Annotated in this window: 193 protein-coding genes, 2 tRNA genes, 2 rRNA genes, 1 other RNA gene and 9 pseudogenes (1 of these 207 cut by a window edge); 116 read left to right on the forward strand and 91 right to left on the reverse strand. The window is 66.1% G+C overall.

Going from position 1 to position 228,438, the window contains the following annotated elements; translation table 11 throughout:
* The 4 genes from F1640_RS17205 to F1640_RS17220 form a co-directional block, all read left to right on the forward strand.
* Positions 1-1,796, forward strand: a 23S ribosomal RNA gene (locus F1640_RS17205); it begins 997 nt to the left of the window's first position.
* A gap of 139 nt (positions 1,797-1,935) precedes the next feature.
* Positions 1,936-2,050, forward strand: a 5S ribosomal RNA gene (gene rrf / locus F1640_RS17210).
* 84 nt (positions 2,051-2,134) lie between these two features.
* Positions 2,135-2,211 (forward strand) — tRNA-Met (locus tag F1640_RS17215).
* A 265-nt stretch (positions 2,212-2,476) separates the two neighbouring features.
* Positions 2,477-2,773 (forward strand): HU family DNA-binding protein, encoded by a 297-nt coding sequence (locus F1640_RS17220; RefSeq protein ID WP_223806555.1) that lies wholly within the window; start codon positions 2,477-2,479, stop codon positions 2,771-2,773.
* A gap of 87 nt (positions 2,774-2,860) precedes the next feature.
* Here the strand turns inward: F1640_RS17220 and F1640_RS17225 are convergent, their stop codons facing one another.
* Genes F1640_RS17225 through cyoA form a run of 7 tightly spaced genes read right to left on the reverse strand, consistent with a single transcriptional unit; the run spans position 2,861 to position 9,579 of the window.
* Positions 2,861-3,409: a response regulator transcription factor gene (locus F1640_RS17225; protein ID WP_124808751.1), complete on the reverse strand. Its 549-nt coding sequence runs from the start codon at positions 3,407-3,409 to the stop codon at positions 2,861-2,863.
* The gene (locus F1640_RS17230) at positions 3,409-4,704 is read right to left on the reverse strand and encodes an ATP-binding protein (RefSeq protein WP_233497632.1); all 1,296 of its coding nucleotides are present in this window, start codon (positions 4,702-4,704) and stop codon (positions 3,409-3,411) included. The genes F1640_RS17225 and F1640_RS17230 overlap by 1 nt, the downstream gene beginning before the upstream one ends.
* The gene (locus F1640_RS17235; protein ID WP_206694706.1) at positions 4,701-5,408 is read right to left on the reverse strand and encodes an SURF1 family protein; all 708 of its coding nucleotides are present in this window, start codon (positions 5,406-5,408) and stop codon (positions 4,701-4,703) included. Before F1640_RS17235 ends, F1640_RS17230 begins: the two co-directional genes overlap by 4 nt.
* Positions 5,405-5,779, reverse strand: coding sequence for a cytochrome o ubiquinol oxidase subunit IV (cyoD, locus tag F1640_RS17240; protein ID WP_124808752.1), 375 nt, complete (start codon positions 5,777-5,779; stop codon positions 5,405-5,407). The genes F1640_RS17235 and cyoD overlap by 4 nt, the downstream gene beginning before the upstream one ends.
* The gene (gene cyoC / locus F1640_RS17245; RefSeq protein ID WP_124808753.1) at positions 5,776-6,402 is read right to left on the reverse strand and encodes a cytochrome o ubiquinol oxidase subunit III; all 627 of its coding nucleotides are present in this window, start codon (positions 6,400-6,402) and stop codon (positions 5,776-5,778) included. The genes cyoD and cyoC overlap by 4 nt, the downstream gene beginning before the upstream one ends.
* Positions 6,399-8,411, reverse strand: coding sequence for a cytochrome o ubiquinol oxidase subunit I (gene cyoB, locus F1640_RS17250; protein ID WP_194920291.1), 2,013 nt, complete (start codon positions 8,409-8,411; stop codon positions 6,399-6,401). Before cyoB ends, cyoC begins: the two co-directional genes overlap by 4 nt.
* 16 nt (positions 8,412-8,427) lie before the next feature.
* Positions 8,428-9,579 (reverse strand): ubiquinol oxidase subunit II, encoded by a 1,152-nt coding sequence (gene cyoA, locus F1640_RS17255; protein WP_194920292.1) that lies wholly within the window; start codon positions 9,577-9,579, stop codon positions 8,428-8,430.
* A gap of 152 nt (positions 9,580-9,731) precedes the next feature.
* Between cyoA and F1640_RS17260 the strand changes: the two genes are divergently transcribed.
* From F1640_RS17260 to ffs, 4 genes are all read left to right on the forward strand, one after another.
* The gene (locus F1640_RS17260) at positions 9,732-11,048 is read left to right on the forward strand and encodes an MFS transporter (RefSeq protein WP_194920294.1); all 1,317 of its coding nucleotides are present in this window, start codon (positions 9,732-9,734) and stop codon (positions 11,046-11,048) included.
* 44 nt (positions 11,049-11,092) lie between these two features.
* Complete coding sequence (hrpB, locus tag F1640_RS17265) at positions 11,093-13,564, forward strand: ATP-dependent helicase HrpB (RefSeq protein WP_194920296.1); 2,472 nt, start codon at positions 11,093-11,095, stop codon at positions 13,562-13,564.
* Between the two features lie 93 nt (positions 13,565-13,657).
* The gene (locus F1640_RS17270) at positions 13,658-13,936 is read left to right on the forward strand and encodes an ETC complex I subunit (protein ID WP_125955130.1); all 279 of its coding nucleotides are present in this window, start codon (positions 13,658-13,660) and stop codon (positions 13,934-13,936) included.
* A gap of 57 nt (positions 13,937-13,993) precedes the next feature.
* Positions 13,994-14,088: signal recognition particle sRNA small type (gene ffs / locus F1640_RS17275), an RNA gene on the forward strand.
* Between the two features lie 8 nt (positions 14,089-14,096).
* Here the strand turns inward: ffs and F1640_RS17280 are convergent.
* Positions 14,097-14,588 (reverse strand): DUF4188 domain-containing protein, encoded by a 492-nt coding sequence (locus tag F1640_RS17280; protein WP_194920298.1) that lies wholly within the window; start codon positions 14,586-14,588, stop codon positions 14,097-14,099.
* Between the two features lie 188 nt (positions 14,589-14,776).
* Between F1640_RS17280 and F1640_RS17285 the strand changes: the two genes are divergently transcribed.
* A complete protein-coding gene (locus tag F1640_RS17285; protein WP_255530600.1) occupies positions 14,777-16,501 on the forward strand; it encodes a DNA polymerase III subunit gamma/tau in 1,725 nt (574 codons plus the stop codon).
* Entirely contained in the window at positions 16,498-16,833 is a 336-nt protein-coding gene (locus tag F1640_RS17290; protein ID WP_194920300.1) for a YbaB/EbfC family nucleoid-associated protein, read from the forward strand. Before F1640_RS17285 ends, F1640_RS17290 begins: the two co-directional genes overlap by 4 nt.
* 94 nt (positions 16,834-16,927) lie before the next feature.
* On the opposite strand, the gene hutU is transcribed toward F1640_RS17290, so the two are convergent.
* Genes hutU through hutI form a run of 4 tightly spaced genes read right to left on the reverse strand, consistent with a single transcriptional unit; the run spans position 16,928 to position 22,135 of the window.
* Positions 16,928-18,586, reverse strand: coding sequence for a urocanate hydratase (gene hutU / locus F1640_RS17295; protein WP_194920302.1), 1,659 nt, complete (start codon positions 18,584-18,586; stop codon positions 16,928-16,930).
* Positions 18,583-19,404: an N-formylglutamate deformylase gene (gene hutG, locus F1640_RS17300; RefSeq protein ID WP_194920321.1), complete on the reverse strand. Its 822-nt coding sequence runs from the start codon at positions 19,402-19,404 to the stop codon at positions 18,583-18,585. The genes hutU and hutG overlap by 4 nt, the downstream gene beginning before the upstream one ends.
* A complete protein-coding gene (hutH, locus tag F1640_RS17305; RefSeq protein ID WP_194920323.1) occupies positions 19,401-20,933 on the reverse strand; it encodes a histidine ammonia-lyase in 1,533 nt (510 codons plus the stop codon). The genes hutG and hutH overlap by 4 nt, the downstream gene beginning before the upstream one ends.
* Positions 20,930-22,135, reverse strand: a complete 1,206-nt coding sequence (hutI, locus tag F1640_RS17310; protein WP_194920324.1) for an imidazolonepropionase — start codon at positions 22,133-22,135, stop codon at positions 20,930-20,932. Before hutI ends, hutH begins: the two co-directional genes overlap by 4 nt.
* Positions 22,136-22,237: 102 nt before the next feature.
* Between hutI and F1640_RS17315 the strand changes: the two genes are divergently transcribed.
* From F1640_RS17315 to F1640_RS17330, 4 genes are all read left to right on the forward strand, one after another.
* Positions 22,238-23,602 (forward strand): formimidoylglutamate deiminase, encoded by a 1,365-nt coding sequence (locus F1640_RS17315; RefSeq protein ID WP_206694883.1) that lies wholly within the window; start codon positions 22,238-22,240, stop codon positions 23,600-23,602.
* A complete protein-coding gene (gene hutC, locus F1640_RS17320) occupies positions 23,599-24,336 on the forward strand; it encodes a histidine utilization repressor (protein ID WP_194920326.1) in 738 nt (245 codons plus the stop codon). The genes F1640_RS17315 and hutC overlap by 4 nt, the downstream gene beginning before the upstream one ends.
* Before the next feature lie 98 nt (positions 24,337-24,434).
* Positions 24,435-24,626, forward strand: coding sequence for a hypothetical protein (locus F1640_RS17325; protein WP_124808766.1), 192 nt, complete (start codon positions 24,435-24,437; stop codon positions 24,624-24,626).
* 75 nt (positions 24,627-24,701) lie between these two features.
* Positions 24,702-26,306: a fatty acid--CoA ligase gene (locus tag F1640_RS17330; protein ID WP_194920328.1), complete on the forward strand. Its 1,605-nt coding sequence runs from the start codon at positions 24,702-24,704 to the stop codon at positions 26,304-26,306.
* Between the two features lie 49 nt (positions 26,307-26,355).
* On the opposite strand, the gene F1640_RS17335 is transcribed toward F1640_RS17330, so the two are convergent.
* A complete protein-coding gene (locus F1640_RS17335) occupies positions 26,356-27,414 on the reverse strand; it encodes a 3-keto-5-aminohexanoate cleavage protein (protein ID WP_194920330.1) in 1,059 nt (352 codons plus the stop codon).
* A 27-nt stretch (positions 27,415-27,441) separates the two neighbouring features.
* Positions 27,442-27,816 (reverse strand): carboxymuconolactone decarboxylase family protein, encoded by a 375-nt coding sequence (locus F1640_RS17340; protein ID WP_206694707.1) that lies wholly within the window; start codon positions 27,814-27,816, stop codon positions 27,442-27,444.
* A gap of 83 nt (positions 27,817-27,899) precedes the next feature.
* Between F1640_RS17340 and F1640_RS17345 the strand changes: the two genes are divergently transcribed.
* The 3 genes from F1640_RS17345 (at position 27,900) to F1640_RS17355 (ending at position 32,037) form a co-directional block, all read left to right on the forward strand.
* Positions 27,900-28,901, forward strand: a complete 1,002-nt coding sequence (locus F1640_RS17345) for an AraC family transcriptional regulator (RefSeq protein WP_124808769.1) — start codon at positions 27,900-27,902, stop codon at positions 28,899-28,901.
* Between the two features lie 78 nt (positions 28,902-28,979).
* Positions 28,980-30,218 carry a CaiB/BaiF CoA-transferase family protein gene (locus F1640_RS17350; RefSeq protein WP_194920332.1) on the forward strand — a complete coding sequence of 413 codons (1,239 nt, stop codon included), beginning with the start codon at positions 28,980-28,982 and terminating at the stop codon, positions 30,216-30,218.
* A gap of 73 nt (positions 30,219-30,291) precedes the next feature.
* On the forward strand, positions 30,292-32,037 hold the full coding sequence (locus F1640_RS17355; protein ID WP_194920337.1) for a diguanylate cyclase: 1,746 nt from the start codon (positions 30,292-30,294) through the stop codon (positions 32,035-32,037).
* A 19-nt stretch (positions 32,038-32,056) separates the two neighbouring features.
* Here F1640_RS17355 and F1640_RS17360 read toward each other — a convergent pair whose 3' ends face one another.
* A complete protein-coding gene (locus F1640_RS17360) occupies positions 32,057-33,244 on the reverse strand; it encodes a serine hydrolase (RefSeq protein WP_194920338.1) in 1,188 nt (395 codons plus the stop codon).
* Between the two features lie 114 nt (positions 33,245-33,358).
* Positions 33,359-34,267 (reverse strand): LysR substrate-binding domain-containing protein, encoded by a 909-nt coding sequence (locus F1640_RS17365; RefSeq protein WP_194920339.1) that lies wholly within the window; start codon positions 34,265-34,267, stop codon positions 33,359-33,361.
* 227 nt (positions 34,268-34,494) lie between these two features.
* Between F1640_RS17365 and F1640_RS17370 the strand changes: the two genes are divergently transcribed.
* The 5 genes from F1640_RS17370 (at position 34,495) to F1640_RS17390 (ending at position 42,860) form a co-directional block, all read left to right on the forward strand.
* Entirely contained in the window at positions 34,495-37,689 is a 3,195-nt protein-coding gene (locus F1640_RS17370; RefSeq protein WP_194920340.1) for an efflux RND transporter permease subunit, read from the forward strand.
* On the forward strand, positions 37,682-38,887 hold the full coding sequence (locus tag F1640_RS17375) for an efflux RND transporter periplasmic adaptor subunit (RefSeq protein WP_194920341.1): 1,206 nt from the start codon (positions 37,682-37,684) through the stop codon (positions 38,885-38,887). Before F1640_RS17370 ends, F1640_RS17375 begins: the two co-directional genes overlap by 8 nt.
* Entirely contained in the window at positions 38,887-40,284 is a 1,398-nt protein-coding gene (locus tag F1640_RS17380) for an efflux transporter outer membrane subunit (protein WP_194920343.1), read from the forward strand. Before F1640_RS17375 ends, F1640_RS17380 begins: the two co-directional genes overlap by 1 nt.
* A gap of 102 nt (positions 40,285-40,386) precedes the next feature.
* On the forward strand, positions 40,387-42,096 hold the full coding sequence (locus tag F1640_RS17385; RefSeq protein WP_194920346.1) for a sulfatase-like hydrolase/transferase: 1,710 nt from the start codon (positions 40,387-40,389) through the stop codon (positions 42,094-42,096).
* Between the two features lie 71 nt (positions 42,097-42,167).
* A complete protein-coding gene (locus F1640_RS17390; protein WP_194920348.1) occupies positions 42,168-42,860 on the forward strand; it encodes a Crp/Fnr family transcriptional regulator in 693 nt (230 codons plus the stop codon).
* 7 nt (positions 42,861-42,867) lie between these two features.
* Here F1640_RS17390 and F1640_RS17395 read toward each other — a convergent pair whose 3' ends face one another.
* From F1640_RS17395 to F1640_RS17415, 5 genes are all read right to left on the reverse strand, one after another.
* Positions 42,868-44,748, reverse strand: a complete 1,881-nt coding sequence (locus F1640_RS17395; RefSeq protein WP_194920350.1) for an ABC-F family ATP-binding cassette domain-containing protein — start codon at positions 44,746-44,748, stop codon at positions 42,868-42,870.
* A gap of 69 nt (positions 44,749-44,817) precedes the next feature.
* A complete protein-coding gene (locus F1640_RS17400) occupies positions 44,818-45,684 on the reverse strand; it encodes a helix-turn-helix domain-containing protein (RefSeq protein WP_194920351.1) in 867 nt (288 codons plus the stop codon).
* A gap of 11 nt (positions 45,685-45,695) precedes the next feature.
* Positions 45,696-46,940, reverse strand: coding sequence for a cytochrome P450 (locus F1640_RS17405; RefSeq protein ID WP_194920354.1), 1,245 nt, complete (start codon positions 46,938-46,940; stop codon positions 45,696-45,698).
* Complete coding sequence (locus F1640_RS17410; protein ID WP_194920356.1) at positions 46,940-49,174, reverse strand: TonB-dependent receptor; 2,235 nt, start codon at positions 49,172-49,174, stop codon at positions 46,940-46,942. The genes F1640_RS17405 and F1640_RS17410 overlap by 1 nt, the downstream gene beginning before the upstream one ends.
* A 146-nt stretch (positions 49,175-49,320) precedes the next feature.
* Positions 49,321-50,340, reverse strand: a complete 1,020-nt coding sequence (locus F1640_RS17415) for an AraC family transcriptional regulator ligand-binding domain-containing protein (protein WP_125955152.1) — start codon at positions 50,338-50,340, stop codon at positions 49,321-49,323.
* A gap of 121 nt (positions 50,341-50,461) precedes the next feature.
* Here F1640_RS17415 and F1640_RS17420 point away from each other — a divergent pair, with 121 nt between their 5' ends.
* From F1640_RS17420 to F1640_RS17445, 6 genes are all read left to right on the forward strand, one after another.
* Positions 50,462-52,822: a TonB-dependent receptor gene (locus F1640_RS17420; RefSeq protein WP_194920358.1), complete on the forward strand. Its 2,361-nt coding sequence runs from the start codon at positions 50,462-50,464 to the stop codon at positions 52,820-52,822.
* An 88-nt stretch (positions 52,823-52,910) separates the two neighbouring features.
* Positions 52,911-53,648: an SDR family NAD(P)-dependent oxidoreductase gene (locus tag F1640_RS17425; protein ID WP_194920360.1), complete on the forward strand. Its 738-nt coding sequence runs from the start codon at positions 52,911-52,913 to the stop codon at positions 53,646-53,648.
* 21 nt (positions 53,649-53,669) lie between these two features.
* The gene (locus F1640_RS17430; RefSeq protein WP_194920362.1) at positions 53,670-54,896 is read left to right on the forward strand and encodes an acyl-CoA dehydrogenase family protein; all 1,227 of its coding nucleotides are present in this window, start codon (positions 53,670-53,672) and stop codon (positions 54,894-54,896) included.
* 18 nt (positions 54,897-54,914) lie between these two features.
* The gene (locus F1640_RS17435; protein WP_194920363.1) at positions 54,915-55,955 is read left to right on the forward strand and encodes an alcohol dehydrogenase family protein; all 1,041 of its coding nucleotides are present in this window, start codon (positions 54,915-54,917) and stop codon (positions 55,953-55,955) included.
* 191 nt (positions 55,956-56,146) lie between these two features.
* Positions 56,147-57,259 (forward strand): NAD(P)-dependent alcohol dehydrogenase, encoded by a 1,113-nt coding sequence (locus F1640_RS17440; RefSeq protein WP_194920364.1) that lies wholly within the window; start codon positions 56,147-56,149, stop codon positions 57,257-57,259.
* Positions 57,260-57,302: 43 nt separating this feature from the next.
* Positions 57,303-58,736, forward strand: coding sequence for an aldehyde dehydrogenase family protein (locus tag F1640_RS17445; protein WP_194920365.1), 1,434 nt, complete (start codon positions 57,303-57,305; stop codon positions 58,734-58,736).
* Positions 58,737-58,796: 60 nt separating this feature from the next.
* Here F1640_RS17445 and F1640_RS17450 read toward each other — a convergent pair whose 3' ends face one another.
* A complete protein-coding gene (locus F1640_RS17450; protein WP_194920367.1) occupies positions 58,797-60,335 on the reverse strand; it encodes an acetyl-CoA acetyltransferase in 1,539 nt (512 codons plus the stop codon).
* 171 nt (positions 60,336-60,506) lie between these two features.
* Here F1640_RS17450 and F1640_RS17455 point away from each other — a divergent pair, with 171 nt between their 5' ends.
* The gene (locus F1640_RS17455; RefSeq protein WP_309229294.1) at positions 60,507-61,457 is read left to right on the forward strand and encodes a rhodanese-related sulfurtransferase; all 951 of its coding nucleotides are present in this window, start codon (positions 60,507-60,509) and stop codon (positions 61,455-61,457) included.
* Positions 61,454-62,518 (forward strand): AI-2E family transporter, encoded by a 1,065-nt coding sequence (locus tag F1640_RS17460; RefSeq protein ID WP_194920369.1) that lies wholly within the window; start codon positions 61,454-61,456, stop codon positions 62,516-62,518. Before F1640_RS17455 ends, F1640_RS17460 begins: the two co-directional genes overlap by 4 nt.
* 9 nt (positions 62,519-62,527) lie before the next feature.
* Here F1640_RS17460 and F1640_RS17465 read toward each other — a convergent pair whose 3' ends face one another.
* The gene (locus F1640_RS17465) at positions 62,528-63,283 is read right to left on the reverse strand and encodes a TSUP family transporter (RefSeq protein WP_194920370.1); all 756 of its coding nucleotides are present in this window, start codon (positions 63,281-63,283) and stop codon (positions 62,528-62,530) included.
* 92 nt (positions 63,284-63,375) lie between these two features.
* Between F1640_RS17465 and tgt the strand changes: the two genes are divergently transcribed.
* Positions 63,376-64,494, forward strand: coding sequence for a tRNA guanosine(34) transglycosylase Tgt (gene tgt, locus F1640_RS17470; protein ID WP_194920371.1), 1,119 nt, complete (start codon positions 63,376-63,378; stop codon positions 64,492-64,494).
* 93 nt (positions 64,495-64,587) lie between these two features.
* Complete coding sequence (locus F1640_RS17475) at positions 64,588-66,579, forward strand: S9 family peptidase (RefSeq protein WP_194920374.1); 1,992 nt, start codon at positions 64,588-64,590, stop codon at positions 66,577-66,579.
* Positions 66,580-66,592: 13 nt separating this feature from the next.
* On the opposite strand, the gene F1640_RS17480 is transcribed toward F1640_RS17475, so the two are convergent.
* Positions 66,593-66,790, reverse strand: a complete 198-nt coding sequence (locus tag F1640_RS17480) for a hypothetical protein (protein ID WP_124808795.1) — start codon at positions 66,788-66,790, stop codon at positions 66,593-66,595.
* Between the two features lie 183 nt (positions 66,791-66,973).
* Positions 66,974-67,585, reverse strand: a complete 612-nt coding sequence (gene rpsD, locus F1640_RS17485; RefSeq protein ID WP_124808796.1) for a 30S ribosomal protein S4 — start codon at positions 67,583-67,585, stop codon at positions 66,974-66,976.
* A gap of 278 nt (positions 67,586-67,863) precedes the next feature.
* On the opposite strand from rpsD, the gene F1640_RS17490 reads away from it, so the two are divergent.
* Positions 67,864-68,151, forward strand: a complete 288-nt coding sequence (locus tag F1640_RS17490; RefSeq protein WP_194920376.1) for a chorismate mutase — start codon at positions 67,864-67,866, stop codon at positions 68,149-68,151.
* Between the two features lie 18 nt (positions 68,152-68,169).
* Here the strand turns inward: F1640_RS17490 and F1640_RS17495 are convergent, their stop codons facing one another.
* The 10 genes from F1640_RS17495 to F1640_RS17540 all read right to left on the reverse strand — a co-directional run bounded on the left by F1640_RS17495 (position 68,170) and on the right by F1640_RS17540 (position 78,951).
* Positions 68,170-68,925, reverse strand: coding sequence for an RNA methyltransferase (locus F1640_RS17495; protein WP_194920378.1), 756 nt, complete (start codon positions 68,923-68,925; stop codon positions 68,170-68,172).
* Complete coding sequence (nrdR, locus tag F1640_RS17500; RefSeq protein WP_124808799.1) at positions 68,922-69,383, reverse strand: transcriptional regulator NrdR; 462 nt, start codon at positions 69,381-69,383, stop codon at positions 68,922-68,924. The genes F1640_RS17495 and nrdR overlap by 4 nt, the downstream gene beginning before the upstream one ends.
* Positions 69,384-69,386: 3 nt before the next feature.
* A complete protein-coding gene (locus tag F1640_RS17505) occupies positions 69,387-69,596 on the reverse strand; it encodes a hypothetical protein (RefSeq protein ID WP_125955165.1) in 210 nt (69 codons plus the stop codon).
* A gap of 4 nt (positions 69,597-69,600) precedes the next feature.
* On the reverse strand, positions 69,601-70,914 hold the full coding sequence (gene glyA / locus F1640_RS17510; protein WP_194920380.1) for a serine hydroxymethyltransferase: 1,314 nt from the start codon (positions 70,912-70,914) through the stop codon (positions 69,601-69,603).
* A gap of 15 nt (positions 70,915-70,929) precedes the next feature.
* Positions 70,930-71,367, reverse strand: a complete 438-nt coding sequence (gene rpiB / locus F1640_RS17515; protein WP_124808802.1) for a ribose 5-phosphate isomerase B — start codon at positions 71,365-71,367, stop codon at positions 70,930-70,932.
* Positions 71,368-71,527: 160 nt separating this feature from the next.
* Positions 71,528-73,852 carry a TonB-dependent receptor gene (locus F1640_RS17520; RefSeq protein WP_194920382.1) on the reverse strand — a complete coding sequence of 775 codons (2,325 nt, stop codon included), beginning with the start codon at positions 73,850-73,852 and terminating at the stop codon, positions 71,528-71,530.
* A 225-nt stretch (positions 73,853-74,077) separates the two neighbouring features.
* Entirely contained in the window at positions 74,078-76,081 is a 2,004-nt protein-coding gene (gene rpoD, locus F1640_RS17525) for an RNA polymerase sigma factor RpoD (RefSeq protein ID WP_124808804.1), read from the reverse strand.
* Positions 76,082-76,126: 45 nt separating this feature from the next.
* Complete coding sequence (gene dnaG, locus F1640_RS17530; RefSeq protein WP_194920383.1) at positions 76,127-78,001, reverse strand: DNA primase; 1,875 nt, start codon at positions 77,999-78,001, stop codon at positions 76,127-76,129.
* Positions 77,998-78,378, reverse strand: a complete 381-nt coding sequence (locus F1640_RS17535) for a GIY-YIG nuclease family protein (protein ID WP_194920385.1) — start codon at positions 78,376-78,378, stop codon at positions 77,998-78,000. Before F1640_RS17535 ends, dnaG begins: the two co-directional genes overlap by 4 nt.
* A 117-nt stretch (positions 78,379-78,495) precedes the next feature.
* The gene (locus tag F1640_RS17540) at positions 78,496-78,951 is read right to left on the reverse strand and encodes a GatB/YqeY domain-containing protein (protein WP_124808806.1); all 456 of its coding nucleotides are present in this window, start codon (positions 78,949-78,951) and stop codon (positions 78,496-78,498) included.
* A gap of 162 nt (positions 78,952-79,113) precedes the next feature.
* On the opposite strand from F1640_RS17540, the gene carA reads away from it, so the two are divergent.
* The 4 genes from carA (at position 79,114) to greA (ending at position 84,754) form a co-directional block, all read left to right on the forward strand.
* Positions 79,114-80,283: a glutamine-hydrolyzing carbamoyl-phosphate synthase small subunit gene (gene carA / locus F1640_RS17545; protein ID WP_194920387.1), complete on the forward strand. Its 1,170-nt coding sequence runs from the start codon at positions 79,114-79,116 to the stop codon at positions 80,281-80,283.
* A complete protein-coding gene (locus F1640_RS17550; protein WP_194920388.1) occupies positions 80,280-80,813 on the forward strand; it encodes a hypothetical protein in 534 nt (177 codons plus the stop codon). Before carA ends, F1640_RS17550 begins: the two co-directional genes overlap by 4 nt.
* Before the next feature lies 1 nt (position 80,814).
* Positions 80,815-84,138, forward strand: a complete 3,324-nt coding sequence (gene carB / locus F1640_RS17555) for a carbamoyl-phosphate synthase large subunit (RefSeq protein ID WP_194920390.1) — start codon at positions 80,815-80,817, stop codon at positions 84,136-84,138.
* Between the two features lie 139 nt (positions 84,139-84,277).
* Positions 84,278-84,754: a transcription elongation factor GreA gene (gene greA / locus F1640_RS17560; RefSeq protein ID WP_124808810.1), complete on the forward strand. Its 477-nt coding sequence runs from the start codon at positions 84,278-84,280 to the stop codon at positions 84,752-84,754.
* 113 nt (positions 84,755-84,867) lie between these two features.
* Here greA and F1640_RS17565 read toward each other — a convergent pair whose 3' ends face one another.
* The 6 genes from F1640_RS17565 to F1640_RS25405 form a co-directional block, all read right to left on the reverse strand.
* Positions 84,868-85,089 carry a DUF4170 domain-containing protein gene (locus F1640_RS17565; RefSeq protein ID WP_124808811.1) on the reverse strand — a complete coding sequence of 74 codons (222 nt, stop codon included), beginning with the start codon at positions 85,087-85,089 and terminating at the stop codon, positions 84,868-84,870.
* A gap of 97 nt (positions 85,090-85,186) precedes the next feature.
* Complete coding sequence (locus F1640_RS17570) at positions 85,187-85,678, reverse strand: hypothetical protein (RefSeq protein ID WP_194920392.1); 492 nt, start codon at positions 85,676-85,678, stop codon at positions 85,187-85,189.
* A gap of 1 nt (position 85,679) precedes the next feature.
* Positions 85,680-85,982: a hypothetical protein gene (locus tag F1640_RS17575; protein ID WP_194920394.1), complete on the reverse strand. Its 303-nt coding sequence runs from the start codon at positions 85,980-85,982 to the stop codon at positions 85,680-85,682.
* Positions 85,979-86,371 carry a phage holin family protein gene (locus F1640_RS17580; protein WP_194920395.1) on the reverse strand — a complete coding sequence of 131 codons (393 nt, stop codon included), beginning with the start codon at positions 86,369-86,371 and terminating at the stop codon, positions 85,979-85,981. The genes F1640_RS17575 and F1640_RS17580 overlap by 4 nt, the downstream gene beginning before the upstream one ends.
* A gap of 30 nt (positions 86,372-86,401) precedes the next feature.
* Positions 86,402-86,971 carry a hypothetical protein gene (locus tag F1640_RS17585; protein ID WP_223806550.1) on the reverse strand — a complete coding sequence of 190 codons (570 nt, stop codon included), beginning with the start codon at positions 86,969-86,971 and terminating at the stop codon, positions 86,402-86,404.
* A gap of 89 nt (positions 86,972-87,060) precedes the next feature.
* Positions 87,061-87,195, reverse strand: a complete 135-nt coding sequence (locus F1640_RS25405) for a hypothetical protein (protein ID WP_255420449.1) — start codon at positions 87,193-87,195, stop codon at positions 87,061-87,063.
* Between F1640_RS25405 and eno the strand changes: the two genes are divergently transcribed.
* From eno to F1640_RS17600, 3 genes are all read left to right on the forward strand, one after another.
* Positions 87,182-88,468 (forward strand): phosphopyruvate hydratase, encoded by a 1,287-nt coding sequence (gene eno, locus F1640_RS17590; protein WP_124808816.1) that lies wholly within the window; start codon positions 87,182-87,184, stop codon positions 88,466-88,468. The two genes, F1640_RS25405 and eno, sit on opposite strands and share 14 nt — an antisense overlap.
* Before the next feature lie 184 nt (positions 88,469-88,652).
* Positions 88,653-89,747 (forward strand): phosphotransferase, encoded by a 1,095-nt coding sequence (locus F1640_RS17595; RefSeq protein ID WP_194920397.1) that lies wholly within the window; start codon positions 88,653-88,655, stop codon positions 89,745-89,747.
* A complete protein-coding gene (locus F1640_RS17600; protein ID WP_194920399.1) occupies positions 89,741-90,823 on the forward strand; it encodes a hypothetical protein in 1,083 nt (360 codons plus the stop codon). Before F1640_RS17595 ends, F1640_RS17600 begins: the two co-directional genes overlap by 7 nt.
* A 37-nt stretch (positions 90,824-90,860) precedes the next feature.
* Here F1640_RS17600 and F1640_RS17605 read toward each other — a convergent pair whose 3' ends face one another.
* From F1640_RS17605 to ribB, 3 genes and pseudogenes are all read right to left on the reverse strand, one after another.
* Positions 90,861-91,790, reverse strand: a complete 930-nt coding sequence (locus F1640_RS17605; RefSeq protein ID WP_194920402.1) for an aldo/keto reductase — start codon at positions 91,788-91,790, stop codon at positions 90,861-90,863.
* Positions 91,787-92,206, reverse strand: coding sequence for a 6,7-dimethyl-8-ribityllumazine synthase (ribH, locus tag F1640_RS17610; RefSeq protein WP_124808820.1), 420 nt, complete (start codon positions 92,204-92,206; stop codon positions 91,787-91,789). Before ribH ends, F1640_RS17605 begins: the two co-directional genes overlap by 4 nt.
* Positions 92,207-92,212: 6 nt before the next feature.
* Positions 92,213-93,477, reverse strand: a pseudogene (gene ribB, locus F1640_RS17615) (3,4-dihydroxy-2-butanone-4-phosphate synthase).
* Between the two features lie 229 nt (positions 93,478-93,706).
* Here ribB and F1640_RS17620 point away from each other — a divergent pair.
* The 7 genes from F1640_RS17620 (at position 93,707) to F1640_RS25415 (ending at position 100,034) form a co-directional block, all read left to right on the forward strand.
* Entirely contained in the window at positions 93,707-96,637 is a 2,931-nt protein-coding gene (locus F1640_RS17620; protein ID WP_194920403.1) for a TonB-dependent receptor, read from the forward strand.
* Positions 96,638-96,800: 163 nt separating this feature from the next.
* Positions 96,801-97,184: a hypothetical protein gene (locus tag F1640_RS17625; RefSeq protein ID WP_194920405.1), complete on the forward strand. Its 384-nt coding sequence runs from the start codon at positions 96,801-96,803 to the stop codon at positions 97,182-97,184.
* A 72-nt stretch (positions 97,185-97,256) separates the two neighbouring features.
* A complete protein-coding gene (locus F1640_RS17630; protein WP_194920407.1) occupies positions 97,257-97,757 on the forward strand; it encodes a DUF2244 domain-containing protein in 501 nt (166 codons plus the stop codon).
* A complete protein-coding gene (locus tag F1640_RS17635) occupies positions 97,754-97,969 on the forward strand; it encodes a hypothetical protein (protein WP_194920409.1) in 216 nt (71 codons plus the stop codon). Before F1640_RS17630 ends, F1640_RS17635 begins: the two co-directional genes overlap by 4 nt.
* On the forward strand, positions 97,956-98,615 hold the full coding sequence (locus tag F1640_RS17640; protein ID WP_194920412.1) for an SCO family protein: 660 nt from the start codon (positions 97,956-97,958) through the stop codon (positions 98,613-98,615). Before F1640_RS17635 ends, F1640_RS17640 begins: the two co-directional genes overlap by 14 nt.
* Before the next feature lie 31 nt (positions 98,616-98,646).
* Positions 98,647-99,162: a PepSY domain-containing protein gene (locus tag F1640_RS25410; protein WP_255530400.1), complete on the forward strand. Its 516-nt coding sequence runs from the start codon at positions 98,647-98,649 to the stop codon at positions 99,160-99,162.
* Positions 99,132-100,034: a PepSY domain-containing protein gene (locus F1640_RS25415; protein WP_309229296.1), complete on the forward strand. Its 903-nt coding sequence runs from the start codon at positions 99,132-99,134 to the stop codon at positions 100,032-100,034. Before F1640_RS25410 ends, F1640_RS25415 begins: the two co-directional genes overlap by 31 nt.
* On the opposite strand, the gene F1640_RS17650 is transcribed toward F1640_RS25415, so the two are convergent.
* Positions 100,031-102,196, reverse strand: a complete 2,166-nt coding sequence (locus tag F1640_RS17650; RefSeq protein WP_194920420.1) for a penicillin acylase family protein — start codon at positions 102,194-102,196, stop codon at positions 100,031-100,033. The two genes, F1640_RS25415 and F1640_RS17650, sit on opposite strands and share 4 nt — an antisense overlap.
* A 93-nt stretch (positions 102,197-102,289) precedes the next feature.
* Positions 102,290-105,808 (reverse strand): bifunctional proline dehydrogenase/L-glutamate gamma-semialdehyde dehydrogenase PutA, encoded by a 3,519-nt coding sequence (gene putA / locus F1640_RS17655; protein WP_194920422.1) that lies wholly within the window; start codon positions 105,806-105,808, stop codon positions 102,290-102,292.
* Between the two features lie 117 nt (positions 105,809-105,925).
* Between putA and F1640_RS17660 the strand changes: the two genes are divergently transcribed.
* Positions 105,926-106,408: an Lrp/AsnC family transcriptional regulator gene (locus F1640_RS17660; protein WP_124808830.1), complete on the forward strand. Its 483-nt coding sequence runs from the start codon at positions 105,926-105,928 to the stop codon at positions 106,406-106,408.
* On the opposite strand, the gene F1640_RS17665 is transcribed toward F1640_RS17660, so the two are convergent.
* Both F1640_RS17665 and F1640_RS17670 read right to left on the reverse strand, forming a co-directional pair.
* On the reverse strand, positions 106,380-107,759 hold the full coding sequence (locus F1640_RS17665; RefSeq protein WP_194920424.1) for a sensor histidine kinase: 1,380 nt from the start codon (positions 107,757-107,759) through the stop codon (positions 106,380-106,382). The genes F1640_RS17660 and F1640_RS17665 overlap by 29 nt on opposite strands.
* On the reverse strand, positions 107,756-108,412 hold the full coding sequence (locus tag F1640_RS17670; protein ID WP_194920426.1) for a response regulator transcription factor: 657 nt from the start codon (positions 108,410-108,412) through the stop codon (positions 107,756-107,758). Before F1640_RS17670 ends, F1640_RS17665 begins: the two co-directional genes overlap by 4 nt.
* 106 nt (positions 108,413-108,518) lie before the next feature.
* Between F1640_RS17670 and F1640_RS17675 the strand changes: the two genes are divergently transcribed.
* The 3 genes from F1640_RS17675 to F1640_RS17685 are packed head-to-tail and all read left to right on the forward strand — an operon-like array spanning position 108,519 to position 114,013.
* Positions 108,519-109,625: an efflux RND transporter periplasmic adaptor subunit gene (locus F1640_RS17675; protein WP_206694708.1), complete on the forward strand. Its 1,107-nt coding sequence runs from the start codon at positions 108,519-108,521 to the stop codon at positions 109,623-109,625.
* A gap of 4 nt (positions 109,626-109,629) precedes the next feature.
* Positions 109,630-112,770, forward strand: a complete 3,141-nt coding sequence (locus F1640_RS17680) for an efflux RND transporter permease subunit (RefSeq protein ID WP_194920429.1) — start codon at positions 109,630-109,632, stop codon at positions 112,768-112,770.
* Positions 112,763-114,013, forward strand: a complete 1,251-nt coding sequence (locus tag F1640_RS17685; RefSeq protein ID WP_194920432.1) for a TolC family protein — start codon at positions 112,763-112,765, stop codon at positions 114,011-114,013. Before F1640_RS17680 ends, F1640_RS17685 begins: the two co-directional genes overlap by 8 nt.
* 176 nt (positions 114,014-114,189) lie before the next feature.
* On the opposite strand, the gene F1640_RS17690 is transcribed toward F1640_RS17685, so the two are convergent.
* From F1640_RS17690 to F1640_RS17705, 4 genes are all read right to left on the reverse strand, one after another.
* Positions 114,190-114,912: a cytochrome b/b6 domain-containing protein gene (locus F1640_RS17690; RefSeq protein WP_194920434.1), complete on the reverse strand. Its 723-nt coding sequence runs from the start codon at positions 114,910-114,912 to the stop codon at positions 114,190-114,192.
* Complete coding sequence (locus tag F1640_RS17695) at positions 114,912-115,370, reverse strand: cytochrome c (RefSeq protein WP_124808837.1); 459 nt, start codon at positions 115,368-115,370, stop codon at positions 114,912-114,914. The genes F1640_RS17690 and F1640_RS17695 overlap by 1 nt, the downstream gene beginning before the upstream one ends.
* A 118-nt stretch (positions 115,371-115,488) precedes the next feature.
* Complete coding sequence (gene folD, locus F1640_RS17700; protein ID WP_194920436.1) at positions 115,489-116,361, reverse strand: bifunctional methylenetetrahydrofolate dehydrogenase/methenyltetrahydrofolate cyclohydrolase FolD; 873 nt, start codon at positions 116,359-116,361, stop codon at positions 115,489-115,491.
* Between the two features lie 416 nt (positions 116,362-116,777).
* Positions 116,778-118,415: an NAD(P)/FAD-dependent oxidoreductase gene (locus tag F1640_RS17705; RefSeq protein ID WP_194920438.1), complete on the reverse strand. Its 1,638-nt coding sequence runs from the start codon at positions 118,413-118,415 to the stop codon at positions 116,778-116,780.
* Between the two features lie 107 nt (positions 118,416-118,522).
* Between F1640_RS17705 and modA the strand changes: the two genes are divergently transcribed.
* From modA to F1640_RS17720, 3 genes are read left to right on the forward strand one after another with little or no spacing between them, the layout of a single operon-like run.
* Positions 118,523-119,284, forward strand: a complete 762-nt coding sequence (gene modA, locus F1640_RS17710; protein WP_194920440.1) for a molybdate ABC transporter substrate-binding protein — start codon at positions 118,523-118,525, stop codon at positions 119,282-119,284.
* An 8-nt stretch (positions 119,285-119,292) separates the two neighbouring features.
* The gene (gene modB / locus F1640_RS17715; RefSeq protein ID WP_194920441.1) at positions 119,293-119,988 is read left to right on the forward strand and encodes a molybdate ABC transporter permease subunit; all 696 of its coding nucleotides are present in this window, start codon (positions 119,293-119,295) and stop codon (positions 119,986-119,988) included.
* The gene (locus tag F1640_RS17720) at positions 119,978-120,658 is read left to right on the forward strand and encodes an ATP-binding cassette domain-containing protein (protein ID WP_194920443.1); all 681 of its coding nucleotides are present in this window, start codon (positions 119,978-119,980) and stop codon (positions 120,656-120,658) included. The genes modB and F1640_RS17720 overlap by 11 nt, the downstream gene beginning before the upstream one ends.
* On the opposite strand, the gene F1640_RS17725 is transcribed toward F1640_RS17720, so the two are convergent.
* The 3 genes from F1640_RS17725 to F1640_RS17735 all read right to left on the reverse strand — a co-directional run bounded on the left by F1640_RS17725 (position 120,655) and on the right by F1640_RS17735 (position 124,762).
* A complete protein-coding gene (locus F1640_RS17725; protein ID WP_255530401.1) occupies positions 120,655-120,969 on the reverse strand; it encodes a PilZ domain-containing protein in 315 nt (104 codons plus the stop codon). The genes F1640_RS17720 and F1640_RS17725 overlap by 4 nt on opposite strands.
* 131 nt (positions 120,970-121,100) lie before the next feature.
* Positions 121,101-122,594, reverse strand: coding sequence for a Ppx/GppA family phosphatase (locus F1640_RS17730; protein WP_194920447.1), 1,494 nt, complete (start codon positions 122,592-122,594; stop codon positions 121,101-121,103).
* An 11-nt stretch (positions 122,595-122,605) separates the two neighbouring features.
* Entirely contained in the window at positions 122,606-124,762 is a 2,157-nt protein-coding gene (locus F1640_RS17735; protein WP_309229297.1) for an RNA degradosome polyphosphate kinase, read from the reverse strand.
* A 426-nt stretch (positions 124,763-125,188) separates the two neighbouring features.
* On the opposite strand from F1640_RS17735, the gene F1640_RS17740 reads away from it, so the two are divergent.
* The 6 genes from F1640_RS17740 to F1640_RS17765 all read left to right on the forward strand — a co-directional run bounded on the left by F1640_RS17740 (position 125,189) and on the right by F1640_RS17765 (position 131,732).
* Positions 125,189-126,211: a sulfate ABC transporter substrate-binding protein gene (locus F1640_RS17740; RefSeq protein WP_292964132.1), complete on the forward strand. Its 1,023-nt coding sequence runs from the start codon at positions 125,189-125,191 to the stop codon at positions 126,209-126,211.
* 39 nt (positions 126,212-126,250) lie between these two features.
* Entirely contained in the window at positions 126,251-127,102 is an 852-nt protein-coding gene (gene cysT, locus F1640_RS17745) for a sulfate ABC transporter permease subunit CysT (protein ID WP_124808846.1), read from the forward strand.
* Positions 127,099-127,941 (forward strand): sulfate ABC transporter permease subunit CysW, encoded by an 843-nt coding sequence (gene cysW / locus F1640_RS17750; protein WP_194920450.1) that lies wholly within the window; start codon positions 127,099-127,101, stop codon positions 127,939-127,941. Before cysT ends, cysW begins: the two co-directional genes overlap by 4 nt.
* Positions 127,938-128,939, forward strand: coding sequence for a sulfate/molybdate ABC transporter ATP-binding protein (locus tag F1640_RS17755; RefSeq protein ID WP_223806553.1), 1,002 nt, complete (start codon positions 127,938-127,940; stop codon positions 128,937-128,939). The genes cysW and F1640_RS17755 overlap by 4 nt, the downstream gene beginning before the upstream one ends.
* On the forward strand, positions 128,936-129,112 hold the full coding sequence (locus F1640_RS17760; protein WP_194920452.1) for a YezD family protein: 177 nt from the start codon (positions 128,936-128,938) through the stop codon (positions 129,110-129,112). The genes F1640_RS17755 and F1640_RS17760 overlap by 4 nt, the downstream gene beginning before the upstream one ends.
* A gap of 121 nt (positions 129,113-129,233) precedes the next feature.
* Positions 129,234-131,732: a TonB-dependent receptor gene (locus tag F1640_RS17765; RefSeq protein WP_194920454.1), complete on the forward strand. Its 2,499-nt coding sequence runs from the start codon at positions 129,234-129,236 to the stop codon at positions 131,730-131,732.
* A gap of 59 nt (positions 131,733-131,791) precedes the next feature.
* Here the strand turns inward: F1640_RS17765 and F1640_RS17770 are convergent, their stop codons facing one another.
* Entirely contained in the window at positions 131,792-132,625 is an 834-nt protein-coding gene (locus F1640_RS17770; protein WP_194920456.1) for a TIGR00266 family protein, read from the reverse strand.
* A 77-nt stretch (positions 132,626-132,702) separates the two neighbouring features.
* Positions 132,703-134,730, reverse strand: a complete 2,028-nt coding sequence (locus F1640_RS17775) for a bifunctional diguanylate cyclase/phosphodiesterase (RefSeq protein WP_194920458.1) — start codon at positions 134,728-134,730, stop codon at positions 132,703-132,705.
* Between the two features lie 233 nt (positions 134,731-134,963).
* Here F1640_RS17775 and F1640_RS17780 point away from each other — a divergent pair, with 233 nt between their 5' ends.
* Entirely contained in the window at positions 134,964-135,602 is a 639-nt protein-coding gene (locus tag F1640_RS17780) for a TetR/AcrR family transcriptional regulator (RefSeq protein WP_194920460.1), read from the forward strand.
* 8 nt (positions 135,603-135,610) lie between these two features.
* Here F1640_RS17780 and F1640_RS17785 read toward each other — a convergent pair whose 3' ends face one another.
* The 7 genes and pseudogenes from F1640_RS17785 to F1640_RS25425 form a co-directional block, all read right to left on the reverse strand.
* The gene (locus tag F1640_RS17785) at positions 135,611-136,249 is read right to left on the reverse strand and encodes a TetR/AcrR family transcriptional regulator (protein ID WP_125955459.1); all 639 of its coding nucleotides are present in this window, start codon (positions 136,247-136,249) and stop codon (positions 135,611-135,613) included.
* A 64-nt stretch (positions 136,250-136,313) separates the two neighbouring features.
* A complete protein-coding gene (locus F1640_RS17790; RefSeq protein ID WP_194920462.1) occupies positions 136,314-136,496 on the reverse strand; it encodes a hypothetical protein in 183 nt (60 codons plus the stop codon).
* Between the two features lie 231 nt (positions 136,497-136,727).
* Positions 136,728-137,117: pseudogene (locus F1640_RS26065) on the reverse strand (hypothetical protein); the annotation flags it as partial.
* Positions 137,011-138,042 (reverse strand): annotated as a pseudogene (locus F1640_RS17795) (efflux transporter outer membrane subunit); the annotation flags it as partial. The pseudogenes F1640_RS26065 and F1640_RS17795, both read right to left, overlap by 107 nt.
* Positions 138,042-139,635, reverse strand: a pseudogene (locus tag F1640_RS17800) (MDR family MFS transporter). The pseudogenes F1640_RS17795 and F1640_RS17800, both read right to left, overlap by 1 nt.
* Positions 139,632-140,072, reverse strand: coding sequence for an HlyD family efflux transporter periplasmic adaptor subunit (locus tag F1640_RS25420; protein WP_255530605.1), 441 nt, complete (start codon positions 140,070-140,072; stop codon positions 139,632-139,634). Before F1640_RS25420 ends, F1640_RS17800 begins: the two are co-directional and overlap by 4 nt.
* Before the next feature lie 427 nt (positions 140,073-140,499).
* A pseudogene (locus F1640_RS25425) lies at positions 140,500-140,823 on the reverse strand (biotin/lipoyl-binding protein); the annotation flags it as partial.
* A gap of 294 nt (positions 140,824-141,117) precedes the next feature.
* On the opposite strand from F1640_RS25425, the pseudogene F1640_RS26070 reads away from it, so the two are divergent.
* From F1640_RS26070 to F1640_RS17855, 12 genes and pseudogenes are all read left to right on the forward strand, one after another.
* Positions 141,118-141,288: pseudogene (locus F1640_RS26070) on the forward strand (DUF2239 family protein); the annotation flags it as partial.
* Positions 141,230-141,664, forward strand: a pseudogene (locus F1640_RS26075) (DUF2239 family protein); the annotation flags it as partial. The pseudogenes F1640_RS26070 and F1640_RS26075, both read left to right, overlap by 59 nt.
* Complete coding sequence (locus F1640_RS25430; protein WP_255530606.1) at positions 141,603-141,845, forward strand: DUF2239 family protein; 243 nt, start codon at positions 141,603-141,605, stop codon at positions 141,843-141,845. The pseudogene F1640_RS26075 and the gene F1640_RS25430, both read left to right, overlap by 62 nt.
* A gap of 199 nt (positions 141,846-142,044) precedes the next feature.
* Positions 142,045-142,326 carry a hypothetical protein gene (locus tag F1640_RS24885; RefSeq protein WP_206694710.1) on the forward strand — a complete coding sequence of 94 codons (282 nt, stop codon included), beginning with the start codon at positions 142,045-142,047 and terminating at the stop codon, positions 142,324-142,326.
* Between the two features lie 81 nt (positions 142,327-142,407).
* Positions 142,408-142,969, forward strand: a pseudogene (gene ahpC / locus F1640_RS17820) (alkyl hydroperoxide reductase subunit C).
* 250 nt (positions 142,970-143,219) lie between these two features.
* Positions 143,220-144,777: pseudogene (gene ahpF / locus F1640_RS17825) on the forward strand (alkyl hydroperoxide reductase subunit F).
* Between the two features lie 225 nt (positions 144,778-145,002).
* A complete protein-coding gene (locus tag F1640_RS17830) occupies positions 145,003-146,472 on the forward strand; it encodes an ATP-binding protein (RefSeq protein WP_194920466.1) in 1,470 nt (489 codons plus the stop codon).
* A gap of 226 nt (positions 146,473-146,698) precedes the next feature.
* Complete coding sequence (locus tag F1640_RS17835) at positions 146,699-147,160, forward strand: MarR family winged helix-turn-helix transcriptional regulator (RefSeq protein WP_194920467.1); 462 nt, start codon at positions 146,699-146,701, stop codon at positions 147,158-147,160.
* A 147-nt stretch (positions 147,161-147,307) separates the two neighbouring features.
* Positions 147,308-147,697 (forward strand): cytochrome c family protein, encoded by a 390-nt coding sequence (locus F1640_RS17840; RefSeq protein WP_194920469.1) that lies wholly within the window; start codon positions 147,308-147,310, stop codon positions 147,695-147,697.
* 148 nt (positions 147,698-147,845) lie between these two features.
* Positions 147,846-151,469 carry a hydantoinase B/oxoprolinase family protein gene (locus tag F1640_RS17845; protein WP_194920471.1) on the forward strand — a complete coding sequence of 1,208 codons (3,624 nt, stop codon included), beginning with the start codon at positions 147,846-147,848 and terminating at the stop codon, positions 151,467-151,469.
* A 56-nt stretch (positions 151,470-151,525) separates the two neighbouring features.
* Positions 151,526-151,960 (forward strand): Rrf2 family transcriptional regulator, encoded by a 435-nt coding sequence (locus tag F1640_RS17850; protein ID WP_124809758.1) that lies wholly within the window; start codon positions 151,526-151,528, stop codon positions 151,958-151,960.
* An 84-nt stretch (positions 151,961-152,044) separates the two neighbouring features.
* Positions 152,045-152,854, forward strand: a complete 810-nt coding sequence (locus tag F1640_RS17855) for an outer membrane protein assembly factor BamD (RefSeq protein ID WP_124809759.1) — start codon at positions 152,045-152,047, stop codon at positions 152,852-152,854.
* 39 nt (positions 152,855-152,893) lie between these two features.
* Here the strand turns inward: F1640_RS17855 and F1640_RS17860 are convergent, their stop codons facing one another.
* The 3 genes from F1640_RS17860 to F1640_RS17870 form a co-directional block, all read right to left on the reverse strand.
* Entirely contained in the window at positions 152,894-153,700 is an 807-nt protein-coding gene (locus F1640_RS17860; RefSeq protein ID WP_194920473.1) for an enoyl-CoA hydratase/isomerase family protein, read from the reverse strand.
* 101 nt (positions 153,701-153,801) lie between these two features.
* Entirely contained in the window at positions 153,802-154,863 is a 1,062-nt protein-coding gene (locus F1640_RS17865) for a glycosyltransferase family 1 protein (RefSeq protein WP_194920476.1), read from the reverse strand.
* Complete coding sequence (locus F1640_RS17870) at positions 154,860-155,780, reverse strand: UDP-2,3-diacylglucosamine diphosphatase (RefSeq protein ID WP_255530404.1); 921 nt, start codon at positions 155,778-155,780, stop codon at positions 154,860-154,862. The genes F1640_RS17865 and F1640_RS17870 overlap by 4 nt, the downstream gene beginning before the upstream one ends.
* Positions 155,781-155,921: 141 nt before the next feature.
* On the opposite strand from F1640_RS17870, the gene recN reads away from it, so the two are divergent.
* The 6 genes from recN to F1640_RS17900 are packed head-to-tail and all read left to right on the forward strand — an operon-like array spanning position 155,922 to position 161,970.
* The gene (gene recN / locus F1640_RS17875; protein ID WP_194920478.1) at positions 155,922-157,628 is read left to right on the forward strand and encodes a DNA repair protein RecN; all 1,707 of its coding nucleotides are present in this window, start codon (positions 155,922-155,924) and stop codon (positions 157,626-157,628) included.
* Complete coding sequence (locus F1640_RS17880; RefSeq protein WP_194920480.1) at positions 157,628-158,032, forward strand: putative quinol monooxygenase; 405 nt, start codon at positions 157,628-157,630, stop codon at positions 158,030-158,032. The genes recN and F1640_RS17880 overlap by 1 nt, the downstream gene beginning before the upstream one ends.
* Positions 158,029-158,712 carry a GNAT family N-acetyltransferase gene (locus F1640_RS17885; protein WP_194920482.1) on the forward strand — a complete coding sequence of 228 codons (684 nt, stop codon included), beginning with the start codon at positions 158,029-158,031 and terminating at the stop codon, positions 158,710-158,712. The genes F1640_RS17880 and F1640_RS17885 overlap by 4 nt, the downstream gene beginning before the upstream one ends.
* On the forward strand, positions 158,709-160,847 hold the full coding sequence (gene ligA, locus F1640_RS17890) for an NAD-dependent DNA ligase LigA (protein WP_194920484.1): 2,139 nt from the start codon (positions 158,709-158,711) through the stop codon (positions 160,845-160,847). Before F1640_RS17885 ends, ligA begins: the two co-directional genes overlap by 4 nt.
* Before the next feature lie 5 nt (positions 160,848-160,852).
* Positions 160,853-161,479: a LysE family translocator gene (locus tag F1640_RS17895; RefSeq protein ID WP_194920486.1), complete on the forward strand. Its 627-nt coding sequence runs from the start codon at positions 160,853-160,855 to the stop codon at positions 161,477-161,479.
* Entirely contained in the window at positions 161,476-161,970 is a 495-nt protein-coding gene (locus F1640_RS17900) for a CinA family protein (RefSeq protein WP_194920488.1), read from the forward strand. Before F1640_RS17895 ends, F1640_RS17900 begins: the two co-directional genes overlap by 4 nt.
* A 1-nt stretch (position 161,971) precedes the next feature.
* Here the strand turns inward: F1640_RS17900 and F1640_RS17905 are convergent, their stop codons facing one another.
* From F1640_RS17905 to F1640_RS17915, 3 genes are read right to left on the reverse strand one after another with little or no spacing between them, the layout of a single operon-like run.
* Complete coding sequence (locus F1640_RS17905) at positions 161,972-162,928, reverse strand: 50S ribosomal protein L11 methyltransferase (RefSeq protein WP_194920490.1); 957 nt, start codon at positions 162,926-162,928, stop codon at positions 161,972-161,974.
* Positions 162,925-163,830, reverse strand: a complete 906-nt coding sequence (gene bla, locus F1640_RS17910; RefSeq protein WP_194920492.1) for a subclass B3 metallo-beta-lactamase — start codon at positions 163,828-163,830, stop codon at positions 162,925-162,927. Before bla ends, F1640_RS17905 begins: the two co-directional genes overlap by 4 nt.
* Positions 163,820-164,533: an SDR family NAD(P)-dependent oxidoreductase gene (locus tag F1640_RS17915; RefSeq protein ID WP_194920493.1), complete on the reverse strand. Its 714-nt coding sequence runs from the start codon at positions 164,531-164,533 to the stop codon at positions 163,820-163,822. Before F1640_RS17915 ends, bla begins: the two co-directional genes overlap by 11 nt.
* Positions 164,534-164,696: 163 nt before the next feature.
* Here F1640_RS17915 and sdhC point away from each other — a divergent pair, with 163 nt between their 5' ends.
* From sdhC to sdhA, 3 genes are read left to right on the forward strand one after another with little or no spacing between them, the layout of a single operon-like run.
* On the forward strand, positions 164,697-165,122 hold the full coding sequence (gene sdhC / locus F1640_RS17920; protein ID WP_124809770.1) for a succinate dehydrogenase, cytochrome b556 subunit: 426 nt from the start codon (positions 164,697-164,699) through the stop codon (positions 165,120-165,122).
* Between the two features lie 35 nt (positions 165,123-165,157).
* Positions 165,158-165,541 carry a succinate dehydrogenase, hydrophobic membrane anchor protein gene (gene sdhD, locus F1640_RS17925; RefSeq protein WP_124809771.1) on the forward strand — a complete coding sequence of 128 codons (384 nt, stop codon included), beginning with the start codon at positions 165,158-165,160 and terminating at the stop codon, positions 165,539-165,541.
* A gap of 3 nt (positions 165,542-165,544) precedes the next feature.
* Positions 165,545-167,368 carry a succinate dehydrogenase flavoprotein subunit gene (gene sdhA, locus F1640_RS17930; RefSeq protein WP_124809772.1) on the forward strand — a complete coding sequence of 608 codons (1,824 nt, stop codon included), beginning with the start codon at positions 165,545-165,547 and terminating at the stop codon, positions 167,366-167,368.
* Between the two features lie 74 nt (positions 167,369-167,442).
* Here the strand turns inward: sdhA and F1640_RS17935 are convergent, their stop codons facing one another.
* Together F1640_RS17935 and F1640_RS17940 are read right to left on the reverse strand one after the other, a co-directional pair.
* Positions 167,443-168,102 (reverse strand): hypothetical protein, encoded by a 660-nt coding sequence (locus tag F1640_RS17935; RefSeq protein ID WP_190287264.1) that lies wholly within the window; start codon positions 168,100-168,102, stop codon positions 167,443-167,445.
* A 59-nt stretch (positions 168,103-168,161) separates the two neighbouring features.
* Complete coding sequence (locus F1640_RS17940; protein ID WP_194920495.1) at positions 168,162-169,055, reverse strand: neutral zinc metallopeptidase; 894 nt, start codon at positions 169,053-169,055, stop codon at positions 168,162-168,164.
* A 181-nt stretch (positions 169,056-169,236) separates the two neighbouring features.
* Between F1640_RS17940 and F1640_RS17945 the strand changes: the two genes are divergently transcribed.
* The 4 genes from F1640_RS17945 (at position 169,237) to F1640_RS17960 (ending at position 174,054) form a co-directional block, all read left to right on the forward strand.
* Positions 169,237-170,784, forward strand: a complete 1,548-nt coding sequence (locus tag F1640_RS17945; protein WP_194920498.1) for a M28 family metallopeptidase — start codon at positions 169,237-169,239, stop codon at positions 170,782-170,784.
* 65 nt (positions 170,785-170,849) lie between these two features.
* Positions 170,850-172,307: an IMP dehydrogenase gene (guaB, locus tag F1640_RS17950; protein WP_124809775.1), complete on the forward strand. Its 1,458-nt coding sequence runs from the start codon at positions 170,850-170,852 to the stop codon at positions 172,305-172,307.
* A complete protein-coding gene (locus F1640_RS17955) occupies positions 172,304-173,485 on the forward strand; it encodes an RsmB/NOP family class I SAM-dependent RNA methyltransferase (protein WP_194920500.1) in 1,182 nt (393 codons plus the stop codon). Before guaB ends, F1640_RS17955 begins: the two co-directional genes overlap by 4 nt.
* Positions 173,486-173,547: 62 nt before the next feature.
* The gene (locus tag F1640_RS17960) at positions 173,548-174,054 is read left to right on the forward strand and encodes a tetratricopeptide repeat protein (protein WP_223806657.1); all 507 of its coding nucleotides are present in this window, start codon (positions 173,548-173,550) and stop codon (positions 174,052-174,054) included.
* A gap of 18 nt (positions 174,055-174,072) precedes the next feature.
* Here the strand turns inward: F1640_RS17960 and F1640_RS17965 are convergent, their stop codons facing one another.
* Both F1640_RS17965 and F1640_RS17970 read right to left on the reverse strand, forming a co-directional pair.
* Complete coding sequence (locus tag F1640_RS17965) at positions 174,073-174,558, reverse strand: RNA pyrophosphohydrolase (RefSeq protein ID WP_124809778.1); 486 nt, start codon at positions 174,556-174,558, stop codon at positions 174,073-174,075.
* On the reverse strand, positions 174,555-175,523 hold the full coding sequence (locus tag F1640_RS17970; protein WP_194920501.1) for an alpha/beta hydrolase: 969 nt from the start codon (positions 175,521-175,523) through the stop codon (positions 174,555-174,557). Before F1640_RS17970 ends, F1640_RS17965 begins: the two co-directional genes overlap by 4 nt.
* 240 nt (positions 175,524-175,763) lie before the next feature.
* On the opposite strand from F1640_RS17970, the gene F1640_RS17975 reads away from it, so the two are divergent.
* The 5 genes from F1640_RS17975 (at position 175,764) to F1640_RS17995 (ending at position 182,419) form a co-directional block, all read left to right on the forward strand.
* The gene (locus F1640_RS17975; protein WP_194920502.1) at positions 175,764-177,650 is read left to right on the forward strand and encodes a 2-oxoacid:acceptor oxidoreductase subunit alpha; all 1,887 of its coding nucleotides are present in this window, start codon (positions 175,764-175,766) and stop codon (positions 177,648-177,650) included.
* Complete coding sequence (locus F1640_RS17980) at positions 177,647-178,663, forward strand: 2-oxoacid:ferredoxin oxidoreductase subunit beta (RefSeq protein WP_194920503.1); 1,017 nt, start codon at positions 177,647-177,649, stop codon at positions 178,661-178,663. The genes F1640_RS17975 and F1640_RS17980 overlap by 4 nt, the downstream gene beginning before the upstream one ends.
* 28 nt (positions 178,664-178,691) lie before the next feature.
* Positions 178,692-179,651: a metal-dependent hydrolase gene (locus F1640_RS17985; RefSeq protein WP_194920504.1), complete on the forward strand. Its 960-nt coding sequence runs from the start codon at positions 178,692-178,694 to the stop codon at positions 179,649-179,651.
* Between the two features lie 80 nt (positions 179,652-179,731).
* Positions 179,732-181,102, forward strand: coding sequence for a deoxyribodipyrimidine photo-lyase (locus tag F1640_RS17990; protein WP_194920505.1), 1,371 nt, complete (start codon positions 179,732-179,734; stop codon positions 181,100-181,102).
* Between the two features lie 57 nt (positions 181,103-181,159).
* The gene (locus tag F1640_RS17995; protein ID WP_194920506.1) at positions 181,160-182,419 is read left to right on the forward strand and encodes a cyclopropane-fatty-acyl-phospholipid synthase family protein; all 1,260 of its coding nucleotides are present in this window, start codon (positions 181,160-181,162) and stop codon (positions 182,417-182,419) included.
* A gap of 4 nt (positions 182,420-182,423) precedes the next feature.
* On the opposite strand, the gene F1640_RS18000 is transcribed toward F1640_RS17995, so the two are convergent.
* Both F1640_RS18000 and purF read right to left on the reverse strand, forming a co-directional pair.
* The gene (locus F1640_RS18000; protein ID WP_194920507.1) at positions 182,424-183,143 is read right to left on the reverse strand and encodes an SDR family NAD(P)-dependent oxidoreductase; all 720 of its coding nucleotides are present in this window, start codon (positions 183,141-183,143) and stop codon (positions 182,424-182,426) included.
* A complete protein-coding gene (purF, locus tag F1640_RS18005) occupies positions 183,144-184,628 on the reverse strand; it encodes an amidophosphoribosyltransferase (protein WP_124809786.1) in 1,485 nt (494 codons plus the stop codon).
* A 203-nt stretch (positions 184,629-184,831) separates the two neighbouring features.
* Here purF and F1640_RS18010 point away from each other — a divergent pair, with 203 nt between their 5' ends.
* Both F1640_RS18010 and F1640_RS18015 read left to right on the forward strand, forming a co-directional pair.
* Entirely contained in the window at positions 184,832-185,986 is a 1,155-nt protein-coding gene (locus F1640_RS18010) for a PAS domain S-box protein (protein WP_194920509.1), read from the forward strand.
* Entirely contained in the window at positions 185,932-186,582 is a 651-nt protein-coding gene (locus F1640_RS18015; protein ID WP_190287265.1) for a GGDEF domain-containing protein, read from the forward strand. The genes F1640_RS18010 and F1640_RS18015 overlap by 55 nt, the downstream gene beginning before the upstream one ends.
* 12 nt (positions 186,583-186,594) lie before the next feature.
* On the opposite strand, the gene F1640_RS18020 is transcribed toward F1640_RS18015, so the two are convergent.
* Positions 186,595-188,355: a HAMP domain-containing methyl-accepting chemotaxis protein gene (locus F1640_RS18020; RefSeq protein ID WP_194920511.1), complete on the reverse strand. Its 1,761-nt coding sequence runs from the start codon at positions 188,353-188,355 to the stop codon at positions 186,595-186,597.
* 202 nt (positions 188,356-188,557) lie between these two features.
* Here F1640_RS18020 and F1640_RS18025 point away from each other — a divergent pair, with 202 nt between their 5' ends.
* The 5 genes from F1640_RS18025 to F1640_RS18045 all read left to right on the forward strand — a co-directional run bounded on the left by F1640_RS18025 (position 188,558) and on the right by F1640_RS18045 (position 191,625).
* Positions 188,558-189,799, forward strand: coding sequence for a lipoprotein-releasing ABC transporter permease subunit (locus tag F1640_RS18025; protein WP_125955226.1), 1,242 nt, complete (start codon positions 188,558-188,560; stop codon positions 189,797-189,799).
* A gap of 7 nt (positions 189,800-189,806) precedes the next feature.
* Positions 189,807-190,496, forward strand: coding sequence for an ABC transporter ATP-binding protein (locus tag F1640_RS18030; protein ID WP_124809791.1), 690 nt, complete (start codon positions 189,807-189,809; stop codon positions 190,494-190,496).
* Between the two features lie 94 nt (positions 190,497-190,590).
* Positions 190,591-190,857, forward strand: coding sequence for a hypothetical protein (locus F1640_RS18035; RefSeq protein WP_124809792.1), 267 nt, complete (start codon positions 190,591-190,593; stop codon positions 190,855-190,857).
* A gap of 46 nt (positions 190,858-190,903) precedes the next feature.
* Positions 190,904-191,140 carry a hypothetical protein gene (locus F1640_RS18040; RefSeq protein ID WP_223806658.1) on the forward strand — a complete coding sequence of 79 codons (237 nt, stop codon included), beginning with the start codon at positions 190,904-190,906 and terminating at the stop codon, positions 191,138-191,140.
* Positions 191,137-191,625, forward strand: a complete 489-nt coding sequence (locus tag F1640_RS18045) for a glutathione peroxidase (RefSeq protein WP_125955228.1) — start codon at positions 191,137-191,139, stop codon at positions 191,623-191,625. Before F1640_RS18040 ends, F1640_RS18045 begins: the two co-directional genes overlap by 4 nt.
* A gap of 153 nt (positions 191,626-191,778) precedes the next feature.
* Here the strand turns inward: F1640_RS18045 and F1640_RS18050 are convergent, their stop codons facing one another.
* A complete protein-coding gene (locus F1640_RS18050; protein ID WP_194920512.1) occupies positions 191,779-192,951 on the reverse strand; it encodes a Yip1 family protein in 1,173 nt (390 codons plus the stop codon).
* A gap of 186 nt (positions 192,952-193,137) precedes the next feature.
* Here F1640_RS18050 and dnaE point away from each other — a divergent pair, with 186 nt between their 5' ends.
* From dnaE to F1640_RS18075, 5 genes are read left to right on the forward strand one after another with little or no spacing between them, the layout of a single operon-like run.
* The gene (gene dnaE / locus F1640_RS18055; RefSeq protein ID WP_194920513.1) at positions 193,138-196,728 is read left to right on the forward strand and encodes a DNA polymerase III subunit alpha; all 3,591 of its coding nucleotides are present in this window, start codon (positions 193,138-193,140) and stop codon (positions 196,726-196,728) included.
* Between the two features lie 21 nt (positions 196,729-196,749).
* On the forward strand, positions 196,750-198,354 hold the full coding sequence (locus F1640_RS18060; protein ID WP_255530406.1) for a long-chain fatty acid--CoA ligase: 1,605 nt from the start codon (positions 196,750-196,752) through the stop codon (positions 198,352-198,354).
* A gap of 3 nt (positions 198,355-198,357) precedes the next feature.
* Complete coding sequence (locus F1640_RS18065; RefSeq protein ID WP_194920514.1) at positions 198,358-198,771, forward strand: DUF1330 domain-containing protein; 414 nt, start codon at positions 198,358-198,360, stop codon at positions 198,769-198,771.
* A 4-nt stretch (positions 198,772-198,775) separates the two neighbouring features.
* On the forward strand, positions 198,776-199,096 hold the full coding sequence (locus F1640_RS18070; RefSeq protein WP_194920515.1) for a YbjQ family protein: 321 nt from the start codon (positions 198,776-198,778) through the stop codon (positions 199,094-199,096).
* Positions 199,093-199,383: a hypothetical protein gene (locus F1640_RS18075; protein ID WP_194920516.1), complete on the forward strand. Its 291-nt coding sequence runs from the start codon at positions 199,093-199,095 to the stop codon at positions 199,381-199,383. The genes F1640_RS18070 and F1640_RS18075 overlap by 4 nt, the downstream gene beginning before the upstream one ends.
* 165 nt (positions 199,384-199,548) lie before the next feature.
* Here F1640_RS18075 and F1640_RS18080 read toward each other — a convergent pair whose 3' ends face one another.
* The 4 genes from F1640_RS18080 to F1640_RS18095 all read right to left on the reverse strand — a co-directional run bounded on the left by F1640_RS18080 (position 199,549) and on the right by F1640_RS18095 (position 203,777).
* Positions 199,549-200,628: a PA0069 family radical SAM protein gene (locus F1640_RS18080; RefSeq protein WP_194920517.1), complete on the reverse strand. Its 1,080-nt coding sequence runs from the start codon at positions 200,626-200,628 to the stop codon at positions 199,549-199,551.
* Positions 200,629-200,692: 64 nt separating this feature from the next.
* Positions 200,693-201,220: a molybdenum cofactor biosynthesis protein B gene (gene moaB, locus F1640_RS18085; protein ID WP_124809800.1), complete on the reverse strand. Its 528-nt coding sequence runs from the start codon at positions 201,218-201,220 to the stop codon at positions 200,693-200,695.
* Complete coding sequence (locus F1640_RS18090) at positions 201,210-202,931, reverse strand: lytic transglycosylase domain-containing protein (protein ID WP_124809829.1); 1,722 nt, start codon at positions 202,929-202,931, stop codon at positions 201,210-201,212. Before F1640_RS18090 ends, moaB begins: the two co-directional genes overlap by 11 nt.
* A gap of 66 nt (positions 202,932-202,997) precedes the next feature.
* Positions 202,998-203,777, reverse strand: a complete 780-nt coding sequence (locus F1640_RS18095; RefSeq protein WP_124809801.1) for a uracil-DNA glycosylase family protein — start codon at positions 203,775-203,777, stop codon at positions 202,998-203,000.
* 110 nt (positions 203,778-203,887) lie between these two features.
* On the opposite strand from F1640_RS18095, the gene F1640_RS18100 reads away from it, so the two are divergent.
* The 6 genes from F1640_RS18100 to F1640_RS18125 all read left to right on the forward strand — a co-directional run bounded on the left by F1640_RS18100 (position 203,888) and on the right by F1640_RS18125 (position 211,804).
* The gene (locus tag F1640_RS18100; RefSeq protein ID WP_124809802.1) at positions 203,888-205,537 is read left to right on the forward strand and encodes an electron transfer flavoprotein-ubiquinone oxidoreductase; all 1,650 of its coding nucleotides are present in this window, start codon (positions 203,888-203,890) and stop codon (positions 205,535-205,537) included.
* 76 nt (positions 205,538-205,613) lie between these two features.
* Positions 205,614-206,450, forward strand: a complete 837-nt coding sequence (locus tag F1640_RS18105) for a 4-(cytidine 5'-diphospho)-2-C-methyl-D-erythritol kinase (protein WP_124809803.1) — start codon at positions 205,614-205,616, stop codon at positions 206,448-206,450.
* Positions 206,447-207,169 (forward strand): N-formylglutamate amidohydrolase, encoded by a 723-nt coding sequence (locus F1640_RS18110; protein ID WP_194920518.1) that lies wholly within the window; start codon positions 206,447-206,449, stop codon positions 207,167-207,169. Before F1640_RS18105 ends, F1640_RS18110 begins: the two co-directional genes overlap by 4 nt.
* A 121-nt stretch (positions 207,170-207,290) precedes the next feature.
* Positions 207,291-209,156, forward strand: coding sequence for a dihydroxy-acid dehydratase (ilvD, locus tag F1640_RS18115; RefSeq protein ID WP_124809805.1), 1,866 nt, complete (start codon positions 207,291-207,293; stop codon positions 209,154-209,156).
* A gap of 36 nt (positions 209,157-209,192) precedes the next feature.
* Positions 209,193-210,602: an NAD(P)H-hydrate dehydratase gene (locus F1640_RS18120; RefSeq protein WP_194920520.1), complete on the forward strand. Its 1,410-nt coding sequence runs from the start codon at positions 209,193-209,195 to the stop codon at positions 210,600-210,602.
* Positions 210,599-211,804, forward strand: a complete 1,206-nt coding sequence (locus F1640_RS18125; RefSeq protein ID WP_194920521.1) for a class I SAM-dependent RNA methyltransferase — start codon at positions 210,599-210,601, stop codon at positions 211,802-211,804. The genes F1640_RS18120 and F1640_RS18125 overlap by 4 nt, the downstream gene beginning before the upstream one ends.
* Positions 211,805-211,808: 4 nt before the next feature.
* Here F1640_RS18125 and F1640_RS18130 read toward each other — a convergent pair whose 3' ends face one another.
* The 5 genes from F1640_RS18130 to F1640_RS18150 all read right to left on the reverse strand — a co-directional run bounded on the left by F1640_RS18130 (position 211,809) and on the right by F1640_RS18150 (position 215,736).
* On the reverse strand, positions 211,809-212,237 hold the full coding sequence (locus F1640_RS18130; protein ID WP_124809808.1) for an MAPEG family protein: 429 nt from the start codon (positions 212,235-212,237) through the stop codon (positions 211,809-211,811).
* Between the two features lie 31 nt (positions 212,238-212,268).
* Positions 212,269-212,697, reverse strand: a complete 429-nt coding sequence (locus F1640_RS18135) for an MAPEG family protein (protein ID WP_124809809.1) — start codon at positions 212,695-212,697, stop codon at positions 212,269-212,271.
* Between the two features lie 79 nt (positions 212,698-212,776).
* A complete protein-coding gene (locus F1640_RS18140) occupies positions 212,777-213,442 on the reverse strand; it encodes a class I SAM-dependent methyltransferase (protein WP_194920523.1) in 666 nt (221 codons plus the stop codon).
* The gene (locus F1640_RS18145; RefSeq protein ID WP_124809811.1) at positions 213,439-214,656 is read right to left on the reverse strand and encodes a DUF3419 family protein; all 1,218 of its coding nucleotides are present in this window, start codon (positions 214,654-214,656) and stop codon (positions 213,439-213,441) included. Before F1640_RS18145 ends, F1640_RS18140 begins: the two co-directional genes overlap by 4 nt.
* Positions 214,657-214,734: 78 nt before the next feature.
* Positions 214,735-215,736, reverse strand: a complete 1,002-nt coding sequence (locus tag F1640_RS18150; RefSeq protein ID WP_194920525.1) for a threonine/serine dehydratase — start codon at positions 215,734-215,736, stop codon at positions 214,735-214,737.
* 75 nt (positions 215,737-215,811) lie between these two features.
* On the opposite strand from F1640_RS18150, the gene F1640_RS18155 reads away from it, so the two are divergent.
* The 5 genes from F1640_RS18155 (at position 215,812) to F1640_RS18175 (ending at position 221,265) form a co-directional block, all read left to right on the forward strand.
* Positions 215,812-217,023 carry a saccharopine dehydrogenase family protein gene (locus tag F1640_RS18155; protein ID WP_125955244.1) on the forward strand — a complete coding sequence of 404 codons (1,212 nt, stop codon included), beginning with the start codon at positions 215,812-215,814 and terminating at the stop codon, positions 217,021-217,023.
* A complete protein-coding gene (locus F1640_RS18160) occupies positions 217,023-217,385 on the forward strand; it encodes a hypothetical protein (RefSeq protein WP_194920527.1) in 363 nt (120 codons plus the stop codon). The genes F1640_RS18155 and F1640_RS18160 overlap by 1 nt, the downstream gene beginning before the upstream one ends.
* Before the next feature lie 10 nt (positions 217,386-217,395).
* Complete coding sequence (locus F1640_RS18165) at positions 217,396-218,589, forward strand: carboxynorspermidine decarboxylase (protein WP_194920529.1); 1,194 nt, start codon at positions 217,396-217,398, stop codon at positions 218,587-218,589.
* Between the two features lie 70 nt (positions 218,590-218,659).
* A complete protein-coding gene (locus F1640_RS18170; RefSeq protein WP_194920530.1) occupies positions 218,660-219,886 on the forward strand; it encodes a serine hydrolase in 1,227 nt (408 codons plus the stop codon).
* A gap of 173 nt (positions 219,887-220,059) precedes the next feature.
* A complete protein-coding gene (locus tag F1640_RS18175; RefSeq protein ID WP_194920532.1) occupies positions 220,060-221,265 on the forward strand; it encodes a type III PLP-dependent enzyme in 1,206 nt (401 codons plus the stop codon).
* A gap of 168 nt (positions 221,266-221,433) precedes the next feature.
* Here F1640_RS18175 and F1640_RS18180 read toward each other — a convergent pair whose 3' ends face one another.
* The 3 genes from F1640_RS18180 to F1640_RS18190 form a co-directional block, all read right to left on the reverse strand.
* Positions 221,434-224,346: a TonB-dependent siderophore receptor gene (locus F1640_RS18180; RefSeq protein ID WP_124809818.1), complete on the reverse strand. Its 2,913-nt coding sequence runs from the start codon at positions 224,344-224,346 to the stop codon at positions 221,434-221,436.
* Positions 224,347-224,541: 195 nt separating this feature from the next.
* Positions 224,542-225,681, reverse strand: coding sequence for a diguanylate cyclase (locus F1640_RS18185; protein WP_223806660.1), 1,140 nt, complete (start codon positions 225,679-225,681; stop codon positions 224,542-224,544).
* A gap of 137 nt (positions 225,682-225,818) precedes the next feature.
* Positions 225,819-226,520, reverse strand: a complete 702-nt coding sequence (locus F1640_RS18190; protein WP_124809820.1) for a GcrA family cell cycle regulator — start codon at positions 226,518-226,520, stop codon at positions 225,819-225,821.
* A 158-nt stretch (positions 226,521-226,678) separates the two neighbouring features.
* Between F1640_RS18190 and F1640_RS18195 the strand changes: the two genes are divergently transcribed.
* The gene (locus F1640_RS18195) at positions 226,679-227,548 is read left to right on the forward strand and encodes an ABC transporter permease (RefSeq protein ID WP_124809821.1); all 870 of its coding nucleotides are present in this window, start codon (positions 226,679-226,681) and stop codon (positions 227,546-227,548) included.
* Between the two features lie 58 nt (positions 227,549-227,606).
* Here F1640_RS18195 and hspQ read toward each other — a convergent pair whose 3' ends face one another.
* Positions 227,607-227,993, reverse strand: coding sequence for a heat shock protein HspQ (gene hspQ / locus F1640_RS18200; RefSeq protein WP_124809830.1), 387 nt, complete (start codon positions 227,991-227,993; stop codon positions 227,607-227,609).
* Positions 227,994-228,156: 163 nt separating this feature from the next.
* Here hspQ and F1640_RS18205 point away from each other — a divergent pair.
* A tRNA-Ser gene (locus F1640_RS18205) sits at positions 228,157-228,246 on the forward strand.
* Positions 228,247-228,438 lie beyond the last annotated feature (192 nt).

Consider the following 228,438-nt stretch of genomic DNA (forward strand, 5'->3'; position numbering starts at 1 on the left):
CGTCAAAAGGGAAACAGCCCTAACCTACAGCTAAGGTCCCCAAGTCACGTCTAAGTGGGAAAGCATGTGGGAATCCCAAAACAACCAGGAGGTTGGCTTAGAAGCAGCCATCCTTTAAAGAAAGCGTAACAGCTCACTGGTCTAAATAAGGGTTCCTGCGGCGAAGATGTAACGGGGCTCAAGACGTGCACCGAAGCTTAGGGTTTGGACTTCGGTCCAAACGGTAGCGGAGCGTTCCGTAAGCCTGTGAAGCGGTCTGGTAATGGGCCGTGGAGGTATCGGAAGTGCGAATGCTGACATGAGTAGCGACAAAGAGGGTGAGATGCCCTCTCGCCGAAAGACCAAGGGTTCCTGCTTAAAGCTAATCTGAGCAGGGTGAGCCGGCCCCTAAGACGAGCCCGAAGGGGGTAGTCGATGGGAACCACGTTAATATTCGTGGGCCTGGTGGTGTGTGACGGATCGCGTGTGTTGTCTGACCTTATCGGATTGGTCAGGCTTCGAAGCGGTTCCAGGAAATAGCCCCACCGTATAGACCGTACCCGAAACCGACACAGGTGGTCTGGTAGAGTATACCAAGGCGCTTGAGAGAAGTATCCTGAAGGAACTCGGCAAATTGCCTCCGTACCTTCGGAAGAAGGAGGCCCCACATATGCGCAAGCATTTGTGGGGGGCACAGGCCAGGGGGTAGCGACTGTTTAGCAAAAACACAGGACTCTGCTAAGTCGGCTTCAAGACGACGTATAGGGTCTGACGCCTGCCCGGTGCCGGAAGGTTAAGAGGAGGAGTGCAAGCTCCGAATTGAAGCCCCGGTAAACGGCGGCCGTAACTATAACGGTCCTAAGGTAGCGAAATTCCTTGTCGGGTAAGTTCCGACCTGCACGAATGGCGTAACGACTTCCCCACTGTCTCCAGGATATGCTCAGCGAAATTGAATTCTCCGTGAAGATGCGGAGTACCCGCGGTTAGACGGAAAGACCCCGTGCACCTTTACTGCAGCTTCAGAGTGGCATTAGGAAAGAATTGTGTAGCATAGGTGGGAGGCTTTGAAGCACTGGCGCCAGCCGGTGTGGAGCCATAGGTGAAATACCACCCTGTTGTTTTCTGATGTCTAACCCAGGACCGTTAGCCGGTTCGGGGACCCTCTGTGGCGGGTAGTTTGACTGGGGCGGTCGCCTCCTAAAGAGTAACGGAGGCGCGCGATGGTAGGCTCAGGCCGGTTGGAAACCGGCTGTTAGAGTGCAATGGCATAAGCCTGCCTGACTGCGAGATTGACGAATCGAGCAGAGACGAAAGTCGGTCATAGTGATCCGGTGGTCCCTCGTGGAAGGGCCATCGCTCAACGGATAAAAGGTACGCCGGGGATAACAGGCTGATGATTCCCAAGAGCTCATATCGACGGAATCGTTTGGCACCTCGATGTCGGCTCATCACATCCTGGGGCTGGAGCAGGTCCCAAGGGTTTGGCTGTTCGCCAATTAAAGTGGTACGTGAGCTGGGTTCAGAACGTCGCGAGACAGTTTGGTCCCTATCTGCCGTGGGCGTCGATACTTGAGAGGAGTTGCCCCTAGTACGAGAGGACCGGGGTGAACATGCCTCTGGTGTACCTGTCATTCCGCCAGGAGTGCAGCAGGGTAGCTATGCATGGACGGGATAACCGCTGAAAGCATCTAAGCGGGAAGCCTCCCTCAAGATAAGGTATCTTCGAGTCGTGATAGACCATCACGTTGATAGGCCGGGTGTGGAAGTGCGGTAACGCATGAAGCTAACCGGTCCTAATAACTCTGTTCATGCTTGAGAATCCCGCCATCAATGACAGGCCTGCCCTTGCAGGTCCCGTCCAACGATGACGGACGATACCAGCCAACTTAACAACATCGCAAAATCCATCCCAAAAAGATGGATCCAATGCATCGATACAATCCGTCGGCTCCATTGCCTGGTGGCCATAGCGTCTGTGAACCACCCGATCCCTTCTCGAACTCGGCCGTGAAACCAGTCCGCGCCAATGGTACTAACGCTCAAGCGTTGGAAGAGTAGGTCGTCGCCAGGCATTGAAGCCGACGGATTATAACAACATAAAAACCCATTCATGATGACTAAAGGTGCCTGCCGCTATCGGTACGTGCCAAGGTGACGCGGGGTGGAGCAGCCCGGTAGCTCGTCAGGCTCATAACCTGAAGGTCGTAGGTTCAAATCCTACCCCCGCAACCATTGATCGGACGTATTCCAGCCTCGCCTTGTGCGGGGCTTTTTTGCGTTCGGCTGCCCGCACGGTGTTGGCAAAGGTGGCGTTTCCGCGCGTGATGACGCTTGCGTAAATGCGGATTTCACGACACAACGCGCGCTCCGGAAGCGCCGGAGGCACCATCGTTTTGCCAAAAACGCCCTATTTTCGGCTCTTTCAGGCGGAAAACAGTGGATAGCTTGGTTGGAACGATGGATTAGTGAGGCTTTGTCGCGTTAGCCGGTCCATCCCATTACCAATGAAAGCAAGACCATGAACAGCAATGATCTGGCCGATGTCCTCGTCGCGAGCCACGGCCTTACCAAGGCCGACGCGCGCAAGGCCGTGGACGGCGTTTTCGCTGCCATCGCCGATGCCGCCGGCAAGGGCGACGAAGTTTCCCTGAACGGCTTCGGCAAGTTCAAGGTGAAGAACACCCCCGCGCGTGAAGGCCGCAACCCCTCGACGGGCGCGACCATCCAGATCGCGGCGTCGAACAAGCTGACCTTCTCTCCGGCGAAGGCCGTGAAGGACAAGCTCAACGGCTGAGCCGTTGCAGCCGGCGCCTTGCCAGTGGCAGGGCGCCGGTCTTCGCTTTCCGCCAGGCGCACGCATCGACGGGGCCTTCTGGGCTCCCTAGCGCAACTGGCGTTTTTCGAGCTTCCGTGCCAGCGTTCGGCGATGCATGCCAAGGCGGCGCGCGGCTTCCGAAATATTGAAATCGCATTCCGCTAGCGTGGCGTGAATGTATTCCCATTCCACCGTCTTGATCGAGCTCTTGCGGCCTTCAAGCGGGGTGTCGGGATCACCATCGGCCTTGTGGAAGGCCTCCTCGATATCGTCGGTATTGGCGGGCTTCGCCAGATAGTGCGAAGCGCCGAGCTTGATCGCTTCGACAGCCGTGGCAATGCTGGCGAAACCGGTAAGGACGACGATGCGCGTATCGGCATCGCGCTGGTGAAGCATTTGCACGCAGCCCAGACCGGATGCGGTGCCCAGCTTGAGGTCGACGACGGCGTAGTCGAAGCGCGTGGCGGCAAGCAGGACTTCAAGATCTTCCGGCGAGGCGGCATGGCTGACGGTGTAGCCACGGCGCTCCAGCGATCGCTGCAAGGTCCGCGCGAAAGCGGGATCATCCTCGACGATCACCAGAGAGTGCCGCGATGGCGCGGTATCGTCCTGCATCAGCGCGCCCCTTTTCCGGAAAAGATCAAGGCTTCGAGCGGAATGCTGATGCGCACCAGCGCGCCGCCGTCATTGGGATTGCCGACTTCCACCCGGCCGCCGAGCTTGCGGATCACGTTCACCACGAGAAACAGGCCCAGTCCACCGCCGGCGCGGCCCTTGGTGGAGGAATAGGGTTTGCCGAAAGCTTCGAGCATTTCCTCCGCGAAGCCCGGTCCGTTGTCGCGCACTTCGATGACCAGATCCCGAAGGGGCGTTCGCGCGTGGATGGTGACGCGCGCGGGGGAAACTTCGAGCGCGTTGTCGATCACGTTGCCGATAACCTGGCGCAAGGCAGGATCGGAGACGATGGCGACGTCCTGCGAGACTTCGTTACGAAATTGCACGGCACCGGCGCTGCGATCACGCCAATCGGCGGCGATTTCATCGAGAAACGCGCCGAGCCGGATGACCGATGGGCTTTCGCCCCGCGCTTCGCCGGCGGACATCAGGATGCCCGAGACGATCGTCTTGCAGCGCTTCAACTCGGTCTGCATTTCATCCACTTCGCCGGACAGTTCAGGCGTGGCCTTGACCACGGGGTGGTGCGCCCAGTCCCCCAGGATCACCGACATCGTGGACATTGGCGTGCCCAGTTCGTGCGCCGCACCCGAAGCAAGCAGACCCATGCGGACGATGTGATGTTCCTCGGCCGCCTGCTGGCGCAGCGTGGCGAGTGCGGCATCGCTCTGCCGGCGGTTGCGGTCCATGCGGATTACGAAGAACACCAGCAGCGCGGCGATGAGAAGGAAGCAGAGGAGGCTGCCGAGCAGATAGAGGCGCAAGGGTTCCGCGGCGTATTGCGGTGGCAGCGCAAGCGGACGGTACAGGAACGTCAGCAGCGCCACGCCCAGCGCGGCGATCGCGGCGACGATCCAACTCCAGTCGGGCGGCAGCAGGATCGCGCCGATCACGATCTGCAGCAGGAACAGGAAGGTGAACGGATTGGTCGTCCCGCCGCTGAAATAGAGCTGCCACCCCAGTGCCGCGACATCCAGCATCAGCGCGCCGAGCAGTTCCATGTAGCTGTACCCTTCGCGCTCCCGCCCCATCACCGAGGTGGCAAGATTCACGAAGCCGAGGAGGACCGGCACGGTTATCAGCTGCGGTAACGGCAGGTTCACGCCCATCGCCGCCGCAGCAATCCAGATCGTCAGCAATTGTCCCGCCACAGCCATCCAGCGCAACTGGACGAGCAGCGCCATGTTGCGCGCGCTGGCGGGCGGATAGGAGAGCTGGGCGAGGCTTCTGGTCATGATTGCCTGCGCCATACCACGATTGCCCCGGCGGCGCACAGCGCGGCGAGGGCGAACCAGGTCAGGGCATAGGCAAGGTGGTTATTGGGGAACGTCAGCACGGTGAGCCCGGCGACGGGTGTTTCTGAAGCGCGGGGGCTTTCCAACTGCGCGTCGATAAACAGCCGTGGGTCGATGGTCACGCCGCGCCTGGCGGCAATCGCGGCGACATCGCGCGAATACCAGCGATCATCACCGGGCCGGTTGGCGCGCAGGAAGGCGCCGCCGGGTTCGGTCAGGCGGAGCAGGCCGGTGACGGTGACGCGGCCGGAGGGCGTCGCGCGGCGCACCGGATCAACCCGGGAACCGCTCGGGACGAAGCCGCGATTGACGAGGACGGGCGGACCGCGATCGGGCTGGAGCGGCACGAGCACCCAGTAGCCGCTGCCGAGAATTGATGTGCCCGTGACGAGTGTTACGCCTTGTGCGTCATATGTGCCGCTCATGGTGAGGCGGCGGTATTCGAGCGGCTTGAGCGTGCCTTGCGGAAGCACCGCCACCGGGATCGGCGTGGCATGCGTGGCCTGTTCAACGTGCGCGATCAGGGCTTCCTTCCACGCCAGCCGGTGGACCTGCCACACGCCCAGCGCGATGAAGGCGGGCACAAGGAGAAGAAGGGCGAGCGCGAGCCAGTTGAACCCGCGCCGCGCCGCCCTGGTGTTCAAGGCGCTTGTTCCATGCCCTGCATGGTGCCCTGGGGCATCATGTTGTGGTTGAGGTGATACATCACCCACAGCGATCCGCTGAGCACGATTACCACCAGCACCACCGTGAACAGCAGCGCCAGAAGGTTCCAGCCGCCTTCCGCCTTGGCATTCATGTGCAGGAAGAAGATCATGTGGACCACGATCTGCACCGCGGCGAAGCCGGTGATGACCAGCGCTGTGGTGCCCTTGTCGGCAATGGCGCCGCTCATCACCAGCCAGAACGGAACGGCGGTGAGAATGACGGAAAGACCGAAGCCCCAGACGTAATCGCGCAGCGAACCGTGGCCCTCGTCATGCCCGTGCCCATGAACATCGTGTGCAGCGCTCATCGCAGCATTCCCATCAGATAGACGAACGTGAAGACGCCGATCCAGACGACGTCGAGAAAGTGCCAGAACAGGCTGAGGCACATCAGGCGGCGCTTGTTGGCGGCGATCAGACCGCGCTGGCCGACCTGCACCATCAGCACCGTCAGCCAGACCAGGCCGAACGTAACGTGCAGGCCATGCGTGCCGACCAGCGTGAAGAACGAGGACAGGAAGGCGCTGCGCTGTGGCGTCGCCCCTTCGTGGATCAGGTGCGAGAACTCGTAAAGCTCGATCCCCAGGAAGGCCGCGCCAAACAGGCCGGTGATCAGCAGCCAGAGCTGCGTCTGCCCTTTCTGCCCGCGCTGCATCGCCAGCATCGCGAACCCGTAGGTAATCGACGAGAACAGCAGCATCGAGGTGTTGAGCGCGACCAGTGGCAGGTCGAACAGGTCTTTCGGCCCCGGCCCCGCCGCGAGGTTGCCGCCCAGCACGCCGAAGGCGGCGAACAGCATCGCGAAGATGAGGCAGTCGCTCATCAGGTAGATCCAGAAGCCCAGCATGGTGCTGCCGCCTTCGGGATGATCGTGCTCGTGCAGGTCGTAGTAGCGGCCCGTCAGGGTCGCCGGGGAAACGGACTGGCTCATGCTGCGGCTCCCTCAAGCGCGGCAAGCTGCCGGGTGCGGGTGGCTTCGGTTTCCGTCACGGTTTCGGCGGGAATGTGGAAGTCGCGCCGGTAGTTGAAGGTATGCGCGATGGCGGTGATCAGCAGCGCGCCGAAGCTTGCCACGGCCAGCCACCAGATATGCCAGATCAGGGCGAAGCCGCAGACCGCGCTGATTCCGGCCAGGATCACGCCCGCGCCCGTGTTCTTGGGCATGTGGATCGGGCGGAAGCCTTCGACCGGACGGGCCACGCCCGCGCGCTTCATGTCCTCCCACGCGTCCAGATCATGCACGATCGGGGTGAAGGCGAAGTTGTAGGCGGGCGGCGGCGAGCTCGTCGACCATTCCAGCGTGCGCGCGTTCCAGGGATCGCCGGTTTCGTCGCGCAGTTCGTCGCGCCGCAGGATCGAGACGGTGTACTGGATCAGCATGGCCACGATGCCCAGCGCGATAAGGAAGGCGCCCGCCGCGGCGATCTGGAACCAGATCTGCAGCGAGGGATCGTCGAACACCCGCATCCGGCGCGTCACGCCCATCAGGCCCATGACGTAGAGCGGGGTAAAGGCCATCCAGAAGCCGACGACCCAGCACCAGAAGCTGACCTTGCCCCAGAACGGCTCCAGACGGAAACCGAACGCCTTGGGCCACCAGTAGTTGATCGCCGCGAACACGCCGAACACCACGCCGCCGATGATCACGTTGTGGAAGTGCGCGATCAGGAACAGCGAGTTGTGCAGCACGAAGTCCGCCGGCGGCACCGCCAGCATCACCCCGGTCATGCCGCCGATCACGAACGTTAGCATGAACGCCATCGTCCACATCATCGGCAGGTCGAAGCGGATGCGCGCGCGGTACATCGTGAACAGCCAGTTGAACATCTTCGCCCCGGTGGGAATCGAGATCACCATCGTGGTGATGCCGAAGAAGCTGTTCACGCTCGCGCCCGAACCCATCGTGAAGAAGTGATGCAGCCACACGAGGTAGGACAGGATGGTGATGACGACGGTGGCATAGACCATCGACGAATAGCCGAAGAGCCGCTTGCCCGAGAACGTGGAGGTGATTTCGGAGAAGACGCCGAAGATCGGCAGGATCAGGATATAGACTTCCGGGTGGCCCCAGATCCAGATCAGGTTCACGTACATCATCGGGCTGCCGCCGAAATCGTTCGTGAAGAAGTTGGTGCCGACATAGCGATCGAGGCTGAGCAGCACGAGCACGGCGGTCAGCACCGGGAAGGACGCCACGATCAGCACGTTGGTGCACAGCGAGGTCCAGGTGAACACCGGCATCCGCATCATCGTCATGCCGGGCGCGCGCATCTTCACGATCGTGGCGATCAGGTTGATCCCCGACAGGGTGGTGCCCACGCCCGCGATCTGCAGCGACCAGATGTAGTAATCGACGCCGACGTTGGGGCTGTAGGCAAGGCCGGAGAGCGGCGGATAGGCGAGCCACCCGGTCTGTGCGAATTCCCCGACGAACAGCGAGGCCATCACCAGCGCAGCGCCGCTGGTGGTCATCCAGAAGCTGAAGTTGTTGAGGAACGGGAACGAGACGTCGCGCGCGCCGATCTGCAGCGGCACAACGTAGTTCATCAGCCCGGTCACGAACGGCATGGCCACAAAGAAGATCATGATCACGCCGTGCGCGGTGAAGATCTGATCGTAGTGGTGCGCGTTGAGATAGCCTTCCGATCCGTTGAACGCGATCGCCTGCTGGATGCGCATCATCAGCGCGTCGGCAAAGCCGCGCAGGAACATGACGAGGCCCAGCACCATGTACATGATGCCGATCTTCTTGTGATCCACGCTGGTGAACCACTCTTTCCAGAGATAGCCCCACAGGCGGAAATAGGTGAGCGCGGCTAGCAGCGCGACGCCGCCCAGCGCGACGACCGCGAACGTGGCGAGCACGATCGGCTCGGTCGGGATCGCATCGGGGCCGAGGCGCCCGAGCAGGAACGACCAGTGTGGTTCGGCAGGTGTCATGGATCAGTGTCCGCGATCAGGAAACGGGGGAGGACGCCGGAGCGGCGAGGGAGAGGGTGCGGCTGGCCGGCTGTTGGGGCGGTGCCTCCTTCAGCGGTCCCTTGCCGGCGCAATAGGCATTCGCGTTGACGAACAGTCGCGCGCCGCTGGGCTGGCGACCGGGAAGCACGGGCACCACCTGTTCGCGACCGAACTTGTCGTAGGTCAGCGCGGCAAGGTTGAACTGCCCGGCGCGGCCGGTGCCGCCTTCGGCGTCGATCGCCATCATCTGGTTCACGCACATCTTGCCAGGGCGGACGCAGAGGTTGACGGCTGCGTCGAACAGCGCCGGATCGACGTTGGCGAAGTGGCGGACCGGTTCTTTCTCGCTCGGCTGTTCGAGCTTCAGGTAGGCCGTGCGGTCCAGCGCGTCGGCACCCTTGCGGATGCCAGCGGCCCAGACGTCGAAATCGCCCGCGGATACGCCGCGCGTCACGAAACGCATCTTGGAGAAGCCGGCGCCGCTGTATTGCGCGGAAAAGCCCTGGAACGCGCCCGTCCGGTTGAGCACGGCATGGAGCTTCGATTCCATGCCTGGCATGGCATAGATCTGGCCGGCGAGTGCGGGCACGTAGAACGAGTTCATCACCGACGACGCGGTCAGGCGGAATTGCACCGGGCGATCCACCGGCAGGACCAGATCGTTGACGGTCGCGATCTTCTGTTCCGGGTAGATGAACAGCCACTTCCAGTCGAGCGCGACGACTTGCACTTCCAGCGGCTTCGTACCGGCCGGAAGCGGCCGGGCGGCGTCTATGCGCGACAGCGGACGGTAGGGATCGAGCGTATGAGTCGTGACCCAGGTGATCGACCCCAGTGCGATGATGATCATCAGCGGCGCCGACCAGATCACCAGTTCCAGCTTGGTGGAATGGTGCCATTCGGGCGCATAGGTCGCCGCGGTGTTGGATGAACGGTAACGCCAGGCGAAGGCGACCGTCAGCACCATGACCGGCACGATGATCAGCAGCATCAGCGCCGTGGCGACGATCACCAGATGCGCCTGCTGTTGCGCGATATCGCCCGAGGGATTGAGAACGACCCAGTCGCAGCCGGAGAGGAGGGCAGCAAGCGGGAGGACGACGGCACCGCGCGCGAGGCGCCAGAGGGACGGGGGGATCGCTGGCATGGCGCGCGGACTAGGCGCGTCGGATGGTGCGTTCGATTGGACAATTTGTCCCACCCGCGCCTTGACGCGGATCAATGACAGTGAAACCTTGTGCTCAACGGTCGGAACAGACCGGGGTGAAGCCCGCAACGGGCACGAACGAGGTGCCTGACATGACTGCAGTTCCCTTCGATAACGGCATGGCGGGGCAAGGCCCGCGCGGGCATGCCGGTCACGCCGTTTCGCCGGGCGACATCGCCATCGGCGTGATCATCGGTCGCACGTCCGAATTCTTCGATTTCTTCGTCTATGCGATCGCTTCGGTGCTGGTGTTCCCGAAGGTCTTTTTCCCCTTCGCTCCCCCGCTTCAGGCGATGCTGTGGTCGTTCTCGCTGTTTGCGCTGGCCTTTCTGGCCCGTCCGGTGGGGTCGGTGGCGTTCATGGCCGTCGACCGCATGCTGGGGCGCGAGGCGAAGCTGACGATCGCGCTGTTCCTGCTGGGCGGATCGACCGCCGCGATTGCCTTCCTGCCCGGCTATGAGACACTGGGCGCGCGGGCGATCTGGCTGCTGGCGCTGTTCCGGCTGGGGCAGGGCTTCGCGCTGGGGGGCACCTGGGATGGCCTGGCCTCGCTACTGGCGCTCAACGCGCCCGAGAACCGGCGCGGCTGGTATGCGATGATCCCGCAACTTGGCGCGCCGCTGGGCTTGATCGTGGCGAGCCTGCTGTTCGCGTTCTTCACCGCATCGCTGTCCACCGCCGATTTCCTTGAATGGGGCTGGCGCTATCCGTTCTTCGTCGCCTTCGCGATCAACGTCGTCGCCCTGTTCGCGCGGCTGCGCATGGTGGCGACGCCCGAGTTCCGGCGGCTTTACGAATCGCGCGATCTTCAGGCCGCGCCGGTGCTGGAGACAGTCTCGCGCGAATGGCGGACGGTCGCGATCGGGGTGTTCGCCCCGCTGGCGAGCTTCGCGCTGTTTCACATGGTCACCGTGTTTCCGCTGTCGTGGGTACTGCTGTTCACGCCCGAACAGCCGACCAGCTTCCTGCTGATCGAAGCCGGTGCGGCGGCGATCGGGGTGCTGGCGATCATCGCGTCGGGCCGGCTGGCCGACCGCATCGGCCGCCGCCGCCTGCTGGTGGTCTCGGCTGCGGCGATCGCCGTGTTCAGCGGGTTCGCGCCGCAATTGCTGGGGCTGGGTGAGGGCGGCGAGATCGCCTTCATGGTGCTGGGCTTCATCCTGCTGGGACTGGCTTTCGGGCAATCGTCGGGCGCGGTCTCGTCCAACTTCGCCACGCGCCATCGCTATACCGGTTCGGCGCTGACGAGCGATCTGGCGTGGCTGTTCGGCGCGGGGTTTGCGCCGCTGGTGGCGTTGTGGCTGGCCGCGCAGGGCGGGCTGCTCGCTTCGGGCGCTTATCTGCTGTCGGGCGCGCTGGCGACGCTGGTGGCGCTGTGGCTCAATGCGGAACTGGCGAGCCGCCATTGACGTACCCGGTTCCCTGGGCCGCGATTGCCGCCTAGGGAACCGGCGTGACCGACCTGCCGATCCACGCCGTCCTGCCAGATCTGCTTGCCGCCTTGCGCGCGCAGCCGTCCGCCGTGCTGATCGCGCCGCCGGGCGCGGGCAAGACCACCTCCGTCGCCCCCGCGCTGCTTGGTGAGCCGTGGTGCGATGGCACGGTGATCCTGCTCTCGCCCCGCCGCGTGGCGGCGCGTGCAGCTGCCGAGCGCATGGCGGAACTGATGGGCGAGCAGCCGGGCGAGACGGTGGGGTATCTGACCCGCCTGGACAGCAAACGCTCGGCCCGGACCCGCATCCTCGTCATGACCGAGGCGATCTTCGTGGCGACGATCCTTGGAGATCCCGACCTGAAGGGGGTTTCCGCCGTGCTGTTCGACGAAGCGCACGAGCGCCATCTCGATAGCGATCTGGGGCTGGCGCTGGCGATCGAATCGCAGGCGGTGTTGCGGGAAGACCTGCGCCTGATCGTCATGTCCGCCACCATCGACGGCACGCGCTTTGCCGGCCTGTTGGGCGATGCGCCCGTGATCGAGAGCGAAGGGAAGGCGTTCCCGCTGGCTATCCGCTGGCTGGGCGCGCGGCCGGACCTGCGGCTGGAACAGGCCATGGCCTCCGCCATCGGCGAGGCATGGCGCAGCGAACAGGGGGATGTCCTGGCCTTCCTGCCCGGCGTGCGCGACATCGAGCGCACCGCCGATCTGCTCGCGGATCGCCTGCCGCAAGCGCTCGTGCTGCCGCTGCACGGGCAGGTGGAGCCGGCGGGGCAGCGCACCGCGATCCGGCGCGATGCCGGCGGACGCCGCAGGATCGTGCTCGCCACCGCCATCGCCGAAACCAGCCTGACGCTGGACGGGGTTTCGGTGGTGGTCGATGCCGGCCTTTCGCGCCGGGCCGAGTTCGACAAGACCGCCGGTGTCACGCGGCTGGTGACTCACCGTGCCAGCCAGGCTGCCGCGGCGCAGCGTGCGGGCCGCGCGGCGCGGCAGGGGCCGGGCGTGGCCTATCGCTTGTGGGAAGAAGCCGCCCACGCCGGCCGGCCGGCCTTCGATCCGCCCGAAATCCTCACCTCCGATCTGGCACCGCTGGCGCTCACGCTGGCGCAATGGGGCGCGGGTGATCCGGCCGGCATGGCCTGGATCGATCCCCCGCCGGTGCCGGCGATGGCCGCCGCGCAGGCGCAGTTGCGAGCGCTGGGCGCACTCGATGCCGACAACCGGATCACCACGCACGGCCGCGCCTTGGCGAAGCTGCCAATGGAGCCGGCGCTGGCCCATATGCTCGTCTTTGCCGCCAGGCGCGGCGCGGCGCGGGAGGCGGCGCGGCTGGCGCTGCTGTTGCAGGAGCGCGGCCTTGGCGGAAAGGGCGAGGATCTGGCGCGACGGCTCGATCGCTGGAACGGCGAACGCGGCGGCCGGGCGGAGGCATCGCGCAAACTGGCGGCGCGTTGGGCGGAGATGGCGGAGCGCGTCTCTTCGTCCACCGGCTCCGAATCTGCCGATGGACGCGGGCAAGCTCCGCCCCCGGGCGTGCTTCTCGCGGAAGCCTTCCCCGATCGCATCGCCCGCCGCCGGTCCGCCAGCGGAGAGGAATGGCTGTCCTCCGGCGGGCGCGGCTATCGGCTCGATCCCGCATCGCCGCTCGCTACCGCCGAATGGCTGGTGATCGGCGATGCGCAGGGCGAGGCCAAAGGCGCGCGGATCATGGCCGCGCTGGCGTTGGACGAGGCAGACATCACCCGCTGGCTGCCGCACCGGCTGGAAGCGCGCCACGCCCTGACGTGGAACGAGGCCGAGGCCCGCGTCGAGGCGCGGCTGGAGCGCCGGCTCGGCGCGATCGTGTTGGCGCGGGTGCCTGATCCTTCGCCCGATCCGGATGCGGTGGCCGCGCTCCTGCTCGATCAGGTGCGGCGTTCGGGGCTCGCCTTGCTGCCGCTGGGGGGAGGGGCCAGGGCGCTGCTCGAACGCGCGCGCCATGCCGGGCTTACGGCGCTCTCGGAAGCGGCCTTGCTGGACGGGCTGGACGAATGGCTCGGGCCGTTGCTGGCGGGAAGGCGGGATTTTTCCATCCCCGCCGGCAAGCTGCACGATGCGTTGGCAAACCGGCTGGACTGGAATGAGCGGCAGACACTCGACCGGCTGGCTCCGGCGGAGTACCGCTCGCCAGCCGGAACCAGCCACGCCATCGATTACGCGCACGAGGGCGGCCCGACCGTGGAACTGCGAGTGCAGGCGCTGTTCGGGCTGGACCGGCATCCCGTGATCGGCCAGCCGGCAAGGCCGCTGCTGCTGAGCCTGACCTCGCCCGCCGGACGGCCGATCCAGACGACGGCCGATCTGCCCGCGTTCTGGCGCGGAAGCTGGCGCGATGTGGTGAAGGACATGAAAGGCCGTTATCCCCGGCACCGCTGGCCCGACGAGCCGTGGGCCGAAGACCCGAGTCTCAAGACCAAGAACGCGTTCGAGGCTTCGCGGCGATCCTGATGATGGCCCGATCCTGCGTTCGCAGCCACCTTTGGCGGGGTGCGCGGAAAGTCTCTCTTGATTCCGGCAACGATTCGACCGAAAGCGCAGCCCATGCCTGCACGCATCTATCAGCGCCCGAAAAACGCCATGCAGTCCGGCAAGGCCCGGACCGCCGACTGGCTTCTCGAATTTGAACCGGCCGAGGCCAAGCGGCCCGATCCGCTGATGGGCTGGACCGGCTCCGGCGATACGCAGCAGCAGGTGGTGCTGCGCTTCGGTTCGGAAGTGGAAGCGAAGGCCTATGCCGATCGCTACGGCATCGAGGCGCACGTCACGCCGACCCCGCCGCGCAAGCTGAAGCTGCAGAGCTACGCCGACAATTTCCGCTGATCCGCGCCGTCCGGTCGCAAGGCTGGACAAACGGCTGCCTTGTCTCCATATGCCCCACCGGGAGTCGGGTGGACGTTAGCGTTCGCCAACCTGGTCAGGTCCGGAAGGAAGCAGCCACAACGGATAGCGGCGGGTCGCCCGGCTCCTTCCATCGCACATTTCAGTCGTCCGATACCGCCGCGTTCAGGCGCGAGCGCGCTTCGTTGCGCGATCCCGTGGCGGGAATCGTGCCAGCTACCTTGCCCAGCCCGAACGGCGGCATGTTGGCATAGACCGTTTCATGACCGCCTGCCGGAACGACGTAGGTTTCATGGAAAATGCCCACCGTGCCATCAGCGCCGACGGCCTTGTTGAAGGCGGTCCAGGCCGGCCAATGCGCCCGATCGCGATCACGCGCATAGGCCTCCAGACTGTCGAAATCGCGCCAGTACTGCAGCAGCATGACCGTGCGCGGGCCGCGCAGAAGGTATTCGGCGCCCAGGAAGCCACTGTCCGGATTCGCGGAAAGCTCGGCCAGCATGGGCCGCATCGCGCGGATCACCGGCAACCATTTCCCGAAGCGCCAGAAGCGGTTGATGCGCATGCCGATGGCGAACACGACCAGCGGGCCGGCGTGGTTGGCGGTGAAGCGGCCGGGTTGAATGGCGTTCATGCGCGATTGGTTTCATGGTGAAACTGACGTGTCAATTCGCTGCATTCTGATGTGGTGCAAATCGACATTCCGCGCGGCAGCGCCTACCTAGGGTCATCATGGTCGATTCAACCGACATCTTCGGCAACGATACGCCGACCGAACGCGATCCGGATATGCCCGAGGACGCGCTCGGTCTTGGCCTGGACATGCCGCCGCAGCCGAAGCCCGCGCCGCCTTCGACAACGGGCGGCGATGTGCAGCCCTATCGCGTGCTGGCGCGCAAGTACCGGTCGCAGACCTTCGCCGAACTGATCGGGCAGGACGCGATGGTGCAGACGCTGGCCAACGCGATCAAGCGCGGCCGGCTGGCCCATGCCTTCCTGATGACCGGCGTGCGCGGGGTGGGCAAGACGTCCACCGCGCGCCTTATCGCCAAGGCGCTCAACTGCATCGGGCCGGACGGCCAGGGCGGGCCGACGATCGACCCCTGCGGCCAGTGCGAGCCTTGCGTGGCCATCGCCGAAGGGCGGCACATCGACGTGATCGAGATGGACGCCGCCAGCCATACCGGCGTGGACGACGTGCGCGAGATCATCGAGGCGGTGCGCTATGCCGCCGTTTCGGCGCGCTACAAGATCTATATCATCGACGAAGTTCACATGCTCTCGCGCAACGCGTTCAACGCGCTGCTCAAGACGCTGGAGGAGCCGCCGGCGCATGTGAAGTTCCTGTTCGCCACGACCGAGGTGGACAAGCTGCCCGTAACCGTGCTGTCGCGCTGCCAGCGGTTCGATCTCAAGCGTATTCCCGCGCCGCTGCTGGCCAGCCATTTCGCCATGATCTGCGGCAAGGAAGGCGTCGAGGCCGAGGACGAGGCGCTGGCGATGATCGCCACGGCGGCTGAGGGTTCGGTGCGCGACGGGTTGTCGATCCTCGATCAGGCGATCAGCCACGCGGATCTTGCGGGCGGCGGCGAGGCGACCGTCGTCACCGCCGAGCAGGTTCGCGAGATGCTGGGCCTTGCCGACAAGACCATGCAGCGCCGCCTGTTCGCCGCCGTGCTGGGGGGCGACGGCGGCGCGCTGCTGGAGGAAGTGGCGCAGCAATACGCGCTGGGCATCGAGCCGATTGCGATGATGCGCGCGCAAATGGACATCGTTCACAAGGTGACGGTGGCGCAGATCGGCGGTTCGGGTTCCGACACCCGATCGCCCGAGGAGCGCGCCGCGATCGAGGGTTGGGCCAAGGACCTGGCGGCGGGGCAGCTCCATCGGCTGTGGCAACTGCTGCTCAAGGGTTACGAGGAAGTGAAGACCGCGCCGGACCCGCTGGTGGCGGCGCAGATGGCGCTGCTGCGCGTGCTTCATGCGGCCGACATGCCCGATCCGGGATCGCTGGTGAAGAAGCTGGAGGACATCGCCTCACGCCCGGTGGTGATGGCGGCCGCGCCGGCTGGCGAAAACGGCGATGGAAGCGGCGGCGGTTCCCCGGCCATGCATGTTCCCGCACCGGTGCCCGTGGCGCTGGACTGGGCGGAACTGGTCGAGCAAGTGGAGCATCACGCGCCGCTGGTCGGATCGTCGATGCGGCTGTCCGTGCGGGTGATCGAGTTGCGCGCAGGGTATCTGCGTTATCAGTTGGCGCCGGGGCTGCCGGGCGATCCTTCGGCCGACATCCGCAAGGCGCTGCAGCACGCGACCGGCGAGCCATGGCAGGTGGAGCGCGACGACGCCATTTCCAGCGGCGAGGCGCAGCCCAGCCTTGAGGAAACCAAAACGGCTCATCAGCAGCAGGCCCATCAGGCCATGCTGGAAGACCCGTTGGTCAAGGCCGCGTTCGCCGCGTTTCCTGACGCGAAGATCATCGATGAAGACAGCTCGAGAGAGCATCAGGCACGGCCTTGGGGCCAGAGTCGGAGCAGACACGCATGAAGTCCATGGAAGAAATGATTCAGGCCGCGCAGCAGGCGGCGCAGACCATCCAGAAGCAGATGGAAGATGCGCAGTCCAAGCTGGACGCGATCGAGGTGGAAGGCGCGGCCGGTGGCGGGCTGGTCAGGATCAAGGCGTCGGCCAAGGGCCGCGTGATCGGCGTATCGCTCGATGAAAGCCTGCTTGTTCCTTCGGAGAAGGGCATTCTCGAAGACCTGATCGCAGCCGCATTCAACGATGCGCGCGGCAAGGCGGATGCCGCCGCGGCGGAGGAAATGCAGAAAGTGCAGATGGCAGCGGGTATCCCGCCGGGCTTCAAGCTGCCGTTCTGATTTCGCGTGCCACACGGTTGGCGCGTGCCGAACACAGAAAAGCCTCCCGATGCCCTGCACCGGGAGGCTTTTCTGCAACTTCAGCGGCTGGCGATCAGCCGAGGATACCGGGCAGATCCAGCCCCTTTTCGCGCGCGCAATCCAGCGCGATGTCATAGCCTGCATCGGCATGGCGCATCACGCCCGTCGCCGGATCATTCCACAGCACCCGTTCGAGGCGGCGGGCCGCCGCATCGGTGCCGTCGGCCACGATCACCATGCCCGAATGCTGGGAAAAGCCCATGCCCACGCCGCCGCCGTGGTGCAGCGATACCCAGGTCGCGCCGCTGGCGGTGTTGAGCAGGGCGTTGAGCAGCGGCCAGTCCGATACCGCATCCGATCCATCGCGCATGGCTTCGGTTTCGCGGTTGGGGCTGGCGACCGATCCGGAATCGAGATGATCGCGGCCGATTACCACCGGCGCCTTGAGTTCGCCCTTCGCGACCATCTCGTTGAAGGCCAGGCCCAGCCTGTGCCGGTCGCCGAGGCCGACCCAGCAGATGCGCGCCGGTAGGCCCTGGAAGTGGATGCGTTCGCGCGCCATGTCGAGCCAGCGGTGCAGGTGTGCGTTGTCGGGCAGAAGTTCCTTCACCTTGGCGTCGGTCTTGTAGATGTCCTCCGGATCGCCGGAAAGCGCCGCCCAGCGGAACGGACCGATGCCCCGGCAGAACAGCGGCCGGATGTAGGCGGGCACGAAGCCGGGGAAATCGAAGGCGTTGTCCACGCCTTCGTCCTTGGCCATCTGGCGGATGTTGTTGCCATAGTCGGTGGTCGGAACGCCCGCCGCCTGGAAGGCGAGCATGGCGCGGACGTGGGTGGCCATCGATGCCTTGGCCGCGCGGGCCACGGCGGCGGGATCGCGCTCGCGCTCGCTGAACCAGCCTTCCAGCGTCCAGCCGGCGGGCAGGTAGCCGTTGACCGGATCGTGCGCGCTCGTCTGGTCGGTCAGCAGGTGGGGGCGCACGCCGCGTTCGTACAGCAGCGGCAGCAGTTCGGCGGCGTTGCCGAGCAGGCCGACCGAGGTGGGCGTCTTTGCCGTGGTGACGATCGCCAGCGCCTCGTCCAGATTGTCCGTCGCCTTGTCGAGATAGCCGGTGCGCAGGCGCATATCGATGCGGCTCGGCTGGCATTCGATGGCGAGGCACGAGGCGCCCGCCATCACCGCCGCCAGCGGCTGCGCCCCGCCCATTCCGCCCAGGCCGGCGGTCAGCAGCCACTTGCCCGAAAGATCGCCGCCGTAGTGCTGGCGGCCCATTTCCACGAACGTCTCGTAGGTGCCCTGCACGATGCCCTGCGTGCCGATGTAGATCCACGATCCGGCGGTCATCTGGCCGTACATGGCCAGGCCGCGCTGATCCAGTTCGTGGAAATGTTCCCACGTCGCCCAATGGGGCACGAGGTTGGAATTGGCGATCAGCACGCGCGGGGCATCGGCATGGGTGCGGAACACGCCGACCGGCTTGCCCGACTGGACCAGCAGCGTTTCATCGTCGCCCAGCCGCTTCAGCGTCTCGACGATCCGGTCATAGCTTTCCCAGTCGCGCGCGGCGCGGCCGATGCCGCCATAGACGACGAGTTCCTCCGGCCGTTCGGCCACATCGGGATGCAGGTTGTTCATCAGCATCCGCAGCGGGGCTTCGGTCAGCCAGCTTCGCGCGGAAAGTTCGGTGCCTGTGGCCGGGCGGATGACGCGGCTGTTGTCGATACGGGTCATGATTGTCCTCTCGCGAAATCGAGACATGCTTCGAGCATCGTGGTGAGCACCGAACGCAGCGCTTCGGCGCGTTCGGGCCGGTAGGGGGATGGCCAGTTGGCGTGATCCAGCGGCCCGGCGGGATCGTCCATGTAGCCCCGGCAGGCGAGTTCCATCTGCACGGCATGGATGCCGTCGGCGGGGCGGCCATAGTACCGCGTGGTCCAGCCGCCCTTGAAGCGGCCGTTGACGACGTGGTCGAACGGGGATGCGGCGGCGATGCCGGCGGTCGTTTCCGCCAGCGAGGGATCACAGGCCGCGTTGTCGAACGTGCCGATGTTGAACTGGGGCAGCGTGCCATCGAACAGGCGCGGCACGACCGAGCGGATCGCATGCGCGTCATACAGCACGACCCGTGTGTGGACCTGCCGGAGACGCGCGATCTCGGTGGTTATCGCCGCGTGATAGGGGGCGAAATAGCATTCGCGCCGCCGGGCGATCTCCGCCGCGTCCGGTTCTGCGCCGGGAACGTAGAGCGGTTCGCCGTCGAACGTATCGACCGGGCAGAGCGCGGTGGTCGCCTTGCCGGGATAGAGCGACGCGCCCGAGGGATCGCGATTCACGTCGATCACGCTGCGCGAAATCGTGGTGCGGATCGTGGTCGCGCCCAGCGTGGTGGCGAAATCGTAGAGCCGGTCGATCCACCAGTCGGCATCCTTGCGCGCCAGCCACGGCGAACGGAACGCGGGCGCGACATCGTCCGGAATGTCCGTTCCGGTGTGGGGGAAGGCCACGACCAGCGGCGCATCGCCCCGGTGGATATGGAGCCAGCCGCTCATGCGACGCCGGGCAGGTCCGCGCCCGTCGCGGTGGTGAGCGCGCCCGAACGGACAAGGGCATTGGCCGCTTCCATGTCGGGATGGAAATGGCGGTCGTCGTCCAGATGCGGCACGTGCGCGCGGATCAGGGCGCGGGCGGCTTCCAGCGCTGCGCTTGATGCCAGCGGGGCATGAAAATCGCACCCTTGCGCCGCGGCCAGCGCCTCGATCCCGATCACGGCGCTGGCGTTGCGCGCCATGCCCATCAGGCGGCGCGCGCCGTGCGCGGCCATCGAGACATGGTCTTCCTGGTTGGCCGAGGTGGGTATGGAATCGACGCTGGCGGGATAGGCGCGCTGCTTGTTCTCGCTGACCAGGGCGGCGGCGGTGACTTGCGGGATCATGAAGCCGGAATTGAGACCGGGCCGGGGCGTGAGGAACGCGGGCAGCCCGGACAGCGCGGGATCGACCAGCATGGCGATGCGCCGTTCGGCCAGCGAGCCGATCTCGCAGATCGCCAGCGCGATCATGTCCGCGGCGAAGGCGACCGGTTCGGCGTGGAAATTGCCGCCCGAAAGCGCATCGTCGGTCTCGGGGAAGATCAGCGGGTTGTCGGTGACGCCGTTGGCCTCGATCGCCAGCGTCGACGCGGCCTGCCGCAGCACGTCGAGCGCCGCGCCCATCACCTGCGGCTGGCAGCGCAGGCAATAGGGGTCCTGCACGCGGGGATCGCCGGTGAGGTGCGAGGCGCGGATCGCGGAGCCGGCCATCAGTCCGCGCAGGGCATCGCCCACCGCGATCTGGCCGGGCTGGCGGCGCAGCAGGTGGATGCGCGGATCGAATGGTGCGTCCGATCCTCTGGCGGCCTCGGTCGACAGCGCGCCGGTGACAAGCGCGGCCTGAAACAGCGTTTCCGCCGCGAACAGCCCGGCCAGCGCGTTGGCGGTCGAGAACTGCGTGCCATTGAGCAGGGCCAGCCCTTCCTTGGGGCCGAGCACGGCGGGTTCCAGCCCGGCTTTCGCCAGCGCGGCGGCGGCGCTCATCCGTTCGCCCGCGAAGAATGCCTCGCCCACCCCGATCATCGCGGCGGCCATGTGCGACAAGGGGGCGAGATCGCCCGATGCGCCGACCGAGCCTTGCGCGGGCACGACCGGGGTTACACCGCGCAAGAGCATGGCTTCGAGCAGCGCCACCGTCGCCGGGGTGATCCCCGACGCGCCTTGCGCCAGGCTGCCCAGCTTCAGCGCCATCATCAGGCGCACGACCGCGATGGGCGACGGTTCGCCGGTGCCGGCGGCATGGCTCAGCACGATATTGCGCTGAAGCGTGGCGAGATCGGCCGTGTCGATGCGCACGCTCGCCAGCTTTCCGAAGCCGGTGTTGATGCCATAAACCGGTTCGCCCCGGTCGAGAATGCGCTCGACCGCCGCCGCCCCCGCCGTGATCGCCGGGCGGGACGATGGCGCGAGAGATACCGGTGCGCCGGCGTGGACGCGCTTCCAGTCGGCCAGCGATACCGAGCCGGGGGTAAGGACGAGTGCGGGGTTCATTTCCCTCTCCAGATGCGGGCATGGAGCGGGTTGAAGCCCATGCGATAGACAAGTTCGGCCGGGCTTTCGACGTCCCAGATGGCGAGGTCGCACCAGTGCCCGGGCTCCAGCGTGCCGGTCTCGTGGCCAAGGCCCAGTGCCCTCGCGGCGTTGCGGGTCACGGCCGTCAGGCATTCCTCCACCGTCAGGCGGAACAGCGTGGCGGCCATGTTCATCGTCAGCAGCAGCGAGGTGAGCGGCGAGGTGCCGGGGTTGCAGTCGGTGGCGATGGCGATGGGCACGCCGGCGGCGCGGAGCTGGTCGATCGGCGGCAGGTGCGTCTCGCGCAGGAAATAGAACGCACCGGGCAGCAGCACCGCCACGGTGCCGGCCTGCTTCATCGCCGCGATGCCGTCCGCGTCCAGTTGTTCGAGGTGATCGGCCGAGAGCGCGCCGTGGCGGGCTGCCAGCGCCGCGCCGCCAAGGTTCGACAACTGTTCGGCATGGAGCTTGACCGGCAGGCCCAGTTCCCGCGCGCGGGCGAATACCCGTTCGATCTGGGCGAGTGAAAAGGCGATGCCTTCGCAGAACCCATCGACCGCGTCGGCCAGCCCGGCAGCGGCCACGGCCGGCAGCATCCGGTCGCAGACGAGGTCGATATAGCCATCGGCATCGCCGTCGAATTCCGGCGGCACGGCGTGCGCGCCCAGGAAGGTTGTGCGGATCGTGACCGGGCGTTCGCGGCCCAGCGCGCGGGCGGCCCGCAACAGGCGGGCCTCGCTCTCGGGCGAAAGGCCGTAGCCCGACTTGATCTCCACCGTCGTCGCACCTTCCGCGATCAGCGCGTCGAGCCGGGGCAGGGCGCTGGCCACCAGGTCGGCCTCGCTCGATGCGCGCGTAGCGCGCATGGTGGAACGGATGCCGCCGCCGGCGCGCGCGATGTCCTCGTAACTGGCGCCGGCCAGTTTCATCTCGAACTCGCCGGCGCGGTTGCCGCCGTGGACGAGGTGGGTGTGGCAGTCGATCAGCCCGGGCGTGATCCAGCGTCCGGCGCAATCGATCGTGCGCGTGGCTTCGAAAGCGGGGGCGCTGCTCGCCGCGCCCGCGAACACGATGCGGCCTTCGTCCGCCGCGATCACTCCGTCATCGACCACGCCCAGTCCGGGCATGTGCGGGGCCAGCGTGCAGAGCCGGGCGTTTTGCCAGATCGTGTCGCAGCGCATCGCATTTCCCGTGAGTCGTTGTTCTTGGCAGCGCCTTCAATAATGTATAGACAAAATGAGCGCAAGGCGGAGTCGGCCATGGTGGACAGCATGATCGGAATGATGGAGGGGGCGACGGTCTGGCATCTGGAGCAGGCGCTGCTGCCGGATGGCTGGGCGCGCGACGTGCGGATCGGGGTCGTGTCGGGGAAGATCGCTTCCATCGCAGCGGGGCAGCCAGTGCGGGCCGGAGACGTGCGGATCGGCATCGGCGTTCCGGCCATCGGCAATCTGCACAGCCACGCGTTCCAGCGCGCCATGGCCGGGCTCACCGAAATCGGCGGGCACGAAGGCGACAGCTTCTGGAGCTGGCGCGATCTGATGTACCGCTTCGTCGGCGCGATCGGCCCCGATGCGATGGAGGCGATTGCGGCGCGCGCCTATATGGACATGCTGGAAGCGGGCTTCTGCCGGGTTGGCGAGTTCCATTACCTGCACAACGATCCCGAAGGGGGCGCCTATGCCGATCCCGGTGAAATGGCCGTGCGTCTTGCCGCCGCTGCTGCCGGCACCGGTATCGGACTGACGCTGCTGCCTGTGTTCTATGCGCACGGCGGTTTCGGTGGGCTGCGGGCCGGCGCGGCGCAGCGCCGTTTCCTTCAGAGCCCGGACAGCTTCGCCCGGCTGATGGCGGCAAGCCGCGCCTCGCTGGACGGTCTTCCCGATGCGGTGGTCGGCATCGCGCCGCACAGCCTGCGCGCGGTGACACCCGATGAACTGGCGGAAATCCTGCCGCTGGCGGAGGATGGACCGGTCCATATCCATATCGCCGAACAGATGCGCGAGGTGGAGGATTGCCTGGCGTGGAGCGGTGCGCGGCCGGTGCGCTGGCTGCTGGACCATGCCCCGGTCGATCGCCGCTGGTGTCTTGTCCATGCCACGCATGTCGATGCCGGCGAGCTGGCGGACATGGCTCGGTCTGGCGCGGTCGCGGGGCTGTGCCCGATCACGGAAGCGAATCTGGGCGACGGCATTTTCCCGGCGCGCGCGTTCGTCGATGCCGGCGGCACCTTCGGGGTGGGATCGGATTCCAACGTCCGCATTGATCTGGGCGAGGAACTGCGGCTGCTGGAATATGGCCAGCGCCTCGTCGCGCGGGCGCGCAATGTGTTGGGCGAGCCGGGTCTTTCTACTGGACGAAGCCTGTGGCAGCGCGCGGTCGCGGGCGGTGCCCAGGCGCTGGGCGTGCCCGGCGGCCTTGCGGTCGGCGCGTCGGCCGATCTGGTCGTACTGCGCGACGATGGCGATCTTGCCTTGGCGCGCAGCGGCGATGCCATGCTCGATACGTTCGTTTTTGCTGGCGGCCGGCGCGACATCGCCGATGTCTGGCGCGCGGGCGATCGCGTCGTGATCGATGGACGCCATCGCGATCATGCGGCTATCGAGGCGCGGTATCGGCGGGTGGTGAAAGGGCTGCTGGAGGCATGACGCGGGGAAAGGGTGCGGAAACGCTGTCGCTGAGCCAGCGCATCCGCGCCGATATCGAGGAAAAGATCATGTCCGGCGCGTGGCGGCCGGGCGATCGCATCCCCGTGGAGCACGAACTGGCCGCGCAATATGGCTGCGCGCGCATGACCGTGACGCGCGCTACCGAAGCGCTGGCCGAAGCGGGCCTGATCGTGCGGCGCAAGCGCGCGGGATCGTTCGTGGCGCAACCCCGCATCGAATCCGCCGTGCTGGGCATTCCAGACATTCCGGCGACGATCGCCGAGCGCGGCAAGGCCTACGGTCTGCGTTTGCTGTCCGCGCGGCGACGTGTGGCGGCGGCGGGGGTCGAGGAAGATCGCTTTGGCGGCAGCGGCGATGTGCTGGAAATCGATTGTCTCCATCTGGCGGATGGCATTCCGTTCGCATTCGAACACCGGCTGATCAGTCTGGCCGTCGTTCCTGCCGCGGCGGAAGCGGATTTCAGCAGGACCCCGCCGGGCACCTGGCTGCTGGCGCATGTGCCGTGGACCGAGGCGGAGCACCGCATCGGTGCGCGAGCCGCCGATGCGCGTGCCGCCGAACTGCTGAACATTGCCAAGGGCGCGCCCTGCCTGATGCTGGAGCGCCGGACATGGCGCGGCGATGCGCACGTCACCTGGGTAAGGCAGCTGTTTGCGGCCGACGCATTCGATCTGGTGGCGCGCTTCACGCCGAAAGGCGATGCAGCCGGATAACGCGGGGCTGACCGTGATGGCGGCCGTGGCTACGGAACGTGCTTGGTGTCTCGCGCGGATCGCGCCATCATGGGGCCACGAATCCATGGAGAGGATGCGTGTTTCTAGATCTGGACAACTATTGGCCGCCGCAGGAGCCGATCAGGCCAGGGCCTGAACGCCGGCCGACGCTGAGCAAGCGGCGCGAAAGGGTATTGCTGGGCGTGGTGGGGGTGAACCTGCTGTTCGTGCTGGCGGCGCCCATAGCCGGGGTGACATTCATCGATGTCGTGCTCGCGCTTTTCAAATGAAGGACGTGGGTGCCTGAACGCACGCGGCAAGGCACGAAAGCCCCGCGAAATGCGGAGGCAGGGAGAGAACGGGATATGGCGCAGGCAGAGGCCCTGACGACGGCAGCATCGACGGCAGCATCGACGGCGGAACGGACCGCCGCGCTTTTCACCTTCGACGAATTCATTGCGTTCTGGGCGGAAGACAGGCCGGACCGCGCCGCGCTCGACGGCCCCGATGGCGTCGTCACCTACCGCGAACTGGATGAGGTGACGCGCCGCATCGTCAGCGGCCTGTTCGATATGGGGCTGGTGTCGGGCGATCGCATTGCATGGTTCGGCAAGAACAGCGCGTTGTATTTTTCGTTGTTCTTCGCGGTGGCGCGGGCGGGCATCGTGATGGTCCCGGTCGGCTGGCGGCTCGCCGCGCCGGAGGCGGCGTGGATCGTGCAAAACGCGCAGACGAAGGCCGTATTTCTGGGCGATGGCTTCGATGCGATGCGCGATACCTTCGCGGCCGTGGAGGGCGTCGCGCGGTGCATCACCGCCGGTGAAGCGCGCGCATGGATCGCCGCGGCGGAACCCCGTCCCTTCCAGCCGGCCGGGCTTCATGATGCGGTCCTGCAACTCTACACCTCGGGCACGACAGGCAATCCCAAGGGCGCGGTGCTGTCCAACCACAACCTGTTCGGGTTGCGCAAGCAATCGCGCGGGCAGGAGCTTCCGCACAACGTGCTGGCCGAGGACGAGGCCATTCTCGTTGCCATGCCTTGCGCGCATATCGGCGGGACCGGGCTTGGCGTCATGGCGCTGGCTGCAGGCCTTCCCGCGATCATACTGGCGGAATTCGAGCCGCGCGCGGTGTTCGATGCGGTGGAACAGAAGGGCGTGACGCGCTTCTTCATCGTGCCGGCGGCTTTGCAGATGCTGCTCAATCACCCCGATTGCGCCAGCGTGGACTACAGCCGGTTGCGCTACATCATCTATGGCGCCTCGCCGATCCCGCTGGAGCTTCTGCGGCAGTGCATCGCGATGTTCGATGCGCAGTTCATCCAGGCCTATGGCATGACGGAGACCACCGGCACGATCTGCATGTTGCCGCCGGAGGATCATTCGGTGGACGGCAACCAGCGGATGCGATCGGCCGGCAAGCCGCTGCCGGGCGTGGAGGTGCGCGTGGTGGATGGCGAAGGCCGGGAAGTGCCGCAGGGCAGCATCGGCGAAATCCAGACCCGCTCATCGAACAACATGCTGGGCTACTGGAACCTGCCCGACGCGACGCGGTCGGCGGTCAGCGAGGACGGCTGGATCGCGACCGGCGACGCCGGCTACATCGACGCCGACGGCTATGTCTACATGCACGATCGCATCAAGGACATGATCATCTCGGGCGGCGAGAACGTCTATCCCGCGCAGGTCGAAAGCGCGATCTACGGGCACCCCGATGTGCTGGAAGTGGCGGTGATCGGCGTGCCCGACGAAACCTGGGGCGAAGCGGTGAAGGCGGTCTGCGCGCCCAAGCCGGGGCACGCGATCGATCCGGCGAGCGTGATCGCGTGGGCGCGAGAACGGCTGGCCGGCTTCAAGGTGCCCAAGAGCGTGGATGTGATCGCCGCACTACCGCGCAATCCATCTGGCAAGATCCTGCGCCGCCAGTTGCGCGAACCCTACTGGCAGGGGCGGGAGCGGCAGGTCAACTGACGACGCTTGCCGGGCGCCCTTCGACGCCCGGCAAGGCCCCCTCCAGCTCTCAGGCGTATTCCCACATCGGGTTGCCGCGCTGCCCCGTCCGGCGGTTCGGCGGCATGCCGAGCTTGCGCAGCGTTTCGTCGGCCGACTGGTACCAGTTGCCGATCTGGTAGATCCGCTTGGCGTCCGCCCCACCGGCTACATCGCGCCCGATTTCCTCGGAAATGCGCACCATCTGTTCGATCTGCTGCACCGAGGTCATCCGTTCGCCCTTGCGGCGCCAGATGTTGTCCTCGATCCCCACGCGGACATGGAGGCCCAGCGCGATCGCGATCGTGTTGAACGGGATCACGTTGCGCATGATCGATTCGATCGTCAGCACCGCGCCATCGGGCACGCGGCGGGCGAATTCGATCAGGTCGGCCGGGTGCGTGCCCGATGCACCGCCGCCGATGGCCACGTAGTTCAGGATCAGCGGCCCCATGTATTCGCCCTTGCGGATCAGCCGCTCCACGGTTTCGAACTGGGCGATGTGCGCCAGCATGAAATGCGGCTGGATCTGCGCGTCACGCAGGCGCTTGAGGTGCTCCAGATAGAACTTCGGCCCGGATTCGAGGTACATGTCGCGATAGGCGAGGGCATAGGCCGGGTTTTCCAGGATCGTGCCGTCGACATCGCCGTCCATCATCAGTTCGGTAATGTTCATCTGCGTGGTGTTGATCGCGATCGTCACCTGATCGGGCTTGGGCGAAAGGTCCGCGAGCATGTGGCGCGTATCGTCGCTCAGCCACTTGGCTTCGGCGCCTTCGCCTTCGGGCGCGAAGGAGATCGATCCGCCCACCTGGATCAGCATGTCGGGACAGGCGGTGCGGATGCGGTCGACCATCTCGTTGAACATCGAGATACGCTTCGATCCCTGGCCGTCGGCCTCGCGGCAATGGAGGTGCAGCACCGAGGCGCCGGCGTTGTAGCAGTCCACCGCCTTTTGCACCTGTTCCTGCATCGAGACGGGGATGTCTTCGGGAAAATCGCCCGGCAACCATTGCGGGCCATAGGGCGCGACCTGAATGACCAGCTTTTCCTGGTTTTCGGGCAGCAGGCTATCGTCGAGAAAATGCATGTCGGGCCTCCTTGAGCTGCGGCTGGCTTACGCGGTGACTGGCGCGAGGCGGCGCGCCTTCATTTCATCGGCAAGCATCGGGGCGCCCAGCGCCACCGAATGAATGCCCAGCACGGCCACGCATTGCCGCACGGCCATGATTTCCTCGGGCGAGGCGCCCAGATCGAGCGCCTTGGCGATGTGGCGGCGAACGCCCGGCGCGTACATGTGGGTGCAGGATGCATCCACCGCGATGGCGATCAGTTCGTAGGTCTTGGGATCGAGCACGCCCCTGGTGATCGGGTGCGTGCCCATCGCCATGAAGCGTTCGACCCATTCCGCATCGATGGCGGCGGCCTCGTCCCAGGCGGCATTCCATTGCCCCTGCGCGCGCATGGCGTCGCAAACCGGTGTCTGGCTCATCGCTCTCTCCCTCGTTCGTCGTTGTTCGGAATAGGCGGGACGGGGTGTTCAATCTTTCTGATTTGCGCTATAATATTTTCAATATGAGCCATATCGCCCGCCTGACCGTTCGCGCCGCGGCCGTTACCGGCATGACCGCGCTTTGCCGCAGTTATGGCGTGGATGCGGGGCGCGTGTTGCGTGCGGCGGGATTGCCGGCGGACATTGAGGCGCAGCCGGACCGGCGGGTGCCGGTAACAGCCGTGAACGAAGCGCTGGAGCGGGCTGCCGTGGCCTGCGGGCGCGATGATTTCGGGCTGCGCCTCTCCGAACTGCGCGGCTTTTCCAATCTCGGCCCGATCGGCCTGATCGCACGCGACGAACCCAGCGTGGGATCGGCGCTGGCCGCTATCGAGGCTTATTTGCCCCTGCATAACGATGCCTTGGCCGTAACGCGCGAACTCTTCGGCGATGTCGTCGTCCTGCGCTCCGCCATCCTCGTGCCCGGCCCGAAAGTGCAGGCGCGCGATATTGCCGTCGCGATGCAGCATCGCATTCTCAAGCAGCTTGCCGGACCCGCGTGGGAGGCGGAAGAGGTATGCCTGACCCGTTCACCGCCCGCCGATGTGTCCCGCTTCCGGCGCGTGCTGGGCCCGCACGTCCGCTTCAATGCCGAATTCGATGGCATCGTCGTCCGGTCCGATCTGCTGGAGCGGCCCAATCCCATGGCGGAGGAAGGACTGCGCTCCTACGCCAGCCGGCTTTTGCGGATCGGCGATCCGGGGCAACCCGAAGCGATGGCCGACCGGGTCCGCCGCGTCCTGTCCTTGCTCCTTTCGAGCGGCCGTTGCACGGCGGAGCATGTCGCCGCGCAACTGGGCGTGTCGCGACGGACGCTGACGCGCGCTCTGGAGATGGAAGGAACCCGTTTTCTTGCGCTGCTGGACGAAGCGCGGATCGACGTGGCGCGGCGGCAACTGGAGGCGAAGGCGCGAAGCCTTGCCGAGATCGCAGACCTCCTGGGCTTTTCCAGCGCATCGGCGTTCAGCACCTGGTTCCGGCATCATCATGGCATCACCCCGCGCGATTGGCGCAACCGGGCATGAATGGTTGCGCCAATGCGGCTTGAGTTTTGCCGTCGCGATCCCTAGCCCGATCCGGCAACGGGACAAGGAAGTCGGGGCGTGGAGGCAGGCAAGCAGCACAGAGCGCTCGAAGGTGTCCGGGTACTCGATCTCTCCCGCGTGCTGGCCGGCCCCTGGTCCACGCAGATTCTGGCGGATCTGGGCGCGGACGTGCTCAAGGTCGAACTGCCCGGGAAGGGAGACGATACCCGTAGCTGGGGACCTCCCTTCCTGAAGCTGCCGGACGGTTCCGACGATCCACGCGAAAGCGCCTATTATCTCTGCGCCAACCGCAACAAGCGTTCGGCCGCGATCAACCTGGCCCATCCCGATGGCGCGGCGCTGATCCGGCGGCTGGCCGAGCGGGCGGACATCATGGTGGAGAACTTCAAGGTCGGCGGCCTGGCCAAGTATGGCCTCGATTACGACAGCATGCGCGCGATCAATCCCCGCCTTGTCTATTGCTCGATCACGGGCTTCGGCCAGACCGGCCCTTACGCCGATCGGCCGGGTTATGATTTCGTGGCGCAGGGCATGGGCGGTTTCATGTCGATCACCGGCGAGGAACACGGCGGACCGCTGCGCGCCGGCGTGGCCATGGCCGACATTTCCACGGGCATGTACGCCACCGTTTCCATGCTGGCCGCGCTGCGCCATGCCGAACGGACGGGCGAGGGCCAGCATATCGATATCTCGCTGCTCGATACGCAGATCGCCACGCTGGCCAACCAGGCGTCGAACTGGCTTGTCGGCGGCGTTAATCCCGGAAGGATGGGCAACCGCCACCCTACGGTCGTGCCCTACAAGACCTTCCGCGTGAAGGATGGTGAGATCATCATCGCGGTGGGCAACGACGGCCAGTTCCGCAGTTTCTGCGTGGAGATGGGTCGGCCCGAACTGGCGGACGATCCCCGCTTCGTCACCGGGTCGCAGCGGTTGATCAACCGCGACGCGATCGAGGGCATCTTCCAGGAAATCGTGGCCGATCTGGAAGGCGGACCGCTGGTGGAACGGCTGGTGGCCATCAACGTGCCGGCGGGACCGGTGAACACCATCCGCGATATCTTTGCCGATCCGTTCATCGCCGCGCGCAAGACGGTGCACCGGTTCGTGCGCGAGGACGGCGTGGAGATCCCCGCCGTGGCCTTTCCGGCCAAGCTGTCCGCAACGCCGGCCGACTATCGCCATCGCCCGCCGCGCATCGGTGAAAACACGCGTGAATTGCTGCACGAATGGCTGGTGCTGGACGATGCGGAACTTGCCGCACTCGAAGCGGGTGGCGCGGTGGTGCAGCGATGATCCAGCCGTCGCCGCGTCCGGACGGCGGCGCGGCAGTAAGAATTTGATGATGAAGATATGCCAATAGCGAACCATGAAGGATTCGCCTGGCGGATGGGGGATGTGGTTGCGGCGCGCCTTGCTGGCGCTTGCCGCAGTGTTCGCCATTGGTTTTGGATCTGCCGTACAGGCCGCGCACTGGCCGTTGCCACACTCCCTTTGCCACGCCGTCAGCGTGATGGCGCAATCGCCCCGTGCCGCGCCGCGTTCTCCCCATTCCTGCAACGGTACGCCAACCGGCTATCAACGCGGAACGCTGTGGCTGCGGGTCGATCTGGACACGATTCCGATCCCGCGAAACGATCTGGTTCTCAGCATCCACAACACCCGGTTCGACGCCTTGTCGGTGGGCTTTGTCTATGCCGATGGCGTAACCGCATGGCAGGGCGTGCACGGCGGCGATTTCGGCACGCACTGGCGCCCCGGCGCGCAGATTGCGTTCGCGGCGCCTGATCGCGAAGCGCCGTTGCGCACGATCGTGCTGAAATTCGACCGCCTGACCAGCTACGATCTGCTGCGGATGCGGCTGGCGACGCAAGGCGATGGTGCGCTGGAAGTGGTGGCGCTGGCCGCCTGTGTGGGCGCCGCGCTGATGCTGCTGTTCATCGCGGCCCTGTACAATATCTCGCTGTCTTTCGCGGTGCGCCGGCAATTCCCGGCCTGGCAGGCCGCGTGGGCGGGTTGCATGGTGATCTGGGGGGCCGTCTGGTCGCAGCTCAACCTGTTCGTGCTGCCCGGCATGGCCGGTAGCTTTTCCGCACAGCTTTGTACCGGGCTATCGTGCCTCGCGGTGATGCTGGCGACCTTCGGCGCGATCACCGCGCTCGACCGCCGGGAGATACCCGTTGCCCTGCGGATCGCGACGCTGGCGCTGGGCATCGGCATAGGCGCGCTGGGCGTGCCCTTGAGCTTCATGCGGGCGGGGCCGCTGGAATTCTGGGCCTCTGTGCTTGGTATGCTGGTGCTTGCGGATCTTACGGCGATCACGGTCAGCCTGACCATCGCATGGCGGCGCGGCAACGCGCTGGCGCGCGATTTCGCCGCTGCCTGGGCAGTGCCGATGATCACGCTGGGGGTGACGCAGTTCCTGCCGACGGACCGGCTGTTCTGGGGCGGGGGATCGCAGATGCTGGTCCTGCTGGCGGCGACCTGGCAGACGATCTGGGTTTCCGTTTCGGCGACGCGCCGTCTGGGCCGTCTGCGTGTAGAGCGCGATCATGCCTTGCAGGCCGAAGCGATAGCGCACGATCTGGCCCGTCGCGATCCCCTGACCGGCCTCCGCAACCGGCGCGGCTTTACGGAGGCGATCGAACCGATGGTATCGGGTGCGGCCGCCGGTGACAGCCCCTTCGCGCTGCTGCTGATCGACGTCGATCGCTTCAAGGTGGTCAACGATACGCACGGGCACGATGCCGGCGATCAGGTGCTGTGCATCATCGCGCGGCAACTGGAACGGTGGGAGGGCGCGCTGTGCCTGCCGGCCCGCTTCGGGGGCGAGGAGTTCGCCCTGGCAATCAGCGGACTGCATGCGTTCGCCGCGACCCAGTTCGCCGAAAGCCTGCGCGAGGATATTGCCGCGGCCGACTATGGCGCGGTTATCGGCGCGGGGCGCATCACCGTGAGCATCGGCCTCGCCACCGCGACCGAGGATGCGGATTTCCAGATTCTTTACCGGCAGGCAGACCGGTCGCTGTACGAGGCCAAGCGGCGGGGCCGCGATTGCGTGGTTGCCAGCGGTCCGCGGCCGGACGATGATCTTGCAGTGGACTTGGTAGCCTGACCCCGGCAGACGCTGTGGCTCAGTTCCCTGCGTCGATCCGTGTCTGGATCTGCTTGTAGAAGGCTTCGCGTGCTGCTGGCTCCGGTCCCTTGCTCGCGCGCGTCCAGTCGGCGTTTGACGCGATCACCAGCTTCCGCTTCGGATCGATGAAAATGCCCTGCCCGAAAATGCCCTGCGCGGCGACCGAGCCATCGTCGTAGGTCCACCACTGGAAGCCATAGCCTTTGCCCGGGTGGCCGATATCCTTCTGCTTGGTTGTCGCCTGCGCGAACCAGTCGGTGGGCACGATCTGCCGGTCGCCCGCCTTGCCGTTGGCCAGCACGAACAGCCCGAACCGCGCGAAATCGCGCGTGGCGGCCTGGAGGCAACAACCGGCGATTTCATGCCCCGTCTTGCCCTTTAGCCATGTCGCCTCGGCTTCCATGCCGGCGGGCTGCCAGACCTTTTCCTGCAGGTACTGCGCCAGCGGCTTCTTCACCGCCGACGAAACCAGCACGCCGATCAGGTTCGTCTCGCCCGTGTTGTAGTGCCACACTTCGCCAGGTGGGTGCGCGCGCGGCAGCTTGCGCATGTAGCTGACGGTGGCGTCGACACCGGGATCGGGCTTCGCGGTGTTGAAACGCGCGACATCCGAATTGGGGTCTTCGTAGTCCTCGTTCCAGCGCACGCCGGAACTCATCGTCAGCAACTGGCGGATGCTGACGTCGTCGTAGGCGGAGCCGCGCAGGTCGGGAATGTACTGGCTGACCTTGTCTTCCAGACTTCGGATCGCGCCGTCCTGAATCGCCGCGCCGACCAGCGTCGAGGTAAACGACTTCGCGACCGAGAAGCTGGTCCATCGCCCTTGCGCGTCGAAACCCAGCCCGTAGCGTTCGAACCGGACCTTGCCATCCTGCAGGATCACGATCCCCGCTTCGCGCTGTTTGGCGAGATAGTCATCGATCCCTGGAATCGTCAGCGGTTTCCCTTCGGGCAGGGCCAGCGGATGCGGCGATGGCGCGATCTCGTTGGCCTGCGCCAGCAACGGCAGGCGGTCCATTGCCCGGAACGCGGCATCGCGCTGGCTTTCGGACCACATCAGCACATCGGCATTGGTCGGCATCGCGGCAAGGATGCCGCGCGTTTCCTTGTCGAGACTGGCGTACCAGCCGCCGCCCGCCGCCAATGCCGCGATCGCAATGCCCAGCGCGATGGTTCTCTTGCGCATGCTTTCATCCTCCCGTTCGTTGCCCGGCCGGTTTCTCCGTGCCGTTGTGCTGTTCGGCGGTCAGCATAGCCATTCACCCGGTAGGCGAAAGGGGTTGATGTGTCGTTCCGGACGTCAGGCTGCGGCGTCCTCAACCGCGTTGGAGCGCTGGACAAGCTCCACGAAATTGCGTGCCGTTGGAGACAGCTGGGCATGATGGACCAGCCATAGCCGTGTCTCGAGCGGCGGGGAAAACTGGCGGTAGACCAGATTGTCCACGTGGAGGCGGACCAACGATTCGGCGAGGATCGTGGCGCCGAAGCCCGCTGCTACCAGGCCAAGCAGGGTGGCCAGCCCGTTCGCTTCGTGCGCCACCCTGGGCTGAACGGCGGCTTGCTCGCACAACCAGAAGAAATGTTCGTTGAACCCTGCTCCGGCCGCCGCGCTGTAAAGCACCAGCGGCTCGTCGCGCAGGTCGGCGATGGCGGGATCGAGATCACGTGTGGCGAGCGGGTGATCCTCGCGCAGGGCCAGCACCATGCTTTCCTCTATCAGGCAGGTCGCGGTCAGATCGGACGAGAGCAAGGGCTTCCCGAACCCGCGGATAATCGCCACCTCGATCTCGTTTTGCGCCAGCGCGTCGAGTTGTTCGTCGCGGCCCAGTTCCTCCAGCTTCAGCTCCACTTCCGGGTGCGCCTGCCGGAAGTGGTACAGCGCCTGCGAGATTTTCGGGACGAACGGCGCGGAGGCGGTAAACCCCAGCGCCAGGCGCCCGATTTCCCCCCTCTGCGCGCGCCGGGCGGTGTGCGCGGCATAGTCCGCCTGCTGCAAGGCCAGCCTCGCTTCGGGCGCGAACAGTTCGCCCGCGCGGGTCAGCCGCACGCGCCGGCTGGTCCGGTCGAACAGCCGCACGCCCAGTTCATCCTCCAGCGCGCGGATCTGCTGGCTCAGGGGAGGTTGCGAAATGCCGAGCCGCGCGGCGGCGCGGCCGAAATGCATTTCATCAGCCACGCACAGGAAATAGCGAAGGTGCCTGAGATCCATCAGTTTGTGTTGCTCTGCATATCAATCATGCCGTATTATATATTAGACGCAACATGACGGAAAGCGCATGGAGCGGCACCACCGCCGCCACGTTCCAGTTGGCGGTCTCTTGCTGTCGCGGAAGCCTTGGGGTCGGGCTTCGGTCGCAGGCGGCAATCAGGTGCATCCGGGGAGAGGAAGCGTGAACGGACTTTTCCGCGATGTGCGGAGAAGGCGTGGAGTCGTGAATGTTCAATATCGTCAAGATCGCGTTGCACCGTCCCCTGACCTTCATCGTGATGGCGATCCTGATCGCCATCGGTGGCGTGCTGGCGGCGCTGCGCACTCCGGTCGATATCTTTCCGGACATCCGCATCCCGGTGATCGCCGTGGCGTGGCAATATTCCGGCCTGCCGCCCGACGATATGGCGGCGCGCATCATCACCCCTTACGAACGCACGCTGACCACCACCGTCAACGATATCGAGCACATCGAAAGCCAGTCCTTCCAGGGCATTGGCATCGTGAAGATCTATTTCCAGCCGGGCGCGGACATCCGCACGGCGACCGCGCAGGTCACCTCGATCTCGCAATCGGTGCTCAAGCAGATGCCGCCGGGCATCACCCCGCCGCTGATCCTGAACTACAACGCTTCCACCGTGCCGATCATCCAGCTTGCCATGTCGGGCAAGGGCTTGTCCGAACAGCAACTGTTCGATCTTGGCCAGAACCAGATCCGCCCGCAGCTGGTGACGGTTCCGGGCCTTGCCATGCCCTATCCTTCGGGCGGCAAGCAGCGCCAGATCCAGATCGACCTCAATCCGCTGGCGCTCCAGTCCAAGGGCCTTTCGGCGCAGGACGTGGGCAACGCGATCGCGGCGCAGAACCAGATCAACCCCGCCGGCTTCGTCAAGATCGGGCCGACGCAGTACAGCGTGCGCCTGAACAACGCGCCGGATTCGGTCGCCGCGCTGAACGACTTGCCGGTCAAGGTGGTCAACGGGGCCACCATCACCATGCGCGATGTGGCTTTCGTGCGCGATGGCAGCGCGCCGCAGCAGAACGTGGTGCATGTCGATGGCCGCCGGTCCGTGCTGCTCACCGTGCTCAAGAACGGCGCGACCTCGACGCTGGCCATCATCGATGGCGTGAAGACCACTTTGCCCAAGATCGCCGCCGGGCTGCCCGATGCCCTGCGCATCGTGCCGGTGGGCGACCAATCGCTGTTCGTGAAGGCGGCGGTCAGCGGGGTGATTCACGAAGGCGCCATCGCGGCGGCGCTGACCTCGCTGATGATCCTGCTGTTCCTTGGCTCGTGGCGGTCCACCGTCATCATCGCGTTGTCGATCCCGCTCGCCATCCTTGCCGCGGTCGCGGCGCTGGCGGCGTTTGGTCAGACGATGAACGTGATGACGCTGGGCGGGTTGGCGCTCGCGGTCGGCATCCTCGTCGACGATGCGACGGTGACGATCGAGAACATCAACTGGCACCTGGAACAGGGCAAGGGCGTGATGGAGGCGATCCTCGACGGCGCCGCCCAGATCGTGACGCCGGCGTTCGTTTCGCTGCTGTGCATCTGTATCGTGTTCGTGCCGATGTTCTTCCTGCCGGGCGTGGCAGGCTTCCTTTTCGTCCCGATGGCGCTGTCGGTGGTCTTCGCCATGATCGCCTCGTTCATTCTGTCGCGTACGCTGGTGCCGACGATGGCGATGTACCTGCTGAAGCCGCATCAGCCGGAGAGCGAGAACCACCACCTTGCCGGCGCGCCGCGATCGCGCAATCCGCTGGTCCGCTTCCAGCGCGGGTTCGAACGGCGCTTCGAGGCAATCCGTGATAGCTATCTCGGCCTGCTGAATCGCGCCCTGGAGGCAAGAAAGCCCTTCATTGTCGGCTTTCTCGCCGTGGTGGTGCTCTCGTTCGGGCTGCTGCCATTCCTGGGCAGCAATTTCTTCCCCAGCGTCGATTCCGGCCAGATCGCGATGCATGTCCGCGTGCCGGTGGGCGCGCGGATCGAGGATACGGCGGCGCGCTTCGACCGGATCGGAACCGCGATCCGTCAGATCATCCCGGCGGATCAGCTGGGATCGCTGACCGACAACATCGGCCTGCCGGTCAGCTCGATCAACACGGTGTACAACAACAGCGGCACCATCGGCCCGCAGGACGGCGATATCCTGATTGCGCTGAAGGAAGGGCACGAGCCGACCGATCGCGTGGTATCGCGCCTGCGCTCCGAACTGGCGCGCCGCTTTCCGGGCACGACCTTCGCCTTCCTGCCCGCGGATATCACCAGCCAGATCCTGAACTTTGGCGCGCCAGCCCCGATCGATGTGCAGATCACGGGCAGGAACGTGCAGGCATCGCGGGTCTATGCCCAGAAGCTGCTGGCGCGGATGAAGCTGATCCCCGGCCTTGCCGATGCGCGTATCCAGCAACCGGCCAATGCGCCGCAGCTCAACGTGGACGTCAGTCGCGCCCGTATCGGGCAATATGGCCTGACGGAGCGCGACGTGACCAACAGTCTCGCCGCTTCGCTGGCGGGAACCTCGCAGACGGCGCCGGTGTTCTTCGTGAATCCCGAAAATGGCGTGCAATACCCGGTCGTGGCGCAGGCGCCGGAATACCTGCTGGATTCCGTCAGCGCCCTTTCGAACGTGCCGGTCTCCGGCGCGGCCGGCAGCGCGATCCAGCCGCTTGGCGGTCTGGCTGGCGTTTCGCGCGGGAACACCGTTCCCGTGATCTCGCACTATAACATCCAGCCCGCGCTCGACATCTACGGCACGACCGAAGGGCGCGACCTGGGCGCGGTTTCGGGTGACATCCAGGCGGCCATCAAGGCGCTGGAAAAGGAGCAGCCCAAGGGCGTGAACGTGACGATCCGTGGCCAGTTCGCCACGATGAACACGGCGTTTTCGGGCCTGGGCTTCGGTTTGATCGGCGCGGTGGTGCTGATCTACCTGCTGATCGTCGTCAACTTCCAGAGCTGGGTCGATCCCTTCGTCATCATCACCGCGCTGCCGGCGGCGCTGGCCGGGATCGTGTGGATGCTGTTCGGCACCGGCACCACCTTGTCCGTGCCAGCCCTGACCGGTGCGATCATGTGCATGGGCGTTGCCACTGCGAACTCGATCCTTGTCGTCAGCTTCGCGCGCGAGAAACTGGCGGAGTTCGGCGATGCCAGACGGGCCGCGCTGGAAGCCGGTCTCGTCCGCTTCCGCCCGGTGCTGATGACGGCGCTGGCCATGATCATCGGCATGGCGCCGATGGCGCTGGGCCTCGGCGAGGGCGGCGAACAGAATGCCCCGCTCGGCCGCGCCGTGATTGGCGGCCTCGTCTGCGCCACCATCGCCACGCTGTTCTTCGTTCCCGTTGTTTTCAGCTTCGCCCACCGCAAGCGGAAGGTCGAAGCCACGTCCCCGGAGCTGCAACCCAGCCATGCATGACACGACTTCGCATACCGAACAGGAAATCCAGCCTTCCATCTCGTCCGGTCCGGACAGCCGCGGGTTGAAGCGCGCCGGGATGGGCGCTGTGGTGGTGGCGCTGGCCGTGGTGGCCGTGGGCGTGGGCGTGCGCATCCATGCCACGGGCACGTTGCGCCAGACCGCGGCCGAGGCGGCGATCCCCGCCGTCAGCGTGGTCGTGCCCAAGGCCGATGCCGATGGCGCGCCGCTGGTGCTGCCAGGCAACGTGCAGGCGTTCAACAGCGCGGCGATCTATGCGCGGACCAACGGCTATGTGCGGCAATGGCTGGCGGACATCGGCGATCGCGTGCGCGCGGGGCAGGTGCTGGCCGTGCTCGATGCGCCCGAAGTCGATCAGCAGTTCGCCGCCGCGCGCGCCGATTACCAGACGGCGCTGGCCAACCAGCGGCTGGCCGCCACCACGTCCGCGCGCTGGCACGCGATGCTGGCGCAGGATGCCGTTTCGCGGCAGTCGGCTGACGAGAAGGCCGGCGATCTTGCCGCGCGCACGGCGGTATCGAACGCGGCGTTGGCCAATGTGAAGCGCTTGCAGGCGCTGCAGGGCTTCACCCGGCTTTCGGCGCCGTTCGCCGGCACCGTCACCAGCCGATCGGCCCAGGTGGGCGCGCTGGTGGTGGCGGGCAACGCCTCCTCGCAGCCGCTGTTCACGGTGTCGGACACGCATCGGATGCGCATCTATGTGAAAGTGCCGCAAAACTATTCCGCCGATATCGCGCCCGGCATGGCGGCGGATCTGAGCCTGCCGGAATATCCCGGCCGCACGTTCCATGCGGTGCTGACGCGCAGCGCCGGTGCCGTGGACGCGCAGTCCGGGTCCGTGCTGGTGGAATTGCAGGCGGACAATCCCGATGGCGCCCTGAAGCCGGGTGCCTTCGCACAAGTCAGCTTCAAGGTCGGCGGTGGTGGAGGCAACGCGGTGTCGGTGCCGGGCAGCGCGATCCTCTACAGCAACAAGGGGCCGAGCGTGGTTGTCGTCGGGCAGGACAACCGCGTGACCGTCCGTCCGGTGACAATCGCGCGGGACGAAGGCGCCACGGTGCTGCTCTCGTCCGGCGTCGCGCGGGGGGAACGCCTGGTCGATACCCCGCCCGATGCGATCCAGACCGGCGACCGTGTGCACGTGCAGGCTTCCGAAAGCGGAAAGGCCGGCAAGTAATGCGCGCGGGCAAGGTGGCTTACGCCGCGCTGCTGCCGGCATTGCTGGCGGGCTGTTCGATGACGCCCGCCTACCATCCGCCCAGCGTGGCGGTCCCGGATGCCTTCAAGGAAGTGAAGGGGTGGGCGGCGGCAACGCCGATGGACGGCGCGGCGCGCGGGACATGGTGGAAGGGTTTCAACGACCCGGTGCTCGACGATCTGGAAGACCGCGCCGAAAAGGCCAGCCCGACGCTCGCCGCCGCGCTAGCCCGCTACGATCAGGCGCAGGCCGTGGTCAAAGGCGAGCGGGCCTCGCTGGTGCCAGAGATTGATGCCAGCGGCAGCTTCGCGCGAACACGCGTGTCCGCCGACCGCCCGCTGTCCAATGGCCGCGCGCAAACCTACAACAACGCCATTGTTGGTGGCGGGTTGAGCTACGAAGTGGACCTGTGGGGCCGTATCCGCGCCTCGGTTTCCGCCGCGCGCGCGGAAGCGCAGGCGAGCGACGAGGACGTGATCTCGGCCCGGCTCAGCCTCCAGACTTCGGTGGCGGACGCTTATGCCCGGTTGCGGGGGCTGGATGCGGAAGCCGAACTGCTGCGGCAGACGGTGGCGGCGTTCGAGCGGGCCTATGACCTGACGCGGACACGCCACGATGGCGGCATTGCCTCGGGCATCGACGTCAGCCGCGCCCTGACCGTGCTGGGCAATGCGCGTGCGCAAATAGCCGCCGTGGCCAGCCAGCGCGCGGCGACCGAGCACGAGATCGCCGCGCTGGTGGGGGCGGTCGCCTCGGACTTTTCCATTGCGCCACGCGCGCAACCGTTGCTGCCGCTGGCGCTGGCCACCGGGGTTCCCTCCGAGCTGCTCCAGCGCCGGCCCGACATCGCGGCGGCGGAGCGGCGTATGGCTGCCGCCAATTCGCGGATCGGCGTGGCGCGGGCCGCGTTCTTCCCCACGGTTACGCTTGGCCTTTCCGGCGGTTTCCAGACCACGGACGGTTCGTTGCTGATCGCGCCCAACACGTTCTGGGGGCTGGGGCCGATCGCGGCCGCGCTGGCGGTGTTCGACGGCGGGCGCCGCGCGGCCAAGGTGCGGCTGACCCGGGCGCAGTATACCGAACAGGCCGAAAAGTACCGCCAGACCGTGCTCATGGCGTTTCGCCAGACCGAGGACGCGCTTGCGGCCGGGCGGCTGCTCGGCCAGCAGGTGGTGGACCAGAAGACGGCGGCCGATGCGGCGGTGCGCAGCAGCACGCTGGCGCTGGCGAGCTACCGGGATGGCGGCGCGGACTATCTGGAAGTGGTGACGGCGCAGACGCAGGCGCTGGATGCCCAGCGTGCGCTGCTCAACGTGGAAACGCAGCAGATGCGTGCCAGCGTCGCGCTCGTGAACGCGCTCGGCGGCGCGTATTGATGGATTTGCCGGGCGGCGTTCAAATGTAACCTTCGTGACAATCCGGATCTCTCGGTCTGCTATGGTGTGGATGGGAGATCACGGAAGCAGGCGGAGGTTCTGATGGGCAGGAAGCGGACCGGCAGGTTCTGGCGGTGCGCCGCCATTGCGCTGGCAGTGGCCACGGGCGGCCATGCCGCATGGGCGCAAAGCGTGCCGGTGGGCGGCGGAGTCGTGCAGGGACCGGGCACGCCCGGCCCGATCAAGCGCGGCAAGGCGCCCGGCTATGACTTCCAGGACCAGTACATCGGGATTCCCGGCAAATCCGTTGCCGACAACATGGAACCGATGATCGATCATCCGGACCAGACCGCGGAAGTCGGAAAGAAGCTGGCCGATCTCCAGCGCAAGACCGGAAAGAAGCCCAACATCATCGTGTTCCTGATGGATGACGTGGGCTGGATGGACTTCGGCTTCAACGGCGGCGGCGTGACGCTGGGCGCGCCGACGCCCGATGTCGACAAGGTGGCGGCGCAAGGGCTGGTGCTCACCTCCGCCTATTCGCAGCCAAGCTGCTCGCCCTCGCGCGCGACGATTCTCACCGGGCAATTGCCGATCCATCATGGCCTGCTGCGGCCGCCGATGTATGGCGAGACCGGCGGGTTGAACGGCAAGCCGACGATCGCCTCGATGCTCTCGGCACAGGGCTATGTCACCCAGGCCATCGGCAAGTGGCACGTGGGTGAAAACGAAGGGTCGCAGCCGCAGAATGCCGGTTTCGACGATTTCCGTGGCTTCCTTTCGGTGTCCGACATGTACACCGAATGGCGCGATCCCAATTTCAATCCGGAAGTGGCGCTCAGCCCCACGCGCAGCCGGCTGATCGAGGAAGCGCCGTTCAACAAGTACGACGTTCACGCCGCGAAGGGCGGCAAGATCGAGAACGTGGGCCTTATCACGGTGGACTACAGCCGCGATCTGGACCAGCGCTGGGCCAATTACGCCGTCGATTTCCTCAAGCGGCAGAAGGGCGGAAGCAAGCCGTTCTTCCTCTACTACGGCACGCGCGGCTGCCATTTCGACAACTATCCGAACGCTTTCTACGCCGGCCGTTCGCCCGCGCGAAACGACTACACCGACTGCCTCGTCGAAATGAACGACATCTTCGCGCGGCTCTACAAGACGCTGGAAGAGACGGGCGAGATCGACAACACGATGATCGTGTTCACGTCGGACAACGGGCCGGAACAGGAAATCGATCCCCACGGCCGCACGCCGTTCCGCGGTGGCAAGGGATCGACCTGGGAAGGCGGAGTCCGCGTGCCGACCTTCGTGTACTGGAAGGGCATGATCGGGCCGCGCAAGTCCGACGGCCTGTTCGATTTCGCGGACATCCTGCCCACCAGCCTGAGCCTTGCCGGCGTGAAGGGGGCCGCGATCGGCGAGAAGATGGGGTCGGGCAACTATCTCGACGGGGTTGACCAGACCTCGTTCCTGCTCGCCGACAACGGCGCCTCGAACCGGCGCAGCATCCTGTATTTCTGGAACACCCAGTTCGCCGCGGTGCGAATGGACGAGTTCAAGTTCACCATGCTGACGCAGGACCCCTATGCGATGACGCCCAACGGCAACCACGGCGGGTTCACCGGCACGGTCAGCCAGACGGCGGGCGGCACCATGTTCAACCTCTACGCCAATCCGCAGGAGGATAATTCGGTGGCGATCCGGCACTTGCCGATCGCCATTCCGGTCGGCGCGGAAATCGCGCGCTACCAGCAGGTACTGCGCAAGTACCCGCCCAAGGTGCAGATCGGTTTCACCACCGGGAAGTAGGCGGGACGGGGAGCGATCGCCGTTGCCTGGGGCGATGACAGGCGTACCCTGACGTCTTAGGCTGCGCGGCCATGGGCGAAGACGATTTTGCGATGGCGGCCGCCGCGCTCGACCGGTGCGGCCGGCTCGATGGACATGGCGGCGACCTGCGCCGCCGCCTGCTGGCCCACGGCACGTTGCGGGTGCTGCCTGCGGGCCGTTGGGCCTATGCCGAAGGGGATGACGACAGCGGCATTCTCGTTGTCGTGCGCGGCGCGTTGCAGATCTATGCGCAGGCGCCGGGGGACCGGGACGTGCTGATCGGCCAGATCGGCCACGGCAATGCCATCGGCCAGACGGCGCGCTTCGGCGGCGGCCCCCGGCTCGTCACCGCGATCAGCACGGCGGCCAGTCTGGTTCTCCAGGTGACCGACGCCGCACTGGCGGCCATCGCACGCGATGAACCCCTGATCTGGCAGGCCATCGCCAGCCTCAACTATGCGCAACTGCGGATGATGGTGCAATTGCTGGCCGAAACCACCGCCTTGCCACCCCGGCAGCGGCTGGCGGCGCGGCTGGCGCGCTTCGCCTCCGACGCGCGCACCGGGGCGGAGCTGCTTCTCAGCCAGCAGGCGCTGGGCGAGATGGTCGGCCTCAGCCGCAAGACCGTGAACGCCTGCCTTGCCGATCTGGAGCAACGCGGGCTGGTGCGCCGCCGGTACGGCGCGATCGAGGTTCCCGATGCGGCGGCGCTGCAGGCGCACGCCTTTGCCATGGAAGCCTAGGTACGCCTCAGCCTCCAGCCTGCGCCACTTCCAGCGCCTCGCTGGCGTCCAGCCATGCGGCTTCTGCCTCTTCCAGTTCGTCGGCAACGGTGGCGCGGCGGCGGGACAGTTCGCCCATGTTGAGCTGGGCAAGGTCGTTCGGCGCGGAAGCCGGATCGATCAGCGCGGCATCGAACGCCGAAAGCTGCTTCTGCAGCCGGCCCATCCGCGTTTCCGCCTCGCTGACCTGCTTCTTCAGCGCGCGCATGTCCTCGCGCCATTGCGCGCCGGCCTTGCGTTGGGGCTTGGCGCCCTTGGCCTCGCTGGACTGCGCTTCGCGCGGCTGGTTCCGGCCCAGGATGAAGTCGATGTAGTCTTCCATCGACCCGGCGTATTCGGTCGCCGTGCCGCCATCGACCAGCACCAGCCGGTCCGCCGTCAGTTCCACCATATGCCGGTCGTGGCTGATGAGGATGACCGCGCCGTCATAGGCGTTGAGCGCCTGCACCAGCGCCTCGCGGGCATCGACGTCGAGGTGGTTGGTCGGCTCGTCGAGGATGAGCAGGTGCGGCGCATCGCGCGTGACGAGCGCCAGCGCCAGTCGCGCGCGTTCGCCGCCCGAAAGCGTGCCGACTTGCGCCGTGGCGGTATTGCCCGAGAACCCGAACCGCCCGAGCTGCCCGCGCACGGCGGCGGGCGTCTTGCCGTCCATCGCCCGCGTCATGAGTTCGAGCGGGGTGGAGGCGCTGGCCAGTTCCTCCACCTGATACTGCGTGAAATAGCCGATCTGCGTCTTGCCCGAGAGGCGCATCACGCCATCCATCGCCTCGAGCTGGCCGGCCAGCAGGCGCGCCAGCGTGGTCTTGCCATTGCCGTTGCGGCCGAGCAGCGCGATGCGGTCGTCCGGATCGATGCGCAGGTTGAGCCGTGCAAGCACCGGTGCGCCGGGGGCATAGCCGACCGCCGCCTTGTCCAGCGTGATCAGCGGCGGGCGCAACTCGTCGGGGCTGGGGAAGTCGAAGCGCATCGTCGGGTCTTCGATCAGCGCGGTGATCGGCTGCATCCGGGCCAGCATCTTGGCGCGCGATTGCGCCTGCTTGGCGGTGGAGGCGCGGGCGCTGTTGCGGGCGACATAGTCCTGCAGCTTGGCGCGTTGCGCGTCCTGCGCGGCGCGCGCGGCGGCGAGTTGCGCGGCACGTTCGGCGCGCTGGCGTTCGAAGCTGTCATAGCCGCCGGGGTAAAGCGTGATCTTGCCCCCCTGCAGGTGCAGGATGGTATCGACCACGTTGTTCAGCAGGTCGCGCTCGTGGCTGATGACGATCAGCGTGCCGGGATAGGACTTGAGGAAGTTTTCCAGCCACAGCGTCGCTTCAAGGTCGAGGTGGTTCGAGGGTTCGTCCAGCAGCAGCAGGTCCGGTGCGGAGAACAGCAGTGCGGCGAGCGCGACGCGCATCTTCCAGCCGCCCGAAAAGCTGTCGAGCGGCTGGGCCTGCATCTCTTCGTCGAAGCCCAGCCCGATCAGGATGCGCGCGGCGCGTGACGGGGCGCTGTAGGCGTCGATCGCCAGCAGCCGGTCGTGAACGTCGCCAAGCCGGTCGGGATCGGTGCAGGTCTCCGCTTCGGCGAGAAGCTGCTCGCGCTCCTTGTCGGCCGCCAGCACGGTTTCGAACGGCGTTGCGGTGCCGGCCGGCGCTTCCTGCGCGATATAACCCAGCCGCGCGCGGCGGGGCATGTCGATCGCGCCATCGTCGGGCTCGATTTCCCCGATGATCGCTTTCATCAGCGTCGATTTACCCGCGCCGTTGCGGCCGATCAGGCCGACCTTGCCGCCGGTGGGAAGCGAGGCGGAGGCGCGGTCGAGAATGGTGCGGCCGCCCAGCCGCACGGTGATATCGTTGATCGTCAACATGCCGCGCGCCTAGCAGGCCCGGCGCGAAAGCCCAACGGCCTATCTCGGCCGGCTATCCTGGTTGGCGCGTCAATGCAGCTTTAACTGCCGCCAGGCGGTCGGCGGCTGGCCGGCGAAGCTGCGGAAGGCGCGGGTGAAGTGGCTCTGGCTGCCGAAGCCGAGCGCTTCCGAAATCTGCGCGACCGTCAGTTCGGTGCTGGAGAGCATTTCCTGCGCGCGCTCCAGCCGGGCCTTCATCACGTACTGGTGCGGGCTGAGGCCGGTGGCGCGCTTGAACACCCGGCAGAAATGCGATGGCGTGAGGCCCACTTCGGCGGCGAGCGATTCCACCGTGTGTTCCTCCTCCGGGTGGGTCAGCACCGCGTTCATGACGTGATGGATGCGATAGGCGGAGAAGTCGGAGGTTGGAAAGGCCGTGGCGTTGGCGTCCGCCGGGCCGCGCAGCATGTGGGCCTTCAGCGCATCGACCAGCGTGGAGACATAGACGTTCCGCTCCGGCGTTTCCGGCGCATAGAGTTCCGCCAGCACTTGCCGCGTCAGCGCCACGCCCAGCGGGTCGGAAAAGGCGAAGCGCATCCGGTCGAACTGGTCGCGCGCAGGCACGACGCGAAGCTGGTCTTCCGCGATGGACAGGGTCACGACGTCCAACTCGCCATCGACGAGCCATCCGGTCGGGCGGCCCGAAGGAATGATCGTGGCGCAACCGGGGATCGAGCTTGCCTCGCTCCAGCCATCGCGGTCCCAGGTCTTGACGCGGGGCTTGCCGGCGATGTGGACCACGAACGTGGGGCTGGGCAGGGCGGGAAGTTCATAGCTGCCGACGAACTGGCGCCAGCGCGAAAGCTGCCAGCCTTTCTCGCCACCGCCCAGCTGGATGTCCGCGCCGCGCCCCAGCACGTCGGAGATGATCTGCTCGTTGGTCCAGCTTTCCGCCATTCGACTGCCTCTCACGCCGGCCGCAATATGACGTCGAGGTTCTTGAGCCCGTTGAGGAAATTCGAGCGGAACCGGCGCGGCGACCGTATAACCTCGAAAGACATAACCCGATCCGCGAGAATGTCGAACGCCACGCGCAACTGCATTTCGGCTAGGCGCGATCCGACGCAGACGTGCTGGCCCGATCCGAAGCCCAGGTGCGGGTTCTTCGCTCGCGTGATGTCGAACCGGTCCGGCGCATCGAACACCGTCTCGTCGCGGTTGCCTGAAACGTACCACAGCACGACCTTGTCGCCCTTGGTGATTTTCTGGCCGCCCAGCTCTGTATCCGCCATGGCTGTGCGGCGCATGTGGAGGACGGGCGAGGCATGGCGGACCATTTCCGGCGTGGCGGTCTTCAGCAGTCCGCGGTCGCGCCGCAGCATGGCCCACTGATCGGGGCTTTCGGCAAAGCGCTGTACGGTGTGTGACAGCGAATTGCGCGTGGTCTCGTTGGCGCCGACGAGTACGAGGATCAGGTTGCCGACGAAATCCCGGAAGGTGATCTTCTCCCCCCGGATTTCCACGTTGGCCAGCAGCGATGCGATGTCGTGCGAAGGCGCTGCCCGCCGCGCTTCGAACAGTTGGGTGGCGAAGGCGAAGAAATCGGCAAGCGTTGCCGCCATGGCTTCGGGGCTCTGGCGGAAATCGGGATCGTCCTCGCCCACGAAGGCGTTGGTCCAGTCATAGAGCTTGGGCCAGAGATCGGGCGACAGGCCCAGCAGTTCGCACAGCGTCAGCAGGGGGAGAGGAGCGGACAGCAGCGGCACGAGGTCCACTTCCTCGCCCAGCGGGATCGCCGCGACGAGGTGCTCCACCCGCGTGCGGATGCGCGCCTCGATATCGCCGAGCCGTGCTGGCGAGACCGCAGGCATGATGTGCTTGCGGTACTGGGTGTGGACCGGTGGATCGCGCGAGATGAAGGGGATGCCGATCGCGCTATCGCCCGCGCCCGTCAGCCCAACCTCGTTCTCGTTGAAAATGCGGTGGCCTCCGTTTTCGTAGGCGCTGGAGAACAGGGCGGGGTTGCGCGATACCTCCACGATGTCGGCATGGCGCAGCACCGCCCAGAAGCCCGCACCATCGCTTTCCGGGTTCCAGTAAACCGGATCTTCGCGCCGCAGCTGGGCAAGGGCGTCCCACGGCACGCCCTGTTCGAATAGCCGAGCGTCCTTCAGATCAAGGGCGCCGGAAGCGATGGCGCGGGCCTCGGCCATCAGAACGCGACCCTGACCGAGCCGCCGAACGTGCGCGGCGTGGAAGGCACGAGGAAGTTGTAGGGGAAGTCCGCCCCGCGCAAGTCCAGGCCGTAGGCATAGGTCTGGCGGTCAAACAGGTTGTTGGCGAAGGCCTTGAAGGTGAAGCGCCCGGTCTGGAACGCGGCGCTGACATTCACCTTGGCGTAGGCGCCCTGTTGCAGTTCGGCATTGTTCTGCGTGGTGCCGGTGGCGTTGATCGCGTTGAACGGCGAGAAATACTGCCGGCTGAAATAGGCTACGGTGGGGGAAAGCGTCAGCTTGCCGGTGGCGTTGTCCATCAGCGTGGCGTCGATGCCGGCCTGGAACGTCCATTCCGGGGCGAAGGGCAGGTTGTTGCCGTCCAGCGTCGTGCCCTGCAACGTCAATTGCTTGTAGCGGGCGTGGAGGTAGCCGGCGGAGGCGCTGAGCTTGAACATGCGCGAAAGGCGCGCGCTGGCCTCCAGTTCGGCGCCATAGACTTCCGACTTGGGCGCGTTGACGAGGAACGAGACCGGGCCGGGCCGCGTGTCCTGCACCTGCTGGTTGGTATAGTCGTAGTAGAACGCCGACCCAGTCAGCGTCAGGATGCCGCCGTAGCGGCCCTTGAAGCCCACTTCATAGGCGTTGACCCGCTCCGGCGCGATATAGGTGATCCCGGCCGAGGAGGTGTAGCCGCCACCGTTGAACGCGCCCGAACGATAGCCTCTGTTGTAGCTGGCATAGAGCAGCGTGCCGCCCGGCAGTTCGTAGCTCAGCGCCACGCGGCCGGTCAGCGCGCGGTTGCGCCCGTCGATGGCGTAGCGTGCCGTCGGATCATAGGCGCAGGTGCCCGCCACGCCGGCGCAGGGCACGGTCGTCGCCAGCGGCGTCTGCGCGCCGCCGATATCGCCGGCAAAGAGATAGGCATAGCCATCGCGATAAGTCGCGCGGTCCCAGGTGTAGCGCGCGCCAAGCGTCAGGGTCAGCCGGTCGGCCAGCTTGGAATCGCCTTGGGCGAACAACGCGGTGGACGATCGGCGCTGGCGATAGTGCTGGAAGAAGCCGCCGTTGACTCCCGGCCCCAGCGCGCTGCCGATGTTGAAGGTGTTGTCGGTGACGACCGTGTCCCAGCCATAAAAGCCGCCCGCGACGAGGCTCAGCTTGTCGTTGCTGTAGTTCAGTCGCAGCTCCTCGCTGAACTGGTTGTACGAAGAGCGCCAGTTGATGTCGAGGATGTCCACCGGCGCGCCGTCGGCCGCCTGCTGGAGGTTCTGCTTGCCCGCATCGCGCGAGGTAATCGAGGTCAGCGTGAGGGCATCCGAGATGTGGTAGGCCACGTTGGCGGAGATGCCGTAGGCTTCGGTGCGGTTCAGGCCGAGCCGGTTCTCGTTGGTCTCGAAGAAGCCGAGGCCGGCACGCGCCGGCAGGAAGCCCTGAACGGCTGCCTGCGAGCCACGATCGCGCCCGCCATAGATCTTGATCTTCACGTCCAGCGGTCCGTCTCCGGGACGGAAGCGCAGCGTGGCGCGGCCCTGCAAGGTATCCTGCGAATTGCCGTCGCGTCCGCCGGGGAACACGTTGCGGATCTGCCCGTCGCCCTTGATGTAGTTGGCGGCAAGGCGCAGGCCCAGTTCGTTCTCGACCATCGTGGTTTCGACGGCGGCCTGGGCTGTCCAGGTGTTGAAGTTGCCATAGCCGACCTCGGCATAGCCTTCGTTGTCGTGCAGCCCGGGCGCGCGGGTGATGAAGTTGATCGCGCCGCCAGTGGTGTTGCGGCCGAACAGCGTGCCCTGCGGCCCGCGCAGCACTTCCACGCGATCAAGATCGAACAGGCCCATGCCGTGCGCGGTGCGGTTGGCGAGATAGACGTCATCGAGATAGACGCCGACGGGTGAGGCCTGGTTGGAGTTGTATTCGTTGGCCACGCTGATGCCGCGCAGGCTGAAATTCGGCTGCGTCGAGCCATAGGGGCTGCTGATCTGCAGGTTGGGCACCGCCGATTGCAGCGCGGCGGAATTGGTGATTCCCTTCGATGCCAGGCTGTCGCCGCCGATGGCGGAAATGGCGATCGGGACTTCGAGCACCGATTGTTCGCGCCGCTGGGCCGTCACCACGATCACGTCCTGCGCGGCGGCGTTGTCGCTGGCGCTGTCTCCAGCCGTTTGCGCAAGGGCGATGGTCGGAAGCCAGGAGGCGCCACCCAGCAACAGGGCGGTGGCGAGGGCGGTGCGCATTCGGATTTCTCCCATGACATTCGCAGCCGGCTGGCCCGGCCTGCATCTGAAGAAACCCTATATCTTCGGGAGAGCGCTTTGCCGTTTCACAGGGTTGCGCCGGGATTTGACAATTCTTGCTGGTGTGAGAGCCGGTTTTGCCGGGGTCACAGCTGGGCGCGGATCGCCTTGCCGCGCAGGATCAGGGCGCGGGCGCCGCTGTCCATGTGCCGGCGCAGGAACCGGCTGGCGGCGCTGGCCTCGCCATAGCCCAGGCGGTGAGCGAGTTCCGACAGGTTAGGTTTTGCCTCAAGCGCGAAATATTCCCGCGCAACGCGCAGGCGTACATTGGTAAGAACATCGCCGAAGGTCATCTCGTGTGCCGCCAGCCGGCGTTGCAGGCTGCGCCCGCCAAGTCGCAGCAGCGCGGCGGTGCGCTCCAGCGTGGCCTGTCCGCCCGCCAGATGCGCGGCGACAAGTTCTTCCACCTGCCGCACGAAATCGCGCACGCTGGGGCGCATGGTCGCGGCGAGCTGGCGTTCGAGATAAGCGAGCAGGTGCGCGTTGCCGTTGGGATTGGTGCGTTTCATCTCCTCGCGGCGGATGACGACGGCGGAACGGTCGGCGCCGAAAGTGGTGGGGCAGCGAAAGAAGGTGCGATGGAGGTTGAGGTTGCGCGGCGGCGGATGGTCGAACTCGACGCGCAAGGGGCTCCAGTCGGCCCCCAGCACGAGCCGCAGGATGCGAACCTGCAAGCTGAGCGTGGCCTCTACGAACTGGCTGCCGCCGAAACGGGTGGGAATGGTGACGAACTGGACGAGCGCGATTTCGTCCTCGGTTTCGATGGAGCGGACGCCCAGCGCATCGCTTTCCAGATGCAGAAAGCGGTTCGAAACGCGGATCGTTTCCCCCACCGTCGGGCAGTGGCCCCAAAGCAGGCTCAGCGGGCCGTAGCCGTTCAGGTTGCACCAGGATGCGAAGGCCACGCCGATTTCCGGGCGGTTCGCCATGATCGCGCAGATCTGCATGATATCGACCATGGCGTGTGCGGGCACCGTTTCCCGCGTCGCACTCGATTGCACGATCGACCAAAGTTCGCGGTCGAGAATATCTTCCAGCGGTATGCCGGTAAGCCGCGCATACCGGACGAATTGCTGCATGGACGATGGATGCGCGACCGGCGTCATAAACTCTCCTGTCGCTATTGGTCATGATCGTGGCGTGATATGTCAAGATTTAATCGCAGGATTGAAGCAGACTCCATCCGTCTGATCCGGCGTAGAGCGGATAGTGAGAGAGGTAGTAAGCATGAAGGCAGTATTCCTTGCCGGCGTTGCCGGCATGGTCGTTTCGTCGGTTGTAGCAACGCCCGTGATCGCTCAGGAAAGCACGGCGGATAATCAGGGCGCCGGGCTCCAGGAAATCGTCGTCACCGCGCAGCGTCGCGCCGAAAATCTCCAGAACGTGCCGATCGCGATCACGGCGGCCAGCGGCGAAGCGCTGGCAACCGCCCGCGTCGAGAACATCTCCAACATCCAGGCGGTCAGCCCGTCGATCACGTTCCGCGCCACCAACATTTCCAGCTCCACGGCCAACGTCATCATTCGCGGCCTGGGCACCACGGGCAACAGCCGCAGCTTCGAAGGCTCGGTCGGCGTGTTCATCGATGGCGTGTACCGCACCCGCGCCGCCGCCGCGCTGCAGAGCTTCCTCGATATCGACAACCTGCAGGTGCTGCGCGGTCCGCAGGGCACACTGTTCGGCAAGAACACCACCGCCGGCGCCTTGCTGCTTTCGTCGGCCAAGCCTTCGACCGACCGCATGGAGGGCCTGTTTGACGCCAGCTATGGCAACTACAACACCTTCACCGTGCGCGCGGCAGGCAACGTGCCGATCAGCGATCACGCGGCGTTCCGCATCGCGGGCGTGGTCTCGCACCGCGATGGGTTCTACACGAACCCCACCAATGGCGAGCACCTGAACGGCGATTCCACGCAGGCTATCAAGGCGCAATTGCGGATCGAGCCGACGCCGGACCTCACCATCCGCCTGATCGGTGATTATTCGCACGGCGGCGGCAACTGCTGCTATGCGACTTCGGACTTCAAGAACGGCCCGACGCAGCCGCTGGTCGACCTGCTGACCACGCTGAACGGCGGCAAGGTGCCTTCGCGCAAGCTGTCCGACTTTCAGCAGACGCTGAATGGCAATGGCCGCCAGACGATCACCGATTACGGTGGCACGCTGCAGATCGAGGCCGGCCTTGGCGGCGGCACGCTGAAGTCGGTAACCGCGATCCGCAAGTTCAAGCTCGACCAGCGCGACATGGACCCGGATTTCTCGGGCGCGGATATCTTCCGCTACTACGAAAACTTCGACAGCCGCTTCATCTCGCAGGAACTGACCTACAACACGAAGATCAGCGCGCTGAACGCCGATGCCGTGTTCGGCGGCTTCGTCTCGGATGAAAAGCTGAAGATGGGCCGCACGCTGCCCTGGGCTTCGCAAGGGCAGGCCTACTGGAACGCGGTGCTGGGCGCTTCGGGCATTCCGGCCGGCACGGTGAACGCATCCGTCGGCCCGTGGGCGGTGGAAGCGATGTCGGGCAAGGCGCGTTCCTACGCCGGTTTCGCGCATCTCGATTTCGCGCTCGGCTCGAAGGTCAACATCATCGCCGGCGTGCGCTATTCGGTCGAAAAGAAGCAGGGCGCGTTCCGCAATGCGTTCTTCTCGCCGTTCCCGAACACCGTGTTCACGGTTCTCGGCCTTGGGCCGAGCCCGGCCTATGACAAGACCCGGACCGACAAGGCGGTCAGCGGCACGCTGGGCATCCAGTACCGTCCGGTCGACGATGTCATGCTCTATGCCACGTACAACCGCGGCTTCAAGGCGGGCGGCGTGAACATCGACGCGAACGCGGCGGGCACGCTGTTCAACAACCCGACCGTGTTCAACGCGCTTCCGCCGCAGCTTCAGGGCCTGATCCGCCTGATCAGCCCGACATCGACCGTGTCGACGCCGCTCGATCCCACCTACAAGCCGGAAAAGGTCAACGCCTATGAAGTGGGCGCCAAGTTCCAGTACCTGAACCGGCGCGCGCGGACCAACATCGCGCTGTTCTACTACGACCTCTCCGATCTCCAGATCGCGCAGTTCGTGGGGCTGCGCTTCACCGTGCTCAACGCGAAGTCGGCCAAGGACTATGGCGTCGAAATCGAGAACCTGTTCCAGCTTTCGAACAGCCTGACGCTGGGCATCGACGGCACCTGGATCCCGCACGCCAAGTACGCGAAGGATGCCTCGATCGATCCGGTCCTGTCGGATTCGCGGTTCCGCTTCGCGCCGAAGCTTTCGGCCAACGTCGCGCTCAATCTCGATCAGCCGCTGAGCGACAACCTGAACCTGACGGGGCGTGTGCAGTACCAGTACACCAGCCGCCAGCTCATCAGCACCGCGTCGCGTTCGGAACAGGGGCCGGTCAGCCTGGTCAACGCCAACCTGGGCTTCAAGATTCCGAAGTGGAACCTGCTGGTCGAAGGGTGGGTGCAGAACCTGTTCAACCGGACCTACTTCACCCAGTCGTTCCCGACGCCGCTCCAGACCGGTGACGAGAACGGCTATCTCGGCGCGCCACGTACCTACGGCCTGCGCTTGCGCGCCACGTTCTGACGCGTGATACCCGATCGGCGGGGTGCGGGACGGGATCGTCCGGCGCCCCGCTGACGGGAAGAGAGGGCCGGCAAAAGGAGAGGCAAGGATGCCCACAGATACCGACTTTTCCGGCAAGACCGTGCTGGTCGTCGGCGGTTCCAGCGGCATTGGCAACGGCATCGCCCAGGCGTTCCGCGCCCGTGGCGGGAAAGTCCACGTCTGGGGCACGCGGGCATCGGCGGACGAGTACGATCCGGGTGATGGGTCGGACCTGACGGGCCTGGGCTATTCCTGCGTCGACGTGGGCGATCCCGACGCCATCGATGCGGCGGCGTTGCCGTTCCCCTCGCTCGACGTCCTGATCCTCTGCCAGGGGACAGTCGTCTACAAGCGCGGCGAATTCGAGCGCGCCGGCTGGGACAGGGTGATGGCGGTCAATCTCGACAGCCTGATGCATTGCGCGCGCAAGTTCCGGCCGCAACTGGCCGAGAGTCGCGGCGCGGTCGTGATCGTCAGCTCGATTTCGGGGTTGAAGGCCAATATCGGCAATCCGGCCTATGCCGCGTCCAAGGCGGGCGCGATCAGCCTGACCAAGTCGCTGGGGCAGGCGTTCGCGGCGGACGGCATCCGCGTGAACGGGTTGGCGCCGGGGCTGGTCGATACCAAGCTGACCAAGGTGACCACCGCGCATCCGCAGCGGCTCGAAGGGGCGCTGGTCGCCATTCCGCAGCGCCGCATGGGCACGCCCGAAGACATGGCCGGCGCGGCGATCTTCCTCGCGTCGCCGCTGGCATCCTACGTCACCGGCCACACGCTGGTGGTGGATGGCGGCCTGTCCCTCTGAAACAGCCGGGAGCATCCCCTCATGCAGTTTGACCATACCGACAAGGTGAAGGGGCTGATCGCCCGGCTCGAAGGCTTCATGGACGAGCACGTCTATCCGAACGAAAAGACCTATGCCGATTTCGTCCACGATCAGGCGAACCTCTGGCAGGAATGGCCGGGGATGGAGGCGCTGAAGGTCCGCGCCCGCGATGCCGGGCTGTGGAACCTGTTCCTGCCGCACGAATACGGCGCGTTCTCGCCGGGACTCACCAATCTGGAATACGCGCCGCTGGCCGAGATCATGGGGCGCGTGCCCTGGGCCAGCCAGGTGTTCAACTGCTCCGCGCCCGATACCGGCAACATGGAAGTGCTGGCCAAGTTCGGCAGCGCGGCGCAGCAGGAGCGCTGGCTCAAGCCGCTGCTCGATGGCGAAATCCGTTCGGCCTATGTGATGACCGAGCCCCAGGTCGCCTCCTCCGACGCCACCAATCTGGAACTGTCGATCCGGCCCGAGGGCGACGAATACGTCATCAACGGCCGCAAGTGGTGGATTTCCAACGCGATGCACCCGCGGTGCGACATCTTCATCGTGATGGGCAAGACCGATTTCGATGCGCCGCGCCATGCGCAGCATTCGCAGATCCTGGTGCCCCGCGATACGCCGGGCATCACGGTGGTGCGGCACCTGACGGTGTTCGGTTCGCACAATTCGCCGGGTGGCGAGGTGGAACTGCGCTTCGACAACGTGCGCGTGCCGAAGGAGAACCTGATTCTGGGCGAAGGGCGCGGGTTCGAGATCGCGCAGGGCCGGCTGGGGCCGGGGCGCATCCACCATTGCATGCGCTCGATCGGTCAGGCGCAGCGCGCGCTGGAATACATGGCGCGCCGGGCGGACAGCCGGATCGCGTTCGGCCGCAAGCTGGCTGACCAGAGCAGCATTCGTCAGGACGTGGCACGCAGCTTCTGCGAGATCGAGATGGCCCGCCTGCTGACGCTGAAGGCGGCCGACGCCATGGACCGCCATGGCAACAAGGTGGCGCGCGACCTGATCGCGGCGATCAAGGTTATCGCGCCGCAGATGGCGCAGACCGTGGCCGATCGCGCGATCCAGGTCCACGGCGGCATGGGGGTGAGCGATGACACCCCGGTCGCCCACTTCTTCACGCTCAACCGCTATGTGCGGATCACTGACGGGCCGGAGGAAGTCCACATGTCGCAGCTCGGCAAGCTCAAGATTGCGGAATACGTCGCTGCCAACGCGCGCTGAACCGGGGAGGGCAAGGGCATGAAGGCGCTGCGATACCATGGCGCGCGGGACATTCGGCACGAGCCGATGGACGATCCGGTGCTCGAATCCGATCGCGATGCGATCATCCGCATGGACGCGTGCTCGATCTGCGGCAGCGATCTGCACATCTACCACGGACACGGCTTTTCCGAGGATATCGGCTTCTGCGTGGGGCACGAGGCCGTGGGCGAGGTGGTCGAGGTGGGGCGCGCCGTTTCGCGCGTGAAAGTGGGTGACAAGGTCATGGTGCCGGCGGCGGTGGGCTGCGGCGCGTGCCGGTCATGCCTTGCCGGCAACGTCCTGAACTGCGAATCCGGCCTGGGATCGTGCTACGGCCTTTCCGCGCGGCTGCAGGGCGTGCAGGCCGAAGCGTTCCGCGTGCCGGCGGCGGACATGAACGCGGTGCCCATTCCCGAAGGCGTGAGCGGCGATCAGGCGCTGATGATGACCGACGCGCTGGCGACCGCCTGGTTCGGCGCGCGCAACGCCGATATCCGCCCGGGCAGCGCCGTGGCCGTCATCGGCCTTGGCCCGATCGGCCTGATGGCGGTGGACAGCGCCTTCGTGATGGGCGCGCATGTGGTCTATGCGATCGATCCGATTGCCGAACGGCGCGCGCTGGCCGCCGAAGCGGGGGCGATCGCGCTGCATCCCGATGCCGCGCTGGAAACGATCCGTGAGGCCACGAAGGGGCGCAAGCTGGATTGCGTGGTGGAGGTGGTCGGGTCGGACGCCACGGTCGATCTGGCGCTGCGGCTGGTGGCGCGCCGGGGCACGGTTTCGGTGATCGGCGTCCAGCAATCGCGGCGCTATGCCTTTCCGCTGGAGCGCGCGTTTGCCGCCGGGCTGACTTTCCGCATCGGCACCTGCTCCGTGCCCGAGGAACTCCCTGCGCTGTTTCCGCTGGTGCAATCCGGGCGACTGCGGCCGGAGCGCTACATCAGCCACCGGATGCCGCTATCGCAAGGGTCGGAAGCCTATCGTCTGTTCGACAGCCGGGAAGCCGGCGCGCTCAAGATGGTTCTTGCGCCCGATTGACCTAACGGGGAGACAAACGGGTTGGACGAAATTAACTGATCGATTAAATTGGTCCGATGGATTGCATGGCATGCTGCCATTTTTCGCAATTCTTGCTGCGCCGGTTGTTGGGGCCAGCCCATGCGTTCACCGAAGCGGATTGCCGGAACTTCAGGAAATGAACGGCGCGGAAAGATGATGAGGAGAGCCTGATGACTGTCTGTACCGCCGCCGTTGCGCGGGCCGCCCATGCGGATTTCACGCTCGAACAGGTCACGGTCGAAGGGCCGCGCGCGGGCGAGGTGCTGGTGCGGATCGCCGGTGTCGGCCTGTGCCACACCGATCTTGTCTTCCGCGACCAGTTCGATGCGTTCGCCAAGCCTGCCGTGCTGGGCCATGAAGGCGCCGGCGTGATCGAGGCCGTGGGGGATGGCGTCGAGGGCCTTGCCGTGGGCGACCGCGTGGTGCTTGGCTTTTCAAGCTGCGGTACTTGCGCCCGCTGCGCCGAGGACTTGCCCAGCTATTGCGTGCAGTTCGTGCCGATGAACTATGCCGGGATGCGGCTGGACGATGGTTCCACCGCCTATGCCGGCGTGGATGGCGCGCGCGTATCCTCGCACTTCTTCGGCCAGTCCTCGTTCGCGACGCTGGCGGTCACGCGCGCGCGCAACGTGGTGAAAGTCGGCGATACTGCCCTGCCGCTGGAACTGCTGGGGCCGCTGGGCTGCGGCTTCCAGACCGGCGCGGGCGCGGTGATGCGGTCGATGGCCTGCCCCGCCGGTTCGTCGCTGATCGTGTTCGGCGGCGGACCCGTGGGGCTGGCCGCGGTGATGGCCGGGCGGATACAGGGCTGCTCCACGATCATCCTGGTCGAACCGATCGCCGCGCGGCGCGCCATCGGGCTGGAATTCGGCGCGACGCATGTGATCGATCCGGCCGCCGGCGATCTGGCGGCAGCCATCCGCGCGATCCTGCCGCTGGGCGTGGACTATGCGCTCGATACGTCGGGCAATGTCGGCGTGATCGAGACGGGACTTGCCAACCTTGCCCCGCACGGGATGATCGGCTTGGTCGGCGTGCCCAAGGACATGACCGCCGCGATCAGCGTGAACATCGCTGCGCTGATGACACCGGGCCTGCGCATCATCGGCATCATCGAAGGCGACAGCACGCCGCAGGATTTCATTCCGGAACTGCTGGCGCATCACGCTGCCGGCAATTTCCCGTTCGATCGCCTGATCCAGACTTTCCCGCTGGCGGAAATCAACGAAGCCATTGCGGCGCAGGCGCGCGGGGAATGCATCAAGGTGGTTCTCGTTCCCTGATTGCCGGGCCGCTCCCGCACAGACCCCAGTGAAAGGCACAGCCATGGAATTCAACGGTACTTACAGGATGCTGATCGGCGGCGAATTCGTTGCTGGCGGCGCCACGTTCGATGTGATCAATCCCGCGACCGAGGAAGCGATCGCCAGCGCGCCGGATGCGACGCAGGCCGATCTCGACGCGGCCGTGGTGGCGGCGCGCAAGGCATTTCCGGGCTGGGCCGGAACCCCGATCGAGGAGCGCAAGGCGAAGCTCAACGCGCTGGGCGATGCGATCTTCGCCAACCTCGATGGCTTCACGCGCCTGCTGACCAGCGAACAGGGCAAGCCGCACCACGAGGCGCAGGGCGAATGCATGGGCGCGGGGTACTGGCTCAAGGCCTTTACCGCGCTGGACCTGCCCGAAACGGTGAACGAGGATTCCGACGAGCGGATCAGCATCACGCGGCACGTGCCGCTGGGCGTTGTCGGCGCGATCGCGCCGTGGAACTTCCCCATGATCCTGGCGATGTTCAAGGTCGCGCCGGCGCTGCTTGCGGGCAATACGATGGTGCTGAAGCCATCACCGTTCACGCCGCTGAGCACGCTGAAGTTTGCGGAACTGGCGGCGGAAATCCTGCCGGCCGGCGTGCTCAACGTGATTACCGGCGGTGACAGCCTGGGGCCGTGGATGACCGCGCATCCGGGCTTCGACAAGATCAGCTTCACCGGATCGACCCAGACGGGCCGCCGCGTGATGGCCTCCGCTGCGCCCACGCTGAAGCGCGTGACGCTGGAACTCGGCGGAAACGATGCCGCCATCGTCATGCCCGATGTGGACGTGGAGAAGATCGCCGAACAACTGTTCTGGGCGGCCTTCACCAACAACGGCCAGATCTGCATCGCCACCAAGCGGATGTACATCCACAAGGACATCTACGAACCGCTGCGCGATGCCATCGTGGCCTATGCCAAGACGGTGAAAGTGGGCGATGGGTCGGAGCAGGGCACGCAGATCGGCCCGATCAACAACAGCCAGCAATACGCGCGCGTGCTGGAACTGATCCAGGATGCCAGGGACAAGGGCTATACCTTCCTGACGGGCGGAGAGAAGGCCGAGGTTCCGGGCTATTTCGTGCCGATCACGATCCTCGACAATCCGCCCGAAGACAGCCGCATCGTGCAGGAAGAACAGTTCGGCCCGGTCCTGCCGCTGATCCGGTTCGACGATTACGACGATGTGATCGCGCGCGCCAACGCATCGGACTACGGCCTTGGCGGATCGGTCTGGGGCAGCGACGAGGACAAGGCGTTCGAACTGGCCCAGCGTATCCAGTCGGGCACGGTCTGGGTCAACGAAACGCAGCACCTTTCGCCGCTGGCGGCATTCGGCGGCATGAAGCAGTCGGGCGTGGGCGTGGAAGGCGGGCTGGAAGGGCTGCTGGAATACACCGCCACGCAAACGCTGGTGCGCCGCAAGAAGGCCGCTTTCGTTTCCTGAGCCAATATCGGCAATTCCGGAAGGCCGGCCCGCTCCCTGTGAAGCGCGCCGGCCTTTTGCCTATTCCGCGAAAACGAACGTGTTGGCCTTTTCGCCGGCCGTCAGTGTGACCCTGGCCCCCAGCGGGTCGGTTTCCGCCATGCGCGCCAGCGTGGCGGCGTCGGCCGGGTTGGCGATGAAGCGCGTGCCGTCCGCCAAAGCGCCGATGGCGATTGCATGCGTGGGCACGCCCTTGGTGTGGACCACGGTATAGGTTCCGATCGTGCCCGTTCCCTGCGCCTGCGCGGTGATCGCGGGTTTGGGCACGGCATCGAGCCGCGCCTGGATGCTCTCCTTTTCGCAGCCGGGCCACGCGCGCGGTTCGCCCGAGAGCACCATGGCGCCGTATTTCGACTGGAAGCCGCCGTTCGCGCCCACGAAGCCGAAGCTCCCGGCTTCCCGCCGCAGCCGTTCGGCCATGCTGGCGATGGCGTGCATCGAATAGTTGTTTCCGGCGCCGCCGAAGTACGGAAGGCCGCCCGTCACCGTCAGGCCGCGTGGATCGTCTCCCGACAGGCCCAGTCCCTCGATCGCGGCGGTGAAGACCGGGATCGGAAAGCAGCTGTAGAAATCGAAGGTGGCCATGTCGGCGGCGGTCTTGCCGGCGCTGGCGAAGGCCGAAGCGATGGCGGCATCGGCGGCGGGATAGCGGTCGAGGGCCGGCCGGTCGAGAAGCTCGCGTTCCACCGCTAGCGCCGCGCCATGGACGAAGATCCAGCGGTCTTCCGGGATACCCGCCGCGCGCGCCGCGCCGGCCGCCATCAGCAGCACAGCCGCTCCCTGGTTGACCTGATCGCGCGCGACCAGCTTCAAGGTATAGGGATCGGCGACGATACGGTTGCGTTCGCCGGGCGTGGCGATCTGTTCCGCCGTCATCGGCGCGGATGCGGAGCAACTCCACGGGTTGGCGGCGGCGACCTGCGTGAACGGCGCGAACAGCCGCCCCATTTCCCGCGCATAGTCCTCCCGCGACAGGCCCAGCCGCGCGCGCCGCGCGTTTTCGAGCAGCGCATAGGCGATCGGCGCTCCGCGCACGCCGTGGCGCGCCGCGATGGCCGAGAGCATCCCTTCATAGCCGAGGCCCCGGTCGTCGATCGTGCCTTCGTCGTGTTCCGCCCAGTCGCGCGTTTCGCCCCGTCCACTGAGGTGGCGCGTGGTCGAGATCGCTTCCGCGCCGAAGGCGATGGCGGCTTCGGTTTCTCCGGCGAGAATGCGATCGCCCAGTTCCATGACCATCGACACTGGCGTGTCACCGCCCACCTTGCCAAGGATCGCATGGTCTGGCGTGACGCCAAGACGGCGGGCGACGGCAAGCGGGAACTTGTCGGGCTTTCCGAACGGGGAGGGCGCTGCGCCCGAATCCTCGAACGTTCGCACCGCGCCCACCACACGCAATTGCGGACGCACCAGCGCCGCCGCGCCGCTGTCCGCCAGCGCCGCTTCGGCCGCCGCCGCAGCGAGATCGGCGGCGGACAGCGCGCGATAATCGCCCGCCTCGATCCGGTCGACGACCTGACCTACGCCAACGATCACCGGTGTCCTGTCGGGTATGGTGCTCATGTCCTCTCCTCGTGCCATCCGGGCGGTGGCTTTGCGGTACCGGACCGGAGCGAAGCGGCGCGGTCAAGAGGTGGTGAGTGGGGCCGGCCAAGTTTTCTGTTCCGGCCATGCCGCGCAGGCTATATGCGCCGCTGGAAACCCGCCGAACCGGCGGACGGACGGATCATTCCTGTGACCAACGCATCATCCCCTTGGCGTGTCGCCGCGCTCTATCAGTTCGCACCGTTCCTCGATCCGGAAGCGATCCGCGCGCCGCTGGCGCGGTTGTGCTGCGGTCTGGACGTGAAGGGCACGCTGCTGGTCGCGCGCGAGGGGATCAACGGCACGATCGCGGGAACGGAGCAGGCAATCGATGCCGTGCTGGCGCACATCCGAGCGCTGCCGGGATGCGCCGGTCTGGACGTGAAATTCTCCGAAGCCTCGGACATGCCGTTCTACCGCATGAAAGTGCGGCTGAAGCGCGAGATCGTGACGATGGGCGAGCCGGACATCGATCCGCTGGCAAGCGTCGGCCATTATGTGTCGCCCGAAGATTGGAATGCGCTGATTTCCGATCCGGGGACGATCGTGATCGATACCCGCAACGATTACGAGGTCGCCGTTGGCACGTTCGAGCGCGCGATCGATCCACGCACGCAGTCGTTCCGCGAATTTCCCGCGTGGTTCCGCGCCGAACGCGCGCGCCTGCTGGGCCAGGGCAAGCCCCCGAAAGTGGCGATGTTCTGCACCGGCGGCATCCGCTGCGAAAAATCGACCGCTTTCCTCAAGGCGGAAGGCGTGGACGAGGTCTATCACCTCAAGGGTGGCATCCTGAAATATCTGGAAACCGTGCCCGAAGCGGAAAGCCTGTGGCGCGGCGAATGCTTCGTGTTCGATGAACGGGTGACCGTGGGGCACGGTCTGGTCCAGGGCTCCTACGAACTGTGCCGCGCGTGCCGCCGCCCGATTGGCGCGGCGGACCGGGCTTCGCCGCTGTTCGAGGAAGGCGTCAGCTGCGCCGCGTGCCACGGCGAACGGACCGAGGCGCAGCGCGAGAGCTATCGCGAACGGCATCGGCAGGAACAACTGGCGACACGGCGCGGCTACCGCCACGTCGGCGCGGTGATGGAGGAGCAGGCATGACGCGCCGGGGAACCGAAGCGCGCCGTGCGCGGCTGGTGCTGGTGGCGCTGCTGGTGGCGCTGGCGCTGTGGATCGTGCGCGAATTCCTGCCGGCGCTGGCCTGGGCGGTGATCATCGCGGTGGCGATCGATCCGCTCTATCTGCGTTTGCGCGGGCGCTGGAATGGCCGGATCGCGCGCGTGCTGCTGCCGGCGGCGATCACGCTGGCGGTGGCGCTGGTGGTGCTGGTGCCGCTGCTGTTCGCGATCGGGCAGGCGCTGGCAGAGGCGCGGCAGATCGGGCAGGGCTTCGAATGGGCGAGGAACAACGGCATCGCCCCGCCGGCCTGGCTGGACGGCACGGCGCCGTTCGCGCGGTCGTGGTGGCAAGCCCACCTCGCCGATCCCCATGCGCCGGGATTCGTGCTCGGCCGGATGCTGGACGTCGATGTGGTCATGCATGGCCGGCTCATCGGCAGCAACCTGATGCACCGCGCGGTGGTGTTCGCCTTCACGCTGATGACGCTGTTCTTCCTGTTGCGCGACCGGGATACGATCGTCGAACAGTGCCTTCGCGCCAGCGATCGCGTGTTCGGCCCGGCCGGGGAACGGATCGGGCGGCAGGCGATCAATTCGGTGCGGGCCACGATCGACGGGCTGGTCCTTGTCGGGATAGGCGAAGGCGCGGTCATGACGATCGTCTATTCCGTGCTCGGAACGCCCCACCCGATCATGCTCGGCACCCTGACGGCGGTTGCGGCCACGATCCCGTTCGGTGCGGCGGTGATGTTCGCCGTGGCTGCCGCCTTGCAGATCGCGATGGGATCGCCGGTCAATGCCGGCATCATCGTGGTCAGCGGGCTGATCGTGCTGGCGGTGGCAGACCACCTCATCCGCCCCGCGATCATCGGGGGAGCCACCCGCCTGCCGTTCCTGTGGGTGCTGATCGGCATTCTGGGCGGCGCGGCCACCTTCGGCATCCTCGGCCTGTTCGTGGGGCCGGCGACGATGGCGGTGCTGGTCATGCTGTGGCGGGATTTTGCCGACGGTGCCGGGCAGGGCGGCGAGGCGCCGTCCGAATAGCCGGCGCGCCTATCGCGCGAACCAGCCCCACACCAGCCGCGCTGTCAGCGCCAGGCTTACTGTCACCAGCAGCGGCCGGATCAGCCGTGCACCCAGCCGCGTCGCCCAGTGCGAGCCCAGCCATGCCCCGGTCATCGCGCCCGCGCCCATGCACAGGCCCAGCAGCCACAGCACTTGCCCGCCGGACGCGAAGACCACGATGCTGGCGACGTTGCTGGTCAGGTTGAACAGCTTGGTCAGCCCCGTCGCCCGCGTCAGGCCAAGCCCGCGCAGGCCGACCAGCGTGGTCGTGTAGAACTGGCCCGCGCCGGGGCCGAAAAAGCCGTCGTAGAAGCCTACCGCGCCTGCCGCCGGCAGATAGCCGCGCTCCGAAAGCCGCGCCGTGCTGTCGTGATCGTCCATGCGCGGCGAAAACACGGTATAGAGCGCGATCCCCATCAGCAGCAACGGCACCACCAGTCGCAGTACATCGGCATCGAACCGCTGGATCACCAGCGCTCCGGCCAGCGCGCCCGCGAAGATCGCCACCACCGCGGGAAGGTTGGGGCGTATCGCGAACAGCCCGGCGCGGTGATAGCGCAGCGTCGCCATCGCGGTGCCGCAGGCGGATTGCACCTTGTTGGTGCCCAGCACCACGTGCGGCGGCAGGCCGGTGTAGATCAGCGCCGGCATCATGATCAGCCCCCCGCCACCGGCGATGGCATCGACGAAGCCCGTCAGCACGGCAACGGCGGTCAGCGCGGGATAGAGCCACGGTTCGATCATTTGCGCGCCATGGCGTTTCGCCGTAAGGGCCGCAATCCTCTTTCCACGTCTTGCGCCGGGCATCGCCCGCATTTCAGGCCGACCGCTTCGTCATGACCCGTTTTTCGTTCTCGATCCACGCCACCAGCGGCAAGGCGCGCACCGGCGTCATCACCATGAAGCGCGGGGAAATCCGCACCCCGGCGTTCATGCCCGTGGGCACGGCGGCAACCGTCAAGGCGATGAAGGTGGAAGACGTGCGCGCCACGGGTGCGGACATCATCCTGGGCAATACCTATCATCTGATGCTGCGCCCCGGCGCGGAGCGCATGGCGCGGCTGGGGGGGCTGCACAAATTCATGGGCTGGGACCGCCCGATCCTGACCGACAGCGGCGGCTATCAGGTCATGAGCCTGTCGGACCTGCGCAAGATCACCGAGGAAGGCGTCACGTTCGCCAGCCATCTCGACGGATCGCGGCACATGCTCTCGCCCGAACGCTCGATGGAGATCCAGCGCCTGCTGGGGTCCGACATCGTCATGGCCTTCGACGAATGCCCGCGCGCCGATCAGCCGCGCGATGTGATCGCCCGTTCGATGGCGATGTCGATGCGCTGGGCCAGGCGCAGCCGCGAAGGCTTCGACAGCGGCGGCGAACACGCCGAAAATGCCGCGCTGTTCGGTATCCAGCAGGGTGCGCTCGATGAAGGCCTGCGCCGGGAAAGCGCCGACGCCTTGCGCGACATCGGCTTCGATGGCTACGCGATCGGCGGGCTGGCCGTGGGCGAGGGGCAGGAGGCGATGTTCGCCACGCTCGATTTCGCGCCCGACCAGTTGCCGCAGGATCGCCCGCGCTACCTGATGGGGGTGGGTAAGCCCGACGACCTCGTCGGCGCCGTCGAACGCGGCGTGGACATGTTTGATTGCGTGCTGCCGACGCGATCGGGCCGCAACGGGCAGGCGTTCACCTGGAACGGCCCGCTCAACCTGCGCAACGCCCGCTTCGCCGAAGACACCGGCCCGCTGGACGAACGCTGCACCTGCCCCGTCTGCGCGAAGTACAGCCGCGCCTATCTCCATCACCTGCACAAGTCCGGCGAAATGCTGGGCGCGATGCTGGTGACGGAGCACAACCTCTCGTTCTACCAGCAGCTGATGGCGGGGATGCGGGCGGCTATCGCGGAAGGGACTTTTGCCACGTTCGCAGCGGACTTCCGGCGGAACTATCTTTGAAATTAAACATCCAATTTCGCAGTAAGAGCCTGAACCATTTGAAGTTTCAGTGGGTGTTTGCCATCCTGATCCCGTCAACATGGGGAGAGGGGCATGAATAGTCGACTGGCGGGATGGGCGCAGGCTTTGATTGCCACTTTAGTGCCTCTGTCCGCCCCTCATGCGCAGTCCCTGGAAGAACTGGCGGCAAGGTTCGGGGCCCGCGAAGGTGTCATGTCGATGTCGCTCGCGCCTGATGGCGCCCATGCGGCGATCATTACACCCGGCCCTTCGGGCCAGTTGGTCATGGTCATAGATCTTATAGCAGGCGGTGCGCCGAAGCCGATTTTGCGCAGCAGTCAAGCGAGCGAGCAGTTCAGCAGGTGCTTGTGGCCAACGGCAAGCAGGCTGGTCTGTTACGTTTCCATCACCACGAAGCTCACAGACGCGCTTGCACGATACTCCCGCACCATCGCAGTCGATAGTGACGGAAGCAATTTGAAGGTGGTGACCGAGCGGACAAGCAACCGTGCTCTTGGCATAACCTGGAATGGCGGATCGATCATCGATTGGACCGGAGACAAACCGGGCTGGGTGATGATGACGCGCCAGTTCGTGCCGGAAACCGATATAGGCACTCGTATTGCCCAGCGGTATGAGGGTCTTGGCGTGGAATCCGTGGACGTGAATTCGCTGGTGCGGCGGATTGTCGAAGTGCCAAAGTCTGGCTCCGTCGAATATATTACCGACGGGATCGGGCATGTGCGTATCTTGGGGACAGAGGTCAGTGCTTCTGGCCCTTACTCCTCCGGGACTATCGATTATTCCTACCGCAAGGCCGGCGATAGGACATGGTATCCTTTGGGGCGGGTCGATCAGGGGGACGCGGGTCTGGGCAAGGGGTTCAATCCCCTGACTGTCGATCCGGTTCAGGATGTGGTCTATGGTTTTGACGCCGGCCCTTCCGGACGTCAGGCGCTGTATCGCATCAAGCTCGATGGAAGCGGCAAGAAGGAGCTAGTGCTCGGTCGCGATGACGTGGATGTGGACGAACTGATTGTGATCGGTCGTCAACGGCGCGTTGTGGGGGTGGGTTACGCAACGGACAAGCGGCGGGCTGAGTATTTCGATCCGGCCCTGAAAACGCTGGCGGCGGCTTTGGGCAAAGCGCTGCCAGGCAAGCCGCAGGTCGATTTCGTGAGTGCCAGCGAAGACGAAAGCAAGCTGCTTCTGTTTGCCGGCAGCGATGTTGATCCGGGGCAGTACTATTTGTTCGACAAGGGTACGCACAAGCTGGAATCATTGCTTCCGGCTCGCGGCCAGCTTGAAGGCAGGAAGCTGGCGGAAATGAAGCCAGTCACTTTTCCGGCATCGGATGGAACGATGATCCCGGGGTACTTGACGATACCTCCGGGCAGTGACGGCAGAAATCTTCCGGCCATCGTCATGCCGCATGGCGGCCCCAGTTCGCGAGACGAATGGGGATTTGACTGGCTGGTGCAGTTTTTCGCCGTGCGCGGATTTGCAGTGCTGCAACCCAATTACAGGGGGTCCAGCGGCTATGGCGCAGACTGGTACCAGAAAAACGGATTCCAGTCCTGGCGCACCGCGATCGGTGACATAGACGATGCGGGCAAGTGGCTGGTCAGCCAGGGGGTGGCGGCGCCGGGCAAACTGGCGATTGTGGGATGGTCTTATGGAGGATACGCGGCGCTTCAGTCCGGCGTTGCCGAACCGGGGCTGTACAAGGCGATTGTCGCCATAGCGCCGGTGACGGATCTTGAGCGGCTGCGGCGGGATCACGTCGATTATACGGACTACAAGATCGTGGACAGGTTCATTGGCCATGGCGAGCATGTGGCTTCTGGTTCCCCAGCGCAGAATGCCGCAACCATTTCCGCCCCTGTTCTGCTGTTTCACGGATCGTGGGATATCAACGTCAATGTCGGCCATTCGCGACTAATGGCCGACAAGCTTCGAGATGCCGGGAAGACTGTCGAATATATCGAGTTTCCGGATCTTGATCACCAGCTGGACGATGCCGCGGCGCGCACGAAAATATTGTCCATGAGCGACGCCTTCATCCGCAAGATGCTTAACCGCTAGTCGCCCGGCCTCGTCACGCCGCGATGTCGGCCGTTTCATCCGGCGTGTCGAACGGACGCGTTTCGAGACGGGTGCCGGGGTACTGGTAGAATTCGCCGCTGCGATCCTCGAAAAATCCGGCACCGATCGCGCAGGCCTGTTGCTGCGCGGTCAGCAGGTCGGGGTACCATTTTCCGCATCGGTGCGGGGTGACGAAACGAAACATCGGCATGCCCGGCCAATGGCCGAAGCGCGTTTCAGTTCCGTGATCGAGATCAATCCGGCGCGATCTTGCGACCGGCCGATCTTGCGGGGCGACGAATAGCGCTGATGAAATGTAACGATATGATTTAGAAACAAAAAAGGCGGGGTTGAGCCCCGCCTTTCGTGCTTTTTCGTGCCGAAGCCGGACCGATCAGCGCGAGTAGAACTCGACGACCAGGTTCGGTTCCATCTTCACCGGATAGGGCACTTCATCAAGCGTCGGAACGCGGGTGAAGGTCACCTTGTCGCCTTCGGCAGCGACGTAGTCGGGCACTTCGCGTTCGGGCAGCGCCTGCGCTTCGGCGATCAGCGCCATTTCCTTGGCCTTCTTGCCAAGGCTGACGACGTCACCGGGGCGCACGCGGCGCGAGGCGATGTTGCACTTCACGCCGTTGACGTAGATGTGGCCGTGCGAAACGACCTGGCGGGCCGAGAAGATCGTCGGCGCGAACTTGGCGCGATAGACGACCATGTCGAGGCGCTGTTCGAGCAGGCCGATCAGGTTCTGACCGGTATCGCCCTTCATCTTGGCGGCTTCCTGGTAGGTGCGCTTGAACTGCTTCTCGGTCACGTCGCCGTAGTAGCCCTTGAGCTTCTGCTTGGCGCGGAGCTGGATGCCGAAGTCCGACACCTTGCTCTTGCGGCGCTGGCCGTGCTGGCCGGGGCCATAGCTGCGGCGGTTGACCGAGCTCTTGGGACGGCCCCAGATGTTCTCGCCAAGACGGCGGTCAATTTTGTACTTCGATGCCTTGCGCTTCGACATGGCGCAGGTGCCTCCAACTTGCTTGCGCGGATGACCATCATCCGTGCTTCAGACCCGGTACGCACCATTCCGTCAGTTACGGAACGCGGCCACCGCTTCACCGGGGTGCGGGGCCAATCGGACTGGACCGCCGGAAGCGAGCTTCAGCGGAGTCCATGTGAACGGGCGCTAAGAACAGGGCTTTAGTGGTTTGTCAAGGGCAGGTGCCATAGACAGAGCTGGAATTTTGGGTTCAGATGGAATTGATGAGCGAGGGGCCGCCCAATCCTGAGGACTTTGTGACGCTGGACGACGTGTTCAGCGGCATTGATCTTGTCGATCGCCAACTCATCGACCTTCTGTCCCGGCGCTTTGCCTTGGTGCGCGCCGCGGCGAAACTCAACGTCGGGCGTTTCAATCTGGATGACGAAGAACGGCGCAGGGCGGTCCTTTCGGCGATTCGCCGCCGCGCGTTCGAGCAGGGCGTGCCGGTGGGGCTGGTCGGCGATTTCTGGGATCGGCTGTTTGACGCTTCGGTCGCGTTCGAGCGCCAGGCGCGCGAACGGTTGCGCGCCGGCAACGAATAGATCCGGGTCCGATACCGCTCAGTCCTTTGGCTCCGGCGTGCGCCGCAGCGCTGAAAGCACGCCGCGCAGGGTGCGGATCTCGAGATGGTTCCAGCCGGGCTTGGTCAGCATGGTGCGCAGCGTGCGCCGCGTGGCCGCCGCCCGGCTTGGCGGCTCGAAATAGCCGCGCGGCTCCAGCATCTCGGTCAGTTGCGCGAACATGCCCTCGAATTCGTCCTGCGGGGCGGGCGGAAGCAGTTCCTCGACCGTCGGCTGGATGAGCGCCGTGTCGTCATCGCTCGCCGGGATATGTTTGGACCATTCGTAGGCGCACAGGATCACAGCCTGGGCCAGATTGAGCGAGCCGAACTCCGGGTTGATCGGTACGGTCAGGATCGCGCGGGCCAGCGCCACGTCGTCGGTTTCCAGCCCGGAGCGCTCCGGCCCGAACACGATGGCGCTGCGGCCCGGCGCGGTCGTGATCGCGCGGGCGGCTTGCTCCGGCGTCACCACGGGCTTGGTTACGCCGCGCTTGCGCACGGTGGTGGCATAGACGTGGGCACAGTCGGCCACGGCGTCGGCCAGTGTCTCGAACACCCGCGCCTGTTCCAGCACGATATCCGCGCCCGAGGCCGCCGGGCCGGCCGACGGGTTGGGCCAGCCATCGCGCGGCGAGACCAGCCGCATCTCGGTCAGCCCGAAATTGAGCATGGCGCGCGCGGCCTTGCCGATATTCTCGCCAAGCTGCGGACGGACCAGAACGATGACCGGGGGAAGGGCGGCGGGCTGCGTCAATGCGCGCCCACTTCGCGCACGGTGCTGGCGAATTCCTCGAAATCGCGGGCCTCGGTGAAGTCGCGATAGACGCTGGCGAAGCGGATGTAGGAGACGCTGTCGATCTGGCGCAGCCCATCCATCACCATTTCCCCGATCGCCTTGGAGGGCACTTCGGTGTCGCCCATCGTCTCGATCTGGCGCTGGATGCTCGAAACCAGCCGATCGAGCCGTTCCTGCGGCACGCCCCGCTTGCGGCAGGCGAGGGAAACGGACTGCTCGATCTTGGCGCGGTCGAACGGTTCGCGCCGGTCGCCCGATTTTACCACCATGATTTCGCGCAACTGCACACGCTCGAACGTGGTGAAGCGGGCGCCGCAGCTTTCGCACTGGCGCCGCCGGCGGATCGAGGTGTTGTCCTCGCTCGGCCGGCTGTCCTTCACCTGGCTGTTGTCATGCGCGCAGAACGGGCAACGCATCGGTCAGCGCTTGATCCGTTGCCAGAACGCGATGCCCGCGCCGATGGCGAGGCCGGCGGGCAGGGTGATCACCGGCAGCAGCGCGCCCGCGACGGCGCCGATCCCGGCGCCGATCAGCACGGGCTTGGTCGAAGGATGGCCCATCCCCTGCTTCGCCATGGCGGTGATCTCGTCCCGGGCTCGGCCGACGAGATCTTCGTCGCGGTCGCTCATGGCCTTACAACTCCGGATAGATCGGGAAGCGATCGCACAGTTCGGCCACGCGATCGCGCACGCGCTGTTCGATCTGCCCGTCGCCTGCATCGCCGTTGCGCGCCATGCCATCGACCACTTCGGCGATGAGCTGCCCGATCGTGCGGAATTCGGCCACGCCGAAGCCGCGCGTGGTGCCGGCGGGCGTGCCAAGGCGGATGCCCGAGGTGACGAAGGGCGAGCGCTTGTCGAACGGGATACCGTTCTTGTTGCAGGTCAACCAGGCGCGATCGAGGCCCTTTTCCGCCGCCTTGCCGGTCACGTCCTTCGCCGTCAGATCGACCAGCATAAGGTGGTTGTCGGTGCCGCCCGAAACGATGGCGAGGCCCTGTTCCTGCAACGACGAGGCGAGCGCGCGCGCGTTCGCCACGATCTGCGCGGCATAGGCTCGGAATTCGGGGCGCAGCGCCTCGCCGAAGGCAACCGCCTTGGCCGCGATCACATGGACGAGCGGGCCGCCCTGCATGCCAGGGAACACCGCCATGTTGATCTTCTTGGCGATGTCCTCGTCATTGGTGAGCACCACGCCCGAACGCGGGCCGCGCAGCGACTTGTGCGTGGTGGTGGTGACGACGTGCGCGTGCGGGAAGGGCGAGGGATGCGCGCCGCCGGCAACAAGGCCGGAGAAGTGCGACATGTCGACCAGCAGCCACGCGCCCACTTCATCGGCGATCTCGCGGAAGCGCGGGAAATCCCACACGCGCGAATAGGCGGTGCCGCCCGCGATGATCAGCTTCGGCTTGTGTTCGCGGGCAAGGCGGGCAACCTCGTCCATGTCGATCAGGTGATCGTCCTCGCGCACGCCATATGGGATCGGCTTGAACCACTTGCCGCTCATGTTGACGGGCGATCCGTGGGTCAGGTGGCCGCCCGAATTGAGGTCCAGCCCCATGAAGCTGTCGCCCGGTTCCAGCAGGGCGAGAAACACGGCCTGGTTCATCTGGCTGCCCGAATTGGGCTGCACGTTGGCGAACTGGCAGCCGAACAGCTTCTTCGCGCGTTCGATGGCCAGTGTTTCGACCACGTCGGCATATTCGCAGCCGCCATAATAGCGCTTGCCCGGATAGCCTTCGGCGTACTTGTTGGTGAACACCGAACCCGTGGCTTCGAGCACCGCCAGCGAGGTAATGTTCTCGCTGGCGATCAGCTCGATCTTGGTCTGCTGGCGCTTCAGTTCGCCCCGGATCGCGGCGTAGACTTCGGCATCGGCGCTTTCGAGGTGTTCGGTGAAGAAACCCGAGGAGCGGATTTCCGAAGTCGCGGTGGCGGCATTGGTCATCTGGTCGTCTCCTCTTCAGACCTGGGGATGGGAAAGCTTGTCGACGCGGCCAGCATGGCGGCCGCCGCCGAATTCGGTGGACAGGAACGCATCGAGGCAGGCCTTGGCCATGTCGACGCCGGTCAGGCGCGCGCCCATGGCGATGCAGTTGGCATCGTTGTGTTCGCGTGCCAGCGCGGCGGACAGCGGCTCGGAAACCAGCGCGCAGCGGCAGGCGGGATTGCGGTTCACCGCGATCGAGATGCCGATGCCCGAACCGCACAGCGCCACGCCGAACGCGGCGGTGCCATCGGCGACCACCGAGGCCAGCTTGTAGCCATAGTCGGGGTAATCGACGCGATCGGCCGTTTCCGGGCCAAGATCGGCGACTTCGTGGCCCAGACCGATCAGATATTCGCGCAGTTCCGCCTTGAGGTCGAACGCGGCGTGATCGGAAGCAATCGCTATGCGCATGGGATTTTGCGTTTCCGGCTGTCCTTGGAGGGGATTCTGCGCCCCCTTAGGCGCATTGCGCCAACGATGCCAGATCAAACGCCGTACAATGCCCTATTGTCCGTATTTGCGGGGCGCCCCTGGGGCGCCCCGCCTTGCATTGCATCGTATCAGGAGCGGATCAGTTGAACGACCCGCTCAGCGTCACGCCGAACACGCGCGGATCGTTGTAGATGCCGGCACGGTAGTTCGAGGTGTCGATAACGCCGACAAGGTTGCGCTTGTCGGTGAGGTTGCGGGCGAAGAAGGCCAGCTCATAGCGCTCGAAAGCCAGACCCGCCTTGAGGCCGAGTTCGAAGTTGCCGTTCGAGGTGTACTCCACCGTCTTGTAGGGCACGTACATCGTATAGCCCTGCAGGTTGAAGTCCGCGCCCACGAACGCGCGGAGCTTCTCGTTCAGCGGCAGGTCGTAGCGGCCGCTTACGTTGAGGTTGAAGTCAGGCGCGTTGGGCAGCGGGTTGCCGTTGATCTGGGCGAAGTAGTTGTTGCCCACGCGTACGGTCGGGTTGAGCACCGTTTCCGAAAGCACGCCACCGGCCGCGCCGGCCTGCGCATAGACCGACTTGTCCTTGATCTCGGTGTGCAGCAGGCTGAAGCCGATGTTGAACTTCAGGTTGCGGGCCGGCCGCAGCCCCAGTTCCGCTTCCATGCCATAGCCGACAGCCTTGTCGGCATTGAACAGCACGCCGTTGCCGTTGCTGTCGTTGCCGTTCAACTGGATGTCCGAAACCGTGTAGTAGAAGCCGGTCAGATTGAACGTCAGCGCGTTATCGAGCCAAGCGCTTTTCACGCCCGCTTCCCAGGACGTGTTCTTTTCCGATTGCGCCGTGGAGAAGGGCGAGTTGAACACGGCAGAACGGCCCTGAATGGTCGGACCACGGAAGCCGCGCGCGACACGGGCGAACAGGCTGAGATCCGGCGTGGCGCGATAAAGCAGGCTCAGGTCGAAGCTGGGCTGCGTGTCGGAAAGGCGCACCTTGCGCGCCGCGGTTGCCGGGAACGTCACCACGCCAGCCGCGGTATCGGCGGTCTTCAGCAGTTCGGTGGTCTTGGTGTCGTTCGTCACGCGCACGCCGCCGGTCACGCGCAGCTTCTCGGTCAGGTCGTAGCTAGCCTGGCCGAACAGGCCCCAGCTGGTGTTGACGTTGTGCAGAAGAACCCAGTTGTTCGGGTTGGGCGTGGTGCCCAGCGCATTGCTGGTCAGGAAGTACGCGCGCTGATCGAACTCGGTCATGTCGCGCGAATCGAAGTAGATGCCCCCGATCTGCCACTTGAACCGGCCGCTATCCGGGCTGGCGAGGCGCAGTTCCTGCGACCACTGGTCCAGCCCGCGCAGCACCCCGCGCGACTGGCCGCAACCGGCCGCGCAATAGTTCGGGGCGGTGCCGCCGAAATCGGCCGCGGCGCCGCCGTCGGTGTCGCCACGGCTATAGCCATGGGCGTTTTCATAGGCGGTGATCGACGTCAGCGTGATGCCGCCGAAATCGTAGATCGCCTTCAGCGATGCGCCCTTGGTCTTGTAGGCCTGCGGGTTGTTCTGCGCTTCGTCATAGGAAACCTTCGTCAGGTCCAGCGTATCCGGCACGGCGCGCACGCCCTGCTTGATGGAGCCGCGATAGAAGATCGACGCGGTGCCATCGTAGTCGCGATAGTGACCGGACAGGCGCAGGGTCAGCGCGTCCGAAGGCTTGGCCTCGATCTGCAGGCGCACGTCGCGCTCGTTGAAGCCGCCCATCACATTCTTGCCTGGGACGGTGCCATCGTCGCTGGGGCCGGTGTAGGTGTTGCTGATCCAGTTGTCGCGATGCTGGTAAAGGCCGGACAGGCGGAAGCTCAGCGTGCCGCTGCTGTTGAGCGGGCCACCGACGCCGGCATCGATGTTGACGCTGTTGCGGCTGCCCCAGCTTGCCGACCCCTGGCCGCGCCAGGTAGCGGACGGCTGCACCGTATCGAACTTGACGATGCCGGCGGTGGTGTTGCGGCCGAACAGCGATCCTTGCGGACCGCGCAGCACTTCCACCTGATCGATGTCGAAGGCCGGCGTGGACTTGAGCACGACATGCTCGGCCACCACGTCGTCCTGGATGATCGACACCGGCTGCGACGCGCCCAGATAGAAGTCGATGTTGCCAAGGCCACGGATGTAGAACCGCGGAAAGATGCGGCCCGTGGTCGATTCAACGTTGAGGCTGGGGACGCGGCCCGCCAGCGAAAGCAGGGTGTCGGCACCGCCGGCCTGGATGTCGTGCAACGTTTCGGGCTTCATGACGGCAACGGAGACCGGCACGCTCAGGATGTTCTCCTGGCGGCGTTGTGCCGTGACGACGATCGTGTCGGACGATTCCGCCGCTTCGGCGTCAGCCGCCTGGGCCTGTGCCATGGCGGGAGCCACGGGCAGCAGGGCGGTTCCCGCGAGAAGCGCGGAGGCTAAAGATGCGATACGCATTGATTGATTCCCTCATGAGGTGGGATGACGGTCCCTTGCCGACGGCTGCTGCGGTTAAACCCGTCATATTTCAACCTTGTTTCGGCGGGGCCGGTATCGCCTGAAACGAATCGGGCCGGGGTGTCGCATGGGGGCAACAACCCCTGAGAACCCCATCCCCCAAAATGCGAAAGGGCGCCCCGACGGATCGGGACGCCCTTTTCGGCTTTGCCGGGATGCCGGCCGTTACTGATCCAGGAACGAGCGCATCTTCCTCGAACGGCTCGGGTGCTTCAGCTTCCTCAGCGCCTTTGCCTCGATCTGGCGGATGCGTTCGCGCGTCACCGAGAACTGCTGGCCCACTTCCTCCAGCGTGTGATCGGTGTTCATGCCGATGCCGAAGCGCATGCGCAGCACGCGCTCCTCGCGCGGGGTCAGGCTGGCCAGCACGCGGGTGACGGTTTCCTTGAGGTTCGACTGGATCGCGGCGTCCACCGGGATGATCGCGTTCTTGTCCTCGATGAAATCGCCCAGGTGGCTGTCTTCCTCGTCGCCGATCGGCGTTTCGAGGGAGATCGGCTCCTTGGCGATCTTCATCACCTTGCGCACCTTCTCCAGCGGCATGGAGAGGCGTTCGGCCATTTCCTCGGGCGTGGGCTCGCGGCCCTGCTCGTGCAGGAACTGGCGGCTGGTGCGCACCAGCTTGTTGATCGTCTCGATCATGTGGACCGGGATACGGATGGTGCGCGCCTGATCCGCGATCGAGCGCGTGATCGCCTGCCGGATCCACCAGGTCGCGTAAGTCGAGAACTTGTAGCCGCGCCGGTATTCGAACTTGTCGACCGCCTTCATCAGGCCGATGTTCCCTTCCTGGATCAGGTCGAGGAACTGCAGCCCGCGGTTGGTGTACTTCTTGGCGATCGAGATCACGAGGCGGAGGTTGGCTTCCACCATTTCCTTCTTGGCGATGCGCGCTTCGCGCTCGCCCTTCTGGACCATGTTCACGATACGGCGGAATTCGCCCAGCGACATGCCGGTGGCGGCCGCGATGTCGGCGATCTCGGCGCGGATGCGCTCCACCGCCGAACCTTCGTTGGCGGCAAACGCGGCCCACTTCTTGTCGCGGCCGGCCAGCGATTGCAGCCAGCCGTCGTCGAGTTCGCGGCCGACGTAGTTATCGAGGAAGTCCTTGCGCGAAACCTTGTGGCGTTCGGCCAGGCGCAGCATCTGCCCGCCCAGCGCCGTCAGGCGGCGGTTGAACGCATAGAGGTTGTCGACCAGGTATTCGATCTTGCTGGCGTGGAACTGCACGCTTTCGACCTGCGCGGTCAGATCCTCGCGCAGCTTCTGGTACTGCGATTCCTTCGCCGCCGGAAAATCGTTGCCGATCGCCAGCACGTCGAGCCGTTCGGCCTGGATCTTCTCGAAGCGGCGGAACAGGTCGGTGATCTCGGCGAAGCGCTCAAGCGCGGCCGGCTTTAGCTGCGCTTCCATCTGGGCGAGGCTGAGGGTGTTGTCCTCTTCCTCTTCCTCCACCGGACGCGCGCGGCGTTCGCGCAGTTCGTCGTCCTCGTCGCCGTCGGCCGGTTCTTCTTCCTCGACTTCGTCCTCGTCCTTGAACGAGGGGCCGGCCGTGGCTTCGCTGATTTCGCCGTCGGCTTCCTCGCCGTCCTCGGAGAGGTTTTCGGGCTGCGGTTCCTTGGACAGCATCGCGTCGAGATCGAGAATCTCGCGCAGCTGCATTTCGCCCGCGTTCAGCGCTTCGGACCACTGGATGATCGCATGGAAGGTGATCGGGCTTTCGCACAGGCCCATGATCATGGTGTCGCGGCCGGCTTCGATGCGCTTGGCGATGGCGATTTCGCCTTCGCGGCTGAGCAGTTCCACCGCGCCCATTTCGCGCAGGTACATGCGCACCGGATCGTCGGTACGCTCGACGGTTTCCTTGCGCTTGATGATGTCGGGCCGGTCCTCGACCGGATCGACGTCTTCCACGTCTTCCTGCTGGTTGTCTTCCGGATCGACCGCGTCCTCGTCGCTTTCGACGATATTGACGCCCATTTCCGAAATCGCGGCCATGATGTCCTCGATCTGCTCGGAAGACATCTGGTCCTGAGGCAGCGCCTCGTTCAGCTCGTCGTAAGTGATGATGCCACGGCGCTTGGCGCGCGCGATGAGCTTCTTGATGGAAGCGTCATTCAGGTCGATCAGCGGCGCATCGCCGCTATCGGTCTTGTCGTTGGATGCCATTGAACCCCGATACCACTTTGTTCGAGCTGCCGTTGCGTCTTACAATTATAACGAAGCACGAACGCGACCCATTTGCCCCAACCGGGCAAACAAGGCCAGCCTTCGTTCGCGCAAACGTTCTTTTTCCGCTTCGGTTTCGGGGGTAAGTTCGGCCTGATAGCGCCGATTGGCCTCTTCCAGCGCCGATTCCACCTCTGGAAGCTCCACCAGAAGCGCAATCGCGTCGGCCAATTCCCCGGCGCTGCCTTCCCGCTTCGCGAGAAAGCCGAATCGAATCTCACCAAAATCCGTTGCGGTCGGCGTGCGCAGACGCCGCTGGTGCAATATGGCCCGGATATGTTCGCTTTCAAGAGCGGCGCCCGATGGGCCGGCCGAATCGGCCAGCACCAGCAAGGCATCGAGCGTGGCCGCCATGTCCGCTTCCGCCGGATGCAGCCGCGCGAGGCTTTCGGCATGGGGCGCGATCAGGTCCGGCTGTTCGACCAGCCCCGCGATCACTGCGGCAATGAGCCGGTCGCGCGTGCCCACCCGCTGTTGCAGGCGGTTCGCCTGTTCGGCGGGCAAGGGCGGCGGCGCGGGTTTCCACGGCTGCCCTTTGCCGCGCGGCGCGGGGCCGCCGCCCTGGCGGGGCTGGAACGGCGCGCGTTCCTTGCGGGCGAAGGCGAGTTCGCCGAACCGCTCGTTGAGATCGCGGCGGTAGAGCGCCTTGATGTCCGGGTGCTGAATGGTGTCGCAATGCGCCATCAGCCGCGCCTTGAGCCCGGCCTTGTCCTCCGGTGTCGCCAGCGGCAGGGCATCGCGCTCGGCGGCCCACAGCACGTCGATCAGGCTGCGCGCCTCGCCCAGCAGGGTCTCCATCGCCTGCGGCCCGTCGCGCTTCACCACATCGTCCGGGTCCATGCCGCCGGGCAGGGTGACGATGCGCAGGCTGTGGCCGGGGCGGAGCAGCGGCAGGGCGCGGGTGATCGCCCGCATCGCCGCGCGCTGCCCCGCGGCATCGCCATCGAAGCACAGCGTCGGGCATTCGACCACGCGCCACAGGCGTTCTATCTGGTGTTCCGTCAGCGCGGTGCCCAGCGGCGCGACCGCCTCGGCGATCCCCGCCGCCGCCAGCGCCACCACGTCCATGTAGCCTTCGACGACGACGATCCGCCCGGCATTGCGCGCGGCCGGCGCGGCGCGGTGCAGGTTGTAAACCGTCCGCCCCTTGTCGAACAGCGGCGTGTCGGGCGAATTCAGGTACTTTGGGGCATCTGTTTTTTCGGCGCTGAGGATGCGCCCGCCAAACGCGATCACCCGCCCGCGCGGATCGAGGATCGGCAGCATCAGCCGGCCGCGGAAACGGTCATAGGGATCGCGGCCTTCCACCACGATGCGCAGGCCCGCCTCGATCAGCATGGCATCGGGAAAGGCGGAAAGCGCCTCCTTCAGCGCGGTGCGGCTGTCGGGCGCAAAGCCGAAGCCGAAATCGCGCACGATCCGCTCGGGGAATCCGCGCGAGGCCAGATAGCGCCGCGCGTCCGCGCCACGCTCCTCGTGCAGGCTGCGCGCGAAGAAATCCTGCGCCGCCGCCATCACGTCGTGCAGCGATTTCTGCTGCTCCGCGCGCTGCGCCATGCGCGGATCGGGCGCGGGCACTTCCATGCCGGCCTCGACCGCCAGTTCCTTCACCGCATCCATGAAGGGCAGGCCCTGGTGGTCGGTCATCCAGCGGATCACGTCCCCGTGCGCGCCGCAGCCGAAGCAGTGGTAGAAGCCCTTTTCGTCGTTGATCGTGAAGCTGGGCGTCTTTTCGTTATGGAACGGACAGCACGCCTTGAACTCCCGCCCCGCCTTCTGCACGCGCACCGTCCGCCCGATCACGCCTGAAAGCGAAATGCGGGAGCGCAGTTCGTCCAGCCATTGCGGGGACAGGCTCATGGTCGAGCTTCATCGCGCGGGTTGGAGATGGTGTCGAGCCTCCAACCGTTTATGCCGGCCCTGTCCCCGTTCGTGTCGAGCGAAGTCGAGACACGTTCGCGCGGCGGCCGGGCAAGGAAGGAAAGCCGCTGCCAATCGCTCGCCATCAGCGCTTCCTTCTTGGCACGCGACCATTTCCCCACTTGCAGTTCACAGCTCAACGCCTCGTACCGTGTCGGAAATTCCGCGCACCATACGAGCGTGACCGGCCTGCGCTTCGAGGTGAAGCTGCAGTAACCGCCATGGGCGTGTTCACCCATCCGCCGTTCCAGATCGTCGGTATGGCCTGTGTAGTACTTCCCGTCGGCGCAGCGCAGGATGTAGGTCCAGAAGGCCATGGGATGAAACTCGCTGCGGTGTGTCTCGACTTCGCTAGACACGAACGGGAGGGCGGGATGGAGCCTACCTCAAAAGCGGTGCGTGTGAAGCAACGTTGAGCAAACGTCGCGCTTGCATCACCCCGCCAGCGCTGCCTTCACCAGCCCGCTGGCCTTGCCCATGTCGAGCTGGCTGCCGTGCTTCGCCTTGAGCGCGGCCACCACCTTGCCCATGTCCTTCATGCCGGCCGCGCCGGTTTCGGCGATGATCGCGGCGATCGCTGCCTTCGCGTCATCGTCGCTCAACTGCGCGGGGAGGAATTCCTCGATCACCACGAGTTCGGCCTTCTCCACCTCGGCCAGTTCCTGCCGGCCACCCTGTTCGTAGAGCGTGATCGATTCGCGGCGCTGCTTGGCCATCTTCTGCAGCACGTCGACCACGATCACGTCGTCGTCGGGAACGGTGGCGGCGGTGCGCAGTTCGATGTCCTTGTCCTTCAGCTTGGCAAGGATGAGGCGGACGGCGGCCAGGCGGGCCTTGTCGCCCGCCTTCATGGCAGAAACCTGCGCGGCCTTGATCGAGTCGCGGATCATGATGTCTGTACGTTTCCTGTGGATGGTCGCCGCAAGCCGGCGGAAGAAACGCATGTAGGATAAACTTTCTCAATCCGCTAGGTTGACGGTGCGTCGTGGCAGGTCTAGCGGGCGAGCCTTAGCGACATCGTCAGAACCCTTACCAACGGAGCGCCCCACATCATGGCCGACCCCGCACTTTCGCACGCGCCTCAACCAGAAGGTGCGACGGGAGTCCTCGTGCTTGCGGATGGATCGGTCGCGTGGGGACGAGGCTTTGGCGCGGTCGGCTCGGCCGTGGGAGAGGTGTGCTTCAACACCGCGATGACCGGCTATCAGGAAGTGATGACCGATCCGTCCTATGCGGCGCAGATCGTCACCTTCACGTTCCCGCACATCGGCAATGTCGGCACCAATGCCGAGGACATGGAAAGCCATGACGTGCCCGGCGCGGTGGGCTGCGTGGTGCGCGAGGACGTGACCGCACCCGCCAGCTTCCGCGCGCAGGGCACGTTCCCCGCGTGGATGGAAAAGCACGGCAAGATCGGCCTTGCCGGGGTCGACACCCGCGCGCTGACCCGCCGCATCCGCCTGTCCGGCGCGCCCAACGCGGTGATCGCGCACGATCCCAAGGGGCAGTTCGATATCGACGCGCTGCTGGAAAAGGCGCGCAACTGGCCGGGGCTTGAAGGCATGGACCTTGCCCGCATCGTCACGCGCGACGGGCAGGAGGAATGGCAGGGTTCGGTCTGGCGGCTGGGGCAGGGCTATGGCCGGTCCCCGCACGACAAGCGCCCGCACGTCGTCGCCATGGACTTCGGCGCGAAGGACAACATCTTCCGCAATCTGGTGAAGGCCGGGGCGGGGGTGACGGTGGTGCCGGCGGAAACCTCGCTGGAAACGATCCTGTCGCTCAACCCTGATGGCGTGTTCCTCTCGAATGGCCCCGGCGATCCGGCGGCGACCGGCGCCTATGCCGTGCCGGTGATCCAGGCGCTGCTGGAGCGCGACGTGCCGATCTTCGGCATCTGCCTTGGCCACCAGATGCTGGGCCTGGCCGCCGGCGCGAAGACGGTGAAGATGCACCAGGGCCACCGCGGCGCCAACCATCCGGTCAAGCGGCTGGAACAGGGCGTGGTGGAGATCACCAGCATGAACCACGGCTTCGCGGTGGACAACGCCAGCCTGCCGGAGAACGTGATCGAAACCCACGTTTCGCTGTTCGACGGATCGAACTGCGGCATCGCGATTGCGGGCAAGAAGGCGTTCGGCGTGCAGTACCACCCGGAAGCCTCGCCGGGGCCTCAGGACAGTTTCTATCTGTTCGAGAAGTTCGTGGGGATGCTGGGATGATGCTCCGCTCGACCATCATGCTTGGTCTAGCGACATTAACGGGCGGTTGTGACAGCCGCGTTGAGCAACCGCGCTTGGAGCCAATTTTCGCAGCACAAGCTGCAGACGCCCGGAATGCGGCTAACCAGGTTGTTGGCGCGAATGGACAGGCGTTGATAATTTGTGGCCAATCAAATGGCCTTGGCCTGTTTACGCTCGATTGGAAGTCTGGGTTTACTTCTGATGGGATGAAGGACGGGCGGTTGATATTTCTGATTCGAGATGATGGTCGTGCAGATATTTATTTTCGAGATGCGATGAGGGGGTACTTATCTTCTTTGGAAGAAGGTGCCGATGTCCAGCGCATTTCATTTCCGGACCGAAAAATAGAGAGTTGGATCGTCTCCTATCCTTCGAATGGTGTTGTTGAGACCCACAATATTACAACAGCTCCAAGCGATGGGCTTGTTGATCTTTGGACCTCCAACAAACCAGATTCACTCATCGGCGCCAGCGCTAAGCTGTTCCGCTCTAGCTGTATAAGAGCCTAAAATGCCCAAACGCACTGACATCTCCTCGATCCTGATCATCGGCGCCGGGCCGATCATCATCGGCCAGGCTTGCGAGTTCGATTATTCGGGCACGCAGGCGGTGAAGGCGCTCAAGGAAGAGGGCTATCGCATCGTCCTGGTCAACTCAAACCCGGCCACGATCATGACCGATCCCGAGATGGCGGACGCGACTTATGTCGAGCCGATCACGCCGGCGATCGTCGCCAAGATCATCGAGAAGGAGCGCCCCGACGCGATCCTGCCGACGATGGGCGGGCAGACCGCGCTGAACACCGCGCTGGCGCTGGCGCAGGACGGCACGCTCGAAAAGTTCGGCGTGACCATGATCGGCGCCAATGCCGAAGCGATCGACAAGGCCGAGGATCGCCAGAAGTTCCGCGATGCGATGGACAAGATCGGCCTCGAATCCGCGCGTTCCGGCGTGGCGCACACGGTGGACGAGGCGCTGGCGGTGCTGGAGACGACCGGGCTGCCCTCGATCATCCGCCCCAGCTTCACGCTGGGCGGCACCGGCGGCGGGATTGCCTACAACCGGGAAGAGTTCGTCAAGATCGTGCGCGGAGGCCTTGAGGCCAGCCCGACTACCGAGGTGCTGATCGAGGAATCGCTGCTCGGCTGGAAAGAGTACGAGATGGAAGTCGTCCGCGACCGGAACGACAACGCCATCATCATCTGCTCGATCGAGAACGTCGATCCGATGGGCGTCCACACCGGGGATTCGATCACCGTCGCCCCGGCGCTGACGCTGACCGACAAGGAATACCAGATCATGCGCAACGCATCGATCGCGGTGCTCCGCGAAATCGGCGTGGAAACAGGTGGTTCGAACGTTCAGTTCGCGGTCAACCCGAAGGATGGCCGCCTGATCGTGATCGAGATGAACCCGCGCGTGTCGCGGTCCTCGGCGCTGGCGTCCAAGGCCACCGGCTTCCCCATCGCCAAGGTCGCGGCCAAGCTGGCGGTGGGCTATACGCTGGACGAGATCGTCAACGACATCACCGGCGCGACGCCGGCCTCGTTCGAACCGACGATCGACTACGTCGTCACCAAGATCCCGCGCTTCGCGTTCGAGAAGTTCAAGGGCGCCGAACCGCTGCTTGGCACCGCGATGAAGTCCGTGGGCGAAGTGATGGCGATTGGCCGCAACTTCAAGGAATCGCTGCAAAAGGCGCTGCGCGGGCTGGAAACCGGGCTGGACGGCTTCAACCGCGTGGTCGCGCTGGAGGGCGCGGACCGCGACGAGATCAACGCGGTCCTTTCGCGCGCCACGCCCGAACGCCTGCTCGCGGTCGGCCAGGCCTTCCGCGAAGGCTTCTCAGTGGAGGATATCCACGCCGTCACCAAGTACGAGCCGTGGTTCCTGCGCCACATCGAGGAAATCATCGCCGAGGAAAAGGCGATCCTGGAAAATGGCCTGCCGGTCGACGCGGCGGGGCTGCGGCGGCTGAAGGCCATGGGCTTTTCGGACAAGCGCCTCGCCACCCTGGCGGTGCGGTCGGTCCATGTCGCGGGCGGCATGGCGGAAACCCAGGCCAAGCGTTCGGGCCTGCTGCACGATGCGCTGCGCGCCATGGCGGGGGCCACCAGCGAGGACGAGGTGCGCAAGCTGCGCCACCGGCTGGGCGTGCGCCCGGTGTTCAAGCGCATCGATAGCTGCGCGGCCGAGTTCGAGGCGGTGACTCCCTATATGTATTCGACCTACGAAGGCGGCCTGTTCGGCGAGCCGGAGAACGAGGCCGCGCCTTCGGACCGGCGGAAGATCGTGATCCTCGGCGGCGGCCCGAACCGCATCGGGCAGGGCATCGAGTTCGATTACTGCTGCTGCCACGCCTGCTTCGCGCTGGAAGATGCCGGGTTCGAGACCATCATGGTCAACTGCAACCCGGAAACCGTCTCCACCGACTACGATACCTCCGACCGCCTCTATTTCGAGCCGCTGACGGCCGAGGACGTGCTGGAGATTCTCGAAGTCGAAAAGGCGAACGGCGAGCTTGTCGGCGTGATCGTGCAGTTCGGCGGGCAGACCCCGCTGAAGCTGGCGCAGGCGCTGGAAGACGCCGGGATCCCCATCCTCGGCACGTCGCCCGATGCGATCGACCTTGCCGAAGACCGCGAGCGCTTTGCCGCGCTGGTCGAGAAGCTGGGCCTCAAACAGCCCGCCAACGGCCTAGCCCGCAGCCGCGACGAGGCGGTCGCGGTGGCGGCGCGCATCGGTTATCCGGTGCTGATGCGTCCGTCCTACGTGCTGGGCGGCCGCGCCATGGAAATCGTGGACAGCCAGGCACAGCTTGATGACTACATCGCCACCGCCGTGCAGGTTTCGGGCGACAGCCCGGTGCTGATCGACCAGTACCTGCGCGATGCGATCGAATGCGACGTCGATGCGCTGGCCGATGGCGACGAGGTGACCGTTGCCGGCGTGATGCAGCACATCGAGGAGGCCGGCATCCATTCGGGCGACAGCGCCTGTACGCTGCCGCCTTACAGCCTGCCCGATGACGTCGTGCAGGAAATGGAGCGCCAGGCAGTGCTGCTGGCCAAGGCGCTGGGCGTGCGCGGGCTGATGAACATCCAGTTCGCGGTGAAGGATGGCGAGGTTTACCTGATCGAGGTGAACCCGCGCGCCAGCCGCACGGTGCCGTTCGTGGCCAAGGCGATCGGCCAGCCCATCGCCAAGTTCGCGGCGCGGATCATGGCGGGCGAGACGCTGGCCGATCTGCCGGCGATCCGGCGCGAGGTCGATCACATGGCGGTGAAGGAAGCGGTGTTCCCCTTCGCCCGCTTCCCCGGCGTCGATCCGGTGCTGTCGCCCGAGATGAAGTCCACGGGCGAAGTGATGGGAATCGATGCGAATTTCCCGGTCGCTTTCGCCAAGGCGCAATTGGGCGCGGGCGTCAGCCTGCCGCGCGGCGGCACGCTGTTCGTCTCGGTCAAGGATAGCGACAAGGCCATCGTCCTGCCGGCGGTAAAGAAGCTGTCGGGGCTGGGCTTCCACATCGTCGCCACCGGCGGCACGGCGCGTTACCTCGCCGATGCGGGGGTCTCGGTCGAACGGATCAACAAGGTTGCCGAAGGCCGTCCGCACATCGTGGACCGGATCATCGATGGCGACATCGCGTTGATTTTCAACACGACCGAGGGTTGGCAGAGCCACAAGGATTCGCAATCGATCCGTGGCTCGGCGCTGTCGGGCAAGGTGCCCTATTTCACCACGGCCGCCGCATCGGTCGCCGCCGCCGCGGCAATCGAGGCGCTGCAAAGCGCCGACCTTGCGGTTCGTCCGTTGCAGGATTATTATAGCTGAGCTTCCACGTGTTCCCCAGCATCGCGGCGGTGAAAGCCCGGACGGTCGATTGATACGGCTTCCGGTTGGGGACGGTTATCCCTGGTTGCCGTAGCGTTCGCGCCGCGGCGGGCGGGGAGCGAAAGGAAAGAGAAGACGGATGGCAAGTGTGGAAAAGCTGCCGATGCTGGCCGAAGGCTATGAAAAGCTGACTGCCGAGCTGAAAGCGCTGCGCGAGGAGCGGCCGAAGATCGTTGACGCGATCGAGGAAGCGCGCGCCCACGGCGATCTTTCCGAAAACGCCGAATATCATGCCGCCAAGGAGCGGCAGGGCCAGGTCGAAGCCTCCATCGCCGATCTGGAAGACAAGATCAGCCGCGCGCAGATCATCGATCCGACCAGCCTTTCGGGCGATCGCATCGTGTTCGGCGCTACGGTGACGCTGCTCGATGATGCCGACAAGCCCGTGCGTTATCAGATCGTGGGGCAGGCCGAAGCGGACGCCAAGGTGGGCCGCATCAGCTACAATTCGCCGCTGGGCCGCGCGTTGATCGGCCGCAAGGTAGAGGACGAGGTCGAGGTGACGGTGCCGTCGGGCGACAAGTTCTACGTCGTCGAAAAGATCGAATTCATCTGAGCTTCGAAGTGTAACAGCCTGTTTGAAACCCGACATCCCAGCTTTCGCTGGGATGTCGGGCGGACCATACAAAAAGCCCCGGATCGCTCCGGGGCTTTTTTGTTTGCCTGAGGTCAGGCCTTGGGCAGTTCCGGTTCGAGTAGCCGGTGCAAGTGAACGATTACATAGCGCATTTCCGCATCATCCACGGTGCGTTGCGCGGCAGCGCGCCAGGCTTCTTCGGCGCTGTGATAGTCGGGGAACACCCCCACGACGTCGATCTTGTTGAGGTCGACGAATTCGAGGCCCTGGGGGTCCTTGACCCGCCCGCCCATAACGAGGTGCAGCTTCTGCATGGCAGCCTTTTCCATTGGGGAGGAAACGTGCGTGCCACTGACAAAATGATGCGCGAATGGCAAGTGCGACAAATGGCTTATTCGCGCCCTTGTTGGGTTATTTGCGCAATCTGGTCGCAATTTCGATAAGGCGGCGCAGCGCGGTTTCCCCCGCCTCGCGCGCGGACGATACCGCGACCTCGGTCAGGTCGACCGCGCGCTTGCGGGCTTCCTCGCCACCTTCGGCGATCTTGCCGCCCATGGTGCCGCCGATGTCTTCCAGCTTGGCCACGCCGTCGCGCCCCGCGTCGGCCGCGCGCGAGGCATAGGCCGACGCGATTTCGGCGCCCAGCGCGGCGAGCGCCACGGCGCGCTTGCCCAGGCGCGAATCCACGACTTCCCGCGCCGCCGAACGGCGCTTGGGCCAAGCGCGGGCGACCAGAGCACCAAGAAGAATGCCGCCCGCCAGCATGGCAACAGGATGTTCGTCGACGAGCGTCTTCACGGTCTTCGCCGGGCCGGAAGCGGCCACCCGCGCCTTGGCCGCTTCCACTTTTTCGCGAACGGCCGCGTTGGGATCGTGTTCACCGGTCTTGGTTTCGTCGCTCACATCATTCTCCTTGGGCAATGGCCAGCCAGCGCCCGGCGATCCGGGACAGGGGCGCGCGCAACAGCCAACCCGCAACGGCCGCGACCGTCAGGCCCAGCACGACCTTGTTTTCGCTGGCAATATCGCGGGCCATGTCGATGGTTTCAACGATTTCGCCGGCGGCATGTTCCCGGATGCGACGGCCGATCGGTTTCTCCGCCAGCCCCTCGCGCAGGGCGGCAACGTCGCCGCGCACCAGTCGCCAGGCGTCCTCACGCAACTGGCGCGCCTCTTCGAGAATGGCGGAATCCCGGTGCTCGCTCATGTATCCGTGCCCTTGCCTAGCAAGGCCGCGCGCGCCTTGCGGAAACGCCCCACGGCCGTGGCGAAGCACGCCGCGGCAAGTCCGCCGAGCCCCAGCCCGACAACCGCGAGCGCCCCCCACGGCGTCAGAAGCGGGGTAAGCGCCAGCAGCAGCCCGACCACCAGCGCCACCAACGTGAAGAAGGCGAAGGCCAGTGCCAGCAGCAACAGCGCGACAATGCCTTTCGCGCGGCCCCAGCCATAGGTGGCGCGCGCTCGGGCATAGGCCAGTTCCGCCTCGAACAGCGTCTGGCCATCATCAATCAGGGCGCGCAGGGTTCCGGTCAGCGAGGCATCGGCCTCGCCAGCCGGAACCTCGGTGCCGGATTCGGGCGGGGATGGGGGCGACATACGTCGTTCAGGCGGTGCGCGTCTCTGCCCTTACGCGTCCCCGTCGCCAGACCCGCGCACCAGCCGCGCCAGCAGGAAGCCGGCGACGGCAGCGATGCCGATCGCGGTGGCAGGGCTTTTGCGAACGAATTCCTTCACATCGTTGCCGAGTTCGGAAACGTCCTTCGATTCGAGCTTGGCCGCGGTTTCCTGGATGCTGCGCGCGGCGGAACGGGCATAATCGCCATACTGCACGCCCAGCTTTTCGTCGATCGTGCCAGCGGTATCGGAAATGGTCTTGCCCAGCACCGTCAAGGCGTCGCTTGCCTTGCTCTTGCCATCGGTGGCGAGCGAGATCGCCTTTTCCTTGGCTTGCCCGGCATAGAGCTTCGCGTCCTCGCTCCAGTCGCCGGCCTTTTCGGTCACGGTCGCCTTGTAGGCGGCTCCGCGCTCGATCGCCTCGCCCTTCAGCTTTTCAGCGCTGGCCTTGGCGTCTTCAACCGCCTTGCTGAAGCGTGACTTGCCGGTTTCCGCAGCGGCGGCCGCTTCTTCAACGGCTTCGGTCACGGTTTCCGCGACGTCGGCGGCGGCGGTGGTGCCCTTGGCGGTGGATTTGGCCATTTTCCTGTCTTCCTTCGAACTGTGAGGCCCGGCCGGCCCGGTGACAACGACTAGCGCATCCTGGACCATTGGGCAAAGCGCCTGCGAATTCACGACGGGGTGTCCCGCTGCAATGCACCAACGCGGGTTGCGCCCGCCGGTTCCAGCCGATAGGAGCCGGCGCCAAAGGCGATGTCCAGCATCTTTTCGCCCATTTTCAGGGAGTCTGCCATGACCGCGATCATTGACATCCACGCCCGCGAGATTCTCGACAGCCGCGGTAATCCCACCGTAGAGGTCGATGTGCTGCTTGAAGACGGCAGCTTCGGCCGCGCGGCGGTTCCCTCGGGCGCTTCGACCGGCGCGCACGAAGCGGTCGAACTGCGCGATGGCGACAAGGGGCGCTATCTCGGCAAGGGCGTGACCAAGGCGGTGACCGCCGTCAACAGCGAGATTTCCGAAGCGCTGATCGGGCTTGACGCCGAAGACCAGCGCGACATCGACCTGGCGATGATCGCGCTCGATGGCACCGAGAACAAGGCGCGGATCGGCGCCAACGCCATTCTGGGTACCAGCCTGGCCGTGGCCAAGGCCGCTGCCGACGCGCGCGGCCTGCCGCTCTATTCCTACGTCGGCGGCGTTTCGGCGCATGTCCTGCCCGTGCCGATGATGAACATCATCAACGGCGGCGAACATGCCGACAATCCGATCGATTTCCAGGAATTCATGATCATGCCGGTTGGCGCGCCGACGCTGGCCGAAGCCGTGCGCTGGGGCGCGGAAGTGTTCCACACGCTGAAGAAGGGTCTGCACGAAAAGGGCCTGGCGACGGCGGTGGGCGACGAAGGCGGTTTCGCGCCCAACCTGGCCAGCACCCGCGACGCGCTCGATTTCGTGATGGCCTCGATCGAAAAGGCGGGGTTCAAGCCTGGCGAGGACATGGCGCTGGCGCTCGACTGCGCTTCCACCGAGTTCTTCCGCAACGGCAAGTACGAGATCAGCGGCGAAGGCCTCTCGCTCTCGCCCGAAGCCTTCTCGGATTATCTCGCGGCACTTTGCGATGCCTATCCGATCCGCTCGATCGAGGATGGCATGAGCGAGGACGATTTCGAAGGCTGGGCCGCGCTCACCGCGAAAGTCGGCAAGCGCGTCCAGCTGGTTGGCGACGACCTTTTCGTGACCAACCCGAAGCGCCTTGAAATGGGCATCGGCAAGGGGCTGGCCAATTCGCTGCTGGTCAAGGTCAACCAGATCGGCACGCTGACCGAAACGCTGGAGGCCGTCTCGATCGCGCAGCGCAACGGCTACACCGCCGTGATGTCGCACCGTTCGGGTGAAACCGAGGACGCCACGATCGCGGACCTTGCGGTTGCCACCAACTGCGGCCAGATCAAGACGGGGTCGCTGGCGCGGTCGGACCGGCTGGCCAAGTACAACCAGCTCATCCGCATCGAGGAAGAACTGGGCGCTTCGGCGAAGTACGCGGGCAAGGGCGCGTTTGGCCGGCTCTCGGCCTGATCCGGTCCTTCCGGGGCGAACCGGCTGACGGTTCAGGCAAAAGGCCGGGGCGCAGGCGCGCTCCGGCCTTTTGCTTTTGCCGGTGGGCCATTTTGCTGGCGGGCCATCGCCTGTTAATCGATCGCTTAAATTCCGCTTCACAACCGCTCTTCTCTCTGCCAGCTTGGCGGCGGGAGAGAAGAGCATGGTCGATTTTCCGAGGAAGCCCGCCGAAGTCGATGCGGGATGGCTGGAGGCGCGCCTGCGGGAAAGCGGCGCGCTGGGCGATGCGCGAGTCACCGGCCTTTCGTGGGTGCCGATCGGCACCGGCCAGGTCGGCGATACCGCGCGTTTCACCCTGACGTATGACCGGGAAGGCGCGGGGCCGGCCACGGTGGCGGGCAAGTTTGCCTCCGCTGACGAAACCAGCCGCGGCACGGCTGCAACGTTGCAGCTCTATACCAAGGAAGTGACGTTCTACCGCGAGGTGGCGGGGTTGCTAGATGCGAGAGTTCCTCGCACGTTCGCGGCGCAAGTGGATGAGAACGGGCGGGAATTTGTCCTTCTGTTCGAGGATCTGGCGCCCGAGCGTGGCGGCAACCAGTTGCTCGGCTGCAGTATCGACGACGCGCGCGCCGCCATTCGCCAGGCGGCGGCGATCCACGCCCCCAGCCGGAACCACCCCGCCATTCTGGGCCAGCCCTGCTTCCAGCCCAATCCGGCGCTGACCGGACAGATGGCCGCGCTCTATCCGCAGGCCCATGCCGTGTTCCGGGAACGCTACGATGGGCAACTGGCACCCGAACTGATGCGGGTGTGCGATGAACTCAATGCCCTGATCGGCGGCTGGTTCGGCCGCGTGCTGCCCGATCCGGGGCTCGTCCACGGCGATTTCCGGCTCGACAACATGCTGTTCGGCGTGGGCAACGGCGCCGAACCGATTGCGATCGTGGACTGGCAGACGACCGGGATCGGCTGCGGACTGACCGACGTGGGCTATTTCATGGGGTGCGGCATCGGCAGCGCCTTGCGCCGCCCGCACGAGGACGAACTGCTCGACCTCTATTGCGCCGAGATGAGCCGGCGTGGCGTGCCCACCGCGCGCGAGGCGATCTGGACGCGCTATCGTCTGGGCGCGCTCCACGGCGTGTCCACGGCGGTGTTCAGCGCCGCGTTCGTGGTGCGGACCCCGCGCGGCGACGAGAATTTCCTGTCGATGGCAACCGGCGCCTGCGAACTGGCGCTCGACCACGACAGCATCGGCGCACTGCGCCACTTCCTGGAGACCGGAACATGCTGACTAAGGGCGATGACTTTCCGCTGCACCAGACGCCCGAGCCCGTCGCCTATGCGGGCACGGACCGGAATTTCTACGATCGCTATTTCTTCAACGGTTATGCGCCGGACGGTTCAGGCTTCTTTGCGGTGGCCTTTGGCATCTATCCGCACTTGAACGTGGCGGATGCCCATTTTTCCTATATCCGCAACGGCATCCAGCACTGTCTTCACGCGTCACGCGAACTGAATATGGAGCGGTTCGACCTGACGGTCGGGCCGATCTCGATCGAGGTGGTCGAGCCACTGCGCAAGCTGGTGGTGCGCGTCAACGGTGAGGGGATCGCCGCCGAACTGGCCTTCACCGGCCGTGCCTTTCCCATCGAGGAGCCGCGCTTCACGTTCCGCATCGGGCCACGCGCGTTCATGGATTACACACGGCTGACGCAGAACGGGCATTACGAGGGCTGGGTGGAAGTGGACGGCGTGCGTGAGGCGCTGCACCCGCAGACGGCCGGCACGCGCGACCGCAGCTGGGGCGTGCGTCCGGTGGGCAGCAGCGATACGCAGCCGTTTGGGCACGGCGTGGTTCCGTCGTTCTTCTGGCAATGGACGCCGATCAACCTGCCCGATCGCAGCCTGTTCTACCATATCAACGCGGATATGCACGGCGCGCCGTGGAACACGCGGGCGGTGATCGCGCCGGATGGTGCTGGCGCGCACGATCACTACGAAACGCCTTCGGCAACCCTGGTATCCCCGCTGGCGGCGGGCTCTCGCTGGCCGGCTTCGGGCAAGCTGGACATCGCCACGCCGGACGGGCCGCTGACGGTGTCGTTCGAGCCGCTGGTAAGGTTCCAGATGCGCGGAATCGGCTACACTTCGCCCAAGTGGGGCCACGGGTTGTATCACGGGCCACTGGAGGTCGAGCGCGAGGACATCGGCCTTGATGCCTGCGATCCCGCCCGGCCGGACAACTTCCACGTCCAGATCGTGTCCAGAGTGACGACCAGCGCCGGCGAGGAAGGCGTGGGCGTGTTCGAGCAGCTTGTCCTTGGTCCATACGCCCCGATGGGCCTGCAAGGCATGGACGTGGCCTGAAGCCGGCAAGGGGCCTCGTAGGCCCCTTGCAGCGGTCTCAGTCGAGCGCCTTCGTCAGCGCGGCAACCTGCGCCGCGCTCAGTTCCAATTCCATCGCCTCGACCAGATCGTCGACCTGATCGGCGGTGGTGGCGCTGGCGATCGGCGCGGCAATGCCAGGCTGGCTCAGCAGCCATGCCAGCGCGACCTGGCCCAGCGTGGCTTCGGTCTCGGTGGCGATGCGGTCCATCACCGGCAGCAGCCGCTTGCCCGGCTCGGCATACTTGCGCAGGCCTTCGCCACGCGGATAGCGCGCGAAATCGGCGTCCTTGCGGTACTTGCCCGTCAGGAAGCCGCTGGCAAGGCCGAAGAACGGCAGCATCGCCACGTAATTCTGGACGCAGAACGCCTGCAGTTCGGGCGGATAGGCATCGCGTTCGAGCAGGTTGTACTGGTTCTGCAGCACGCCATAGGCCGGCGCGCCGGCCGCTTCCGCCGCCTTCTGCGCCGAAGCCAGCCGGTCGAGCGAGAAGTTGGAAGCACCCACTTCGCGGATCAGCTTCCGGTCGAACAGCGCCTTGAACCCTTCGGCCACTTCGGCCTGCGGGGTCTGCTCCTCGTCACGGTGCGCGTAATAGAGGTCGATGTAGTCGGTACGCAGGCGTTCGAGCGAGGCCTGGCAGCGTTCGAGCAGGCGCGCCGGGGCGAGGCCGCCCGGCTCGCCGGCCATGTTGGTCTTGGTGGCGATGCGCATGTGCTTGCGTACGCCGCGCGATTCCAGCCATTCGCCGATGACGGTCTCGCTTTCCCCGCCCTTGTGGCCGGGAACCCAGACCGAATAGCCTTCGGCCGTATCGATCATCCGGCCGCCGTTTTCGTAGAAGGCGTCCAGCACTTCGAAGCTGCGGTCGCGATCGATCGTCCAGCCGAAGACGTTGCCGCCGAGGACGAGCGGGATGCCGGACAGCGAGGGGTGTTTGCCGCTCATGCGAAGCGCTCCTTCAGCGCGAGCAGGGCAAGCGCGGCCTTGGCGGCCTCGCCACCCTTGTCCTTCTGCGCGGGATCGGCGCGAACGATCGCCTGCGCTTCGTTCTCGACGGTAAGGATGCCGTTGCCGATGGCGATGCCGTCCATGGTCAGCGCCATGATGCCGCGCGCGCTTTCGCCGGCGACGATCTCGAAGTGGTAGGTTTCGCCCCGGATCACCACGCCGATGGCGACGAAGCCGTCATAGTCTCCGCTCTGGTCGGCCAGCGCGATCGCGCCGGGGATTTCCAGCGCGCCGGGAACGGTAATGACTTCCGCCTTGTGGCCGGCCGCCTTGAGCGCCGCCTTGGCGCCCGCGATCAGCATGTCGTTGAGGTGGTCGTAGAAACGGGCTTCGACAATCAGAAACTTGGCCATGGCCGATTACTCCTCGGGGATCGGCCGTTCGCCGACGATATTGAGGCCATAGCCTTCGATGGCCACGACGTTGCGGTGGGCGTTCGATAGCAGCGTCATGTCGTGTACGCCAAGATCGGCCAGGATCTGCGCCCCGATGCCGTAGCTGCGCAGGTCCATGTCCGGTCCGCCGCCGCCACCGCGCGCCGGATCGGCTTCGGGTGGATTGAACAGCAGCACGATCACGCCGCCGCCGGCCTTGCCCATTTCCACCATCGCGCGCTGGAGCGTGCGCTTGCGCGGGCCGGGCTGGCCCAGCAGGTCGTGGAAGGCGGAGAAGGTGTGGACGCGGGTCAGGGTCGGTTCGCCGGGGATGACCTGCCCCTTCTGGAGCACGAGGCTTTCGGTGCCATCGACCTTGTTGCGATAGGTGAGCAGGCGCCAGTCACCGCCATAGTCCGACGTGAAAGGCACTTCGGCCACCTTGGTGACAAGGTGATCGTGCCGGCGGCGGTATTCGATCAGGTCGCGGATCGTGCCGATCTTGAGGCCGTGGCGGCGGGCGAAAGGCACGAGATCGTCCATGCGCGCCATGGTGCCATCATCGCGCATGATCTCGCAGATCACGCCCGAGGGATTGAGGCCGGCAAGGCGCGAGATGTCGACCGCCGCTTCGGTATGGCCGGCGCGCACCAGCACGCCGCCGTCGCGCGCGATCAGCGGGAAAACGTGACCGGGGGTGACGATGTCGTCGCGGGTCTTGCCGGCGTCGATGGCCACCGCAACGGTGCGGGCGCGGTCGCCGGCGGAAATGCCGGTGGTCACGCCTTCGCGCGCTTCGATCGAGACGGTGAAGGCGGTTTCATGGCGCGTGCCGTTGTTGCGGCTCATCAGTTCCAGGCCGAGCTGTTCGCAGCGCGCGCGGGTGAGCGTGAGGCAGATCAGGCCGCGTCCGTGCGTGGCCATGAAATTGATGGCATCCGGCGTAGCCATCTGCGCGGGATGACCAGATCGCCCTCGTTCTCGCGATCCTCGTCATCGACCAGGATGAACATCCGGCCATTGCGCGCTTCCTCGATGATCTCCTCGATGGGAACGAGCGCAGGCGCATCGTCGCTCTCGCTGAGGACGCGCTCAAGCTTCGCAAGTGTGTCTGCCGTGGGGTTCCAGTTCGGCTGAGTCACGTCGCGCAGGGTGTTGGCGTGGAGGCCAGCGGCACGCGCGAGGCCGGAGCGGGACATGCCGCCATCGACGATGAGTCGGCGGATGCGTTCGATGAGGTCAGTAGACATGATTCGGGTATTTCACATTGTAGTGTGCAGTGCAAGCGGGGAATGTGACATCGTAATATCGCGAAAATTTCAGTTAACTGTGTCATTAAAATCACGCGCCGAATGGGTTGCCGCTACGGCAAGGCGCGAATGCGAATTGGCCATTGACAAGGAATCCCGCTCGTTATGTCCTGTGTTCCGGGGTAGCCCACATCAACGAGGGGCACCGCTGGAGAGAGAGGTCTGAGCTATGAGGGGCAAGCTTTCCCTGCTTGTTGGCGTATGCGCGTCGGCAGTTGCAACTCCCGCCTTCGCACAGTCTGCTGGTGGATCGGCAGATACCGAAGAAATCATCGTCACAGCGCAGCGTCAGTCGGAACGCCTGCAGGACGTTCCGATCGCGGTGAGCGCGTTTACGCCAGAGGCGCTGGACAAGCAGCAGATCAAGAACACCAGCGATCTGCAATTGTCGCTGCCCAACATCACCTTCACCAAGACGAACTTCACGTCGTCCAGCTTTACGATCCGCGGCATCGGCGACCTTTGCGTGGGCGTGACGTGCGACCAGGCCACCGCCATCCACCTCAATGACTCGCCGCTTTTCCAGACCCGTCTCTTCGAAGGCGAATTCTACGATCTTGCGCAGATCCAGGTTCTGCGCGGCCCGCAAGGCACGCTGTTCGGTCGCAACGCCACCTCGGGCGTGGTCGATCTGATCACAGCCAAGCCCGATCTCAGCAAGTTCGGCGCGTCGGGCGAAGCGGAATACGGCAACTACAACTCGATCAAGGTGAAGGGGATGCTGAATGCGCCCCTGACGGATACGCTCGGCGTCCGCCTTGCCGGGTTCTACCTCAACCGCGACGGCTACACGCTGAATCTCGCCAACGGCAAGCATTACGACGACCGCAATATGTATGGCCTGCGCGCATCGGTGCGCTGGGAACCGACGTCCGGGACGACGATCGACCTGATGGCGCAGTATTTCCGCGAAAAAGACCATCGCATGCGCATCCAGAAGCAGCTGTGCCAGCGCGATCCCACCGGCATCATCGGCTGCCTCAACGCCACGCAGGGCTATGGCGTCACCAACGGCAACAGCACGCTGGCTTCGGTCCTGACGTCCAAGCAGTTCTTCGCGATCCGCGGTCTGCCCACCGCCTTCGCGCTGGGCGATCTCTATGGCCCCGATAGCTATTCGGGCGTGGTCAATCCGGCCGATCCGCGCGTGATCAACACGGATACCGATCCGAACTACTTCACCGACGAATGGATCGTGGTGGGCTCTCTGGATCAGGATCTCGGCAAGGGCCTCAGCCTGAAGCTGACCGGGAACTTCGAAAGCGTCCGGGTCGATTCGAGCCAGGACTACACGAACTCGATCCAGAGCCGCGCGCTGATCCAGCCGACGCTGAACACGTTGGCGGCGGCCGCCTCCGGCGCGTTGGGCGCCGGCCTTGCCACCTATCTCAAGCCGGTGGCCGACGCGCTGATGCCGAACGGCCCGACCGGCGTGATCTGCACCTCGCTGCCGGAAGAGACGGGGACGGGCGTTTACGGCGGGCACAAGTCCTGCGCCATGTCGCCGCAGGACTTCGACCGTTCGGTCCAGTACAACAAGAGCTGGTCGGCGGAAGCGATCCTCAGCTCGAAGTGGGACGGCAAGTTCAACTTCCTGCTGGGCGGCATCTACAGCAAGCTGACGATGTCCGAAAACAGCTACTACGTGAACTCGTTCGGGCTGGACTATTTTGCCGGCGTGGGCGGTGCGTTCACGGCGCTGGGTTCGGCTCTGCCACCCGCCTATCTGGCGACGCCGTTCTACCGGAACAATTCGGACTACCTGAAGGTTTCGAGCTACGGCATCTTCGGCGAAGCGTACTACAAGTTCGATGACCGCATCAAACTGACGCTCGGCCTGCGCTACAACCACGATCAGAAGGACATCATCGCCCGCACGACGGTGTTCAACTGGCTCGTGCCGAACGGTTCGACCAACGCTTACACGTCGCCCTATTTCGGGTCGTATGACGCGGACGCCAATCTGCCGGGCAACCAGCCCTTCCAGGTTCGCAATGCCAAGTTCAACGAACTGACCGGGCGCGCGGTTCTGGACTTCCAGATCACGCCGGACAACCTGATCTATCTGTCCTACTCCCGCGGCTACAAGTCGGGCGGCATCAATCCGCCGCTGTCGCCGATCTTTGCGGTGCCGGAAACGTTTTCTCCGGAATTCGTCAACGCCTTCGAAATCGGATCGAAGAACCAGTTCGGCAAGCTGACGCTGAACCTCACCGGCTTCTACTACAAGTACAAGGATCTCCAGCTTTCGCGCATCGTCGCCCGCACGTCGGTCAACGATAACGTGAGCGCGAATATCTGGGGCCTGGAAGCCGAAGCGATCCTGCGGCCGACGCCGGGGCTGTCGGTGAACATCTCCGCCAGCTATCTCAATACGAAGGTTTCGGAAGACAAATACCTTGCCAACCCGCGTGACTTTGGCGGCGGCCGTTCCGATGCGGTCATCATCAAGGACATCACCAACGTGGCGAACTGCGCCGTCGGGGCCAACACCGCCGGGAATACCGCCGGGGTCAACGCCTTCGTCAACACGGTCAACACCCTTATCAACGCGGGCAGCATTCCCGGCGTTGCAGCGGGTGCCGGCTTGCGGCCAACGACCTCGTTCGGCGCGGGCAGCGGCATTGCCTCGACCGGTGCCTACAGCATCTGCGCGGCGTTGCAGGCGGTTGCTGCAACCAACGGTGCCGCGTTCGATCCGAAGGGCATCACCGTCTATACCTCGGGTATTCCGGTCAACATCAAGGGCAACAAGCTGCCCGGTGCGCCGGACTACAAGGTTGCGGCGGGCGTGCAGTACGAGATTCCGGCCGGCCGTCTTTCGATTACGCCGCGTTTCGACATCGTGCTGACGGGCACCTCGACCGGCAACATCTTCAACGGTGCCGTCAACCGGATCCCGAGCTACACCCAGATCAACGCGCAGGTGCAGATCGATGGTCCGGATCGCCGCTGGTTCATTCGCGGCTTCGTCCAGAATCTGGGCAACTCGAACCCGATCACGGGTCTGTACGTGACGGACCAGTCCTCGGGGAACTTCACCAACATCTTCACGCTTGAACCGCGCCGTTATGGCGTGGCGGCCGGTTTCCGCTTCTGATCGGGGAGGAAAGCGGAAAGGTGGAAGGCGTCGGGAGGCATGCTCCCGGCGCCTTTTCCTTTGGGTGGGACAATTTGTCCTGCCTCCTGCCCGTCGGCTTGGGGCGTGACAGGACGGGCGGGGCGCGGTAAGCGAGCGGGCAATGGGGGAACTGCGCGCCTTCTTGATCGGACATCGCCGCCTGGCGGCGATCGTCGTAGCGTTCGCGCTGCTGATGAAGGCGCTGTTGCCCGCTGGCTACATGGTGGGGCCGGCGCAGGGGCAGAAAATCCTGACTCTCCTCGTCTGTGCCGATGCTTCGGGCGATCATCTCGCTCGTCAGGTTCCCCTGCCGGCTTCCGGCCAGAAGGATGGCAATTCGCCATCGCACGATGTCTGCCCGTTCGCCGGACATGCCTTCGCGGCGCTGGGCGGGGCGGACCCTATCCAGATCGCGCTGGCGATCCTGTTCGTGCTCGCGCTGGGGTTCGCCCCCGCGCCGTTGCCGCGCCTTGCGCGTGCCCGCCACGTCTTGCCGCCGCCCTGCGGCCCTCCGGTCCGCGCCTGACAGCCTGAATCGTCCTGTCGGATCGGCCGGGCGGCGCGGATAATGCGCCCCCGGCATGCCGGAGTACCCCTGATGTATGAAATACTCGACCGTCCGCGTGGACGGTCTGGCGTGTGCGATAACGGCGCGATTGTCGTCCGCATGCGCGAAAATCGCTCGGCGCTCTCCCATGAGGCGCGCTCCGCCTTTGCCGCGCTGGCGTTCCTGTTGCTGATCCTGTCGATCGTGCCCGTTGTCCATGGGTATTGGCTGGTCCCCGCCTTCTCGCTGGCCGCCGTCGCCGCGCTGACGTTCGCGCTGGAGCGGCACCACAAGCAGGCGGCGCCGGCGGAAACGCTGGAAGTCGGCCCCGGTCGCCTACGTCATGCCGACAGCCATGGCCGGGTGACGGAATGCGAAGGCCCGTGGCTTTCGTTCCGGGTTGAAGCGCCAACGCCGTCGGCCCTGCGCCTGCTGGTGCGGACCGCGGCCGATGTGATCGAGATCGGCCGCTGCCTGAGCCTCGACGAACGGCGCGCGGTGGCGCCTGTCATCGCGGCGGCGCTGGGCGCGGCAACGGAGAGCAGGCCGTGAGCGGCCTTTTCACGCTCTCGCCCGCGCGCGCCGCGCACTTGCGTCGCATTCGCCGCCGGACATGGGCCGCCGTGGCCCTGTGCTTTGCAGCGCGTGGACTGGCCGCTGTGCCGGGGCTGCTGCTGCCGGGCATGGCATCGGCGCTGGACGAAGCGGGCGCTGTCTGCGTTTCGCCCGATTGCAGCCGGAAAACAGCGCATGACCGTTCCTGATCCTGACGATGCCGCTCCGCCAGCTGGCGACCGAAGCCTGCGCTGGCTGGCGGTCCTGCTGGTGTCGATCGGCCTTCTGGGTCTGGCGCTGGTGGCGTTCGGCGGCGGCAAGGGAGGACAGCCGGAGAACGCGGGAGGGCAGGATGTTGGCGAACAGCGGGCGGACATCGGCGGCCCGTTCACGCTGATCGCGCCTGACGGATCGCCCTTTCCCAGCACCAAGCTGGCGGGCAAACCCTTTGCCATCTTCTTCGGGTTCACCCGCTGCCCGGATGTCTGCCCGACCAGCCTGGCGCGGATGGCCCGGTTGCGCAAGCAACTGGGGACGGACGGCGGCCGGTTCGAGATCGTGTTCGTTTCGGTCGATCCCGGGCATGACACGCCGGCGGACGTGGGCCGCTATGCCGCGATGTTCGGCACGCCGATCCACGGCCTGACCGGAACCGACGCGCAATTGGCCGCGATCGAGAAGGCCTATGGCGTCTATGTCCAGAAGGTGCCGCAGCCGGGTGGCGATTACATGATCGACCATACCGCCGCGATCTACCTGATGGATGCCGCAGGCCGGTTTGCCGACACGATCAATTTCCAGGAACCCGAAGCGGAATCGCTGGGCAAGCTCAAGCGGCTGGTCGAACGAAGCTGATCCGGACCGCCAACCTCCACGGATTTCTCCCATGAATCAGAGATTCGCCCTCTACCGCACGATCTGGCGCTGGCATTTCTATGCCGGCCTGTTCGCGGTGCCGATGGTCCTGGTGCTTGCGCTGTCGGGATCGCTCTATCTGTTCAAGCCGCAGATCGAGCGGTGGGAAGAACGGGCTTTCCGCTCCCTGCCTGTTGCGGAAACCGTTTCGCCCGACGCGCAGGGTGAAGCCGCGCTGTCCGCCTTCCCGGGCGCGCGGCTTCATTCCTATCGCCTGCCCGAACGCGAAGGCGATGCCGCGCTGGTCCATATCGCCCTGCCGGGAGGGAAAGGGATGCGCGACGTGTTCGTTTCCCCGCAGGGCAAGGTGCTGGGCAGCCTTGACCCGGACAAGCGGATCATCGCGATCGATCGCGCGGTGCACGGGCAGCTGCTGCTGGGCAAGCGCGGAAGCTGGATCGTCGAGCTGGCGGCGAGCTGGGGCATCGTGATGATCCTGACCGGGCTTTACCTGTGGTGGCCGCGTGGACGGGGGCGGCGGGCGTGATCTACCCGCGCCTGACACGCGGGCCGCAGGCCTTCTGGCGCGATCTTCATGCGGTGACGGGGTTCTGGGTCTCGGGATTGGCGCTGGTGCTGCTGGTAACCGGGCTGCCGTGGGCCTCGGTCTGGGGTAGTGCGTTCAAGGCGGTGCGCACGGAGATGGGCTGGGTCAAGGGCAAGCAGGACTGGACGATCGGCGGGCGCGCCGCCGATGCCGACGATCACGCCGGGCACGATCATGCCGCGATGATGGCGGGGGCCGGGTCCATGCACGCCATGCCGGGCATGGCGCATGATCATGCCGGCGGGCCGACGCCGGTTTCGCTGACCGAGATCGTGGCGGAAGCCAGATCGCGTCACATGGCCTGGCCGGTGATCGTGATGCCACCGGGCGCGCCGGGGGCGTTCGGCGCCAAGCCCTCATTGGCGTGGATCGTGAAGGCGGACACGCAGAACCGTTTGCTGGGTGAAACCTACACGTTCGATGCGCGCACCGGCGCGCAGCGTTCGCACGAGACCTTTGCCGACAAGCACCCGATCGATCGCGTCGTGGGCTATGGCATTTCCTGGCACGAAGGCGCGCTGTTCGGCTGGGTGAACCAGTTGATCGGGGTGATGACCGCGCTGATGCTGGTGACGCTTGCGGTGAGTGGCTTCGTACTGTGGTTGCGGCGCAAGCCCGGCGGCGCGCTGGGCGCGCCACCGCTGCCGGCGGTGCCTGCGCGCAAGCGGGGCATGGCCGCGATCGCGCTGATGCTGGCCGCCTTCCTGCCGCTGCTGGCGCTGTCGATGGCGGCCATGCTGGTGATCGAGCGGCTGGTGCTGGTGCGGATCGCGCCCGCCGCGCGCTGGCTGGGTCTGGTGCGGACGGTTTAACGCCGCACCAGTTCCTCCTTTGACGTAACGTGGCCGGCCAGGTCTTCCGGATAGAAGTACACCGGCCGCAACTCGCCCGAAACGTAGCGGCTCACCTGATCGGCGAAGTGAGGCGAGGTGGGGTGGCCGCTTTCGCCCCCGGTGCTGACGGCCTTGGCCTTCACGCGCGGCCCGAATTCCACCACGGCGACGAAGCTGTTGCCGCGCGTGCCGTAATAGCGCTTCGTACCCGGATAGCGCTGCGCGCCGAACGCGGCGAGCGAGCCCCATTGCGCCGACGTGAAAGGCACGGGCGTGCTGGGCTTCGCGTCATCGAACGTCTGGCGGATTGCCCCATCGTTGCGCTGGTAGCGGTTGATTTGGCCCCAGGGCACGCGCCAATCGCCGAAATCGGCCTTGAGCCGGGCGGTCGCTTCGTCCAGCGCGGCAAGGCGCTGGGCATCGGTGGCGTGATCGGCCATCCAGTCCCACACCGTGATGCCCGAACGCTTGGCCTCGTCCGCGCCCTTGGCCCAGAGCGCTTCGCCCCAGAACACGGCAAGGCTGGTCGCCGTGGAATCGAGCGCCCAGCGCTGGTCCCAGCCGCGCAGCAGCGCCACCGGTTCCGCGCGCGCCGGGTCGGGGGCCTTGTCATGCGCGGCGATCAGGCCGGGCAGCAGGCGCGTGAAGGCGGGCAGCCACGGATCGTAGGCGGCGGCGATCAGGCGATCGGGCGTGAAATCGGAGCGGGCCGACAGCACCTTTTCGGCATGGGCGCCGCGCGGGTTCTCGCCCACCTGATCCATGTAGCGGGGAAAGGCCTTCGCCTTCGGGCTGTCCGCCCCGGCAGCGGTCCACGGCCAGTTGTTGACGTTGAACGCCCAGCCGTTCTTCGGGTTCACCACTTGCGGCAGATCGGACAGCGCGTGCAGCCCCTTCCAGTCGGTTGCCGGATCGCTGCCGTCGACCGGCTTGCGGTAATCGAAGCGGTCGTCGCGCACCGGCACGAACTGCGGGTGGAGGTAGGCGATCTCGCCCTTGTCGTCGGCGAACAGCGTGTTGTTGGAGGAATTGGCCTTGCGCTCGGCCACTTGCAGGAAGCCCGCCAGATCGCGCGCCTTGGTGCGCAGGAAGCTCTGTTCCAACGCGGGCACGGGCTTGTTCATCAGCGCGAAGGCGATCCACTTGCCGTCCGCTTCGCGCACGATCGGGCCGTGGTGCGTGGCATAAGTGGTGAAGGTGCGCGTGGCCATGGCGCCATCGGGTTTGCGGTAGGCGAGCGTGACCGGCTTCACCGTCACTTTGCGCAAGGCGCCGCCGTACCCGTAATAGAGATCGCCATCGGGCGAAGGCGCGATCGTTTCGGCGAACTCGTCCACGTTGTCGATACCGCTGGAGGTATGCATCCAGCCGGCGTGCGGGTTGAAGCCCTGGTAGACGAAGAACTGCCCCCAGGTGGACGCGCCATAGACGTTCAAGCCTTCGCTGCTGGTCACCTGCTGTTCGGAGCGGAAGAAGAAGCTGGTGTGCGGATTGATCAGCAGCAGCGCGTGCCCGTCCTGCGTGTGCGACGGCGCGATCACCATGCCGTTGGAACCCTGCGGCTCGCGGAACTGCGTGCCGCGTTCCAGCGCGGTCATGGCGATGGCGCGCTTTTCGTAGAACGCCTGCAACTGGCTCAGCGGCACGCTTTCGATATCGCCGCCGATGCTGCCTTCGGTGAAACTGAGCGCCATCCACGGTTCGAACCGGGTCAGCACGCGCGGCTTCACCTCCGGGTGATCGGCCAGGAAGGCGTTGAGGCCGGCGGCCCAGGCGTCCATCAGCGCCTTCAGCCACGGCGAACTGGCGGCGTAATCGGCCTTCAGCACCTCGGGGTCGATGAACAGGCGCTGGCGCAGGTCCGACCACAGCGCACCTTCGCCCTCGGCCTCGGCCAGCCGGCCCAGGTTGGTGAGGTAGTTGACCTCGATCCGGTTGAAGTCGTCCTCGGCCTGCGCATAGATCATGCCATAGACGGCATCTGCGTCGGTCTGGCCGGTGATGTGGGCGATGCCCCAGTCGTCGCGCTGGACCACCACGTTGCGCGGCGCATCGGCGGCGCGGGCGTGCGGTGACCATGCGCCGAACAGGGCCAGTGCTGCCGCAGAACCGAAATACGCCCGGCCGATGGAGTGCCGCATCTTGTCTTGTTCCTCTGGTGCCGTGAAGCCGGATGGCTTCGTCGCACGCGCCGGGCCATACGCCAAGCGTGGATTCCGGTCAGGCCAGCGCCATCAGGCCAGCGTCATCAAACTGGCGTTTCCTCCGGCCGCGGTGGTGTTGATCGACACGGACTGTTCGCCCACCAGCATCGCCGGTGCATAGCCGCCGGTGGCGCACGACGCTTCGGCGGTGACGATCGGGCCGGGCAGCGTGGCAAGCGCCTTTTGCACGGCTGCGACGAAGGCGCCGTCTCCGTGGACCAGCGCGCGGGCGAACGGCCCTGCCTGCCGCCAGTCCGCCGGTGCCAGCACCCGCTCTGCCAGCGCGGAGGGCAGGGATGGCAGCAATGCGGAATCGGCGATGACGGCCGTGTTGCCGTGCGCGGTCGCGGCCTCGACCTGTGCGGCCAGGGCGGCGCCGTCCTGCGCGAACAGGATCACGCGCCCGGCGGGGCCGGTGCGGTAGAGGTTGTGTTCGCCCACCGGACCGGGCAGCACGACCTCCGCATCCACCGGGAACGGCAGCGCGGGGCGCGGCTGGACAAGGCGCTGGAGATAGAGCGGCCCGCCCGCCTTCGGTCCGGTGCCCGAAAGCCCGTGTCCGCCGAAGGGCTGCACCCCCACCACCGCGCCGATTACGTTGCGGTTGACGTAGATGTTGCCGACATGGATGCGGCTGGTGACGCGCGCGATCGTATCGTCGAGCCGGGTGTGGAGGCCGAAGGTCAGTCCAAAGCCCCAGGCGTTGATCGCATCGACCAGCGCGTCGATGTCCTGCCGGCGATAACGGATCACGTGCAGCACCGGGCCGAAGACTTCCTGTTCCAGATCGGACAGGGCCTCGAGTTCGATAATCGTCGGCGCGACGAACGTGCCGGCCCCGGTTCCGTCGGGCAGCGGCAGGCGCTCGACCTTGCGCCCGCGCGCGCGCATCGCGTCGACGTGCGCCTCGATCCGCGCCTGTGCTTCGGCGGTAATGACCGGGCCGATGTCCGCCGCCAGCCGGTCGGTGCGGCCGATGCGCAGCTCCGCCAGCGCGCCCTTAAGCATGGCGAGCACCCGGTCGGCCACGTCTTCCTGCAGGCACAGCACGCGCAGCGCGGAGCAGCGCTGCCCCGCGCTGTCGAAGGCCGAGGCGATGACATCGGCCACAACCTGTTCGGCCAGCGCCGAGGAATCGACGATCATCGCGTTCTGCCCGCCGGTCTCCGCGATCAGCGGGATAGGGCGGCCAGTGGCGGAAAGGCGGGTGGAAAGCTGCTTCTGGATCAGGCGGCCGACGTCGGTGGAGCCGGTGAACATCACCCCCGCCGTCTCCGGCGCGCCGACCAGCGCCGCACCGATCGCGCCATCGCCGGGCACGAACTGGAGCACGTCGGCCGGCACGCCCGCGGCGTGCAGCAGGCGCACGGCTTCGGCCGCGATCAGCGGGGTTTCCTCGGCGGGTTTGGCCAGCACGGGATTGCCGGCGACGAGCGCGGCGGCGACCTGCCCGGTGAAGATCGCCAGGGGGAAGTTCCACGGGCTGATGCACACGACCGGCCCCAGCGGCGTGCTGCCGGCAAGGTCGCTGCGCGCGCGGACCGCGTAGTAGCGCAGGAAATCGACAGCCTCGCGTACTTCGGCCACGGCGTTGGGCACGGACTTGCCCGCTTCGCGCACGATCAGGGCGAGCAGATCGGGCATCGCCGCTTCCAGCGCATCGGCCCCACGCTCCAGACACGTCGCGCGCGCGTTGATCGGCGTGGAAGCCCAGGTGGCGGCCGCGCCGGCGGCGATGCGGACCGCTTCGCGCGCGGCTTCGGCGGTCACATCCGCCACGGTGCCGACGGTGTCGTCGTGCTCGGCGGGATTGCGTACCGGCCGCGCCGGAAGCGTGGCGAGGCGCGGGGAGGGCGCGGCGTGGACCGGCTCGCGGCTGGCGGCGGCGAAACGTTCGGCCAGATCGGCCAGCACGGCCTCGCTGGACAGGTCCACGCCCCGGCTGTTGCGCCGGCCGGGATAGAGCGCGCCGGGCAGCGCGATGTTCGGGTGCGGCGCGCCGGGAATCGGCATGGCGCGGACCTGCTCCACCGGATCGGCGATGATCTCCTCCACCGGCACGGCCTCGTTGGCGATGCGGTTGACGAACGAGGAGTTCGCCCCGTTTTCGAGCAGGCGCCGGACAAGGTAGGCCAGCAGCGTCTCATGCGTGCCCACCGGGGCATAGATGCGGCAGGGGCGGTCCAGCTTGTCCGCGCCGACGACTTCCTCGTACAGCGGTTCGCCCATGCCGTGCAGGCACTGGAACTCGTAAGCCCCGGAGGCGAAGTCCGGCCCGGCCATGGCGTAGATCGTCGCCAGCGTGTGCGCGTTGTGCGTGGCGAACTGCGGGAACACCGCGTCCGGGGCGTCCAGCAGGCGGCGCGCGCAGGCGATATAGGCGACATCGGTGTGGACCTTGCGGGTATAGACCGGGAAATCGGCCAACCCGTCCACTTGCGCCCGTTTGATCTCGGCGTCCCAGTAGGCGCCCTTGACCAGCCGCACCATGATTCGCCGGCCAGACCGGCGCGCCAGCGCGACGATCCAGTCGATCACATGGGGGCAGCGCTTGCCATAGCCCTGCACCACGAAGCCAAGACCGTTCCAGCCGGCAAGATCGGGATCGAGCGCCAGGCTTTCCAGCAGGTCGAGCGAGAGTTCGAGCCGGTCGGCTTCCTCGGCGTCGATGTTGAGGCCGATGTCGAACCGCTTGGCGAGTTCGCACAGGCCCTTCACGCGCGGCAGGAGTTCGGACATCACGCGATCCGCCTGCGCGCGGGCATAGCGCGGATGGAGCGCGGAGAGCTTGATCGAGATGCCTGGGCCGTCCACGATGCCGCGCCCGGCCGATGCCCGGCCGATGGCGCGGATCGCGTTCTCGTAATCGGCCAGGTAGCGCGCCGCGTCGTCCGCCGTCATCGCGGCCTCGCCCAGCATGTCGTAGCTGTAGCGGAAGCCTTTCGCCTCCAGTTCGCGCGCGCGCTCCAGCGCTTCCTCGATGGTGCGGCCGGTGACGAACTGTTCGCCCATCATCCGCATGGCCAGATCGACGCCGCGCCGGATGATCGGTTCGCCGGCGCGGGCGATGAGGCGGGTCAGCGCGTTGCCGAGGTTGCGGTCGTCGACGCTGGCGGTGAGCTTGCCCGTAACCACCAGCCCCCAGGTGGCGGCGTTGACGAACAGCGATCGGTTGCCACCGATATGGGCGCGCCAGTCGCCACCGGCGATCTTGTCGCGGATCAGGGCGTCGCGCGTGGCGTCGTCGGGAATGCGCAGCAGGGCTTCGGCAAGGCACATCAGCGCCACGCCTTCCTGCGTGGAGAGCGCGAATTCCTGCACGAGCTGGTCCACGCCGCTGCCCTTGGGGCGGGCGCGTAGCGCTTCGACCAAGCGGCGGGCCAGCGTGGACGCTTCGGCGCGGGCCGCGTCTGGCAGCGTCGCCTGGGGCAGCAGCGCGGCAATGCAGTCCTGCTCGGGCCGCCGATAGGCGGCGGTGATCGCCTGGCGCAGCGCATCCTGTTCGCGGATGGGGGGAGCGAAATCGGCGAAGGGCGGGCGCGTGGTCATGGGGTGAACCTCTGGAACGGGATGCCACGATCCTATCAGAAGCGGGAAAAGCAATCTGGCTTATTTGGCGCGTTTGAGATAGGGAGTTTGAGAAAAATGGGGATAGAAAAGGGCAATATGCCTCAAGAAAACGATATTGAAAGGCATCTTGACCAGTTCGACAAGCGCATTCTCGACGTGTTGGGGCGCGAGGGGCGGTTGCCCGTGACCGAGCTGGCGGAGCGTGTGGGGCTCTCGAAGACGCCGTGCCAGGTCCGCCTGAAACGGCTGGTTGATGACGGCGTCATCACCGGCTTTCGCGCGGTGATCGACCCTGCGCGGCTGGGGCTGGATCACATCGCCTTTACCGAAGTGAAGCTGTCGGACACGCGCGAGCAGGCGCTGGCCGAGTTTAACCGCGGGGTGAAGGCGATCGCGGAAGTGGAGGAATGCCACATGATCGCCGGCAATTTCGACTACCTGCTGAAAGTCCGCACCGCCAACATCGCCCGGTTCCGCGCCGTGCTGGGCGAGAAGATTTCCCGCCTGCCGCATGTTTCGCACACGTCCACGTTCGTGGTGATGGAAGCGGTCAAGGATCTGTCGGGCCGCGCGCCCTGAGCTGAACGATAAGGCCGTGCGCGGGCGATGGCCGGTTTTCCAGCGTCAGCGACAGGCCATAGGCGGTCGCGATGTCGTGCGCGATGGCAAGGCCCAGGCCCGATCCGGGCTTGCCGGGATCGAAGCGGCTGCCAATTTCGAAAGCGCGGGCGATGTCGCCGACGGCAAGGCCGGGGCCATCGTCGATCACGCGGACGCTGCCGTCCTCGCCAATCACCAGTTGCACCCGGCTTTCGGACCACTTGCCCGCGTTGTCGATGAGGTTGGAAAGCAGTTCGGACAGGTCCACCGGATCGACCGGCCACGCCGCCTCCGGTCCGGCGTGGTTGACGAGATCGAAGCGCTTGTCCGGGTGCAGCCGGCGCATGGCCGAGAGGATCGGCGCCAGCACGTCGGACAGGCGGCTGATCGCGCCCGGCGCGCCCGATCCGGCGGCGGAGCGGGCGCGGGCGAGCTGGTATTCGATCTGCTGCGCCATCAGCCGGGTCTGTTCCAGCAGTACCGCGGCGGAGGCGGAGGTGCCGCCATCCTGCGCCAGCCGTTCGGCCTCGTCGGTGATGACCGCCAGCGGCGTGCGCAGCGCGTGGGCGAGGTTGCCGGCCTGCACCCGCGCGCGATCGACGATTGCGGTGTTGTGGGCGATATAGGCGTTGAGGTCGTCCACCAGCGGCGCGATCTCCACCGGGTAGTGTCCGTCCAGCCGCGCGGTGGTGCCGGCGCGCAGGCGCGAGGTGGCCTGCGCCAGCCGGTCGAGCGGGCGGAAGCCGAACACCACGATGAACAGCCCCGTCGCCACCAGCGCCACGGCCAGCGCCAGCAGCCACAGCGTCAGTTCGCGCGTGAACCGGGCGATGGTTTCGTCGAGCAGGCGCTGGTCGGTGGCGATCACGAAGTGGATGTCTCGCCCGCTGGGGCTTTTGCGGATCAGACCATAGGTGATGGCGGGGCCGGTCGGCCCGTTGTCGAGCCGGTGGACGATGACCGGGCCATGGGCGACGTCCTCGTCCAGCGCGCCGCGCGTCATCGAGGCGGAGCGCAGGATCATGCCCCGGTCCACGCTGACTTGCCAGTAGAAGCCCGAAAGCGGCACCAGATAGCGCGGATCGGACAGCGGGCGGGTGAGTTCGATGTGTTCGCCGGGGCCGATCTTCACCAAGCCGGCCAGCTCGCGGACGTGGACGTCCAGTTCCTCGTGGTACTGTTCCTCGATGTGCTTGGTGAAGACGCGCGTGGCCGAGAACCAGATGCCGCCGATACCGAGGCCGACCCACACGAGGATGGCCAGCAACACGCGCGCGCGCAGGCTGTTCAGCAGCCCGCGCGGGTCGGGGAGGGGGGCGTGGTGGGTCATCGTTCGAACCTGTAGCCCAGCCCGCGCAGCGTGGTGATGCGGTCGCGACCGATCTTGCGGCGCAGGCGCGAGACCAGCACTTCCACCGCGTTCAATTCCCGCTGGCTGTCGAGATCGTAGAGATGCTCGATGATATCGCCCTGCGAGAGCACCTGCCCGGCGCGGCGCAGGAACAGTTGCAGCAGGCGGAACTCCTGCTTGCTCAGCACCAGCGGCTCGCCATCGCGCAGCGCGGTGCGGCTGACCGGATCGAGCCGGATGCCGGCTTCCTCCAGCCAGGGATCGTGCTTGCCCGCGTGGCGGCGGAACAGCGCGTTCAGCCGGGCCAGCAGTTCCTCGAAACGGACCGGCTTGACCACGAAATCGTCGGCGCCGGCGTTCAGCCCTTCCACTTTGTCCTGCCAGCTTCCGCGCGCGGTCAGGATCAGGATCGGGCATTCGACGCGGCGCGCACGCCAGAAGCGCAGCAGGTCCATGCCGGTGCCGTCTGGCAGGCCCAGATCGAGGATCACCGCCGCCATCTTGTCCATGTCGGGCCAGTCTTCGCCTTCTGCGCGGTTGCGCGCGAGATCGACGGCAAAGCCTGCGCCGCGCAGGCGGTCGGACAGGCGGCGCGCCAGTTGTTCGTCATCCTCGACCAGCAGCAGCCGCATCGTTGTTGTCCTTCTCCTCCGCCGATCGGTGAGCAATCGCGAAAAAGCTGTCAGTATTCTCCCAAACTGACAAGCTCCTGTCAGGTTCGTGGCTATTGCCCCTGATATGGACAAGCGGATTCTTGCAGGCGGCGTGGCTGCCGTCGTTCTCGCCGGCGGTGCTTTCTGGTGGAGTGCCAGTCGTGCGCCGGCTCCCGAAGCAACGGAAAGCGCGACGGAAAAAGCCGGCGCGCAGGCGCTGACAGCGGCGCAGATCGAGCGCCTTGGCATCCAGGTGAAGCCAGCGGAAGACGCCGGCGCGCTGCCGATCGGTTCGGTGCCCGCGCAAGTCAATCTGCCGCCCGAAGCGCGCGTGGCGGTGACCACGCCTTTCGCCGGAACCGCGGTACAGGTTCTGGTGATCCAGGGACAGGCGGTTGCGAAGGGGCAGGCGCTGGCCGTGGTGCGCGCGGCGGAGCCGGTGCAGTTCGGCGCCGAACTTGCGCGATCCGAAGCCGATCTGGCGCTGACACGGGCCAACGCCAACCGGCTTTCGCAACTCGCGCGCGAGGGCGTCGTTGCCGGCGTCCGCGCCGACGAGGCCAGCGCCGCGCTTCAGCGCAGCGAGGCAAGCGTGCGCGAGAACCGGCGCCTGCTGGCGCTGGCCGGCGCGGGGCGCGATGGCACGGTCACGTTGCGCGCGCCCATTGCGGGACGCGTGGCGACGGCGACGGTCGAAACCGGTGCAGCCGTCGGCGGCGGCGCGGCGCCTTTCGTGATCGAAAACACCTCGGCGCTGCGGCTGGACCTGCAATTGCCCGAACGGATGGCGCGGCAGGTGCAGCCGGGCATGGCAGTGCAGGTGCCGCTGGAGGGCGGCGCCACCGTCACCGGCAAGATACTTTCGGTCGGCGCCTCGCTCGATCCGGTCACGCGCTCGATTGCGGCGAAGGCCACCCTTTCGGCCTCTGACGGGCTGGTGCCCGGCAAAGGCGTCACCGCGGTGATTGGCGGCGCATCCGGCGCCAGCGGCGTGGCGGTGCCGGTCAGCGCGGTCACCCGGATCGACGGACAGGATTACGTCTTCGTGCGCAAGGGCAATGCCTTCGAGCGGCGCAAGGTGGCCGTCGCCATCGAAACCGGCGGGCGGGCGGTGCTGTCCGGCGGAATCCGGGTCGGGGAACAGGTGGCGACGACGGGCGTGACCGAACTCAAGTCGCTGGCGGGGCAGTAAGGCGATGCTGCGGAGGCTGGTCGAAAAAGCGCTGTCGCTGCGCCTCGTGATGATCGGGCTGGCGCTGGTGCTGGCCGGCGCGGGGGCGTGGTCGTTCGTCAACCTGCCGATCGATGCGTTTCCGGACATCAGTTCCACGCAGGTCAAGATCATCCTGAAGGCGCCAGGCATGACGCCCGAGGAAGTCGAAAGCCGGGTGATCGCGCCGATCGAGATGGAGATGCTGGGCATCCCCGACCAGAACGTGCTGCGCTCGGTCGCCAAGTACGCGATTGCGGACATCACGATCGACTTCAAGGACGGCACCGATATCTACTGGGCGCGGAACCAGGTGGCGGAGCGCCTGAACGGGGCGATGGGCGACCTGCCCAATACGGTGACTGGCGGCCTCGCGCCGATTTCCACCCCGTTATCCGACATGTACATGTTCACGCTGGAAGGGCCGCAAAGCCTTGCCGAAAAGCGGCGGGCACTCGACTGGATCATCCGTCCCGCGCTGCGCACGGTGCCCGGCGTGGCCGATGTCAATTCGCTGGGCGGCCATGCCGAAACGTTCGAGGTTTCGCCCAATCCGGCAGCGATGGCGGCGGCGGGGCTGACCGTTTCCGACCTCACTACCGCGATCGAGGGCGGCAACCGCAACGATGGCGCGGGGCGTCTGGTCACTGGCGAGGAAGCGCTGATCGTGCGCTCCACCGGTGCGATCCGCACGCTGGACGACCTTTCCTCCGTGGTCGTGCGCTCCTCGCCCGCCGGCATCGTGCGCGTGGGCGATCTCGCCACGGTGCGGATCGGCAGCCTGACCCGTTACGGCGCGGTGACGCGCGACGGCAAGGGCGAAGCGGTGGAAGGCCTCGTCATCGGCCTGAAGGGCGCGGATGCTTCGAAAGTGGTGCAGGGGGTCAAGGCACGCCTGACCGAGATTGCGCCCAGCCTGCCCAAGGGCATGTCCGTATCGGTGTTCTATGACCGGTCCGAACTGATCGGGCACGCCGTTGGCACGGTCGAGGAAGCGTTGCTCGAAGCGACCGTGCTGGTGATCGTGCTTTTGCTGCTGTTCCTGGGGGATGCGCGCGCCTCGGTCATCGTTGCGCTGGCGCTGCCGATGGCGGCGCTGCTCACGTTCATCTGCATGCGGGCGATCGGCCTCACCGCCAACCTGATGAGCCTGGGCGGCCTCGCCATCGCCGTGGGAATGCTGATCGACGGCGCGGTGGTGGTGGTGGAGAATGTGGTCGAGCGCCTTTCGGACGAGAGACATGCGAAATCGGGCAAGCTCTACAACGTCCTGGTGGCCTCGGCCGAAGTGGCGACTCCGGTCGCTTCGGGCATGGCGATCATCGCGCTGGTGTTCCTGCCGCTGCTGACGCTGGAAGGGCTGGAGGGCAAGCTGTTCGCCCCCGTGGCGCTCACGATTGTGCTGGCGCTGCTGTCGGCGCTTGTGCTGTCGCTGACGCTCGTGCCGGTGCTGGCCTATTACGTGCTGAAAGTGCGGCTGGGCCATCACGAACCATGGCTGATGCGCCAGCTGGGGCCGCGCTATGCCGCGCTGCTCAAGGGCGCGTTTGCGCGCAAGCGGCTGGTGTTCTCGATCGCGGGCGTCTCGCTGCTGCTGACGGGCGTGGCCTATTCGGCGACAGGAAAGACTTTCCTGCCGACGATGGATGAAGGCTCGGTGATCGTGCAGCTTACCAAGGTGCCGAGCATCTCGCTGCCGCACAGCCTTGACGACGACATGAAGGTGCAACGGGCCATCCGGGCGAAAGTGCCGGAAGTGACCGAAGTGATCGCCCGCACCGGTTCCGACGAACTGGGCCTCGATCCGATGGGCCTCAACGAGACCGACAGTTTTCTCAAACTCAAGCCGCGCAGCGAATGGCGCGTCAACGACAAGGACTGGCTGGTCGAGGAAATTCGCAAGGTCATGGAAGACCTGCCGGGTATCCAGCCGACGTTCACCCAGCCGATCGAGATGCGCATCTCCGAAATGCTGACCGGCGCGCGCGGGGATCTGGCAATCAAGCTGTTCGGGCCTGACATCGCCGAGCTTTCGCGCCTGGCCGGGCAGATCCAGCAACGCCTCCAGACCATCCCCGGCACGAGCGAGGCGGTGACCGTGGCGAACGACAAGGTGGACTACCTCCAGTTCGACATCGACCGTGCGGCGGCCGGGCGCGTCGGCATGCCGGTCAACGACCTGCAGGACGCGATGCGCGCGCAGGTGGAAGGCGTGCGCGCGGGCGTGGTGGCCGAAGGCGTGCGGCGCGTGCCGATCGTGGTGCGCGGCGATAGCGGCGCGCAGGACGCGGGCGTGCAGTCCTTCGCCGACCAGCTTTACCGTTCGCCGTCGGGCCAGCTGGTGCGCGCGAGCGACGTGGCGAAAGTCTCGCGCGTGGAAGGGCCGGTCAAGCTGGAGCACGAGAACGGATCGCGCTTCGCGATGATCCAGGCCTTCGTTTCCGGCCGCGACCTTGTGGGCTACGTGGACGAGGCCAAGGCCGACATCGCGCGCAACGTGAAGCTGCCGGCAGGATACCGGATCGTCTGGGGCGGGCAATTCGAGAACCAGCAACGCGCCTCGGCCCGCCTGGCGCTGGTGCTGCCGATCTCGCTGGCGATGATCTTCGTGGTGCTTTACGCCACGCTGCGCTCAGTGCGGGCCTCCCTGCTGATCCTCGTCAACATTCCCTTCGCGATGGTCGGCGGGATGATCTCGCTGGCGATGTCGGGGCAGTATCTCTCCGTGCCCGCCTCGGTTGGCTTCATCGCGCTGCTGGGCATCGCTGTGCTGAACGGGCTCGTCATGGTGAGCTATTTCCGCCAGTTGCGCGAAGGCGGTATGCCCCTGGCCGACGCGGTGCGGCGCGGCGCGGCGCGGCGGCTGCGACCGGTGCTGATGACCGCCACGATCGCCGCCTTCGGCCTTGTCCCGCTGCTGTTCGCGACGGGGCCGGGATCGGAAATCCAGAAGCCACTGGCGATTGTGGTGATCGGCGGGCTGATCTCGTCCACGCTGCTCACGCTGGTGCTGCTGCCGATCCTCTACGAACGCTTCGGGGAATCGCGGGCCGAACGGGAGGCGGGAGATCGCGTTGTCGATCCCGGATCCGGGGCCGTGGAAGAAGGGGAGGCGTCCCATGCGTAAGCATGCGCTGCTCGCGCTTCCCGCGCTTCTGGCGGCCCTGCCGGCGCTGGCGGCGGACCCGGGCCTGCCCGATACCGAGGCCGTGCGGGCCGCGCTCGACGCGCATCCCAGCGTGCAGGCGGCGGACGCGCGGGTTGATGCCGCGCGCGCCGAAGCCGGAGCATTGCGGCGGGGCACGCAGGAGTTCAATCTCTATACCAGCTACATGAGCCGCACGGTCGACCGGGAAGGGCGCTACAACGAGTTCGACGCGCAATTGACCCGCCCGGTGCGCCTGCCCGGCAAGGGGCGGCTCGACCGGCAGATCGGCGACCTGGGGATCGAGGCCGCGCACAACATGGCCGAGGACGCGCGGCATCAGGCAGCGCTGGTGCTGGCACAGGAATGGTGGGACTGGCTGGGCGCGGCGGAGGAAGCCAAAGTCGACCGGCAGGCGGTCAGCAATCTGGAAGCCACGCTCAAGGCCGTGCAGCGGCGCGTGGCGTTGCGCGATGCCGCGCAGCTGGACGCCGATCAGGCCGCTGCCGCGCTGGGAACGGCAAAAGTCGCCGCCGCGCAGTCGGCGGGGCGGGCGCAACTCGCCCGCGTGCGGCTGGCAACCCATTTTGCCTCGTTGCCCTTGCCGGTGGAGGCGCCCGAAGTGCCACGGCCGGTCATGCCGGGCGAGAGCCTGGAAAGTTACGGCGCGCGGATGTTCGTGCGCAGCCACGAAATCGCGGCGGCGGAGGCGGAACTGCACAAGCGCGAAGCCATGGCCGAGCGCGTCCGCCAGGACCGGTTGGCCGATCCCAGCGTGGGCGTGCGCCTGTTCTCCGAACGCGGCGGCATGGAAAAGGGCGCCGGCGTGATCTTCTCCATGCCGATCGGCGGCGGGCACCGCACCGCGCTGGCCGATCAGGCCGATGCGCAGGCGAACGCGGCGCGCGCCGACGCGCTGGCCGCGCGCATGGCGGTACAGGAGACGGCCAGCGGCGATATCGCCGAGGTACGCTTCCGGTACGAAAGCTGGCAACGCGCGCGCGAAGCGCTGGATGCGCAGGTGGCGGCGCTGGTGAAGCTGCGGCGTGGCCAGGCAGCGGGCGAGATCGATCTTTCCGATGTGCTGTTCGGCGAGCGACAGGTGCAGGACGCGTTCCGCGCCGAGGCCGCCGCACGCACCGAGGCAATGCGGATGCTCACGCGCATCCGCATCGACAGCCACGAACTGTGGATCGGCGATGCGGAGGATGCGGCGAAGCAATAGCGCTGAGGGGCATTCGGCGACGCTGGAAATCCCACCCCCAATCCCTCCCGCAGGCGGGAGGGGAGCGAGACTTGCGTCGCCGCAGGCAGCCTTAGCCGCTTCGGGGTGGGCGCTGCCTTTGCAAGCGAAGCGACAATTGCCAAAAAAGGGCGGGAAACGACCCGCCCCTTCTCGCCTTACATGTAGGATTCTTCCGCCGAGGGCGGCGGTGCTTGCCACGCCTGCTTCGCCTGCTCGAGCGAGAACGGCGCGCCCAGCGCGACCCAGCCGGCGAACGCGGCAGCGAGTATCACGCTGACGATCAAACGCCACGCCGGAGCGAACGTGGGGTGTTCGACGGCTTGCGTGAAAGCCTTGTGCCCGGACAGCATCGGGTGGACCAGATTGTCGCGCTTCACGAACAGGTAGAACAGGACAGCGGCGACGTGAAGGGCCACGAACAGCAGCAGGATATTGAACACGACCTCGTGCGCTTCGCCTGCCGCATCGCCCGTATCGTAGGAAACGAAATGGTTGAGCGGGCCAGAAGCGACCGCATCGCTATCCTGCGCGATCAGGCCCAGGCCCACTTGCAGCGCCAGCAGGCCCAGCAGGACCAGCACGCTCCAGCCGCCCAGCGGATTGTGTCCGACGATGGTCGGCGCCTTGCCTTCGCGCGATGCCCTGAGATAGGCGAGGACGGCGCCCGGCCCCTTCACAAAGCTGCCGAAGCGAGCGGTCGATCCGCCGAGGAAGCCCCACAGCACGCGGAACACCACCAGCCCCAGCATGACGAGGCCGATGGTCTTGTGCAGATCGATCTTGCCGTTTTCACCGGTCCACCAGAGCGCGCCGAACAGCGCGACGACACTCCAGTGGAACAGGCGAACCGGCGCGTCCCAGAGCCGGACCTTGCCCATCAGTGGCGTTCGCGGAAGTTGTCGTGGCAGCCCTTGCACGCGCCGCCGACCGCCGGGAAGGCGGTACGGATGCGGTTAAGATCGCCGCTGGTAGCCGCCGCCCGAAGATCGCCGGCCTTCGTCACGAGATTACGCGTAGCGCCCTGGAAATCGGCCGGGCGCTGCCAGATGGCGGCGAGCGCTTCGGTCTTCACGCCCGATTCCGGGCCGGAGCCGCGCGGGAACCCGTGGCCGACGTGGCCGGCCGCCTGGTTCAGCGACTGCGCGCTGGCGCGGATCACGCCAAGGTCGGGCGCGGGCTTCTTCAGCTCCTCCCCGATAGCCTTCATCGCGCGGCCCAACTGCTTGAAGTTCGCCTGGCGCGCGGCGACCGTTTCGGCTGGCGTCGCGGCGATCGCGGAAACCACGGTTCCCGAAGCGGCCAGCGCGGCGAGGGCGAGAACGATGTGCTTTTTCATCCGTGAAGGCTCCTTGGAAATTCCATCCGGGCATAGCGCAAAAACCGGGGCTTGCGACAGGGGATTTGTCGCAAACCGTATCCGTTCTCCCACCCTTTTCAGGGCGCTTTCCTTCGTGTCAGGCGTTGCTCGATCCGCTGGCGATCCGCGCGGCGCGCACGGTGTTGGCCAGCAGGCAAGCGATGGTCATCGGGCCGACGCCGCCGGGCACCGGCGTTACCGCGCGCGCATGTTCCAGTTCGTGCGTGGCGCAATCGCCGACGATCTTCGAGGAGCCGTCATGATCGGTGACCCGGGTGATGCCCACGTCGATCACCACCGCACCGGGCTTGACCCAATAGCCGCGCACCAGTTGCGGCGCGCCGGCGGCGGCGACGATGATATCGGCCTTGCGCGCCACGTCGGGCAGGTCGCGCGTTTCGATGTGGGTGACGGTAACAGTCGCCTCACGTTCGAGCAGCAGCATCGATACCGGCTTGCCGACGATGTTCGACTTGCCGATCACCACGGCGTTGAGGCCGCGGTAATCGTCGATCACGCTGTCGAGCAGCATCATGATGCCGAGCGGGGTGCAAGGCACCAGCCCGCCGGTGCCGGTCGAAAGGCGGCCGACGTTGACGGGGTGGAACCCGTCGACGTCCTTGAGCGGGCTGATCCGGTCGAGCACGCGCGCGGCATCGATGCCCGTGGGCAGCGGCAGCTGGACGAGAATGCCATGCACGGCCGGATCCGCGTTGAGCTGGTCGATCAGCGCGTGGAGTTCGCCTTCCGCCGTCGTTGCCGGCATGCGGTGTTCGAACGAGACGATCCCGGCCTTGCGGCACTGGGCGATCTTGCGGCCGACATAGACCTCGCTGGCGGGATCGTTACCGACCAGCACCACAGCAAGGCCGGGCGGCGTACCGGTTTCCGCCACGATCTGCCGGACTTCGTCCGCTGTGCGCTCGGTCAGCGCGCGCGCCATGGCTTTGCCATCGATGATCTGGGCCATCTTTCATCTCCCCCTGCGTACCGGAACCGTGTGCCGGAATTTCGTCCGGACCGGAGCTGGCGGCTAGCATAAATTGTATGTGTTGCATACAAAATTTGCGCGATGTCCGTACCGGCGAGCCACAGACAAAAAAGGGGCCGGCCAGTTGCCCGGTCGGCCCTTGAAAGTTTGGGAGAGGATGCCTGAAAGGCCCGCTCCATATGGGTTGGTTACGAATTGTGTGCAAGTGCGAAATAAAAATACCTTAATGCATTTTTTGCAACTGTAAAACGCGTCCTCGTGCATAATATTTATAAAAATCAACATATTATGCTATGGAAACGAGCTTGCGGCTGCCGCCGAACCTGATCCTTGACCGTAAAATCCTGCCTGAAGTGTCTCGCTAGCGAGACGGATTTTGCGAAAGCGAACGACGCTCAGGCCGCCGCCGCGCTTTGCCCCGTCATGTCGAGCGCCAGCGCTTCGGCCACGCGGATGCCGTCCACCGCCGCCGAGAGAATGCCGCCCGCGTAGCCAGCGCCTTCACCTGCGGGATAGAGGCCGCGCGTGTTTACGCTCTGGAAGTCGGCCCCGCGCCGGATGCGGATGGGGGAGGAGGTGCGCGTTTCCACTCCGGTCAGCACCACGTCGGGGTGATCGTATCCGGGAACCTGCCGGCCAAACGCGGGCAGCGCCTCGCGGATCGATTCGATCACGAAATCGGGCAGGCATTGCGAAAGATCGGTCAGGTGAACGCCGGGCTGGTAGGACGGCGTGACCTCCCCGAACGTGGTGGAGGGCCGGCCGGCCAGGAAATCGCCCAGCTTCTGCCCCGGCGCCTTATAGTTCGAACCGCCGGCGACATAGGCCAGCGATTCCCAGTGGCGTTGATAGGCGATGCCCGCCAGCGGGCCGCCGGGATAATCGCGATCCGGGCTGATATCGACAACGATGCCCGAATTGGCGTTGAATTCGGCGCGCGAATACTGGCTCATGCCGTTGGTGACGACCCGCCCTTCCTCGCTCGTCGCGGCGACGACGCGTCCGCCGGGGCACATGCAGAAGCTGTAGACCGTGCGGCCGTTGGAACACTGGTGCGAGATCGAATAGGCGGCCGCGCCCAGGATCGGGTTACCGGCACCGGAACCATAGCGGGCCTTGTCGATCCAGCTTTGCGGATGTTCGATCCGCACGCCGATCGCGAAAGGCTTGGCTTCCACGTACACGCCGCAATCGTGCAGGACATGGAACGTATCGCGCGCGCTGTGGCCAACCGCGAGCACGACATGGCTGGCCGGCAGGAACTCGCCATTGCTGAGGTGCAGGCCCCTCAAGGAGCGGGTGCCGTCGGCGGCGGTCTCGATCTCGAAATCCTCTACGCGGGTCTGGAAGCGGTATTCGCCGCCCAGCGCCTCGATCGTTTCGCGGATGCTCATGACCATGGTGACGAGCCGAAACGTGCCGATATGCGGGTGCGCCTCGGTCAGGATGTCGTCTGGCGCGCCCGCCTTGACGAATTCGACCAGCACCTTGCGGCCCAGGTGGCGCGGGTCCTTGATCCGGCTGTAGAGCTTGCCGTCGGAGAACGTGCCCGCGCCGCCTTCGCCGAACTGGACGTTCGATTCCGGCGTCAGCACGCTGCGGCGCCACAGACCCCAGGTATCTTTGGTCCGTTCGCGCACCGCCTTGCCGCGCTCGATGATGATCGGGCGGAACCCCATCTGCGCCAGGATCAGGGCCGCCAGCAGCCCGCAAGGGCCGGCGCCGATGACCACCGGGCGCGGGCTTGCGGAAGGGAGGGGCGCCGTGGTGACGAAGCGGTAGGCGGTATCGGGCGTGGGGCGGACGTGCGGGTCGCCGGCGAGGCGCGCGAGCACGGCGGCTTCGTCGGCCAGTGTCACGTCGATCGCATAGACCAGCTTGATCGCGCTCTTGCGCCGCGCGTCATTGCCACGCCGGGCAATGGTGTAGCGCACGAGGTCGGAGGGCGTGATGCCCAGCCGTTCGACGATCGCGGCTTCCAGCGCTTCGGGCGTGTGGTCGAGCGGCAGCTTGAGTTCGGTAATGCGCAGCATGGCTCCGTCCCTAGTCGTCCGCGTGGCGCAGGGAAAGCCGGCAAACTTTTTCGCGTGACCGGGCGGTGCCGAGGCTATATCCGGAAGAATATAGAAATGGGTGGTTGATGCCGAGACTGCTTTCCGCGTTCCTTGTCCTTCTTTTGGCGTTGACCGGCGTTCCGGCATTTGCCGGGCCTCCGGTCGTGCTGGCGGCGGCGAGCTTGCAGGAATCGCTGAACGCCGCCGCCGATGCCTGGGCGCGCAAGGGGCATGAGCGCCCGGTGATCTCGTTTGCGGGATCGTCAGCGCTTGCCCGGCAGATCGAGGCGGGCGCGCCGGCCGACCTGTTCATTTCCGCCGACGAGGAATGGATGGACCATGTTTCCGCGCGCGGACTGGTGCGCAAGGGCACGCGGGCGACGTTCCTTACCAACCGGCTGGTGCTGGTCTCGCCACCCGCCAGCCGCGCCGCGTTGGTGATCGGACCGCGCTTTCCGCTGGCGCGGGCGCTGGGCAGCGCCGGGCGGCTGGCCATGGCCGATCCCGATGCCGTGCCGGCGGGGCGCTATGGCCGGGAGGCGCTGACCCGGCTGGGTGTGTGGCCAAGCGTGCAGGCGCGCGTGGCCAGGGCCGAAAACGTGCGCGCCGCCATGGCGCTGGTGGAACGCGGCGCGGCGCCGCTGGGTGTGGTCTATGCCACCGATGCGCGTGCCAGCACCGGGGTGCGCATTGCCGGCTGGTTCCCCGCGAACAGCCATACGCCGATTGCCTACCCGATCGCGCAATTGAACGGTTCGCGCGCGCCCGATGCTGCCGGGTTCGAACGCTTCCTGCTGTCGCGCGAAGGCAAGGCGATCTTCGCGCGGTTCGGTTTCGGCACGCGGTAAGGCACTTCATGCTGTCGGCGGAAGAATGGGAGATCGTGCTGCTGTCGCTGAAAGTCAGCGTGGCGGGTGTCGGGCTCATGCTGCCGCTGGCGTTCGCGCTTGCCTGGCTGCTGGCCCGCGTGCGGTTTCCGGGCAAGGTGCTGGTCGATGCGCTGATCCACCTGCCGCTGGTGGTGCCGCCGGTGGTGACGGGCTGGCTGCTGCTGATCGCCTTTGGCGGGAATGGTCCGATCGGAAGCTGGCTGGATCGCGCGTTCGGCATCACGTTGATGTTCCGCTGGACCGGCGCGGCGCTGGCGGCCGCGATCATGGCGCTGCCGCTGATGGTGCGGGCGATGCGGCTCTCGCTGGAAGCGGTCGACACGCGGCTGGAAAACGCGGCGCGCACGCTTGGTGCGGGGCCGTGGCGCGCGTTCCTGACGATCACTTTTCCGCTATCGCTGCCGGGTATTCTGGCCGGTGCCGTGCTTGGCTTCGCGCGGTCGATCGGCGAGTTCGGCGCGACGATCACGTTCGTGTCCAACATCCCTGGCGAAACGCGCACGCTGCCGCTGGCGATTTATTCGGCGCTGCAGATGCCCGATGGCGATGCGATGGTGGCACGGCTGGCGGGCATATCCGTGGCGCTCTCGCTGGTGGCGCTGGTCGCGTCCGAACTGCTGGCGCGGCGTTTCGGTGCGCGCGGAGGCGGGCATGTCCTTTAACGGGCCTCCCGGCGATGCCCCTGCGTTCGATGTGGACGCGTTCGATGTGGACGCGTTCGATGTGGACGTGGCGATCCGGCGCGGGAACCGGCTGATCGAGGCGCGTTTCACCAGCACAGCCGGATTGACGGCCTTGTTCGGACCATCCGGAGCCGGCAAGACCACCGTGCTGGATGCACTCGCCGGATTGCTGCGGCCCGAACGCGGGCATTTCACGATCGCGGGCAAGACGCTGTTCGATGCCGGGCAGGGCATCGATCTTCCGCCCGAACAGCGCGCTTGCGGGTACGTTTTCCAGCAAGCGCGCCTGTTTCCGCATCGGCGCGTGCGCGATAATCTGCTCTACGGCGAACGGCTGGCGCCGGCCGACCGGCGGTTCATGACGCTGCAGGAGGCGAGCGCCTTTCTGGGTATCGGCCATCTGCTCGATCGCTGGCCGCGCACGCTGTCCGGGGGCGAGGCGCAGCGCGTGGCCATCGGACGGGCGCTGTTGGCCGGTCCGCGCTTCCTGTTGCTGGATGAGCCGCTGGCTTCGCTCGATGCCGAGCGCCGGGACGAGATCATGCAGGTGATCGAACGGCTGCGCGACGAATTGCGGCTGCCGATCCTCTATGTCAGCCACGAGCGTACCGAAATAGACCGGCTGGCCGGCAATGTGGTTCGGCTCTAGGCGATACCGCTTTCAACCAGAGCTTTCAGCACAGCCGGATGAAGCGGGGCGGCAAGCCTGCATCCCGCCAGCGAATCGTTGACCCAGACGACCCGGGCCATGCACGGCGCCAGACCGGGCAAGGTCAGCCACAGCTTGTCGCCCGGGCGCAAGCGCTCCACCGAGGAAAGCCGCGCGCCATCGCAAGACAGGTCAAGCACGATGCCAGGCAAGCGCTGCGTGAAGCGGCGGTATTGCACCGACAGCCGCGTTTCGAGACGGTTTGCCAGGCGCATCTCGCGGCGCCGATGGAGCGATAGGGGGTTACTCATGGGCATATCCCAAAGCCGGCAAAGCATATTGTCGGCTTACCCATTTGATCCAAAAAGGTTTTGTTCATACGAACGCGAAAGGTGAACGAGTCCTTATCGGCGTTCTATTCATCGCGATCGGGCGGAGCGTATCAACGCACGTCCTGTTTGAGGCCAAGATGCGCAGCCAGCACCTTGAGATCGCGTGACACACCTTCGTTGACGAGTTCGGCAAGGCCCGGGGCGACGGAGAGTACCAGGGTATCTCCCTCCACGGTCAGCGTGCTGGCGCTTAGGCCCTGCGGCATGGCGTACGTGAAGCGGCGACACAGGCGCGTGGCAAGGCCCCAGGCCTGCGCCTCGCGCAGCGCTGCCGGCGACAGCAGCGCGGTAAGCGTGGGGGGCAGTTCCATCTTGCCGGCATTGGCGATGATCGCCGCGGCCAGCATCGCGCGTTCCTGCGCCGTGATACCGATCCAGCGCTTGCGCAACGCCCAGTCGCGCGCATGGTCCGCGCGCAGATTGGGTTCGATCCGGGCCGAGGCGAGACTCAGCATGGTGGCGGCAAGGCGGAGCTGTTCGTGCCGACCGCTGCTGCCGGCCGGGCGAGCGCTGGCCGTCCATCCGGCGACCATCGTGCCCGTGCTGGGCGATATGCCCTGATCGTTGATGAAGGCCGAGACGCCAGCCACGAGCGGGTCCTGGGTTCGTACCGCTGTCGGCATGGCTTCCCACAGCACGCCTTCGCGCAGGCCCCACGATGAAAACACCAGCCGCGCGGGTTCCAGCTTTCGCACCAGCACGGCCAGCAGCGCCGCGGTATCGGGCAGGCCGGTAAGCCGTGATCCGGAAACGCCCGCGATGGGAACCGGGCTCAACCCTTTGCGCCGGGCGAGGGTGCGCGCGAATTTCAGCGCGGCTGCGGCGGGAAGCTCGAACCCGTGGGGGTCGTCGATCGGCCATTCGCTGCGGACCATGGCATAGCGCGCGAACGCGCGGAGCGATCCCCCGACGAGGTAAAGCGTGGTGCCGGGCGTGGCGCGCCATTCCGCCCTGTCGAGCGCGTTGCCGATGCGTTTGGCGAACGCCCGGTCACCGTCGGCGCGCAAGGCGGGCAGCCGCAGCGTGCCGAGCGGCATGCTGACGCCGTGCGTGCAGCTACCGCCATCGACATCGACCAGTTCAAGGCTGCCGCCGCCGAGATCGCCGACCACGCCGTGCGCGTCGGGGAACGCGCCGGTAACGCCATGCGCGCTGGTCACCGCTTCTTCTTCGCCCGAAAGCAGGCGGGGAGCAAAGCCGATCGCGCGGACTTCATCCAGAAAAGCAGCGCCGTTGCGGGCGTCCCGCACCGCGGCCGTGGCGACCACGTCGACCGTGCGGACGCCGATCAGGTCCAGCAGCGCGCGATAGCGCCGCAGCGAGACGAGCGCGGCGGTGGAGGCCTTTTCGGAGAGCAGCCCGTTTTCAGCCACGCCCTTGCCCAGGCGAGCGGCCACCTTTTCGTTGTGCAGGATTTCCGGCGCGCGTTGCGGGCCGCCGTAGATCACCAGCCGGACGGTGTTCGATCCGATGTCGATGATCGCGCGCGACGGGCTGCGCGGTCCTGCCCGCTGGCTCTGTCCGGACCTGTCCCTGCTGGCCATCGTGAAATGCGTCAGCCCCGGCTGGCGCCGCCGCGCCGCAACGCGAGCTTGGGCACCTTGCGGCCCTTGGTCAGCGCCGCACCGCGACCGGAGAGGGAGGGGTTGGTCATGAAATAGCGATGCAGGTTAAAGGGAGAGGGGCCACGATCCATCCGGTGGTAGCTTCCATCCGGTTCCAGTTTCCAGCTCTGCTCCGTATCCAGCAGGTTGGCAAGCATGACCTGATCGAGCACCTGATCGTGCACCGTGCTGTTGCGGATCGGCACCAGCACTTCCACGCGCCGATCAAGGTTGCGGCTCATCCCGTCGGCCGAGGAGATGAATACGCGTGCGCGCTTGTTGGGCAGGCGCGCGGCGTTGCCGAAGGCCCAGATCCGGCTGTGTTCGAGGAAGCGGCCGATGATGGACTTGACGTAGATCCGCTCCGATAGGCCGGGAACGCCGGGGCGCAGGCAGCAGATGCCGCGCACGACCAGGCTGATCTCGACGCCGGCCTGGCTGGCGGCATAGAGGCGGTCGATCAGCTTTTCGTCGGTGAGGGAATTGAGCTTTGCCCAGATCGTCGCGTGCTTGCCGGCGCGCGCGAAGGCGATTTCGCGATCGATGTGATCGTACAGCGTGTTGCGCAGCCCGATCGGGGCTATCGCGAGCATTTCGGTGCCCTTCGGCTCGACATAGCCGGTGATGAAGTTGAACAGCCGACCCGCGTCGCGCCCGAACTTGGGGTCGGCGGTGAAGAACGAAAGATCGGTGTAGATCCGCGCGGTGACGGGGTGATAATTGCCCGTCCCGAAGTGGCAGTAGGTGCGGTAGCCATCCCCTTCGCGGCGCACGACCAGCGAGACCTTGGCGTGGGTTTTCCAGTCGACGAAGCCGTAGATGACCTGCACGCCCGCGCGCTCGAGCTGCGAGGCCCACATCAGGTTCTGTTCCTCGTCGAAACGCGCCTTCAGTTCGACGACGGCGGTGACCGACTTGCCCGCTTCGGCTGCCGCGATCAGCGCCGCGATCACGGCGGATTGCTTGCCCGCGCGATAGAGCGTCTGCTTGATCGCCACCACATCGGGATCGGACGCCGCCTGGTGGAGGAAATCGATCACCACCTCGAAGCTTTCGTAGGGGTGGTGGATCACGATGTCCTTCTCGCGGATCGCCGCAAAGCAATCGCCATCGTGTTCGAGAATGCGTTCGGGATAGCGCGGGCTGTAGGGTTCGAATTTCAGGTCCGGCCGGGCTTCGTCGACCACGGCGGAAAGGCCGTTGATGCCGATCACCCCGCGCGACTTGAGAACGAGCGCGTGGTCCAGCCGCAATTGCTGGCGCAGCAGCTGCTCCGCCGCCGGATCGAAATCGTCCTGCAGGTGCAGCATGATCACCTTGCCGCGCCGGCGCCGCTGGATCGCGGTGCGGAAGTAGCGGACGAGATCCTCGGCATCTTCCTCCACTTCGATGTCGCTATCGCGCAGCACGCGGAACACACCATGGCCCTGGATGCGGAAGCCCGGGAACAGGTGCATGGCGTGGCGGCGCACCAGTTCCTCGATCGCGATCCACGCGGCTTCTTCGCCGGGCAGGCGCACGAAGCGGGGCAGGGCGGGTGGAATCAGGATCATCTCGTTGACGTCGGCCCCGTCGGCGATGCGCGTCAACGTGAAGAGAATGCCGGTGCCCTGGTTGGCGATGAACGGAAAGGGGTGTGCCGGATCGATCGCCTGCGGCGTCAGCACCGGGACGACGTGTTCGCGGAAATAGTGCGACAGCCATTCGGCCTCTGCGCGTTCGACCGGTCCTTCGCCCACGAGACGGATGCCCGCCTCACCCAGTTTGCCGGTGAGTTCTGTCAGCACGTCCTGCTGGCTGGAAACGAGTTCGGTGACGGCGGCATAGGCTGCCTGCAACTGCTGCGCCGGAGTCTGTCCGTCGATCGAGACTTCGCCGATCTGCCGGCGTACCTGTCCGGCAAGGCCGGCCACGCGCACCATCATGAACTCATCGAGGTTGCTGCCGGAAATCGACAGGAAGCGCAGCCGTTCCAGCAGCGGATAGTCCATGTTCCGGGCTTCCGCCAGAACCCGCCGGTTAAAGGCGAGCCAGCTTAGCTCGCGATTGAAATAGCGATCGCCGACATGGGTTTCCGTGCCGCTTACGACACGTTTTTCGTCGCTCACCCTGTGCTCCGTGTTGCTGCCCGGATGGACCCCAGCCTGCGCCATGGTGGTGCCGTGTTACGCCTCCATGACGAAATTCTTTCTTAATCCCGCGATTTTCGCAACCGCTGCCGGCAAGGGCGGTTTCGTTTTTCCGGACATTGTCCAATCCACCGGCCCGCGCTCGGTTTGTCGCCAAATACGCGCGTCCTGTCGCCAGTCTATTCTCTACTCAAAAAGTTGAGTTAAGCGTCCAATGGCGGCCCGCAGCGATGATTCCGCCGCGGACCGCCACGGTGGGGAGGAGGCGGTCTTTGCGCATGGGCCGCCTCTTTCCAAGGGAGCCGACGGGGGCTTCGATAGTTTGACTTTAGGAGCACACAGAGAGTCTTTAATGTCTATTGAATTAGTTGAGTATATGCAGCGCACATCAACAGGGAGACAATCATGATCAATCGCCGCCTGTTCCTGTCCGCTGCCGCGGCAATGGCCATGACCGTGTCTGCCTGTTCGGGCGGAGCCGGCGGGAATGGCAATGGCATCGTACTGACGAACGTATCCTATGATCCCACGCGCGAACTCTATCAGGCCATCAATCCGGCCTTCGCTACCTACTGGAAGCAGAAGACCGGCAAGGACGTGACCTTCCGGATGAGCCATGGCGGTTCGGGCAAGCAAGGCCGCGCGATCATCGACGGTCTGGAAGCCGATGTGGCCACCCTGGCGCTCGCCTATGACATCGACCAGATCGCGGCGCGCGCCAAGCTGCTGCCGGCGGACTGGCAGAAGGCGCTGCCTGATAATTCGTCACCCTATACCTCCACGATCGTTTTCCTTGTCCGCAAGGGCAACCCCAAGGGCATCAAGGACTGGAACGATCTTGTCCGCCCCGGCGTGCAGGTGATCACGCCAAACCCCAAGACCGGCGGCGGCGCGCGCTGGAACTTCCTGGCCGCCTGGGCCTATGGCCGCAAGGCGGGCGGCTCCGACGCGGCGGCCGAGGATTATGTCCGCAAGCTGTTCGCCAATGTGCCGGTGCTGGATAGCGGCGCGCGGGGCGCGACGACGACCTTCGTCGAACGCGGCATCGGTGATGTCCTGCTGACCTGGGAAAACGAGGCGCTGCTGGCCGAAAAGGAAATGGGCAAGGGCAAGTTCCAGATCGTCACGCCGTCGCTGTCGATCCTTGCCGAACCGGCCGTCGCGGTAGTGACGGAGAACGCGAAGAAGCACGGTACGCAGGAAGCGGCCGACGCCTATTTGCGCTATCTCTACACGCCCGAAGCGCAGACCGCGATCGCGCATGCCTTCTACCGTCCGCGTGATGCGAAAGTGGCCGAACAGTTCCGGTCGCAGTTCCCCGCGATCCCGATGGTCACCATCGACAAGGACTTCGGTGGATGGGGTGCCGCGCAGAAGCGGTTCTTCGACGATGGCGGCGTTTTCGACCGCATCACGGCCAAGAAGTAAGTCTCCCTTTCCCTTCCGCAATCGAGCAGGCCACTGCAGATGTCCCGAACCCTTTCCCGCGCGAAAAGCTGGCGCCAGCCATCCGTCCTGCCAGGCTTCGGCTTGACGTTCGGGGTGACGCTTGCCTGGCTTACGCTGATCGTGCTGGTGCCGCTGGCATCGATCTTCATCCGTTCGGCTGGCATGGGCTGGAGCGAATTCGTGGCTGTGGGCTTTTCGGACCGGGCGCTGGCAGCTTATCGCGTCAGCTTCGGCACGGCCGCCGCCGCCGGGCTGGTAAACGCGGTTTCGGGTCTGCTCGTCGCCTGGGTACTGGTGCGCTACGCCTTTCCGGGCAAGCGCGTGATCAGCGCGCTGGTCGACCTGCCGTTCGCGCTGCCGACGGCCGTGGCGGGCATCGCGCTGACCGCGCTTTACGCGCCGACCGGCTGGCTCGGGCAGTTCCTTGAGCCGCTGGGCCTCAAGGTGGCCTTTACGCCTGTGGGCATCGTGGTGGCGCTGGTGTTCATCGGCTTGCCTTTCGTGGTGCGCTCGGTCGAGCCGGTGCTCGCCGACCTGGGCCGCGATGTGGAGGAAGCCGCCGCCACGCTGGGGGCAACGCGGTTGCAGACCTTCCGCCGCGTGATCGTGCCCGCGATCGCTCCGGCGCTGCTCACCGGCTTCGCGCTCGCGTTCGCGCGGGGGGTGGGCGAATATGGCTCGGTGATCTTCATCGCCGGCAACATGCCGGGCAAGACCGAGATCGCCCCGCTGCTGATCGTGACGCAACTGGAACAGTATGCCTATGCCGGCGCGACCGCGATCGCCACGGTGATGATGCTGGCCTCGTTCCTGATCCTGCTGGTGATCAACCTCATCCAGGCGGCCAGCCGCAGGAGGATGGGCGCATGAGCCGGCCGCGTTCCACCACCGAAGGCCTCCTGACGCAGATCGTGCTGATCGTGCTGGCGCTGGCGTTCCTGGGCGTGTTCCTGCTGCTGCCGCTGATCGTGGTGTTCAGCGAAGCGCTGAAGCAGGGGCTGGGGCCGTTCCTTGACGCCGTCCATACGCCCGATGCCCTGGCGGCGATCAAGCTGACGCTGCTGATCGCGGCCATCAGCGTGCCGCTGAACATGGTGTTCGGCGTGGCGGCAAGCTGGGCGATCACCAAGTTCCACTTTCCGGGCAAGAGCCTGCTCATCACGCTGATCGACCTGCCGTTCTCGGTGTCTCCGGTCGTGTCCGGCCTGATCTTCGTGTTGCTGTTCGGCGCGCAGGGCTGGTTCGGTCCGTGGTTGGCGGCGCACGACCTCAAGATCATCTTCGCGGTGCCAGGCATCGTGCTGGCCACGGTGTTCATCACGTTCCCGTTCGTGGCGCGCGAACTGATCCCGCTGATGATGGAGCAGGGCAAGGATGACGAGGAAGCCGCCGTCTCGCTCGGCGCAAACGGCTGGCAGGTGTTCCGCCATGTTACGCTGCCGAACATCCGCTGGGGCCTGCTTTATGGCGTGCTGTTGTGCAACGCCCGGGCGATGGGCGAATTCGGCGCGGTCTCGGTGGTTTCCGGCCACATTCGCGGCCTGACCAACACGATGCCGCTGCATGTCGAGATTCTCTACAACGAGTACGATTTCGTCGGCGCCTTCGCGGTCGCCTCGCTGCTGGCGCTGCTCGCGCTGGTCACGCTGGTCGCCAAGACCATTCTCGAATGGCGCTTCGACCTCCACCATACGGGAGCAGGGCATTGATCAGGGTCCAGAACGTTACCAAGCGCTTTGGCGATTTCGCCGCGCTGCACGGCATCGATCTCGAAGTCCGTCCGGGCGAGTTCATCGCGCTGCTTGGGCCTTCGGGATCGGGCAAGACCACGCTGCTGCGGATCATCGCCGGGCTGGAGTTCCAGGACAGCGGACAGGTGCTGTTCAGCGGAGAGGACGTTTCCGACCGCAAGGTGGCTGATCGCCACGTCGGTTTCGTATTCCAGCACTATGCGCTGTTCCGCCACATGACCGTGGCCGACAACGTCGCCTTTGGCCTGACCGTGCGCAAGCGGCGTGACCGTCCTTCGCGCGCGGCCATCGCGGCGCGGGCCGAGGAACTGCTGCGGCTGGTCCAACTCGATGGGCTGGGCGATCGCTATCCGGCGCAGCTTTCCGGTGGCCAGCGCCAGCGTGTGGCGCTGGCGCGCGCGCTGGCGATCGAGCCCAGGCTGCTGCTGCTGGACGAGCCCTTCGGCGCCTTGGACGCAAAGGTCCGCAAGGATCTGCGCCGGTGGCTGCGCGAACTGCACAAGCAGATGGGGTTGACATCGGTCTTCGTCACGCACGACCAGGAAGAGGCGCTGGAACTGGCCGACCGCGTGGTGGTGATGAACAATGGCGTGATCGAGCAGGTCGGCACGCCAGAGGAAATCTACATGCATCCGGCGACGCCGTTCGTCTCGCACTTCGTGGGTGAGACGAACCGCATCCCGGCCGGCCCCGCATCCGGCGGCGCGCGCGATGAAGTCCACTTCCGCCCGCATGACGTCGAAGTGGTGCGCGAAGGCGGCGAGGCGCTGCTGGTGGACAACGTGTTCCGCAAGGGCGGGGCCTGGCGCGTCGAAGGTGCGCTGGCGGAAGGCGGCCTGATCGTCGAAATCGACATCGATGTCGCGCAACCGCGCCCGAACCCCGGCGAAACCGTTCTGATCCGTCCCGTTCGATCCCGTGTTTTCAATGCCAACCCCGAAGGAGCACAGCCATGACTACCTCTCCCGCTGCGCCCCGCACCGAGGCCGAGCGCCTGCTGGAAGAAAGCATCGCCAGCGTTCGCGAAGCCCTTGCCGGGCTGAAGTACGGCAACGTTTCGTTGACCGTGCATGAGGGTCGCGTCGTTCAGATCGACGTGACCGAGAAGAAGCGCCTCAAGCCCAACTGAGGCGCGTTCCCACCTTTCTGCCGTTCAATTCGAATACCGTTCGTTTCGTCACGCCAATAATCTGATCACACCGCCAACCGGACGACTGGAGGCATCGTGATCCTGCAACAAGGATCCTAAGATGTCCCGTGCTCTCCTGCTGGCGGGAGCCGCGCCCTTTGCGCTGCTCGCCGCTCCCGTACTCGCGCAAGAAGCGCCAGCCCCCGCGACGGCTGAGGCCGAAAGCGTTTCCGCATCCGATAGTGAAAGCGCGGGCGGCAACGCCATCATCGTCACGGCGCGCCGCCGCCAGGAAAACGTCCAGACCGTGCCGTTGGCGATCTCGGTGGTCGAAGCCGCCAAGCTCGAAGCGCAGGGCACCTACAACATTGCGCGCCTGACCCAGATACAGCCCACGCTGCAATTCTATTCGCAGAACCCGCGCAACACCTTCATCAACATTCGCGGCATTGGCGCCCCGTTCGGCCTGACCAACGACGGCTTCGAACAGGGCGTGGGCATCTACATCGACGATGTCTATTACAACCGTATTGCCTCGGCGACGCTGGACTTCGTCGATGTGGAGCAGATCGAAACGCTGCGCGGGCCGCAAGGCACGCTCTATGGCAAGAACACCACCGCCGGCGCGATCAACATCACAACGCGACCGCCCAGCTTCGACTTTGAAGGCAAGGCCGAAATCTCGCTCGGCAACCTGAACTTCAAGCAGGGCAAGGCCTCGATCTCCGGCCCGCTGTCCGACAAGCTGGCCGCGCGCATCAGCGTCACCACGACCAGCCGCCGCGGCACGCTGTTCGATACCTACAGCAACACCTGGATTCAGTCGCAGGACAATATCGGCCTGCGCGGATCGCTGCTGTGGAAGCCGACGTCGAGCCTCAACGTCACCCTGTCGGGCGACTGGAACCTGCAGGACCCGATCTGCTGCGCGTTCGCCTATGGCGGCTATGGCCCCACGCAGCGGGCGACGAACCGCCAGTATCCCGCGCTGATCTCGTATTTCCCGGGATACCGGGTGCCCAGCACCAATCCCTATGACCGCCTGACCGACGCCGATGCCGCGCTGTCCGCGCGCAACGAGCACGGCGGCGTTTCGGCCAAGGCGGTGTGGGACATCGATCCCGACAACACGCTGACCTCGATCACGGCGTGGCGCTATTGGGACTGGAGCCCGGCCAACGACCGCGATTACACCGGCCTTGCGGTCTATACCAAGGTCAACAACCCCACCAAGCAGAACCAGTACACGCAGGAATTCCGCTTCAACCACAAGGGCAAGGGCTACGATTTCGTGGTTGGCCTGTTCGGCTTCCACCAGGATATCCGCACCAGCGGCATCCAGCAAACCGGTCCGGCCGCCAGCAAGTGGCTGCTCAACCCCACCAGCGCGCTGTCGAACAACCCGGCGGTGCTGAACAACCTTGTCGCCATCAATGACATCCGGCTGAACAACACCAGCCTTGCCGCCTATGCCAAGCTGAACTGGGACATCACCGACAGCTTCACCGTGTCGCCGGGCTTCCGCGTCAACTACGACAAGAAGGACGGGCTCTATAATTCCGTCGTCACGGGCACGGCATCGGACGGAACGCGGCAGGTGGTCTCGGCGGTCCCTGGATCGCCGTACTACAACGATCCGTGGACGGCGGCGCAGCGCGGCATCCAGGCGTCGCAGTTCTTCGAGCCCAAGTTCAGCGCCTGGAACGTCTCCTACGACGTGAACCTGCGCTACAAGGTGGCCCGGGACATCAACGTCTACGCAACCTACGCGCGTTCGTTCAAGACCGGCGGCATCAACCTGAACGGCGTGCCGGCGGATGCCAACGGCGCACCGATCCAGGCGGCGGCCACGATCAAGCCGGAAAAGGTCGATCACTTCGAAATCGGCTTCAAAAGCCAGTTCTGGGATCGCCGCGCGACGTTCAACGTCACCGGCTTCTGGACCAACATCAAGAACTTCCAGGCCAACGTCAGCAACGGGCAGTTCGGCACGGTGCGCGGTTATCTGGCGAACGCGGACAAGGTGCGCACGCGCGGCGTGGAGGCCGATTTCTCGATCCGCCCGAGCGATCGCTTCTCGGCCTATGTCAACGGCGCCTTTACCGATGCCAAATACGTGAAGTTCTGCGACGCGCCGCCTCCGCCGGAACTTTCCGGGGGCACCAGCACCGGGATCGTCGCGACAGGCAAGTGCAGCTATACCGGCACGATCGCCGCACCGGGTCAGGTGGGCAACAGCCCGCCGTTCGTCGATGCCTCCGGTCAGGTCTTGCCCGGCGTGTCGAAGTGGGCCTTCGCCTGGGGTGCGGAAGTGAACCAGCCGGCCAAGGTGTTCGGCGAAGAAGGGCAGTTCTACATCGGCTACGATGCCAGCTATCGTTCGCGCTGGTCGTCCAATCCCACGCCGTCGATCTACACCTGGGTCAACGGCTATTCGATCCAGAACTTCCGGGGTGGCTTCCGCACCGAAACGCTGGATGCCTTCCTGTGGGTACGCAACGCGTTCGATCGGAACTACATCGACCTGCTGCTGGCCGGAACGGGCGGCAACACCGGGCTGATCGCTGCGCAGGTCGGCGATCCGCGCACGTTTGGCGGAACCATCCGTCTGAAGTTCTGATCCTTTGCGCGGGGCAGGCCGGCGTTTCCATCCAGGTCCGCCGGCTTGCCCCCAGCGTCTCAGTTATTGCCGTCGATAAAATCGCCGAGCGCGCCCAGGACCGAGCCTTCGCCACGGTTCTGGCCGCCACGGCTGCCCGAAGCCGCCAGCATCCGCCCGGCTAGTCGGGCGAAGGGCAGGGACTGGATCCAGACCTTTCCCGGCCCGGTCAGCCGCGCGAAGAACAGGCCTTCGCCGCCGAACAGCACGCTGCGCACGCCGCCCGCCGTCACCAGATCGAAATCGACGCCCTGCGTGTAGGCGGCAAGGCAGCCGGTATCGACATGGAGCTGTTCGCCTGGGCCGAGTTCGCGCTCGACCAGCGTGCCGCCCATCTGCACGAAGACCCAGCCGTCGCCGTCCAGCTTCTGCATGATGAAGCCTTCGCCGCCGAACAGGCCGGTCATGACCCGGCGCTGAAAGGCCACGCCGATCGACACGCCGCGCGCGGCGGCGAGAAAGCTGTCCTTCTGGCAGATCAGCGTGCCGCCCACGTCGGACAGCTTGATCGGCAGGATCGAACCCGGCGTGGGGGAAGCGAAGGCGACGCGCGCCTTGCCTTGGCCGTTGTGCGTGAACACGGTGGTGAACAGGCTCTCGCCGGTGACCAGCCGCTTGCCTGCGCCCAGCAGCTTGCCCATGAAGCCGCCGTCACCGCCGCCGCTGCCATCGCCGAACACCGTGGTCATGCCGATCGCGGCGTCCTTCCACACGAAGGCGCCGGCTTCGGCGACGGCGCTTTCGCCGGGGTCCAGCTCGATTTCCAGGAACTGCAGTTCCTGCCCCTTGATCTCGAAATCGATGTCGTCGGCCACGCTGGAGTTGCGGGCGTGGTGCCACGGGCTGTTTGCCATGGGAGCCTCCTTGCCAAGAAAGCGCGAAGATAGCCGCTGAACCGGGATGGTACAGTGACGAATTGCCCTGTCGGCGATCAGGCCGGTGGCGTTGGCGCTTCGGCCGCGGCCAGCGCAAAGGCCGCCGTTTCCTCCAGCGGCGGTGCAAGATGGAAGCCCTGGCCGAACGTGCAGCCCATGCTTTGCAGCATCCGGTCCTGTTCCGAGGATTCGATGCCTTCGGCCACCACGGTCAGGCCCAGCTTGCCGGCCAGATCGAGAATGGTCTGGATGATGTCGCGGCTCTTGGGATCGTCGATCGACGCGGTGAAGGAACGGTCGATCTTGAGCGAATCGAACGGCAGGTTCTTGAGGTAGCTGAGCGAGGAATAGCCGGTGCCGAAATCGTCCAGACTGGTCTGCACGCCCCAGGCGCGGATTTCCTCCAGCACGGCGCGCGTGCGCGCGGCATCGATGATGGCCACGCCTTCGGTCACTTCCAGCTTGAGGCAGCGTGGTGGCAATCCGCTGTCCGCGATCGCGCGGCGCACGCTCTGCGTGAAATCCGGCTGGAGGAACTGCTGCGGGGCGATGTTGACGCTGACGAACGGGCGATTGTGCGCGGGCAACAGCCGGTGCAGCCGGGCGAGCGCGGTGCAGGCCTGCCGCATCACCCAGTCGCCGATGAACACGATCAGGCCGCTGGCTTCCGCCGCCGGGATGAAGGCATCGGGTGACAGGGTGCCCCGGGTGGGGTGTGCCCAGCGGATCAAGGCTTCGAAGCCGAGCAGATACGGGGTATCGCCAAGGCAGAAGATCGGCTGGTAGAACAGCAGGAACTGGTTCTCGCGGATCGCTTCCCGCAACTCACGCTCCAGCGCCATGCGGCGGCGGACATCGCTGCCGAGCGCATCGGTGAACGTGACGATCCGGTCCCGTCTGGCGCCCTTGGCTTCGTACATCGCGAGATCGGCGTCGCGGCGGATCTGCTCGATCGAGGTATAGTCGCCGCCGCCGTGGGCGATGCCGATCGATGCTCCCACCGCTACCAGCTCCCCATCGATCGGCATCGGTTCGCGCAGCGCGACCAGCAGACGATTCGCGAGAAATTCGGGCAGGCGCCGGTCCGTCAGCATGTCGAGGAGCATGACGAACTCGTCGCCGCCCACCCGCGCCAGAGTGATGCGGGGGGAGGGACCAGGCCATCCGGTCTTGCCGCGCAGCCCGGCGACGACGCGGTTGAAGCGCCGGGCCACCTCGATCAGCAGCGCATCGCCGGCGAGGTGGCCGTGCTTGTCGTTCACCGCCTTGAAGCCATCCAGATCGATGACCATCATCGCCAGATCCTTCCCCGACCGCTGGAGCCGGGCGAAGGCGGCGCGCGCGCGCTCGTCCAGCAGCACGCGGTTGGGAAGACCCGTCATCGCGTCGTGCCGTGCCTCGTGCAGCAACGCCGTCCGGGCGCGCTCACGTTCCACCACGCGCGCCAGCTGCGTGCTGGCCTGGGTCACGGTCAGCAGGATGTTGTCCTTGTCCACCAGCGGGCGGCGCGAAAAGAACTCCATCACGGCTACCAGTTCTTCGCCGACCAGCACGGGAAAGGCGCAGGCCGATTGCAGGCCGGATTCAAGCGCCAGATCGCGGCGCGGAAACCACCTGTCCTCCACCATCTGGTCGATCCAGTGCGGATGCCGGTCGCGCAGCACCCTCCCGGGCAGGTCTTCCCCGTCTTGCAGGATTTGGCGCCGCGAAGCGTCCATGATCGGGCGGAACCGGTCGAGTTCGGCGGCATAGGTGATGCGGGCCTGCCGGCGCGCCTTGCCTTCAAGATCGATGCGATAGGCGTGGCCCACGTCCCAGTTCATGTGGGCGCAGATTTCCGCCAGCGCGATGCCCAGCGCGGCCTTGAAGTCGCTCGACTGGTTGGAAGCGTCGGTAATCCGCTGGAGCAGCGCCAGGCGAACCTGGTTTTCGTAGAGATCGCGCCAGCTCCGTTCGGCTACCGCCTCGGCTTCGATCCGCGCCTTGCGTTCGCGTTCGAGCAGGTGGCGCAGGCTATCGATCCGCTCATCCGCCCTTTCGCCTGCTGCGCCCGTTTCCTGCACGGGAAAGACCATGTGTTTCATGATGCCGGGCAGATCCGGACAGGCTCGGCCACGATCGCCAGATCCGGCAATGAGGTGGGAAGGAGAACGGTCATGAAGGCCTCGCGGGCTGAACAGGTGTCTCCGATGTCTGGCAGGCAAAGCCATCGATCCGGTGAAACGCAAGGGACGGGCGGTCCCGTACAGGCCGTTAACCTTGCGGCAGCGGTGTTCTTCGCTGGCGCGGATCGAACGGCTGCTGTTATGGCGCGCGCATGGCGACAACCGCTTCCTCCCCGTTATCGACGCCCCAACGCCTGCTGGCCGCCGCGGAACGGATCGTCGTGCAAGAGGGTGTCCATGCCCTGACCGTGCGCGGCATTGCCGATGCGGCGGGAGTCAACTCCGCGCTGGTGCGCTATCATTTCGGCGATGTGGACGGGCTGTTGCGCGATCTGGCGCTGCGCAACGCGGCGCGGATCGCCGATGCCCGAACCGGCATGCTGGATGCGCTGGAGCGGGAACGGAAGGCCGCTTTCCCCGCCGTCGTCGATGCGCTGGTCGTGCCCCTGTTCGCCTCTGCCGCGATGACTCCCGGTTTCCGCGCGATCGTGGTGCTGGACGAGATGTTCTCGCGCGCGGCGGGCAGCATTCACGAGCAGATATGGAGCCTGTTCGCCGAAGGTGTCGATCGCGTCACAAGGATGCTGTCCGCGTGCCAGCCCGAGGTCGATGCGGTGGCTCTCGCCTGGCGTATCCGCTTCGTCACCGCCGCCGCGCTGGATATTCCGCCGCGCGATGACGATCGCTCCCCGCAAGGGGAAAGACGCTCTGCCTATGGCGATGACGGGGATGGCGAGCGGCTGGAACGGTTCCGCTGCTTCGCCCGCGATGCGCTGAACCTATCCCGCTGAACGCTAACCTAGGCGCTGGAAGCGCTGGTGTTCGGGGCGACGGTTGCGGTCCCGGAAAAGAAGAAATGGACATATCTGCGCGACCAGCGTTCATGCGCGACCCTATCCCCGTTCTCTTCGGCGCGCGTGACGCGCGCATGGCCGACGAGTCCTTCCAGCCAGAATTCGGCGGCCGCTGCCGGATCGGGAATATGGATCAGGCCGGTGGCATTCGCTTGGTGGATCAACGCTTCGATGGCGACCAGCGAATGGCGGTAGATCGCGTTGCGGATTTCGCCGCATTCGCCGTCACCTTCCTGATCCATCCAGTCGATCAGGCGTTCTTGCAGAATGCCATCGGGGGAAAGCAGCAGCGATAGTACTTCGGTGCTGCGCGCGATGAACGCCTCCATCGGCGGAAGACCCGCACCCATAGCCGTGATATGGGCGTGCTGGGCTTCGATGCGATGGCGCAAGAGTGCGCCCATCAGTTCCCGCTTGTTGGCAAAGCGGGAATAGATCGTGGCCTTGCCGATATGAGCATGGCGGGCAACGCGATCGAAGGTGAAGCCTTCAAAGCCCTCGGCCAGCAGGACGTCCCAGCTTGCCTCCAGAATCCGGCCGACGATCTGCTCTGCTTCCGCCGCGGATGGACGACCACGGCGCACGGCGCGGCTTTCGGTGCCTTCATCCGCACAAGTGACGATCAGGTCAGTCGGCCTATCTGACTGTTCAGTGGCGGACGGCTTGCTGCCTTGCGAGCGCTTCGGCGACGTCATACTGGTGCATACCGATGTCGCACGGGGTTTTTTCCGCCGCTCGGTCTGCCGCTGCGCGGTGAACGGGGCAGGACATTACCAGCCCCTCTTGATAGGCCTGCCAGAATCGGCGGCCAAAATCCGAAATCCAGTCCATCCGTCCCAAATCCTCGCCTTGATGGCGTTATGGGTACGGAGAGTGCCTTAGATTTGCGGCGAGTCAAGACGGTATAAACGGAACGAAAACGGCTCATTTCGGCGCTTCCTCCATCGCCTGCGCAGTCCAGCCAAGGCCCAGTGCCTTTTCCACGGCGACAAAATCGGTGGTCAGCTCGGCGCGTGCCGAGATCGCCGCCATTTCAGCCTGGACGGCTTGACGCTCGGCGGTCAGCGCATCGCTGCGGGAAGCGGTGCCTCCCTGCACGCGCTGTACCTGGAGCTCGTGCGCCCGTGCGGCCTGCGCCTGGCTGTCGAGGGCCTTGCCATAGGCGATACGCTGACCGCCGAAGCGCGTCAGCGAATTTTCCGCGTCCTGCAGGGCTTTCAGGACCGTACCGCGGAACTGCGCCTCCGCTTCGGCATAAGCCCCCTTGGCCGAACGGATCTGCGCGTTCACGCGGGCCGCCGTCGAACAGCGACCATTTGATCTGCGGCAGCGCGAGGCCGATGAGGCTCGACGTCTTGAACACGTCGGCAAAGTTCTGCCCGCCTGTGCCGAGCAGGCCGGTGAAGCTGATCTTCGGATATTTGTCCGCCACCCTGGCGCCGACGTCGGCATTGGCGGCGGCAAGCTGGCGTTCGGCCATGCGGATGTCCGGGCGGTTGCGCAGCAAGAGCGCCGGATCGCCCACGGCGACGTCGGCCGGCGGTAGCGGCACCGCGTTCGGAGCGGACAGTAGCGCGTCCAAGGCTCCCGGCTCGCGCCCGGCAAGAACGGCGATCTGATCGATCAGCACGACGACGTCGGCCCGCGTCTTCGCGCGATCCGCCTCGGTTTGCGCGAGTTGAGCCCGAGCCTGCGCCAGCGGCTGTTCCGGTGCAGTGCCGCCCGCCAGCCGTTGCCGGGCCAGGGAGACGAGGTCGCTGTCGATTGCTGCCTGCCGATCCGTCAGTGCCAGCACGGCCTGCTTGGCGCGCAGCGAAACGTAGGCGCGCGCGATTTCCGCCGAAAGAGTCACACGGGCGTCGGCAAGGCCCGCTTCGGCGGCCTCGGCGCGGGCGGAAGCCGCCTCGATCTTGCGTCGCGTGCCGCCGAACAGGTCGATTTCCCACGATGTGTCGAAGCCTGGTGCATAGGCGTGGAACTCCTCGCGTCCCGAATTGCCCAGAATGCTGCCGGGAAGGTTCACATAGGGCACGGCGAACGAAACGCTGGCGGTGGGCAGCAGCGCCGTCTTGTTGGCCTCAAGCCCCGCGCGTGCCTGCGCGATGCGGGCGTTCGCGGCTTGCACGTCGGGCGCGTTCGTCAGCGCGGTTTCGATAACCTGGTCGAGCACGGGATCTCCCAGCGCCTGCCACCAGCGGGCGGTGGGCGCGGCGGTGCTGGTTCCGGCGTCCGCGCGCAGGAAACTGCCGCGCGTGGCAGCGGTATCCGCCACGTTCGGCGCGCCATGGTAGTCTGGCCCGACCGTGGCGCAGCCGCTGACGAGCAGGACCCCGGAAGCGAGCAGGGGAGCGAGGAGAGTTCGGGGGATCGGTCGCATCAGTGCATGGCCGCCATGTTGCGTCCCTTGGGAAGAGGGCGCAGGAAAAGGACGAGCGGGGTCACACGAGAATGCCCGCCACAAGGAACATGAAATCGTCGTTGAACGCCATCACCATGGCTTCGCGCAGCACCGTGTTGTCGATCTGGCGTATTGCGGCGGCAAGGCCGTCCGGACCGCCGCCGAACGTGGCGGAGGTGCTGGAAACCCAGTCCTGCACGGCAAGATCGTTGTTGCCGAGAGCGGAATTCAGCGTCCAGTGATGATAGTCGAGCCGGCGCTCCTGGACGGTCGCCAGCAAGGCAAGCCCGATCGAACCGCCCAGATTGCGCGCGGCGTTGAACAGGCCCGAGGCATCGCCGGCTTCGTCGGGGCGCACCGCCGCGATCGCCGCCTGGTTGAGGAACATCATGCTGAGGACCTGACCCAGTCCGCGAAGGAGCTGGGAATCGACGAAGTCCGAACCCGTGGAGTCCGCGGTCAGCGATGTGTCGATGTAGCACGATGCCATCATCAGCAGCAGGCCGGTGGCGACGATCAGCCGCAGGTCGAACCGGCTGAGCAGGATCGGGAACAGCGGCATCATCATCATGGCGGGAATGCCCGAGATGAACACGACTTGCCCGGCCTGCATCGCGTTGTAGCCGGCGATGGCGGCCAGGAACTGCGGGATCACGTAAGCGGTGCCGTACAGCACCACGCCCAGGATCAGCGCGAGGACGAAGACTGCCGCGAACGTGCGGTTGCGCAGCAGGGCCAGCTTGATCACGGGGCGGCGCGCGTACAGCTGTCCCAGTCCGATCAGCACGAACCCCAGCACGGTGACGGCGGTCAACTGCCAGATCAGCGTGGATTCGAACCACTGTTCGCGATTGCCTTCCTCCAGCACCACGGTCAGCCCGCCGAGGCCGAGCGCCAGGCCCGCGATCCCCAGCCAGTCCGCCTCGATCAGTTCGTCCAGCTTGGGCTTCTGGTCGGCAAGGCCGACGAGCAGCAGCACCATCAGCGCCAGGCAGACCGGAACGTTGATGAAAAAGGCATAGTGCCAGCTGAAGTTCTCGGTCAGCCAGCCACCCGCCAGTGGCCGAGAACAGGGCCGAGGATGACCGTGGAACCGAACAGCGACGTGCCGATGGGTTGCTGTGACGGAGGCAGACGTGTGGCGATGATGGTCATGGCCGTGGGAATCATCGCGCCGCCGGTAAAGCCTTGCCCGATGCGGCCGATGATCATGCCGGTCAGCGTCGTCGACGTGCCGCACATGATCGAGAAGCCGGTGAACAGGACCGAGGCGATCAGCAGGAACCGGCGCAGGCCGAACACGCGCTCCAGCCAGGCCGTCAGCGGAATGATGACGATTTCGGCGACGAGATAGGCCGTCGAAATCCAGGTGCCTTCGCTGGCGGAGGCCCCGATCTCGCCCTGGATGGTGGGAAGCGAGGCGTTGACGATCGAGATGTCGAGCGTGGCCATCAGCGAGCCGAGCGCGCCGGCGGCTACGCCCAGCCAGGCGGTAAGGTCCGCGCGTTCGCGGGCCGGCGGCGGCGCGGGCGGCTGCCCAGCCTGTTCCGCGGGAAGGGTGGCTGCGCTCATGGCCGCTTCGGAGCCTGTTCCTGCTCGCGGCGGATGGATTCGATGGCTCCCTTCGCGGCGGTCGTATCGACCTGGACCGTCAGCGACAGCCCGGGAACCAGGACCCGCTTCGATTCCGGCCCGGAATTGATGCGGATGCGTACCGGCACGCGCTGAACGATCTTGGTGAAGTTGCCGGTCGCGTTCTGCGGCGGGATCAGCGAGAAGTTGGCGCCGGTGCCCGGCGTGATGCTGTCCACCACGCCATGGAACGCCACATCGGGCAGGGCATCGACTTTCACGGTCACCGGCTGGCCTGGCCGCATCAACCCGATCTGGGTTTCCTTGAAGTTCGCTTCCACATAGATTGCGTCGACCGGCACCACCGTCAGCAGGCGCTGACCGGGCTGGACGTACTGGCCGAGCCGGGACCGATGAATTGCCGATGCGGCCGGCAATAGGGGCGATGATGCGCGTCGTGGCCATGTCGTTGTTGGCGGCCTGGCGCTGGGCGAGGGCGGCTTCGATCTGGGCGGCGGACTGGTTCGCCTGCGCCTCGATGGTACGAACCTTGTCACGCGCCGCGGCAAGCGCGGCCTGCTTGGAGGCAAGATCGGACGCTGCCTGATCGCGGCTCGAGACGAACTGATCCAGCGTCTGCTTCGGTTCCGCGCCGCTGGCGACAAGCGGACGGAAACGGGCGACTTCGCCATTGAGATAGGCAAGCTGGCGCCTGGCGGCGTCTACTGCCGCCGAGGCTTGCCCCACCGCCGAACGCGCTTCCGCGATGCTGGCGACCGACGCCGCCTGCGTGGCGCGCGCCACCTGCACTTGCGCGTCGGACTGGGCAAGGCGCGTCTGGTAGTCGGTCGGATCGATCTGCACGAGCAGCGTTCCCGCCGCGACCGACTGGTTATCCTTGAAGTTCACCGCCCGGACATAGCCGGACAGCTTGGAGCTCACCGTTACCCCGTCCGCTTTCACGTAGGCATCATCGGTTTCCTGGATGAAGCGGCCGTAGAGGCGATAGTCCGTGTAGGCATAGATTCCATAAGCTGCACCCAGGATCAGCGCGATCAGGCCGATGCGGCGAATGCGCTTGCTGCGTTGACCGTTACCGCTTGGCGCAGCGCCGCTCGGATCGACACCATTCTCGCCGGGCGTCTCGGGAGCAACCGGGCTGGAATCGCTTTCGCTGGGAGCGGTCATCGTGAGTCCTGACAACAAGGTGTAATGGAACGAAACGGTTTTGTTTCGTGAGCGCAATTGGATTGGAACGCGTCGATTTTCAAGTGCAAGTTCTGCAAGTCGATTGCAAAAAACCGTACGTTCAAACGGTAAAGTGTATTTATTTCATATTTTTATGCGCTTGCAACAAGCGTTCGAGCGCGCGCGGGACGGGCGCGCGAGGCATCGCGCTCCTTCGTGACTTATTTTATCCGGGTAATATTGACGGGAAAAATTTACCCGGATAAAAACGCGCAGGCACAGAAGGAATCCACTATGTCCGACATCACGATTTGCACCGCATTTTGCGGCGCGGGGAAACTGTTCTCCGGCCCGCTGGGCGAAGTCGCCTTGCACGTGAAGCGGGCTCTGGAAGGAGGCGCTGCCGATGCCATCCAGGTTTTCGACGACAGCAGCGGACGGATTGTCGATCTGGACCTGCGCGGCAGCGACGAGGAGATCGTGCACGTCTTTCTCAACCTGCGCCGGTGTATCGCGGGCGTTACCGTGCCCCAACGCTTTGTCCGACGCGCTTCCGGCAGGGGAAGGGCAGGCGGGGGAACCGCGTGGACGGGGCCGGCCCCGGCTGGGCGTGGTGGCGCGCGAGGTAACCCTGCTACCCAGGCAATGGGAATGGCTGGCTGCCCAGCCCGGAGGCGCTTCGCCCACCCTGCGCCGTCTGATCGACAGCGAGCGGAAGAAACCCGATACCCGCCAGCAACGGCGCCGCGCGCAGGGCGGCCTATCACTTCATGCTGGCGATGGCCGGCGACCTGCCCGGTTACGAGGATGCGACACGGGCGCTGTTTGCGGGAGACCTGGGGCATTGGAGCGGCATATCGCGGAATGGCCAGAGGACGTCAGGATGCATGTTCTGCTGTTGGTGCGCGCTGATGGCGGTGCGGAAGGATGACGGATACGTTCCACCCCTCATTTCGATGTGTCGCCGGCGGCCGGCATGCTGTTCGTCCGGCGCGGGATTGCGGGTAGCGTCGTCATGCTGAACCTGCTGCGGTTTCGCGCCGTTGCGGACTACGCGGCGCATCCGGAACTTGCGCCGGCATCGCCGATCGGCGGAAGCGAGGCATTCGGGCCGGTACATCGCGCATACCCTTCCGCACCTGCGCGCGAGCGGTGGGGATATCATGTTCCTGGGGCAGGGGCGGCCCGTTCCTGATCGGGCCGGAGTCTGAACGATGGGACATGGCGATGCTGGTGCGCCAGAGCAGCGTTGCCGCGTTCCTCGCCTTTGCCGAAAACGAGACTTACCTCGCTGGCATCGGTCATCGCGTGGCGGCGCTCGAGGATGCCAGGCTGTTGCCGCTGGAGGAAATGTCGCTTCCGGGGCACGCCCGTGGCGGGGGCGCTATCGTAAGGGCGACAGCGACGGAGCATCTGTCTCTGCCGTGCCACAGGAATGTGATCGACAGGTTCCGATCAGGCGAGCCATTGATCGACGCAATCAATCAAAGTGGCCGGAATTGATCATTGGAAATTGCGAAGGGGAGTCGCTAGCTCACCCTCGTATCCAGTTACCAACGACGAATCAGAAGGAAATCGTCTGTCATGTCTCTGATCGGAACCACGCTTAAGCCGTTCAAAGCCGAGGCTTATCGCCAGGGCAAGTTCGAAACCGTTACCGACGCCGACGTGAAGGGCAAGTGGGGCGTGTTCTTCTTCTATCCGGCGGACTTCACGTTCGTCTGCCCGACCGAGCTGGAAGACCTTGCCGACAAGTATGCCGAGCTTCAGGTCTGGGCGTCGAAGTGTACTCGGTTTCGACCGACACGCATTTTTCGCACAAGGCCTGGGCCGACACCTCGCCGGCGATCGGCAAGATCCAGTACTACATGCTGGGCGATCAGAACCATGACCTGTCGAACAACTTCGACATCCTGCGCGTGGGCGTTGGCCTGCCGATCGCGGCACTTTCGTCGTCGATCCGGATGGCGTGATCCAGCTCGTCGAAATCACGCCCGAGGGCGTGGGCCGCAATGCGAGCGAACTGGTGCGCAAGATCAAGGCTGCCAAGTACTGGCGTGAAAACCCCGGCCAGGTCTGCCCGGCCAAGTGGGAAGAAGGCGCCGAAACGCTGGCTCCTTCGATCGACCTCGTCGGCAAGATCTGATGGGTTGGGCCGGGCGGGTTTCCCGTCCGGCCACCCTCTTCATCGAGACCTTTCTACCGGAGATCGGCGTGCCCTGCATGATCCGCCCGTCCTGAGCTTTCCCGAGAATTGCCGTTCCAAGGCAGTTCTTCGGCAAGCTCAGGGCTACGGGAACCCAGCGTTTCCCCCGAGCGCCTCCCGCCGTTCATTTCCGCCTCCCGGCATCCGCGCGATCCCGGGCGAAGCATCCACCTGTCTGAAGAGAACCGCCATGCCTATTCTCGATGCCGCTACCACTGGCCAGTTGAAAGCCTATCTCGGCAACCTGCGCCGCCCGATCGAGTTGGTCGCCAGCCTGGATGACAGTGCCAAGTCGGCCGAAACGCGCAGCCTCGTCGAGGAAATCGCCGCGCAGTCCGACAAGGTGACCGCCCGCTTCGACGGCACGGATGCGCGCAAGCCCTCGTTCGCGATCCGCGCCGACGAAGGCAGGGCGGAAGCGGTCTTCGCCGGCCTGCCTATGGGGCACGAGTTCACCTCGCTGATCCTGGCGCTGCTGCACGTGGGCGGCCATCCGCCCAAGGAAGATGCCGAACTGCTCGATCAGGTGCGCGCGCTGGAAGGGCCGCTGCACTTCGAGACGTTCTTCTCGCTGACCTGCCAGAACTGCCCCGATGTGGTGCAGGCGCTGAACATCATGGCCGCGCTCAACCCGAACGTGACGCACGTCGCGATCGACGGCGCCGTGTTCCAGGACGAGGTCGAACGCCGCAAGATCATGGCCGTGCCGACGGTGTTCCTCAACGGCGAACCGTTCGGATCGGGGCGGATGGACCTGGCGCAGATCGTGGCGAAGCTGGATACCGGTTTGGCGGCGCGGGCAGCGGAAAAGATCGCCGCCAAGGAGCCGTTCGACGTGCTGGTCGTCGGCGGCGGACCCGCCGGCGCGGCCCGCGGCGATCTATGCCGCGCGCAAGGGCATCCGCACGGGTGTCGTCGCCGAACGCTTCGGCGGGCAGGTGCTCGATACCATGGCGATCGAGAACTTCATCTCGGTGCCGCACACCGAAGGGCCGAAGCTGGCCGCGCATCTCGAACAACACGTCAAGGAATACGACGTGGACGTGATGAACGTGCAAAAGGCGGTGAAGCTGGTGCCCCCGCTCAATGGCGGGCTGGCCGAGGTGCAGCTTGAAAGCGGCGCCAGCCTGAAGGCGAAGACGGTGATCCTTTCGACCGGCGCGCGCTGGCGCCAGATGGGCGTGCCCGGCGAAGACGAATACCGCAACAAGGGCGTCGCCTATTGCCCCCACTGCGATGGCCCGCTGTTCAAGGGCAAGCGCACGGCGGTGATCGGCGGCGGCAATTCGGGCGTCGAGGCGGCGATCGACCTGGCGGGCATCGTTGCCCACGTCACGCTGATCGAGTTCGACAGCCAGTTGCGCGCCGACGCGGTGCTTCAGGCCAAGCTGAACAGCCTGCCCAACGTGACCGTGATCACCTCGGCCCTGACCACCGAAGTGCTGGGCAATGGCGACAAGGTGACCGGTCTCAAGTATCGCGATCGCAAGTCCGAGGAAGTTCACGAAATCGTGCTGGAAGGCATCTTCGTGCAGATAGGCCTTGTCCCCAACACCGAATGGCTCGACCATTCGGTGGCGCTGACCAACCGCGGCGAGATCGAGATCGACGCGCGTGGCGAGACCAGCGCAGCGGGCGTGTTCGCGGCGGGCGACGCGACGACAGTGCCTTACAAGCAGATCGTTATCGCCATGGGCGAAGGTTCGAAGGCGGCGCTTTCCGCGTTCGATTACCTGATCCGGCATTGATGGAAGCCGTCGTTATGGTGCATGCAAACCGTCGTCCCAGCGAACGCTGGGGCGACGGGCGGCTGGGTTCCACCTAACGACGGTTTTCCTGCAAAGGCCTGAGGTCCCAGCGTTCGCTGGAGCGACGTGTGAGGGAAGGGGCTGGGCAAGCAAGGCACCCACCTTTCTACAGCAAATCGCCCCATCGGCCTTGCCGACTCAGGTCCGCCCGGCCACAGCCACGGCGTGAGCGCATCCATCATCATCGGCGCCGACCGGTCCGGCGCCCCTGTCCGGATCGATGTCGAGGAACTGCTGGCGACCCGCCTGCTCGTGCAGGGCAATTCCGGGTCCGGCAAGTCGCACCTGCTGCGCCGGATGCTGGAGGAAAGCGCCGCGCTGGTCCAGCAGGTGGTGATCGATCCGGAAGGCGATTTCGTCACGCTGGCTGAGCCGTTCGGGCATGTCGTGGTCGATGGATCGGCTTACGATCAGGCGGAGATCGCCAAGCTCGCCGCACGCATCCGCAAGCATCGCGCCTCGGTGATCCTGGCGCTCGACGGGCTGGAACTGGAAGCGCAGATGCGGTGTGCGGCGGTGTTCCTCAACACGCTGTTCGATGCGCCGCGCGACGAATGGTATCCCGCGCTGGTGGTGGTGGACGAGGCGCAGATGTTCGCCCCCGCGGCCGCGGGCGACGTGACCGACGAAGTGCGCCGCCTGTCGCTGGCGGCGATGACCAACCTGATGTGCCGGGGCCGCAAGCGCGGCCTGGCCGGGGTGATCGCCACGCAACGGCTGGCCAAGCTGGCCAAGAACGTGGCGGCCGAGGCTTCCAACTTCCTGATGGGGCGCACCTTTCTCGACATCGACATGGCGCGCGCGGCCGACCTGCTCGGCATGGAGCGGCGCCAGGCCGAACAGATCCGCGATCTGGAGCGGGGGCATTTCCTGGGGCTTGGCCCCGCCATCTGCCGCCGCCCGGTGGGCGTCCGCATCGGCGAGGTGCAGACCCGCGCGCGCAACGTGGTGCAGGGGCTGATGCCGCTGCCTTCGGCTTCCGGGCAGGACATGGAATCGCTGCTGCTGGCCGAACCGCTGGCGATGGAAGCCCTGCCGCGCGCGCCCGAACCGGAGGCCGAGCCGGTCGAAAGCGGCGAACTGCTCGAACGGATCGAGGGCTATGTGCCGGCCGCGGATCAGGTCGATCCGCCCGCCGAACCCAGCCTGTTCGCACAGGAGGAAACCGCCGCCGACGTGGCCGCGATCCTGGCCGAGATGGCGCTGGAGCCGGACTGCACGTTTCAGCCCGCGGCGCAGCTTTTCCAGGATTTCACCGTGCGCTGCCGGATGCAGCGGCTGGGCGACACGGGCATCGATCTGGCGGCGTTCCGGCGGCGTTTCGCGATGGCAGTGGCCGGCATTGCCGACGATAGCGAGCCGCGCTGGCAGGACGTGTTGCGCATCGGGCGCGACGTGCCCGACGACCTGCTCGCCCCGTTCTTGGTGCTGGCGCGCGCGGCGGCGGAGGGCACACCATGCCCCGATGACGACAAGCTGGCCGAAGTCTATGGCACCCGTTCGCCGGGGCGCATCCGCCGTCTGCTCGAACATCTCGAACGCAGCGGCCTGATCGTGGTTCGTACCGATTACGGTGGGCGTCGTTCCATCGGCATTCCGGAACTGGGCTTGACTACCGCGCCGATGGCAGCCTGACCCTTCGCTATCGCACGGTAGATGGGACGACGCTGTTTTCGGCATTCGCAAATGCATCCGGATCGTGCTGAAATGATGCGGATTTCGTCCTGTGGACCTGTGTGCGGCGCAAAAGGCTTTGCGTAAAACACTTCGTGACCCTAATGAAACGGCGGTTTTGTTCCGTATCGTTCGTTAAGGATGGCGCGGCTGGAAAGGTATCGGATCGTTGGCTTCGGAAGTGACCATGGCGTCGGGAACAGCGGCGGGGCTGCTGGTTGACGGGATGGACGCCATTCTGGGCGTCCATATCGGAACCGCCAATTCTCTGTTCATCTCGCGGCTGGAACGGCAGCTGGATGTCCTGAAGGTTACGCCCAAGCAGGTTGCCATCCTGTGGCTGACAAACGCCAATCCCGGGGTGAAGCAATCGGACCTTTCGCGCTTTTTCCAGATCGAACGGCCCACGGTTCACCAGTTTGTGCGGCAATTGACCAAGAACGGCTACGTGGTGAACGAGCCATCGAAGTTGGATCGTCGTGCCGGCGGGCTGTGGATCACCGAGGATGGTGAGCGGGTGTTGGAACAAGCGCGCGAGATCATTGCCGCGCACGAACGGGAACTGACTGCCTGCCTTTCGGACGACGAACGCGCGGAACTGTTCCGTCTGATCATCAAAGTCTGCGCGTCGGCGCCCGCCAAGGACTGAGGGCGGACTGCCCGCTTGCGAAAATCGCTGAATAGGGTTTAGGCAACGCAGCCAAGCCGTTGTATCCGTTCATGCGCGGGTCAGCCCCGCCGGGGCAGTTTGGCCACGAAGCATTTTAGCCACAAGGCATTTTTGGGGAGTGCGTTGATGAAGTTTGTTGCCGTGATGGCCGGTCTGGCCGCCGTTGGTATCGCCGCGTCGGCTGCATCGGCTGCTCCTTCCGGGCCTGCTGGTGACGCGGGGCGCGGTCGTACCGTGTTCGCCCGTTGCGCTGCCTGCCACGATCTCAATACCGGCGCCACGCGCCTGGGACCGTCGCTGAAAGGCATCGTCGGCCGCAAGTCCGCCGCAATGGCGAATTTTAACTATTCGGCGCAGATGAAGGCCAAGAACGTGACGTGGAACAAGACCACGCTCGATGCCTTCCTCACCTCGCCCACCCGTTACGTGCCGGGCACGCGCATGGCCTTTGCCGGCCTCCCCAATCCGCAGGATCGCGCGGACCTGATTGCCTATCTGCAACAGGCCGCGCGCTGATCCATCGAGGAATGCCTGAGCGGCCCGGTGCGTCAGCGCCGGGCCGCTTGCGTTTGTACCCGGTTTGGCTGGTTTGGGCGCGTGTCCCGACAGCGAACGATCGGACGCGGATAGTGCCAGCCGGATTTCAAGCGGCTAAGGCGGGCGCGTGACTGAAGACACCTGGCGATTCTGGGTCGATCGCGGCGGCACCTTCACCGATGTCGTGGCGATAGCGCCCGATGGTGCGTTGCACCGCGCAAAACTCCTGTCCGAAGATACCGGCCGCTATGACGATGCGGCCGTCGAGGCGATGCGTCGGTTGACTGGCGCGCGCGCGGGAACGGCACTGCCGCCAGCCGAACTGCGGCTGGGCACGACCGTGGCCACCAACGCCCTGCTCGAACGCAAGGGGGAGCCGACGCTGCTGGCGATCACGCGCGGGTTTGGCGATGCCCTGCGCATCGGCACGCAGGAACGGCCCGACATCTTCGCGCGAAAGATCGATCTTCCGGTGCCCTTGTTCGCGCAAGCCGTGGAAATCGCCGAGCGGATCATGGCCGATGGCACGGTGCTGGTCGCGCTGGACGAAGATCGTGCCCGCGCCGCGCTGCAATCCGCGTTCGATCGCGGGCTGCGTTCCATCGCGATCGTGTTGATGCATAGCTGGAAGTATCCGGCGCACGAGGGGGCGCTCGCCCGCATCGCGGCGGAGGTGGGGTTCGGGCAGATTTCGGTCAGCCATCGCGTGGCCCCGCTGATCAAGCTGATCGCGCGGGGCGATACGACGGTGGTCGATGCCTATCTCTCGCCTGTCCTGCGCCGCTATGTCGCTGGCCTCGAAGCGGGGCTGGGGCCGGCAGTCGCGGCGCTTTACATGCAATCGAGTGGCGGGCTGGCTGCCGGCGAAGCGTTCCACGGCAAGGACGCGGTGCTTTCCGGCCCGGCCGGGGGCATCGTCGGCATGGCGGCCACGGCGAAAGCGGCGGGTTTCGCGCAAGTCGTGGGCTTCGACATGGGCGGCACCTCGACCGACGTTTCCTACTACGCCGGCAGCTACGAGCGCGAGGTCGAGGCGCGGGTGGCGGGATCGCGCATCCGCGCCCCGATGATGCGCATTCATACCGTGGCGGCGGGAGGCGGTTCGATCTGCCGGTTCGACGGCACGCGATTCCTGGTCGGTCCGGAATCGGCCGGCGCGGTTCCGGGGCCGGCGTGTTACCGGCGCGGCGGCCCGCTCGCGGTCACCGACTGCAACCTGTTGCTGGGCAAGTTGCAGCCCGATCATTTCCCGCATGTGTTCGGGCCGGATGGCAACGAACCGCTCGATCGCGACGCGGTGGAACGCCGCTTCGCCGAACTGACCGCGCACGTCCACGCGGCTACCGGGCGCGCGGTTTCGCCCGAGGAGGCGGCCGAAGGGTTCCTGCGCATTGCCGTTGCCAATATGGCCAACGCGATCAAGGCGATTTCCGTGCGGCGGGGCCATGACGTCACGCGTGCCACGCTGGCCTGCTTTGGCGGCGCGGGCGGGCAGCATGCCTGCCTGGTGGCGGATGCGCTGGGGATCGATACCGTGCAGTGCCATCCGCTGGCGAGCGTGCTTTCCGCCTATGGCATGGGCCTGGCCGACCGGCGCGCGGTGCGCGAGGCCACGCTGGGGTGCCTGCTGGATGCGGAGGGTGCGGCCGCCATCGCCCACACGGTCGATCTGCTGGGGGACGCGGCGGAGGCGGAACTGGTCGCCGGCAATGGCGGGCGGGCCACCTTGCGCCGCGAGGTGACGCTGCATCTGCGGCCGCAGGGGACCGAGAACACGATCGAGGTGGCCCATGCCCCGCTTGAGGCGATGCAAACCGCCTTCGCGGCGGACTGGCAGCACCGCTTCGGCTTTGCGCCCGAAGGCGGGATCATGGCGGAAGCGGTGCGGGTCGAGGCGGTGGCCGCCTCGGACCATGCCGACCTCCCGGTGGCCGTCCTGCCCGAACGCTCGGAGCCGCCAGCCGGCACCGTTTCGATGTTCACCGCCGGCGAACGCCATGCCACGCCGCTCTACCGGCGCGAGGATCTGGCCGTCGGTTTCGCGGCAGACGGGCCGGCGCTGATCGTCGATCCGGTATCGACCACGGTGGTCGAGCCGGGCTGGCGCGTCGAAGTCGATGCCATCGGCAATCTTATCCTGCGCCGGGCACAACCGCGCGCGGTGGACCGTGCGGCGGATACCGCGCTCGATCCGGTGCGGCTGGAGATCATGACCGGGCTGTTCATGGCCGTAGCCGAGGAAATGGGCGCGGCGCTCCAGCACAGCGCTTCGTCCGTCAACATTCGCGAGCGGCTCGATTTCTCCTGCGCGCTGTTCGACCGGGACGGCAGCCTGATCGCCAACGCGCCGCACATGCCGGTGCATCTGGGATCGATGGGCGAAAGCGTGCGCACCGTGCTGGCCCGGCGCGGGCAGGGGCGGGACGGGCGCGGGCTGCGCCCCGGCGATGCCTATGTCCTCAACGCGCCGTATGATGGCGGCACCCATCTGCCCGACGTGACGGTGGTGATGCCGGTGTTTGCCGAAGAGAGCGATGCGGCGCCGGCCTGGTTCGTTGCCGCGCGCGGCCATCACGCGGACATCGGCGGGATCGCGCCCGGATCGATGCCACCGGGCAGCCGCACGCTGGACGAGGAGGGCGTGCTGCTCGACAACGTGCTTCTGGTGGACGAGGGGCAGTTGCGCGAGGCGGATCTGCGCGCGCGCCTATCGTCCGGGCGCTGGCCTTCGCGCAACGTGGACCAGAACATCGCGGACCTGAAGGCGCAGGTCGCGTCCTGCGCGCGGGGAGCCTCGGAGCTGCGGCGAATCGCCGCGGAGCAGGGCAGGGCGGTGGTCGATGCCTATATGGGCCACGTGCAGGATCACGCCGAGGCCGCCGTGCGCGCGCTGCTCGACCGGCTGGCCGACGGGCGCTTCACCTATGCGATGGACAACGGCGCGCAGGTCTCTGTCAGCGTGGCGATCGATCGCGCGGCCCGCCATGCCAAGATCGATTTCACCGGCTCCAGCCCGCAACTGGGCGACAATTTCAACGCGCCGCTGCCGGTCGTGCGCGCCGCCGTGCTCTATGTGGTGCGCACGCTGATCGACGATGCGGTGCCGATGAACGAAGGGTGCCTGCGTCCGCTGACCGTGGTGGTGCCCGCAGGATCGATGCTGCGCCCGCAAGCGCCCGCTGCGGTGGTGGCGGGGAATGTCGAGACCAGCCAGGTGGTGACCGACGCGCTGTTCGGCGCGCTGGGGGCGATGGCGGGCGCACAGGGGACGATGAACAACTTCACCTTCGGCAATGCGCGCCACCAGTATTACGAGACGATCGCCGGCGGATCGGGCGCCGGGCCGGATTTCGACGGAACGGCGGTGGTGCAGACGCACATGACCAACAGCCGCCTGACCGATCCCGAAGTGCTGGAAACCCGCTTCCCGGTGCTGCTGGAGGAGTTTTCCATCCGGCGCGGATCGGGCGGGGCCGGCCATCATCGCGGCGGCGATGGCGCGGTGCGGAGAGTGCGCTTTCTCGAAGCGATGGAGGCGGGCATTCTTTCCAACCGCCGGGTCGCGCCGCCATTCGGCCTGCATGGCGGCGCGGACGGACAACCCGGGTACAACCGGATCGAGCGGGCGGACGGGCGTGTCGAACACCTGCCCGCCACCGCGTCTGCCGCGATGGAACCGGGTGACGTGTTCGTGATCGAGACGCCGGGCGGTGGCGGTTACGGTCCGCCGGACGAAGTTGTCGTGGATTAGGCAAGGTTTTCTACCGCTGCGATTGACTTTCGTGTGCGAGACGGTTTTGTGTCTCCATGCTCTCGCAGAAGACGCGCTACACCATCAGGGCCTTGCAGCATCTTGCCGATACCTTCGGACAGGGGCCGGTGCGGCTGGATGCGATTGCCGATGCGCAGAACATCCCGCGCAAGTTCCTGACCGTGATTCTGTCGGAAATGGCGCGCGAGGGAATCGTCGTTTCGCAGCGCGGGCGCGAAGGGGGATACGAACTGGCCCTGCCGCCGGTGGACATCCGCTATGGCGACATCATCCGCCTGACGCGCGGCAGTCTTGCGCTGGTGCCCTGCGCCAGCCGCAACGCGCACGAAACCTGCACGAACTGCCTGCCGGAGGCGGAATGCCGGCTGCGCGGCCTGATGCTTCAGTTGCGCGATGAAATGGCGGCGATGCTGGACCGGATCACGCTGGCCGATCCGATTCCGGTGATCCCGCCGTTCGAGGACGCGTGATCTTCGCGTGCGCCGTCACATCCTGAAATCGATGCATGCACAACTTCACTTGGCGTTCATGGGGGCGCTGGCTATAGGGCTGCCATGACGTTTATCGCCCATGGCCGCACCCCGCTGCGGATTGCCGTTCTCGCCGCCGCCACCGCCGCCCTTGGGCTGACCGCCGGTTGCGCCGGCGGCGCGCGTTCCAAGAAGGACGTGGCCTATGTCGCGCGGGACGTCGATACGCTCTACATGGCGGCCAAGGAACGGCTGGATCAGGGCAACGCCAAGCAGGCGGCGGCGCTGTTCGACGAAGTGGAGCGCCAGCATCCCTATTCGCCCTGGGCGCGCCGCGCGCAGCTGATGAGCGCGTTCAGCTACTACGCCGCGCGCGATTACGCCAAGGCGACGCAATCGGCCCAGCGCTTCCTGTCGATTCACCCCGGCAACAAGGACGCGCCCTACGCCTATTACCTGATCGCGCTGTGCTATTACGAACAGATCAGCGACGTGACGCGCGATCAGAAGATCACCTTGCAGGCGCAGACCGCGCTCAACGAAGTGATGCGCCGTTTCCCGAATACCGATTATGCCACCGATGCGCGGCTGAAGATGGACCTGGTGAACGATCACCTTGCCGGCAAGGAAATGGAGATCGGCCGCTTCTACCAGCGCAGCGGCAAGTGGCTGGCGGGCACCCTGCGGTTCCGCGTGGTGGTCGACAAGTATCAGCAGACCAGCCACACGCCCGAAGCGCTCTATCGCCTGGTCGAAAGCTATCTGGCCCTCGGCGTGCCGGAAGAAGCGCAGAAGGCGGCGGCGGTGCTGGGCAACAACTATCCCGGCAGCGAATGGTATCAGAAGGCCTATCGCCTGATGAACAGCAAGGCCCCCGGCGCCAACGCGGCCTGATCGCGATCCGGAGCGGGTGAGCCCGCCCCGGAGCCTTGCTCAGTCCGGAACGTAGACCGGTTTGCGCTTTTCGAGGAAGGCGCGCATCCCTTCTGCGAAGTTCGGGCTGCTCGACGTGATGATCTGGTTGCGATTCTCGATCGCCATCGCCGCTTCGAGGCTGGGGGCATCGACCGCGAGGTTGAGCCCTTCCTTGGTCATGCGCAGGCCCTTCGGCGAAGCCATCAGCATTTCATCGACATAGCTCTGTGCCACATCGGCCAGCCGTTCGTCCGGCACCACTTCCGAAACCAGCCCGGTCGCCAGCGCGCGTGGCGCGTGGATGAAGCGGCCGGTCAGCATGAGTTCGGACGCCACGGAAACCCCGACGAGGCGCGGCAGGAAATAGCTGACGCCCATGTCGCACGAGGACAGACCCAGGCGGATGAAGGCGGCGTTCATGCGGGCGCTTTCGCCAGCGATGCGAATGTCGGACGCCAGCGCGAAGGCGAAGCCGCCGCCACAGGCCGCGCCCTGGACCAGCGCGATGATCGGCTGCGGACAGCGTCGCATCTTGACGTAGACATCCGCCAGATAGCCCTGGAAGCCGAAGCCGCCGCCAAAGGGAATAGCGGCGCGCTCGTCCTCGCTGCGCTCCTTGATGTCCAGCCCGGCGCAGAACGCCCGGCCAGCCCCGCGCATCACCACGATCCGCACGGAGCCATTGTTGTACAGCCCGCCGAAATAGGCGTTGAGTTCGCGCACCATCTCCAGCGAGATGGCGTTCATGGCCTCGGGCCGGTTCAGCGTGAGCCAGTCGACCGGCCCGCGGCTTTCGACAGTGATGGTGTTGTAGCGTTCCGCCATGAATTCGAATCCTCTCTGCCGCGAAGCGTAGAGGAAAGCGCGGGCATCATGGAAGAGGGGGGAGCGCGTCTTTAGAGCGCTCCCCCCTTCCTGGGGATGTGTCAGGCGAAGGCGGGAACCTGCTTCTGGTGCGCCTCGGTCAGTGCCGTCAGGAACTGGTCGGTGGCCCGGTCCCAGCTGTAGCTTGCGCCATGGACAGCGGCACCCAGCCGGTCGCAGCGCAGGGCGTCGGCGATGGCGTGGTCCAGATTGTCGCGCAGCGCGCCCACCCGCATGGGAAGGTCGCCGCCGGGGCCGTGGCCGTCGACTCCCACGATGTCGAGCGGACCCGGCACGGGGAAGGCCGCCACAGGCAGGCCGCAGGCCAGCGCTTCGATCATGACGAGGCCGAAGGTATCGGTACGGCTGGGGAACACGAAGACTTGCGCCGAGCAATAGGCCCGCGCCAGCTGCTCGCCCGCCAGCGCGCCCAGGAAGGTCGCTTCGGGGAAGGCTTCGCGCAGGCGGACGAGATCGGGGCCGTCGCCGACCACGACCTTGCTGCCCGGCACCGTGCTGGTGAGGAAGGCTTCCAGGTTCTTCTCGATTGCCACGCGCCCCACGTAGAGCATCACCGGGCCGGGAAGCGCGGCCATTTCGGGCAGCGGATCGTGCTGCGGATGGAACAGCGAACGGTCGATCCCGCGTGACCACAGGCGCGCCCGGCCGATGCCCTGCGCCGCCAGTTCGCCCGCCAGCGTGGGCGTGGACACCAGCACGGCGCGCGAATGGTTGTGGAACCGGCGCATCACCGGCCAGAAGTGCGAGGCGTCCAGCCCGGTGCGCACGGCCGCATAGTCCGGGAAGCGGGTGTGGAACGCGGTGGTGAAGGGCGTGCCAGTGCTCTTGCACCAGCCCCGCGCGCTCCAGCCGATCGGGCCTTCGGTGGCGATGTGGACAACATCGGGCGCGAAGTCCTTCAACGTGCGCCGTGTGCCGAAGCGCGGGGCCATCGCCAGCCGGATCTCGCTGTAGCCGGGCAGGGGCAGCGTGCGGAACTGGCTGGGCGTTATAAGCTCGACCTCGTGCCCGCGCGCATTCAGGCGATCCACCGTGGTGGACAAGGTGCGGACGACGCCGTTGACCTGCGGGTGCCAGGCATCGGTGCAGATCGCGATTCTCATGCCGGTTCCTCCTCGCGCGCGGTGGACGGGGCGGAGTGCTTGCCGTGCTTCATCTCCGCCTCGCGCGTTTCCGCCGCCCAGTCGACGATGGAGATCGCGCCCTGGTGGTCTTCCACCAGCGCGGTGCAGCTTTCGACCCAGTCGCCATCGTTGTAGTAGGTCACATCGCCGATCTGGCGGATCTCGGCGCAGTGGATGTGGCCGCAGACCACACCGTCCACGCCCTGTTCGCGCGCCGCGTGCGCCACGGCTTCCTCGAAGTCGCAAACGAACTGGACCGCGTTCTTCACGCGTTTCTTGAGGTAGGCCGAAAGCGACCAGTAGGGCAGCTTGAACTGGCGGCGCAGCAGGTTGAACCAGCGGTTCGCGCGTAGCAGAAACTCGTAGGCCTTGTCGCCCAGGAACGCGAGCCAGCGGGCATAGAGCACCACGCCGTCAAAGCCGTCGCCATGGGTAACGAGCAGGCGACGCCCGTCGGCGGTGGTGTGGATCGCCTCCAGCGCCAGTTCCACGCCGCCGAAGCTCATACCGGCGTAAGGGCGCAGCATCTCGTCATGGTTGCCCGCGATCAGCACCACGCGCGTGCCGCGGTGCGCCATCTTGAGCACGCGGCGGATCACCTCGTTGTGGGCATCCGGCCAGTACCAACCCTTTTTCAGCCGCCAGCCATCGACAATGTCGCCGACCAGGTAGAGCGTTTCGCATTCGATGGAGGCCAGGAAATCCAGCAGCATCGCCGCGTTGCAGCCGCGCGTGCCCAGGTGGATGTCGGAAATCCATACCGTCCGGACCTTGCGCTTGGGCCGGAAGCCGCGTGGTTCGGGCAGGTCGAGCCACGCCGGAACGGAAGTGGCTAGTTCGGTGACCGTCTGGAACGTGGACCGGAACGCTGGCTTGGCTTGGCGTTGCTTGGGCATGGCCGTGCCTCCTTTGCGGTTGTTTTCAGCGAATCCCTTGCCCCAATCAGGTTGCGGGTGTGTGGCGCGGTGTCACAGGGCTGAAACAAGCCGTGAACGGATGGTGACGGCGCGTTTCCGAACGGCTAAGAACACTCGCCCATGCTGACCGGACTATCCATCCGCAACATCGTGCTGATCGAGGCACTGGACCTTGCGTTTCCAGGCGGACTCGGTGTGCTCACCGGCGAGACCGGCGCGGGCAAGTCGATCCTGCTCGATGCGCTGGGGCTTGTGCTGGGCGATCGGGCCGATGCCGGCCTTGTGCGCGCGGGCGAGGATCAGGCAAGCGTGACCGCCACGTTCGAGTTCGATCGCCTGCCCGATCCGATCCGCCATGCGCTGGCCGAAGCGGACGTGGAGATCGAACCGGGCGAACCGCTGATCGTGCGCCGGCGGCTGCGCGCGGCGAGCGGCGATGCCGGGACCGGAACTGGCGGGGGCAGCAAGGCCTTTATCAACGACCAGCCGGTGGGCGTGGCGCTGCTGCGCGAAATCGCGCCGGCGCTGGTCGAACTGCATGGGCAGCATGACGACCGGGGGTTGGTGAACGCGCGCGGGCACCGCATGTTGCTCGATCGCTATGCCCGCGCCGATACCGGCGCCGTGGCAGCCGCCTGGGACAAGTGGCGCGCTGCCGAAACCGCGCTAGCGACCGCCAGGGCGCGGGTGCAAGCGGCGATGGCGGAGCAGGATCTGTTGCTCGCCCATCTTGCGGAACTAACCACGCTGGCGCCGGTGATCGGCGAGGAGGAAGACCTCGCGCTGCAGCGTGCGGCGATGCAGAAGGGCGAGCGGCTGTCCGGCGATCTCGCCGAATTACAGCATTTGTGGGCCGGGTCCGATTCCGCGCTGGCTTCGTTGCGCGCGGCGGCGCGGCGGCTCGATCGCATCGCGGCGGAGCATCCGCTGCTGGCCGAAGCGCTCGAGGCGCTGGACCGCGCGGTGATCGAGGCGAGCGAGGCGGAGGACAAGCTCTCGGCGGCGGCGGAAGCGCTGGCGCATGATCCGCAGGCGCTCGACCGGATCGAGACGCGGCTGTTCGACCTGCGCGGCGCGGCGCGCAAGCATGGCTGCACGCCCGATGAACTGCCCCACCGGATGCACGAGATGCGTCTGGCGCTCGATGCCATCGAAGGCGGCGAAGCGCAGATCGGCGCGTTGCAGCGCGCGGAGCAGGAGGCGGGGCTGGACTATCGCGCCAAGGCCGAAGCGTTGTCCGTCACCCGCGCCGATGCCGCGCGCCGGCTGGACAAGGCGGTGGCCGCCGAACTGGTGCCGCTGAAGCTGGACGCCGCCCGGTTCCATACCGCCGTTCTCCGCTTGCCCGAAGACCGCTGGGGGCCGGGGGGTATCGACGCGGTGGAATTCCTGATCGCGACCAACCCCGGCGCGGATTTCGCGCCGCTGGGCAAGATCGCCAGCGGCGGCGAGCTTTCGCGCTTTATCCTGGCGCTCAAGGTGGCGCTGGCGGAGGAAGGCGGCGCGGCGACGGTGATCTTCGACGAGATCGACCGGGGCGTGGGCGGCGCGGTTGCCAGCGCGATCGGCGAACGTCTGGCACGGCTGGCGCACAATAACGGCCGGGGCGGCGGACAGCTTCTGGCGGTCACGCACAGCCCGCAGGTCGCCGCGCGCGGCAACGCGCATTACCTGATCGCCAAGTCCAGCCAGGGCGTCGTGACGCGGACGTCCGTGGTGCTGCTGGACGCCGCCGGCCGGCAGGAGGAAATCGCGCGGATGCTGTCCGGCACGGAGATCACCGCCGAAGCGCGGGCGCAGGCCGACCGGTTGCTGGAGCAGGCGTGATGTTCGTCAGCCGGCGCACGATGATCGGCGGTGCCGCCGCCGCCATGTTGCTGGCTGGCCGGGCGTGGGGAATGGAAGCGCATACCATGGAAGAAATCGACGAATCGCAGGTCTATGGCCTGATCGGGCAGATGAAGGCCGCGCCCGGCCGCCGTGACGAACTGATCGGCTATCTGATCGAGGGAAGCGCGGCCATGCCGGGCAATCTCGGCTATCGGGTGTGGAAGGACCGCGCGGATGCGGACGCGATCTGGATAACCGAAGTGTGGAAGGACGAGGCTTCGCACAAGGCGAGCCTGCAACTGCCGCAAGTGCAGGAAGCCATCCGCAAGGCGCGGCCGATCATCGCCGGTTTCGGCGCGCGTGCCGAGGTTTCGCCCGTTGCCGGAACGGTGCCGGAATGACGGGGCATCCGCTAGACCGGCCGGTGTGGAACTCGCTGCGCGGCCGCCTCTCCCCGCTTGCCTCCGGGGACGACGCCGTGGTCCGGATCGATCCGCGATATGGTCCGTTCGCGGCCTGCGCTCCGGGGCGAAACGATACGCTTGCCGGGGTGCTGGGGGGCGCTGGAGACGAAATCTGGCTTGTCGAAGCCGAGCCGGTCGAACCCCCGGCGGGGACCGTTGTCGTGCGCACCGCGCCGCTGCTCCAGATGGTGGCGGATGGCCCCCTGCCTCAGGCGGGGAACGATGACGGGATCGCGGTACTGGCAGAGGACGATGCTGCCGACATGGCGGCCATCGCCACTGCCACCGCGCCGGGGCCATGGGGCACGCTGACGCACCGCTATGGCACCTTTTACGGAATCCGGCGGGAAGGGCGGCTGATCGCCCTGGCCGGCGAACGCTTCAAGCCCGCCGCAGGCTTCGCCGAGTTGAGCGGGGTCTGCACGTATCCCGAATTTCGCGGGCAGGGGCTGGCGCGCCGGCTGATCTTGCGCGTGATGGCAGGTTTTGCCGCGCGGGGGGAAACGCCGTTCCTGCACACTTATGCGGCCAATGCAGGGGCGATCGCGCTCTATGAAACGCTTGGCTATCGGGCGCGGCGTGAATTGGTGGTGACGGTGCTGGGGAAGGCCGCATGAGCGTGGAAGGCATGAGCGAGGCCGATGTCGCCAACGAACTGATGCGGCTGGCGCGCGCCATCAATCGCGCCAACAAGTTGTATCACGCGGAGGACGCGCCCGAGATTCCCGACGCGGAATACGATGCACTGGTGCGCCGCAATGCCGAACTGGAAGCGGCGTTCCCGCACCTGGTCCGCGCCGACAGCCCGACCAACGCTGTCGGGCACGAGGTCAGCGCCTCGCCCCTGTCCAAGGTGGCGCACGAGGTTCGCATGATGAGCCTCGACAACGCGTTCTCCGACGAGGAAGTCGGGGAATTCGTCGCGCGTGTGCGGCGCTTCCTCGCGCTGCCGGATGACGCGGAAGTCGTGATGACCGCCGAGGACAAGATCGACGGGCTATCGTGTTCGCTGCGCTACGAGAACGGGCATCTCGTCCGCGCCGCCACGCGCGGCGACGGGCAGGTGGGCGAGGACGTGACCGCCAACGTCGCGCATATCCGCGACATTCCGCAGGACCTGAAGGGCGATGGCCTGTTCGACATCCCCGCCGTGTTCGAGATCCGGGGCGAGGTCTATATGGCCAAGGCCGATTTTCTCGCGCTCAATGCCGCACAGGCGCAGAAGGACGAGAAGATCTTTGCCAATCCGCGCAACGCTGCCGCCGGCTCGCTGCGCCAGAAGGACGCCAGCGTCACCGCCAGCCGGCCCCTGCGTTTCCTGGCCCACGGCTGGGGCGCGGCGAGCGCGGTGCCCGAACCGACCCAGTTCGCGATGATGAAGCGGATCGAGCGCTGGGGCGTGCCGGTTTCGCCGCTACTGGTCCGTTGCGGCAGCACGGCCGAGATGCTGGCGCATTACCGTGCGATCCAGCAGGCCCGCGCGGACTTGCCCTATGACATCGACGGCGTGGTCTACAAGGTCGATCGGCTGGACTGGCAGCAGCGGCTGGGCTTCGTGGCCAAGGCCCCGCGCTGGGGCATGGCGCACAAGTTCCCGGCCGAACGCGCCGAGACCACGCTGGAGGCGATCGACATCCAGGTGGGCCGCACCGGCAAGCTGACCCCGGTGGGGCGGCTGAAGCCCGTGCTGGTCGGCGGCGTCACCGTCACCAACGTCACCCTGCATAACCGCGACGAGATCGGCCGGCTGGGCGTGCGCGTGGGCGATCGCGTGGTGCTGCAGCGCGCAGGCGACGTGATTCCGCAAGTGGTCGAGAACCTGACGCGCGACGAACCGCGCGATCCCTATCACTTTCCCGATCACTGCCCCGAATGCGGTTCGGAAGCGGTTGCCGAGGAAGGCGAGGTCGATGTCCGCTGCACCGGGGGGCTGATCTGCCCGGCGCAGCGCACCGAACGGCTCCGGCACTTCGTCAGCCGCGCCGCGCTGGATATTGAGGGCTTGGGCGAGAAGACGATCGCGGAGTTCTTCGCGCTCGGCTGGCTGGAAAGCCCGGCCGATATCTATCGCCTGCGCCAGCGGCGTGACGAGATCGTGGGGCGCGAGGGGTGGAAGGACAAGTCTGTCGATAACCTGTTGATGGCGATCGAGGCCAAGCGCCAGCCCGACGCCGCGCGCCTGCTGTTCGGCCTGGGCATCCGCCACGTGGGCGCGGTGACCGCGCGCGACCTGCTGAAGCGGTTCGTGACGCTGCCGAAGCTGCGCGCGGTGGTGGAGCGGGCACATTCGCCCTTCGCGCCGGCGCAGATGGAGGCGCAGCCGGACGCGGAGGCGCCCGACGCCCTTTCGCCAGACGTGCTCGAAGCGAGGGCCGAGTTGCTGTCGATCGATGGCGTGGGGCCGGTGGTGGTCGAGGCGCTGGGCGATTTCTTGCACGAACCGCACAACGTGGCGGTGTGGGACGATCTCCTGTCCGAAGTCTCGCCACCGGACTATGTGGTGGAAACGAAGGACAGCGCCGTCGCCGGCAAGACCGTGGTCTTCACCGGTAAGCTCGAAACGATGAGCCGCGACGAGGCCAAGGCGCAGGCCGAGGCGCTGGGCGCACGGGCGGCGGGGTCTGTGTCCGCCAAGACCGACCTGATCGTCGCGGGGCCGGGTGCGGGCAGCAAGCTGAAGAAGGCGGCCGAACTCGGCATAGAAGTCATCGACGAGGCGGCCTGGGCCGACATCGTCCGGAACGCGGGATAAGGATCATGGCCTGGCATACCTGGTGGCTCTATGCGGTCACCGTTTTCTTCGTGTCGGCCACGCCGGGGCCGAACATGCTGCACGTCATGGCGCGCAGCGTCGAACTGGGGCTGGCGCGGTCGTTCGCGGCGATGGCGGGGTGCTTCATCGCGGTGTTCGGCCTGCTGACGGCGTCGGCATTGGGGTTGAGCGCGTTGCTGCTGGCGATTCCCGGCCTGTTCACCGGGCTGCGCTATGCCGGCGCGGCCTATCTCGTGTACCTCGGCTACCGGTCGTGGACGGCCGATGATGCCGCCATCGATATCGGCGAGGGCGAGGTCGATCGCGGCCTCTCGACCTGGCGCGTGTTCCGCACCGCTTTCGTCATCGGGATCAGCAACCCCAAAGCGCTGCTGTTTGCGGCGGCCTTCCTGCCGCAGTTCATCGATGCCACGCAGCCCAAGTTGCCGCAGTTCGGCGTGATGGTGCTGACGTTCTCGGTGATCGAGATTTCGTGGTACTTCGTCTATGCGCTGGGCGGCCGGGGCATTGCCGGGTTCCTGACGCGGCCGGGGCTGAAGAAGGCGTTCAACCGCCTGACGGGCAGCATCTTCGTGGCCTTCGGGCTGGCGCTGGTGGGATCGCGCGCGTGACGATCGAGGAACTTGCCGCGATCGGCGCCGAAGCGGGGGCGCTGCTGAAGGCGCGGGGCGAGACACTGGCCGTGGTCGATGGCGCGACGGGCGGCTTGATGTCGGCCGGGCTGCTCGCCATGCCGGGCGCCTCGGCGTTCTTCCTGGGCAGCGGCGTGATCTATACCCTGAAAGGCCGGCGGATCGTGCTGGGGCACGAGCCCGGATCGCTGCGCGGGCTGACCTCGGCCACGGAAAGCTACGCGCTGGCGCAGGCGGACCTGATCCGCAAGCGCTATGGCGGGGACTGGGGGCTGGCTGAGACCGGCGCGGCGGGGCCGGGCACGCACCCGCTGGGCGTGCCGTCGGGCACCAGCGCCGTGGCCGTGGTCGGGCCGGGCGTTTCGGCGTCCGCCATGGTTTCGACCGGCAGCGAGGAGCGGCTGGCCAACATGACTGCTTTCGCCCGCGCGGGACTGATGCTGCTGCGCGATACGCTGGCGGCGCGCTGAGCTACCAGCGCTTCGACCATTCGGGCAGCGCGCCTACGCGGCTTTTGCGCACCGCGCCACCCTGCCGGCGGCGCAGCCACAGGATCGACCAGTCGCCCCGCACCAGGCGCGCGGCAAGGCGCAGACCGGCACGGCGATAGGCGGCGCGCACCGCCGGTTCCTGCGTTTCGAGCAGACCGGCCAGCAGCACCGAGCCGCCGGGGGCGACCGCGCCGGCGAAGGCGGGGGCAAGTTCGGTCAATGGCCCCGCCAGGATATTGGCGATGAGCAGGTCATAGGGCGCGCTGGCGGCGAGCAGCGGGTGATCCATCCCGGCGGCGACGACCATGGTCAGCGCGCCGGAACCATCGCCAATCGCCACGCCGTTGCCTTGCGCGTTCTCCAGCACCACCGGCGCGCAGACCGCGTCGATGTCGCTGGCGATGGTGCGCGCGGACGGCCACAGGTGCATCGCGGCGAAGGCGAGCAGACCGGTGCCGGTGCCGATGTCGGCCAGATTGCGCACGATGGTCCCCTGCGCCTTGATGTGCGCCAGCATGGCGAGGCAGCCGGCGGTGGTGGCGTGCTGGCCGGTGCCGAAAGCCTGGCTGGCGGGGATCACGAAGTTGCGGATGCCGGCTTCTTCGCGCGGCGGATATTCCGGCGTGTGGACGTGGAACGGGCTTTCGTCGATCGGCTCGACCCCGGCCTGGCTCAGCGTGACCCAGTCCTCGTCCGGCAGTTTCTCGATCAGCAGATCGGGTTCGGCATCCGCGAACAGCGCGGTGATCGCCGCCTTGTCCGCGCGGCCCGGCTTGCGCGGAAGCCACGCTTCGAGCTGCCAGTCCTCCGGCTTGTCTTCGGCGATCTCGCTGCCGGCGATGACAATGTCGGCATCCCAGTCGAACACGTCCTCGTGCGCGGTGAGCGCGGCCTGGATGACGGGACGCGGCGCGTAAACGGTGATTTTCCAGCTCATGGTCGTGGCGTCGTGTCCTTCAGGGCCTTGTTCAACCGATCCTGCGCCCCATCGACGAGCACACGGCAGGCGCCGGGATCGCGCAGCGGCGCTTGCCCGGCCATCCGTTCGATCAAATCGCTGGCCGACGGGTGCGGGGTGAGCAGGATGCCGCAATCCCACGCACGCACGCGGGCGAAAGTGCGGCGGAACATGGCCACGCGATCAGGGTGATCCGCGAAGCGGTAGCTGCCCAGCGGCAGAGCGGTCAGGCTGTCGACATAGGTGAAGCGCTGGCAGCCGGCGTTGCCGCCGCAACTGGTCCAGCGCCAGCTGGTCGAACCTTCGGTATGGCCGGGCGTTGCCAGCGCGGTCAGCGCCAGCGGCCCCACGCGCAACACTTCGCCATCGCGCAGCACGCGATCGACGCGGACCGGCGCGAAGGGATCGATGTGGCCGGCCTGCGGATCGGCGGGGCTGGTCTTGCCGCTGGTCAACGCCGGCAGCCCCGCGCGCAGCGCCGCGATCTTCGCGCCGGTGGCGCGTTGCAGCGCGGCCAGGCCGCCGACATGGTCGAAATGCTCGTGGCTGGTCACGATCCAGCGGATCGTGCGCGGATCGACGCCGGCGGCGCGGATGTTGGCAAGGATCGACGGGGCGGCCTGCTGGGTCACGGCATCGATCAGCACATTGCCCTGTGGCGATGTGAGCAGGATCGCGCTGACCGTGCAGGTGCCGACGTACCACACGTTGCCATAGATGCGCGCGGCGGGCGCGGGATCGGAAAAGCTGTCCTTGCCCTCGCAGGCGGACAGGATCGCCCGCGCCGCCACGGGTTCGGCGGGGGCCGGCGCGGTGGCGGCATGGGCGGGCGGAGCGCCGGCCAGCAAAAGGGCGGCAAGGGCAAGCGCTTTAGCGGACATAGCTGGCTCCGTTGGCGTCGATCACCGCGCCGGTCATGCTGGGAGGCGCGTCGAGCGCGCAGAATACCGCGATGGCGGCGATTTCGTCGGGCGTGGCGACGCGGCCCAGCGGAATGTCCGCCAGCAGGCCGGGGCCGCCCCGGGTTGCGAGATAATCGCCCGCCATGGCCGTATCGGTGAAGCCCGGCGTGATCGCGTAACTGAGGATGCCCTTCGCCGCATAGCCGCGCGCGATGGTCTTGTGCAGCGCCAGCATCCCGCCCTTTGCGGCGGCATAGTGCCAGTGCTCCGGCGAGTCTCCCCGATAGCCGGCGCGGCTGGCGATATGAACGATGCGCCCTGCCACGCCGCGCTCCAGCCAGTGCCGCACGGCGAAGCGCGATAGCTGCGCGGCGGAGGTCAGGTTGATCCGCAGCGTGTCCTCCCACCCGTCGAGCCAGGCGATGTCGGACCGGTCGAGCGGGTTCGCCTCGAACAGGCCGGCATTGTTGACCAGCACATCGATCGTGCCGCCCGCCTGGGCCAGGGCGGCCTGCCACAGCTGTTGCGGCGCGGAAGGGTCGGACAAGTCGGCGGCCAGCGTTCCGGCGCGGGGTGTGTTGCCATGCCGGATGGCGTGGGCTCCGCGCGCATCCAGGCTCTTGGCGATGGCTGCGCCGATGCCGCGCGACGATCCGGTGACGAGGACGTGGGGGAAGGTCATGAAGTTCCTCTTGCAGTCGGTTTCGTTGCGGTGCAACCGCGTCGGCGCCAAGCGGGGCGAATTGTACTTTGGTCCGCTTGCACAGGTCGGCATTTCGACTAATACCGAATCGCTTCCCGATCGCGGCCCAAAACGCGATCGCCAACCATTTTAGGGGGTTCACATGGCGCAGGCGCGCAGCAACCGGCCGATTTCGCCGCATCTCCAGATCTGGCGTTGGGGTCCGGCCATGCTGGTTTCGATCCTTCACCGCGTTACCGGCAATGGCCTGGCTTTTGCCGGTCTTGGCCTGCTCCTGTGGTGGGTCGGCGCGATCGCCAGCGGTCCCGAAGCCTATGCAAGCTTCCTGGGCTGGGTCTGGACCGGCACCGGCGGCGCGCTCCAGTTCGTCACCGCCATTCTGGGCAAGATCGTGTTCGTGGGCCTGACCTGGGCGTTCTTCCAGCACCTTGCCAGCGGCGTGCGCCACCTGATCCTCGATATCGGCGCCGGTTACGAACTGCACGCCAATGCGCGCTGGTCGGTTGTCACGCTGATCTTCTCGATCGCTTCCACCATCCTTTTCTGGGCTTTCCTGCTGCTGCGCTAAGCGCCGGCAGGGTCCATTCAAACGTCGGGGATACCATGGGTAACGGAACCTCAATCGGACGCGTCCGCGGGCTGGGCTCCAGCCATCAGGGCGCGCATCACTGGCTGCTCTCGCGTCTGACCGCGGTCGGCAACATCGTCCTCATCCCGTTCCTGCTGGCCAGCCTGGCGCTGCTGCCGGCCTACGATTATGCGACGGTCCATGCCTGGGCGGCGCGTCCGCTCTCGTCCACGGCGCTGATCCTGATCATGATCAACACGTTCTATCACGCGCGCCTTGGCGTGCAGGTGATGCTCGAGGACTACCTGCACGAGGATGCCGGCAAGTTCACCGCCTGGCTGCTCGTCAACCTCGTGCCTTTCGCCGGTGCCGCTTTTGGCATCCTTTCGGTTCTCCGCATCGCTCTCGGGGGCGCCTGATCCATGGCTTCTTCTGCTTCCACCCAGCCCGCCTACAAGATCATCGACCATACCTATGACACGGTCGTGGTCGGCGCGGGCGGTTCCGGCCTGCGCGCCACGATGGGCAGCGCCCAGGCGGGCTTGCGCACGGCCTGCATCACCAAGGTCTTCCCCACGCGCTCGCACACCGTGGCGGCGCAGGGCGGCATCGCCGCCTCGCTCCAGAACAACACGCCGGATCACTGGACCTGGCATATGTACGATACCGTCAAGGGATCGGACTGGCTGGGCGACCAGGACGCGATCGAATACATGGTGCGCGAAGCGCCGGCGGCGGTGTACGAGCTTGAACACGCGGGCGTGCCGTTCAGCCGAAACAAGGACGGCACGATCTACCAGCGTCCGTTCGGCGGCCACATGCAGAACATGGGCGAAGGCCCACCGGTGCAGCGCACCTGCGCGGCGGCGGACCGCACCGGCCACGCCATGCTCCACGCGCTGTACCAGCAATCGCTGAAGTACGACGCGGACTTCTTCATCGAATACTTCGCGATCGATCTGATCATGGAAAACGGCGAATGCCGTGGCGTGATCGCGATGTGCCTCGATGACGGCTCGATCCACCGCTTCCGCAGCCACGCGGTCGTGCTGGCGACGGGCGGCTACGGCCGTTGCTACTTCACCGCCACCTCGGCCCATACCTGCACCGGCGACGGCGGCGGCATGGTGCTGCGCGCCGGCCTGCCGCTGCAGGACATGGAATTCGTGCAGTTCCACCCCACCGGCATTTACGGCGCGGGCGTGCTCATCACCGAAGGCGCGCGCGGCGAGGGCGGCTACCTCACCAATTCCGAAGGCGAGCGCTTCATGGAGCGCTATGCCCCTTCGGCGAAGGACCTCGCCAGCCGCGACGTCGTTTCGCGCTCGATGGCCATGGAAATCCGCGAAGGCCGTGGCGTTGGCCCGCACAAGGACCACATCTACCTGCACCTCGATCACATCGATCAGAAGGTGCTGGCGGAACGCCTGCCGGGCATTACCGAAAGCGGCAAGATCTTCGCCGGCGTGGACCTGACGCGCCAGCCGCTGCCGGTCGTTCCCACGGTCCACTACAACATGGGCGGCATCCCGACGAACTACCACGGCGAAGTCGTGACGATCGGCGCCGACGGCAACCCCGAAACGGTCGTCCCCGGCCTGTTCGCGGTGGGTGAGGCCGCCTGCGTTTCGGTCCATGGCGCCAACCGCCTCGGCTCGAACTCGCTGATCGACCTCGTGGTGTTCGGCCGCGCCACCGGCCTGCGCCTGAAGGAACTGGTCAAGCCCGGCACCGCGCACAACTCGCTTCCCAAGGACAGCGCGGACCTCGCGCTCGGCCGCCTCGACCACTTCCGCAACGCCAAGGGTGGTTCGCCGACCGCGGAAATCCGCGTGGAGATGCAGCGCACGATGTCGGGCCACGCAGCGGTGTTCCGCACCGACGAACTGATGGCCGAAGGCAAGGTGAAGCTGGGCGAAACCTACCAGCGTATGCAGGACGTTAACGTGTCCGACCGTTCGCTGATCTGGAACTCGGACCTGATCGAGACGCTGGAACTCGACAACCTGATCGCGCAGGCGTCGGTCACCATGCACGGCGCCTACAACCGCAAGGAAAGCCGCGGCGCCCACGCGCACGAGGACTTCCCGAACCGCGACGACAAGAACTGGATGAAGCACACTGTCGCCTGGTTCGACGGCTGGGGCGGCCAGGGCGGCGGCGTGAAGCTGGATTACCGCCCGGTCCACGAATACACGCTGACCGACGATGTCGAGTACATCAAGCCCAAGGCCCGCGTGTACTGATCGATCTTCGCGGACACGCGAACAGCAAAAGACCCCCGGAGCGATCCGGGGGTCTTTTTGTATCGGCCGGAATGTTATCGCCGCCGCGGCGTGGGCTGGACGACTGCGCGCGATTCGTAGCGGGTGCCGTCCTTGCTCTCTTTCGTGTCGCGGCTTTCCGCCTTGCTGTTGCGGTCCTCGGCCTCGCGCGTGGCCGTCAGCCGGGCGACATCGGCGGCGCTGGCGGCATGGGCCGGATAGCGGCAGCCGCGCTGCTGTCCTACGCCCTTGATGAAGGCGCGACGGACGGAACCGGCATAGAGCGCGACCTGCCACTGGCGCTGGTTTTCGTTGGCGCCCGAAATCTCGCGGATGATGCCGCCGAACGGGATCAGCGATCCCACCACCGATTTGGCGAGCGAACCCACGGTGTTGCCGCGCTTTTCGCCCGCAGTCTTTTCCTCGACCACGTCGATGTCGTCGCCCAGCACGGCGTCGAGCCGGCGCACTTCGCCCTGCAGGTCGCTGCACCGGCGCAGGCCGGTCAGATCATAGGGCTTGTCGCGGGCGTTCAGAAGGATGGGCGGAATATCCTCCTTCTTGAGGTTCATGTCCGACAGTGGCTTGGTCACCACGTCGCCGGCGGTCACGTCCTTGGGGGCGACCGCCGTCTGAGCCGAACCGCCGGCCGGGATCAGGCCGACGGTGAGCGTGGCGCAAAGGGCCGCGAGGGAAACGAGGCTTTGTTTCGTCATCGGTAAACTCCCCGGTTTGGAGAGAATACGCCCATTGCCGCTTCGGGTTCCTTAGGGCCTCATTGCCGCAGGTCGGAGAAGGTGTCGCACTGGTCCTCGTCGGCGGTTTCGATGCCCTTGCGCAGCCAGGTCATGCGCTGTGCGGCGCTGCCATGGGTGAACGCCGCTTCCACCGGCCGGCGACCGGCCGCCTTCATCAACGTATCGTCGCCGATCTGGTGCGCGGCTTTCAGCCCTTCCTCGATATCGCCCGGCTCGATCCGGTCCTTGTTGAGCCCGGCCCAGACGCCGGCATAGCAATCGGCCTGCAATTCCAGCCGCACCGAGAGTTCGTTGGCGCGGGAAGGATTGCGCTGTTGCAGGCTGTGGACCTGATCCGACAGGCCAAGCAGGTTCTGGATGTGATGGCCATATTCGTGCGCCATCACGTAATCGCGCGCGAAATCCCCGCCCGCGTCCATCTGCTTGTCCATTTCGTTGTAGAAATCGGTGTCGATGTAGATGCCCTGGTCCGGCGGGCAGTAGAACGGCCCCATCGCGCTTTGCGCCGCGCCGCAGCCCGATTGACCCTGCTGTGAATAGAACACCAGCTTGGGCGCGCGGAACGCGATCCCGGCCTTGTCGAAGCGCGGCTTCCACGTCTTGTTGAGCGAGGATAGCGCGTTGCAGCTTTCGCGGCTGAAGGCGTTGACGGCACAGATTTCCTGCACGCTGGAGCCGCCGTCCGCCTGCGCCGGGCCGGCGGGAAGGCTCTGCTGCTCCTGCGTCTGCTGCTGGAGCGAGCCGAGCATCTGCGCCGGATCGGCGCCGAACACGAAAACCGCGATCAGCGCGATGATGATCGTGCCGCAGCCGAGCCGCCCACCCGTGCCGCCGATGACGGGAAAGCCGCGACCGCCGCCGCCGCGCTGATCCTCCACGTTGATCGAATCGTCGAAGTCGTCGAGCCGCATCGTCTTGTCTGCCTGTCCTTTCCGGTCCCGGCTGCCGCTATGGCACAGAAAGGCCTGATCTGGCCAATGCCGCGAACGAACCTGCCCAGCTGTGGTTCATCTTTTGAACCCAAAGGAGGAACTTGCGCCGGCTTCGGGCATTTGCCAGCACGGGTCTGCGTTGAAGCGTTTGGGGGCGTCGATGAGTCGTGTTGGCAGGCTTCGGCTGGTTCGGGCGACGGCGGTGGCCGTGGCCGGGCTGTCGCTGCTCAACGCCGCTTCGCCCGTGTCGCGGCGGGACACGCCGCTGGAAGCCGCGCTGCGCAGTCATGTGGTCACGCTATCCAGCGAGGAATTCGGCGGCCGCGAGCCGGGCACCGACGGCGAGACGAAGACGTTGCGCTATCTTGCCCGGCAATGGTTCGACATCGGGCTGGAATCGGGCACGAACAATCCCGGCAGTGCGTGGTTCGCCCCCGTGGAACTGGTGGAGCGCGTGCCGGCTGCCTCGCGCGTGGCGTTCCGCCGCGGGAAACAGCGGTTGGCGGTTTCGCAGGACGGGGCTTTCGTCGTCACGTCCGGCCTGCGCAGCCTGGTAGAGAACGCGCCGGTGCTGTTCGTGGGGCATGGCACCGGGCCGGTGCCGCCGCGCGCGGAACTGGCGGGTCGGATCGCGCTGATGCTCGACAGCCTGCCGCCGGGGACACCCTCCGCCGCGACCGAGGACCGGCCGGGGCGTCTGCTCGATGCCGGTGCATCGGCGGTGATCGTGGTGCTGGACGGCGATCGGCGCATCGACGAAGTGACGGCCCGCCGTCGGCGCGCGGGCTATGCGCTGGCGGGCGGGCAATTGGGCGGGGACATCGAGGCTTTCGTGACTCCGGCCTTTGCCGGGCAGATGCTGGCGGGTGGCGCCGCGCGCGATGTGGTCGCCCTGCGGCACGAGGCGGCCGCGGCTGGCTTTGTTCCGCGCCTGCTGGGCGTGGAAGGATCGCTGGAGGCGACCAGCACGGAAACGCGCGTGCGGACGCACAACCTGATCGGCAAGATCGAGGGGCGCAATCCCGCCGCCGGCGCGGTGCTGGTGATGGCGCACTGGGATCACTTCGGCCAGTGCGGCACGCCGCCCAGGCTTTGCCCCGGCGCGGTCGACAATGCGTCGGGCGTGGCGGTGATCACCGAAGTCGCGCGCAGCCTGGTGCGCGGGCAGGCGCGCGGCGCCAAGCCCATGGACCGCGATGTCTATTTCGTCGCGACCACGGGCGAGGAGCTGGGTCTGCTGGGTGCGATGGCGTTTGCCGAGAACCCGCCGCTGCCGCTCGACAAGGTGGTGGCCGCCTTCAATGTCGACAGCACGGGGCTGGTGCCGGCCGGGCGGCCGGTCGCGATCGTCGGCCGGGGCATGACCGGGCTCGATGCCGGGATCGGCCGCGTGGTGGCGCGGATGAAGCGCAGGCTGGTGAATGACGATGCCGCCAACGCTTTCGTGCGGCGGCAGGATAGCTGGGCGCTGATGCAGCACGATGTACCGGCGGTGATGGTCAGCAGCAGCTATGGCGATCCCGAGCGGCTCGACCGGTTCATGAAGGAGCGCTACCACACCCCGGCGGACAAGGCGGACCTGATCGAGGTGGGCGGCATGGCCGATGACGTGACGCTGCACACCGAACTGGTGCGCGAATTTGCCGATGCGAAGCGGGTTGTGGCACCCGGATCGGGCGGCGGTGCGACCAAAGGCGCTACCCCCTAGCGCAAACCGCCCGGCTTGATTACATGGGCCGCCACGATTCTCCCCGGACTGAAAGTGGCAGCACCATGGATATCCCCCTCGGCCTTACCTTCGACGACGTACTTCTGCGTCCCGGCGAGTCCGATCTGCTGCCATCGCAGGCCGATACCCGCACCCGCCTGACCAGCGCGATCTCGCTCAACATTCCGGTGCTGTCTTCCGCGATGGACACCGTGACCGAGGCGGACATGGCGATCGTCATGGCGCAGCTGGGCGGGATCGGCGTGCTGCACCGGAACCTGACGGTGGAGGAACAGGCGGCAGCGGTCCGCGCGGTCAAGCGCTTCGAAAGCGGCATGGTGGTCAACCCGATCACGATCGCGCCCGATGCCACGCTGGGCGAGGCGCAGGCGATCATGCGCGCCAACAAGATCAGCGGCATTCCGGTGGTGGAGCCAAGCGGCAAGCTGCTTGGCATCCTTACCCATCGCGACGTGCGGTTTGCCGACAATCCGGCGCAGCCGGTGCGCGAACTGATGACGCACGAGAACCTGGCCACGGTGAAGCTCGGCACCAGCGGCGACGATGCGCGCCGCCTGCTGCACCAGCGCCGGATCGAAAAGCTGCTGGTGGTGGACGATGCCTTCCACTGCATCGGCCTGATCACGGTGAAGGACATCGAGAAGGCCGTGACGTTCCCCAGCGCCACCAAGGACGCGGCGGGCCGCCTGCGCGTGGCCGCCGCCACAACCGTGGGCGAAAAGGGGCTGGAGCGCACGAAGGCGCTGGTCGAGGCCGAATGCGACGTGATCATCATCGATACCGCGCATGGCCATAACCGCGATGTCGCGCGCGCGGTGGAAGCCGTGAAGAAGCTTTCCAACACGGTGCAAGTGATCGCCGGCAACGTCGCCACGGGCGAGGCGACGCGCGCACTGATCGATGCCGGGGCGGACGGCATCAAGGTGGGCATCGGGCCGGGATCGATCTGCACCACGCGCATCGTCGCGGGCGTGGGCGTGCCGCAGCTGACCGCCGTGATGGAATGCGCCGAGGAAGCCGATCGCAGCAATGTGCCGGTAATCGCCGATGGCGGCCTGCGCACCTCGGGCGATGCGGCCAAGGCGCTGGCGGCGGGCGCCAGCTCGATCATGATCGGTTCGATGCTGGCCGGCACCGAGGAAGCGCCGGGCGAGACGTTCCTTTACCAGGGCCGGGCCTACAAATCCTATCGCGGCATGGGATCGGTTGGCGCGATGGCGCGCGGTTCGGCCGATCGCTATTTCCAGCAGGACATCAAGGACCAGATGAAGCTGGTGCCCGAAGGCATCGAGGGACAGGTGCCCTACAAGGGACCGGCCAAGGACGTGGTCCACCAGCTCGTTGGCGGGATCAAGGCGGCCATGGGCTACACCGGCAGCGCCACGATCGAGAGCCTGCGCAAGAATGCCAAGTTCGTGCGCATCACCAACGCGGGCCTGCGCGAAAGCCACGTCCATGACGTGACGATCACGCGCGAGGCACCGAACTACCCCACGCGGTGACCCCCGCCGCGCGCGTCCAGGCCGCGATCGACATCCTTGACGCGATGATCGCGGCGGCGGCCCGGCAGGGCGCGTCGGCAGACCGGATCGCGGCGGAGTGGTTCCGGGCGCGGCGCTTCGTGGGATCGAAGGACCGCCGCGCGATCCGCGAACTGGCGTGGAACGCCATCCGCGCCTGCGGTGAAGCGCCGGCGAGCGGCCGTGCCGCGGTGCTGCGGCTGGCGGCGGAAGATTCCGTGCTGGCCGCCCTTTTCGATGGTTCCACCTATGGTCCCGCGCCGATCACGCCGGGCGAACCGGCGGCGGCGGGCGGCATTGCGCCGCGCTGGCTGGAGGAGGCGCTGCTGGCCTCGGGCCTCGATGCGGGCGAGCAGGGTGCCTTGCTGGGCAGGGCGCCGCTGGACCTGCGGGCCAACCGGCTGAAGATCACGCGCGAGGAACTGGCCGCGCGCCTGCCGGTGGCGGCGGAGCGCACCGTCGCGCCGGACGCGCTGCGCCTGCCGGCGGGCACCGCGGCGGAAAGCTGGCCGGAATTCGCGCAAGGGTTGTTCGAAGTGCAGGACACGGGCAGCCAGCTCGCCTGCGCGGCGCTGGCGGTTCAGCCGGGCGAAAGCGTGATCGACCTGTGCGCGGGCGCCGGCGGCAAGACGCTGGCGCTGGCGGCGGCGCTGGAGAACCGCGGGCATCTGCTGGCCTGCGATATCGACCGGCCGCGCCTGTCACGCTTGCCCGAACGCGCGGCGCGCGCGGGAGCGATCGCGGAAACGCGGCTGCTCGATCCGGACCGCGAAGCGGCGATGCTGGCGGACTGGGCGGGCAGGGCGGATGCCGTGCTGATCGATGCGCCCTGTTCGGGCACGGGCACCTGGCGGCGCAATCCCGAGGCGCGCTGGCGGTTGTCGCCCAACGCGATCGCACGGTACGCGGCGACGCAGGCGCGCTTGTTGCGCGTGGCGGCCGATCTGGTGCGTCCGGGCGGACGGCTGACCTATATCGTCTGTTCGCTGCTCGATGCCGAAGGCGCGGACGGGGTGGCTGCGTTCCTGGCCGAAAGGCAGGACTGGCGGTCCGATCTCCCGACGATGCCGGCCGGGCGGGCACGGGGGGCGGGATGGCGCCTCACGCCGGCACATGACGGGACCGACGGGTTTTTCTTCTCGACGCTTCGCCGCCTATGATAGATGATATGGCCATGACCGCCGGATCACCACGCCCTGGCTCCCGGCTGAAGGAGTTTGTGATGCGCTACACACCCGTTGCCCTTGCCCTTTCGTTGCTTGCCGGCGTCACCGGAAGCATGGGAACGGCAAAGGTGACCGAGGCGATCGACCCCCGGGCGCAGGCGTTGCTGGACGCGGGGCGCAAGGCGCTCACGGCGGGCGACGTTGAAGGGGCGACCAACAGCTTCGAGGCCGCGCTGGCGGTCGATCCGGGCAACACCGGCACGTTCGTGGCGCTGGCCGATGCCGCGCGGCGCAGCGGGATGCAGGGCAAGGCGATCCATTACTACCGGCTGGCACTGTCGCGCGATCCCAACAACCTGGCCGCCATTTCGGGCGAAGGCGGCGCGATGGTGGAAAAGGGCGCCGTCGACAAGGCGCGACGTAACCTGTCGCGGCTGGAAGGGCTGTGCGGCAAGACCTGCGCCGAGACCGAGGATCTGGCCGCCGTGATCGCCAAGGGACCGGCACCGAAGGTGGTTTCGGCCGAGGCGATCAAGCCCCAGCCGACGGTGGAATCGAACTGACGCAGCCCCGTCGACCTGTCAGATAAGGTCGCGGAATTCTTCCAGAACCTGACGGTAGACGCGCTTCTTGAACGGCACGATCACGTCCGGCAGCAGTTCCGGATCGATCCATTTCCATTCGCGGAATTCCGCGTGTTCGTGCGCGTCCAGCCGTACGTCCTGATCCTGCCCGATGAAGCGCAGCAGCAGCCATTTCTGCCGTTGCCCGCGATAGCGGCCCTTCCAGATCTTGCCGAGCAGCTCGTCGGGCAAATCGTAGAAGTATTCCTCGCGGCTTTCCGCGATGACCGTCACCAGATCGGGTGTGAGGCCGGTTTCCTCGCCCAGCTCGCGCAGCGCGGCGGGATGCAGTTCCTCGCCGTCGTCGATGCCGCCCTGCGGCATCTGCCAGGCTTCCCCCGCCCGTTCATCGATACGCCGGCCCACGAAAACCTGACCATGCGCGTTGACCAGCATCAGACCGACGCAGGGGCGGTAGGGAAGCCCCGCAAACTCTTCGTTCATTTCAACCTTTCCAGCAGCAGGCGGACCGCCTCGAAGATGGACCGCATGTCAGCCTGCGCGCTCGGCAGCGCCTTGCGGATCTGCGTGAACCCGTGGATCGTACCCTTCATTTCCAGGAAGATCACGTCCGATCCAGCGAGGATCAACTGAGCGCCATAGACCCGGCCGCTATCGCGAATCGGATCGAGACCTGCGGTGACCAGCACCGTGGGCGGCATGTTCGAGTGGTCGCCGTAGAGCGGATAGGCGCGCTTGTCACCCGGTACGGCGCGATAGCCATCGGCGAACCATTCCATCGTGTCCTTCGTCAGCAGGAAACCGTCGGCGAAGGAGAGGAACGAGTCGTGGTCGGGCCGGTCGTCGCTGAGAGGATAGATCGGCACCTGGATGACCACTGGAACAGCGGCGGGCTTTTCCTGCAGCGCCTGGGTGGTGACGATGGTGAGGTTGCCACCGGCCGAATCGCCCATGGGAATAAGGCCGGTGAACGTGCGACCGAGTTCCGCCGGGCTGCCGGCTACCCACCGCGTCGCGGCTTCGCAATCGTCGGGCGCGGCGGGGAAGGGGGCTTCGGGCGCGAGGCGATAATCCACCGCGACGACCGGCAGGTCCAGTTCGGCGGCGATTTCGGTGCAGAGGCGGTGGTGGGTTTCGAGATCGCCGATGACGAAGCCGCCACCGTGATAGAACATCACGACCGGGCCAGGTTCGCGCGTGTCGCGCGCGTCGTAGAAGCGCAGCGGGATCGGGCCGGCCGGGCCGGGGCAGGTCAGATCGCGGATCACCGCCAGATCGCGCGGGTCCTGCTCCGCCAGTTCCTGCATGGCCAGATAGCTGGCGCGTGCGGCTTCCAGCCCCAGCTGGCTCATCGGCGGGGCACCGGTGCCGTTGAGGTAATCGAGGAAACCCTTCACGTCGGGCCGGACGAAGTGCTGCGGGCGGTCGATCGTCTCACTGTCTGACATGGCTGCGGGTTCCTCTTCCGGTTGCCGGTGCGGCGGGTGGCGTTCCCGGTCCATTTGAGATCGGGAATCGTTTTTCGCCATCATGCCTAAGTCTGCTTTTGCAACTTGACTAGCGTCTCCGATGGGAATCAAGGACGTTCCAGCGTTTCGCGTCGAAGAGATTTTCTTCTTTGCGTGCGGATTGATGGAGACATAGGCGGATCGTGCTGCCAGAGCGCGGTTGCGCAGACGAGGAAGAGAATGGTTACAGCACTTGCAGAAGGTCCGGACGCCCTGACTGGCGGGACCACGCCCGCCGCACCCGAAGCGGTCGTCGTGCGCTTCGCGGGCGATTCCGGCGACGGGATGCAGCTTACCGGCGGTCAGTTCACGCTGTCGACCGCGCTGGCGGGCAACGATCTGGCGACGTTCCCGGACTTTCCGGCCGAAATCCGCGCGCCGCAGGGCACGCTGTTCGGCGTTTCCGCCTTCCAGATCAATTTCGGATCGACCGAGATCGAAACCGCGGGTGACGCGCCCGACGTGCTGGTGGCGATGAACCCGGCCGCGCTGAAGACCAACGTCGGCCAGCTGAAGGCCGGCGGCCTGATCATCGCGGACACCGGCGAATTCAACAAGCGCAACCTTGAAAAGGCGAAGTACGACCAGAACCCGCTCGAGGACGGCAGCCTCGAAAAGTGGCAGCTTCTGGCGTTCGACATTTCGGCGCTGACGCTCGAAGCGGTCAAGCCGTTCGGCCTGGGCAACAAGGAAGCCCTGCGCTGCAAGAACATGTGGACGCTGGGCCTGGCCCTGTGGATGTTCGATCGGGACCGCAAGCCGCTGGTGGACTGGCTGAACGCCAAGTTCGCCAAGGCCCCGGTGCTGGCCGAAGCCAACATCGCCGCGCTCAACGCCGGCCATGCTTATGGCGAGACGGCGGAACTCGCCGGGCCGCTGAAGCAGTATCACATCGCGCCGGTGGAAACCGCTCCGGGCCTCTATCGTACGGTGACGGGCGCGGAAGCGGTGAGCCTGGGCCTCGTGGCCGGGGCGCAGCTTGCGGAATTGCCCATGTTCTTCGGCGGCTATCCGATCACGCCGGCTTCGGCGATCCTGCACAATCTGGCCAAGCTCAAGGAATTCGGCGTCACCACCTTCCAGGCGGAAGACGAGATCGCCGCGATCGCTTCGGCCATCGGCGCGTCCTATGCGGGGCAGCTTGGCGTCACCTCGTCGTCCGGCCCCGGCATCGCGCTGAAGGGCGAGGCGATGGGCCTTGCCATCATGACCGAGCTGCCGCTGGTCATCGTCAATTCGCAGCGCGGCGGTCCTTCTACCGGCTTGCCGACCAAGACCGAGCAGTCGGATCTCTACCAGGCCGTCTATGGCCGCAACGGCGATGCGCCGATGCCGGTGATCGCGGCGCGTTCGCCGGCCGATGCCTTCGACTGCGCGATCGAGGCCTGCCGCATCGCGGTGGAATACATGACGCCGGTGATGCTGCTGACCGATGGCTATATCGGTAACGCCGCCGAGCCGTGGAAGGTGCCCGATCCGGCCAGCTACACACCGTTCCCAGCCAAGTTCCTCGAAGAGAAGAACGGCCCGGATGGCGAACTGCTGCCCTTCGCGCGCGACGAAAAGGGCGCGCGTCCGTGGATCAAGCCGGGTACGCCCGGCCTGATGCACCGCATCGGCGGCATCGAGAAGAACCCCGGCACCGGCAACATCGATTATTCGCCGGCCAGCCACCAGACCATGACCGACGCGCGCAAGGCCAAGGTGGACGGCGTCGCCCACGGCATTCCGCAGCAGGACGTGACGCTCGGCACCGAAGGCGGCAAGCTGGTGGTCGTCGGCTGGGGATCGACCTTCGGGCCGATCCATCAGGCCGTCCGCCGCGCGCGCGCCAGGGGGCTGGATGTCTCGCACGTCCATGTCCGCCATGTCTGGCCGCTGCCGACCAATCTGGGCGACCTGCTCGGCCAGTACGAGAACATCCTGGTGCCCGAGATGAACACCGGCCAGTTCAAGACCGTGCTGCGCGACCAGTTCCTGCTGGACGCGAAGCCGCTCAACAAGACGAGTGGCCAGCCGTTCACCATCGCCGAAATCGAAGCCGCGATCGAAGGAGCGCTGGCATGAACGACATGACCCCCATCAAGACCACGCTCAAGGACTGGGAAACCGATCAGGAAGTGCGCTGGTGCCCCGGTTGCGGTGACTACGCGATCCTGAAGGCGGTGCAGCGCACGCTGCCCGAGATCGGCGCGGACCCCGCCAAGACCGTGTTTGTTTCCGGCATCGGTTGCTCCAGCCGATTCCCCTACTACGTGGAAAGCTATGGCTTCCACACGATCCACGGCCGCGCGCCCGCGTTTGCGACCGGAATCAAGCTGGCCAATCCGGAACTCGACGTGTGGCTGGTCACCGGCGATGGCGATGGCATGTCGATCGGCGGCAATCACACGATGCACATCCTGCGGCGCAACGTGAACACGCAGATCCTGTTGTTCAACAACGAGATCTATGGCCTCACCAAGGGCCAGTATTCGCCCACCAGCCGCGAAGGCACGCATTCGCCGACCACGCCGCTCGGCTCGGTCGATCGCCCGGCGCTGCCCTGCGCGTTTGCGCTGGGCGCGGGCGCGCGCTTCATCGCGCGGGCCTATGACGTGTCGAAGGAACTGTCGTCGGTGCTCAAGGCCGCGCACGGCCATCAGGGGGCGGCGTTCGTGGAAATCTTCCAGAACTGCATCGTCTATAACAAGGACGTGTTCGCGAATTTCACCGAGAAGGCGACGGCCGATACCGGACAGCTCTGGCTCAAGGATGGCGAGCCCATGCTGTTCGCCAAGGGCACCAAGGGCATCGCGCTCGACATGGATACGCTGAGCCTCAAGGTCGTCGACGTGGTCGATGGCGATTGGCAGGCGGCGGGCGTGATCGTGCACAACGTGAAGAACCGGGCGATCGCGCATATGCTCGTCGAGATGCCGTTCGGCCCGTTTCCGATGGCGCTGGGCGTGATCTACGACGATCCCCGCCCGACCTACGAAGCGACCGTGCTGGCGCAGGATGCGCAGGCGCGCGCGGGCAAGAGCGCGAACCTCGCCAAGCTGCTCGCCAAGGGCCAGACCTGGACGGTGGACGCCTGAATCGCGCGACGGGGCCGGCAGGGCAGCGTTGGACAACCTGACCCATAGCCTTGTCGGCTGGGCGCTGGCCGAAACAGGGCTGAAGCACCGTACTCGCAAGGGACTGGCCGCCACGGTGCTGGCGGCCAACCTGCCCGATATCGATGTGTTTTTCGGCTGGGCGCCGTGGCCGCCGCTGGCGATGCACCGCGGTTTCACCCACGGCCTGATTGGTGGCGTGCTGGTGCTGCCGCCGGTGCTGGCGATACTGCTGTGGCTGCTGGACCGCTGGCAGGCGCGAAGCGGGCGGCTGACACATGATAGCCCGTCGATGCGCTTCGGCTGGCTGCTGGCGCTGTGCTGGATCGGCGCGTTGACCCACCCTCTGCTCGATCTGCAGAACGTCTATGCGATCCAGCTGCTTTCGCCGGCGAGCGCGCGCTGGTTCCATACCGACGGGTTGTTCATTATCTCGCCCTGGCTGCTGGCGATGCTGGGGCTGGGCATCTGGCGTGCCCGGCGGACCGGAAACGATCGCCCGGCGATCCTGGCGCTGGCGGGAGCCGCGCTGTTCATTGGCGGCAACATCGCCATTTCCGCGCTGGCATGGGCCGCGCCGACGCGCGATGCGCCTTACGCCGCGCCGGACCGGATCTTCGCCGCGCCCGAGCCGCTGCTGTTCTGGCGGCGCGATGTGGTCTGGCGACAAAACGGCTTCATCGCGCACGGGCGCTACGATCCGTTGCGCCGGCTCGACGGGTTGGTGGATTTCGACACGCCGATGGCCGACCGGATGCAGGAGCCGCTTGTCCGCCGCGCGGCGCAGGCCACGGCGCCGGCACGCAAGTTCCTGGCCTGGTCGCAAATGCCGGTGTCGCGCGTGGAACAAGGGCGCTGCCGTGCGGTGGTGACGTTTGGCGATGCCCGCTTCACCGGCCCCGCCATGAGCCGCAACTTCAACACCGTTGTCACGCTGCCCGTGGACGGAGCCGGGTGCGGGGGCGGATGACGTCTGCCCTTTGGGGCTGCTTCCGGATGACCGGGCGGGTCCGCTAGGAGAGTCCCCCGCATGAAGGACTGCGCATTTTCATGAAACCACCCGTCATTGTCTGGCTGCGTCGCGACCTGAGGCTGGCTGATCAGGCGGCGTTCCACGCGGCGGCGGCGGAAGGGCCGGTGATCCCGGTCTATGTACTGGACGATGAGACGCCGCGCCACCGGCGCATGGGCGCGGCGTCGCGCTGGTGGTTGCACCACAGCCTCGCCAGCCTGGACGCGGACTTGCGCGCTCGGGGATCGCGGCTGGTGCTGCGGCGGGGGCGCTGCGAGGACGTGCTGGCGGCGCTTGCCGCGCAAACGGGCGCCGTGCGGGTTCATGCCTTGCATCATTACGAGCCGTGGTGGCGCAATGCCGAGCGCGCGGTGGCGCAGCGGCTCGATCTGGTGCTCCATCACGGCAATTACCTCGCCCCGCCGGGATCGGTGCGAACCGGGGCAGGGCAACCCTATCGCATCTACACCCCGTTCTGGCGGGCGCTGACCGAACAGATGCCACCACCCGCGCCGCTGGCCGCGCCCGAAACCCTGCCCGCACCGGAGGCATGGCCGGAAAGCGACGCGCTGGCCGACTGGGCATTGCTGCCGGTCGTCCCGGATTGGGCCGGTGGCTTCCGCGCCGAATGGACGCCCGGCGAGTCCGGCGTGCGCGAACGGCTGGCGGCGTTCGCCGATCGTGCGCGGCGCTATGCCGAACGGCGCAACCTGCCCTCGGTGGAGGCGACATCGCGGCTTTCCCCGCACCTGCATTTCGGGGAGATATCGCCGGCGACAATCTGGCATGCGGTGCGCGACGCGGGCGGATCGGTCGGCACGTTCCTGGGGGAAGTGGGTTGGCGCGACTATGCGCAGAACGTGGTTCTCCAGTTCCCGGACTATGGCGCCCGCAACGCACGCGCGCCGTTCGATCAGATGGCATGGCGCACCGGGCCGGAGGCGGACCGCGATTTCCGCGCCTGGTGCCAGGGGCGCACCGGCTATCCCATCGTCGATGCCGGGATGCGCGAGCTGTGGGCTTCGGGCTGGATGCACAACCGCGTGCGGATGATCGCGGCCAGCTTCCTGATCAAGCATTTGCTGATCGACTGGCGGCGCGGCGAACAGTGGTTCTGGGATACGCTGGTCGATGCCGACTATGGCTCCAACGCGGTCAACTGGCAGTGGAGCGCGGGCACAGGCGTCGATTCCAACATGTTCGTGCGGATCATGGCCCCGCTGACGCAATCGCCCAAGTTCGACGCGGGGGATTATATCCGGCGCTGGGTGCCCGAACTGGCGGGCGTGCCCGATCCCCTTGTCCACGATCCGCCGGTGCGGCCCGGCGGCTACCCGGCGCCGATCATTGGCCACGCTGCAGGGCGCCAGCGCGCGCTGGAAGCCCATGCGGCTTTGAAGACGATCTGATCCTTTCTCGCGCCGGCCGGGATTGCGGTCCCGATATCAACCGCGCATAGTATCGCCATGAACGCGCAAACGCCGGTACGAGGTGGGCATCTGGTGGCGGGGGGCCGGTCGATGACCGCCGGCACGGGGCTGCTGGCACGGCTCATCACCGGATCGATGAGCCGCCTGCTGGACCGGATCGATACCGGGCTGGCGGAAGGATCGCTGCTGGCCCGTCTGCCCGATGGTTCCACCCGCTTGTTCGGCGCGCGTGCGCCGGGCTACGCGGCGGAAATCACGCTGCATGACTGGCGCGGATTGCTGCGGCTTGCGACGGCGGGCTCGGTCGGCTGGTATCAGGCCTGGGAAGCCGGCGAATGGGAAAGCCCGGACCCGGTAGCCCTGTTCGCACTGTTCATGCGCAACGCAAAGGCGATGGGAGACATGGCGCGCGCGAAGGGGCCCTGGCGCTGGGCCGGCCGCGTGCTGCACGCGTTGCGCCGCAACAACCGCAAGGGCGCGCGGCTGAACATTTCCGCACACTACGATCTCGGCAACGATTTTTACGCCTGTTGGCTCGATCCATCGATGAGCTATTCCAGCGCGCTGTGGGCCGGGCTTGCGCCCGATGCCGACCTGGAAACCGCCCAGGTCCACAAGGTCGATCGGCTGGCGGAACGGCTGCATCTTGCGCCGGGGGCGAGCGTGCTGGAGATCGGTTGCGGCTGGGGTTTCCTCGCCCGTCGGTTCGCGCAGGCCCACGGAGCGCGGGTCGTCGGCATCAGCCTGTCGGACGAGCAACTGGCCTGGGCGCGCGAACGGGCTGTGCCCGGCACCGATTATCGCCATCAGGACTATCGCGACGTCGATGGGCAATTCGATGCGATCGCCAGCGTGGAGATGGTCGAGGCGGTGGGCCGGCGGTTCTGGCCATCGTGGTTCGATTGCATTGCCCGCCATCTGAAACCCGGCGGACGCGCGGCTATCCAGTTCATTGCGATCCGCGACGACCTGTTCGATGCCTACGCCGCCAGCGCCGATTTCATTCAGGCCTACGTCTTCCCCGGCGGTCTGTTGATCCGCGAAAGCGCGTTCCGCGCGCTGGCCGCGGAACGCGGATTGGCGTGGGAGGACCGGCAGGATTTCGGCGCGGACTATGCCCGCACGCTGCGCCTGTGGCGCGAGGCGTTCGACCGTGCCGTGGAGGAAGGGCGCCTGCCGCCGGCGTTCGACGCCCGTTTCGTGCGCCTGTGGCGCTATTACCTGATGTATTGCGAGGGCGGCTTCATGGGCGGCGGAATCGACGTCAGCCAGGTCACGCTGGTGAAGCGGGGCTGAAGGATCAGGCTTCCACGCGCTCGCGGTGCGGGCTGTCGTGGGTTTCCTGCGCCAGCGCCACAATCCGCCCGGCGACGACGGCCGGCGCTTTCACCGAATTGGGGTCTTCGCCCGGATAGGCGCGAGCGCGCATCTTCGTGCGCGTGGCGCCTGGATCGAGCACGGTGACGCGGATGTTCGAGATCGCCCGGACTTCCTGCGCGTAGGATTCCAGCAGGTTGTCGAACGCCGCCTTGGAGGCGCCATAGGCGCCCCAGTAGGCGCGGGGTTTCGCGCCCACGCTGCTCGTCACGCCGATGACGCGGGCGTTGTCGCTGCGTTTCAGCATGGCGTCGAACCCGGCGATCAGCGCCTGCGTGGCCATCACGTTGAGCGTCATGGCCAGGTTGAACTCGCGCGGATCGATCTGCCACACGGGCGTCAGCGTGGGCAGCGTGGCGGCGTTGATGACCAGGATGTCGAGCGCGCTCCAGCGGCTGGAGATGGCCGTGGCGAGCCGCGCGATGCCTTCCGGTTCGGTCAGATCGACCGGCGCGATCGTGGCGCTGCCGCCGGCCTGGAAGATTTCCTCCTCGACCTGCTCAAGCTCCTTGGCCGATCGCGCGACGAGCACCACATGCGCGCCAGCGGCGGCCAGGGCGCGCGCGGTTTCCGCGCCGATGCCCCGGCTGGCGCCCGTGACCAGCGCGACCTGCCCCGTCAGGGGGCCGCTGCCCTGCGTCATTCAGGCGACCTTTCCGACCGGCAGGGGCAGTTGATCGGTGGCGTCGCGATCGCCCACGTCGGTCAGCCGCGTCGGGTAATCGCCGGTGAAGCAGGCATCGCAATACTGCGGGCAGCCGTTGTTGCGCTGCGCTTCGCCCACCGCGCGGTAAAGCCCGTCGATCGAGACGAACGCCAGGCTATCGGCCTGGATGAAATCGGCCATCGCCGGCACGTTCATGCGCGCGGCGAGCAGCTTCGACCGTTCCGGGGTATCCACGCCATAGAAGCAGGAATGCTCTGTCGGCGGGCTGGCGACGCGCATGTGCACTTCGCTGGCACCGGCATCGCGCATCATCTGCACGATCTTCATGCTGGTGGTGCCGCGCACGATCGAATCGTCGATCAGCACGATCCGCTTGCCTTCCACCAGCGCACGGTTGGCGTTGTGCTTGCGCTTCACGTCGGCATGGCGCGCGCCGTCCGACGGCTGGATAAAGGTGCGGCCGACATAGTGCGAGCGGATGATGCCCAGCTCGAACGGAATGCCCGACTGCTGCGCGTAGCCAAGCGCCGCCGGTACGCCGCTGTCGGGCACGGGGATCACCAGATCGGCATCGGCGGGGCTTTCGATGGCGAGCTGCGCGCCGATCGCCTTGCGTACCTGATAGACCGAACGGCCGCCCATCAGCGAATCCGGACGGCTGAAATAGACGTGCTCGAAAATGCACGGGCGGGCGCTGGTGTTGCCGAACGGACGGTGGCTTTCGATCGCGCCGTCATGCGCCACGCGGATCAGTTCGCCGGGATCGACTTCGCGCACGAAGTCCGCACCCACCACGTCGAGCGCGACGGTTTCGCTGGCGAAGACCACCGCATCGCCGATCTTGCCCATCACCAGCGGGCGGATACCCAGCGGATCACGGCAAGCGATCATGCCGGCCGGTGTCATGCAGATCAGCGAATAGGCGCCTTCGACCAGCCGCAGCGCATCGACGAAGCGATCGAGCAGGGTGGGATAGCGGCTGGTGGCGACGAGGTGGATGATGACTTCGGTGTCGGAGGTCGACTGGAAGATCGCGCCTTTGCGCACGAGATCGCGCTTCAGGTACATCGCGTTGGAGATGTTGCCGTTGTGCGCGATGGCGAAGCCGCCCGTGGCAAGATCGGCGAACAGCGGCTGCACGTTGCGCAGGCCCGACCCGCCGGTGGTGGAATAGCGGACGTGGCCGGCGGCCGTAGATCCGGGCAGTTCCGCCAGCGCCTGTTCGCTGGAAAAGTTCTGCGCAACGTGGCCGATGCCACGGCGGGAATAGAATTCCTGCCCATCGAAGCTGGTGATGCCCACCGCTTCCTGCCCGCGATGCTGGAGGGCATGCAGCCCCAGCGCAACCATCGCGGCCGCATCCCGCGTGCCGATTACGCCGAAGATGCCGCACTCTTCGCGCAGCTTGTCGCCATCCACGTCCCAGGGTGCGTGGTCATGTGTAAGATCGGTGAAAGTCATGGGTCCTCGAGGACTCGTCACGAGGGCGCAACAGCGCCGGCCAGCGAAGGCGCCCATGTGGCCCCGATTGCCCCGGAACGCAAGGGGCGGGCACGACATTCGCGCCAGGTTGCCGTTCTGGGGCCGGTTTCCCGCCGGTGCGGCCGGCCGATAGGGGCTTCCTCTTAGACGGAATTTAACCATTGCGAGAGACAAGGGGGTGCATGATCCCCTCCCGCTTCCTTGCTGCTCGCTCCATCGCCGGGCCTGCCGGCATGGCCCTGCTGTATTTCGCCACGGCGGCAACGACCGTGCATATCAGCCGTTTTAGCGGCGGCGTCGCCATGATCTGGGTATCAAGCGCGCTGCTCTCGGGATATCTGCTCACGGCGGGGCGCCGCGTCTGGCCGTTGACGATCGCTCTTTGCGCGTTTGCCAGCTTCATGGCGACGGGCTTCTTCGGGTTCGGGTGGCGCGTCGCCGCGCAGCTCGCGCTGGTCAACGTGGGGGAAGCCCTGATGGCCGCGATAATGCTCAAGCGCATCTTCGACGCCTATTGGCCCGGCGACACTCTCGAATGGCTGGCGGGATACTATCTCGGCATCGGGCTGGCCGTGCCGATGGTCAGCGGCCTGGCGGCCCTGGCGGTGACCGGTATGGTGCTGGAGATCGATCCAGGCGCCAATTTCGTGCACTGGATGATCGGCCACGCGGTTGGTCTGCTCACGTTCCTGCCCTTTACGATCAGCCTTTCCTACGCGGTGCATAACGGCCAGCCGGTGCTGCCAGACAACAGGCGGCTCGTGGCCGTTCTGGCCGTGGTGGCGATGACCGTGCTGACGGCGGTGGTGTTCAGCCAGCCCAACCGGCCGCTGATGCTGTTCCCGGTGTTGATGGTGGTTGCGGCCGCGGTGTGGGCGCCATGCGTCGTTACCACGTTCCTGCCCTGCGTGCTGGCGTTGATCGGCGGCATGCTGACGATGCGCGGTGAAGGGCCGGTGGCGATGATGCATCTCGATCTCGGCGACCGGATGCAGTTCTTCGAAATCTACATCGCGGTGACGGTGCTGTTCGCGCTGCCGGTCCAGTTCGAGCAGGAACGCCGACGCCGGCAGATGCGCGAACTGGCGGAAAGCGAGGCGCGCTATCGCCTGTTGTCCGATCATGTCAGCGACATCATCATGCATCTCGATGCCGATGGCGTCATCCGCTATGTCTCGCCCTCGATCCTCTACGTCAGCGGCTATGATCCCGCGGGTCTTGTCGGCACGAATGTCGCGGAACTGATCCACCCGGATCATCTGCAGCAGGTGCATGAGGCCGGATGCGCGCGCGCCACGCGCCGGGCACGCCGATCAGCGTGGAACACCTTGCCCTGACCAAGCTTGGCGAGCCGCGCTGGTTCGAAACGCATTTTCGTGCGGTGCCCGAAGACGGCGCGCTGATCTGCGCGACGCGCGACATTTCACAGCGCAAGCGACTGGAAGCGGATCTTTCGATCGCCGCGCTGACCGATCCGCTGACCGGACTGTCGAACCGCCGGGCGTTCTTCGATCTGGCCGAACGGACCGTCGCCAGCGGCGTCATCGGTTGCATCGTGGTGTTCGACATCGACTATTTCAAAGCGGTCAACGACCGCTTTGGTCACGGGGCGGGCGACATGGTGCTGGCCTCGGTCGCGCAGGCGGCGCGGCGCGCGCTGCGCCAGACAGACCACATCGCGCGGATCGGCGGCGAGGAATTCGCGGTGATCCTGCCCGAAACCCGGATCGACCATGCCGAAAAGATCTGCGTCCGCCTGTGCAAGGAAATTTCGCGTTCGGCGGTGCCGGTGGGATCGATCATCGTGCGGGTAACGGTCAGCGCGGGGATCGCCGTGCTTGATGGCGATCTTTCGGATACGCTCTCGCGGGCCGATGCCGCGCTCTATCGGGCCAAGAGCGCGGGCCGCGATCGCACCGCGGTCGCCGCCTGATCCTGACGCCCGTCAGGCGGCAAGGCGCCGCGCGGGCGGGCTGCCGGGCAAGCCGGCGGGTCCGATATCGAACCGCCCGACCAGCTGGCGTAGCTGGTCAGCCTCGTTAGCCAGCATACGCGCAGCGGCGTTGCACTCTTCGCCCATCGCGGCGTTCTGCTGCGTCACCCGGTCCATGCCGCCGATCGCACCGCTGATTTGCGCAAGGCGTTCGGCCTGTTCCTGCGCGGAGGTGGCGATCCGGCCGATGATCTCGCTGATCGCGAGGACCTTCGCCATGACCGTGTCGAACGCTTCGCCCGACCGGCCGACCAGCGTCACCCCTTCGCCCACCTGATCGGCGCACTGTTCGATCAGCGATTTGACCTGCTGCGCGGCGTCTGCGGAATTGGTGGCAAGGTTGCGCACTTCGTCGCTGACCAAGGCGAACCCCTTGCCGGCTTCGCCCGCGCGCGCCGCTTCCACGCTGGCGTTGAGCGAAAGCAGGTGCGTCTGGTGGGCGAGACGATCGATGACTTCGGTGATCGGCACGATCTGCCGCGTACTGCTGGCGATCCGGTCCATCGCGCCGACCGTTTCGGAAACGATGATGGTGTTGCCCTGCGCTTCGGCCTGCGCCGACGTCACGGTGGAGGCGGCCTCCTGCGCCGCGCCGGCGGTGTGCTGCACGGTATCGTTGAGGTCGCGCAGCGCCGTGGCGGTTTCCTGCAGGCTGTTGGCCTGGATCTCGGTGCGCTGGGCAAGCTCGGTGATGGCCGCGTTGATTTCCGAGGCGCTGTTCGAGACGCGCCCGATCGAGGCCATGACGGTGCTGATCGCTTCGGACATGGCGGCGGCGGCCAGGTTGTAGTCGTCGCGCAGCTGGACGTAGGCTTCCGGAAATTCCTCGGCGATACGGTGGTTCAGCCCGCCGTCCTTCAGCCGGGCGAGCGCCGCCCCAAGGCTGCTGACGACGCGGCGCTGCACGGCCATTTCGCGCTCGGAATCCGCGCGTGCCTTTTCCTCCACGTAGTGCACGATGCTCTGGAGCGCGCGCGCCGTTTCGCCGAGTTCGTCCTTGCGCTGTTCGTGCGGGTTCTCGATGTCCATTTCACCCCGGCCCATCCGCTGCATCAGCGTGGTCATGCTGCCGATCGGCCGAACGATGCGGAAAATGACCATCGCGCAGAAGCCCACGACCAGCGCCAGCAGCAGCAGCGCCAGCACGCCGAGCAAGCGCATGGATTCGGAAAGGCTGGCGGTGGCCTTCTCGTTCAGGCGCTGGCCATAGCCGTTTGCAAGCGTCACCGTCCGGTCCACCGCCGCCCGGTGCGCGGCGTAGTGCGCGGAGAGGCGCTCGAACGATTGCTGCATCGCCGCCGTATCCCCTTGCCGTGCGGCGGGCAGGAAACGGCCCTGCAGTTCCTGCCAGAACCGCTGCGCCGGATTGTGCGTCTCCACGGTGACGGCCCGTTTCACGACCGGATCGATATCGGATTCCAGCCAGTGCTGATGGCGATCGTCGTAGGCCGCTTTCAGCGCCGTGATGCGCCGGCTGGTGGCTTCGGCTCGCGACGGATCGCGCATCAGCATCGATGCTTCGAGATAGGGTTCGATGACATATTCGGGCGGTGGCAGGATGTCCGCCACCAGATCGGCCGCTTCGCGCGATTTGGTGTGCAACGGTCCACCGATGCGGATGTCGTTGATCCTCAGCGCGCTGATCGCGACGCTCGCCACCAGAATGAGGAGCATGGCGAGGCCTGCCGCGAAGACTGTCTTTCTGATGGTCATCGGTCTGTTCCCGAAAAAGCTGCATGGTTCGTGGCTTAGTGCGCCCGGCGTGGCCAAAACGGGGTTACGGGGGCACTACGTAGCATCCCGGGCATGCCGTTATCGCCGGACGCGGCACGGGCGCGGAAAACGCCCCATTGCCCAAGGGCGCCGCCGCGCCTAAATCCCCTGCCGATATCGCTCGATCCAGGAAAGTTCCGGCTTGATCCTCAACACCTTCGAATGGACCATCGCCAAGCGTTACATGCTGCCGGGGCGAGGGGAGGCGTTCATCGCCCTGGTTGCCGGGATCAGCCTTGCCGCGGTGATGCTGGGCGTTGCCGCGCTCGTGATCGTCATGAGCGTGATGAACGGCTTCCGCGCGGAACTGCTGGACAAGATCGTGGGGCTGAACGGCCACGCGATCATCCAGGCCTACGGCGGACGGCTGGACGATTGGCAGGACATCCTGAAACGGGTCCGCGCGACGCCCGGCGTCACCCGGGCCTCGCCGCTGATCGAACAACCCCTGCTGGCGACGTTCAACGGCCGGGTGGAAGCGATCCTGGTGCGCGGCAACACCGCCGAGGACATCAAGCGGCTGGAGGAAAAGCGCGTGGCCGGCTCGTTCGCCGCGCTGACGCCGGGATCGTCCAACGTGGCGATCGGATCGCGTCTGGCGGAGAACCTGGGCGCGCGGGTGGGCGATACCATCACGGTGGTCAACCCGGCGGGCCGTTCGACGCCGTTCGGCACCGTGCCCCGCCAGATCGCCTATACCGTGTCCGCGATCTTCGAGATCGGCGTCTATGATTACGACCAGGCCTATGTCGTGATGCCGATCCCCGATGCGCAGACGCTGCTGCTGACGGGCGACACGATCGGGATGATCGAAGTGACCACGACCAACGCCGACACCGTCAACCAGACGCTCGCGCCGCTCAAGCAGCAACTGGCCGGCCGCGCCGTGGTGACGGACTGGATGACCATCAACGGCAGCCTGTTCAAGGCGCTGGCGGTGGAGCGCGTGACGATGTTCGTGGTGCTGTCGATCATCGTGCTGGTGGCGGTGTTCAACATCCTTTCGTCGCTGATCATGCTGGTGCGCGCGAAGACGCGTGACATCGCGATCCTGCGCACGATGGGCGCCACGCGGCGCAGCCTGCTCAAGATATTCATGACCATCGGCTTCGTGATCGGCGCGCTGGGTACCATGGTCGGGCTGGGGCTGGGCTTCGTGTTCCTCTATTTCCGGCAATCGGTGGTCCATGCCGTCGAATGGATCACGGGGCAGAACCTGTGGGACCCTTCGATCCGCTTCCTCACCGAACTGCCCAGCCGCAGCGATCCGGTCGAAATCGTGGTGATCAGCGTGATGGCGCTGGTGCTGAGCTTCCTGGCGACGCTCTATCCGGCGATGAAGGCGGCCAGTACCGATCCGGTGCAGGTGCTGCGTTATGAATGATGTGACCATGAACCAGCCCGCCACGAACAAGCCTGTCGCCAGTTTGCGCAACCTGCGCCGCAGCTTTTCGCAAGGTGGCGAAACGATCGAGGTGCTGCGTGGCATCCATCTCGAGATTCGCCCCGGAGAGATCGTGGCGCTGCTTGGCCCTTCGGGTTCCGGCAAGTCCACCATGCTGCAGGCGATCGGGCTGCTGGAAGGCGGCTTCGAAGGCGTGATCGAGATCGCCGGCGTCGATGCCTCGAAGCTGTCCGGCGATGCCCGCACCACGCTGCGGCGGGATTCGCTGGGGTTCGTCTATCAGTTCCACCACTTGCTGCCCGATTTCAACGCGGTGGAGAACGTGGTGCTGCCGCAGCTCGTGGCGGGGAAGACCACCGGAGAAGCGCGGGCGCGGGCGGAGGAACTGCTGACCGCGCTCGGGTTGGGTCATCGCATGGAGCACCGGCCGAGCCAGCTGTCCGGGGGCGAACAGCAACGCGTGGCGGTGGCGCGGGCGCTGGCCAACCGTCCGGCGCTGGTGCTGGCGGACGAGCCGACGGGCAATCTGGATGAAGCCACCGCCGACCGGGTGCTGGAAGAGTTCCTGAAGCTGGTGCGCGGGCAGGGCAGCGCGGCGCTGGTGGCCACGCACAACGAACGCCTGGCCTTCCGTATGGACCGCGTGCTGCGGCTGCACGAAGGCATGCTCGAATAGGCGGCTGCGCCGCGTTCATGGCCAATTTGTAATGGCCGCTGGCGGGATACCCGGGCAGTTTCGCGCGTTCTCCTTGCATGAAGGAGATTGTTCAATGAACACGACTATCCGCGCGGAAACGGGATCAGATCGCCAGGGGTTCTGGACGGACCACGCCGTGGTCATGCGTCGTGAGGCGGCCGATGGCCTGTTCCACGGTTTTGCCGCGCTGCATTCGGGCAGCTTTGCCGACATGGTCCGGCTGGTTTCGCGCATGCCGGCCGATGAACGGGCGGCGCTGGTGATCGAAAAGGCCGGTGACCGGCAGTACAATCCGGCGGAAATCGCGGCTCTGGTCAGCCGGGCGGACTTCCCCGCTTGATCCATTCCGGTGGTCGTGCGACTCCTTCCGCAAACAGGAGGGAGAAATGATGGAATCGGTCGACCTGCAGGCGGAAGGCACGCTGCACGAACGCGACGATGGCGGGTCTGAGATGCAATACAATTTCAGCGTGGTCCAGAAAGGTCCGATCGCTGAATTGCTGCGCTCCGTTGTGGCGATGACCGCCGAACAGCGCGCCCGGCTGGTGCTCGACGTACCGGGCGGGCGATCGCTTAACGTCGGCGAAATGCTGGCGCTGGCGGAACGGGAAGGCTTGTCATGACCGCGCCCCTGACCATCGCGGACTTTACGGCAAAGTTGCCCAACGGCGAAGAGATCAACCTTGCCGACAAGCTCGGCGCCGTCTTGCTGGTGGTGAACACCGCATCGAAATGCGGGTTCACCCCGCAATATGACGGGCTGGAGGCGCTATGGCGCAAGTATCGCGAACAGGGTTTCGAGATACTGGCCTTCCCCTGCAACCAGTTCGGCGGACAGGAACCCGGCACGGCGGAAGAGATCGAAAGCTTCTGCAAGGTCAATTTCGGGGTCAGTTTCCCGTTGATGGCCAAGATCGACGTCAACGGCGACGATGCCACGCCGCTATACCAGTGGCTGAAGGCGGAGGCGCCCGGCGTGCTGGGCACCAAGGGGATCAAGTGGAACTTCACCAAGTTCCTCATCAACCGTGAGGGCAAGGTGGTGCGCCGCTATGCACCCACCGACAAGCCGGAAGCGCTGGAAAAGGACATCGAAGCGTTGCTTTAGGCAGTTGTGTCGCTTGCGGACGCTGGGCGCGCAAAGCCCACCCCGTTGCGACTAACGCCGCCAGCGGCGACGCAAGTCTCACTCCCCTCCCGCAAGCGGGAGGGGCCGGGGGTGAGCAGGCCCCAAAGGATGCGGTCCCCCTGCTTTAGGCGGTCATTGACCCGCCAGCCCCGCGAGCTTGCCGGCATCGATCGTCGCGACGGCCGCCTTCAACTGGTCGATGCTGTCCGCATCGCCTTCGGCCTCCACCATGAAGCGGTTGGCGATGGCGCGGCCGAACGAGCCGCTATGATCGGCGTTGTTCCACTTTTCGGACTGCATCTGCCCGTTGACGACGCCGGTTCGTTCATAGCCGTCGGCATCCTCCTTGCTCTGGCTGACGCCCATTGCCGCGCCAAGCCCGGCCAGCGCACCAACGGCGGACATGTCGGTGATGCGCAGGGTGAAGCGCTTGTCGCCGTTTTCATAGGTACCCGTGGCATTGCTGCCCAATCCACCCACCGCTCCGCTCTCCACGCCGGTGCGCTGGAAGGGACCGATTGAGGCGGGAAGCAGGTCTTTCAGCGCATCGGGCGCCACGGCCTTTACCTCGCCCTTCGACTGCGCCTCCAACTGGTCGGCCGCGTGCTGGACCTTGTCGAGATCGACCTTGCCCACGCCCGGAATGCTGAGCGCGCCTGACACCTTGCCACTGTCGGGTGCCGTGATCGCCGTGGTCGATCCCATCATGGTGAGAAACGCGCCGGAAACGCCCCCGATCACGAGGTACAGGACCACGGCGCAGGCGATCGTAACCGCCGTATATCCGGCGGCTTTGTCCTGTGGGACTTTCATCACTGGCGTTGCGCCGAGGTAATAGAGATAGAGGCTGTAGAGCCCGGCAAGGCCGAGCAGCCCCAGGCCGGGAAGGAGCTGGGCGGCGCCTGCAAGCCAGGCAGCGGTGGAGCCATAGACCACCAGCTTGAACGCGGCGGTGCGGTTCGAGACACCGGAGAACTTCGGCGCCAGCCAGTCCGCGATCAGCGCCAGCACGATCACGCCGACAAGGCCGAGCACGTAAGTCCCCACGGCGCTGCCAAGACCGGCCACCAGCCCCGGTTTCCAGCTGAACCCCAGCGCGCCGTAACCGAATACCTGCCCGTGGACGAACGTCGCCAGCGGGCCGATAGCCGCCAGCGGGACGGCATAGCGGGTGATCAGGTCGCCCGGCGTTTCGGTGCTGGCCGCGATCCGGGGCCATTCGTTGGCGGGCTTGAGCAAGATCGCCTTGGCGCGCTCCACGATGCTGCGGTCGTCGGCCTGGGGCAGTTCGGGCGTGTCGGTCATTCCCGCGTCCTTTCCTATAGGGCGAAACTCACGCGACCTTTTTGACCTTCTTTGCCGCAGGATAGGCCCGGCAGCGTCGCAAACCAAGTGATGCGCGTCACGATGGTGGTGGCAGGGCGGATTTTTCGGTGGGAAGCGCGCGCGACGCTCTTGGTTAGGCGGCAAACGGGGGGCATATTCGGCTCTATGCCCCACGCCCCGTTCGTTCCGCTTCGCATTTTCTCGTCCTACACCATGCTCGACGGCGCGATCGACCCGAAGATGATCGCCAAGACGGCGGCCGAGCGCGGCTTCCCGGCCATCGCCATTTCCGATCGCAACGGGCTTTACGGCAGCGTCGCCTTCGCCAAGGCGTGCAAGGACGTGGGCGTGCAGCCCGTGATCGGTACGATGCTCGCCGTGGCGCGGCCCGAACGCGAAGGGGCGGCGCCGGGGTTCGGCGCGCAGGCGCCGACGATCGACTGGCTGGGCCTCTATGCGCAGGATGCGGAAGGGTACGACAATCTGTGCCATCTCGTCAGCCGCGCGCATCTGGAACGGCCGCTGGAGTTCGCGCCGCATGTCGTGCTGGCGGACCTTGTGGGTCACACCGATGGCCTGCTGTGCCTGACGGCGGGCGGGGAAGGCGCGCTGACGCGGCTGCTGGCCGAAGGGCAGATGCCGGCGGCCTATGCCTATTGCGATCGGCTGCAGGAGCTGTTTCCCGACCGGCTCTACCTCGAACTCGTGCGGCGGGGGGACAAGGTGGAGGAAGCGGGCGAGGAAGCGCTGATCGAGATGGCCTATGCCCGCGATCTGCCGCTGATCGCCACCAATCCGGCGTGCTTCGCCGAGCGCACGTTCTACGCCGCGCACGATGCCATGCTGTGCATCGCCAGTTCGACGCATGTCGACAGCGCCGATCGCCCACGTTCCTCGCAGGAATGGTGGATCAAGCCGGCGGAGATCATGGAGCACTTGTTCTCCGACGTGCCCGAGGCGCTGGCGAACACGCTGGTGGTGGCGCAGCGCACCGCGTTCATGCCGCCCAAGCGCAAGCCGATCCTGCCCAGCCTGGCCGGCGACAAGGAAGGCGAAGCACGGATGTGCGCCGAGGATTCGCGCACCGGCCTGGTCGCGCGGTTGCAGCCGTACTACCCCGAAGCCTGCCATGCCGAGCTGGCGCAAGTGCTGTGCGCCGGGCCAGACGTGGAGCTGGCCGCCGGCGATTTTCCGCAGCTTGGGGAAGCGGGCGTGTTCGAGGAGGTGCTCGACTACCGCGCGCGGCTGGAGTTCGAGATCGGCATCATCAACCGCATGGGCTTTGGCGGTTACTTCCTGATCGTTGCCGACTTCATCAAGTGGGCCAAGGAACATTCGATTCCGGTGGGGCCGGGGCGCGGTTCCGGCGCGGGCTCGCTCGTCGCCTGGGCACTGACCATCACCGATCTCGATCCGATCCGGCTGGGGCTGCTGTTCGAACGCTTCCTCAATCCCGAGCGCGTTTCGATGCCGGACTTCGACATCGACTTCTGCGAAACGCGGCGCGGCGAAGTGATCCGCTACGTCCAGCAGAAGTACGGCGACGATCACGTCGCGCAGATCATCACCTTCGGCAAGCTGAAGGCCCGCGCGGTGCTGCGCGATACCGGCCGCATCCTGCAGATGAGCTATGGCCAGGTCGACCGGCTGTGCAAGATGGTGCCCAACCATCCGACCGACCCCTGGCCGCTGCCGCGCGCGCTGAACGGCGTGGCGGAGCTGAAGCGCGAGTATGACCGCGATCCCGAGGTCAAGCGGCTGATCGACCTTGCCATGCAGCTCGAAGGGCTGCCGCGCAACAGTTCCACCCATGCCGCCGGCGTGGTGATCGGCGACCGGCCGCTGGCGCAGCTCGTCCCGCTCTACCGCGATCCGCGTTCGGACATGCCGGTGACCCAGTTCGACATGAAGCATGTCGAGGATTCGGGGCTGGTGAAGTTCGACTTCCTGGGCCTCAAGACGCTGTCGGTGCTGCGCAAGGCGGTGGACCTGCTGGGCAAGCGCGGCATCGCGATCGACCTGTCCACGTTGCCGTGGGACGATGCCGATGTGTACCGGCTGCTCCAGTCCGGCGATACGGTGGGCGTGTTCCAGCTGGAATCGGAAGGGATGCGGCGCACGCTGGCGGCGGTGAAGCCGACCAACTTCGGCGACATCATCGCGCTCGTCTCGCTCTACCGGCCCGGCCCGATGGATAACATCCCGCTGTTCGGGCGGCGCAAGAACGGGCTGGAGAGCATCGAATACCCGCACGAGAAGCTCGCCGGCATCCTCTCCGAAACCTACGGCATCTTCGTCTATCAGGAACAGGTCATGCAGGCCGCGCAGATCCTGGCCGGCTATTCGCTGGGCGATGCCGACCTGCTGCGCCGCGCCATGGGCAAGAAGGTGCAGGCGGAAATGGACGCCCAGCGCCAGCGCTTCGTCGATGGCTGCAAGGAGGTTTCGGGGATCGAGGCCGCCAAGGCCAACGAGCTGTTCGACTTGATCGACAAGTTCGCGGGCTATGGCTTCAACAAGTCGCACGCCGCCGCCTATGCGCTGCTCGCCTACCAGACGGCCTGGCTCAAGACGCACTACCCGCACGAATTCTACGCCGCATCGATGTGCTTCGACATGCACCAGTCGGAGAAGCTGGCCGTGTTCGTGGACGACATGCGACGCAACGGCGTGGCGCTGCATGGGCCGGACATCAACCATTCCGTTGCCGAATTCACCGTCGAGCGGACCGACGATGGCTATGCCGTGCGTTATGCGCTGGCGGGGCTGCGCAACGTGGGCGAAAAGGCGATGGAAGCGATTGTCGCCGAACGCGAGGCGAAAGGACCGTTCGAGACGCTGGACGACCTGTTCCGCCGTATTCCGGCGGGATCGATGAACCGGCGCCAGCTGGAAGCGCTGGCCGCCGGCGGCGCGTTGGATTGCCTGGAACCGAACCGCGCACAAGTGATCGCCAACGCCGAACTGCTGATGGCCGTGGCGGACGAGGCGGCGCGTTCTCGCTCCAGCGGGCAGGGTGGCCTGTTCGGGGGCGATGACCATGCCGTGCCGGCCACGCGCCTTGCCGATACGAAGCCGTGGAGCCGCGCGGACCAGATGGCGGCCGAACGCGAGAACTTCGGGTTCTATTTCGCCGCGCATCCGGTGGAGGAATACCGCGCGGTCGCTTCGGCGAACGGCGCGCGCACCTATGGCAGCCTGATGTCGGGCGGCGGCGAAGCGGGTGGACGCAGCGGCGCGGTGATGGCGGCGATGGTGGAGAACGTCCAGAAGCGCAAGACCAAGCGCGGCAAGGACTTCGTCATGGCCGATTTCTCCGACAGCAGCGGGCTGTTCTCCGCCTCGTGCTTCGAGGAGGCGCTGGTTGATTCCTTCGTGCAGTGGGCGCGCGACGGGACCTGCGTGCTGCTCAACGTCGAACTGGACCGGCCCAATCCCGACGAGCCGCCGCGCGTAACGGTGCGTGGCGCGCGGCCGCTGTCCTCGGTGACGAGCGCGGCGCGGATGCAGTTGAAGCTCGATGTCACGAAGCCCGAGGCGATTTCGGAGCTGGCCATGCTGCTGCCGCGCGGTGGCGACGCGAAAGGCGAAGTGCTGGCGCGCCTGCGGACCGGAAGTCCGAAGGAGCCCCTTATCCGGCTGGGCGGTGATTTCCGGCTCGACAGCGAATTAATCGAACGGTTGATTCCCATCGAGGGGCTTGCCAATGTGGCGCTGACCGCGCGCGCGGAACGGCACTTGCGGCTGGTGGAATAGAACAACCGGGAGAGGAAAACGATGCAGCTTGGAGCCATGCAGGATTGGAAGCTGCGCGTTACCCATCTGCTCGATCATGCCGCGCGGGAACATGGCGCGCGCGAACTGGTCAGCCACTGGGCGGACGGCACGGAAAGCCGCACCACCTGGGCGGGCATTCGCCGCGATGCGCTGAAAATGACGCAGGCGCTGCAGCGGATCGGCATCCAGCCCGGCGATCGCATCGCCACGCTGGCGATGAACCATCACCGGCACCTTGTCACCTGGTATGGCGCGGTGGGTGCGGGTGGCATCCTGCACACGATCAACCCGCGCCTGTTCGACGACCAGCTGGAATATATCGTGGCCCACGCGGAAGACCGCGTCCTGCTGTTCGACAAGGCGTTCGCGCCGATCGTGGAGCGGATGAGGCCGCGGTGGCCGACGATCGAACGCTATGTCTGCTTCGATTCCGACGAGCCGGCGATCCATTTCGAGGACTGGATCGGCGCCGAGAACGGTCATGCCACCTGGGCCGACGGCGACGAGAACGATCCGTGCATGCTGTGCTACACCAGCGGCACCACCGGCAATCCCAAGGGCGTGCTCTACACGCACCGTTCGACGATGCTGCACGCGATCTCCTCGCTTCAGCCGGCGGTGTTCGGCATGGACGCGCGCACCGTGATGATGCCGATCGTGCCGATGTTCCACGCGGCCAGCTGGGGCTTGCCCTGGGCGGGTGCGGCGGCAGGTGCCAAGTTCGTCTATTCGGCGGTGAACGATGCGGCCGTGCTGTGCGATCTGTTCCGGCGCGAGAAGGTGACGGCTTCGGCCGGCGTGCCGACGGTGTGGCTGGCCTTTCTCCAGGAAATAGACAGGTCCGGCATGGGCATGCCGCCCAGCCTGAAGCAGGTCGTCTGCGGGGGTTCGGCCATGCCGTCCTCGATGATCGAACGCTTCATGGGCGAAGGCATCCGCGTGGCACACGCCTGGGGCATGACCGAAACCTCGCCCATCGGCACCACCGGCACCGAAACCTGGGACTGGGACGACCTGAGCTTCGCCGAACAGATCGGCATCAAGGCGATGCAGGGGCGGGTGCCGTTCGGCGTCGAGATGCGCTGCGTCGATCTGGGCGATCCCGGTATCGTCCTGCCGCGCGACGGCAAGACCGCCGGCGCCTTGCAGGTGCGCGGCCCGTGGGTGGTCAAGCGCTACTTCAAGGGCGAAAAGGAAGCCGTCGATACCGCCCAGTGGTTCGATACGGGCGACGTTGCGGTGATCCATCCCAACGGCACGCTGCAACTGACCGACCGAACCAAGGACGTCATCAAGTCGGGCGGCGAATGGATCAGCTCGGTCGAGCTGGAAAACGCCGCCGTCGGCCATCCCGCCGTGGCCGAAGCCGCCGCGATCGGCGTGTTCCACCCCAAGTGGGACGAACGGCCCCTGCTGGTCGTGGTGCGCAAGGCTGGCGTCGATGTCGGCTCCGATGATCTGCGCGCGTTCCTGGCGACCAAGGTCGCCAAGTGGTGGGTGCCCGACGACATCGTGTTCGTCGACGAGATACCGCACACCGGCACCGGCAAGATCAGCAAGAAGGACTTGCGCGACCAGTTTCGCGATTTCCAGTGGGCCGCCTGAGCCATGGACTACATCGATCCGGACCGCGCGAACTTCGATCGCTTCAAGGCGCTGCCGCGTGACACACCCATCCGGATGCTGAACCTTGTCCGCTTCAAGGACAAGGCGGCCTATCCCGAAGGGCATCCGCTGGCGGACAAGGGCTGGACCGGCGCGCAGGCCTATGCCGAATACCACCGCGCGATCGCGCCGGTGCTGGCCAGGGTGGGGGCAAGCATGGTCTGGGAAGGCGGCTTCGAATGCGTCGTCACCGGGCCTGAGGAATGGCCGTGGGATGCCACGTTCGTCATGGGCTATCCCGATGCGGCGGCGTTCCTCGCCATGGTGACGGACCCCGAATATAAACTGGTCGTCGTCCATCGCCAGGCGGCGGTGCGGGACAGCCGCCTGGTGCGGTTTTCGCCAACAGGAGGATAGGCGCATGATCGTGACCACGACGGAGAATATAGCCGGGCGCGAAGTGCAGGAAGCGCTGGGGCAGGTGTTCGGCGTGGTCGTGCGCAGCCGGGGGCTGGGCGGCAACATCATGGCCGGCTTGCGCTCGATCGTGGGCGGCGAGATCAAGGAATATTCGGCGCTGGTGGAGGACACCCGGCGGCACGCGATCGATCGGCTGGTGATGAACGCGCGGCTGATGGGCGCCGATGCCGTGGTGATGATGCGCTTCGATTCCGGATCGATCGGGCAGACGATGAACGAAGTCGTCGCCTATGGCACGGCGGTGCGGCTGAAACCGCAATGACGCGCAATGGCCGCATCGCCGCGCTGGTGCTGGCGGTCGCGATGGTATGCGGCGGCGTGGTGCTCGAAGGCAGCACCGGGGGCGGCGCCGGCCTGTTCGTGTTCGCCGCGCTGATCGTGATCGGCACCGTGTTCGACGCCGGGTATCGCGGGCGCAGGGGCTCCTCGCACAGCCAGTGGCAGCGCACCGGCGAGCGCGAGATCGATCACGAGACGGGCGCGATCATCGAGGTCTGGTACGATCCGCTGACCGGCGAACGGCGCTACGAACCGGCGGAACGGGCCTAATGACCCTAGAGAAGTCGATTATATCGCTTGCACACTCTTACCCTACGCGTTCGTCATTGCGAGCGTAGCGAAGCAATCCAGAGCGGCTTGAGCGTGACTCTGGATTGCTTCGTCGACTGCGTCTCCTCGCAATGACGATGGTGCGTTTGAAAAAACCTAAACGCCCTAGAGAAGGCTGAGCTGCCCATCCACGCTGGGCGGGCGGAACGCTGAACAATCGAGATCGATCTCCACGCGACCTATCCCCGCGCGCTTGCAGCCCAGGCGGAAGCGGGTGCGGATCAGATCGGCCCAGACCCCCTGTGGCTTCATCCGGGTGAAGAAACCGGGATCGTTGTCGCGCCCGTCGCGCACGTCCTGCACGATGCCCATGACCTTGCCCGCGCGATCGGGGAAGTGGACGGACAGCCATTCGCGAAACAGCGGCGCCACTTCGTGCGGCAGGCGCAGCATGATCCAGCTGGCCGACCGCACGCCCAGCGCGCCGGCGCGTTCGAGAATGCCTTCCATGAATTCATCGGTGATCGAAGGGATGACCGGCGCGACTGAGACATGCGCCGGCACACCGGCTTCCACCAGCCGGCCCAGCGCCGCCAGCCGCTTGGCGGGGGCCGAAGCGCGCGGTTCCAGCAGGCGCGACAAGTGCGGGTCGAGGCTGGTCACCGAGATGCTCACGGCGGTCAGCCGGTGGCGCGCCAGTTCGGCCAGCAGGTCCAGATCGTCCAGCACGCGGGCCGATTTGGTGGTGATCGTCACCGGATGGCGCGTTTCCAGACAGGTTTCCAGCACCTGCCGCGTGATGCGGTAGCGCGCCTCGATCGGCTGATAGGGATCGGTATTGGTCCCCATGGCCAGTGGCCGGGGGCGGTACCCCCGCTTGGCGAATGTCTTGCGCAGAAGCTCGGCCGCCTGCGGCTTGGCGAACAGCCTGGTCTCGAAATCGAGGCCGGGGGACAGATCGTGATAGGCGTGGGTCGGCCGCGCATAGCAATAGATGCAGCCGTGCTCGCATCCGGCATAGGCATTGAGCGAGCGGTCGAAGGCGATATCGGGCGATGTGTTGAACGTGACGATCGATTTCGGGTGCAGATCGATCACCGTGGTGCGCAGCTTGCCCGGCGCGCCGTCTATGCCCTCGCGCGCGTCAAGCCAGTCCCCGTCCTCCTCGCGCGTGGCCAGGCCGAAGCGCGTCGGCACGGCGCCCGATTGGGCGCCTCGGCCGTGGATGGGAGGGGGGCGGACCATCCCCTCAATTTAGAACATATAGGGAACGCGTTCAACCGCTAACGCAGCCTGCCGATCTGGGGACTCACACTTCCAGCAGGCGCGGCATCAGTTCCACGAAGTTGCAGGGGCGGTTCCGGCTGTCGAGCTGTTCGGCCAGGATGCCATCCCAACCGTCCTTCACCGCGCCATTGGAGCCGGGCAGGGCGAAGATGTAGGTTCCCCGTGCTACCACCGCGCAGGCGCGCGACTGGATCGTGCTGGTGCCGATGGTCTTGTAGCTGATCCAGCGGAACAGTTCGCCGAAGCCGGGGATGTCGCGCGTCTTCACGCGGTCGAGCGCTTCGGGCGTCACGTCGCGGCCGGTCAGGCCCGTGCCGCCGGTGATGACCACCGCGTCTATCGCGCGATCGTCGATCCAGGCGTTCAGCCGGTCCGCGATGCGGGCGGCGTCGTCCTTTTCGATCGCGCGGGCGGCCAGAGCGTGGCCGGCCGCGGCGATGCGCCCGGCAAGGATATCGCCGGAGGTATCGTCTTCCGGCCCGCGCGTGTCGGACACGGTGAGCAGGGCGATGTTGATCGGCTTGAACGTCCGCGAGGGATCAATGGCCATTGTAGGCGACCCGCACGTTCTCCGCGCCCGCAAGGCCGGGGAACTTGGGCCACAGCCCTTGCACCAGCCCGATGCGGCTGTCGGAGGGGCCGCCGGCCTGCCGTTCGTACATCCAGTAGTTGCGCATGACGATGGCGACGTAGCCGCGCGTTTCCCAATAGGGGATCGATTCCATCCACAGCAGCGGATCGCCACCATCGTGGATTTCGGTGTTCCAGCGCGCGATCGGCAGCGGTCCGGCGTTGTACGCGGCCATGACCTTGGGCAGGAGCCCGCCGGTCGCGCCCGAATCGCGCAGCTGGGTGAGGTAGGTCTGGCCGAAGGCAAGGTTGACGTCGGGCTGATCGAGCTGGCGGTCGCGGCCCGCCATCGCCGGATCGTTGCGCGCCATGTCGCGCGCGGTGCCGGGCATCACCTGCATCAGCCCGCGCGCGCCGGCCGGGCTGGTGACGGCGGTGCGGAAGTTCGATTCCTGCAGCGAATGGGCAAAGACCAGCGCCGGATCGACCTTCCAGCCGTTGGCCGGCGCCCACTTCGGCGCGGGGAAGCGCGCGGCTTCGTCGGCCCGCGCGCCCGCCGGGGCGTTATAGGCCATCCACAATTGCGTGGAGGGCAGGCCCAGATCGCGCGCGAGGCGCGACAGCGGGGCGTAGAGGCCTGGATCACCTATCCGCGCTTGATAGCGCAGCACTTCGTCCGCCAGGCCATCGCGGCCGATCTCGGCGAGTTGCACGGCCAGGCGCACGTTGTTGACCGCGCGCAGCTTCTGCCAGTCATCGTTGCTGAAATCGGGCGTGGTGGCGAGCTGGCCTTCGCGCAGCCCCAGCGCCTCGGCGGCCATCATGCCATAGAGCGTATCGCGGCTGCGGGCGGCGGCGCGCAACGCCGCTGTCACCTTTTCGGGCTTGCGGCAACGTAGCCACGCGCGGCTGGCCCAGTAATGCGCGGCCGAGGAGAGTTCCTGATTCTGGGCCTGCCCGGCGGCCTTTTCGAAGCTATCGGCGGCGGCAAGGCAATCGTCCATGCGCCAGCTTGCAAGCCCTGCCGTCCACAGCGCCTCGGCAATCCACGGGCCGGAGCCTTCAACCGCGCTCAACGAAACGGCGCGCGCGTCGGCATCCTGATTTTCGATGTAGAACGCCCAGCCGACCTTCTGGCGCCATTCGGCGCGCGCGTCGGACGATAGCGAGGCATCGATGCCGTCGAGCAGCACCTTGGCGCCCATGGGATCGTCGTTCTTGATCCGGAGCTGGATCGCGCTGGCGACCGAATCCGGCATCGTTCCATCGGCGATCGAGCGGGGGCGGATGCGCTTGGATACCGAAGGCATCGCGAAAAGCTGCTGCGTGCTGGGCAGCGGCACCGGCAGAGCGGTGGCGCCACGCTTGATCGCCAGCCGACCGATCTGTTCGGCCCATGGCAGTTCCGGCGCTTGCGCCAGAAGCTGGTTAAGCGAATCGAGTTCGATGCGCGGCGACGAGGCGGCGAGATAGAATTGCGCGCGGGCGACCGCATGGAGCGGGCCATCGGCGCGCTTGACGAACATCGACTGGACCGACGCCCAATCCTCGCGCTCGATCGCGCCGAACAGGTCACGGTAATACTGGCGGTCGTCCTGGCTCAGCAGCGAGGGAACGGCAGTTCGATCCGCGCGGCTGCGGAAATAGTCGACCGCCGCGCTGTTGGCGTGCGCGGGAGCCGTGCCCGCCATCGAGCCGGCCACCGCCGCCAATCCCAAAAGGGCTGCGCGGGTGAGGCGCCTGTTGATCACCAAGGTTCAGTCCCCGTCCGTCGTCCATTCAAGCCAGCGGCTCCAAATGCCCGCCTTGAGCGCCGGCCGCGCCAGCATTGCCTCAAGGTCATGGGCCGAAGCCGCCGGAACCCTGCCTCCGTCATGGTTAAACGAGTCCAAATTCGCAGCATTATTCGGTGAATCGTTGCCCATCAGCGTTGAAATGCCCGATCTCCCGAACACAAGCATCCTGCGCGGCGCTGCCAGGGTGACATGGTGCGCCAGAATGGCGCCCATTCCCGTTTCCGCCAGCCGCGCCCAGTCCGGCGCGGCGATTCGTGCCGGCAGCGCGGCCGCGATGTAGACCTGGGACCGGGAAAGGCCCATCGCCGCCAGCATGGCGTCAAGCAGCCGGCCCGAGCGCCCGGATAGAAGAGCCTCGCTATCGTCCTCTTCGGGCATCGCAACCAGCACCATCAGATCAGCCTGCACGGGCCCGGCAGGGGGCACGCGCGGCAGGCCGGCGGGAGCCAGCGACGGTTCCGAAAGCCACCACGACGGGAACTCCGCCAGCGTGGCCGGCCACTGATCGCGCGGGCCGCCGATGCGCGGAATTTCGGCCGCGGCTGGCGTTTCGGGCGCTTTCCGGGCCGGTGCCGGTCGAGCGCCTCCCTTTTCCGCCTGATCCCGCGCGTGGGCTTCGGCCAGCCAGTCCTGCGGATCATCGACGAAGGCGCAATCCACACCTGCGTCGCGCCACCAGTCGAAGGCGGCGGCAACGAGCGCTGGCGCCCGAGCACGAATATCCGCGATGCTTTCCGCCATCAGGTCTCTGCATTATTCCATGGGACAGTGCTTGCGGTCTTGACCTTGCACAAGCCAGCTTTCAAGGCACTAACACGTTCAGCGCGCAATTAAGAACACGGAGCAGGGGAATGAGCGAACGGGAATCGATGCCTTATGACGTCGTCATCGTCGGCGGCGGTCCGGCCGGGCTGGCGGCATCCATCCGCCTGAAGCAGATCAATCCCGAACTGTCCGTCTGCCTCCTGGAAAAGGGGTCGGAGATCGGCGCGCATATCCTGTCGGGCGCGGTGGTCGATCCGAAGGCGCTGGACGAACTGCTGCCCGAATGGCGTGAGCAAGGCTGCCCGATGGCGGAAGTGCCCGTTACGGACAACTGGCACTGGGTGCTGACCCGCACCGGCAAGATGGCGATCCCGCACTGGCCGATGCCGCCGTTCATGTCGAACCACGGCAACTATACCGGCAGCCTGGGCAACCTGTGCCGCTGGCTGGCCGAACAGGCCATGGAACTGGGCGTCGAAATCTTCCCCGGCTTCCCGGCGGCCGAAGTGCTGTTCGACGAGAACGGCGCGGTCATGGGCGTGGCCACCGGCGACATGGGCGTCGGCCGCGATGGCGAGAAGAAGGCCGATTACCAACCCGGCATGGAACTGCACGCCAAGTACACCTTCTTTGCCGAAGGCGCGCGCGGGCACCTGACCAAGCGGCTGAAGCAGCACTTCGATCTGGAGCGGAACTGCGAACCGCAGGTCTATGGCATCGGCATCAAGGAACTGTGGGACATCGATCCCGAAAAGCACGTTCCGGGCCGCGTGCTGCACACGCAGGGCTGGCCGCTTTCGGAAAGCAACACCTGGGGCGGCGGGTTCCTCTATCATCAGGCGAACAACCAGGTCGCGCTCGGCTTCGTCACCGCGCTCGATTACGCGAACCCCTATGTCTATCCGTTCGAGGAATTCCAGCGCTGGAAGCAGCACCCGGAAATCCGCAAGATCCTGGAGGGCGGCCGCCGCGTGTCCTATGGCGCGCGCGCGATCAACGAAGGCGGCTGGCAGTCCGTGCCGGAGCTGGCGTTCCCCGGCGGCGCGCTGATCGGCTGCTCGGCCGGCTTCGTCAACGTGCCGCGCATCAAGGGCAGCCACACCGCGATGAAGAGCGGGATGCTCGCGGCCGAGGCGGCGGCCGCCGCGATCGCGGCCGGGCGCGAGAAGGACGCGATGGCCGAATATGACGCGGCCGTGCGCGAAAGCTGGATCGCCACCGAACTGAAGAAGGTGCAGAACGCCCAGCCGCTCATCGCCAAGTTCGGCGGCGAACTCGGCACCGTGCTGGCCGGCACGGACATGTGGCTGCGCACGATTGCCGGTTTCGGCCTGTGGAAACCGCTCAAGCACCACAAGGATGCCGAAGCGACGCAGCGCGCCGATCTGTTCAAGCCGATCGCCTATCCCAAGCCCGATGGCGTGATCAGCTTCGACCGCCTGACCTCGGTTTCGTTCTCCTACACCAACCACGAGGAGGATCAGCCGTGCCACCTCGTGCTCAAGGACCCCACGGTGCCGACGCGGATCAATCTGCCGCTCTACGCCGGGCCGGAGCAGCGCTATTGCCCGGCGGGGGTCTATGAGTTCGTCGGCGTGGAGGAAGGCGAGCCGCGCCTGCAGATCAACGCGCAGAACTGCGTCCACTGCAAGACCTGCGACATCAAGGACGTGACCCAGAACATCGACTGGGTAACGCCCGAAGGCGGCGGCGGGCCGAACTACCCGAACATGTGATCGCTTGGGCGATACCGTGGAAAAAGGCGAGGCGTCGGGGTTGCTCCGGCGCTTCGCCCGTTTCAGGGAAGGGAGGATGAATCCCGCCCCCGCCTTTCGCGAAACCGCCTACGCCAAGCTCAACCTCGCGCTCCACGTGCGGCGGCGGCGGGTTGATGGTTATCACGAACTGGAGACGCTGTTCGCCTTCGTGGACGCGGGCGACGAACTGACCGCCGAACCGGCTGACACTTTCTCACTCACGATCACCGGTCCGTTCGCCGATGGGCTGTCAAACGGCGATGACAACCTCGTCCTGCGTGCCGCACGGATGCTTGCCGACCGCAACGGCATCCGGGGCGGCGCGGCATTCACGCTGGAAAAGCGCTTGCCCATCGCCGCCGGGATCGGCGGTGGATCGGCGGACGCGGCGGCAGCCCTGCGCCTGCTCTCGCGTATGTGGGGGCTGGGGCCAGACCATGTGCGCCCTTCCGATGTAGCGGCAGACCTCGGCGCCGATGTGCCCGCCTGCGTCGCCTCGCAAACCGTGCATGGCGAAGGCGTGGGTGAGAAGCTGACGCCCATCGACGGCAGCGCGCTGGAAGGATTGCCCGTGCTTCTGGTCAATCCGCGCGTTGCCTGTCCCACCGGCCCGGTCTTTTTCGCGTGGGACGGCATCGACCGGGGCGCGCTGGACGTCGCCAACTGGGCTGATGCGCGCAACGATCTGGAAATGCCGGCCGTGGCGTTGCACCCGCAGATTGCCGACGTGCTGGCCGCGCTTCAGGCAACCGGCCCGCGTCTTGCCCGCATGTCCGGCTCGGGCGCGACCTGCTTTGCGCTGTTCGAAACCAGCACTGCGCGCGATGCGGCCGCGCGATCGATTGCAGCCAGCCAGACCGGTTGGTGGACTTTGGCGGGAGCCTTGCGATGACCGACGCCTTCCGTCTTCTCGGCACGCCGCGCTTCGGCGGGATCATGGTGGTATCGGACCACGCCTCCAACCGCGTGCCCGATGACATCAACCTTGGCATCGATCCCGCGCTGCTCGACCAGCACATCGCGGTGGACATCGGCGTCGCCGGGATTGCCGGACGCATGGTGGAGCGGCCGGGCATCGCCGCATTCCTCGGCAATGTCAGCCGGCTCGTCTGCGATTTCAACCGCGAGGAACACGCGCCCGCCGTCATTCCGATCGCCAGCGACGGGCACGCCATTCCGGGCAACGCGCTGGATCACGCGGGGCACGAGGCGCGGCTGGCGCGGTTCTTCCGGCCCTATCACTCGGCGCTGGCCGATGCGCTGGATGCCGCGCCTGCCGCGCTGATCCTGTCGCTGCACAGCTTCACGCCACGGCTGGCAACCAGCGACGAACCGCGACCATGGCATATCGGCGTACTCTACAACGAGGATGATCGCGCCGCGCGCATCGCGATTCCTCTGCTGGAGGCCGAAGGGCTGATCGTGGGCGATCAGGAGCCCTATTCCGGCCGACTGCTCAATGCCACGATGAACCGCCACGCCGAAGCGGAGGACCGGCCCTATCTGGGCGTGGAAGTGCGGCAGGACCAGATCGGCACGGCGGAAGGGCAGGCGCGCTGGGCCGATCTGCTGGCGCGTGTCGCCAATCAGGTTGCGCTTGAAATCAGCTAGGGATTCCGGGCCTCGCCGCGCCGGGCGGCCTTGAAAATTATCCTTCGACTGGCCCTCCCGCGTGGAGTAGGGGGCGGGTTTGAGCCTGTGATTTTCGAGTCAGTTGCCGGAGTTCCTACCCATGCCAGCCTATCGTTCGCGCACGTCCACCCATGGTCGCAACATGGCGGGGGCCCGGGGGCTGTGGCGCGCGACGGGCATGAAGGACAGCGATTTCGGCAAGCCGATCATCGCGGTGGTGAACAGCTTCACCCAGTTCGTGCCGGGCCACGTCCATCTCAAGGATCTGGGGCAGCTCGTCGCCCGCGAGATCGAGGCGGCGGGCGGCGTCGCCAAGGAATTCAACACCATCGCGGTGGATGACGGCATCGCCATGGGCCACGATGGCATGCTCTATTCGCTGCCCAGCCGCGATCTGATCGCCGACAGCGTGGAATACATGGTCAATGCCCATTGCGCCGACGCGATGGTCTGCATTTCCAACTGCGACAAGATCACGCCGGGCATGCTGATGGCGGCGATGCGGATCAACATCCCGGTCGTGTTCGTTTCGGGCGGGCCGATGGAAGCCGGCAAGGTGGTGCTGCGCGGCAAGGAACACGCGCTGGACCTGATCGACGCCATGGTCGCCGCCGCCGACGAATCCTACACCGACGAGGAAGTGCAGACCATCGAACGGTCCGCCTGCCCCACCTGCGGTTCGTGCTCGGGCATGTTCACCGCCAATTCGATGAACTGCCTGACCGAGGCGCTGGGCCTGTCGCTGCCGGGCAACGGATCGACGCTGGCCACCCACGCCGATCGCGAACGCCTGTTCCGCGAAGCCGGGCGTCTGGTGGTGGACTTGTGCAAGCGGTACTACGAGGACGAGGACGAGACCGCGCTGCCGCGCGCGATCGCCAGCTTCGCCGCGTTCGAGAACGCGATGAGCCTCGACATCGCGATGGGCGGTTCGACCAACACCGTGCTGCACCTGCTGGCCGCCGCGCAGGAAGCGGGCGTTGATTTCACCATGACGGACATCGATCGCCTCTCGCGCCGGGTGCCCTGCCTGTCGAAAGTCGCGCCGGCGAAGGCCGACGTCCATATGGAGGACGTCCACCGTGCCGGTGGTATCTTCGCGATCCTGGGCGAGCTTGACCGGGCGGGACTGCTGAACACCGACCTGCCGACCGTCCACAGCCGCACGCTGGGCGATGCGCTCAACCAGTGGGACATCGCGCGCACCAATGCGCCTTCGGTGCAGGAATTCTTCAAGGCCGCGCCCGGTGGCGTGCCCACGCAGACCGCGTTCAGCCAGAACCGCCGCTGGGATTCGCTCGATCTCGATCGCGAGAGCGGCGTGATCCGGTCGGCCGAACACGCCTTCAGCAAGGACGGCGGGCTGGCGGTGCTGACCGGCAATATCGCGCTCGACGGCTGCATCGTGAAGACGGCGGGCGTCGATGAATCGATCCTGAAGTTCTCCGGCCCGGCGGTGGTGTTCGAAAGCCAGGACGCGGCGGTTACCGGCATCCTGACCGGGCAGGTCAAGGCCGGCGATGTCGTGGTGATCCGCTACGAAGGGCCGAAGGGCGGGCCGGGCATGCAGGAAATGCTCTATCCCACCAGCTATATCAAGTCGAAGGGGCTGGGCAAAGCCTGCGCGCTGATCACCGACGGGCGCTTTTCCGGCGGCACGTCGGGCCTGTCGATCGGCCACGTCTCGCCCGAAGCGGCGGAAGGCGGTGCGATCGGGTTGGTGCGCAACGGCGATCGCATCGACATCGATATCCCTGCGCGCACGATCAGCCTGGCGGTGTCGGACGCGGAACTGGCGGCGCGGCGCGCGGAGATGGAAGCGACAGGCGATGCCGCTTGGAAGCCGCTGAAGCCCCGCGCGCGCAAGGTTTCGGTGGCGCTGCAGGCCTATGCCGCGATGACCACCAGCGCCGCGAAAGGCGCGGTGCGCGACATTTCGCAGCTCAAGCCTGCCCCGCGCGGCTGAGCGCGCCGGCAGGGTTGAAGGGGGGCGGGGCCGACCATGCCGCAACACCGTGCATCCGTCCCGAGGCAGGTGCTCACCGTCGCGCAGATGCGCGCGGCCGAGGAAGCGCTGATCGCCACTGGCACCAGCGTGGAAGCGCTGATGGACGTGGCCGGGCGCGGCGCGGGCGAATATGTGCGCCGGATCGCGGCGGGCCGTCCGGTGACAGTGCTGTGCGGACCGGGCAACAACGGTGGCGACGGCTATGTCATCGCGCGCCATTTGCAGGAGCATGGCACCCCGGTCACCGTGATCGCCGCGCGCGATCCGGGGACGGACGCCGCGCGCAACGCGCGTGGCCTGTTTACCGGCACGGTGCTGGGGCCAGACGCGGCCGTGCATGGCGAGGTATTTGTCGATTGCCTGTTCGGCAGCGGCCTGACGCGCGCGCTGCCCGATGATCTTCTTGCGCTGCTGCAGCGTCTGGCGGCGGCGCATCATTTCAGGATCACGGTCGATCTGCCCAGCGGGGTCGAGAGCGACAGCGGCCGGCCGCTCAACGAGGGGCTGCCGAACTGGGACGTGACCGTGGCGCTGGGCGCATGGAAGCACGCGCATTTCGCGATGCCGGCGGCGGCGGCGATGGGGCATTTGCGGCTGGTCGATATCGGCGTGGCGGCGGTGCCGGGCGCGGCGGCGGTGCTGGACAAGCCCGCGTTTCGCGCGCCGCCCGCCGATTCCCACAAGTACCGGCGCGGCCTGCTGGCCATTGTGGCGGGTGAGATGCCCGGCGCGCCTCTGCTGTCGGCGGAAGCGGCGCTGCGGGCGGGCGCCGGCTATGTGCGCCTGCTGGCCGATTGGCGGCCCGACGGGGTGCCGCCCGAACTGGTCTGCGCGGAAGACGTTGCCACGGGCATCGCCGATGAACGCATCGCGGCGTTGCTGGTCGGGCCGGGGCTGGGCCGAGGGCAGACCGCCCGCGCGCGTTTGAGCGCGGTGGTTTCGCGCGGATTGCCCACGGTGATCGATGCCGATGCGCTGATGCTGCTGGGGCCGGACCTGCCTTTGCGCGCGGCGTGCGTACTGACGCCGCACGAGGGCGAGATGGCCGCGCTGGAACGGGCCTTCGGCTTATCGGGCGCGGCCCTTCGGCGAGACCGCGCCGGGGTGCTGGCGCGCGCGAGTGGCGCTGTGGTGCTGCTCAAGGGACCGGACAGCCTCATTGCGGCCCCCGATGGCTCGGTTACGCTTGCGCCGCGCGCGTCGAGCTGGCTGGCGGTGGCCGGATCGGGTGACGTACTCGCCGGGATGATCGCGAGCCGGCTGGCCATGCATGGCGATGCCGTGCGCGCCGCGCAGGAGGGGCTGTGGCTTCACGGTGAGGCGGCGCGACTTGCCGGCCCCGCCTTTACCGCGCTCGATCTGGCCCGTGCGACGCGGCTGGCGGTGCGGGCGGCGATCGCATGACCGGCCCGGCCTTGATCGTCCGCGTCGCCGCGAAAGGCGAAGGCGCCACCGCCGACGGACGCTATGTGGCGCTGGCCGCTCCGGGCGACGTGCTGGAGGCCGATGGCACGCTGACGCGGGGGCCGGAGCATGTCGATCCGGCCTGCCGCCACTTTCCCGCATGCGGTGGCTGCCAGTTGCAGCACCTCTCCGAAAAGGCGTTGGTCGACTACGTGCAGGATCGCGTTGCCGGTGCGGCGCGGGGGCAGGGGCTTGAGCCGGATGTGGTTCTGCCCGCGCACCTTTCGCCGCCGCAGACGCGCCAACGCGCGACGCTGCATGCGCAGGCGATCGGCCGTCGCGTGGTGCTGGGTTTCCGCGAACAGGGATCGCACCGGATCGTGGACATGCGCGAATGCGCGGTGCTGGCACCGCAACTGTTCGCGCTGGTGGCGCCGTTGCGCAAGCTGCTGGAAGGCTGGAACGATCGCAAGCTCGCGGTCGATATCGAACTGGCGCTGGCCGATCAGGGCGTTGCGGTGGGGTTGCAGGGCCTGGTCGCCGAAGGTCTGCGCCAGACCGAAGCGCTGCTGGATTTCGCGCGCGACAATGGCCTTGCGCGCCTCACGCTCGATTCCGGTTATGGCGCGGAGACGGCCTGGGAGCCGGAGCCGGTTACCATCACGCTGGGCGGAACTCCGGTCGCGCTGCCGCCGGGCGGCTTCCTTCAGGCCACGCAGGATGGGGAAGCCGCGCTGGCGTCGGCCGCGTGCGCATGGCTGGCCGATGCGCCGACGGTGGCCGATCTCTTTTCCGGGTTGGGGACCTTCGCCTTCGCCCTTGCCGGGCCGGGCACCAAGGTGTTGGCCGCCGAAGCCGCGCGCGATGCGCACCTGGCCTGCCAGTCCGCCGCGCGGATGAACGGGCGGCCGGTCCATGCCTTGCACCGCGATCTGTTCCGCAACCCGCTGCGCGCCGAGGAACTCGATCGCTTCGGCGCGGTGCTACTCGATCCGCCGCGTGCCGGCGCGCGCGAACAGGTGGCGCAGATCGCCGAAAGCTGCGTGCCGCGCGTGGTCTATGTCAGTTGCAACCCGGCAAGCTGGGCGCGCGATGCGGCCACGCTGATCGCCGGGGGATACAGGCTGGCCGAACTGCGCCCGGTGGGCCAGTTCCGCTGGTCGACTCACGTCGAACTGGCCAGCCTGTTCCTCAAGGGTTGAGCGGTCAGAACACCGCCAGCGCGGCGTGGACGACCAGCGCCATCAGCACGAAGGTCGACAGCGCGAACAGCGCAAACCGCACCAGCACGCGGTTGACCGTTGCCTGCACAAGGCTGTGTACTACGCGCAGGCCGGCATAGCTCCAGCCCAGCGTGGCGTTCAGGCCATCGCCGTGGCCGGTGATCGCCAGCACCAGCGCCACCGCGTAGAACACGGTCGGTGCTTCGTGCAGGTGGTTGTAGTTGTGGGCGATCCATTGGATATTGGGGGGCAGCACGGCATCGAGATCCTTGCCGGTGCCGCCGACGAGGTTGGCGCTGTCGATTTTCGCGGCGTTCATCGCGGGGATGCGCTTGGCGTACATCCACAGCCACATCACCATGGTCCACGCCGCCAGCAGCACCACCGGTTTCAGGATGGTCATTCCGATCATTGGCATTCTCCCCCTCTTTTGAATTTGCGTGTCAGATGACGACGGTTGCCAGCACGGCCCGGACCGCAAGGCCGATCAGGCAGAACGTGGAAAGGCTGAACAGCATGAAGCGCACCGGAACGCGGTTGACCGTCGCCTGCCACAGCGAATGCACCACGCGCAGGCCGACATAGCCCCAGGCCAGCCCCACATCGATCCGGTCGGCCCCAGCGATCGCCAGGATCGCGACCACCGCGTAGAACAGCGTCGGCTGTTCCATCAGGTGCGTGTAGTTGTGCGATTTCCAGTTCACCACCGGCGGCAGCACGCCTTCCAGATCCTGCCCGCGTCCGCCCGGCTTGGCATTGGCCATGCCGCCAATCCGCGACAGCGCGGGCAGGCGCGTGGCGGCGGCCCATCCGAGCATGATCAGCGACCACGCCACCAGAACAGCGGCCGGCGCCAGCATGGCTTGTTGCATCGTTGTCCTCTCCACCCGTTTCAGGCCGGGAGACTGTGGACAGCGGGATCAATTGTCAAATGCAACTGGTATTCGAGGCTCAGTCCGTGTCCGGCCGGCGCAGCGTGACGATGCGGTAGTAACCCAGCGGTCCGCGCCGGGAGCGCACCGTAAGGCCGCGCGTCTGGGCCACCGCTTCGGCGGATTCCACCAGATCGAGCCGGGGCGTGACATGGAAACGGGCCAGCCAGCCGTTGAGCACGGCGCGTAAGGGGCGGGGGAGGCCCTCCAGATCGCCGAAGTCGACGATATGGAGCTTGCCGCCCGGCGCCAGCACGCGCGCCGCCTGATCGATCGCCGCACGCCAGTCGGGGATCATCGACAGCGCGAAGGAAATCATCACATGATCGAACTGGCCGATGCCGAACAGGGCGGCCGGATCGAAGTCGGTCGCATCGCCCAGCGCCAGCCGCGCATCGGTGCCAAGCCGGGCTTGCGCCGTTTCCAGCATCTGCGTGGATATGTCGAAACCGTGCAGTCGCACCCACGGCCAGCGCGATCCGATCCGGTCCAGATTGCGCCCGGTGCCGCAACCGACTTCCAGCACGCTTTGCCCCGGTGTGCAGCCCATTCGGTCGATCAGCGTATCGCGGCCGAACAGGTAGTATTTGCGCGTCGCGTCATAGATGTGGCGCTGGCGGCGATAGATCGAATCCATCAGCGCGCCGTGCGATCCCGTCGTGGGGCGGGTGAGTATCGTGCTCATGCCAGTTCGTAGAGGTGGACGCCGCCGTAGATCGACGAGCGATCGCGCGTGGTCAGATCAAGCGACAGGGCATCGTGATAGCGCCAGCGCGCCAGCAGCGCGTCATCGACACGGCCCGGCAGCAGGCTGGGTGCCGCGGCGGTGCGGAACAGCACGCGCGCGCCGGGGCGGGCGGTGCGGGTGATTTCTTGCCACAGCGCGTTGAGCTGGCCGTCCGTCATCCAGTCCTGCGCGTCGAGCAGCACGTAGCGATCGAGCGAGGCCGCGTCCTGCTGCGCCAGGTGTTCGGTCATGTTGGCGTGGCGCACCGTCACCCGTTCGGCGCGCTGGCGCACGGCGTTCCAGTTCGCTTCCTGCAGGTAGGGTGGCAACGGACATTCCGGCGCCTTGCCGTACCCGCGCGAAAAGGCCTGCCAGGCGAAATAGTTGTCGTTGATGGCGAAGCCGCAGGCCAGCTTTTCCAGCCGCTGGCGCAACACCGCCGCCATCGGTTGGTCGCCGGCCAGCGCATCGAACTGCGCCGGGGGAATACCAAGGCCGAACAGCGAGGCCGGCTGGTCGGTCAGCCAACGCACGAAACGGCGGTCGAACACCGGGGCCAGCTTTTCCTCGAACACGCGGCGCTGCTCCTCCAGCGTCGGCGCGGCGAGGATTTCCGAAAGGTCGATGCGGTACAGCTTCGCGAGAAGGTGCGCCACGCCGATGAAGTTGCCGAGCAGTCCGCGCTTGTAGATGCCTTTGCTGAAGCCGCCGATGCGGCGGCGTCCGGTCAGGTCACGGCCTTCCCAGTAGCGGCGGCTGACATCGTCGAGGTGCGGGGCCACCCATTCGCGGTAGGCGGCGATGTTGGCGCGGCTGTCAGCATCGGCGAAGAAGCGGCGGAACAGCGCGTGGCTGGGCAGGTGCCGGGCCGAGGCGAGCTTGAGCCGGTTGAGGGCGATATGCGCGGTGTTGAGATCGACGGCGGTGATCGCCTGCGGATCGGCAACGAGATAGGACAGCACGTTGCAGCCGCCGCTGGCGATGGCGACCATCCGGCTGTCGGGGCGAATCTGTAAAGCCTCCATGTCCACTTCGGGATCTTCCCAGATCTGGGCATAGACGAGGCCCCGAAACGCGAGGGCAAACGTGTGATCCAGCAGGCGGTTGGCCACTCCCGAACCTTTGCGGACCACCGAACGGGTAATCGGATGAGCGCGCGCTCTCTCCAGCATTGCGAAACCTCGGACATCGCCAATGGATGACGCGCGATTAGGCTTCGGACGTTGCGGTATTGTGGCAGAAGATCCGGTTCAGCCGGATGAGGCGATCACCTGCAGGAAAGAGGCGGGATCGACGTTTCCGCCCGACAGCAGCACGGCGGTGCGCCCGTCGGCCGGCACCTTGTCCGCCAGCACGGCCGCCAGCGCCGCTGCGCCGCCCGGCTCGATCACCAGTCGCAGCTTGGCGAACGCCAGCCTTTGCGCGGCGCGCACTTCGGCTTCGCTCACGGTCACGCCCTTCAGCCCGCGCGCCGTCATCACCTCGAAATTCACGGGGAAGGTCACCGGGGTCTGCAAGGCGTCGCAGGCGGTCGGCGGCGGGTTGGCGTCAAGCGGCAGGATATGCCCCGCCGCTAAGCTGCGCGTCACGTCGTCCCAGCCTTCTGGCTCCACCGGTACGATTTCCGCATCGGGGCAGGCGAGGGCGAGGCCGGCAGTCAGCCCGCCGCCACCGCAAGGACAGACGATCCGCGTGGGCGCGCCGCCGGCCCACGCTTCCATCTGCGCCGCCAGTTCGATGCCCGCCGAACCCTGCCCTTCGATCACCCAGGGATCGCCATAGGCGTGGACCAGCACGGCCCCGGTTTTCGCGCACAGATCGGCGGCGATAGCATCGCGCGATTCGCGCATCCGTTCGTAGAGCACGATCTGCGCGCCCAGTGCCCGCGTCGCTTCCAGCTTCACCCCCGGCGCGTCGGACGGCATCACGATCGTGGCCGCGACGCCCAGCCTGCGCGCGGCCCAGGCCACGCCCTGCGCGTGGTTGCCGCTCGATACCGCCACCACGCCGCGTGTGCGCTCCTCCGGCGTCAGATCGCTCATCCGGTGCCACGCACCGCGGATTTTGAACGCGCCGACGGGTTGCAGGCTCTCTACCTTGCACCAGATTGTCACACCGTTGACATCCAGCGGCAGCAACGGGGTTTGTGGCAGGATGTCCGCGATCTTCGCGCTCGCTCGCCGCACGCCATCGCGGGTGGGGCGGCGGACGGAAGCGGGGCCTGAGGAAGAAGGAGGACTTGGGTTTGTCATTCCTATCCCCTAAAGGCGCTTGCCATGAATGTCCCGCGCCGTGCCGCGCGGCGGTTGAAAATGTTTGGAGAACCCATGGCTAAAGTACTCGTCATCGGCGCAGGCGGCGTCGGCTCGGTCGCGGTCCACAAGATGGCGATGAACCCGGATATCTTTGGCGAAGTGGTTCTCGCCAGCCGCACCAAGAGCAAGTGCGATGCGATCGCCGCTTCGGTGAAGCAGCGCACCGGGCGCGACGTGGCGACCTACCAGATCGACGCCGACGACGTCGCCGCGACGACCGCGCTGATCCGGGAGGTCAAGCCCGCCCTCGTCGTCAACCTGGCGCTGCCGTATCAGGACCTGGCGATCATGGACGCCTGCCTTGCCGCCGGCGTCAACTATATGGACACCGCCAACTACGAACCGCGCGAGGAAGCGAAGTTCGAATACAAGTGGCAGTGGGCCTATCAGGAAAAGTTCAAGGCCGCCGGCCTGATGGCGCTGCTGGGCTCGGGCTTCGATCCGGGCGTGACCAGCGCGTTCGCGATGTGGCTCAAGAAGCACAAGCTCAAGACCATCCGCACGCTCGACATTCTCGATTGCAATGGCGGCGATCACGGCCAACACTTCGCCACCAACTTCAACCCGGAAATCAACATCCGCGAAGTGACCGCGCCAGCGCGCCACTGGGAGAACGGCGACTGGGTGGAAACCCCGGCGATGGCGGTGAAGCAGACCTTCGATTTCGAGGCGGTCGGCCCGAAGAACATGTACCTGATGTACCACGAGGAGCTGGAAAGCCTGGCGAAGTTCATTCCGGAAATGGAGCGCGCGCGCTTCTGGATGACCTTCGGCGATGCCTATATCACGCACCTCACCGTGCTGCAGAACGTGGGCATGACGCGGATCGACCCGGTGATCTACGAAGGCAAGGAGATTATCCCGCTCCAGTTCCTGAAGGCCGTGCTGCCTGAACCGTCGAGCCTTGGTTCCACCACCAAGGGCAAGACCAACATCGGCGACATCGCCACGGGCGAGGCGCTGGACGGCTCGGGCGAGAAGACCTTCTACATCTACAACATCTGCGATCACGAGGACGCCTATGCCGAAACCGGCAACCAGGCGGTCAGCTACACCACCGGCGTGCCGGCGATGATCGGCGCCGCGCTGATGGTGCAGGGCGTGTGGAAGGGCGAGGGCGTGTTCAACATGGAACAGTTCGATCCCGATCCCTACATGGACATGCTGAACAAGCACGGCCTGCCCTGGCAGGTGAAGGAACTCGAAGGACCGCTGGCATTCTGATGCGCCGCCTGCTGATCAGCCTTGTCGCCTGCCAGGCGCTGGTGGCCTGCGCGCCGGCCATGACGCCGACGGCGCCTTCCGCGCCCGTCGCGCAATCCGGCCCGTCGTGCGCGGCAAGTGGCGGGTTCCTGGAACGGCGCGGGCGCATGGGGGCGGAACTGTGCGTCCATCGCTATGCCGATGCGGGCAAGGCTTGCAACGACAAGGCCGATTGCCAGGGGCGTTGCATTGCCGATCGCGAGGGCGGACTGCCCGCCGCCGGTGAACCTGCTTTGGGGAGGTGCCAAGCCGATGACCGGCTGTTCGGCTGCTTCGCCGAAGTGCGGGACGGCAAGGCGCAGCCCGGCCTCTGCATCGACTGAAGGACTGCCCATGGAAACCAGAGCCGGTGATCCGGGCGCGTTCGCCCATTTTGACCTGTCGCGCGTGGATAGCCCCGCGTTCGTCGTGGACGCGGCCCGGCTGCGCGCCAATCTGGCGGTGCTGGCCGACGTGCGCGACCGGGCGGGGATCAAGGTTCTGGCGGCGCTCAAGGCGTTCTCGATGTGGCGCGTCGCGCCCATCGTCGGCCAGTACCTCGATGGCGTCTGCACTTCCGGCCTGTGGGAAGCCAAGCTCGCCGACGAGCACTACAGCGGCGAGATCGCGACCTATTGCGCGGCCTACAAGGCGGAGGACCTGCCCGAGATCCTGCGCCTGTCCGACCATGTGATCTTCAATTCGCCCGGCCAGCATGCGCGCTTCTCCGGCGAGCTTGCCGCCGCGCGCAGCGCCGGCGAGCGCTTCGACGTGGCCTTGCGCATCAACCCACTCCACGCTGAAGGCGAAGTGCCGCGCTACGACCCATGCGCGCCGCATTCGCGCCTTGGCTTCCCGGTCGACCAACTGACCGACGCGCACATGGAAGGCGTGACCGGGCTGCACTTCCATTCGCTGTGCGAGCAGGACTTCGAGCCGCTGCAGCGCACGTGGGAAGCACTCAAGCCGCGTATCGAGCGGTTCTTCCCGCGCCTTGAATGGCTGAACTTCGGTGGCGGCCACCACATCACCCGCGCCGATTACCAGCGCGACGATCTGGTGGCGTTCCTGCAGCGGGTGAAGGCCGAAACCGGCTGTGAAATCTATCTCGAACCGGGCGAGGCGGTGGCACTGGATGCCGGAATCCTCGTGGGCACCGTGCTTGATACCCACTGGAACGGGATGCCGATCGCCATCACCGATATTTCCGCGACCTGCCACATGCCCGACGTGCTGGAAGCGCCCTACCGCCCCGCCATGCTGGGCGAGCGGCCAACGGACGAATACGAAGGCGGGGAAGGGGAAGCCGTGCGGCTGGGCGGCCCTTCGTGCCTTGCCGGCGACGTGATCGGCGATTTCCGCCTGCCGGTGCGCGCCGAACCCGGCGCGCGCTTCGCGTTTCTCGATCAGGCGCATTACTCGATGGTCAAGACCACGACGTTCAACGGCGTGCCGCTGCCATCGATCTGGCTGTGGGACAGCGAAACCGACGCGCTCGAATGCGTGCGGCGCTTCGCCTACGAGGATTTCCGCGACAGGCTTTCCTGATCGGTGGGGCTGGCCTGAACGGGCACCCTGGGGCATGTTCCTTTCCGAAAACGAAAACGGAGAGGGTTGAATGCCGGACAAGCTGCTCGATGCGATCACCAGCGATCCCGTGACGATGGGCTGGATGCAGGGTTCGCCCCCTGCGCCGGACAAGCGCCTGTTGGCCGCGCGCGCCGATCACATGCGCTTTCCAACCACGCGTTGGGCCTTTTCCCATATGCGCGAATTCACGCCGACCGCGCGCGTTGCCGGCGCGGGCGGAACGCCGCTGCTCCGCGCCGTCGATGATGATCTGGACGGGGTGCGCTTCGCGCCGCTGGGGCGCGAGGGAACGATCACGATCCGAGAGGCGCTGCTGGAGGCCTTCACCGACGGCATCCTCGTGCTCCATCGCGGCCGGGTGGTGTTCGAGCGCTGGTTCGGCGTGACCGGACCGGAAACGCGCCACATCGCCTTTTCCATGACCAAGAGCTTCGTCGGCACGCTGGCCGAGATGCTGATCGAGGAGGGCCGGCTCGATCCCGCCGCTCCCGCGCTGGACTATGTGCCGGAACTGGCCGGCAGCGGCTTTGCCGATGCCACGGTGCGGCAGATCCTGGACATGACGACCGCCATCGATTTTTCGGAGGATTATGCCGATCCTTCCTCGGGCATCGGCGCGCTTAGTGCCGCGCTGGCGCTCACGCCGCGCCCGGCGGGCTACGCCGGCCCCTCGTGCCTGCCCGATTTCCTGCCCACCATCCCCAAGGCGGGCCAGCATGGCGAGGCGTTCGTCTATCGCACCGCCAACACCGATGTCCTCGCCTGGATCATCGCGCGGATCGAGGGCCGGCACCTGCATGAAACGCTGTCGGAACGCCTGTGGCGGCCGCTGGGCTTGCCGGGCGACGCGGACATGCTGCTGGACCCGGTGGGAACGCCGTTCGCCGGGGGAGGGCTCAACCTGCGGCTGGAAGACCTGGCACGGTTCGGGGAGGCAATCCGCACCGGCGGGGCGGGCGTGATCCCGCCAGCCGTGATCGCGCGCATCCGCGCAGGGGGCGATCCGGCGAAGTTCGACCTCGCCGGGCGTTACCCCGAACTGCCGGGTTGGAGCTATCGCAGCCAATGGTGGATCAGCCATGACGAACACGGCTGTTTCTCGGCGCGGGGCATCCATGGGCAGACGTTGTGGATCGACCCGGAGGCGGAGATGGTGATCGCACGATTCGCCTCGCACCCCGTGGCCGCGAACAGCGCCAACGCCGCCGTTTCGCTGCCCGCCTGGCGCGCGCTTGCGCAGGCGCTGAAACCCTGAAAACACTGGATTCCGGCAGCTTGTGTTTCAGTTCAGTGACAAGGATTTGAAGCGCGAAGATTTTCACTTGAAGTTCACAACGGTAGCCTTATGTACCCCCTCTCGCTGCCCCATGGGGACTTCCAAACCGCAAGGCAGCTTTGTTCAACTGTTCCGTTTGGGGGTCCCTTGAGTTGCACATCTATCCTGACGCACTGGCTGTAGTTGGCGCCTCGGCGCCTGACCAACCCGCCATTCTGAATCGCCCGCACGCCGCTGCGCGCGCTGCCCGCTTCTTTGTCGAGAAGTTTCCGGGCAAGTCGCTCTATGCGGTGAAGGCGAATCCTTCGCCCGAGCTTCTGCGCGTGCTGTGGGATACCGGCGTGACGCACTATGACGTTGCCTCGATCACCGAGGCCCGGCTGGTGCGCACGACGCTGCCCGAAGCCACGCTGTGCTTCATGCATCCGGTCAAGGCACCCGGCGCGATCCGCGAGGCCTATCGCGATCATGGCGTGCGCGTGTTCAGCCTCGATTCGCTCGAGGAACTGGAGAAGATCAAGACGGCCACGGTTGACGACGCCGGCAACGCAGCCGAAGACCTCACGCTGTGCGTGCGGCTGCGCGTGTCGTCGGAATATTCGGAACTGAGCCTCGCTTCGAAGTTCGGTTGTGATCTGGCCGATGCGGCGGAATTGCTCCAGGCCACGCGCCAGGCGGCGGATTCGCTGGGCGTGTGCTTCCACGTGGGCAGCCAGGCGATGAGCCCCCATGCCTATGTGCAGGCTTTGGAAAAGGCGCGCGCGGCGATCGTCGATGCCTCGGTCCTCGTCGACATCATCGACGTGGGCGGCGGTTTCCCGTCGATCTATCCGGGCATGGAGCCGCCGCCGCTGGAGGACTACTTCGGCGTGATCGACCGCACGTATGAATCGCTGCCGGTGTCCTATTCGGCCGAACTGTGGTGCGAGCCGGGCCGGGCGCTCTGCGCGGAATACAACTCGATGATCGTGCGCGTCGAAAAGCGCCGTGGAGACGAGCTGTACATCAACGATGGCGCCTATGGTGCGCTGTTCGATGCCGCGCATGTCGGCTGGCGCTTCCCGGTGAAGCTGCTGCGCGAAGAGGCTTCGGACGAATTCGTGCCGTTCAGCTTCTATGGCCCGACCTGCGACGACATGGACCACATGGACGGTCCGTTCGAACTGCCGGCGGACATCAAGGCGGGCGACTACATCGAGATCGGTATGCTCGGGGCCTATGGTGCGGCGATGAAGACCGCGTTCAACGGCTTCGGCGCGACCGAGGTGTTCGAGGTGTCGGACGAACCGATGGCCAGCCAGTATCGCGGCGATCGGCGCGATCCGCGCGTTTCGGATAACGTCGTCTCGCTACGCTGATACCGTTCCGCCGCTGCGGACCGGAAAGAAAAGGCCCCGCCGATGGCGGGGCCTTTTTCGTTTGCCGTCCGTGACAGGCCGGATGCGGGGAGCGGCCCCTGCAGTTTGGCAAGGCCGCCCGGGAAGGATGCCCTGCGTGGTGCAGGGCATCCTCCTCCCCGGACATGGTCAGAACTTCACGCGCGCGCCGGCGTAGAACGACGTGCCGATGTCCTCGGTCGGATAGAGGATTGATCCGAGGTCAGGCTTCTGGTTGAACAGGTTGCTGATCCCGCCATAGAACTGGAAGTTCTTCTGCACATCGACGCTGGCGTAGATGTTGTGGACGGCGCGCGGCTTGAAATACTTGTATTCCGGCGCGACGTAGTTGGGGTTGTTTGCCTGCTGCACCAGCGTGTAGCGCAGCGTCTTGTCCCACCAAGACATGTTGTAGTTGAACGCGAAGCGGCCCGTGGAATAGGTCGCGCTCGCATAGAGCTGGTACTTGGGCGAGTAATAGTAAGCCTGTCCACGCTCGTCGGTCGGCTCGGCGCCCGGCGTGCCGATGGTGCTCAGCTTGTTGAGATAGCTGCCGATCAGCTTCAGCTCGAACGCGCCGATCTTCTTCACCGCGAAGCGGTAATTCAGGTTCACGTCGAGGCCGGAAGTGCGGAAATTCGCGACGTTCTGGGGCTGCAGCGTGAAGTCGTCGATCAGGCCGGTGCCGCTGGCGCGATGGATCGCGGAGCAGAACTGGTTGTTGATCGTCGGCTGGTCGACGCACAGTTCGGCAAGCTGCTGCGCTTCGACCGTGTTGATCGCTTGCTTCAGCTTGATGTCGTACCAGTCGAACGACACCTGCAGGCCCGGCACGAAGCGCGGAGTCAGCACGACACCGGCCGTCCACGTCCGCGCGACTTCAGCACGCAGGCCCGAGTTGCCACCCTGCGTTCCCGCGATGTTGGTCGATCGCGTATCATCGAACGCGGCGATCTGCGCCGGCGTCAGCCCGGCTTGCGACAGGATAGCCTGGCAGTTGGCCGCGCGGCTTGACGTGCCCGCCGAACGGTTGGCGACGATGCAGGGATCATCGAAGAACGCGAAAGTCTGCGATGATGCGCCGTAGAGTTCCGAGATGTTCGGCGCGCGAACGGCTTGCGAGATGGTACCGCGGAAGCGGATGTCGCGCACCGGTGCCCAGTTGCCGTCGAACTTCCAGGTGGTGGTGTGCCCGATCGACGAATAGTCCGACAGGCGCACCGCCGCGCTGAAATCGAGCGTCTGGAAGAAGGGCCGGTCCTTGAACACCGGAACATCGATTTCCGCGAAGCCTTCCTTCACGTCGAACGATCCGCGGCTGGGGTTCAGCACGTTCGAGAACGTCAGGCCCTGCACTTCCAGCGGATCGGGGTCGAAGCGCGAGCTTTCCTTGCGGTATTCGCCGCCCAGCACGAAGCCGACCGGGCCGCCCGGAAGCGAGAAGAAGCTGCGCGTATCGCCACTGACGAAGCCGTTCACCACATGCTGCGTGATGCGCGAATGCTCGGTGGTATTGGCGTGGATGAAATCCAGCGCGGCCTGCGAGGACTTGCCTTCGCCGAACAGGTTGAACGGTACGCATGCGCCGGGCTTGAACGTGATGGCCGGCGCCGCCGTAGGATCGAGATTGACCCGGCAGGTGATCTTGCCGGTGCCGTCGTCCACGGCATCGATCGCGGCCATGAACCGGTCGGTGTACCGATCGTTGACGTAATGGTTGGTAACGTTGGTCTGCCCGAAGACATAGCTGACTTCGTAGTGCAGGCTTTCGTTCAGATCGCCCCGCGCGCCGACCACGGTCCGCCAGGTTTCGCGCTTGATGCTTTCGCCGCGCTGGCCAAGGTCGAAATTGTCGCGCGTGACGAGCACGCCGCCGTTTGCCGGATCGATCGCCGACTTGATCGCGGCCGGGATGTAGGGGTTGTCCTCCGGCACGAACAGGTAATAGTCGAACGTAGGCTGGGCCAGCGAATAGGCCTTGACGTTGGCGTACTTGACCTCGCCGAACAGTTGCAGCTTGTCGGACACGTCGAAGTGGCCGAGCAGGTTGACGACGTGGCGGTTGGTGGAAGGGCGCAGGTCGTTGCGATAGTCGGAAACCAGCGTGTCGTCGCTGCCGACCGAATAGCCGCCGGGAATTGCGGTTCCGAGATTGTAGGGCCGTCCATCGCCGTTGAAGTCGGGAACGCCATCGAAATCGACATCCACCGCCCCGCCGCGGGCGGTCCACTGATAGCGGACATCCTTCATTGGTATGCGGGAGTAGGAGCCAGGCTGGCCCGCCACGTAGTTGGGATTGCGCACGAAGCTCACGGCATCCGTGCCGCTCAGTTCGGGCCGCTGTCGGGAATTCAGCCGATCCTCTCCGCCATATTCGTAGGCGATCGAGATATTGCCACGTCCGCCCGCGAAATTGTGGCCAGCCGTGATGCCGATCAGCCTGTTTCCGGCATCGCCGTATTTGCTGATGCCGGCCTGCGCGCGCGCGGTGATGCCTTCGAAGTTCTTCTTGAGCACGAAGTTGACCACGCCGGTGACGCCATCGGCGCCATAGACGGCGGAAGCGCCGCCGGTGAGCACGTCGATCCGATCGATCAGGTCTTCGGGAATGGTGTTAATGTCTACCGCCTGCGAACCTTCGAGGCCCGAGACATGGCGGCGGCCGTCAACCAGCACCAGCGTGCGATCGACACCCAGATTGCGCAAGTTGAGCAGGTTGAGACCGGTCGTGCCGATGCCGGCGCGATCGCCCGAGTTGTCGCGCGACGTCGACGAGCCAACCAGCGCGGGCAGGCCGGTGAGGAAGTCGGTGAGGTTGGTGGTGCCGGACTGCTGCAGGAGTTGCGAGCCGAGCGATACGGTAGGGCTGGCGGTCGCGTAGTCCGTCGTGCGGCGCAGGCGCGATCCGGTCACCACGATTTCCGGCTGGGCCGCTTCGGTTGCACCGTTTTCGGCCGCCGTCTGTGGCGCCTCCTGCGCAAACGCGGCAGCGGGAGCCAGCAAGGCGGCAGCAATGGCGGACCGGGCCAGTCCACTGGCCAGGGCGTTGAGATGGGTTTTCATGGTTGCCTCTGAAACTTTGGATATATGATTTTGCTGGGAAAGACGGCAATTTTGCAACGCAAAAGACCGTTGCGCGTGAAGCTCGTGGCAACCTGTTGCAAACGCGAGACACAATTTGATGTTAACCAGACACGATTTGGCACAAAAATGCCGTCGCCGTTGAACGCCCCTTGTCCTTCCGGCTGAAGCCGATCGTCAGGCCGCGGCTTCGAACCCGTGGCCGCCGCCGCGCGCGATGACGATCTGGTTGCGACCGCTTTCCTTGGCGACATAGAGCGCTTCGTCGGCTGCCTTCAGCGCCGCGCTCTTGTCGGCGTAGGAGAACAGGTCCGCCAAGCCGGCCGAGAAGGTCACGCTGCCGAAGGGCAGGTCGGTAACGCGGTTGACGAGCCGGCGCTGCGCGATTTCCTCGCGCGTCGCGTCGAGTTTCCTGAAGGCCTTTTCCACTGTGATGCCGCGGAACAGCACCGCGAATTCCTCGCCGCCGTGCCGCGCGACATAGCAGCGCGCATCCGAAATCTTGTCGAGCGATTCCGCGACGAACTTCAGCACGCGATCACCGGCCGGGTGGCCGTGTACGTCGTTTATCCGCTTGAAGTGGTCGATGTCGCAGAAGGCGATGGCCAGCGCCTCGCCGGATGCCAGCGCTTCGCGATATTCGCGCTCCAGGAGATGTTCGAACGCGCGGCGATTGGGCAGGCCTGTCAAGTGATCGTGATTGGCCACCTGGCGCGTTTCGTCCAGCGTCCGCTGCAGTTCGCGCGTGCGCTGTTCGCTTTCGCTCAGCTGCTTCTCGATCTGGTGCGTGCGGTCGATCATCGCTTCGGTCAGCTTCGCCAGGCGCGAGATGACGGCGTTGGTTTCGCTCGCTTCCTCGAGTTCGTCAAAGTGCTCGCGCAGGGCGCTGTTGTATTCGCTGGTCGCCGAACGCGCGCCCGCCGTTGTCTCACCCAGCTCGTCGAGGCTCCGCTCGAGACGGTTCATCAGCGAGGTGAGCACTTCGGTGCTCTTGTCGTTGTCGTGCTCGCGCGCGACTTCTTCCAGCCAGCGCAGGTTCACCAGCTGACCGGCTTCGGTGCGTTCGAGGATCAATTGCGCCAGGCGGGGGCTCGCGCCCGTGACGCAGTCATAGGCGACGCCCAGCGTGAACGGCAGGACATCGAGATCATGATCGATCAGGAAATCGGTGATCTTGCCCAGCATTCGCCGCTTGGCGGGCAGCCAGACTTCCTGCGGGGTCGGATCGCGATAGAAGTGCGCCGCGCCTTCTTCCGGGTGCGATCCGGTCGAGGAAGCATCAGCATGCTCTTCATGGGCAAGGCCAAGCCAGGCCAACCATCGCGCCTTACGGGGGAAGCTGGGGTCATGATCGGTCATGCCCCACAGGACGGCGGGATCGCGCTATAGTTAATCCCTCCGATGCGGATTTCCCTGATTCCGCCACCGCATCGGAAGAATGCGGTTCCTGAAGGTTAGCGCACGCGCGGACCGCCGAATGGCATGGGCGGCGGCGGACGGCGATGCCCACGCGGAAGCTGCGCCTGATAGGCGCGTCCGCAATGCTCGACGCAATAGGGGAAGCCGGGGTTCACTTTCTCGCCACAGAAATGGAAATCGGGCTCGCCCGGATGGCCCATTGGCCAGCGGCAGATGCGATCGTTCAGATCGAGCAGGCTGGTCTTTTCCGCCACTTCGGGGCTGGGGCGGGCGGGAACGAGCCGGCGGGGCGGGGCCGGCGGAATGGGGGCCTGCTGATCGCCAGGGCCCTGGCGCAGGAAGCCTCCGGGGCCGACCGACACGATCCGTGGTTGGGGAGCGGCGGGAGCTGCAGGCGCGTCTGGCGTGGCACCGGCGGGCGCGGCTGGCGCAGGACGCGGAGCCGGAGCGGCTGCGGCGACGGGAGCGCTGGGCGGAGCGACGGCAGCGGGGCGCGGCGCTGGCGCGGCGGCACGCGGTTCGGCCGATGCCGGGCGGACGACCTTGGGCGTCGAAGGAGCCTCGGCCTTTTCATTCGCCTTCACCGGCGACGGCCGCGCCTTCAGCCCCAGGCGATGGGCCTTGCCGATCACGGCATTGCGGCTGACGCCACCGAGTTCCTCGGCGATCTGGCTGGCGGTTGCGCCGCCTTCCCACATCTTCGTCAGCTTCTCGATCCGCTCTTCGGTCCAGCTCATGCCCGTGCCAATCCTTCGTATAAAACCTTGCGCGATCCGCGTTTCCGCCATCGACGCCCAATCGCGTTCTCCAACGCGGGGACGCCCCCGCGCCAGCTTTGTCACGCCGTTGCCGCCAGCCCTTGTCAGAGGCAGGCTGGCGCGATACCGCATCTGCCATGGCAGATCAAATCACGTCCCGCGCAGGGGACGACAACCGGTATCACGGCAGCTTTCCGCAACCTGGGCAACCGATTTTCCGCGGTTTCAACCGGCTGGGGTTGTGGACCCTCTATATGAAGGAGGTGCGTCGGTTCTTCAAGGTGCAGACCCAGACGATCTGGGCGCCGGCCGTCACCACCTTGTTGTATCTGGCGATCTTCACGCTCGCCCTTGGCGGTGGAGGGCGCGTGGTGCTGGGCGTGCCGTTCGCCAGCTTCGTGGCGCCGGGCCTGATCGCCATGGGCATGATCAACAATGCCTTCGCCAATTCGAGCTTCAGCTTCCTTGCCGGCAAGATCCAGGGCACGATCATCGACTATCTGATGCCGCCGGTTTCCGAAGGAGAACTGCTGCTGGCGCTGGTCGGCGCGGCGGTTACGCGCGCCGTCCTGGTCGGCCTTGCCGTGACGGCGGCGATGATGCTGTGGCCGGGCGTGCATCTGGAAGCAAAGCACCCCTGGGCGATCGTCTGGTTCGGGCTGATGGGCGCAACGCTGCTGGCGCTCATCGGCGTGCTGACCTCGATGTGGGCGGAAAAGTTCGATCACAACGCGGCGGTCACCAATTTCATCATCACGCCGATGTCGATGCTTTCGGGCACGTTCTACGTGATCGATCGGCTGGCCCCCGCGTTCCAGGCGATCAGCCGGGTCAATCCGATCTTCTATGTGATTTCCGGCTTCCGCTTCGGCTTCCTCGGGGAAAGCGACATTGGCGACAGCAACCTTGCCGTGCTGCACGGCGCGATCGGCCTGGGCGTGCTGAACGTAGCGCTGGCGGGCGTCACGTATGCGCTGCTGCGGTCAGGCTGGAAGCTGAAAAGCTGACGTCGACGGGGGAACGCGGGCGAGGCGACGATGCGCCAGCCCGCCCCCGCCGATCCACTTAGTGGGAAAGGCTCCGGCGCAGGCGATAGCGGCCGTTGCGATAGCCATCGAACATCTCGTCGAGCGAAGGGTGCTCCACCGGTCCGGTGTCGGGATCGGCCATCAGGTTCTGCTGGCTGACATAGGCCACGTAACTGCTCTCCTCGTTTTCAGCGAGGAGATGATAAAATGGCTGGTCGCGCGGCGGGCGCATGTCGGCCGGGATGGATTCATACCATTCGTCGCTGTTGGCGAAGACCGGGTCGATATCGAAGATCACGCCACGGAAATCGAACAGCCGGTGCTTCACGACATCACCGATCGCGAAGCGCGCCGTGGCGACGTGAGGCGCCGAAACATGCCGACCGGCCTGCTGCGAAAAGTAGCGGGCCTGATCCGTGTCCATGGAGGGAATATGGGGCATGGCAGCAATATAGGGCGCGGCGCAGGGCGAAACAAGCGAGCCCTTGTGCATTGCGTCATCTTTCTGCTTGGCAAGCCCCAATCCATGCGCTAACGGCGCGCTTCCTCGACCGGACGGCTTTCTAAACCGTCCCTTGGCGCTTCATGGAGAGGTGGCAGAGTGGTCGAATGCGCCGCACTCGAAATGCGGTGTACGGGCAACCGTACCGTGGGTTCGAATCCCACCCTCTCCGCCAGTTCCACCTTTCACCAGCCGTCATAGCCTGCCAAAACAGCCGGAAATGGCTGGACTTTTGTGCCGTTTGCCTGTCAATGACCATCAGGAACATTCAGGGAACGTCGTGCCGACTAGGGGCTTATTTGGGGGCCGACCCCAACGGCAAACGCCGCGAGCCCCCAGCCGGACCATGGCGCATAAGACGCAGGCC

Source organism: Novosphingobium sp. NBM11 (assembly GCF_015390225.1).
In the GTDB taxonomy this organism is placed as follows: Bacteria; Pseudomonadota; Alphaproteobacteria; order Sphingomonadales; family Sphingomonadaceae; genus Novosphingobium.

Bases quoted from the DNA above. Each gene is read 5' to 3' on its own strand.
- F1640_RS17620 (WP_194920403.1), top strand. From the start codon at position 93,707: ATGAGGGGCAAGCTTTCCCTGCTTGTTGGCGTATGCGCGTCGGCAGTT.
- F1640_RS18100 (WP_124809802.1), top strand. From the start codon at position 203,888: ATGAGCGAACGGGAATCGATGCCTTATGACGTCGTCATCGTCGGCGGC.
- F1640_RS17915 (WP_194920493.1), bottom strand. From the start codon at position 164,533: ATGACCTTCCCCCACGTCCTCGTCACCGGATCGTCGCGCGGCATCGGC.
- F1640_RS18170 (WP_194920530.1), top strand. From the start codon at position 218,660: ATGCCGGACAAGCTGCTCGATGCGATCACCAGCGATCCCGTGACGATG.
- sdhA (WP_124809772.1), top strand. From the start codon at position 165,545: ATGGCTTCTTCTGCTTCCACCCAGCCCGCCTACAAGATCATCGACCAT.
- F1640_RS17565 (WP_124808811.1), bottom strand. From the start codon at position 85,089: ATGCAGAAGCTGCACCTCGTTATGGGCGGGCGGGTCAAGGACCCCCAG.
- F1640_RS17330 (WP_194920328.1), top strand. From the start codon at position 24,702: ATGGCGCAGGCAGAGGCCCTGACGACGGCAGCATCGACGGCAGCATCG.
- F1640_RS24885 (WP_206694710.1), top strand. From the start codon at position 142,045: ATGGCGATGCTGGTGCGCCAGAGCAGCGTTGCCGCGTTCCTCGCCTTT.
- F1640_RS17680 (WP_194920429.1), top strand. From the start codon at position 109,630: ATGCTGCGGAGGCTGGTCGAAAAAGCGCTGTCGCTGCGCCTCGTGATG.
- F1640_RS17580 (WP_194920395.1), bottom strand. From the start codon at position 86,371: ATGTCGCCCCCATCCCCGCCCGAATCCGGCACCGAGGTTCCGGCTGGC.
- F1640_RS17355 (WP_194920337.1), top strand. From the start codon at position 30,292: ATGAAGGATTCGCCTGGCGGATGGGGGATGTGGTTGCGGCGCGCCTTG.
- F1640_RS17260 (WP_194920294.1), top strand. From the start codon at position 9,732: ATGACTGCAGTTCCCTTCGATAACGGCATGGCGGGGCAAGGCCCGCGC.
- cysW (WP_194920450.1), top strand. From the start codon at position 127,099: ATGAGCCGGCCGCGTTCCACCACCGAAGGCCTCCTGACGCAGATCGTG.
- F1640_RS25410 (WP_255530400.1), top strand. From the start codon at position 98,647: ATGAATCAGAGATTCGCCCTCTACCGCACGATCTGGCGCTGGCATTTC.
- F1640_RS17465 (WP_194920370.1), bottom strand. From the start codon at position 63,283: ATGATCGAACCGTGGCTCTATCCCGCGCTGACCGCCGTTGCCGTGCTG.
- ilvD (WP_124809805.1), top strand. From the start codon at position 207,291: ATGCCAGCCTATCGTTCGCGCACGTCCACCCATGGTCGCAACATGGCG.
- F1640_RS17585 (WP_223806550.1), bottom strand. From the start codon at position 86,971: ATGGCCAAATCCACCGCCAAGGGCACCACCGCCGCCGCCGACGTCGCG.
- F1640_RS17990 (WP_194920505.1), top strand. From the start codon at position 179,732: ATGAAACCACCCGTCATTGTCTGGCTGCGTCGCGACCTGAGGCTGGCT.
- F1640_RS18155 (WP_125955244.1), top strand. From the start codon at position 215,812: ATGGCTAAAGTACTCGTCATCGGCGCAGGCGGCGTCGGCTCGGTCGCG.
- F1640_RS17965 (WP_124809778.1), bottom strand. From the start codon at position 174,558: ATGAACGAAGAGTTTGCGGGGCTTCCCTACCGCCCCTGCGTCGGTCTG.
- folD (WP_194920436.1), bottom strand. From the start codon at position 116,361: ATGGCCCAGATCATCGATGGCAAAGCCATGGCGCGCGCGCTGACCGAG.
- F1640_RS17675 (WP_206694708.1), top strand. From the start codon at position 108,519: ATGGACAAGCGGATTCTTGCAGGCGGCGTGGCTGCCGTCGTTCTCGCC.
- F1640_RS18010 (WP_194920509.1), top strand. From the start codon at position 184,832: ATGATCCCCTCCCGCTTCCTTGCTGCTCGCTCCATCGCCGGGCCTGCC.
- F1640_RS17855 (WP_124809759.1), top strand. From the start codon at position 152,045: ATGACGTTTATCGCCCATGGCCGCACCCCGCTGCGGATTGCCGTTCTC.
- F1640_RS18180 (WP_124809818.1), bottom strand. From the start codon at position 224,346: ATGAAAACCCATCTCAACGCCCTGGCCAGTGGACTGGCCCGGTCCGCC.
- sdhC (WP_124809770.1), top strand. From the start codon at position 164,697: ATGGCGCAGGCGCGCAGCAACCGGCCGATTTCGCCGCATCTCCAGATC.
- F1640_RS17475 (WP_194920374.1), top strand. From the start codon at position 64,588: ATGAATAGTCGACTGGCGGGATGGGCGCAGGCTTTGATTGCCACTTTA.
- sdhD (WP_124809771.1), top strand. From the start codon at position 165,158: ATGGGTAACGGAACCTCAATCGGACGCGTCCGCGGGCTGGGCTCCAGC.
- F1640_RS17230 (WP_233497632.1), bottom strand. From the start codon at position 4,704: ATGACCAGAAGCCTCGCCCAGCTCTCCTATCCGCCCGCCAGCGCGCGC.
- F1640_RS17440 (WP_194920364.1), top strand. From the start codon at position 56,147: ATGACTGTCTGTACCGCCGCCGTTGCGCGGGCCGCCCATGCGGATTTC.
- F1640_RS17685 (WP_194920432.1), top strand. From the start codon at position 112,763: ATGCGTAAGCATGCGCTGCTCGCGCTTCCCGCGCTTCTGGCGGCCCTG.
- F1640_RS17960 (WP_223806657.1), top strand. From the start codon at position 173,548: ATGCGCTACACACCCGTTGCCCTTGCCCTTTCGTTGCTTGCCGGCGTC.
- dnaE (WP_194920513.1), top strand. From the start codon at position 193,138: ATGCCCCACGCCCCGTTCGTTCCGCTTCGCATTTTCTCGTCCTACACC.
- F1640_RS18160 (WP_194920527.1), top strand. From the start codon at position 217,023: ATGCGCCGCCTGCTGATCAGCCTTGTCGCCTGCCAGGCGCTGGTGGCC.
- F1640_RS18045 (WP_125955228.1), top strand. From the start codon at position 191,137: ATGACCGCGCCCCTGACCATCGCGGACTTTACGGCAAAGTTGCCCAAC.
- nrdR (WP_124808799.1), bottom strand. From the start codon at position 69,383: ATGCGTTGCCCGTTCTGCGCGCATGACAACAGCCAGGTGAAGGACAGC.
- F1640_RS18030 (WP_124809791.1), top strand. From the start codon at position 189,807: ATGAACCAGCCCGCCACGAACAAGCCTGTCGCCAGTTTGCGCAACCTG.
- F1640_RS17970 (WP_194920501.1), bottom strand. From the start codon at position 175,523: ATGTCAGACAGTGAGACGATCGACCGCCCGCAGCACTTCGTCCGGCCC.
- F1640_RS18090 (WP_124809829.1), bottom strand. From the start codon at position 202,931: ATGGCGGGCACGGCTCCCGCGCACGCCAACAGCGCGGCGGTCGACTAT.
- F1640_RS18190 (WP_124809820.1), bottom strand. From the start codon at position 226,520: ATGAGCTGGACCGAAGAGCGGATCGAGAAGCTGACGAAGATGTGGGAA.
- F1640_RS17760 (WP_194920452.1), top strand. From the start codon at position 128,936: ATGACTACCTCTCCCGCTGCGCCCCGCACCGAGGCCGAGCGCCTGCTG.
- F1640_RS17835 (WP_194920467.1), top strand. From the start codon at position 146,699: ATGGCGTCGGGAACAGCGGCGGGGCTGCTGGTTGACGGGATGGACGCC.
- cyoB (WP_194920291.1), bottom strand. From the start codon at position 8,411: ATGACACCTGCCGAACCACACTGGTCGTTCCTGCTCGGGCGCCTCGGC.
- F1640_RS17850 (WP_124809758.1), top strand. From the start codon at position 151,526: ATGCTCTCGCAGAAGACGCGCTACACCATCAGGGCCTTGCAGCATCTT.
- F1640_RS17860 (WP_194920473.1), bottom strand. From the start codon at position 153,700: ATGGCGGAACGCTACAACACCATCACTGTCGAAAGCCGCGGGCCGGTC.
- F1640_RS18110 (WP_194920518.1), top strand. From the start codon at position 206,447: ATGACCGACGCCTTCCGTCTTCTCGGCACGCCGCGCTTCGGCGGGATC.
- F1640_RS17870 (WP_255530404.1), bottom strand. From the start codon at position 155,780: ATGCCCAAGCAACGCCAAGCCAAGCCAGCGTTCCGGTCCACGTTCCAG.
- F1640_RS18145 (WP_124809811.1), bottom strand. From the start codon at position 214,656: ATGCTGGAGAGAGCGCGCGCTCATCCGATTACCCGTTCGGTGGTCCGC.
- F1640_RS17905 (WP_194920490.1), bottom strand. From the start codon at position 162,928: ATGAGCTGGAAAATCACCGTTTACGCGCCGCGTCCCGTCATCCAGGCC.
- F1640_RS17390 (WP_194920348.1), top strand. From the start codon at position 42,168: ATGGGCGAAGACGATTTTGCGATGGCGGCCGCCGCGCTCGACCGGTGC.
- F1640_RS17360 (WP_194920338.1), bottom strand. From the start codon at position 33,244: ATGCGCAAGAGAACCATCGCGCTGGGCATTGCGATCGCGGCATTGGCG.
- rpoD (WP_124808804.1), bottom strand. From the start codon at position 76,081: ATGGCATCCAACGACAAGACCGATAGCGGCGATGCGCCGCTGATCGAC.
- hspQ (WP_124809830.1), bottom strand. From the start codon at position 227,993: ATGGACACGGATCAGGCCCGCTACTTTTCGCAGCAGGCCGGTCGGCAT.
- F1640_RS17740 (WP_292964132.1), top strand. From the start codon at position 125,189: ATGATCAATCGCCGCCTGTTCCTGTCCGCTGCCGCGGCAATGGCCATG.
- F1640_RS17520 (WP_194920382.1), bottom strand. From the start codon at position 73,852: ATGCGTATCGCATCTTTAGCCTCCGCGCTTCTCGCGGGAACCGCCCTG.
- F1640_RS17600 (WP_194920399.1), top strand. From the start codon at position 89,741: ATGCTGACTAAGGGCGATGACTTTCCGCTGCACCAGACGCCCGAGCCC.
- F1640_RS17550 (WP_194920388.1), top strand. From the start codon at position 80,280: ATGATGCTCCGCTCGACCATCATGCTTGGTCTAGCGACATTAACGGGC.
- F1640_RS17385 (WP_194920346.1), top strand. From the start codon at position 40,387: ATGGGCAGGAAGCGGACCGGCAGGTTCTGGCGGTGCGCCGCCATTGCG.
- F1640_RS17595 (WP_194920397.1), top strand. From the start codon at position 88,653: ATGGTCGATTTTCCGAGGAAGCCCGCCGAAGTCGATGCGGGATGGCTG.
- F1640_RS17880 (WP_194920480.1), top strand. From the start codon at position 157,628: ATGTTCGTCAGCCGGCGCACGATGATCGGCGGTGCCGCCGCCGCCATG.
- F1640_RS17435 (WP_194920363.1), top strand. From the start codon at position 54,915: ATGAAGGCGCTGCGATACCATGGCGCGCGGGACATTCGGCACGAGCCG.
- F1640_RS17975 (WP_194920502.1), top strand. From the start codon at position 175,764: ATGGTTACAGCACTTGCAGAAGGTCCGGACGCCCTGACTGGCGGGACC.
- moaB (WP_124809800.1), bottom strand. From the start codon at position 201,220: ATGGCCATTGATCCCTCGCGGACGTTCAAGCCGATCAACATCGCCCTG.
- dnaG (WP_194920383.1), bottom strand. From the start codon at position 78,001: ATGAGCCTGTCCCCGCAATGGCTGGACGAACTGCGCTCCCGCATTTCG.
- F1640_RS18095 (WP_124809801.1), bottom strand. From the start codon at position 203,777: ATGGCGGAAAGCATCGCGGATATTCGTGCTCGGGCGCCAGCGCTCGTT.
- F1640_RS17775 (WP_194920458.1), bottom strand. From the start codon at position 134,730: ATGAAACACATGGTCTTTCCCGTGCAGGAAACGGGCGCAGCAGGCGAA.
- F1640_RS18125 (WP_194920521.1), top strand. From the start codon at position 210,599: ATGACCGGCCCGGCCTTGATCGTCCGCGTCGCCGCGAAAGGCGAAGGC.
- F1640_RS18105 (WP_124809803.1), top strand. From the start codon at position 205,614: ATGAATCCCGCCCCCGCCTTTCGCGAAACCGCCTACGCCAAGCTCAAC.
- F1640_RS17415 (WP_125955152.1), bottom strand. From the start codon at position 50,340: ATGACGCCGGTCGCGCATCCATCGTCCATGCAGCAATTCGTCCGGTAT.
- F1640_RS17270 (WP_125955130.1), top strand. From the start codon at position 13,658: ATGCCTGCACGCATCTATCAGCGCCCGAAAAACGCCATGCAGTCCGGC.
- cyoA (WP_194920292.1), bottom strand. From the start codon at position 9,579: ATGCCAGCGATCCCCCCGTCCCTCTGGCGCCTCGCGCGCGGTGCCGTC.
- cyoD (WP_124808752.1), bottom strand. From the start codon at position 5,779: ATGAGCGCTGCACACGATGTTCATGGGCACGGGCATGACGAGGGCCAC.
- F1640_RS18000 (WP_194920507.1), bottom strand. From the start codon at position 183,143: ATGACGCAGGGCAGCGGCCCCCTGACGGGGCAGGTCGCGCTGGTCACG.
- F1640_RS17730 (WP_194920447.1), bottom strand. From the start codon at position 122,594: ATGGCCAGCAGGGACAGGTCCGGACAGAGCCAGCGGGCAGGACCGCGC.
- F1640_RS18120 (WP_194920520.1), top strand. From the start codon at position 209,193: ATGCCGCAACACCGTGCATCCGTCCCGAGGCAGGTGCTCACCGTCGCG.
- F1640_RS18060 (WP_255530406.1), top strand. From the start codon at position 196,750: ATGCAGCTTGGAGCCATGCAGGATTGGAAGCTGCGCGTTACCCATCTG.
- rpiB (WP_124808802.1), bottom strand. From the start codon at position 71,367: ATGCGCATAGCGATTGCTTCCGATCACGCCGCGTTCGACCTCAAGGCG.
- F1640_RS17840 (WP_194920469.1), top strand. From the start codon at position 147,308: ATGAAGTTTGTTGCCGTGATGGCCGGTCTGGCCGCCGTTGGTATCGCC.
- glyA (WP_194920380.1), bottom strand. From the start codon at position 70,914: ATGACCAATGCCGCCACCGCGACTTCGGAAATCCGCTCCTCGGGTTTC.
- F1640_RS17280 (WP_194920298.1), bottom strand. From the start codon at position 14,588: ATGAACGCCATTCAACCCGGCCGCTTCACCGCCAACCACGCCGGCCCG.
- rpsD (WP_124808796.1), bottom strand. From the start codon at position 67,585: ATGTCGAAGCGCAAGGCATCGAAGTACAAAATTGACCGCCGTCTTGGC.
- F1640_RS17695 (WP_124808837.1), bottom strand. From the start codon at position 115,370: ATGAAAAAGCACATCGTTCTCGCCCTCGCCGCGCTGGCCGCTTCGGGA.
- F1640_RS17660 (WP_124808830.1), top strand. From the start codon at position 105,926: ATGCCTCAAGAAAACGATATTGAAAGGCATCTTGACCAGTTCGACAAG.
- modA (WP_194920440.1), top strand. From the start codon at position 118,523: ATGCCGAGACTGCTTTCCGCGTTCCTTGTCCTTCTTTTGGCGTTGACC.
- F1640_RS17895 (WP_194920486.1), top strand. From the start codon at position 160,853: ATGGCCTGGCATACCTGGTGGCTCTATGCGGTCACCGTTTTCTTCGTG.
- F1640_RS17690 (WP_194920434.1), bottom strand. From the start codon at position 114,912: ATGGGCAAGGTCCGGCTCTGGGACGCGCCGGTTCGCCTGTTCCACTGG.
- F1640_RS17780 (WP_194920460.1), top strand. From the start codon at position 134,964: ATGGCGACAACCGCTTCCTCCCCGTTATCGACGCCCCAACGCCTGCTG.
- F1640_RS17405 (WP_194920354.1), bottom strand. From the start codon at position 46,940: ATGGCCGAGGCCCGCGCCATCGCTTCCGGCGCCCTTGATCTGAAGGAC.
- F1640_RS17670 (WP_194920426.1), bottom strand. From the start codon at position 108,412: ATGCGGCTGCTGCTGGTCGAGGATGACGAACAACTGGCGCGCCGCCTG.
- modB (WP_194920441.1), top strand. From the start codon at position 119,293: ATGCTGTCGGCGGAAGAATGGGAGATCGTGCTGCTGTCGCTGAAAGTC.
- hutC (WP_194920326.1), top strand. From the start codon at position 23,599: ATGACGCGGGGAAAGGGTGCGGAAACGCTGTCGCTGAGCCAGCGCATC.
- F1640_RS18165 (WP_194920529.1), top strand. From the start codon at position 217,396: ATGGAAACCAGAGCCGGTGATCCGGGCGCGTTCGCCCATTTTGACCTG.
- F1640_RS17335 (WP_194920330.1), bottom strand. From the start codon at position 27,414: ATGCATTTTCTCGACGATAGCCTGCTGCCCGAAAACCAGGAAAAGCTG.
- carB (WP_194920390.1), top strand. From the start codon at position 80,815: ATGCCCAAACGCACTGACATCTCCTCGATCCTGATCATCGGCGCCGGG.
- F1640_RS17425 (WP_194920360.1), top strand. From the start codon at position 52,911: ATGCCCACAGATACCGACTTTTCCGGCAAGACCGTGCTGGTCGTCGGC.
- F1640_RS17400 (WP_194920351.1), bottom strand. From the start codon at position 45,684: ATGGCGGAAAGCTGGACCAACGAGCAGATCATCTCCGACGTGCTGGGG.
- F1640_RS17935 (WP_190287264.1), bottom strand. From the start codon at position 168,102: ATGACGAAACAAAGCCTCGTTTCCCTCGCGGCCCTTTGCGCCACGCTC.
- F1640_RS17315 (WP_206694883.1), top strand. From the start codon at position 22,238: ATGGAGGGGGCGACGGTCTGGCATCTGGAGCAGGCGCTGCTGCCGGAT.
- F1640_RS18070 (WP_194920515.1), top strand. From the start codon at position 198,776: ATGATCGTGACCACGACGGAGAATATAGCCGGGCGCGAAGTGCAGGAA.
- hutG (WP_194920321.1), bottom strand. From the start codon at position 19,404: ATGAGCGGCTGGCTCCATATCCACCGGGGCGATGCGCCGCTGGTCGTG.
- F1640_RS17285 (WP_255530600.1), top strand. From the start codon at position 14,777: ATGCCGCCGCAGCCGAAGCCCGCGCCGCCTTCGACAACGGGCGGCGAT.
- F1640_RS17290 (WP_194920300.1), top strand. From the start codon at position 16,498: ATGAAGTCCATGGAAGAAATGATTCAGGCCGCGCAGCAGGCGGCGCAG.
- F1640_RS17340 (WP_206694707.1), bottom strand. From the start codon at position 27,816: ATGAGCCAGACACCGGTTTGCGACGCCATGCGCGCGCAGGGGCAATGG.
- F1640_RS18135 (WP_124809809.1), bottom strand. From the start codon at position 212,697: ATGCAACAAGCCATGCTGGCGCCGGCCGCTGTTCTGGTGGCGTGGTCG.
- hutU (WP_194920302.1), bottom strand. From the start codon at position 18,586: ATGACCCGTATCGACAACAGCCGCGTCATCCGCCCGGCCACAGGCACC.
- hutI (WP_194920324.1), bottom strand. From the start codon at position 22,135: ATGCGCTGCGACACGATCTGGCAAAACGCCCGGCTCTGCACGCTGGCC.
- F1640_RS17725 (WP_255530401.1), bottom strand. From the start codon at position 120,969: ATGAGTAACCCCCTATCGCTCCATCGGCGCCGCGAGATGCGCCTGGCA.
- ribH (WP_124808820.1), bottom strand. From the start codon at position 92,206: ATGGCCAAGTTTCTGATTGTCGAAGCCCGTTTCTACGACCACCTCAAC.
- carA (WP_194920387.1), top strand. From the start codon at position 79,114: ATGGCCGACCCCGCACTTTCGCACGCGCCTCAACCAGAAGGTGCGACG.
- hutH (WP_194920323.1), bottom strand. From the start codon at position 20,933: ATGAACCCCGCACTCGTCCTTACCCCCGGCTCGGTATCGCTGGCCGAC.
- F1640_RS17445 (WP_194920365.1), top strand. From the start codon at position 57,303: ATGGAATTCAACGGTACTTACAGGATGCTGATCGGCGGCGAATTCGTT.
- F1640_RS17375 (WP_194920341.1), top strand. From the start codon at position 37,682: ATGCATGACACGACTTCGCATACCGAACAGGAAATCCAGCCTTCCATC.
- F1640_RS18080 (WP_194920517.1), bottom strand. From the start codon at position 200,628: ATGGTCCGCCCCCCTCCCATCCACGGCCGAGGCGCCCAATCGGGCGCC.
- F1640_RS18035 (WP_124809792.1), top strand. From the start codon at position 190,591: ATGAACACGACTATCCGCGCGGAAACGGGATCAGATCGCCAGGGGTTC.
- F1640_RS17365 (WP_194920339.1), bottom strand. From the start codon at position 34,267: ATGGATCTCAGGCACCTTCGCTATTTCCTGTGCGTGGCTGATGAAATG.
- F1640_RS17410 (WP_194920356.1), bottom strand. From the start codon at position 49,174: ATGCGCACCGCCCTCGCCACCGCCCTGTTGCTGGGTGGCGCCTCCTGG.
- putA (WP_194920422.1), bottom strand. From the start codon at position 105,808: ATGACCACGCGCCCGCCCTTCGCCGATTTCGCTCCCCCCATCCGCGAA.
- F1640_RS17505 (WP_125955165.1), bottom strand. From the start codon at position 69,596: ATGAGCGACCGCGACGAAGATCTCGTCGGCCGAGCCCGGGACGAGATC.
- F1640_RS18195 (WP_124809821.1), top strand. From the start codon at position 226,679: ATGGCAGATCAAATCACGTCCCGCGCAGGGGACGACAACCGGTATCAC.
- F1640_RS18020 (WP_194920511.1), bottom strand. From the start codon at position 188,355: ATGACCATCAGAAAGACAGTCTTCGCGGCAGGCCTCGCCATGCTCCTC.
- F1640_RS17995 (WP_194920506.1), top strand. From the start codon at position 181,160: ATGAACGCGCAAACGCCGGTACGAGGTGGGCATCTGGTGGCGGGGGGC.
- F1640_RS18150 (WP_194920525.1), bottom strand. From the start codon at position 215,736: ATGACAAACCCAAGTCCTCCTTCTTCCTCAGGCCCCGCTTCCGTCCGC.
- F1640_RS17540 (WP_124808806.1), bottom strand. From the start codon at position 78,951: ATGATCCGCGACTCGATCAAGGCCGCGCAGGTTTCTGCCATGAAGGCG.
- F1640_RS18075 (WP_194920516.1), top strand. From the start codon at position 199,093: ATGACGCGCAATGGCCGCATCGCCGCGCTGGTGCTGGCGGTCGCGATG.
- F1640_RS17770 (WP_194920456.1), bottom strand. From the start codon at position 132,625: ATGGCAAACAGCCCGTGGCACCACGCCCGCAACTCCAGCGTGGCCGAC.
- cyoC (WP_124808753.1), bottom strand. From the start codon at position 6,402: ATGAGCCAGTCCGTTTCCCCGGCGACCCTGACGGGCCGCTACTACGAC.
- F1640_RS17460 (WP_194920369.1), top strand. From the start codon at position 61,454: ATGACGCGCCGGGGAACCGAAGCGCGCCGTGCGCGGCTGGTGCTGGTG.
- F1640_RS17765 (WP_194920454.1), top strand. From the start codon at position 129,234: ATGTCCCGTGCTCTCCTGCTGGCGGGAGCCGCGCCCTTTGCGCTGCTC.
- guaB (WP_124809775.1), top strand. From the start codon at position 170,850: ATGGATATCCCCCTCGGCCTTACCTTCGACGACGTACTTCTGCGTCCC.
- recN (WP_194920478.1), top strand. From the start codon at position 155,922: ATGCTGACCGGACTATCCATCCGCAACATCGTGCTGATCGAGGCACTG.
- F1640_RS17345 (WP_124808769.1), top strand. From the start codon at position 27,900: ATGAGCCATATCGCCCGCCTGACCGTTCGCGCCGCGGCCGTTACCGGC.
- F1640_RS17665 (WP_194920424.1), bottom strand. From the start codon at position 107,759: ATGACCCACCACGCCCCCCTCCCCGACCCGCGCGGGCTGCTGAACAGC.
- F1640_RS17940 (WP_194920495.1), bottom strand. From the start codon at position 169,055: ATGCGGCTCGACGACTTCGACGATTCGATCAACGTGGAGGATCAGCGC.
- F1640_RS18015 (WP_190287265.1), top strand. From the start codon at position 185,932: ATGCGCGCGCGCCACGCGCCGGGCACGCCGATCAGCGTGGAACACCTT.
- cysT (WP_124808846.1), top strand. From the start codon at position 126,251: ATGTCCCGAACCCTTTCCCGCGCGAAAAGCTGGCGCCAGCCATCCGTC.
- F1640_RS17575 (WP_194920394.1), bottom strand. From the start codon at position 85,982: ATGAGCGAGCACCGGGATTCCGCCATTCTCGAAGAGGCGCGCCAGTTG.
- F1640_RS17395 (WP_194920350.1), bottom strand. From the start codon at position 44,748: ATGTTGACGATCAACGATATCACCGTGCGGCTGGGCGGCCGCACCATT.
- F1640_RS17370 (WP_194920340.1), top strand. From the start codon at position 34,495: ATGTTCAATATCGTCAAGATCGCGTTGCACCGTCCCCTGACCTTCATC.
- F1640_RS25405 (WP_255420449.1), bottom strand. From the start codon at position 87,195: ATGATCGCGGTCATGGCAGACTCCCTGAAAATGGGCGAAAAGATGCTG.
- F1640_RS17420 (WP_194920358.1), top strand. From the start codon at position 50,462: ATGAAGGCAGTATTCCTTGCCGGCGTTGCCGGCATGGTCGTTTCGTCG.
- F1640_RS17430 (WP_194920362.1), top strand. From the start codon at position 53,670: ATGCAGTTTGACCATACCGACAAGGTGAAGGGGCTGATCGCCCGGCTC.
- F1640_RS17480 (WP_124808795.1), bottom strand. From the start codon at position 66,790: ATGCCGATGTTTCGTTTCGTCACCCCGCACCGATGCGGAAAATGGTAC.
- F1640_RS18140 (WP_194920523.1), bottom strand. From the start codon at position 213,442: ATGAGCACGATACTCACCCGCCCCACGACGGGATCGCACGGCGCGCTG.
- eno (WP_124808816.1), top strand. From the start codon at position 87,182: ATGACCGCGATCATTGACATCCACGCCCGCGAGATTCTCGACAGCCGC.
- F1640_RS18050 (WP_194920512.1), bottom strand. From the start codon at position 192,951: ATGACCGACACGCCCGAACTGCCCCAGGCCGACGACCGCAGCATCGTG.
- F1640_RS18065 (WP_194920514.1), top strand. From the start codon at position 198,358: ATGGACTACATCGATCCGGACCGCGCGAACTTCGATCGCTTCAAGGCG.
- bla (WP_194920492.1), bottom strand. From the start codon at position 163,830: ATGTCCGCTAAAGCGCTTGCCCTTGCCGCCCTTTTGCTGGCCGGCGCT.
- F1640_RS17640 (WP_194920412.1), top strand. From the start codon at position 97,956: ATGACCGTTCCTGATCCTGACGATGCCGCTCCGCCAGCTGGCGACCGA.
- purF (WP_124809786.1), bottom strand. From the start codon at position 184,628: ATGACTTTCACCGATCTTACACATGACCACGCACCCTGGGACGTGGAT.
- F1640_RS17980 (WP_194920503.1), top strand. From the start codon at position 177,647: ATGAACGACATGACCCCCATCAAGACCACGCTCAAGGACTGGGAAACC.
- greA (WP_124808810.1), top strand. From the start codon at position 84,278: ATGGCAAGTGTGGAAAAGCTGCCGATGCTGGCCGAAGGCTATGAAAAG.
- F1640_RS17225 (WP_124808751.1), bottom strand. From the start codon at position 3,409: ATGCAGGACGATACCGCGCCATCGCGGCACTCTCTGGTGATCGTCGAG.
- ligA (WP_194920484.1), top strand. From the start codon at position 158,709: ATGAGCGTGGAAGGCATGAGCGAGGCCGATGTCGCCAACGAACTGATG.
- F1640_RS17450 (WP_194920367.1), bottom strand. From the start codon at position 60,335: ATGAGCACCATACCCGACAGGACACCGGTGATCGTTGGCGTAGGTCAG.
- F1640_RS17650 (WP_194920420.1), bottom strand. From the start codon at position 102,196: ATGCGGCACTCCATCGGCCGGGCGTATTTCGGTTCTGCGGCAGCACTG.
- F1640_RS18040 (WP_223806658.1), top strand. From the start codon at position 190,904: ATGATGGAATCGGTCGACCTGCAGGCGGAAGGCACGCTGCACGAACGC.
- F1640_RS25430 (WP_255530606.1), top strand. From the start codon at position 141,603: ATGGCCGGCGACCTGCCCGGTTACGAGGATGCGACACGGGCGCTGTTT.
- F1640_RS17705 (WP_194920438.1), bottom strand. From the start codon at position 118,415: ATGCTGCGCATTACCGAACTCAAGCTGCCGCTCGACCACACGCCCGAA.
- F1640_RS17865 (WP_194920476.1), bottom strand. From the start codon at position 154,863: ATGAGAATCGCGATCTGCACCGATGCCTGGCACCCGCAGGTCAACGGC.
- F1640_RS17945 (WP_194920498.1), top strand. From the start codon at position 169,237: ATGAGTCGTGTTGGCAGGCTTCGGCTGGTTCGGGCGACGGCGGTGGCC.
- F1640_RS17630 (WP_194920407.1), top strand. From the start codon at position 97,257: ATGTATGAAATACTCGACCGTCCGCGTGGACGGTCTGGCGTGTGCGAT.
- F1640_RS17790 (WP_194920462.1), bottom strand. From the start codon at position 136,496: ATGGACTGGATTTCGGATTTTGGCCGCCGATTCTGGCAGGCCTATCAA.
- F1640_RS17720 (WP_194920443.1), top strand. From the start codon at position 119,978: ATGTCCTTTAACGGGCCTCCCGGCGATGCCCCTGCGTTCGATGTGGAC.
- tgt (WP_194920371.1), top strand. From the start codon at position 63,376: ATGACCCGTTTTTCGTTCTCGATCCACGCCACCAGCGGCAAGGCGCGC.
- F1640_RS18130 (WP_124809808.1), bottom strand. From the start codon at position 212,237: ATGATCGGAATGACCATCCTGAAACCGGTGGTGCTGCTGGCGGCGTGG.
- F1640_RS17535 (WP_194920385.1), bottom strand. From the start codon at position 78,378: ATGGCCTTCTGGACCTACATCCTGCGCTGCGCCGACGGGAAGTACTAC.
- F1640_RS17605 (WP_194920402.1), bottom strand. From the start codon at position 91,790: ATGAGCGGCAAACACCCCTCGCTGTCCGGCATCCCGCTCGTCCTCGGC.
- F1640_RS17885 (WP_194920482.1), top strand. From the start codon at position 158,029: ATGACGGGGCATCCGCTAGACCGGCCGGTGTGGAACTCGCTGCGCGGC.
- F1640_RS17380 (WP_194920343.1), top strand. From the start codon at position 38,887: ATGCGCGCGGGCAAGGTGGCTTACGCCGCGCTGCTGCCGGCATTGCTG.